General features: G+C 69.2%; 195 protein-coding genes, 13 pseudogenes, 1 CRISPR repeat array and 1 riboswitch (1 of these 210 running past the window's edge). Of the genes and pseudogenes, 88 read left to right on the forward strand and 120 right to left on the reverse strand.

Going from position 1 to position 230,686, the window contains the following annotated elements; all coding sequences use genetic code 11:
* Window positions 1-152 precede the first annotated feature (152 nt).
* Complete coding sequence (locus SALPAC6_RS0109470; RefSeq protein ID WP_018253180.1) at window positions 153-2,087, forward strand: helix-turn-helix domain-containing protein; 1,935 nt, start codon at window positions 153-155, stop codon at window positions 2,085-2,087.
* Window positions 2,088-2,126: 39 nt separating this feature from the next.
* On the opposite strand, the gene SALPAC6_RS0109475 is transcribed toward SALPAC6_RS0109470, so the two are convergent.
* The 5 genes from SALPAC6_RS0109475 to SALPAC6_RS0109495 are packed head-to-tail and all read right to left on the reverse strand — an operon-like array spanning window position 2,127 to window position 6,755.
* Complete coding sequence (locus tag SALPAC6_RS0109475; protein WP_018253181.1) at window positions 2,127-3,140, reverse strand: branched-chain amino acid ABC transporter permease; 1,014 nt, start codon at window positions 3,138-3,140, stop codon at window positions 2,127-2,129.
* Window positions 3,137-4,018 (reverse strand): branched-chain amino acid ABC transporter permease, encoded by an 882-nt coding sequence (locus SALPAC6_RS0109480; protein ID WP_018253182.1) that lies wholly within the window; start codon window positions 4,016-4,018, stop codon window positions 3,137-3,139. Before SALPAC6_RS0109480 ends, SALPAC6_RS0109475 begins: the two co-directional genes overlap by 4 nt.
* Window positions 4,015-5,274, reverse strand: coding sequence for an ABC transporter substrate-binding protein (locus SALPAC6_RS0109485; protein ID WP_026189480.1), 1,260 nt, complete (start codon window positions 5,272-5,274; stop codon window positions 4,015-4,017). Before SALPAC6_RS0109485 ends, SALPAC6_RS0109480 begins: the two co-directional genes overlap by 4 nt.
* A gap of 40 nt (window positions 5,275-5,314) precedes the next feature.
* Entirely contained in the window at window positions 5,315-6,007 is a 693-nt protein-coding gene (locus SALPAC6_RS0109490; protein ID WP_018253184.1) for an ABC transporter ATP-binding protein, read from the reverse strand.
* Complete coding sequence (locus SALPAC6_RS0109495; protein WP_018253185.1) at window positions 5,994-6,755, reverse strand: ABC transporter ATP-binding protein; 762 nt, start codon at window positions 6,753-6,755, stop codon at window positions 5,994-5,996. Before SALPAC6_RS0109495 ends, SALPAC6_RS0109490 begins: the two co-directional genes overlap by 14 nt.
* A gap of 178 nt (window positions 6,756-6,933) precedes the next feature.
* Here SALPAC6_RS0109495 and SALPAC6_RS29370 point away from each other — a divergent pair, with 178 nt between their 5' ends.
* Together SALPAC6_RS29370 and SALPAC6_RS26890 are read left to right on the forward strand one after the other, a co-directional pair.
* Window positions 6,934-7,362: a hypothetical protein gene (locus SALPAC6_RS29370; RefSeq protein ID WP_162561536.1), complete on the forward strand. Its 429-nt coding sequence runs from the start codon at window positions 6,934-6,936 to the stop codon at window positions 7,360-7,362.
* On the forward strand, window positions 7,359-7,985 hold the full coding sequence (locus tag SALPAC6_RS26890) for a hypothetical protein (protein ID WP_162561535.1): 627 nt from the start codon (window positions 7,359-7,361) through the stop codon (window positions 7,983-7,985). Before SALPAC6_RS29370 ends, SALPAC6_RS26890 begins: the two co-directional genes overlap by 4 nt.
* Window positions 7,986-8,175: 190 nt before the next feature.
* Here SALPAC6_RS26890 and SALPAC6_RS30960 read toward each other — a convergent pair.
* From SALPAC6_RS30960 to SALPAC6_RS0109545, 8 genes and pseudogenes are all read right to left on the reverse strand, one after another.
* Window positions 8,176-8,397: pseudogene (locus tag SALPAC6_RS30960) on the reverse strand (hypothetical protein); the annotation flags it as partial.
* A gap of 180 nt (window positions 8,398-8,577) precedes the next feature.
* Entirely contained in the window at window positions 8,578-9,372 is a 795-nt protein-coding gene (gene istB / locus SALPAC6_RS0109510) for an IS21-like element helper ATPase IstB (protein ID WP_018252763.1), read from the reverse strand.
* Window positions 9,373-10,652 (reverse strand): annotated as a pseudogene (gene istA, locus SALPAC6_RS25675) (IS21 family transposase). It abuts the gene before it with no gap.
* Window positions 10,653-10,702: 50 nt separating this feature from the next.
* A pseudogene (locus tag SALPAC6_RS25680) lies at window positions 10,703-10,954 on the reverse strand (hypothetical protein); the annotation flags it as partial.
* 289 nt (window positions 10,955-11,243) lie between these two features.
* The gene (locus SALPAC6_RS0109530; RefSeq protein WP_223874280.1) at window positions 11,244-12,071 is read right to left on the reverse strand and encodes an alpha/beta fold hydrolase; all 828 of its coding nucleotides are present in this window, start codon (window positions 12,069-12,071) and stop codon (window positions 11,244-11,246) included.
* 402 nt (window positions 12,072-12,473) lie between these two features.
* Window positions 12,474-13,517 (reverse strand): aminotransferase class V-fold PLP-dependent enzyme, encoded by a 1,044-nt coding sequence (locus SALPAC6_RS0109535; protein WP_018253191.1) that lies wholly within the window; start codon window positions 13,515-13,517, stop codon window positions 12,474-12,476.
* An 80-nt stretch (window positions 13,518-13,597) separates the two neighbouring features.
* On the reverse strand, window positions 13,598-17,131 hold the full coding sequence (dnaE, locus tag SALPAC6_RS0109540; protein ID WP_018253192.1) for a DNA polymerase III subunit alpha: 3,534 nt from the start codon (window positions 17,129-17,131) through the stop codon (window positions 13,598-13,600).
* Between the two features lie 184 nt (window positions 17,132-17,315).
* Window positions 17,316-19,097, reverse strand: coding sequence for a proline--tRNA ligase (locus SALPAC6_RS0109545; RefSeq protein WP_018253193.1), 1,782 nt, complete (start codon window positions 19,095-19,097; stop codon window positions 17,316-17,318).
* A gap of 444 nt (window positions 19,098-19,541) precedes the next feature.
* On the opposite strand from SALPAC6_RS0109545, the gene SALPAC6_RS0109550 reads away from it, so the two are divergent.
* From SALPAC6_RS0109550 to SALPAC6_RS0109565, 4 genes are all read left to right on the forward strand, one after another.
* The gene (locus SALPAC6_RS0109550) at window positions 19,542-20,837 is read left to right on the forward strand and encodes a sensor histidine kinase (RefSeq protein ID WP_018253194.1); all 1,296 of its coding nucleotides are present in this window, start codon (window positions 19,542-19,544) and stop codon (window positions 20,835-20,837) included.
* Window positions 20,834-21,526 (forward strand): response regulator, encoded by a 693-nt coding sequence (locus SALPAC6_RS0109555; protein ID WP_018253195.1) that lies wholly within the window; start codon window positions 20,834-20,836, stop codon window positions 21,524-21,526. Before SALPAC6_RS0109550 ends, SALPAC6_RS0109555 begins: the two co-directional genes overlap by 4 nt.
* Window positions 21,527-21,615: 89 nt before the next feature.
* Complete coding sequence (locus SALPAC6_RS0109560) at window positions 21,616-22,500, forward strand: ABC transporter ATP-binding protein (RefSeq protein ID WP_018253196.1); 885 nt, start codon at window positions 21,616-21,618, stop codon at window positions 22,498-22,500.
* Window positions 22,497-23,558, forward strand: a complete 1,062-nt coding sequence (locus SALPAC6_RS0109565; protein WP_018253197.1) for an ABC transporter permease — start codon at window positions 22,497-22,499, stop codon at window positions 23,556-23,558. The genes SALPAC6_RS0109560 and SALPAC6_RS0109565 overlap by 4 nt, the downstream gene beginning before the upstream one ends.
* Window positions 23,559-23,634: 76 nt before the next feature.
* Here SALPAC6_RS0109565 and SALPAC6_RS0109570 read toward each other — a convergent pair whose 3' ends face one another.
* The 7 genes from SALPAC6_RS0109570 to pgsA form a co-directional block, all read right to left on the reverse strand.
* Window positions 23,635-24,384, reverse strand: coding sequence for a YebC/PmpR family DNA-binding transcriptional regulator (locus SALPAC6_RS0109570; RefSeq protein WP_018253198.1), 750 nt, complete (start codon window positions 24,382-24,384; stop codon window positions 23,635-23,637).
* A gap of 229 nt (window positions 24,385-24,613) precedes the next feature.
* A complete protein-coding gene (gene pdxT / locus SALPAC6_RS0109575) occupies window positions 24,614-25,219 on the reverse strand; it encodes a pyridoxal 5'-phosphate synthase glutaminase subunit PdxT (protein ID WP_018253199.1) in 606 nt (201 codons plus the stop codon).
* Window positions 25,220-25,280: 61 nt separating this feature from the next.
* A complete protein-coding gene (pdxS, locus tag SALPAC6_RS0109580; RefSeq protein WP_026189482.1) occupies window positions 25,281-26,201 on the reverse strand; it encodes a pyridoxal 5'-phosphate synthase lyase subunit PdxS in 921 nt (306 codons plus the stop codon).
* A 125-nt stretch (window positions 26,202-26,326) separates the two neighbouring features.
* Complete coding sequence (locus tag SALPAC6_RS0109585; protein ID WP_018253201.1) at window positions 26,327-26,821, reverse strand: hypothetical protein; 495 nt, start codon at window positions 26,819-26,821, stop codon at window positions 26,327-26,329.
* A 62-nt stretch (window positions 26,822-26,883) separates the two neighbouring features.
* Window positions 26,884-28,044 (reverse strand): glycosyltransferase family 4 protein, encoded by a 1,161-nt coding sequence (locus SALPAC6_RS0109590; protein ID WP_018253202.1) that lies wholly within the window; start codon window positions 28,042-28,044, stop codon window positions 26,884-26,886.
* A gap of 16 nt (window positions 28,045-28,060) precedes the next feature.
* Window positions 28,061-28,993 (reverse strand): phosphatidylinositol mannoside acyltransferase, encoded by a 933-nt coding sequence (locus tag SALPAC6_RS0109595; protein ID WP_018253203.1) that lies wholly within the window; start codon window positions 28,991-28,993, stop codon window positions 28,061-28,063.
* 22 nt (window positions 28,994-29,015) lie between these two features.
* The gene (gene pgsA / locus SALPAC6_RS0109600; RefSeq protein WP_018253204.1) at window positions 29,016-29,651 is read right to left on the reverse strand and encodes a phosphatidylinositol phosphate synthase; all 636 of its coding nucleotides are present in this window, start codon (window positions 29,649-29,651) and stop codon (window positions 29,016-29,018) included.
* 251 nt (window positions 29,652-29,902) lie between these two features.
* Between pgsA and SALPAC6_RS0109605 the strand changes: the two genes are divergently transcribed.
* Window positions 29,903-32,056: an elongation factor G-like protein EF-G2 gene (locus SALPAC6_RS0109605; protein ID WP_018253205.1), complete on the forward strand. Its 2,154-nt coding sequence runs from the start codon at window positions 29,903-29,905 to the stop codon at window positions 32,054-32,056.
* A gap of 128 nt (window positions 32,057-32,184) precedes the next feature.
* Here SALPAC6_RS0109605 and SALPAC6_RS0109610 read toward each other — a convergent pair whose 3' ends face one another.
* The 3 genes from SALPAC6_RS0109610 to SALPAC6_RS0109620 form a co-directional block, all read right to left on the reverse strand.
* Window positions 32,185-32,697 carry an HIT family protein gene (locus SALPAC6_RS0109610; RefSeq protein ID WP_080636150.1) on the reverse strand — a complete coding sequence of 171 codons (513 nt, stop codon included), beginning with the start codon at window positions 32,695-32,697 and terminating at the stop codon, window positions 32,185-32,187.
* A 150-nt stretch (window positions 32,698-32,847) separates the two neighbouring features.
* Window positions 32,848-34,863: a threonine--tRNA ligase gene (gene thrS, locus SALPAC6_RS0109615; RefSeq protein ID WP_026189483.1), complete on the reverse strand. Its 2,016-nt coding sequence runs from the start codon at window positions 34,861-34,863 to the stop codon at window positions 32,848-32,850.
* A 123-nt stretch (window positions 34,864-34,986) separates the two neighbouring features.
* Window positions 34,987-35,907 carry an ADP-ribosylglycohydrolase family protein gene (locus SALPAC6_RS0109620; protein ID WP_018253208.1) on the reverse strand — a complete coding sequence of 307 codons (921 nt, stop codon included), beginning with the start codon at window positions 35,905-35,907 and terminating at the stop codon, window positions 34,987-34,989.
* A 73-nt stretch (window positions 35,908-35,980) separates the two neighbouring features.
* On the opposite strand from SALPAC6_RS0109620, the gene SALPAC6_RS0109625 reads away from it, so the two are divergent.
* Window positions 35,981-36,670, forward strand: a complete 690-nt coding sequence (locus SALPAC6_RS0109625) for a response regulator transcription factor (RefSeq protein ID WP_018253209.1) — start codon at window positions 35,981-35,983, stop codon at window positions 36,668-36,670.
* A gap of 29 nt (window positions 36,671-36,699) precedes the next feature.
* A complete protein-coding gene (locus SALPAC6_RS0109630) occupies window positions 36,700-37,767 on the forward strand; it encodes a HAMP domain-containing sensor histidine kinase (protein ID WP_018253210.1) in 1,068 nt (355 codons plus the stop codon).
* 202 nt (window positions 37,768-37,969) lie between these two features.
* On the opposite strand, the gene SALPAC6_RS0109635 is transcribed toward SALPAC6_RS0109630, so the two are convergent.
* Complete coding sequence (locus tag SALPAC6_RS0109635; RefSeq protein WP_018253211.1) at window positions 37,970-38,992, reverse strand: adenosine deaminase; 1,023 nt, start codon at window positions 38,990-38,992, stop codon at window positions 37,970-37,972.
* Window positions 38,989-39,783: a trans-aconitate 2-methyltransferase gene (locus tag SALPAC6_RS0109640; RefSeq protein WP_018253212.1), complete on the reverse strand. Its 795-nt coding sequence runs from the start codon at window positions 39,781-39,783 to the stop codon at window positions 38,989-38,991. The genes SALPAC6_RS0109635 and SALPAC6_RS0109640 overlap by 4 nt, the downstream gene beginning before the upstream one ends.
* Window positions 39,784-39,865: 82 nt before the next feature.
* On the opposite strand from SALPAC6_RS0109640, the gene SALPAC6_RS0109645 reads away from it, so the two are divergent.
* Window positions 39,866-40,849 carry an aldo/keto reductase gene (locus tag SALPAC6_RS0109645; protein WP_018253213.1) on the forward strand — a complete coding sequence of 328 codons (984 nt, stop codon included), beginning with the start codon at window positions 39,866-39,868 and terminating at the stop codon, window positions 40,847-40,849.
* A complete protein-coding gene (locus tag SALPAC6_RS0109650; RefSeq protein ID WP_018253214.1) occupies window positions 40,843-41,082 on the forward strand; it encodes a hypothetical protein in 240 nt (79 codons plus the stop codon). The genes SALPAC6_RS0109645 and SALPAC6_RS0109650 overlap by 7 nt, the downstream gene beginning before the upstream one ends.
* A 121-nt stretch (window positions 41,083-41,203) precedes the next feature.
* Here SALPAC6_RS0109650 and SALPAC6_RS0109655 read toward each other — a convergent pair whose 3' ends face one another.
* From SALPAC6_RS0109655 to SALPAC6_RS0109680, 6 genes are all read right to left on the reverse strand, one after another.
* Window positions 41,204-41,407, reverse strand: coding sequence for a cold-shock protein (locus SALPAC6_RS0109655; RefSeq protein WP_011905669.1), 204 nt, complete (start codon window positions 41,405-41,407; stop codon window positions 41,204-41,206).
* A gap of 295 nt (window positions 41,408-41,702) precedes the next feature.
* On the reverse strand, window positions 41,703-41,972 hold the full coding sequence (locus SALPAC6_RS0109660) for a DUF4235 domain-containing protein (RefSeq protein WP_026189485.1): 270 nt from the start codon (window positions 41,970-41,972) through the stop codon (window positions 41,703-41,705).
* Window positions 41,969-42,283 (reverse strand): DUF3618 domain-containing protein, encoded by a 315-nt coding sequence (locus SALPAC6_RS0109665; RefSeq protein WP_018253216.1) that lies wholly within the window; start codon window positions 42,281-42,283, stop codon window positions 41,969-41,971. The genes SALPAC6_RS0109660 and SALPAC6_RS0109665 overlap by 4 nt, the downstream gene beginning before the upstream one ends.
* On the reverse strand, window positions 42,280-42,735 hold the full coding sequence (locus SALPAC6_RS0109670) for a phage holin family protein (protein WP_018253217.1): 456 nt from the start codon (window positions 42,733-42,735) through the stop codon (window positions 42,280-42,282). Before SALPAC6_RS0109670 ends, SALPAC6_RS0109665 begins: the two co-directional genes overlap by 4 nt.
* Window positions 42,736-43,049: 314 nt before the next feature.
* A complete protein-coding gene (locus tag SALPAC6_RS0109675) occupies window positions 43,050-44,249 on the reverse strand; it encodes a mechanosensitive ion channel family protein (RefSeq protein WP_018253218.1) in 1,200 nt (399 codons plus the stop codon).
* Between the two features lie 222 nt (window positions 44,250-44,471).
* The gene (locus SALPAC6_RS0109680; RefSeq protein WP_018253219.1) at window positions 44,472-44,831 is read right to left on the reverse strand and encodes a hypothetical protein; all 360 of its coding nucleotides are present in this window, start codon (window positions 44,829-44,831) and stop codon (window positions 44,472-44,474) included.
* A gap of 71 nt (window positions 44,832-44,902) precedes the next feature.
* On the opposite strand from SALPAC6_RS0109680, the gene SALPAC6_RS0109685 reads away from it, so the two are divergent.
* A complete protein-coding gene (locus tag SALPAC6_RS0109685) occupies window positions 44,903-46,114 on the forward strand; it encodes a cysteine desulfurase-like protein (RefSeq protein WP_018253220.1) in 1,212 nt (403 codons plus the stop codon).
* 57 nt (window positions 46,115-46,171) lie between these two features.
* On the opposite strand, the gene SALPAC6_RS0109690 is transcribed toward SALPAC6_RS0109685, so the two are convergent.
* Window positions 46,172-47,668 (reverse strand): glycoside hydrolase family 3 protein, encoded by a 1,497-nt coding sequence (locus SALPAC6_RS0109690; protein ID WP_018253221.1) that lies wholly within the window; start codon window positions 47,666-47,668, stop codon window positions 46,172-46,174.
* A gap of 154 nt (window positions 47,669-47,822) precedes the next feature.
* On the opposite strand from SALPAC6_RS0109690, the gene SALPAC6_RS30745 reads away from it, so the two are divergent.
* On the forward strand, window positions 47,823-47,945 hold the full coding sequence (locus SALPAC6_RS30745; RefSeq protein WP_018253222.1) for a hypothetical protein: 123 nt from the start codon (window positions 47,823-47,825) through the stop codon (window positions 47,943-47,945).
* 84 nt (window positions 47,946-48,029) lie between these two features.
* Here SALPAC6_RS30745 and SALPAC6_RS0109700 read toward each other — a convergent pair whose 3' ends face one another.
* From SALPAC6_RS0109700 to SALPAC6_RS0109735, 8 genes are read right to left on the reverse strand one after another with little or no spacing between them, the layout of a single operon-like run.
* The gene (locus SALPAC6_RS0109700; protein WP_018253223.1) at window positions 48,030-49,013 is read right to left on the reverse strand and encodes a DNA topoisomerase IB; all 984 of its coding nucleotides are present in this window, start codon (window positions 49,011-49,013) and stop codon (window positions 48,030-48,032) included.
* Window positions 48,997-49,953, reverse strand: coding sequence for a glycosyltransferase family 9 protein (locus SALPAC6_RS0109705; RefSeq protein ID WP_018253224.1), 957 nt, complete (start codon window positions 49,951-49,953; stop codon window positions 48,997-48,999). Before SALPAC6_RS0109705 ends, SALPAC6_RS0109700 begins: the two co-directional genes overlap by 17 nt.
* Window positions 49,950-50,636, reverse strand: coding sequence for an SDR family oxidoreductase (locus SALPAC6_RS0109710; protein WP_018253225.1), 687 nt, complete (start codon window positions 50,634-50,636; stop codon window positions 49,950-49,952). Before SALPAC6_RS0109710 ends, SALPAC6_RS0109705 begins: the two co-directional genes overlap by 4 nt.
* Window positions 50,633-52,138, reverse strand: coding sequence for a PfkB family carbohydrate kinase (locus SALPAC6_RS0109715; RefSeq protein ID WP_026189486.1), 1,506 nt, complete (start codon window positions 52,136-52,138; stop codon window positions 50,633-50,635). Before SALPAC6_RS0109715 ends, SALPAC6_RS0109710 begins: the two co-directional genes overlap by 4 nt.
* A complete protein-coding gene (locus SALPAC6_RS0109720; RefSeq protein ID WP_018253227.1) occupies window positions 52,135-52,869 on the reverse strand; it encodes a D-sedoheptulose-7-phosphate isomerase in 735 nt (244 codons plus the stop codon). The genes SALPAC6_RS0109715 and SALPAC6_RS0109720 overlap by 4 nt, the downstream gene beginning before the upstream one ends.
* Window positions 52,866-54,086, reverse strand: a complete 1,221-nt coding sequence (locus tag SALPAC6_RS0109725; RefSeq protein WP_018253228.1) for a glycosyltransferase — start codon at window positions 54,084-54,086, stop codon at window positions 52,866-52,868. The genes SALPAC6_RS0109720 and SALPAC6_RS0109725 overlap by 4 nt, the downstream gene beginning before the upstream one ends.
* Window positions 54,071-55,048, reverse strand: a complete 978-nt coding sequence (locus SALPAC6_RS0109730; RefSeq protein ID WP_018253229.1) for a glycosyltransferase — start codon at window positions 55,046-55,048, stop codon at window positions 54,071-54,073. Before SALPAC6_RS0109730 ends, SALPAC6_RS0109725 begins: the two co-directional genes overlap by 16 nt.
* Window positions 55,045-56,823, reverse strand: coding sequence for an HAD-IIIA family hydrolase (locus SALPAC6_RS0109735; protein WP_026189487.1), 1,779 nt, complete (start codon window positions 56,821-56,823; stop codon window positions 55,045-55,047). The genes SALPAC6_RS0109730 and SALPAC6_RS0109735 overlap by 4 nt, the downstream gene beginning before the upstream one ends.
* 353 nt (window positions 56,824-57,176) lie before the next feature.
* On the opposite strand from SALPAC6_RS0109735, the gene SALPAC6_RS0109740 reads away from it, so the two are divergent.
* The gene (locus tag SALPAC6_RS0109740) at window positions 57,177-57,944 is read left to right on the forward strand and encodes a polyprenol monophosphomannose synthase (RefSeq protein ID WP_018253231.1); all 768 of its coding nucleotides are present in this window, start codon (window positions 57,177-57,179) and stop codon (window positions 57,942-57,944) included.
* An 89-nt stretch (window positions 57,945-58,033) separates the two neighbouring features.
* On the opposite strand, the gene SALPAC6_RS0109745 is transcribed toward SALPAC6_RS0109740, so the two are convergent.
* Entirely contained in the window at window positions 58,034-59,638 is a 1,605-nt protein-coding gene (locus tag SALPAC6_RS0109745) for a phytoene desaturase family protein (protein ID WP_018253232.1), read from the reverse strand.
* A 72-nt stretch (window positions 59,639-59,710) separates the two neighbouring features.
* Here SALPAC6_RS0109745 and SALPAC6_RS0109750 point away from each other — a divergent pair, with 72 nt between their 5' ends.
* On the forward strand, window positions 59,711-61,144 hold the full coding sequence (locus SALPAC6_RS0109750) for an aldehyde dehydrogenase family protein (RefSeq protein WP_026189488.1): 1,434 nt from the start codon (window positions 59,711-59,713) through the stop codon (window positions 61,142-61,144).
* 62 nt (window positions 61,145-61,206) lie between these two features.
* On the opposite strand, the gene SALPAC6_RS0109755 is transcribed toward SALPAC6_RS0109750, so the two are convergent.
* The gene (locus SALPAC6_RS0109755; RefSeq protein ID WP_018253234.1) at window positions 61,207-61,620 is read right to left on the reverse strand and encodes a ChaB family protein; all 414 of its coding nucleotides are present in this window, start codon (window positions 61,618-61,620) and stop codon (window positions 61,207-61,209) included.
* A gap of 112 nt (window positions 61,621-61,732) precedes the next feature.
* Between SALPAC6_RS0109755 and SALPAC6_RS0109760 the strand changes: the two genes are divergently transcribed.
* The 4 genes from SALPAC6_RS0109760 to SALPAC6_RS0109775 all read left to right on the forward strand — a co-directional run bounded on the left by SALPAC6_RS0109760 (window position 61,733) and on the right by SALPAC6_RS0109775 (window position 63,605).
* A complete protein-coding gene (locus SALPAC6_RS0109760) occupies window positions 61,733-62,149 on the forward strand; it encodes a DUF2795 domain-containing protein (RefSeq protein ID WP_018253235.1) in 417 nt (138 codons plus the stop codon).
* Window positions 62,150-62,189: 40 nt separating this feature from the next.
* Entirely contained in the window at window positions 62,190-62,651 is a 462-nt protein-coding gene (locus SALPAC6_RS0109765) for an SRPBCC family protein (RefSeq protein WP_018253236.1), read from the forward strand.
* 82 nt (window positions 62,652-62,733) lie between these two features.
* Window positions 62,734-62,991: a hypothetical protein gene (locus SALPAC6_RS0109770; protein WP_011905647.1), complete on the forward strand. Its 258-nt coding sequence runs from the start codon at window positions 62,734-62,736 to the stop codon at window positions 62,989-62,991.
* Between the two features lie 236 nt (window positions 62,992-63,227).
* Entirely contained in the window at window positions 63,228-63,605 is a 378-nt protein-coding gene (locus tag SALPAC6_RS0109775) for a DUF6401 family natural product biosynthesis protein (protein ID WP_026189489.1), read from the forward strand.
* Window positions 63,606-63,661: 56 nt separating this feature from the next.
* Here SALPAC6_RS0109775 and SALPAC6_RS0109780 read toward each other — a convergent pair whose 3' ends face one another.
* A complete protein-coding gene (locus tag SALPAC6_RS0109780; RefSeq protein WP_026189490.1) occupies window positions 63,662-64,525 on the reverse strand; it encodes a mechanosensitive ion channel family protein in 864 nt (287 codons plus the stop codon).
* 395 nt (window positions 64,526-64,920) lie between these two features.
* Between SALPAC6_RS0109780 and ahcY the strand changes: the two genes are divergently transcribed.
* Window positions 64,921-66,411, forward strand: coding sequence for an adenosylhomocysteinase (gene ahcY, locus SALPAC6_RS0109785; RefSeq protein WP_018253239.1), 1,491 nt, complete (start codon window positions 64,921-64,923; stop codon window positions 66,409-66,411).
* Window positions 66,412-66,450: 39 nt separating this feature from the next.
* Here ahcY and SALPAC6_RS0109790 read toward each other — a convergent pair whose 3' ends face one another.
* Entirely contained in the window at window positions 66,451-67,395 is a 945-nt protein-coding gene (locus SALPAC6_RS0109790) for an NAD(P)/FAD-dependent oxidoreductase (RefSeq protein WP_020493561.1), read from the reverse strand.
* A gap of 260 nt (window positions 67,396-67,655) precedes the next feature.
* On the opposite strand from SALPAC6_RS0109790, the gene SALPAC6_RS0109795 reads away from it, so the two are divergent.
* Window positions 67,656-68,123 (forward strand): general stress protein, encoded by a 468-nt coding sequence (locus tag SALPAC6_RS0109795; protein ID WP_018253241.1) that lies wholly within the window; start codon window positions 67,656-67,658, stop codon window positions 68,121-68,123.
* Between the two features lie 506 nt (window positions 68,124-68,629).
* Here the strand turns inward: SALPAC6_RS0109795 and SALPAC6_RS0109805 are convergent.
* Genes SALPAC6_RS0109805 through SALPAC6_RS0109815 form a run of 3 tightly spaced genes read right to left on the reverse strand, consistent with a single transcriptional unit; the run spans window position 68,630 to window position 71,418 of the window.
* Window positions 68,630-69,220, reverse strand: coding sequence for a GNAT family N-acetyltransferase (locus SALPAC6_RS0109805; protein WP_018253243.1), 591 nt, complete (start codon window positions 69,218-69,220; stop codon window positions 68,630-68,632).
* Window positions 69,217-70,746 carry an APC family permease gene (locus tag SALPAC6_RS0109810; protein WP_018253244.1) on the reverse strand — a complete coding sequence of 510 codons (1,530 nt, stop codon included), beginning with the start codon at window positions 70,744-70,746 and terminating at the stop codon, window positions 69,217-69,219. Before SALPAC6_RS0109810 ends, SALPAC6_RS0109805 begins: the two co-directional genes overlap by 4 nt.
* A 42-nt stretch (window positions 70,747-70,788) precedes the next feature.
* Entirely contained in the window at window positions 70,789-71,418 is a 630-nt protein-coding gene (locus SALPAC6_RS0109815) for a GOLPH3/VPS74 family protein (protein WP_018253245.1), read from the reverse strand.
* A gap of 142 nt (window positions 71,419-71,560) precedes the next feature.
* On the opposite strand from SALPAC6_RS0109815, the gene SALPAC6_RS0109820 reads away from it, so the two are divergent.
* Genes SALPAC6_RS0109820 through hrpB form a run of 3 tightly spaced genes read left to right on the forward strand, consistent with a single transcriptional unit; the run spans window position 71,561 to window position 75,230 of the window.
* Entirely contained in the window at window positions 71,561-72,403 is an 843-nt protein-coding gene (locus SALPAC6_RS0109820) for a helix-turn-helix domain-containing protein (RefSeq protein WP_018253246.1), read from the forward strand.
* Between the two features lie 38 nt (window positions 72,404-72,441).
* Window positions 72,442-72,636, forward strand: a complete 195-nt coding sequence (locus SALPAC6_RS0109825) for a DUF397 domain-containing protein (RefSeq protein WP_018253247.1) — start codon at window positions 72,442-72,444, stop codon at window positions 72,634-72,636.
* Between the two features lie 26 nt (window positions 72,637-72,662).
* A complete protein-coding gene (gene hrpB, locus SALPAC6_RS0109830; RefSeq protein WP_018253248.1) occupies window positions 72,663-75,230 on the forward strand; it encodes an ATP-dependent helicase HrpB in 2,568 nt (855 codons plus the stop codon).
* A gap of 3 nt (window positions 75,231-75,233) precedes the next feature.
* On the opposite strand, the gene SALPAC6_RS0109835 is transcribed toward hrpB, so the two are convergent.
* From SALPAC6_RS0109835 to SALPAC6_RS0109845, 3 genes are all read right to left on the reverse strand, one after another.
* Entirely contained in the window at window positions 75,234-75,959 is a 726-nt protein-coding gene (locus SALPAC6_RS0109835; RefSeq protein ID WP_026189492.1) for a PP2C family protein-serine/threonine phosphatase, read from the reverse strand.
* 128 nt (window positions 75,960-76,087) lie between these two features.
* Complete coding sequence (locus SALPAC6_RS0109840) at window positions 76,088-77,500, reverse strand: NADP-dependent succinic semialdehyde dehydrogenase (RefSeq protein WP_018253250.1); 1,413 nt, start codon at window positions 77,498-77,500, stop codon at window positions 76,088-76,090.
* Window positions 77,501-77,512: 12 nt separating this feature from the next.
* Window positions 77,513-77,776, reverse strand: a complete 264-nt coding sequence (locus SALPAC6_RS0109845) for a DUF6343 family protein (RefSeq protein WP_026189493.1) — start codon at window positions 77,774-77,776, stop codon at window positions 77,513-77,515.
* Window positions 77,777-77,959: 183 nt separating this feature from the next.
* Between SALPAC6_RS0109845 and SALPAC6_RS0109850 the strand changes: the two genes are divergently transcribed.
* Window positions 77,960-78,559 carry an antibiotic biosynthesis monooxygenase gene (locus SALPAC6_RS0109850; protein WP_026189494.1) on the forward strand — a complete coding sequence of 200 codons (600 nt, stop codon included), beginning with the start codon at window positions 77,960-77,962 and terminating at the stop codon, window positions 78,557-78,559.
* A 107-nt stretch (window positions 78,560-78,666) separates the two neighbouring features.
* On the opposite strand, the pseudogene SALPAC6_RS30060 reads toward SALPAC6_RS0109850, so the two are convergent.
* Window positions 78,667-79,164, reverse strand: a pseudogene (locus SALPAC6_RS30060) (hypothetical protein); the annotation flags it as partial.
* Window positions 79,165-79,683: 519 nt separating this feature from the next.
* On the opposite strand from SALPAC6_RS30060, the gene SALPAC6_RS0109860 reads away from it, so the two are divergent.
* The 3 genes from SALPAC6_RS0109860 (at window position 79,684) to SALPAC6_RS0109870 (ending at window position 82,666) form a co-directional block, all read left to right on the forward strand.
* Window positions 79,684-80,604 (forward strand): proteasome assembly chaperone family protein, encoded by a 921-nt coding sequence (locus SALPAC6_RS0109860; RefSeq protein WP_018253254.1) that lies wholly within the window; start codon window positions 79,684-79,686, stop codon window positions 80,602-80,604.
* Window positions 80,605-80,793: 189 nt separating this feature from the next.
* Window positions 80,794-81,591, forward strand: coding sequence for an exodeoxyribonuclease III (locus SALPAC6_RS0109865; protein WP_020493562.1), 798 nt, complete (start codon window positions 80,794-80,796; stop codon window positions 81,589-81,591).
* A gap of 205 nt (window positions 81,592-81,796) precedes the next feature.
* Window positions 81,797-82,666, forward strand: a complete 870-nt coding sequence (locus SALPAC6_RS0109870) for a sulfotransferase domain-containing protein (RefSeq protein WP_026189495.1) — start codon at window positions 81,797-81,799, stop codon at window positions 82,664-82,666.
* A gap of 21 nt (window positions 82,667-82,687) precedes the next feature.
* On the opposite strand, the gene SALPAC6_RS0109875 is transcribed toward SALPAC6_RS0109870, so the two are convergent.
* On the reverse strand, window positions 82,688-83,335 hold the full coding sequence (locus SALPAC6_RS0109875) for a class F sortase (RefSeq protein WP_018253257.1): 648 nt from the start codon (window positions 83,333-83,335) through the stop codon (window positions 82,688-82,690).
* Window positions 83,332-84,006 (reverse strand): hypothetical protein, encoded by a 675-nt coding sequence (locus SALPAC6_RS0109880; protein ID WP_018253258.1) that lies wholly within the window; start codon window positions 84,004-84,006, stop codon window positions 83,332-83,334. Before SALPAC6_RS0109880 ends, SALPAC6_RS0109875 begins: the two co-directional genes overlap by 4 nt.
* Before the next feature lie 119 nt (window positions 84,007-84,125).
* Here SALPAC6_RS0109880 and trmB point away from each other — a divergent pair, with 119 nt between their 5' ends.
* Together trmB and SALPAC6_RS0109890 are read left to right on the forward strand one after the other, a co-directional pair.
* Entirely contained in the window at window positions 84,126-84,827 is a 702-nt protein-coding gene (gene trmB, locus SALPAC6_RS0109885) for a tRNA (guanosine(46)-N7)-methyltransferase TrmB (protein WP_026189496.1), read from the forward strand.
* 73 nt (window positions 84,828-84,900) lie between these two features.
* Window positions 84,901-87,411, forward strand: coding sequence for a DEAD/DEAH box helicase (locus SALPAC6_RS0109890; protein ID WP_026189497.1), 2,511 nt, complete (start codon window positions 84,901-84,903; stop codon window positions 87,409-87,411).
* Window positions 87,412-87,423: 12 nt separating this feature from the next.
* Here the strand turns inward: SALPAC6_RS0109890 and SALPAC6_RS0109895 are convergent, their stop codons facing one another.
* The 8 genes and pseudogenes from SALPAC6_RS0109895 to SALPAC6_RS25690 form a co-directional block, all read right to left on the reverse strand.
* Window positions 87,424-87,990, reverse strand: a complete 567-nt coding sequence (locus SALPAC6_RS0109895) for a pyridoxamine 5'-phosphate oxidase family protein (RefSeq protein ID WP_018253261.1) — start codon at window positions 87,988-87,990, stop codon at window positions 87,424-87,426.
* A 115-nt stretch (window positions 87,991-88,105) separates the two neighbouring features.
* Window positions 88,106-88,665 (reverse strand): annotated as a pseudogene (locus SALPAC6_RS30065) (hypothetical protein).
* Between the two features lie 90 nt (window positions 88,666-88,755).
* On the reverse strand, window positions 88,756-89,253 hold the full coding sequence (locus tag SALPAC6_RS0109905; protein WP_018253263.1) for a tetratricopeptide repeat protein: 498 nt from the start codon (window positions 89,251-89,253) through the stop codon (window positions 88,756-88,758).
* Window positions 89,243-89,836: a GNAT family N-acetyltransferase gene (locus tag SALPAC6_RS0109910; protein WP_018253264.1), complete on the reverse strand. Its 594-nt coding sequence runs from the start codon at window positions 89,834-89,836 to the stop codon at window positions 89,243-89,245. Before SALPAC6_RS0109910 ends, SALPAC6_RS0109905 begins: the two co-directional genes overlap by 11 nt.
* Window positions 89,837-90,480: 644 nt before the next feature.
* Window positions 90,481-91,692, reverse strand: a complete 1,212-nt coding sequence (locus tag SALPAC6_RS0109920; protein ID WP_018253265.1) for a helix-turn-helix domain-containing protein — start codon at window positions 91,690-91,692, stop codon at window positions 90,481-90,483.
* Between the two features lie 236 nt (window positions 91,693-91,928).
* On the reverse strand, window positions 91,929-92,906 hold the full coding sequence (locus tag SALPAC6_RS0109925) for a phosphotransferase (protein WP_018253266.1): 978 nt from the start codon (window positions 92,904-92,906) through the stop codon (window positions 91,929-91,931).
* A 256-nt stretch (window positions 92,907-93,162) separates the two neighbouring features.
* Window positions 93,163-93,717, reverse strand: coding sequence for a hypothetical protein (locus tag SALPAC6_RS0109930; RefSeq protein WP_018253267.1), 555 nt, complete (start codon window positions 93,715-93,717; stop codon window positions 93,163-93,165).
* A 61-nt stretch (window positions 93,718-93,778) separates the two neighbouring features.
* The gene (locus SALPAC6_RS25690; protein ID WP_018253268.1) at window positions 93,779-93,931 is read right to left on the reverse strand and encodes a hypothetical protein; all 153 of its coding nucleotides are present in this window, start codon (window positions 93,929-93,931) and stop codon (window positions 93,779-93,781) included.
* A 732-nt stretch (window positions 93,932-94,663) separates the two neighbouring features.
* On the opposite strand from SALPAC6_RS25690, the gene istA (SALPAC6_RS0109940) reads away from it, so the two are divergent.
* The 3 genes from istA (SALPAC6_RS0109940) (at window position 94,664) to SALPAC6_RS0109950 (ending at window position 97,849) form a co-directional block, all read left to right on the forward strand.
* Window positions 94,664-95,944 carry an IS21 family transposase gene (gene istA, locus SALPAC6_RS0109940; protein ID WP_018252762.1) on the forward strand — a complete coding sequence of 427 codons (1,281 nt, stop codon included), beginning with the start codon at window positions 94,664-94,666 and terminating at the stop codon, window positions 95,942-95,944.
* A complete protein-coding gene (gene istB, locus SALPAC6_RS0109945; protein WP_018252763.1) occupies window positions 95,945-96,739 on the forward strand; it encodes an IS21-like element helper ATPase IstB in 795 nt (264 codons plus the stop codon).
* 624 nt (window positions 96,740-97,363) lie between these two features.
* A complete protein-coding gene (locus SALPAC6_RS0109950) occupies window positions 97,364-97,849 on the forward strand; it encodes a hypothetical protein (protein WP_018253269.1) in 486 nt (161 codons plus the stop codon).
* Here the strand turns inward: SALPAC6_RS0109950 and SALPAC6_RS0109955 are convergent.
* Entirely contained in the window at window positions 97,826-98,239 is a 414-nt protein-coding gene (locus tag SALPAC6_RS0109955; RefSeq protein WP_018253270.1) for a hypothetical protein, read from the reverse strand. The genes SALPAC6_RS0109950 and SALPAC6_RS0109955 overlap by 24 nt on opposite strands.
* Window positions 98,240-98,335: 96 nt before the next feature.
* On the opposite strand from SALPAC6_RS0109955, the gene SALPAC6_RS0109960 reads away from it, so the two are divergent.
* A complete protein-coding gene (locus SALPAC6_RS0109960; RefSeq protein ID WP_223874257.1) occupies window positions 98,336-98,620 on the forward strand; it encodes a hypothetical protein in 285 nt (94 codons plus the stop codon).
* Between the two features lie 305 nt (window positions 98,621-98,925).
* Here the strand turns inward: SALPAC6_RS0109960 and SALPAC6_RS0109965 are convergent, their stop codons facing one another.
* Together SALPAC6_RS0109965 and SALPAC6_RS25695 are read right to left on the reverse strand one after the other, a co-directional pair.
* Window positions 98,926-99,657: a class I SAM-dependent methyltransferase gene (locus SALPAC6_RS0109965; protein WP_018253272.1), complete on the reverse strand. Its 732-nt coding sequence runs from the start codon at window positions 99,655-99,657 to the stop codon at window positions 98,926-98,928.
* 91 nt (window positions 99,658-99,748) lie between these two features.
* Window positions 99,749-99,979, reverse strand: coding sequence for a hypothetical protein (locus SALPAC6_RS25695; protein WP_018253273.1), 231 nt, complete (start codon window positions 99,977-99,979; stop codon window positions 99,749-99,751).
* Between the two features lie 180 nt (window positions 99,980-100,159).
* Between SALPAC6_RS25695 and SALPAC6_RS0109975 the strand changes: the two genes are divergently transcribed.
* Window positions 100,160-100,807 carry a hypothetical protein gene (locus SALPAC6_RS0109975; RefSeq protein WP_018253274.1) on the forward strand — a complete coding sequence of 216 codons (648 nt, stop codon included), beginning with the start codon at window positions 100,160-100,162 and terminating at the stop codon, window positions 100,805-100,807.
* Between the two features lie 21 nt (window positions 100,808-100,828).
* Here the strand turns inward: SALPAC6_RS0109975 and SALPAC6_RS0109980 are convergent, their stop codons facing one another.
* The 3 genes and pseudogenes from SALPAC6_RS0109980 to SALPAC6_RS27540 form a co-directional block, all read right to left on the reverse strand.
* Window positions 100,829-101,383 (reverse strand): MaoC family dehydratase, encoded by a 555-nt coding sequence (locus SALPAC6_RS0109980; protein WP_018253275.1) that lies wholly within the window; start codon window positions 101,381-101,383, stop codon window positions 100,829-100,831.
* The gene (locus SALPAC6_RS0109985; RefSeq protein WP_033666480.1) at window positions 101,373-102,605 is read right to left on the reverse strand and encodes an 8-amino-7-oxononanoate synthase family protein; all 1,233 of its coding nucleotides are present in this window, start codon (window positions 102,603-102,605) and stop codon (window positions 101,373-101,375) included. The genes SALPAC6_RS0109980 and SALPAC6_RS0109985 overlap by 11 nt, the downstream gene beginning before the upstream one ends.
* Window positions 102,550-102,846, reverse strand: a pseudogene (locus SALPAC6_RS27540) (preATP grasp domain-containing protein); the annotation flags it as partial. The gene SALPAC6_RS0109985 and the pseudogene SALPAC6_RS27540, both read right to left, overlap by 56 nt.
* A 519-nt stretch (window positions 102,847-103,365) precedes the next feature.
* Here SALPAC6_RS27540 and SALPAC6_RS0109995 point away from each other — a divergent pair.
* Window positions 103,366-104,520, forward strand: a complete 1,155-nt coding sequence (locus tag SALPAC6_RS0109995; protein ID WP_018253279.1) for an inosamine-phosphate amidinotransferase — start codon at window positions 103,366-103,368, stop codon at window positions 104,518-104,520.
* Window positions 104,521-104,872: 352 nt separating this feature from the next.
* On the opposite strand, the gene SALPAC6_RS0110000 is transcribed toward SALPAC6_RS0109995, so the two are convergent.
* The 5 genes and pseudogenes from SALPAC6_RS0110000 to SALPAC6_RS0110020 form a co-directional block, all read right to left on the reverse strand.
* Window positions 104,873-105,886: a CU044_5270 family protein gene (locus SALPAC6_RS0110000; protein WP_223874256.1), complete on the reverse strand. Its 1,014-nt coding sequence runs from the start codon at window positions 105,884-105,886 to the stop codon at window positions 104,873-104,875.
* Window positions 105,886-106,428: an RNA polymerase sigma factor gene (locus tag SALPAC6_RS0110005; RefSeq protein WP_018253281.1), complete on the reverse strand. Its 543-nt coding sequence runs from the start codon at window positions 106,426-106,428 to the stop codon at window positions 105,886-105,888. Before SALPAC6_RS0110005 ends, SALPAC6_RS0110000 begins: the two co-directional genes overlap by 1 nt.
* Before the next feature lie 90 nt (window positions 106,429-106,518).
* Window positions 106,519-106,780 (reverse strand): annotated as a pseudogene (locus SALPAC6_RS30070) (IS701 family transposase); the annotation flags it as partial.
* Between the two features lie 33 nt (window positions 106,781-106,813).
* Window positions 106,814-107,386 (reverse strand): TetR/AcrR family transcriptional regulator, encoded by a 573-nt coding sequence (locus tag SALPAC6_RS0110015; protein ID WP_018253282.1) that lies wholly within the window; start codon window positions 107,384-107,386, stop codon window positions 106,814-106,816.
* Window position 107,387: 1 nt separating this feature from the next.
* Complete coding sequence (locus SALPAC6_RS0110020) at window positions 107,388-108,083, reverse strand: type 1 glutamine amidotransferase domain-containing protein (RefSeq protein ID WP_018253283.1); 696 nt, start codon at window positions 108,081-108,083, stop codon at window positions 107,388-107,390.
* A 190-nt stretch (window positions 108,084-108,273) separates the two neighbouring features.
* Between SALPAC6_RS0110020 and hrpA the strand changes: the two genes are divergently transcribed.
* On the forward strand, window positions 108,274-112,293 hold the full coding sequence (gene hrpA / locus SALPAC6_RS0110025; protein ID WP_018253284.1) for an ATP-dependent RNA helicase HrpA: 4,020 nt from the start codon (window positions 108,274-108,276) through the stop codon (window positions 112,291-112,293).
* Here the strand turns inward: hrpA and SALPAC6_RS0110030 are convergent.
* Window positions 112,290-113,225: a LysR family transcriptional regulator gene (locus tag SALPAC6_RS0110030; protein ID WP_018253285.1), complete on the reverse strand. Its 936-nt coding sequence runs from the start codon at window positions 113,223-113,225 to the stop codon at window positions 112,290-112,292. The two genes, hrpA and SALPAC6_RS0110030, sit on opposite strands and share 4 nt — an antisense overlap.
* An 80-nt stretch (window positions 113,226-113,305) precedes the next feature.
* Here SALPAC6_RS0110030 and SALPAC6_RS0110035 point away from each other — a divergent pair, with 80 nt between their 5' ends.
* From SALPAC6_RS0110035 to SALPAC6_RS0110055, 5 genes are all read left to right on the forward strand, one after another.
* The gene (locus SALPAC6_RS0110035; RefSeq protein ID WP_080636030.1) at window positions 113,306-113,989 is read left to right on the forward strand and encodes a succinate dehydrogenase cytochrome b subunit; all 684 of its coding nucleotides are present in this window, start codon (window positions 113,306-113,308) and stop codon (window positions 113,987-113,989) included.
* A 2-nt stretch (window positions 113,990-113,991) separates the two neighbouring features.
* Entirely contained in the window at window positions 113,992-115,923 is a 1,932-nt protein-coding gene (locus tag SALPAC6_RS0110040; protein ID WP_018253287.1) for a fumarate reductase/succinate dehydrogenase flavoprotein subunit, read from the forward strand.
* Window positions 115,920-116,675: a succinate dehydrogenase/fumarate reductase iron-sulfur subunit gene (locus tag SALPAC6_RS0110045; protein ID WP_018253288.1), complete on the forward strand. Its 756-nt coding sequence runs from the start codon at window positions 115,920-115,922 to the stop codon at window positions 116,673-116,675. The genes SALPAC6_RS0110040 and SALPAC6_RS0110045 overlap by 4 nt, the downstream gene beginning before the upstream one ends.
* 128 nt (window positions 116,676-116,803) lie before the next feature.
* Window positions 116,804-117,964: an MBL fold metallo-hydrolase gene (locus tag SALPAC6_RS0110050; RefSeq protein ID WP_026189502.1), complete on the forward strand. Its 1,161-nt coding sequence runs from the start codon at window positions 116,804-116,806 to the stop codon at window positions 117,962-117,964.
* Window positions 117,965-118,069: 105 nt separating this feature from the next.
* A complete protein-coding gene (locus tag SALPAC6_RS0110055; RefSeq protein WP_018253290.1) occupies window positions 118,070-120,541 on the forward strand; it encodes a Tex family protein in 2,472 nt (823 codons plus the stop codon).
* Window positions 120,542-120,807: 266 nt separating this feature from the next.
* On the opposite strand, the gene SALPAC6_RS0110060 is transcribed toward SALPAC6_RS0110055, so the two are convergent.
* Window positions 120,808-121,365, reverse strand: coding sequence for a dihydrofolate reductase family protein (locus SALPAC6_RS0110060; RefSeq protein ID WP_018253291.1), 558 nt, complete (start codon window positions 121,363-121,365; stop codon window positions 120,808-120,810).
* Between the two features lie 82 nt (window positions 121,366-121,447).
* Here SALPAC6_RS0110060 and SALPAC6_RS0110065 point away from each other — a divergent pair, with 82 nt between their 5' ends.
* The 3 genes from SALPAC6_RS0110065 (at window position 121,448) to SALPAC6_RS0110075 (ending at window position 126,184) form a co-directional block, all read left to right on the forward strand.
* Entirely contained in the window at window positions 121,448-121,873 is a 426-nt protein-coding gene (locus SALPAC6_RS0110065; RefSeq protein WP_033666479.1) for a hypothetical protein, read from the forward strand.
* 153 nt (window positions 121,874-122,026) lie between these two features.
* Window positions 122,027-125,131: a M14 family metallopeptidase gene (locus SALPAC6_RS0110070; protein WP_018253293.1), complete on the forward strand. Its 3,105-nt coding sequence runs from the start codon at window positions 122,027-122,029 to the stop codon at window positions 125,129-125,131.
* Between the two features lie 120 nt (window positions 125,132-125,251).
* Window positions 125,252-126,184 (forward strand): NAD(+)/NADH kinase, encoded by a 933-nt coding sequence (locus SALPAC6_RS0110075; protein WP_018253294.1) that lies wholly within the window; start codon window positions 125,252-125,254, stop codon window positions 126,182-126,184.
* 1 nt (window position 126,185) lies between these two features.
* On the opposite strand, the gene pgm is transcribed toward SALPAC6_RS0110075, so the two are convergent.
* Together pgm and SALPAC6_RS0110085 are read right to left on the reverse strand one after the other, a co-directional pair.
* Window positions 126,186-127,841, reverse strand: coding sequence for a phosphoglucomutase (alpha-D-glucose-1,6-bisphosphate-dependent) (pgm, locus tag SALPAC6_RS0110080; protein WP_018253295.1), 1,656 nt, complete (start codon window positions 127,839-127,841; stop codon window positions 126,186-126,188).
* 67 nt (window positions 127,842-127,908) lie between these two features.
* The gene (locus SALPAC6_RS0110085; protein ID WP_080636151.1) at window positions 127,909-128,895 is read right to left on the reverse strand and encodes an App1 family protein; all 987 of its coding nucleotides are present in this window, start codon (window positions 128,893-128,895) and stop codon (window positions 127,909-127,911) included.
* A gap of 181 nt (window positions 128,896-129,076) precedes the next feature.
* On the opposite strand from SALPAC6_RS0110085, the gene SALPAC6_RS0110090 reads away from it, so the two are divergent.
* The 3 genes from SALPAC6_RS0110090 to SALPAC6_RS0110100 all read left to right on the forward strand — a co-directional run bounded on the left by SALPAC6_RS0110090 (window position 129,077) and on the right by SALPAC6_RS0110100 (window position 132,525).
* Complete coding sequence (locus SALPAC6_RS0110090) at window positions 129,077-130,690, forward strand: hypothetical protein (protein WP_026189505.1); 1,614 nt, start codon at window positions 129,077-129,079, stop codon at window positions 130,688-130,690.
* A 122-nt stretch (window positions 130,691-130,812) separates the two neighbouring features.
* A complete protein-coding gene (locus SALPAC6_RS0110095) occupies window positions 130,813-131,484 on the forward strand; it encodes a hypothetical protein (RefSeq protein ID WP_018253298.1) in 672 nt (223 codons plus the stop codon).
* A gap of 84 nt (window positions 131,485-131,568) precedes the next feature.
* Window positions 131,569-132,525, forward strand: coding sequence for a TAXI family TRAP transporter solute-binding subunit (locus SALPAC6_RS0110100; protein WP_018253299.1), 957 nt, complete (start codon window positions 131,569-131,571; stop codon window positions 132,523-132,525).
* 7 nt (window positions 132,526-132,532) lie between these two features.
* On the opposite strand, the gene SALPAC6_RS0110105 is transcribed toward SALPAC6_RS0110100, so the two are convergent.
* From SALPAC6_RS0110105 to SALPAC6_RS0110115, 3 genes are all read right to left on the reverse strand, one after another.
* Entirely contained in the window at window positions 132,533-133,957 is a 1,425-nt protein-coding gene (locus tag SALPAC6_RS0110105) for a sensor histidine kinase (RefSeq protein WP_018253300.1), read from the reverse strand.
* A gap of 7 nt (window positions 133,958-133,964) precedes the next feature.
* Complete coding sequence (locus SALPAC6_RS0110110; RefSeq protein ID WP_018253301.1) at window positions 133,965-134,621, reverse strand: response regulator transcription factor; 657 nt, start codon at window positions 134,619-134,621, stop codon at window positions 133,965-133,967.
* A gap of 106 nt (window positions 134,622-134,727) precedes the next feature.
* Window positions 134,728-135,360, reverse strand: coding sequence for a TetR/AcrR family transcriptional regulator (locus tag SALPAC6_RS0110115; RefSeq protein ID WP_018253302.1), 633 nt, complete (start codon window positions 135,358-135,360; stop codon window positions 134,728-134,730).
* A 153-nt stretch (window positions 135,361-135,513) separates the two neighbouring features.
* On the opposite strand from SALPAC6_RS0110115, the gene SALPAC6_RS0110120 reads away from it, so the two are divergent.
* Complete coding sequence (locus SALPAC6_RS0110120; protein WP_018253303.1) at window positions 135,514-136,416, forward strand: ABC transporter permease; 903 nt, start codon at window positions 135,514-135,516, stop codon at window positions 136,414-136,416.
* Window positions 136,403-137,206: an ABC transporter ATP-binding protein gene (locus SALPAC6_RS0110125; protein ID WP_018253304.1), complete on the forward strand. Its 804-nt coding sequence runs from the start codon at window positions 136,403-136,405 to the stop codon at window positions 137,204-137,206. The genes SALPAC6_RS0110120 and SALPAC6_RS0110125 overlap by 14 nt, the downstream gene beginning before the upstream one ends.
* Window positions 137,207-137,594: 388 nt before the next feature.
* Here SALPAC6_RS0110125 and SALPAC6_RS0110130 read toward each other — a convergent pair whose 3' ends face one another.
* From SALPAC6_RS0110130 to SALPAC6_RS25700, 4 genes and pseudogenes are all read right to left on the reverse strand, one after another.
* A complete protein-coding gene (locus SALPAC6_RS0110130; RefSeq protein ID WP_223874255.1) occupies window positions 137,595-139,877 on the reverse strand; it encodes a bifunctional glycosyltransferase/CDP-glycerol:glycerophosphate glycerophosphotransferase in 2,283 nt (760 codons plus the stop codon).
* A 228-nt stretch (window positions 139,878-140,105) separates the two neighbouring features.
* Window positions 140,106-141,140 carry a stealth family protein gene (locus SALPAC6_RS30075; RefSeq protein WP_223874434.1) on the reverse strand — a complete coding sequence of 345 codons (1,035 nt, stop codon included), beginning with the start codon at window positions 141,138-141,140 and terminating at the stop codon, window positions 140,106-140,108.
* A gap of 1,322 nt (window positions 141,141-142,462) precedes the next feature.
* On the reverse strand, window positions 142,463-143,323 hold the full coding sequence (locus SALPAC6_RS0110140; protein ID WP_026189507.1) for a C39 family peptidase: 861 nt from the start codon (window positions 143,321-143,323) through the stop codon (window positions 142,463-142,465).
* Between the two features lie 222 nt (window positions 143,324-143,545).
* Window positions 143,546-143,680, reverse strand: a riboswitch (cyclic di-AMP (ydaO/yuaA leader).
* 339 nt (window positions 143,681-144,019) lie between these two features.
* A pseudogene (locus tag SALPAC6_RS25700) lies at window positions 144,020-144,519 on the reverse strand (transposase family protein); the annotation flags it as partial.
* A gap of 338 nt (window positions 144,520-144,857) precedes the next feature.
* Here SALPAC6_RS25700 and SALPAC6_RS0110150 point away from each other — a divergent pair.
* The 4 genes from SALPAC6_RS0110150 to pseI all read left to right on the forward strand — a co-directional run bounded on the left by SALPAC6_RS0110150 (window position 144,858) and on the right by pseI (window position 148,860).
* Window positions 144,858-145,685: an alpha/beta fold hydrolase gene (locus SALPAC6_RS0110150; protein ID WP_026189509.1), complete on the forward strand. Its 828-nt coding sequence runs from the start codon at window positions 144,858-144,860 to the stop codon at window positions 145,683-145,685.
* Window positions 145,686-146,207: 522 nt separating this feature from the next.
* The gene (locus SALPAC6_RS0110155) at window positions 146,208-147,311 is read left to right on the forward strand and encodes a glycosyltransferase family 2 protein (RefSeq protein ID WP_018253309.1); all 1,104 of its coding nucleotides are present in this window, start codon (window positions 146,208-146,210) and stop codon (window positions 147,309-147,311) included.
* A complete protein-coding gene (locus SALPAC6_RS0110160) occupies window positions 147,308-147,811 on the forward strand; it encodes a GNAT family N-acetyltransferase (protein WP_026189510.1) in 504 nt (167 codons plus the stop codon). The genes SALPAC6_RS0110155 and SALPAC6_RS0110160 overlap by 4 nt, the downstream gene beginning before the upstream one ends.
* The gene (gene pseI, locus SALPAC6_RS0110165; RefSeq protein ID WP_018253311.1) at window positions 147,808-148,860 is read left to right on the forward strand and encodes a pseudaminic acid synthase; all 1,053 of its coding nucleotides are present in this window, start codon (window positions 147,808-147,810) and stop codon (window positions 148,858-148,860) included. The genes SALPAC6_RS0110160 and pseI overlap by 4 nt, the downstream gene beginning before the upstream one ends.
* A gap of 118 nt (window positions 148,861-148,978) precedes the next feature.
* Here the strand turns inward: pseI and SALPAC6_RS0110170 are convergent, their stop codons facing one another.
* The 5 genes from SALPAC6_RS0110170 to SALPAC6_RS0110190 are packed head-to-tail and all read right to left on the reverse strand — an operon-like array spanning window position 148,979 to window position 153,620.
* The gene (locus tag SALPAC6_RS0110170) at window positions 148,979-150,202 is read right to left on the reverse strand and encodes an acyl-CoA reductase (protein WP_018253312.1); all 1,224 of its coding nucleotides are present in this window, start codon (window positions 150,200-150,202) and stop codon (window positions 148,979-148,981) included.
* Window positions 150,199-151,248, reverse strand: coding sequence for a LuxE/PaaK family acyltransferase (locus SALPAC6_RS0110175; RefSeq protein WP_018253313.1), 1,050 nt, complete (start codon window positions 151,246-151,248; stop codon window positions 150,199-150,201). Before SALPAC6_RS0110175 ends, SALPAC6_RS0110170 begins: the two co-directional genes overlap by 4 nt.
* Window positions 151,242-152,639: an AMP-binding protein gene (locus tag SALPAC6_RS0110180; protein ID WP_018253314.1), complete on the reverse strand. Its 1,398-nt coding sequence runs from the start codon at window positions 152,637-152,639 to the stop codon at window positions 151,242-151,244. Before SALPAC6_RS0110180 ends, SALPAC6_RS0110175 begins: the two co-directional genes overlap by 7 nt.
* Window positions 152,636-153,397, reverse strand: a complete 762-nt coding sequence (locus tag SALPAC6_RS0110185; protein WP_018253315.1) for an SDR family NAD(P)-dependent oxidoreductase — start codon at window positions 153,395-153,397, stop codon at window positions 152,636-152,638. The genes SALPAC6_RS0110180 and SALPAC6_RS0110185 overlap by 4 nt, the downstream gene beginning before the upstream one ends.
* Window positions 153,378-153,620, reverse strand: a complete 243-nt coding sequence (locus tag SALPAC6_RS0110190; RefSeq protein ID WP_026189511.1) for an acyl carrier protein — start codon at window positions 153,618-153,620, stop codon at window positions 153,378-153,380. Before SALPAC6_RS0110190 ends, SALPAC6_RS0110185 begins: the two co-directional genes overlap by 20 nt.
* A gap of 245 nt (window positions 153,621-153,865) precedes the next feature.
* Here SALPAC6_RS0110190 and pseB point away from each other — a divergent pair, with 245 nt between their 5' ends.
* From pseB to SALPAC6_RS0110220, 6 genes are read left to right on the forward strand one after another with little or no spacing between them, the layout of a single operon-like run.
* A complete protein-coding gene (pseB, locus tag SALPAC6_RS0110195; RefSeq protein ID WP_026189512.1) occupies window positions 153,866-154,843 on the forward strand; it encodes a UDP-N-acetylglucosamine 4,6-dehydratase (inverting) in 978 nt (325 codons plus the stop codon).
* A 5-nt stretch (window positions 154,844-154,848) separates the two neighbouring features.
* The gene (locus SALPAC6_RS0110200) at window positions 154,849-155,994 is read left to right on the forward strand and encodes a DegT/DnrJ/EryC1/StrS family aminotransferase (protein ID WP_188115241.1); all 1,146 of its coding nucleotides are present in this window, start codon (window positions 154,849-154,851) and stop codon (window positions 155,992-155,994) included.
* Window positions 155,995-156,004: 10 nt separating this feature from the next.
* Complete coding sequence (locus SALPAC6_RS0110205; RefSeq protein WP_018253319.1) at window positions 156,005-156,862, forward strand: hypothetical protein; 858 nt, start codon at window positions 156,005-156,007, stop codon at window positions 156,860-156,862.
* 22 nt (window positions 156,863-156,884) lie between these two features.
* Window positions 156,885-158,660, forward strand: a complete 1,776-nt coding sequence (locus SALPAC6_RS0110210) for a methyltransferase domain-containing protein (protein ID WP_050563494.1) — start codon at window positions 156,885-156,887, stop codon at window positions 158,658-158,660.
* Window positions 158,657-159,388: a cytidylyltransferase domain-containing protein gene (locus SALPAC6_RS0110215; protein WP_018253321.1), complete on the forward strand. Its 732-nt coding sequence runs from the start codon at window positions 158,657-158,659 to the stop codon at window positions 159,386-159,388. Before SALPAC6_RS0110210 ends, SALPAC6_RS0110215 begins: the two co-directional genes overlap by 4 nt.
* Entirely contained in the window at window positions 159,385-160,449 is a 1,065-nt protein-coding gene (locus SALPAC6_RS0110220; protein ID WP_018253322.1) for a PseG/SpsG family protein, read from the forward strand. The genes SALPAC6_RS0110215 and SALPAC6_RS0110220 overlap by 4 nt, the downstream gene beginning before the upstream one ends.
* A 1-nt stretch (window position 160,450) precedes the next feature.
* On the opposite strand, the gene SALPAC6_RS0110225 is transcribed toward SALPAC6_RS0110220, so the two are convergent.
* A complete protein-coding gene (locus tag SALPAC6_RS0110225; protein WP_018253323.1) occupies window positions 160,451-162,934 on the reverse strand; it encodes a DNA gyrase/topoisomerase IV subunit A in 2,484 nt (827 codons plus the stop codon).
* 71 nt (window positions 162,935-163,005) lie between these two features.
* Window positions 163,006-165,114, reverse strand: coding sequence for a DNA gyrase/topoisomerase IV subunit B (locus tag SALPAC6_RS0110230; RefSeq protein ID WP_026189514.1), 2,109 nt, complete (start codon window positions 165,112-165,114; stop codon window positions 163,006-163,008).
* A 425-nt stretch (window positions 165,115-165,539) separates the two neighbouring features.
* Between SALPAC6_RS0110230 and SALPAC6_RS0110235 the strand changes: the two genes are divergently transcribed.
* A complete protein-coding gene (locus SALPAC6_RS0110235) occupies window positions 165,540-166,814 on the forward strand; it encodes an SGNH/GDSL hydrolase family protein (protein WP_018253325.1) in 1,275 nt (424 codons plus the stop codon).
* Window positions 166,815-166,971: 157 nt separating this feature from the next.
* Entirely contained in the window at window positions 166,972-167,826 is an 855-nt protein-coding gene (locus SALPAC6_RS0110240) for an alpha/beta hydrolase family protein (protein WP_018253326.1), read from the forward strand.
* 64 nt (window positions 167,827-167,890) lie between these two features.
* Here SALPAC6_RS0110240 and SALPAC6_RS0110245 read toward each other — a convergent pair whose 3' ends face one another.
* Together SALPAC6_RS0110245 and SALPAC6_RS0110250 are read right to left on the reverse strand one after the other, a co-directional pair.
* Window positions 167,891-169,966: an amylo-alpha-1,6-glucosidase gene (locus SALPAC6_RS0110245; protein WP_026189515.1), complete on the reverse strand. Its 2,076-nt coding sequence runs from the start codon at window positions 169,964-169,966 to the stop codon at window positions 167,891-167,893.
* The gene (locus SALPAC6_RS0110250) at window positions 169,963-170,379 is read right to left on the reverse strand and encodes an SCP2 sterol-binding domain-containing protein (RefSeq protein WP_018253328.1); all 417 of its coding nucleotides are present in this window, start codon (window positions 170,377-170,379) and stop codon (window positions 169,963-169,965) included. Before SALPAC6_RS0110250 ends, SALPAC6_RS0110245 begins: the two co-directional genes overlap by 4 nt.
* 237 nt (window positions 170,380-170,616) lie before the next feature.
* Here SALPAC6_RS0110250 and SALPAC6_RS0110255 point away from each other — a divergent pair, with 237 nt between their 5' ends.
* Entirely contained in the window at window positions 170,617-170,997 is a 381-nt protein-coding gene (locus SALPAC6_RS0110255; protein WP_018253329.1) for an ArsR/SmtB family transcription factor, read from the forward strand.
* Window positions 170,994-171,695 (forward strand): cation transporter, encoded by a 702-nt coding sequence (locus tag SALPAC6_RS0110260; protein ID WP_018253330.1) that lies wholly within the window; start codon window positions 170,994-170,996, stop codon window positions 171,693-171,695. The genes SALPAC6_RS0110255 and SALPAC6_RS0110260 overlap by 4 nt, the downstream gene beginning before the upstream one ends.
* 59 nt (window positions 171,696-171,754) lie before the next feature.
* Here SALPAC6_RS0110260 and SALPAC6_RS0110265 read toward each other — a convergent pair whose 3' ends face one another.
* Window positions 171,755-172,660: a LysR family transcriptional regulator gene (locus SALPAC6_RS0110265; RefSeq protein WP_018253331.1), complete on the reverse strand. Its 906-nt coding sequence runs from the start codon at window positions 172,658-172,660 to the stop codon at window positions 171,755-171,757.
* A 72-nt stretch (window positions 172,661-172,732) separates the two neighbouring features.
* Between SALPAC6_RS0110265 and SALPAC6_RS0110270 the strand changes: the two genes are divergently transcribed.
* Entirely contained in the window at window positions 172,733-173,986 is a 1,254-nt protein-coding gene (locus tag SALPAC6_RS0110270; RefSeq protein ID WP_018253332.1) for an MFS transporter, read from the forward strand.
* A 240-nt stretch (window positions 173,987-174,226) separates the two neighbouring features.
* Here the strand turns inward: SALPAC6_RS0110270 and SALPAC6_RS0110275 are convergent, their stop codons facing one another.
* The 9 genes from SALPAC6_RS0110275 to SALPAC6_RS0110315 all read right to left on the reverse strand — a co-directional run bounded on the left by SALPAC6_RS0110275 (window position 174,227) and on the right by SALPAC6_RS0110315 (window position 185,555).
* Window positions 174,227-175,249 carry an ABC transporter ATP-binding protein gene (locus tag SALPAC6_RS0110275; RefSeq protein ID WP_018253333.1) on the reverse strand — a complete coding sequence of 341 codons (1,023 nt, stop codon included), beginning with the start codon at window positions 175,247-175,249 and terminating at the stop codon, window positions 174,227-174,229.
* Entirely contained in the window at window positions 175,246-176,232 is a 987-nt protein-coding gene (locus SALPAC6_RS0110280; RefSeq protein ID WP_018253334.1) for an ABC transporter ATP-binding protein, read from the reverse strand. The genes SALPAC6_RS0110275 and SALPAC6_RS0110280 overlap by 4 nt, the downstream gene beginning before the upstream one ends.
* Complete coding sequence (locus SALPAC6_RS0110285; protein WP_018253335.1) at window positions 176,229-177,107, reverse strand: ABC transporter permease; 879 nt, start codon at window positions 177,105-177,107, stop codon at window positions 176,229-176,231. Before SALPAC6_RS0110285 ends, SALPAC6_RS0110280 begins: the two co-directional genes overlap by 4 nt.
* On the reverse strand, window positions 177,104-178,048 hold the full coding sequence (locus SALPAC6_RS0110290) for an ABC transporter permease (protein WP_018253336.1): 945 nt from the start codon (window positions 178,046-178,048) through the stop codon (window positions 177,104-177,106). The genes SALPAC6_RS0110285 and SALPAC6_RS0110290 overlap by 4 nt, the downstream gene beginning before the upstream one ends.
* A 50-nt stretch (window positions 178,049-178,098) precedes the next feature.
* Complete coding sequence (locus tag SALPAC6_RS0110295) at window positions 178,099-179,631, reverse strand: ABC transporter substrate-binding protein (RefSeq protein ID WP_018253337.1); 1,533 nt, start codon at window positions 179,629-179,631, stop codon at window positions 178,099-178,101.
* A 105-nt stretch (window positions 179,632-179,736) separates the two neighbouring features.
* Window positions 179,737-181,182 (reverse strand): glucose-6-phosphate dehydrogenase, encoded by a 1,446-nt coding sequence (locus SALPAC6_RS0110300; RefSeq protein ID WP_018253338.1) that lies wholly within the window; start codon window positions 181,180-181,182, stop codon window positions 179,737-179,739.
* A 199-nt stretch (window positions 181,183-181,381) separates the two neighbouring features.
* Window positions 181,382-181,687, reverse strand: a complete 306-nt coding sequence (locus SALPAC6_RS0110305) for a hypothetical protein (RefSeq protein WP_018253339.1) — start codon at window positions 181,685-181,687, stop codon at window positions 181,382-181,384.
* A gap of 82 nt (window positions 181,688-181,769) precedes the next feature.
* Window positions 181,770-183,362, reverse strand: coding sequence for a GGDEF domain-containing protein (locus SALPAC6_RS0110310; RefSeq protein ID WP_018253340.1), 1,593 nt, complete (start codon window positions 183,360-183,362; stop codon window positions 181,770-181,772).
* Window positions 183,363-183,758: 396 nt separating this feature from the next.
* Complete coding sequence (locus SALPAC6_RS0110315) at window positions 183,759-185,555, reverse strand: carbon starvation CstA family protein (protein WP_018253341.1); 1,797 nt, start codon at window positions 185,553-185,555, stop codon at window positions 183,759-183,761.
* A gap of 110 nt (window positions 185,556-185,665) precedes the next feature.
* Here SALPAC6_RS0110315 and SALPAC6_RS0110320 point away from each other — a divergent pair, with 110 nt between their 5' ends.
* The 3 genes from SALPAC6_RS0110320 to SALPAC6_RS0110330 all read left to right on the forward strand — a co-directional run bounded on the left by SALPAC6_RS0110320 (window position 185,666) and on the right by SALPAC6_RS0110330 (window position 188,687).
* On the forward strand, window positions 185,666-186,469 hold the full coding sequence (locus tag SALPAC6_RS0110320; RefSeq protein ID WP_018253342.1) for a pyridoxamine 5'-phosphate oxidase family protein: 804 nt from the start codon (window positions 185,666-185,668) through the stop codon (window positions 186,467-186,469).
* A gap of 266 nt (window positions 186,470-186,735) precedes the next feature.
* Window positions 186,736-188,235 (forward strand): SulP family inorganic anion transporter, encoded by a 1,500-nt coding sequence (locus SALPAC6_RS0110325; RefSeq protein ID WP_018253343.1) that lies wholly within the window; start codon window positions 186,736-186,738, stop codon window positions 188,233-188,235.
* Entirely contained in the window at window positions 188,235-188,687 is a 453-nt protein-coding gene (locus SALPAC6_RS0110330) for a MerR family transcriptional regulator (RefSeq protein ID WP_026189517.1), read from the forward strand. Before SALPAC6_RS0110325 ends, SALPAC6_RS0110330 begins: the two co-directional genes overlap by 1 nt.
* 44 nt (window positions 188,688-188,731) lie before the next feature.
* Here the strand turns inward: SALPAC6_RS0110330 and SALPAC6_RS0110335 are convergent, their stop codons facing one another.
* From SALPAC6_RS0110335 to betA, 6 genes are all read right to left on the reverse strand, one after another.
* Entirely contained in the window at window positions 188,732-189,541 is an 810-nt protein-coding gene (locus tag SALPAC6_RS0110335; protein ID WP_026189518.1) for an SAM-dependent methyltransferase, read from the reverse strand.
* Between the two features lie 191 nt (window positions 189,542-189,732).
* The gene (locus tag SALPAC6_RS0110340) at window positions 189,733-190,704 is read right to left on the reverse strand and encodes an ABC transporter substrate-binding protein (protein WP_018253346.1); all 972 of its coding nucleotides are present in this window, start codon (window positions 190,702-190,704) and stop codon (window positions 189,733-189,735) included.
* Window positions 190,705-190,784: 80 nt separating this feature from the next.
* On the reverse strand, window positions 190,785-192,779 hold the full coding sequence (locus SALPAC6_RS0110345; protein WP_018253347.1) for an ABC transporter permease: 1,995 nt from the start codon (window positions 192,777-192,779) through the stop codon (window positions 190,785-190,787).
* Window positions 192,779-193,858, reverse strand: coding sequence for a quaternary amine ABC transporter ATP-binding protein (locus SALPAC6_RS0110350; RefSeq protein WP_020493566.1), 1,080 nt, complete (start codon window positions 193,856-193,858; stop codon window positions 192,779-192,781). The genes SALPAC6_RS0110345 and SALPAC6_RS0110350 overlap by 1 nt, the downstream gene beginning before the upstream one ends.
* Before the next feature lie 167 nt (window positions 193,859-194,025).
* Window positions 194,026-195,495: an aldehyde dehydrogenase family protein gene (locus SALPAC6_RS0110355; RefSeq protein ID WP_018253349.1), complete on the reverse strand. Its 1,470-nt coding sequence runs from the start codon at window positions 195,493-195,495 to the stop codon at window positions 194,026-194,028.
* A 64-nt stretch (window positions 195,496-195,559) separates the two neighbouring features.
* Window positions 195,560-197,236 (reverse strand): choline dehydrogenase, encoded by a 1,677-nt coding sequence (betA, locus tag SALPAC6_RS0110360; protein ID WP_018253350.1) that lies wholly within the window; start codon window positions 197,234-197,236, stop codon window positions 195,560-195,562.
* Window positions 197,237-197,966: 730 nt separating this feature from the next.
* Between betA and SALPAC6_RS0110365 the strand changes: the two genes are divergently transcribed.
* The 4 genes from SALPAC6_RS0110365 to SALPAC6_RS0110380 are packed head-to-tail and all read left to right on the forward strand — an operon-like array spanning window position 197,967 to window position 201,715.
* Complete coding sequence (locus tag SALPAC6_RS0110365; RefSeq protein WP_018253351.1) at window positions 197,967-198,695, forward strand: ABC transporter permease; 729 nt, start codon at window positions 197,967-197,969, stop codon at window positions 198,693-198,695.
* Entirely contained in the window at window positions 198,692-199,891 is a 1,200-nt protein-coding gene (locus tag SALPAC6_RS0110370) for an ABC transporter ATP-binding protein (protein WP_026189519.1), read from the forward strand. Before SALPAC6_RS0110365 ends, SALPAC6_RS0110370 begins: the two co-directional genes overlap by 4 nt.
* Window positions 199,888-200,673: an ABC transporter permease gene (locus SALPAC6_RS0110375; protein WP_018253353.1), complete on the forward strand. Its 786-nt coding sequence runs from the start codon at window positions 199,888-199,890 to the stop codon at window positions 200,671-200,673. The genes SALPAC6_RS0110370 and SALPAC6_RS0110375 overlap by 4 nt, the downstream gene beginning before the upstream one ends.
* 58 nt (window positions 200,674-200,731) lie before the next feature.
* Window positions 200,732-201,715 carry a glycine betaine ABC transporter substrate-binding protein gene (locus SALPAC6_RS0110380; protein ID WP_018253354.1) on the forward strand — a complete coding sequence of 328 codons (984 nt, stop codon included), beginning with the start codon at window positions 200,732-200,734 and terminating at the stop codon, window positions 201,713-201,715.
* Here SALPAC6_RS0110380 and asnB read toward each other — a convergent pair.
* A pseudogene (gene asnB, locus SALPAC6_RS25705) lies at window positions 201,705-204,559 on the reverse strand (asparagine synthase (glutamine-hydrolyzing)). The gene SALPAC6_RS0110380 and the pseudogene asnB overlap by 11 nt on opposite strands.
* A gap of 59 nt (window positions 204,560-204,618) precedes the next feature.
* Window positions 204,619-205,833, reverse strand: coding sequence for a hypothetical protein (locus tag SALPAC6_RS0110390; protein WP_018253356.1), 1,215 nt, complete (start codon window positions 205,831-205,833; stop codon window positions 204,619-204,621).
* 346 nt (window positions 205,834-206,179) lie between these two features.
* Between SALPAC6_RS0110390 and fepB the strand changes: the two genes are divergently transcribed.
* From fepB to SALPAC6_RS0110415, 5 genes are all read left to right on the forward strand, one after another.
* Window positions 206,180-207,172 (forward strand): Fe2+-enterobactin ABC transporter substrate-binding protein, encoded by a 993-nt coding sequence (fepB, locus tag SALPAC6_RS0110395; protein WP_018253357.1) that lies wholly within the window; start codon window positions 206,180-206,182, stop codon window positions 207,170-207,172.
* A gap of 109 nt (window positions 207,173-207,281) precedes the next feature.
* A complete protein-coding gene (locus SALPAC6_RS0110400) occupies window positions 207,282-208,232 on the forward strand; it encodes a FecCD family ABC transporter permease (RefSeq protein WP_018253358.1) in 951 nt (316 codons plus the stop codon).
* Window positions 208,229-209,281 (forward strand): FecCD family ABC transporter permease, encoded by a 1,053-nt coding sequence (locus tag SALPAC6_RS0110405; protein ID WP_018253359.1) that lies wholly within the window; start codon window positions 208,229-208,231, stop codon window positions 209,279-209,281. Before SALPAC6_RS0110400 ends, SALPAC6_RS0110405 begins: the two co-directional genes overlap by 4 nt.
* A gap of 14 nt (window positions 209,282-209,295) precedes the next feature.
* Window positions 209,296-210,102: an ABC transporter ATP-binding protein gene (locus SALPAC6_RS0110410; RefSeq protein WP_018253360.1), complete on the forward strand. Its 807-nt coding sequence runs from the start codon at window positions 209,296-209,298 to the stop codon at window positions 210,100-210,102.
* A gap of 35 nt (window positions 210,103-210,137) precedes the next feature.
* The gene (locus SALPAC6_RS0110415) at window positions 210,138-211,355 is read left to right on the forward strand and encodes an enterochelin esterase domain-containing protein (RefSeq protein ID WP_018253361.1); all 1,218 of its coding nucleotides are present in this window, start codon (window positions 210,138-210,140) and stop codon (window positions 211,353-211,355) included.
* 59 nt (window positions 211,356-211,414) lie between these two features.
* Here the strand turns inward: SALPAC6_RS0110415 and SALPAC6_RS0110420 are convergent, their stop codons facing one another.
* The gene (locus SALPAC6_RS0110420; protein WP_018253362.1) at window positions 211,415-212,836 is read right to left on the reverse strand and encodes an autotransporter outer membrane beta-barrel domain-containing protein; all 1,422 of its coding nucleotides are present in this window, start codon (window positions 212,834-212,836) and stop codon (window positions 211,415-211,417) included.
* Between the two features lie 177 nt (window positions 212,837-213,013).
* A pseudogene (locus tag SALPAC6_RS30970) lies at window positions 213,014-213,169 on the reverse strand (MFS transporter); the annotation flags it as partial.
* 761 nt (window positions 213,170-213,930) lie between these two features.
* On the opposite strand from SALPAC6_RS30970, the gene SALPAC6_RS29675 reads away from it, so the two are divergent.
* On the forward strand, window positions 213,931-214,086 hold the full coding sequence (locus SALPAC6_RS29675; RefSeq protein WP_018253363.1) for a hypothetical protein: 156 nt from the start codon (window positions 213,931-213,933) through the stop codon (window positions 214,084-214,086).
* Window positions 214,064-214,873, forward strand: coding sequence for a peptidoglycan-binding domain-containing protein (locus SALPAC6_RS0110430; protein WP_018253364.1), 810 nt, complete (start codon window positions 214,064-214,066; stop codon window positions 214,871-214,873). The genes SALPAC6_RS29675 and SALPAC6_RS0110430 overlap by 23 nt, the downstream gene beginning before the upstream one ends.
* Window positions 214,874-214,942: 69 nt before the next feature.
* Here SALPAC6_RS0110430 and SALPAC6_RS0110435 read toward each other — a convergent pair whose 3' ends face one another.
* Complete coding sequence (locus tag SALPAC6_RS0110435; RefSeq protein ID WP_018253365.1) at window positions 214,943-216,361, reverse strand: hypothetical protein; 1,419 nt, start codon at window positions 216,359-216,361, stop codon at window positions 214,943-214,945.
* Between the two features lie 325 nt (window positions 216,362-216,686).
* Between SALPAC6_RS0110435 and SALPAC6_RS0110440 the strand changes: the two genes are divergently transcribed.
* Together SALPAC6_RS0110440 and SALPAC6_RS0110445 are read left to right on the forward strand one after the other, a co-directional pair.
* A complete protein-coding gene (locus tag SALPAC6_RS0110440) occupies window positions 216,687-218,120 on the forward strand; it encodes a nitronate monooxygenase (protein ID WP_018253366.1) in 1,434 nt (477 codons plus the stop codon).
* Between the two features lie 202 nt (window positions 218,121-218,322).
* Complete coding sequence (locus SALPAC6_RS0110445) at window positions 218,323-218,607, forward strand: hypothetical protein (protein WP_018253367.1); 285 nt, start codon at window positions 218,323-218,325, stop codon at window positions 218,605-218,607.
* A gap of 89 nt (window positions 218,608-218,696) precedes the next feature.
* Here SALPAC6_RS0110445 and SALPAC6_RS0110450 read toward each other — a convergent pair whose 3' ends face one another.
* Window positions 218,697-219,968 carry a hypothetical protein gene (locus SALPAC6_RS0110450; protein WP_018253368.1) on the reverse strand — a complete coding sequence of 424 codons (1,272 nt, stop codon included), beginning with the start codon at window positions 219,966-219,968 and terminating at the stop codon, window positions 218,697-218,699.
* 601 nt (window positions 219,969-220,569) lie between these two features.
* Window positions 220,570-221,970, reverse strand: a complete 1,401-nt coding sequence (locus tag SALPAC6_RS0110455; RefSeq protein WP_018253369.1) for a membrane protein — start codon at window positions 221,968-221,970, stop codon at window positions 220,570-220,572.
* Between the two features lie 182 nt (window positions 221,971-222,152).
* Here SALPAC6_RS0110455 and SALPAC6_RS25710 point away from each other — a divergent pair, with 182 nt between their 5' ends.
* Window positions 222,153-222,377: a hypothetical protein gene (locus tag SALPAC6_RS25710; RefSeq protein ID WP_018253370.1), complete on the forward strand. Its 225-nt coding sequence runs from the start codon at window positions 222,153-222,155 to the stop codon at window positions 222,375-222,377.
* Here the strand turns inward: SALPAC6_RS25710 and SALPAC6_RS27545 are convergent.
* Window positions 222,337-223,160 (reverse strand): annotated as a pseudogene (locus SALPAC6_RS27545) (IS5 family transposase). The gene SALPAC6_RS25710 and the pseudogene SALPAC6_RS27545 sit on opposite strands and share 41 nt — an antisense overlap.
* 240 nt (window positions 223,161-223,400) lie before the next feature.
* Between SALPAC6_RS27545 and SALPAC6_RS0110475 the strand changes: the two are divergent.
* Complete coding sequence (locus SALPAC6_RS0110475; protein ID WP_026189523.1) at window positions 223,401-224,756, forward strand: IS4 family transposase; 1,356 nt, start codon at window positions 223,401-223,403, stop codon at window positions 224,754-224,756.
* A 260-nt stretch (window positions 224,757-225,016) separates the two neighbouring features.
* Here the strand turns inward: SALPAC6_RS0110475 and SALPAC6_RS0110480 are convergent, their stop codons facing one another.
* Both SALPAC6_RS0110480 and SALPAC6_RS0110485 read right to left on the reverse strand, forming a co-directional pair.
* Window positions 225,017-225,532: a hypothetical protein gene (locus SALPAC6_RS0110480; RefSeq protein WP_018253374.1), complete on the reverse strand. Its 516-nt coding sequence runs from the start codon at window positions 225,530-225,532 to the stop codon at window positions 225,017-225,019.
* 90 nt (window positions 225,533-225,622) lie between these two features.
* Entirely contained in the window at window positions 225,623-225,802 is a 180-nt protein-coding gene (locus tag SALPAC6_RS0110485; RefSeq protein WP_026190048.1) for a hypothetical protein, read from the reverse strand.
* A 118-nt stretch (window positions 225,803-225,920) separates the two neighbouring features.
* Here SALPAC6_RS0110485 and SALPAC6_RS25720 point away from each other — a divergent pair.
* The 3 genes and pseudogenes from SALPAC6_RS25720 (at window position 225,921) to SALPAC6_RS0110505 (ending at window position 228,453) form a co-directional block, all read left to right on the forward strand.
* Window positions 225,921-226,512, forward strand: a pseudogene (locus SALPAC6_RS25720) (hypothetical protein).
* Between the two features lie 277 nt (window positions 226,513-226,789).
* Window positions 226,790-227,231, forward strand: a pseudogene (locus SALPAC6_RS30085) (hypothetical protein).
* A gap of 349 nt (window positions 227,232-227,580) precedes the next feature.
* Window positions 227,581-228,453, forward strand: coding sequence for a YDG/SRA domain-containing protein (locus tag SALPAC6_RS0110505; RefSeq protein WP_080636032.1), 873 nt, complete (start codon window positions 227,581-227,583; stop codon window positions 228,451-228,453).
* 444 nt (window positions 228,454-228,897) lie between these two features.
* Here the strand turns inward: SALPAC6_RS0110505 and SALPAC6_RS0110515 are convergent, their stop codons facing one another.
* Window positions 228,898-229,155: a GntR family transcriptional regulator gene (locus SALPAC6_RS0110515; protein ID WP_018253379.1), complete on the reverse strand. Its 258-nt coding sequence runs from the start codon at window positions 229,153-229,155 to the stop codon at window positions 228,898-228,900.
* A 151-nt stretch (window positions 229,156-229,306) separates the two neighbouring features.
* Here SALPAC6_RS0110515 and SALPAC6_RS25725 point away from each other — a divergent pair, with 151 nt between their 5' ends.
* The gene (locus tag SALPAC6_RS25725) at window positions 229,307-229,561 is read left to right on the forward strand and encodes a hypothetical protein (RefSeq protein ID WP_018253380.1); all 255 of its coding nucleotides are present in this window, start codon (window positions 229,307-229,309) and stop codon (window positions 229,559-229,561) included.
* Window positions 229,562-229,913: 352 nt separating this feature from the next.
* Here the strand turns inward: SALPAC6_RS25725 and SALPAC6_RS25730 are convergent, their stop codons facing one another.
* Entirely contained in the window at window positions 229,914-230,132 is a 219-nt protein-coding gene (locus SALPAC6_RS25730; RefSeq protein ID WP_018253381.1) for a hypothetical protein, read from the reverse strand.
* 300 nt (window positions 230,133-230,432) lie between these two features.
* A CRISPR array of direct repeats spans window positions 230,433-230,686; the repeat unit is 28 nt; unit sequence CTGCTCCCCGCACACGCGGGGGTGATCC (it continues 19 nt past the right edge of the window).

A 230,686-nucleotide genomic window follows, 5' to 3' on the forward strand; every position in this document is an offset into this window, starting at 1 on the left:
GCTCTGGAGAACGACCTACGCGCCTGGACCGCAGTATGGAACGACGACCCCAAACCGTTCATCTGGACCAAGACCGCCGACGAGATCCTCGACCGGCTCACCTCATATCTTCAACGAATTCCTGGCGCGGGACACTAGGGTGCCGGCGCACAATGGCCGTCATGTCCTCGCCGGTGGAGTTCCTGGAACTACTCGCCCGCGAAGCCGCGGCGGTGGAGTTCGAGGGCCCACTGGCGGCCGCGCGCGCCGCCGGAGCATCCCCAGAGCGGCTGGCCGAGCTGGAACGGGCCAAGCCGGTCGCGTTGCGGGTGCGGGCGCTGCTGGAACGACGGCGGCGCCGGGAACGTGAGCTCTCCGGGCTGTACGACACCGTCAGCGACCTGGCCGGGCTCCGCAACCTGGACGACGTACTGCGGGCGATCGCGCGCCGGGCCCGGACCCTGCTTGACGCCGACGTCGCGTACATGACGCTCAACGACGACACGCGCGGCGACACCTACATGCGGGTCACCGACGGCTCGGTGTCGGCCCGGTTCCAACGGCTGCGGCTACCGATGGGCGCCGGCCTCGGTGGCCTGGTCGCCCAGTCCGGTGCCCCCTACGTCACCGCGAACTATCCGGCGGACGACCGGTTCCACCACACCCGCGAGATCGACGCTGGCGTCGGTGAGGAGGGCCTGGTGGCGATCCTCGGCGTGCCACTTCGACTGGGCTCGATCTCGATCGGCGTACTCTACGCGGCCAACCGCTCGGCGCGCCCGTTCGCCCGGGAGGAGGTGGCCCTCCTGGCGTCGCTGGCCGCGCACGCCGCTGTCGCGATCGACACCGCTCGGCTACTCACCGAGACCCGCTCCACGTTGGCGGAGTTGTCGGCGGCCAACACCACCATCGGGGCACACAGCGCCTCGGTGGAGCGCGCGGCGGCGGCACATGACCGGATGACCGCGCTGGTGCTCCGGGGCGGCGGAGTGGAGGAGGTCGCCGCCGCCGTACCGGAGGTCCTGGGCGGGGCGCTACTGGCCCTGGACGCCGAGGGCCGGCTCCTGGCCCGGGTCGGCGAGATCGACGAACCAAGGCGGGCGGAGATCGTGGCCGCGGTGGCCGCCTCCCGAGCCGCCGGGCGCAGTGTGCGTCGCGGCCCACTCTGGTACGCCGCCGTGGTCGCCGGCACCGAGAACCTGGGGACGTTGGTGCTTCGCCCAGACGACGACCTGGTCGACGCCGACCAACAGATCCTGGAGCGGGCCGCCCTGGTCACCGCGCTGCTGCTGTTGTTTCGGCGGACGGTCGCCGAGGCGGAGGGGCGGGTCCGGGGCGAACTCCTCGACGACCTGATCGCCGACCCGCCGCGGGACACCGACGCGCTCCGCGAACGGGCCCGTCGACTCGACGTGGACGTGGACACCGCGCAGGTGCTGGTCTGCGTGCACGACGGCGCGATCGCCGCGGCGGACCCGGCCCGGCAACGGACCCTCTCCTGGGCCACCACCTACGCCTGCACCCGGGGTGGGCTGGCCGCGGCCCGGGACGGGAAGGTGGTGCTGATGCTGCCCGGCTCGGACGCGGGCACCGCCGCCCGCGCGGTGGCGCGGGACCTGTCCCGGCTGACCGGTCGACGGGTGACCGCTGGTGGCGCCGGTCCCGCCGCCGGTCCAACCGCGCTGGCGGCGGCCTTCCGCGAGGCGGAGCGTTGCCTGACCGCACTCGGTGCGCTTGGCCGGGCCGGGCAGGGCGCCAGTGCGGACGAGTTGGGCTTCGTCGGCCTGCTGCTGGGCGCGGTTGACATCGGCGGCGACCATGATGTCTCCCGATTCCTGGCAGCCACCGTCGGGCCAGTGATCGACTACGATGCCCGCCGGGGCACCGCCCTGGTGCGGACCCTGGAGGCGTACTTCGGGGTGGGGAACAGCCTGACCCGCGCCGCGGAGCAGCTCCACGTGCACGTCAACACGGTCACCCAGCGGCTGGAGCGGGTCGGCCATCTCCTCGGCGTTGACTGGCAGCAGCCGGAGCGCGTGCTTGAGGTGCAGCTCGCACTCCGGCTCCACCGCCTTCGCCACCCTCCCAGCGGAGCCCGCCCCGGCTGAGCCGGCCCGGTTGAGGCTGTGCGCCCCCGCGGCCGGGAGTCAGTCCCGGCGCCCCCATCGGCGTCGGGCCAACGCGGACGCGGTGCCCCAGATGCCCCGCCGGAACAACAGCACCACCGCGACGAAGATGCCGCCGGTGACCAGCCCGATCGCCTCGAAGCCGGAGAACGACAGCCAGTCCTCCAGGCGGACCAGGATGCCGGCGCCGAGCACGCCACCCCAGAGAGTGCCGATGCCGCCGAGGACCACCACGATCACCGCCTTGCCGGAGGTGGTCCAGTGCAGCACCTCCAGCGAGACGAAACGATGGCTGACGGCGAAGAGCCCGCCGCCGAGGCCGGCGAGGAAGCCGGAGAGCACAAACACGGTGAGCTTGTACCGGTGCACCGGGTAGCCGAGCGCGCGGGCGCGGGCCGGGTTGTCCCGGATCCCCACCAGCACCCGACCGAACGGCGAGTGGACAATCCGCCACGCGCCGGCCAGACCGAGCAGCACGATCGGCAGAATCGCGTAGTAGAAGTAGTAGTCGTCGGTCAGGTCCAGCCCGAACAACTCCCGCGGCACCCCCTGCAGGCCGTTCTCGCCCTGGGTCACCGACCGCCACTCGTTGGCGACGTGGTAGACCAGCTGCGCGAAGGCCAGGGTGACCATGGCGAAGTAGATTCCGGTTCGCCGTACCGCCAGGTAGCCGATCGGCACCGCGAGCACCGCCGCGGCAAACGCCCCGGCCAGCACCGCGGCCGGAAACGGCAGGCCCAGGTGGATCGCCACCAGACCGGTTGCGTACGCCGACACGCCCCAGAAGGCCGCGTGCCCGAAGGACAACAAGCCGGTGAAGCCGAGCAACAGGTCCACCGCGACGGCGAAGAGCGCCCAGCAGAGGATGTCCACCGCCACCGCCGGGTACAGGCCGTTCGGCAGCCAGAGCGCCACCGCCAGGCCGGTGACGAGCAGCGCGTACCGAGCCCACCCGGGGGCCCGGGCAGCCGCGGCCAGCCCACTTGGCGTCCCCCGCCCGGCCGGCTCGGACCTGCTCTCCACGGTGCTCGTCATGCTGGCGCCTCCGCCCGGCCGAAGAGTCCGGCCGGGCGCCAGAACAGCACGGCGGCCATCACGATGAAGACGATCGTCTGGGCCACGATCGGGAAGGCGGAGAGGTAGGCCTCGGCCCACGCCTGCGCCATCCCGATCCCGAAGCCGGCGGCAACCGAGCCGAAGATCGACCCCAGTCCACCGATCACCACCACCGCGAACACCACGATGATCAGGTCCGCTCCCATCAGTGGGTTGACCGCACGCATCGGTGCGGCGAGCACCCCGGCCAGCCCGGCCAACGCGGTACCGAAGCCGAAGACCGGGGTGATCCAACGCCCGACATTGATGCCGAGCGCCCGGGTCAGCTCCGGCCGCTCCGTCGCGGCGCGAGCGACCATGCCGACCCGGGTACGGGCCAGCGCCCACCACACCCCGACACAGACCGCCACCGCGAAACCGAGAATGAACACCCGGTACGTCGGGAAGTCGAAGAGCCCGAGGTCGACCGAGCCGCGGAGCCCGGCCGGCGCCTCGTACGGGCTGGACTGCACCCCGTACCGGAGCTTCACCAGGTCCTGCAGGATCAGCGTGAGGCCGAAGGTGAGCAGGAAGTTGTAGAGCGGGTCGAGCCGGGTGAGCCGGTGGATGAACGCCCGCTCGAGCGCCATGCCGAGCAGCGCCAGGGCCAGCGGCACGACCACCAGGGCGAGCCAGAACGGCACTCCCGCCTCGGCCAGCAGCACGTACGCGCCGAAGGCACCGAGCATGTAGAAGGCGCCGTGGGCGAAGTTCACCACCCGCAGCATCCCGAAAATGACCGCGAGGCCGAGCGCGAGCAGGGCGTAGAACGCCCCGCTGACCAGCCCGTTGAAGGTGCTCTGGAGAAAGGCGGTCACAGCGTGCAGTCCGGGGACGGGGCTCGGAACGCCTCCTCGGCCGGGATGGTGTCGAGGATCCGTACGTAGTCCCACGCCTCGGTGACCTCGGACTGCGGCTTCACCTGGGCCAGGTAGGCGTCATGGATCACCCGGTGGTCCTCCGCCCGAATCTTGCCGTTGCGCAGGAAGACGTCGTTGACCTCCTTGCCCTCCAGCTCTGCGACGATCGTGTCGGCGTCGTCGGTGCCGGCCGCCTGTACCGCCTCCAGGTACTGGGTGGCGGCGGAGTAGTTCGCCGCGTGCGCGAACGACGGCCGGGCGCCCGTCTCCTGCTGGAACCGGTCGGCGAACTCCCGGTTCTGCTGGTCGAAGTTCCAGTACCAGGCGTCGGTGTAGGTGGTGCCGGCCAGCGCCGCCGGGGTGAGCGAGTGAATGTCGGTGATGAACATCAGGCCGACGGCCAGACCCACGCCCTTGTCGCGCAGCTCGAACTCGTTGTACTGCTTCACCACGTTGACGAGTTCCGCCCCGGCCTGCATGGTGCCGAGGAGGTCCGGCTTCGGGTCCAGCGTCGCCGCCTTGAGCAGGTAGCTGGAGTAGTCACCGCTGGTGTTCGGGAACGGCGCCCCGTCCTTGCCGACCACCCGCCCGTCGGCGTCGGCGATGGCCGCGGAGAAGCTTTTCTCCATGTCCTGGCCGAAGGCGTAGTTCGGGTAGAGGATGTACCAGTTCCGGCCGACCTGCTCGGTGGTGGTCCGGCCCGTGCCGTTGGCCAGCATGTACGTGTCGTACGCGTAGTGGAAGGTGTATTTGTTGCAGTTCTTGCCGGTCAGGTCGGTGGTCGCCGCGCTGATGTTGAAGTAGAGCTTGCGCTTCTCCTTCGCCACGTCGGCGACCCGCAGCGCCGCCGACGAGGTGGGCACGTCCAGGATCAGGTCGACCCCCTGCCGGTCGTACATCTCCTGGGCCTTGCTGTTCGCCAGGTCCGGCTTGTTCTGGTGGTCAGCGCTGCGCACACCGATGTCCATGGTGACCGCCCGGTCGCCGTACTTCGCCCGGAAGTCGGCGATCGCCAGTTCCACGGCCGTGACCGAGTTACGGCCCGACAGCTCAGAGTAGGCACCGGACTGGTCGTTGAGGACACCCAGCACGATCGCACCACCGGTCACCTTCTCGTCCCCATCGGATCGGGGACCCCCACCACCGCAGCCGGCAACCACGAGCGCCGTGGCCGTTGCCGCCGCAACCACACCCACCGTCCTACGCATGACCATCCCTTCGTCCGCGCACCGCGCGGGATCGGTCCTGAGCTACTCAGATGCCGAGGTAAGACAGCAGTTCACGTTCCCGCGACCGCACCTCGGAGTTCTCCATCGCCGCCGTGACGCGCCCCTCGGCCAGCAGGTAGTGCCGGTCGGCGACGCTGGTGGCGAAGCGCAGGTTCTGCTCCACCAGCAGCACCGTCACCCCGTGCCGCTTGGCTTCCCGCAGCAGGTCGCCGACCTGCTGCACGAGCAGCGGCGCCAGCCCTTCGGTCGGTTCGTCGCAGAGCAGCATGCGGGCGCCCATCCGCAGGACCCGGGCCAGCGCCAACATCTGTTGCTCGCCCCCGGAGAGCGTCGTGGCCGCCGACTTTCGCCGCTGGTGGAGAGCGGGGAACGCCTCGTACACCCGCTCCAGCGACCATGGGTCCGGCCCCACGGTGGGTGGCAGGGTCAGATTCTCGGTCACGGTCAGGGTGGCGTAGCTACCCCGGTCGTCGGGGACCCAGCCGAGTCCCAGCCGGGCCCGCCGGTCCGCCGACAGGTTGCCCAGCGCTGTCCCGCCCAGCTTGATGGTGCCCCGCCAGCCGGGGTGCAGGCCCATGACGCAGCGCAGCAGGGTCGACTTACCGGCACCGTTGCGCCCCACCAGGGTGACCACCTCGCCGGGGTCCACGTGGAGATCGGCGTCCCGCAGCACCTGCGCCTCGCCGTACCAGGCGGAGAGGTTCTCAATGCGCAGCATCGGCGGCTCCCAGATAGGCGGTGATCACCCGTTCGTCGGCGCGGACCTGCTCGTACGGGCCTTCGACGAGGACCCGGCCGGCCTGAAGGACGGTGACGGTGTCGGCGAGCCGCCCGACGACGCTCATGTTGTGCTCGACCAGCACCACGGTGCGGCCCTGCCGAACCTGGGCGATCAGCTCGACGGTGCGGTCGACGTCCTCCAGCCCCATGCCCGCGGTCGGCTCGTCCAGCAGTAGCACCATCGGGTCCAGGGCGAGGGCGATCGCCAACTCCAGGGCGCGCTTGCGGCCGTACGCGAGCGCCTCGGCGGGAACCGCCGCCAGCTCGGCCAGGCCGACCATCTCCAGCAGCTCGTCGGCCCGATCGGCGTAGCGCCGCATCAGCTTCACCGACCGCCAGAACCGCCAGCCCAGCCCGCTCGGACTCTGCAACGCCAATTCGACATGTTCCCGGGTGGACAGCTGCGGAAAGAGGCTGGTGATCTGGAAGGAGCGGGCGATGCCCCGGCGGGCGACCTGCTCCGCCGGCAGGCCGGTGATGTCCCGTCCCGCCAGCTCGATCCGGCCGCCGGTGGGCGGCAGAAAGCCGGTGAGCAGGTTGAACAGGGTTGTCTTGCCCGCACCGTTCGGGCCGACGAGCGCATGCACACTGCCCTCGGCGACCGCCAGGTCGACGCCGTCGACCGCACGGAAGCCCCGGAAGTCGCGGGTCAGCCCGTGGGCCGACAGGAGGCCTTGCCCGGCCATCGCCACCCCTCTCCCCGGCCTGGCGACGGACGAAAGTGGTGACTGCGGTCACAGGTCCGTCGGGTATGCAGGAAACCTACGGCCGTAGATCGAGGAGAGGCTATGTTGCCGGACACCACATTCCAGCACTCGGATGCGTGGCCGGACGACGCCCCGGAACGAACTGGATGGTGCAGCCATGATTGCGCACGAGATCCGGGCAGTCGAGGGGGGTGAAAGTAGGTACGCAACAAGCGGCGACCCCGATCCCCATTTCAAAATTCAAAGCTCGGCTATCGACCCTCCGGAGACCCCCAATTTTGGCGCAAACATCGATGGTTACGCCGCTCACGATCCGCAGAACACGTGTGACCCGTCGAGCAAGCCGGGAACCGTGGCGCTGCGGGCCATATTCAACGAGGCCTACGGGAATCACACCGGCTACATAGGACGTGAATGCAGCGTCGGCGACACCAGCGAGCATAAGGAAGGTCGGGCACTTGACTACATGCTCGACAGCAACAACAGCAACGACAGAGCTATAGCTGACAGTATCCTCAACTGGATGCTGGCTACCGACCGGCACGGCAACACGCCATCGCCCGGCGCCTCGGAATTATGTACATGATCTGGAACCGGCATATCTGGTCGGCGGAACGCGCAGACGAGGGCTGGCGCTCATACACCGGGTCAAACCCACACACCGATCACATTCACTTCAGCCAAAGCTGGGCCGGAGCCACAAAGCAGACCACCTGGTGGACGGCCAGCCCGGTACCCGAGGACGGTGAGCGGATTGGAATTCTTGGCGACGATGGCTCCGCCTCGGTCAAGGAAGGCGCCCTAGGCAGCGCCTGGGTACAGGTCAGCAGCGCTGGAGTGCGGCAGGTGGCGGTCTCCGGTGACCGGGTGGCGATGACCAAGACCGACGGGTCGGTCTACTTCAAAGAAGGCGCGCTCAACAGTCAGTGGCATCAGGTGCTTTCCGCAGGCAGTGACGCAGCGTCGATCGCAGTCACCGAGAATCGGATCGGCGTACTCTATAGCGACGGCTCGGTTGTAGTTAAGGAAGGCGCCCACGACGGACCGTGGAGCCAAGTGAGCAGCGGCGGCGTAAGCCAACTGGCCCTCGCCGGCAACCGTATTGGGATCCGAGGTACCGACGGATCCGTCAGCGTCAAGGAAGGTGCTTTGAACGGCGCCTGGGTGCAGGTCAGCAGTGGCGGAGTCGCAGGAATCAGCCTCGGCTAACATGCCGGTCGCAGCCTCCAAATAATACAACGACAAACATCAAGACCACTAACATCTCCGACGGCCTGACTCGAACAATAGGGCGTCGTGCGTGGTTGGCGAGACTCAGGGTCGGAGCGCCGTTGTGAGTGACAGCAAAGCCCTGCCAGTGATGCGTCATCCTTTCCCTAAGTGAAGAGCTGGCCGCGCACTAGCGCGGCCAGCTCCGGAAATTAGACTCCGCTTGGCCTGCATCTCGGGCCATCCAACCACTCGCCACAGCCAATGAATCCGGGCCGGTCGGCGTGTCGAGCACCCGGTCGACGTCGTCCCTGGTGTGGTAGATGTGGAACGAGACCCGGATCCGGCCGGTGCGTACCGCCACCCGCAGGCCTGCCGGCTCCAGCGACGACTGTGCTTCCGGCACCTCGGCGGACCGTACAGAGATGTCAGTGGATCAGTTCCGGCGAACCAGCAGGCGGCGTCGGGGCGCATCCGACTGGCGCCCACCTGGTCCGAGCACAAAGCTTGCTACGACACCTCCTGTCAACGGCGGATTGGAACTGACCCCCTATCGACGTTTTGGGATTGACCCCCCGGAGGTCGTTTCGTGCTACTTGTTGCGGTCCTTCGCGAGGAGTTCTCGGCGGGCTCTGGTGCGGTAGGACTCGCCTGCGAGGGTGAGGACCTCGGCGTGGTGCACGAGGCGGTCGATCATCGCGGCGGCGACGACTTCGTCGCCGAAGACCTCGCCCCACCGCCCGAACGGCAGGTTCGAGGTGACGAGGATGGAGCCGGCCTCGTAGCGAGATGCGACGAGTTGGAAGAACAGGTTCGCTGCGTCGGTGTCGAAGGGGATGTAGCCGACTTCGTCGACGATGATGAGCTTGTAGCGGCGGATCTTCTTCAGCTCGGCTTCCAGGGCGCCGCGGTGGTGGGCGCGGGCGAGGCGGTCGATCCAGTTCGTCGCGGTGTCGAACAGGACCGAGTAGCCGGACTGGGTGGCCTTGATCCCGAGCCCGATGGCCAGGTGGGTCTTGCCCAGGCCGGGCGGGCCGAGCAGGATCACGTTCTCCGCCTTCGGGATGAACGTCGCCGTGGCCAGGTGCGCGAGCACGTCCTTGCGGAGGCTCGGCAGGTGGTCGAGGTTGAAGTCTTCCAGGGTCTTGATCGCCGGGAAGTGCGCGGTGCGGATCCGCATCGTCGTGCCGGCGGACTCGCGGTCGGCGACTTGCCGTTCCAACACGGCGGCGAGGTACTCCTCGTGCGACCAGTTCGCCTGTCTGGCCTGGTCGGCCAAGGTCTCCCAGGTCCGCCCGATCGTGGGCGTCTTGAGGACTCTGGTGAGGTAGGCGAGCTTGGATCCCAGCCCGTCCGGCGCCGGTCTGGTCTTCGTTATCGTGGTCATCTACTTCCCCTCAGCTGCGCTTTTCTGGACCGCCTCGACGTCGGGGCGGGGGTCGAAGTCCACGCCGAACAGGGCGTCGTAGTCCGGCAGGGCACGGATCGCCACGACGTGTCCATCAGCGTGCGAACGAGTCGAGGCCTGCCGCCGGCGGGCAGCCAAGTCCTGGCGCAGCAGCCGGGCGGTGGCCTGATGTTCGGGATCGGTGATCGTGCGGGCATGGCCCCAGTCACGGTCGTGATCAGCCACGACCTGCCCGGCGCACGAGGCGACCATCCGGGCGGGGGTGGCGAGCACGTCGATGAACCTGCCGATGCACCGAGGGTCCACGGAGTAGTCGTTGCCGTCGATACGCACGTAGTAGTCCCGCCCCAGCCGCACCCGATGCGTGAGCCCGATCGCCGGCGCCACCGGCGGCAGAGCCACCATCGCGGCCCGGTCCGCCGCCCACCTAGCCGTGGGCGTCGTCAAGCCGATCGCGCGCAGGACGCGCGTGTTCGCGCGTTGCACGAGCCAGTCGCTGATCTGGACGTTGAAGTCGAACGGCGAGGTGAACACACGCCCAGGCAGGAACGAGGTCTCGAAGAACCCGTTGCGCCGCTCGACCAACCCCTTGAACTCCGGATCCCTGGGCGGGGCCAGGCGAATACGCACCCCGATCGTCCCGGCGAACGCCGCCGCCTCCGTCGTGAGCTTCCCGGTGCCACCGATCGCGGCCTCCCGATCCCAGACCAAGGTCCGTGGACAGGCACCCCACCCGGCCACGATCTCCCACATCCCCGCCAGGATGTCTCCGGCCTTGCGACTGGGAATCATGACCGCGTCCGTGACCCGCGAGTACCCGCAGGTCATCGCGAGCACCGGCAGGATCCGCTCAGCCCCGCCACCAACCGGGATCGGCTGAGGTGGGAACCACAGATCACACTGGGCGACCTCACCCGGGTCGTACTCCACTCGGTCGGTCGGGTCCGGGGAACGAACAACGGACGCAGCTCCCGAACCCGGTCCTTGAGGATCGTCAGCGACTTCGTCCACCCGATCCGCTCAGCGATCACCGTCGCCGGCATCCGCGGGAACTCCGCGAGCAACGCCCGGACCTGCGGCTCGACCCCATCCACACACGAACCGCGAGGGCCGCGCTCACGCGACGGCGGCGCCTCGGCCCGAAGCGCCGAACGGACCGTGTTACGCGCCAAACCCAACCGACGCGCAATCTCCTTGATCGGAACACCCTCAGCCCGATGCAACCGACGGACCTCAGCCCAGTCTTCCAATGCGATCACCCCTCCAGCCTCGGAGGGGTCAGTCCCAATCCGCCGCTAGAGGGTCAGTCTCAGCGCGTCGTCGACACCTCCACCACTGCAGCGGATCGCCGGAACGGGCTCCAGGCGATGAAGCGCTCGAACAGTGCACGTGGACTTGGCCCGTCGTGGGGGTTGCAGCAGTAGAGGTCATGCATCGCCTCGTACATGTGCCCGGCGAGGTAGCCAGCGAGTGACGCGATTGGTCCCTCGTACTCGGCCTTCAACAGCAGGCGGGCTTCGGCGCAGGGCCACTGTTGACCACCCACCCACCCTGGCCTCAGCGACCTCGACGCCCGCCAGGCCAGCCCGGCCGACCTGGCCGCAGCGATCCGCGGGCACCGGGTAACACCGCCCGCGGGCCGCAGCGCTTCGACTCGCTCATCGACGCCGTCGGGCAGCCTCTTCGACCAGCTACCCGACGACACCTGGTGCTATCCGGGCCACGGGGCAGGACTCGACGTTGGGACGGAAAGGTCCGTCACTCGACCAGTGACGGTCGAGGGGCTGGTGGTAGCCGTCAGCCAGCGAAGTGTCACCCTGAAACAGGGTGCCGTACAGTGCAGACGATCGTCACGGCGCACAGCCGGCGAACTCCGGGCTTGCCGGGGTACCGGTGGACGGGCCGAAGAACAGCAGGGCGCAGTCGCCGAAGAAGTCGGGGTTCTCCTCGGGGATCCAGTGTCCGGAGTCAGGGGCGAGCACCGTCCGCACATCGTCGGCGACCTGCTGGAAGGATTCGGCTACGAGCGACCCGAAGACATGCTCGGCGCCCATCGCCATCACCGGTATCTCGAGCCGCTTCGACTCGGCGTGCTCCTGATAGTCGGCGGCGTCGGTGACGAATGCCCGATAGTACTCGTAGCCGGCCGAACGCTTGTCCGGGTTCTCGTAGGCCCCGAAGTAGACATCCTGTGCAATCAGCTCAGGGTGCTGGGCCTTCTCGAAGAGCATGCCCAAATAGGTGGAGACTTCATCGTCGTCCATGATGGTCTCGGGGATCGGTGCCGGCGAGGCGTTGAACAGGAAGTGCCAGCTGATGCCGTACAGGTCTTCCAGTCCGAAGCCCGGGAGCGGGCCCTCCACGACACCGATGCGGGTGACCTCCGTGGGATAGTCACGCGCATAGTTGAAGGCCACCATCGCCCCAAGGTCGTGCCCGAGCAGCGCCACCTGGGTATAGCCAAGATTGTTGACCGCCTGACGGACAAGGCGTGCCGTGGTGGCCTTGTCGTATCCGGCCGTTGTGGGGTCAGAGCCGCCGAGCCCTGGCAGATCCAGGGTAATCACCGTGTGCTGCCCGGCCAGGGCGGGGATCACCGGCTGCCACGACCACGAGGTCTGGGGCCAGCCGTGCAGCAGCACCAGCGGCGAACCAGAACCCGTCATGGTGTACCGCACCGTGCCACCTTCCACAGGGACATCACCCTGCCGGTCAGCACCGCCGCTGACTGTCGTCACGGCCGGTTCCGCCTCGGCGGCTGACACCGCAGCGGTAGCGCTCGCCCCCATGCTGACCAGAAGCCCTGCGGTGACCGCGGCGGAGGCAACGGCTCGTCGTGCGCGACCACGAGGTCGGTACGACACGAGGCCTGCAACAGCACGTAATGCTCGCATATGCATGGACACATCACTTCCCTGGTCGGGAACCGCTCATACGGCTCGTGAGTCGTCGCTGCCCTATGGTAGCCGTGGATCCGGCCCCGGACATCGGGCAGACCCGCAATTTATATAGTCCCGCTCCATTGTGCTGTCGCAGGCGAAGGCGACGCGTACGGCCCCTGCGCGGACGCGTCGGGGCGGTCAGCCGGTCAGCGCGTCAAGCGCCCGGTCAACGTCGTCCTCACTGGAGTAGAGGTGGAACGAGACCCGGACCCTGCCGGCGCGTACCGCCGCCCGTATGCCGGCGCGCTCCAGCCGTGACTGCGCCTCCGGCACCTCGGCGGTGGTGATCGCGCTGTCGCCGGGTGGCAGCCCCAGGCCGGCGCGGAATCGGTTGGCCAGCGCCACATTGTGCGCCTGGATCGCCGGCACCCCCACCTTCAGCAACAGTTCCAGGGCGGGAGCCGCACCGATGTAGCTGAACCAGGCCGGGGAGATGTCGAAGCGGCGGGCGCTGTCGGCGAGGCGCAACGGCGGACCGTAGTAGGAGTCGTGCGGGTCGGCTCCGGCGTACCAGCAGGCGGCGTCGGGGCGCATCCGGTCCCGCAGCGCGGGCGCGTAGTACGCCAGGGCCGTCCCCCGTGGGGACAGCAGCCACTTGTACGCGGCGACGACGACCACGTCCGCGAGCGCGGCGTCGAACGGCAGCCAACCGCAGGCCTGGGTGGCGTCAACCGCCACCAGGGCGTCGTGGGCCCGGGCCGCGGCGACGATGTCCGCGTACCGGGCCACCGCCCCGTCGGAGGACTGCACCAGACTGAACGCGACCAGGTCGGTGTCGGCGTCGATCGCGTCCACGAGACCCGCCAGCGGAACGGTCCGCACCCGAACGCCCCGCTGTTCCTGGGCCAGCCAGGGAAAGAGGTTGGAGGTGAACTCGACCTCGGGGACCACCACGGTCGCCCCCGCCGGCAGCGCCGCGGCCACCGGCGCGAACAGCTGCGACGCCGCACTGCCGATCGTGACATCCCGCTCGGGGACCCCGACCAGGCGCGCGAACGCGGCCCGAGTACGCGTCGTCGCCTCGTCCCAGCCCGCCCACGTCGCCCCCATGGTCCCCGTGCGCCAGCCGGCGAGCGCCTCCTGCAACGCCGCCCACGACGGGTCGGGCGGCAGCCCGTAGCTGGCGGTGTTCAGCCAACCCTCATGGGGCTGCCATAGCTGCTGTGCCTGTTTGATCTCCATGGTGCCGACGCTAGCGACCGGGCCTGCCGCCGCAGAGGACCAATTCGGCGCGGGCGGCCCCCGGCACCGGGCGGTCGAGGTCAGCCCACGTTGGCCGGGCCCAGGACGCTCTTCAGGTCGGCCATCAGGGCGGTCGTCGGTGCCACCCGGAACGGGCCGAGGCGCAGCCGGGTCACCTTGCTGCCGTTGAGGAGCTTGACGTGCACCTCCGCGTCGCCGGGATGCAGCACCAGGGTCTCCTTGAGCCGCTCCACCAACGGCGGCGTGCAGCGGGTCACCGGGATGGTGAGGGTGACCGGCTTGTTCGCCGAGTTGCTGCTGACATCCGGAATCGACATGTCCATGGCCATGATCCGCGGGGTGTCGTCCCGGCGGTCGACCCGCCCCTTGACCACCACGATCGCGTCCTCGGCGATGTACTCCCCGATCACCTCGTAGGTGTTGGGGAAGAACAGCGTCTCCACCCCGCCGGCCAGGTCCTCCAGCGTCGCCGACGCCCACGCCCGGCCCTGCTTGGTGACCCGGCGCTGCACTCCGGAGAGGATGCCCGCGAGGGTCACCACCGTCCCGTCGGGGACGGTCCCCTCCTCGGAGAGGGCCGCGATGGTGGTGTCGGCCGCCGCACCGAGCACATGCTCCAGCCCGAACAGCGGATGGTCGGAGACGTAGAGGCCGAGCATCTCGCGCTCGAAGGCGAGCTTCTCCCGCTTGTCCCACTCCCCCTCGCCGATGACCGGCATCACCGTGGTGCTCTGTCCGGCGTCGGTGTCGGCGAACCCGGCGCCGAAGAGGTCGTACTGGCCGACAGCCTCCTTGCGTTTGACGTCGGCGTACGCGTCGATGGCGTCGGCGTGCACCGTGAGCAGGCCCCGGCGGGAATGGTTGAGCGAGTCGAACGCGCCTGCCTTGATCAGGGACTCAATGGTCTTCTTGTTGCAGACGACCGCCTCCACCTTGGACAGGAAGTCGTAGAAGTCGGCGTAGGCGCCCTTCTCCCCCCGGCAGCGCATGATCGCGCTGACCACGTTCGCGCCGACGTTGCGGATCGCGGCCAGGCCGAACCGGATGTCCCGGCCGACCGGGGTGAAGGGCCCGGCCGAGGTGTTCACATCCGGCGGGAGCACCTGGATGCCCATCCGGCGGCACTCCGACAGGTAGAGCGCCATCTTGTCCTTGTCGTCGCCCACCGAGGTGAGCAACGCCGCCATGTACTCGGCCGGATAGTTCGCCTTGAGGTAGCCGGTCCAGTACGACACCAGGCCGTACCCCGCGGTGTGGGCCTTGTTGAACGCGTAGTCGGCGAAGGGGACGAGGATGTCCCACAGGGTCTGGATGGCCTCGTCGGAGTAGCCGTTGCCGCGCATGCCGTCGCGGAACGGCACGAACTCCTTGTCGAGGACCTCCTTCTTCTTCTTACCCATCGCCCGGCGCAGCAGGTCGGCCTTGCCGAGGCTGTAGCCGGCGAGGACCTGGGCGGCACGCTGCACCTGCTCCTGGTAGACGATCAGGCCGTAGGTGGGGCCGAGGATCTCCTCCAGTGGTTCGGCCAGCTCCGGGTGGATCGGGGTGATCTCCTGGAGGCCGTTTTTCCGCAGCGCGTAGTTGGTGTGTGAGTTGGCGCCCATCGGGCCCGGCCGGTACAGCGCCAGAACGGCGGAGATGTCCTCGAAGTTGTCCGGTTTCATCGTCCGCAGCAGCGACCGCATCGGCCCGCCATCGAGCTGGAACACGCCCAGGGTGTCGCCCCGGGACAGCAGCTCGTAGGTCGGCTTGTCGTCCAGCGGCAGCTGGAGCAGGTCGACGGTGCGCCCGTGGTTACTCTCGATGTTCTTCAGCGCGTCGTCGATGATGGTCAGGTTGCGCAGGCCGAGGAAGTCCATCTTCAGCAGCCCGAGCGACTCGCAGGTCGGGTAGTCGAACTGCGTGATGATCGCCCCGTCGGCGTCCCGACGCATCAACGGGATGTGGTCGACGATCGGCTCGGCGGACATGATGACCCCGGCGGCGTGCACCCCCGTCTGCCGGATCAGCCCCTCGATCCCGCGCGCCGTGTCGATGACCTTCTTGACGTCCGGGTCGGACTCGTAGAGACCACGGATCTCGCCGGCCTCCGCGTACCGGGAGTGCTTCGGGTCGAAGATGCCGGTCAGCGGGATGTCCTTACCCATCACCGCCGGGGGCATCGCCTTGGTGATCCGGTCGCCGACCGCGTACGGGTAGCCGAGCACCCGCGCCGAGTCCTTGATCGCGGCCTTCGCCTTGATCGTGCCGAAGGTCGCGATCTGGGCGACCTTGTCCTCGCCCCACTTCTCCGTGACGTATTTGATCACTTCACCGCGCCGACGCTCGTCGAAGTCGATGTCGACATCCGGCATCGAGACCCGCTCGGGGTTGAGGAACCGCTCGAAGATCAGACCGTGTGGCAACGGGTCCAGGTCGGTGATGCCGAGGGCGTAGGCGACGAGCGAACCGGCGGCCGAACCGCGGCCCGGCCCCACGGCGATTCCCTCGTTCTTGGCCCACTGGATGAAGTCGGCCACCACGAGGAAGTAGGACGGGAACCCCATCTGGATGATGACGCCCAGCTCATATTCGGCCTGCTTGACGTGGGTCTCCGGGACGCCGTTCGGGAAGCGGCGGGCGAGCCCCTTGAACGTCTCCTTGCGGAACCAGGACTCGTCGGTCTCCCCCTCCGGCACCGGGAAGACCGGCATCAGGTTCCGGAAGTCGAACATCCCGGCCGGGTCGACCATCTCCGCGACCAACAGGGTGTTCCGACAGCCCGCGAGCCACAGGTCGGAGGAGTCGACGGCGCGCATCTCGTCGGCGGACTTGATGTAGTAGCCGCTGCCGTCGAACCGGAACCGGTTCGGATCGGCGACGTTCGCCGCGGTCTGCACGCAGAGCAGCACGTCGTGCGCCTCGGACTGCGCCTGGTATGTGTAGTGCGAGTCGTTGGTCACCACCGGCGGGATATCCAGCTTGTGGGAGATCTCGGTCAGCTCCTGGCGCACCCGGCGTTCGATGTCGATGCCGTGGTCCATCACCTCAAGGAAGAAGTTCTCCTTGCCGAAGATGTCCTGGTATCTCGCGGCGGCCTTCAGCGCCTCGTCGTACTGGTCCAACCGGAGCCGGGTCTGCACCTCGCCGGAGGGGCAGCCGGTGGTGGCGATCAACCCCTCGGAGTGCTCGGCGAGCAGCTCCGCGTCCATCCGCGGCCACTTGACGAAGAACCCCTCGGTGAAGGAGCGGCTGGTCAGCTTGAACAGGTTGTGCAGACCGACCTTGTTCTTCGCCCAGATGGTCATGTGGGTGTAACCACCGCTACCGGAGACGTCGTCGCTCTTCTGCTCCGGCCTCCCCCAGCGCACCCGCTTCTTGTGGAACCGCGACTCCGGCGCGACGTACGCCTCGATCCCCAGGATCGGTGTGACGCCGGCCGCCATCGCCTGCTTGTAGAAGTCGTTCGCGCCGTGCATGTTGCCGTGGTCGGTCATCGCCACGGCGGGCATCCCCTGCCGGTTGACCTCGGCGAACAAGTCCTTCAGCCGGGCCGCACCGTCGAGCATCGAATACTCAGTGTGCACGTGCAGATGCGCGAACGAATCGCCCATGCGTGGCCCCCGGGTCGCTTCATGGGTGGGTGAGAAGAACGGTCGGCCCACCCTATCCCTGGCCGCCGACACACCTCCAGCGAGCCGCGCGGTGCGCTCGGCCGGGCGGCGCGGTGCCGGGAAGGCACCCCGGCGGTGCCGCCCCGAGGCCAGGGCCGACACCGCCGGATCCGCCGCCGGCGGATCAGTCCGCGAACACCTCGGCCGGCAGCTCCACCGGGACCACCGTCGCGTCGATGTCGGCCCGCAGGGCGGCGATCCGCCGGACCAACTCGGCCACCACCTCGGCGAAGGGCACCTGCGTCGTGACCCCGGTCACCCGCTCCCGTATCTCGGCCACACCGTCGGCGACGCTGCGCCGACCGATGGTGAGCCGCAGCGGCAGACCGATCACGTCCGCGTCGGCGAACTTGACGCCGGCCCGCTCGGCCCGGTCGTCGAAGAGCACCTCCACTCCGGCCGCCCAGAGCTCGTCGTAGAACCGCCGGGCCAGCTCACCGGCGACGGAGGCCAGGTCGTCGAGGAGGGTGAGGTGCACCTGGTACGGCGCGACGGTGACCGGGAGCCGCAGCCCCCGCTCGTCTCGGTGCTCCTCCGCGAGGCAGGCGAGCAACCGCCCCACACCGATGCCGTAGCAGCCCATGGCCACCGGCTTACGCTGGCCGTCAGCGTCGAGGTACTCCGCGCCGAGGGCGGCCGAGTAGCGGGTACCGAGCTGGAAGATCTGCCCCACCTCGACCCCTCGGGCGGTACGCAGTGCGCTGCCGCACTCCGCGCAGGCGTCACCGGCCCGGGCGGCGGTGATGTCGCCGACGTGATCGGCGACGAAATCCCGCCCCACGTTGACGTTGCGCAGGTGCATGCCCTCCCGGTTGGCGCCCGCGACCAGGTTCGTGGACGCGGCGACCAGCTCGTCAACGACGACAGTCACGCCCGTCACCCCGACCGGCGAGCCGTAACCGGCCACTGCGCCGATCGTGGAGATCTCCGCCTCGGTCATCGGACGCAGCTCCGCCGCCTGCACGAGGTTACCGATCTTGGTCTCGTTCGCCTCCATGTCGCCCCGGACGACCGCCAGGATGAACTCGGTGCTCGCCGCCGGGTCGCGCTCCTCCCGCGACGCGGCCAGGAAGATCGCCTTGGCGGTCTCGGCCGCCGGCACGCCCAGCACCGCCGTCAGCGCCGCGATGGTGGTGGCCCCCGGGGTGGCGATCTCCGCCAACTCCGCCCACGGCGCGGTGGACGGCGCCGGCTTGCCGAAGGTGGCGGCCTCCCGGTTGGCGGCGAAGCCACAGGAGTCACAGATCAGCAGGGTGTCCTCGCCGATCGGGGTGAGGTACACGAACTCGTGGGCCAGGCTGCCGCCCATCATGCCCACATCGGAGAGGACCGCCGAGACCGGCAGCCCGCACCGCCGGAAGATGGTGAGGTACGCCTGATACTGCGTCCGGTACCGCTGCGCCAGCCCCACCGCGTCCGCGTCGAAGCTGTACGCGTCCTTCATGACGAACTCCCGTACCCGGATCAGGCCGGCCCGCGGACGCGGGTCGTCCCGGAACTTCGTCTGGAGCTGAAACACCAGCCGCGGCAGCTGGCGGTAGGACTCGATCTCCGACCGGCCGAGGAAGGTCACCAACTCCTCGTGGGTCATCGCCAGGACCAGGTCCCGGCCGCGACGATCCCGGAAGCGGGCCAGCTCCGGGCCGATCGTGAAGTATCGGCCGGACTGCTTCCACAGCTCCGCCGGATTCACCACCGGCATCGAGACCTCCTGTCCCCCGACCCGCTCCAACTCCGCGCGCAGCAGTGCCTCGATCTTGCGGATGGTGCGCCAGCCGAGCGGAAGATAGGCAAAGATGCCCTGCCCGACCTGCCGCAGCATGGCGGCCCGTTGGAGCAGCAGGTGTCCCTCGGACTCGGAACGACCCGGCGCGGTGTGCAGGGTACCGCCGAACATGGTCGACATTTTCATGGAGATGTCCTCACAAATCAGGATGGTGCTGCTCAGGGAACGAAGTGGCCCGGGGGCTATCCGGTGAATGAACCCAGGGCGTGAGCGTGGGAAGCTGCGGAAGAGCGCTGGGCGCGAAGCGGACCAACCGCCGGAAGGGCTTAGTCGCCGGAAGGGTTGCCGGCGCGACCACCAGCCGAGGACGGAGCGTCGCTCAGCGGGGCGCCGGCGGAGTAGGTCGAGGTGCCGGCGGGCCGGCGGGCACCACGAGCGCCGGGCTCGGCCCGCCCCGCTCGATGCCGCTCATCAACGCCCACCCTCCACATCAACCACTGCGACTGTAACGGAAAACTCCCCCGACCGCCGGCACCCCTCCGGCGAGCCACACGGAGAGACCGGTCCCGGCATCGGTCCCGTGCCGGGAGCAACGCCGGACCGGCGAGATAGCATCTTCGACCCATGGACACCACGACGGGGACGCACTGGCGGCGGCCCGGGCCGACCCCGGAGCAGCAGCGGCGGGACCTCGTCGTGGGGCTGGCCGTGACCGTGCTGGCCATAACCAGCCTCACCCTCACCCGCGGCACGGGTCTGTTCCTGCTCGGCCCGCCACCGTCGTTCACGGAACAGCTACTCTGGGCCGTCGCGGTGGGCCTACCGCTGATCTGGCGGCGACGATTCCCCGTAACGACGACGCTGGTCATCTCGGTCGCGTTCGTCGCGGCACAGGCCCGCTCCGCACCGGAGATGCGGGTCACCACGGGGGTACTCTTCACGGCCATCTACACCCTCGGCGCCTGGGGGCAGGACCGCCGCCTCACCCGTCGGATTCGGATCGGCGTGATCGCCGCCATGTTCGGTTGGCTCGGCATCTGGTACTCGGTCAATCTGGGAAGTAGTCTGCTGGCGGACCCACCCCCCGAGGCGTTCGCCAACGCCGTGGGACCGATCCCCCCACTGATCGCCGCGGTGCTCAGCGATGCCCTCCTCAACATCCTCTTCTTCGGTTTCGCCTACTTCTTCGGTGAGATCGCCTGGCTGGCCGCCCGACGCGAGCACGAACTCCAGGCGCAGGCCGACGAGCTACGCCGGTCACAGGCCGAGGTCAGAGCGCACGCTGCGGTCGATGAGCGGGTGCGGATCGCCCGGGAACTGCATGACGTCGTCGCCCACCACGTCTCGGTGATGGGGGTGCAGGCCGCCGCCTGCCGCCGGGTCCTCGACCGGGATCCGGCCAAGGCCCGCACCGCACTGGCCGCGGTCGAAGAGTCGGCCCGCACGGCGGTGGACGAGCTCCGGCGGATGCTCGGCGTGCTGCGGGCCCGCAACCACGAGCTGGACACCGTCGAGCCACCCGCCGGAATCAGCCGGGTCGCCACCGTGGTCGAGCGGGCGCGCGAGACCGGGATAGAAGCCACGCTGGGGGTGTACGGCGACCCGGTGCCGATCCCGGAATCGATCTCCCAGGCGACGTACCGGATCGTGCAGGAAGCAGTGACGAACACGCTCAAGCACGCCGCTGCGGCGACCGCACTGGACGTGCGGATCCGCTACCTGGCACACGAGGTGGAGGTGGACGTGACCGACGACGGCCGCAGCAGCGGCACGACGAATGCGGACGGAATGGGCCTGGTCGGCATGCGAGAGCGGGTCGCCGCCCATGGTGGCACGCTGGAGGTAGGCCCCCGCGCCGTCGGCGGCTGGCGGGTCCGGACCCGCTTCCCGCTGTCGCTGACCGAACGGCAGACGGCGTGACCGCCGAGCCGGCGACCAGCCGGGCCATCCGGATCCTGCTCGCCGACGACCACCACCTCGTGCGGACCGGGTTCCGGGTCATCCTCGAGGTGGAGAGCGACATGCACGTCGTCGGGGAGGCCGCGGACGGCGAACGGGCGGTGAGCATGGCCAGGGCGCTCCGCCCAGACGTGGTCCTGATGGACGTGGAGATGCCCCGGGTCGACGGGCTGGAGGCCACCCGACGGATCGTCGCGGAGGTGGACCGACCGAACGCTCCGGCGGTGTTGATCCTCACCACCTTCGACCGGGATGACTATCTGTTCGCCGCACTGCGCGCCGGAGCCAGCGGATTCCTGCTGAAAAACGGCACGCCGGAGGCGCTCGTGGCGGCGATCCGGGTGGTCGCCCGCGGCGATGGCCTCATCGCCCCCGAACTCACCCGGCGAGTGATCGCCGCCTTCGCCAGGTCGAGCGGCGAACCAACGACGGCGGCGGTGGCGCTGCCGGATCTCACGCCACGGGAGCACGAGGTGCTGGTTCTGGTCGCCTCCGGGGCGAGCAACGCCGAAATCGCGGCCACCCTACGCCTCGGCGAGGCCACCGTGAAGACCCACGTCAGTCGGTTGCTGGCCAAACTCGGCCTGCGGGACCGGGTGCAGGCGGTGGTCTTCGCGTACGAACACGGGGTGGTGCGGCCGGGGAGGTGACCGCCTCCGTCGCTGGGTGGAGTCGATCGCCCACCTGTAGGGGGACGGCGCGGGACGCGAGGCGATCTAGCGTGGCCAGCGTGACAAACATGCTCCGACTCGACGGCGTTGACCGCAGCTTCGGTGGCCGACGCGTGCTCCAGAATGTGTCCTTCGGCGCGGAAGCCGGTCGAATGACCGGCTTCGTTGGCGGCAACGGTGCCGGCAAGACCACCACGATGCGCATCATCCTCGGCGTACTCGCCGCCGACGCCGGCCAGGTGACCTGGCGGGGGGTGCCACTGACCCGGGCGGTCCGTCGGCGCTTCGGGTACATGCCGGAAGAACGCGGCCTGTACCCGAAGATGGCGGTCCGGGAACAACTCATCTACCTGGCCCGGTTGCACGGAATGACCGCGTCGGCGGCGGCGCGCAACACCGATACGTTGTTGGAACGGGTCGGTCTGGCCGAACGCCGCAACGACCTGCTGGAGAAGCTGTCGCTGGGCAACCAGCAACGCGCCCAGATCGTCGCCGCGCTGGTCGCCGACCCCGAGGTGCTGGTGCTTGACGAGCCCTTCTCCGGCCTTGACCCACTGGCCGTGGACACGGTCGTCGACGTGCTGAAGGAACGGGCCAGCGCTGGGGTACCGGTGCTCTTCTCCAGCCACCAGCTGGACGTGGTGGAGCGGCTCTGCGACGACTTGGTGATCATCAGCGCGGGGACGATCCGCGCCGCCGGCAGCCGAGCGCAGCTACGGGCCACCCACACCGCGCCCCGCTACGAACTGGTGGTGGAGCAGGACGCCGGCTGGCTACGCGACCACCCGGGCGTGACCCTGGTCGAGCTCGAGGGCGCCCGCGCCGTGTTCGAACTGCCCCGCGGGGCGGATGAGCAACCGGTGCTCCACGCCGCGCTCGCCCGCGGTCCCGTCCGCGAGTTCCGACCCGTCGTCCCGTCGCTGGCCGATATCTTCCGGGAGGTCGCCCTGTGAACACCCTCGCCGCCACCCAGCTGGTCGCGGCCCGCGAAGTCCGGGCCAAACTGCGCGACCGCACCTTTCTCCTCAGTACGCTGATCTTCCTGCTCGCCGCCGCCGCCGCGACGACGCTGCCGTCACTGCTCTCCGGCGGCCCCGCCACGGTGGCCGCCACGCCGGAGATCTCGGCCCAACTGCGCGCTGCCGGACTCGAGGTCCGCGAGGTGCCCGACGACACCGCCGCCGAACGGGCGGTTCGGGACGGCGACACCGACGCGGCGGTGGTCGCCGGGCCAACGGTCCTCGCGCGGGACCAGGCTCCCGCCGACGTCGTGTCGGCGCTCAGCGTCGAACCTCCGGTGCGGTTGCTGAACCCCGCCCCGGCGGAACCACCGGGGGCCTTCCTGGTGCCGTTCGTCTTCGCGTTCGTCTTCCTCCTCACGTCCCAGACCTTCGGCGTGCAGATCGCGCAGAGCATCATCGAGGAGAAACAGACCCGGATCGTCGAGATCCTGGTGGCCGCCGTGTCGGTACGAGCCCTGCTCCTCGGCAAGATGATCGCCGGCACCGTGCTGGCCCTGGGGCAGATAGCGCTGGTGGCGCTCGTCACGGTCGTGGGCTTGCGACTCTTTGGTGACAGCGAGCTGCTGGACCTACTCGGGCCAGCGATCGGCTGGTTCCTGCCCTACTTCCTGCTCGGCTTCGTCCTGATCGCCGCGCTGTGGGCGGCGGCGGGAGCCCTGGTCAGCCGACTGGAAGACATCGGCACGGTGGCCATGCCGGTGCAGTTGGTGGTGATGATCCCGTTCTTCGGGGTGGTCTTCCTCAGCGACAACGCGTTCGCCATGCAGGTGCTGTCCTACGTGCCGTTCTCGGCGCCGACCGCGATGCCGCTCCGGCTGTTCACCGGGGACGCCGCCGGCTGGGAGCCTCCGCTGTCCCTGGCCCTGCTACTGGTCACCGCGCTCGCCGTCCTGGCCGCCGGTGCCCGGGTGTACGAGGGGTCGCTGCTGCGGACCAACGGCAACACCTCGCTCCGGACGGCCTGGCGGGAACGAGAGACGGTGGGCTGAGTCCCGCCCCGGCAGCAGCCCACCCCGTGGATCCGGCTCGGGCCGGATCCACGGGGTCCGTACGACCAACGGCGGGTCAGCCGAGCTTCGCGAGCAGTTCGTCGGAGGCGTCAAAATTCGCGAAGACGTTCTGCACGTCGTCGCAGTCCTCCAGCACATCAATCAGCTTGAGGACCTTCCGAGCGCCCTCCTCGTCCACCGGGACGCTCATGCTCGGGACGAGCGAGGACTCCGCCGACTCGTACTCGATGCCGGCGTCCTGCAACGCGGTCCGCACCGCGACCAGGTCACCCGGCTCGGAGAGCACCTCGAACGCCTCACCCAGGTCGTTGACCTCCTCGGCACCCGCGTCCAGAACGGCGAGCATCACGTCGTCCTCGGTGGTGCCGGCCTTGGCCACGATCACCACGCCCTTGCGGTGGAACAGGTACGACACCGAACCGGCATCGGCGAACGAGCCGCCGTTGCGGGTCAGGGCGGTCCGCACCTCGGTGGCGGCGCGGTTCCGGTTGTCCGTCAGACACTCGATCAGCAGCGCGACACCGTTGGGCCCGTAGCCCTCGTACATGACCGTCTGGTAATCGGCACCACCGGACTCGAGGCCAGAGCCCCGCTTGACCGCGCGGTCGATATTGTCGTTGGGGACCGAGTTCTTCTTGGCCTTCTGGATCGCGTCGTAGAGCGTCGGGTTACCAGCCGGGTCACCGCCACCGGTCCGCGCCGCGACCTCGACATTCTTGATCAGCTTGGCGAACATCTTGCCGCGCTTGGCGTCGATGACCGCCTTCTTGTGCTTGGTCGTCGCCCACTTTGAGTGGCCGGACATCAGCTACCTCCGTTGCTACCCGCCGTCTGCATCGACGCACCGCACTCGCCCGCTCCCGCCGGCGTACGCGGAGAGTGCCGGTCGGCTCTGGTGGAAGCCGCGGCGGAGAGCTGGCCCTGCCGAATCCCGGCAATCCTACCGGTGGACGGCAGCCACGCGTCAGCGCCGCACGGCCCCGCCGGGTCGCGCCGTGGGTGGCACGACCCGGCGGGGCTCACCGGGAGGCCGATCAGAGAGCGGCGCGGACCAGGTCCGCGAAGTACGCGTGCAGGCGCCCGTCGCCGGTCAGCTCGGGATGGAACGCGGTCGCCAGCAGGTTTCCCTGGCGGACCGCGACGATCCGACCCGCCGCCGGGCCCTCGGTCACCGTGCCGAGCACCTCGACGCCCCGGCCGACGCGCTCGACCCAGGGCGCCCGGATGAACAGCACGTTGAGCGGGCCGCCGTCGATGCCGGCCATGCTCACCGGTGCCTCGAACGAGGCGACCTGCCGCCCGAACGCGTTGCGCCGGACAGTCATCTCGATGCCGGCGAAGCCGCGCTGGTCGGATCGGCCGTCGAGTACCTCACTCGCCAACATGATCATGCCGGCGCAGGAGCCGTAGACGGGCATGCCGTCGGCGATCCGCTTGTCGATCGGCTCCCGCAGGTCGAAGAGGTCGGCCAGCTTGCTGATCGTGGTGGACTCGCCCCCCGGGATGACCAGCCCGTCAACCGTCTCCAGCTCCGTGGGGCGGCGGACCGGGCGGGCGTGCGCACCCGCGGCCGCCAGCGCGGCCGTGTGCTCCCGGACATCGCCCTGCAGCGCGAGCACACCGATGACGGGTGCCGTCATGTTCACTCCTTCCGGAGGGTGGCGAGCAGCCCCGGCGGCCTTGACCGGGGCTGCGCTCCCCTCACCAGCCGCGCTCGGCCAGGCGGTCCGACTGCGAGAGGGTGCCGGCGTTGATGCCGACCATCGCCTCGCCGAGCCCACGGGAGACCTTGGCCAGCGTCTCCGGGTCGTCGTGGAAGGTGGTGGCCTTGACGATCGCGGCGGCCCGGTGGGCCGGGTTGTCGGACTTGAAGATGCCGGAGCCGACGAAGACCCCCTCGGCGCCGAGCTGCATCATCATGGCGGCGTCGGCCGGAGTCGCGATACCACCGGCGGTGAAGAGCACCACCGGCAGCTTGCCCGTCTCGGCGATCTCCTTGACCAACTCGTACGGGGCCTGGAGCTCCTTGGCAGCCACGTAGAGCTCGTCGGTGGGCAGGGACTGGAGCCGGCGGATCTCGGTGCGAATCCCCCGCATGTGGGTGGTGGCGTTGGAGACGTCGCCGGTGCCGGCCTCGCCCTTCGACCGGATCATGGCCGCACCCTCGGTGATCCGCCGCAGCGCCTCGCCCAGATTGGTCGCGCCACAGACGAACGGCACCGTGAAGGCCCACTTGTCGATGTGGTTCGCGTAGTCCGCCGGGGTCAGTACCTCCGACTCGTCAACATAGTCGACACCGAGCGACTGGATGATCTGCGCCTCCACGAAGTGGCCGATCCGGACCTTGGCCATGACCGGAATCGAGACCGCGTCCATGATGCTGTCAATCATGTCCGGATCGCTCATCCGGGAGACCCCGCCCTGGGCGCGGATGTCCGAGGGGACCCGCTCCAGGGCCATCACCGCGACCGCACCGGCGTCCTCAGCGATCTTGGCCTGCTCCGCGGTGACCACATCCATGATCACGCCGCCCTTGAGCATCTCGGCCATCCCCCGCTTCACGTGCGCGGTGCCGGTAACCGGGGCATTGGTGGAAGAATTCGAAGTCTGGGTATCGGGCACGGTTCATCGCTCCTAGGGACGTGCACGAGAGTGGCTGGTGCGCATGCTACGAGGAGCCACCCCGGCAGCCCGACAGCCAATCAGACCCATGGTGGCCTGCCCTGTGTCCGGCATCACGTACCCGGTCAGTCCTCGACTATGCCCTCGGGGGCGGCCAGCGTCGGTTCGTCGATGTCGAAGTACCGCGGCCACGGACGCCGGCGCCCCATCCGCAACAGCCGCACCAGCGGCCGACTCCGGGCCGCGCGGGCGTCCCGGACCAGATCCGTGTGCACCTGACGGGCCAGGGCCAGCCGCCGACTGGCGGCGATGACGGCCTCGGTGTCCGGATCGCCGCGGTCGAGCTGCAACGCCCGCAGCTGCCGGGTGAGATCGTTCTCGGCGGCCTCCCGCTCGTCCGGACGAACGTCCAGGGCGACGCGGGCCGCCGCGTACAACTCGACGCCGTAACGACGCTCGGCGAGCACCGCGGCGGTCGCCGCCCGGCGCAGCAGGTGGGCGTCGAGCGCCCGGGCCGCGAGCTCCGCGCGGTCCTGCAACCGCTCGACCCGGCCGGCGGTCCAGACGAGGTACGTCGCCAGCAGCGCGCCGACCAGCGTCGCCCCCACCAACCACCACATGCCCGGCATCGTAGTGCTGCTCCGATCCCCTCCGCCGCCTCCCGGTACCGCCGTCCCAACGGTCAGCCCAGCCCCACCCACTCCTGGTCGATCACCCGGCCGTCAGCGGCCTCCATCGCGGCTGCGTACACCTCGAGAATCCGGCGGGCAACCGTGGGCCAGTCAAAGGTCGTCACCACCTGATCCGCGTAGGCGGCCAGCGCGGCCCGCGCGTCCGCGTCGTCCAGGAGGTCGGCCAGCGCCGCCCGCAGCGCCTCCGGATAGCCGGTACGGAACAGGCGGCCGGCGCGACCCCGGTCCAACACCCGGCGAAACGCGTCGAGATCGCTCGCCACGACAGCGGTCCCCGCCGCGAGCGCCTCGGTGAGGATCATGCCGAACGACTCCCCGCCCATGTTCGGTGCCACGTAGAGATGGACACTGCGCAGCATCCGCGCCTTGTCCGCCTCGGAGACCAGCCCAAGAAAGGTGATGCGGTCCCGCAGCTCGGCCGGGAACTGGCCGTACAGGTCGTCCGGATCACCGGGACCGGCGACCAGCAGGCGCAGCCCCGGACGCTCCCCGGCCAACGACACAAACGCGTCCCGCAGCACCGGGAAACCCTTGCGGGCTTCGGTGAAGCGGCCGAGGAAACCGATCGTGCCGCCCTCGCCGGGAGTGCACGGCCCCGGCCAGCCCGGCAGCGGCTGGGCCTCGGCGAACTTCGCGACGGCCACCCCGTTCGGGATCTCCACCGCTCCGCCGTCCATGTGCTCCACCTGCACCTTGCGGGCCAGGGCACTCACCGCGATCCGGGCGGTGATGCGCTCCAGCACGATCTGGAGCACCCCCTGGGCGGCGGCGAGCACCCGGGAACGCGTCATCGCCGTGTGGAAGGTCGCCACCACCGGCCCCCGCGCGCAGAGCACGGCGAGCATCGACAGGCTCAGCGTCAGCGGCTCGTGCACGTGCAGCACGTCGAAGTCGCCCCGGTTGATCCAACGGCGGACCCGTGCGGTGGAGACCGGGCCGAAGGCAATCCGTGCCACCGAGCCGTTGTACGGCAGCGGAACCGCCCGACCCGCCGGCACCACATACGGCGGTAGCTCCGACTCCTCGTCCGCGGGGGCCAGGACGCTCACCTCGTGCCCGAGCCCGATCAGCGCCTCGGCGAGGTCCATCACGTGGTTCTGCACGCCGCCGGGCACATCCAGGGAGTACGGGCACACGATGCCGATCCGCACGTTGGCGCCCCTCCCCTCAGACCTGTCCGGTGGGCGGCGAGGGCTGCCCCGCGCCGTTCGGTGTGGCGCGTTGGTCCAGCCACATCCGTTGCAACATGTGCCAGTCTTGCGGATGTCGGGCTACGCCCGCCGCCAGACCGTCGGCGACCCGCTGGGCCAACATCCGCACCCGTACGTCGAGCGGGCCCTGCTCGGGACCGGGTAGCTCCAGCGGCCCCTCGATCGTGGCACACGCGACCTCCGGCTCGTACCACAAGGAGGCGACGTAGAGCGGCGCACCGGTGCGGAGCGCCAGCAGGGCCGGGCCGGGCGGCATCCGGGTGGGGGAACCGAAGAAGTCGACATTCACGCCGCGGGCCGAGAGGTCCCGGTCGGCGAGCAGCGGCACCACATAGCCGGCTTTCACCCGGTCGACCAGCACGTCGAAAGCGGGCCGTTCGCCCCCGTGGGTGGGGAGGATCTCCATCCCGAGAGCCCGCCGGAACGCGAGGAAACGCTGGTAGATCCCCTCGGGCTTGAGCCGCTCGGCGACAGTGGCGATCGGCCAGCCCATCGCCGCGACCCAGGCACCCGCCATGTCCCAGTTGCCGGAGTGCGGCAACGCCACGATCGCGCCCCGGCCGGCGGCTACATCCGCGGCGAGCTGTTCCTTGCGGTCCAGCCGAAATCCGGCAAGCAGCTCGTCCCGGCTCAGCGTTGGCAGTCGGAACGTCTCCATCCAGTACCGGGCGTAGGAGCGCAGCCCGGCCCGCACCAACCCGTCCAGCTCGGCCTCGGAGACCTCCGGACCCACCACCCGGCGCAGGTTGGCGCGAAGCCGCGCCGCGCCCCCACCGCCGCGGCGATGAGTGTGGTCGGCGCCCGCCCGGAAGACGGTGGCCGCCACCGGCCGGGGCAGTGCGCGTACCGCACGCCACCCGGCGAGGTAGGCCAGCTCGGTGAGGTTCACCGGCCCCGCCCCTCGAACGCCCTCACCTCTGTCCGCCCGAGGCGGTGGGGAGCTGCTGGGCCTGCCGGTACACGTGGGCCATCCGCTGCCCCACCGTGAAGATCGAGACCGCGGCGAGCAGCCAGAGCGCGACCGGCAGTGCGGCCTTCAGGCCCAGCCCGGCCAGCAGCCCCCCGACACCGACGATCAGCAGCCGCTCCGTACGTTCGGCGATGCCCACGTTGCAGGTCAGGCCAAGCCCTTCGGCCCGCGCCTTGACGTACGAGACGAGCCCGCCGGCGGCCAGACAGAGCAGCGCGGCGGCTACCCCCGCGTGGTCGCCCTCGGTGGCGAGGTAGTAGGCCACCGCACCGAAGACCGCGCTGTCGGCGACCCGGTCCATGCTCGAGTCGAGGAACGCCCCGAACCGGGTGGAGCCACCGCTCATCCGGGCCATCGTCCCGTCCAGCAGATCGGTGAGGGCGAAGACGGTGACGATCAACGCACCGGCGACGAGATGACCGCGGGCTCCGAAGCCGAGTGCTCCGACGAGCACCCCGAGGGTGCCCGTCACGGTAACCGTGTTGGGGGTCACGCCGGCACGAAGCAGGCGGCGTGCGACCGGTTCGACGACGCGGGTCATGCCCGCACGGGCCGTCACTTGGAAGATCTTCGCCATGGCGGTCCCACGATAACGGTCCGGTACCCGCAACGGTACGGACGGTCGGGCGACCCGCCCGAGGGAACTTGTGCCGTACGGGCATCGGGGTGTCTGATCGAACCAGAAAGGTGAGGCAGCTCACCGCTATGCCCGTCCCGTTTCCGCTTGGCAGCAGTACCCCGGGAGGATATCGCCGCGCACCCGCCCCAAGCCCGCTTTCTCTCGCGCGCGGCGGTCGCCACCACACACCGGCTGAGGGAGGTGCGCCCATGGCGCAGAAGAGTCAGGACAAGGCGGTCGCTGGCGCGATACCGGCGGTGACCAACCCGGCAGACATCCGCAACGTGGTGCTCGTCGGGCACTCCGGTGCCGGCAAGACGACCCTGGTCGAGGCGTTGCTCGCGGCGACCGGCACGATCGGCCGCGCCGGGAACGTCACCGACGGCACCACCACCTGCGACCACGATCCGGCTGCCATCCGCCAACAACGGTCGGTGACCCTGGCCTGCGCGCCGCTCGTGCACGACGGGATCAAGGTCAACCTGCTGGACACCCCCGGCTACGCGGACTTCGTCGGCGAGCTGCGCGCGGGGCTGCGGGCCGCCGACGCCGCGCTCTTCGTCGTCTCCGCTGTGGACGGGATGGACGCCACCACCGCCGCGCTGTGGGAGGAGTGCGCGGCCGTGAACATGCCTCGAGCGGTGGCCGTCTCTCGGCTGGACCACCCGCGCGCGGACTTCGACGAGGCGGTCGCCCTCTGTCAGCGGGTGTTCGGCGACAATGTGCTCCCGCTCTACCTGCCGATGCTCGGTGACGACGGCGTCTCCACCGCCGGCCTGCTCGGACTCATCACCCGCCGGGTCCTCGACTACACCGCCGGGCTGCCCGCCGAGGTGCGACAGCCGGACCCAGAACACCTGCCGGCGATCGTCGAGTCCCGCAACGAACTGATCGAGGGGATCATCGCCGAAAGCGAGGACGAGACCCTCATGGACCGGTACCTCGAAGGTGCCGAGCTCGGCACCGACATCCTCGTCGAGGATCTGGAGAAGGCGGTCGCGCGCGGTCACTTCTATCCCGTGGTGCCGGTCTGCGCGCAGACCGGGGTCGGGCTCGACGCCCTCCTGGAGGTGCTCACCGCGGCCTTCCCCGCACCGCTGGAGCACGACCTCCCGGCGGTCACCGGGGTGGACGGCACACCCCGCCCCCCGCTGGTCTGCGACCCGGCCGGGCCACTGGTCGCCGAGGTGGTCAAGACCACCATCGACCGGCATGTGGGGCGGGTTTCCCTGGTCCGGGTCTTCTCCGGCACGCTCCGCCCCGAACAGGTCGTGCACGTCTCCGGGCACGGCCTCGCCGACCGCGGCCACCCGGACCACGACGCCGACGAGCGGGTCGGCCACCTCTACTCACCGCTCGGCGCGGCGCTGCGCGAGGTACCCGCCGGTGTCGCCGGTGACCTCTGTGCGCTCACCAAGTCAGGCAGCGCGGAAACCGGCGACACCATCTCGGCCAAGGAGGACCCACTGCTGGTCGCGCCCTGGGAGATGCCGGAACCGCTGCTGCCGGTGGCGATCGTGGCGCGCGCCCGGGCCGACGAGGACGCGCTCGCCCGCAACCTCGCCCGGCTGGTAGCCGGTGACCCCACCCTGCGGCTGCACCGCGACAGCGAGACCCGCCAGCTGGTGCTCTGGTGCATGGGTGAGGCGCACGCCGACGTGGTGCTGGAACGGTTGCGCAGCGGTGGGGTGGAGCTGGACACGACACCGGTGCGGGTCGCCCTGCGGGAGACGTTCACCGTGCCGGCCAAGGGGCACGGCCGGCACGTCAAGCAGTCCGGCGGGCACGGCCAGTACGCGGTCTGCGACATCGAGGTGGAACCGCTACCCCGGGGCGCCGGCTTCGAGTTCGTCAGCCGGGTGGTGGGCGGAGCCGTACCGCACAACTACATCCCGTCGGTGGAGAAGGGGGTCCGGGCCCAGCTGGAGCGGGGACTGAGGGCCGGCGCCCCCCTGGTGGACCTGCGGGTGACACTCGTGGACGGAAAGGCGCACAGCGTCGACTCCTCCGACGCGGCGTTCCAGACCGCCGGTGCGCTGGCGCTCAAGGACGCCGCCGACAAGGGCCAGCCGACGTTGCTGGAACCGGTTGACGAGGTGGTCATCCGGGTGCCCGACGCGTCGGTCGGCGCGGTGTTGGGCGACCTCTCCGGCCGACACGGCCGGGTGCTCGGCACCGAACCCGACACCACCGCCGAGGGGCGAACGCTGGTCCGCGCCGAGGTGGCCGCGACCGAACTCCTCCGCTACGCCGTGGAGCTGCGCTCGATGACCGCCGGTACGGGCACCTTCCGCCGCGAGTTCGCCCGCTACGAACCCATGCCCAGCCACCAGGCCGACCGGGTCCGCGCGGAGCACGGCTGAGCGAGTGCCGCGACGGCGGTCACCGCCTTCGGTCCGCCGGCGGGCCGGTGACGTCGCCCCTGCCGACCGGCGACCGGAGCGGATCGAGGAGATCCCGGGGTGGTGGCCGGCGCCGCGCGATCGCGGATTCAGGAGGGCCAGGCGCTGGCCAGCAACGCCCGGGTGTCGCCGAGCAGCTGCGGCAGGACCTTGGTCCGGCCGATCACCGGCATGAAGTTAGCGTCACCGCCCCATCGGGGCACCACGTGCTGGTGCAGGTGCGCGGCGATACCGGCGCCGGCGACCCCGCCCTGGTTCATCCCGAGGTTGAAGCCATGGGCACTGCTGACCCTACGGATGACGCGCATCGCGGTCTGGGTGACGGCGGCCAGCTCCGCCGTCTCCCGGTCGTCGAGGTCGGTGTAGTCGGCAACGTGCCGGTAGGGGCAGACCAACAGGTGCCCCGGGTTGTACGGGTACAGGTTGAGCACCACGAACACGTGCTCGCCGCGCGCCACAACCAGGTTCTCCGGCTCCGACCGCTGCGGGGCGAGACAGAAGGGGCAGCCGCCCGGCCGCTCGTACCCGCCCTCGGGCCGGTCCCCGCCGGAGATGTAGGTCATCCGATGGGGCGTCCAGAGCCGGTCCAGTCCGTCGGCCATAGCGTCGCTGTCGGTGTGTTCCTCCGCCCCAGTCACAGCAGCGATCCTACGGCCCCGCACCGAATGGGCCGAAGCTCGCCGTACCCGACCAGCCCGACGGGCAGGCCGGGTACTCCGCGTCGAGGGCCTTCGCGCCGGCTCGCGCGCCCGTCACCCCTCGGCAGCCGAGGGCCCCTGGTTGGCGCGGGAGTTGACCACGTCGAGGACGTGGTTGACCGCCTCAGCCGCCGGCACCCCGTTGCGCTGGGAGCCGTCCCGGTAGCGGAACGACACGGTGCCCGCCGCCACATCGTCGTCGCCAGCGATCACCATGAACGGAATCTTCTGCTGCTGGGCGGTGCGGATCTTCTTCTGCATCCGGTCGTCACCGGCGTCGACCTGGGCCCGGACTCCCGCGGCGCGCAGCGCGGCGACGAAGCCGTCCAGATACTCGGTGTGCTCTGCCCGGATCGGGATGCCGACCACCTGCACCGGCGCCAGCCAGGCCGGGAACGCTCCGGCGTAATGCTCGGTGAGCACGCCGATGAAACGCTCGATCGAGCCGAACTTCGCGCAGTGAATCATGATCGGCTGCTGCCGGCTGCCGTCGGCTGCCTGGTACTCCAGCCCGAAGCCCGCCGGCTGGTTGAAGTCGTACTGAATCGTCGACATCTGCCAGGTACGACCGATGGCGTCCTTGGCCTGGACCGAGATCTTCGGGCCGTAGAAGGCCGCGCCCCCCGGGTCCGGCACCAGCTCGAGCCCGGTGTCCCGGGCACACTGCTCCAGCACCGCCGTCGCTGTCGCCCAGTCCTCGGCGGAGCCGACGAACTTGTCCGGCTTGGTGTCGTCCCGGGTGGACAGCTCCAGGAAGAAATCGGTGATGCCGAAGTCCTGCAGGAGCCCGAGCACGAAGGCCAGCAGGTGCTTGATCTCCGCTGGCGCCTGCTCCTTGGTGCAGTAGGAGTGCGAGTCATCCTGGGTGAAGCCACGCACCCGGGTCAACCCGTGGATGACGCCGGACTTCTCGTACCGGTAGACCGAGCCGAACTCGAAGAGCCGCATCGGCAGTTCCCGGTAGGACCGCCCGCGCGACCGATAGATCAGGTTGTGCATCGGGCAGTTCATCGCCTTGAGGTAGTAGTCCGCCCCTTCGAACTGCATGGGCGGGAACATCCCGTCGGCGTAGTACGGCAGGTGGCCCGAGGTGTGGAAGAGGCCTTCCTTCGAAATGTGCGGGGTGCCGACGTAGTCGAAACCCTCCTCGACGTGCCGGGACCGGACGTAGTCCTCCATCGTCCGCTTGAGCACGCCGCCCTTGGGGTGGAACACCGGCAGGCCGGAGCCGACCTCGTCGGGGAAGCTGAACAGGTCGAGGTCGGCGCCGAGCTTGCGGTGGTCCCGCCGGGCGGCCTCCTCCAGCAACCGCAGGTACGCCTTCTGCTCGTCCCGGGTCGGCCACGCGGTGCCGTACACCCGCTGTAGCTGTGGGTTCTTCTCCGAGCCACGCCAGTACGCGGCGGCCGACCGCATCAGCTTGAACGCCCCGATCAGGCGGGTGTTCGGCAGGTGCGGCCCGCGGCACAGGTCCGACCAGCAGACCTTGTCCGCGTCGGCGGCGAGATTGTCGTAGCTGGTCAGTTCCCCGCCGCCGACCTCCATCACCTGGGAGGAGTCCAGCCCGTCGCCCTTGAGCTCAATCAGCTCCAGCTTGAACGGCTCGGCCGCGAGTTCACCGCGGGCCTCGTCCCGGTCCCGAAAGCGGCGACGGCGGAACCGCTGTCCGGACTTGATGATCTCCTGCATCCGCTTTTCCAGCTTCGTCAGGTCCGCGGGCTGGAACGGCTGGTCAACCGCGAAGTCGTAGTAGAAGCCGTTCTCGATCGGCGGACCGATGCCCAGCTTCGCCTCGGGGAAGAGATCCTGCACGGCCTGGGCGAGTACGTGGGCCGTGGAGTGCCGCAGCACGGCCAGGCCGTCCGGGGTGTCGATGCCCACCGGCTCGACCACGGTCTCCTGCTCCGGAACCCAGTCCAGGTCGCGAAGCTGGCCCTGTGGGTCCCGCACCACCACGACCGCGCTGCGACCGGTCATTGGCAGTCCGGCCGCCGCGACCGCGTCGGCCGCCGTCGTCCCGGCGGCCACGACGACGGGGTCGGCCACGACGGGGTTACGGGGTGCGGACACGGTGACTCCTCAGGGCAGACGGTACGACTCGCTGCCGATGCTATCGGTCCACCCGCCCGGCATCCGCCACCGGTGTTGGCGGGGTTCGCGGCGGTGGCGGCGCGGCTCCCGGGCCGCCACCGCTCAGGGCAGCCAGTCCGGCAGCGGCTCGCGGGCGGCCAGCCACCCGGCCGGCACTCCGGCTGACGTGCCGACGCCGGTGTACCCGGCGACGATCGCGCCGACGATCGCCGCGGTGGTGTCCACATCCCCGCCCGCCTCGACGCAGACCCGCACGGCCGCCGGGTAGTCGTCGAGGTGACTGGCGGCGACCCAGCAGGTGAAGGCGATGGTGTCCGGCGCGGTGACCCGCGACCCGTTGCCGAGTTCGGCGACGGCCACCTCCGGTTGGCGGCCGAGCAGACCGGCGGCCCGCCGGATCCCCCGGTACACCTCGCTCGTCGAGTCCAGCGCGGCGGCCACTCCGGCGAGCAGTCGCGCGGGCTCCGGGCGATGGCCGTCCAGCCGACCCCGGGCGGCGAGCGACGCCGCCACGGCCACCGCCACGGCACCCGCGATGCCCTCCGGGTGAGCGTGGGTCACCTCGGCCGAGGCGCGAGCCTGGGCCGCCGCGCGGCTGCTCGAGTCAGCGAAGTACGCCCCGAGCGGCCCGACCCGCATCGCGGCGCCGTTGCCGCAGGAGCCCTGCCCGGCGAAGGCGGAGGCCGCGGCCACCGGCCACGGGGTGCCGGTGCGGATCAGCCGCAGAATGCCGACCGCCCCTGGACCATAGCCCCGGTATGGCTCGCACCGCTCGGCGAAGGCCAGGGCGAGCGCGTCCCGGTCGATCCGCCCGGTCTCGGCGAGCGCGGCGACGATCGAGCAGGCCATCTCGGTGTCGTCGGTCCAGGCCCACGGGGACGGCGGGAGCCGGCCGGCGGCCAGGTCGGCCGGATGGCGGCCGGGGACGAAGAACTGGGAGCCGAGCGCGTCACCGACCGACAACCCGGTCAACGCGTCCCGGGCGAGCGCGAGTCTCGTGTCAGCGAAGAGGGTGAAGGACATCGTTTTACCAGCTTGCCGGTTTCACCGCGATGCCGCAACGCGACCACCTTGCCGCGCCGAGTACCGTCTTGGGGTGGCCACCGTGCTTCTGGTCGAAGACGATCACATCGTCCGCGGCGCGATGCTGCGCTCCCTCACCGGCCGGGGGCACGCCGTGCACGCCGTTGGCACCGCCCTGGAAGCCCTGCGGCGCGTGGCGGCGGAGACACCCGACCTCGTCGTACTCGACCTGGGCCTGCCCGACCTCGACGGCTCCGACGCCCTACGGATGCTGCGGGGTATCACCGATATCCCGATCATCATCGCCACCGCGCGCGACGATGAACAGTCGGTTGTCCGGCTGCTGCGCGCCGGCGCCGACGACTACATGATCAAGCCGTTCACCGGTGCGCACCTGGACGCTCGGATCACGACCGTGCTGCGGCGGGCCGGTCGGGCCAGCCGGACGGTCCAGCCCGCGGTGTACGAGGTTGGTGGGCTCCGCATCGACGTCGGCGAACGCGGCGCCGAGCTGGACGGGGAGCCGTTGGCGCTGACCCGCAAGGAGTTCGACCTGCTGGCGTACCTGGCCGCACGACCGGGCCGGGTAGTGTCGCGCCGGGAACTCTTGGAGGAGGTATGGCGACAACCGTCGGTCGGCGAGGACCAGACCATCGACGTTCACCTCTACTGGCTGCGTCGCAAGATGGGCGAGACCGCGGCGAAGCCACGCTACCTACGCACCGTGCGGGGGGTGGGCCTCCGACTGGTAGCGCCCGACTGAGGTGGTCACTGACCCTGGTCGTGGCGGGTATGTGCACGCTCACGGCCCTCACGTTCCTGGTGCTGTCGGCCACCGGTCTCGGCGACGGGAGCCCGTGGTGGCTTCCGGTCGGCGTGGGGGCGACGCTGATCGCCACCGCGGTGGTGGTGGTGGATCGCGTGGCGGCCCGCACGGTGCACGCGGCCCGGGACCTGGCACAGGGAGCGCTGGCCCTCGGCGCGGGCGATCTCCACGTCCGGGTGGAGCCGAGCGGTCCACGAGAGTTGGTCGCGGCCGGACACGCGTTCAACCGGATGGCCGAGCATCTCGTCGCCACCCGCGCAGACGAACGGGAACTGGTGGCCGACCTGTCCCACCGGCTACGCACGCCCTTGACCGCGCTTCGGCTGGACGCCGAGGCGCTGGACCCAGACGACACCAGCATCGGGATCTTCAGCGAGGCGGAGCTGGATCGTCGGCGTGGAGTCCGGCGGATCCGACAGGCGATCGCCACGCTGGAGGACGAGGTCGATCAGTTGATCAAAACGACCCGAAAGGCGGCCACGCAGGAGACCGCGCCGGGTAGCTGCGACGTCAGCGAGGTGGTCCGGGAACGGATGCGGTTCTGGTCCGCGCTGGCCGGCGACCAGAACCGGCCGTTCCGGGTCACCGGAGCGCAGCTGCGTATCCCGGCGCCGGTGCCGCGGGCGGAGCTGGCCGCCGCGCTGGACGCGGTGATCGGCAACGTGTTCCGTTACACATCCCAGGGAACGGCGTTCGAGGTAGCGGTCTCGCGGCGGGACGGATACGTCGCCATCCGGATCGACGATGCCGGGCCAGGTGTCGCAGACCCGGACCGGGCGCTGCGCCGGGGTGCCAGCGACCGTGGCTCGACCGGGCTCGGCCTGGACATCGTGAAGCGGGTCGCGGTGCAGGCCAACGGCTCGGTCAGCATCGACCGCGCCGGACTGGGTGGGGCGAGCGTGGTGATGCTGCTGGCCGACCCGGAGGCGACACCCCGGCAGGTCAACCGGTTCGGCCTGGTGGGGCGGAGGAGCCGGGAGGCCCGCGACCACGCCGACAGCGGCCGACGCTGGAACCGGTACCGCCCGGGGTGATCGCTGAGTTACCCGAGCTGTGCCCGGGCGTAAGTTCTCCTTAGATCCCGCTTAACACCGGCGCCACGCCAACGGGCGCCTGCCATGATCGGGGGGCGAACCCACCACTTCACCGGCCCGCCGCTCAGGCGGCCAAGACCGGTGGAGCCGTGCGCGCGGCGGGACCCGTTCCCCCCTCTTCCCCGCCGCGCGCACCCCCCTTTCAGGACGCGTTCGCCAGGTAGGCGTCGATCTCCTCAGCAATCCGCTGCTTGCTCGCCGGGTCGAGGAAGGACGCGGTCACCGCGTTGCGGGCCAGCGCGGCGATGCCCTGCGGGCCGAGGTCGAGCAGCCGGGCGGCCACCGCATACTCGTCGTTGAGGGTGGTGCCGAACATCGGCGGATCATCGGAGTTGATCGTGACCAACAGCCCGGCCTCGACCAACCGGGGCAGCGGGTGCTCCTCGATGCGAGCCACCGCGCGGGTGCGGACATTGGAGGTCGGGCACACCTCCAGGGCAAGCTGCCGCTCGGCCAGGAACTCGAGCAGCTCCGGGTCTTCGACCGCCGAGATGCCGTGCCCGAGTCGTTCGGCGCCCAGGTCGCGCAGCGCGGCCCAGACGGTCTGCGCCCCGGTGGTCTCCCCCGCGTGCGGCACGGACCGAAGGCCGGCTGCCCGGGCCTGATCGAAGTACGGCTTGAACTGGGGTCGGGGCACACCGACCTCCGGGCCGCCCAACCCGAAACTGATCAGACCATCGGGGCGCTCGTCCAGGCTGACCCGCAGGGTCTCCTCGGCCGCCGGCAGGCCGGCTTCACCCGGGATGTCGAAGCACCAGCGCAGCTCGATACCGAAGTCGGCCGCTGCCCGTTTGCGGGCGTCCTCGATCGCCTCGCAGAACGCCGGCGCGGGAATGCCACGATGCACGTGCGAGTACGGGGTGATCGTCAGCTCCGCGTAGCGGACCTGCTGACGGGCCAACTCCCGGGCCACCTCGTGGGTGAGGAGCCAGACATCCTCCTGGTCCCGGATCAGGTCCACCACGCTCAGGTAGACCTCGACGAAGTGCGCGAAGTCACGGAAGGCGAAGTAGTCGGCGAGGGCCGCCGGGTCGGCCGGGACCGGGCTGCGCCCCTCGTGCCGGGCGGCCAACTCGGCGACGATCTGGGGCGAGGCGGAGCCAACGTGGTGCACGTGCAACTCAACCTTGGGCAGGCCGGCGATGAAGGTGGACAGGTCGGTCACAGGTTCTCCTCTACGCGGGCGGCGGTACGGGCAACGAAGAAGACGCGGCGGAACGGAAAGCACACCTGGCCCTGCTGCACCGGGTACGCCTCGGCGAGCCGCACGCCCAGTTCCCTCCGAAAGGCGGCCCAGTCGGTGGGGTCGAGCGCGGCGCGCACCGGACGCAGCGCGGTCCCCTCCATCCAGCTCAGCACCGGATGGTCGGCGTCGGCCGGGGCCGGGAGCAGGTGCACGTAGCTAGTCTCCCAAGCGTCCACCGCGCAACCCTCGGCGGCCAGCAGCCGGGCGTAGCCGACCGCGTCGTCCACGGGCGCAGCGCGCAGCAGCGGGCCGAGCGTCGTACGCCAGGCCGGGCGGTTGGCCACAGTCCGCAGTGCCTGGTGCGACGGCGCGTCGAAGTTGCCCGGCACCTGCACCGCGAGGACGGCGCCGGCCGGCAGCTCCCGAGCCCAGCGAGTGAGCAGGTCCCGGTGCTCGGGTACCCACTGGAGCAGTGCGTTGCTGATGACCACGTCCTGATCCCGGCCGGGGCGCCAGTGTCGGACGTCGGCGACGGCGAACTCCACCGGGCTGTCCAGCTTGGCGGCCCGGCCAATCATCTCCGGTGCGGCGTCGACGCCGGCGACCCGGCTGTCGGGCCACCGTTCGGCGAGAGTCGTGGTCAGTGTGCCGGGCCCGCAGCCGAGGTCGACCACCGCCCGGGGTCGGGCGGTGGGCACCCGGGCGAGCAGGTCGTGAAACGGTCGGGCCCGTTCGTCGCTGTAGCGCAGGTATGTTGTCGGATCCCACACAACTTCTCCAAACCGTACGTACGTCTTGTTAAATTACGGCCCACCATAGTCCGGACCCAACCCGAATCACTAGGCTCACCGCATGGAGCAGCGCACCTTTCCCCGACTGGACCGCGCCGTCGGCGTGGTCGGCCTCGGCACCTGGCAGCTCGGAGCCGACTGGGGCACCGTCAGCGAGGAGGCGGCCCTGCGCGTCCTCGCCGCCGCCGTCGACTCCGGGGTCTCCTTCCTCGACACCGCCGATGTCTACGGCGACGGGCGCAGCGAGACGCTGATCGGCCGGTTCCTGCGCACCAGGCCCGACGCCGGCCTCACCGTCGCGACGAAGATGGGCCGGCGGGTGGAGCAGCGGCCCGAGGCGTACACCCTCGCCCACTTCCGCGAGTGGACCGACCGGTCCCGGAGGAACCTCGGGGTCGACACCCTCGACCTGGTGCAGCTGCACTGCCCACCGACCCCGGTCTTCGCCGACGACGCGGTCTTCGACGCTCTCGACACGCTGGTCGCCGAGGAACGGATCGCCGGATACGGCGTGAGTGTGGAGACCTGTGCGGAGGCGCTCACCGCAATCGCTCGGCCCGGAGTGGCCAGCGTCCAGATCATTCTCAACGCGCTACGCCACAAACCCCTGGAGCGGGTCCTACCGGCTGCTGCCGAGGCCGGCGTCGGCATCATCGCCCGGGTACCGCTGGCCAGTGGGTTGCTCTCCGGCAGGTACGACGAACACACCACCTTCGCCCCGGACGACCACCGCACCTACAACCGGCAGGGCCAGGCGTTCGACGTCGGGGAGACCTTCGCCGGCGTCGACCTCACCCTCGGCCTGGCCGCTGTCCGCCGGCTCGCGCCGCTGGTGGGCACGGAGCGGACGATGGCGCAGTTCGCGCTGCGCTGGGTGATCGACCAACCTGGGGTGACGGTGGTGATCCCCGGTGCCCGCGATGTGACCCAGGCCCAGCGAAACGCCGAGAGCGCCGGCCAGCAGGCCCTCTCCGACCAGGAACGCGCGGTCGTCGCCGACGTGTACGACGACCTGGTCCGGCCGCAGGTGCACGACCGGTGGTGAACGGGACGGGCGCCCCCGACGGGCGAGAACGCGAATTCGCGCTGCGGGGCTGGCTGGCGCTGGCACTCGGGCTGCTAGCCGTGGTGCTTGGTGCCCTCTGGACCGTGCAGGGGCTGGGATACATCGAGGGCAGCGTGATGACCGACGTCCGGATCTGGGCCGTCGCCGGTCCGCCGCTCGCGCTCCTCGGGTTGGCCTCGCTCTGGCTCGGCCTCCGCGCCCGCCGCGGCTGAGCCCCACGCGAACCGAACCCGGAAACGACGAGGCCCCGCATCCCGAAACGGGATGCGGGGCTCGTGTCGATCCGGGCGAGCCGGATCAGCCACTGACCGGCGGTGCGCCGGTCGGCGTAGCTCAGAGGGGGCGGACCTGCTCGGCCTGCGGACCCTTCTGACCCTGGGCGATCTCGAACTCCACCCGCTGGTTCTCCTCCAGCGTGCGGTAGCCGCTGGTCTGGATGGCCGAGAAGTGGACGAACACGTCAGCACCCCCGCCATCGACGGTGATGAAGCCGAAGCCCTTGTCAGCGTTGAACCACTTCACGGTTCCCTGCGCCATGTGTATCTCCTTCTAAAACTGGCGGCCGAGCACGCCGTGCGGCCGGTTGGCCGTTTTCGAGCAGCGGCGCCTGAGGCGGCCCCCGATGAAGGAGACTTCTCTCAACCCACGCCATCTCTTCAACAGCGTGGAACAGCAAACCACGTACGCAAAAACTCTGCACAGCCTACCGGACGAAATTCTCTGACATGTGACCTGTCGGATGCCAAAGATCGGCCCGGCCGGCCCCCCGCAAACCGACGGAAAGGCCCCACGTCGTCAAATTTCGGCGGGTGCCACCTCAACCATGCCGAGATCACTTCGGCCAGTTGCCGGTCATCCGGCGCATCCCCACCGCCCCACCCCGGTCCACCGCCGCCCGGACAACCGCGAAGATCGCCCCCTGCAACGCCGCCGCGGCCAGGATCTCGCCCCAACCGCGTTCCTCGTCGGTGGCGCTCGGCGCCGCGCCAGCACCCGCCACCTTCCACACCTGTTCGAAGATGGCCCCCGCAGCGGCACCGGCGGCGAAACCCAACAGAATGCCAACCGGCTTGTACGCGGCCTTTCCCAACTCTCTACTCACCGACGCCTCCCCCGGACGATCATCAGTACGACGGCGGCGGCCACCGCGCCCGCAGCCAGCGCGGTGAACGGCACCGGACTGCCGTGGACCCGTTCACCGCGCGGCCGGGCCCGCCCGCGCACCCGGGCCGCCGCCGCGGTCGCCTGCTCCCGCATCCGCTCCTTCGCCTGCTCGGCCGAGGAACGCAGCCGCTTCTTCACATCGGCCTTGGCGGCCAGCGCCTCCATGGTCTCGCTGAGTTCGACCCGGGTCCGCCGGATCTCCTCGCGGAGGGCCTCGGTGTCCCCGCTGGCCCGCCCGTTACCCGTCATGCCTGCCTCCCGTCCTGCGCCGCGGCCTTCCCATCCTTCACCGCCGCGGTGACGGTGTCGACATCCGCCCGGACGCTGCGCACCGTGCTCACCGGCACCGGCGGGACCGCCCGGGTGACCTGCTTCTTGCCGGCCAGGGCGAGGGCCCCGGCGGCGACGAAGAGCACCACCGCGACGATCAGGGCGGCCACCCAGGCGGGCAGGACCAGGGCGAGCAACAGGATCACGGTCGCCGCGAGCGCACCGAGCCCGTACAGCGCCAGCACCCCGGCGCCGCCGAAGAGGCCGATGCCGATCCCGGCGTGCTTCCCCTTCTGAGTCAGCTCCGCGCGGGCCAGCGCCAACTCGTCGCGGACCAGCCGGGAGACCTGCTCGGTGGCCCGCTGCACCAGTTCGGCGGTGGACGGCTCGTTCCCAGCCTGGGGTGGGCGGGCGTTCGCCACGTCAGCCATGCTTTCCTTCTCTCCTCGTCACCGCGCTGCATGCCCCCGGGGAGCCGTCCGTCGATCCGTCGCCCGCCCTCGTCAACGCGCGGCGCAGGCCAGGGGTCGCGCAGCAGGTCCCCACACCACGCCGTTCCAAACGTTGCCGCACTCGGCCCAACGTCCCCCGCCCGACCACATCACGCTAACTCCCCCGGTCAAACGGCGCAGCCGACGATCGCGGCGGATGCCCGTCGCAAGCCCCGTCACTCCGGACCGTTCCGCCAGCGGAACGAAGGCGGTCAACGGCGGGGCGAGGCCGGTCAACAGCAGGACGGAGGCGGTCAGCGGCGGGAGTCGGCCGGCTCGTCGGGGCCGACGAAGGCCTCGCTGCGGGCGGTGCCATCCTCGCTGCCGCCGAAGATCCGCGCATCGTCAGACCCGGCACCGTCGGCGAGCAGGCCCGCCTGGGGCGGGCGGCGGGGCACGGACCACTGCCACGGCTGGCCGCCCCCGGAGTCACCAACCTCGGCCCGCATTCGGGGCATGGCGGTCGGCCGCTGCTTCCACACCCAGGCAACCAGGTGCTCACGGACCAGGCAGCGCAGGTCCCAGAGGTCGCCGGCGTTCGCCGCGCTGACCAACGCGCGCACTTTGATCATGCCGCCGGTCGCGTCAATCACCTGCAACACGCAGACTCTGCCGTCCCACAGCTCGCTGCTCTCCGCCAGGCGACGTAGCTCCTCTCGCATCACCTGCACCGAGATCGACCAGTCGACATCGAACTCGGCGGTGCCGAGCACCGCGGCCTCACTCCGGGTCCAGTTCTGGAACGGCTTGCTGGTGAAGTACGACGTGGGCAGGATCAACCGGCGGTCGTCCCAGATGCGCAACACCACATAGCTGAGGGTCAGCTCCTCGATCCGACCCCACTCCCCGTCCACGACCACCACGTCGCCGAGGCGTACGGCGTCACTGAAGGCGAGCTGGAGGCCGGCGAAGACGTTGCCCAGCAGACTCTGCGCAGCCAACGCCGCCACCACACCGACCACACCAGCGCTGGTCAGCACTCCGGCACCGATCCCGCGGACCTCGGGGAACGTCATCAGCATCACGCCGAGCGCCAGGATGACAACCACCGCGATGGTCAACCGGCGCAGGAGCACCACCTGGGTGCGAATCCGGCGGTGCCGGTTGTCCGCCACCTCGACCTGGAACCGGGCGAGCGCGGTGTCCTCGACCACCACCAGCAACGCGGCGACCAGCCAGGCGGTGGCGGCGATCACCCCGAGCACCAGGATGTGCAGCAGGGCCTGACGCCAGCTGGTGCCGGTCGCGTAGCCGGTGGTGAACCGCACGGCGAACTGCACGGCGAGGATGGTCGCCGCCACCTGGAACGCGCGGTGCGCGTGCTGGGCCAGCCCGGTCAACAGCAGTGAACGCTGGCCGAGCCGCCGGGTTATCCGGTGCGTGACGCCGACCACTAACAGGGCGCTCGCCGCGGCGGCAAGCGCGGCGATGATCGTCCCAAGGTAGCTCTGCACGGTCTCTCCTCCTCACCAGCCGGGCGTCAGGACGCCCGGCGAAGGCCCAATGGTGCCGGCGATCGGCCAGGCCGACCAGTTCAGACCTTCTGGTCACGGCAGCGGAGGAGGTAGAAGGCACCGAGGGGGATGCCGGGACGACGACGCCGATAGCACCTGCCCGGAGCTACCGTACGTCACATCCTCGGCAGTGGCCCCGACGACGCCGCGGCTCAAACCCCCTCAGCCCTGCGCCACCCGAATGGTGACCTGATCGGCGGTGACGTTCTCCAGCGTGACCGAGAGCCCGCCGACCTCGGCGGCCGGCTGCCCGGTGGTGAGGGTGAGCTGCTCGCCGGCGACCTCGACGGTCACCTGGTCGTCCTGGGCGCCGATCAACGTGGCCTGGACGCCGAGGATGCTGGCCTCGGCGTTGGTCTCGCGGTCGAAGGTGACCGTGCAGCCGTCCAGCCCACAGTCGGTGGAGACCCCCTCGGCGGAGCCGCAGCCGGCCAGCACGGCGGCACCGAGCGCCAGACCGACGAGGAGGCCGGCGGCCCGACGGGGGGTTTTCGGGGGGAGGGGAACGCGTCGGTTCGTCACGGCCCAAGGGTACGAGACGACCGCCGCACCGACTCTCCGCCGACTTCGGCAGCGCGGGTTAGGGTCCGCTCATGCCGTTCGACATCGCCCGCACTCGGGCCGCGTATCCCGCCCTGGCTGAGGGGCACGTCCATTTCGACGGTGCCGGAGGCACCCAGACCGCCGCACCGGTGATCGCCGCGGTGACCGAAGCGATGGGTACGGCACTGGGCAACCGCAGCAGCGGCAACCTTCCCGGCCGACGCTCGCTGGAGCTGGTGACCGCCGCCCGTACGGCCCTGGCCGACCTGCTCGGCGCGGATCCGGAGGGGGTGGTGCTGGGCCCGAGCGCGACCGCGCTCACCTACACCCTGGCCCGCGCCCTCGGGTCAACCTGGCGACCGGGGGACGAGGTGGTGGTGTCCCGACTCGACCACGACGCCAACGTCCGACCGTGGATCCAGGCAGCCGGGGCGGCGGGCGCAACCGTGCGGTGGGCGGAGTTCGAGCCGCACACCGGCGAGCTGCCGGCCGGTCAGTACCCCGAGCTGGTCAACGAACGGACCCGGCTGGTGGCGGTCACCGCCGCCAGCAATGCGATCGGCACGATGCCCGACGTGACGGCGATCGCCAAGGCAGCCCACGCCGTCGGAGCGCTGGTCTGCGTGGACGGTGTGCACTCGGTGCCGCACGGCCCGACCGACCGCACCGCGTTGGGCGCCGACTTCCTGGTCACCAGCGCCTACAAGTGGTCTGGCCCACACCTGGCGGCGGTGGCGGCGGATCCGGCGTGCTGGGAGCACCTGCGCCCGGCGAAGCTGCGCCCCTCCGCCGACTCCGTACCCGATCGGTTCGAGTACGGCACGCCCAGTTTTCCGCTGCTGGCTGGGGTGGCCGTCGCCGTGGACCACCTCGCCGGGCTGGATGCGACCGCCACCGGGAGCCGGCGGGAGCGGCTGCGGAGCAGTCTGAGCGCGGCCCGTGCGTACGAGGAGGGGCTGTTGGACCGGCTGCTCGACGGTCTGGCCAACCTGCCCGGGGTCACCGTGCTCGGCTCGCCGGCCCGGCGCTGCCCCACGGTCTCGTTCCGGCTGGCCGGCCAGTCTCCGGCGGAAACCCAGACGGCGCTCGGCGCGACGGGGTTCTGCCTTTCCGCCGGTGACTACTACGCCTACGAGTACTTCCAGACGTTGGGGTTACGGGACAGCGGCGGGGCGGTACGCGTCAGCTTGTATCACTACAACACCCGCAGCGAAGTGGATCGTCTGCTCGACGAGGTGGCGAGGCTCTCCCCCGGCCGCTGACTCCGTACGGCCCGCGCGGGTCAGCGGTCCCGTCAGGAGGCCCCTCGCGGCCCGTGATCAGCCGATCCCGGTCAGCAGCTCCGCCGCGGCCCGGCTGCCGGCGCGGGTCGCGCCGTGGGTGGCGACGTGCACCGCCCCGGTGACCAGCTCGGGTACGCCCAACTCGACGACGACGGCGTCCGGGCGGCCGACCAGAGCGCGCGTCACGGCCGCCCGCATCCACGGGTGTCGGTGCAGGTCACGGACAACGAGGACGAGGTGGCGACCACCGGCCCCGGTGGTGAGGTCCGGGGGCACCTCGGCCTCTACGTACCGGACGGTGGTGGTGCCCGGCAGCAGAGCTGCCAGGGGCGCGCCGACGCCCCACGGTGTCTCCACGCCGATCGCGAGGTTGTGGGGCGGTGCGAACTCGACCACGTGGGCGGGGCCGGCCAGCGGCAGCGCGCCCAGACCGGCACCGGCCGTCGTTACCCGGATGGCCCGGCGGGCGGCAGCGAACCCCACCGCCGAGCCGCTGTCGGCCGCTGGGCGGGTGGGCCGGCCGGCCTGGCGGGCGGCGGTGGCGGCGGCGAGTTGGTCCACCCGCTTGGCCGCCTCGACGAGGCGTTCCTCAGCCAGTTCGCCCGCAGCAACGGCGGTCACGATCGCGTCCCGCAGCCGCCGAGCTGCATCCTCGTCGACGTGCTCGCCACCGACGCAGATGGCGTCGGCCCCGGCGGCCAGAGCCCGTACCGCGGCGCCGGTGAAGCCGTACCGGTCGGCGACCGCGCGCATCTCCACCGCGTCGGTCACCACGACCCCGGCGAAGCCCAACTCCTCCCGGAGCAGGCCGGTGAGGATCCGGCGGCTCAGGGTGGCCGGTAGGTCTGGGTCCAGCGCGGGTACCAACAGGTGGCCGGTCATGACTGCCTGCACGCCAGCGGAGAGCGCGGCGCGAAACGGGGTCAGCTCCACCGCGTCCAGGCGGCGCCGATCGCCGGCGATCCGGGGCAGGCCGTGATGGGAGTCGACCTGAGTGTCACCGTGCCCGGGGAAGTGTTTGGCGCAGGCCGCGACGCCGCCGGCTTGTAGGCCCCGCACCCAGGCGGCGGTGTGCCGGGCGGTCAGGTTCGGATCCGCACCGAAGGAACGGACTCCGATCACCGGGTTGTCCGGATTGGAATTGACATCGGCATCCGGCGCGTAGTTCAGCGTGATCCCGAGCGCCGCCAGCTCCGCACCGAGGTCGTTGGCCACCGCCTCGGTCAGGAGCGGATCGTCAACCACGCCGAGGGCAAGGTTGCCGGGACGGGAACTGCCGAGACCCGACTCGATCCGGGTCACGTCACCGGCTTCCTCGTCGATGGCCACGATGACGTCCGGCCGCTCCGCGCGCAGCGTCGCGGTCAGCGCGGCTACCTGCTCCGAGTCGACCACGTTGCGGGCGAAGAGCACCACCGCGCCGAGACCCTCCCCCAACCAACGGCGCACCCAGGACGGGGCGGTGGCACCAATGAAGCCCGGCTGAAGGACGGTGGCAGCCAGGGATGCAAGGTGCGCCGCACGTGTGCTCACACCGCCACCTCTGGCCCCTCGGCACTCCAATCGGTCATGTCCCTACCCCGTCTCTGCGCCCGGCGGCGGCGCTTTGCCATGGTCACATCACCCACATTAATAGTCAATAAACTTAACAGTTGCTGGAGGGCGGCTGGCCCGGGAGAGTTCAGGGATGGACTCCGAAATCCTGGCCGAGGCGACGGGCCCGGCCGACATCCCCGGCGTACGCCTCCTCGGCGTGGTGGTGGGCGGCCTACTGCTGCTCGCCGCGATCCGAGCGATGTTTCGCCGCTGAGCGCGCCCCGATTCGCCACTGGTCCACCCCTACCGCCGACACGGCCCGGGCGGCCGCCCCCGACTCGCAGACGATCGATATCGCTCAGGCCTCGGCCAGCAGTTCGAGGACCCCCCGCTCGGCATCCTCGCGGGGCATCCACCGACCAACCGGTGCCAGCACACCGTCGTGGTAGAGGTCGACGACCCGGGGGTCAACATAGGACGTGCGGGCCACCGTCGGCGTGTTCCCGAGCAACCCCGCCACCTCACGCATGACCGCGGCCACCGCGCGGCGGCGAGCGGTCACCGACCGCTCTCCGCCAGCAGCGGCCAGCCCGGTGGCCGCCAGGACCGTGGCGTGCCAGGTCCGGAAGTCCTTCGCGGTCATCTCACCACCGCTGGCCACCCGCAGGTACCCGTTGACATCGTCTCGGCGCACGTCCCGCCAGTGCCGGCCGTCCCAGTAACCGAAGAGCCGAGCCGCGGCGCGGCGGCGACGCCGCAGGTTGGCCAGCACCTGGCACAGCACCGGGTCCTCGATCCACCGAACCTGTTCGACGCCGCCCTTCGCCGGAAACTCGAGGACCATGCAGCCACGACGGGAGTGGGCATGCTCCGGACGCAGGGTGGACACCCCGAACGTCGGATCGTCGCCGGCCGCGTACCGTTCGCTGCCCACCCGGAAGGCACCCAGATCCAACAGCCGAGCCACAGTGGCCAGCACCCGATCTCGGCTCAGTCCCCGACCGTCGAGGTCCGCCGCGACGCGCTCGCGCAACCGGGGCAACCGCCGGGCCACCTCGAGCACGTGGTCAAACTTCGCCTCGTCCCGCTTGCGCCGCCACTCCGGGTGATACAGGTACTGTCGGCGACCAGCAGCGTCAACTCCGGTGGCCTGGATATGCCCGTTCGGATACGGCGAGATCCACACGTCCTGCCAGGCCGGCGGGATGACGAGGTCACGCAGGCGGGCCAGTTGATCCGGGTCGCGGACCGGCTCGCCGGCCGGATCACAGAACCCCCAGCCCCGGCCGCGCCGGCGGCGCCGGTAGCCGGGCCGGCCCGGGTCACTACGCCGCAGCCGCACCGGTCGTCCGTACCATCCGCTCCACCTCGGCCACGGCGACCAGCACCTGGTCGACGTTGATCGCCGCCAGCGTCGGATGGGGCCCCGCCCCGTCCCGGTCGGGACAGTCCCCGCCGCCGTCCGCCCCGAGGCTCCGATGCCACGTCCGTTCGGGTGGTGGCCCCCACTGGGCCGGCGAGTGGGGACCGAAGAGAACCACCGAGGGAGTGCCGTAGGCGGTGGCGAGGTGGGCGATGCCGGTGTCACCACTGACCAGCAGGCGGGCGTGGGCGACCAGGCCGGCGAGGTGGCGCAGGTCGGTACGGCCCGCTCGTACGGTGTGCCCGGGCAACCCGGCGAGTTGCGCGACCCGGCGGGCGAGGGGTTGCTCAGTGGCATCGCCGGTGATGACGATCTCATGGCCGGTGCCGGCGAGCTGGCGGCCGAGAGCCGCGAACCGCTCCACCGGCCAGCGTTTGCCCGGGATCTTCGAGCCCGGATGCAGCACCGTCACCCCGGTCGGGGTCCGACCCGGTGCTGGCCGGCGCAGACCCAGGTCAGTCGGGTCGGTCGGAACACCGTGCCAATCCAGGAGGCGGCACCACCGACGGACCTCGTGCTCGTCGGCCCGCCAGGAGGGGCCATCGTGGTGCCCGGCGGCCCGGTTGGCGAAGGCGAACAGCCGACGGGGACGGGTGCCGACCAGCAGACGGTGCGACTCTGGCCCGCGGCCGTGCAGGTTAACCGCCAGGTCGGGGGCGGGGCCGTGCCACCGAAGGTGAGACAGGTCGGCGGTGTCGACCAGTTCGTCAATACCGCCGATCAGGTCAACCAGCGGGGCCAACCAGCGCGGGGCAAGCAGGACCAGGCGCTCGTCGGGGTAACGGACCCGCAGGGCACGCAGGGCCGGCACGGCGGTGGCGAGGTCGCCGAGGCCCAGCGCACGAAGGATCAAGATCACGGGTAGGAGGACTCCTGTTCGGCGCAGACCACCAACTCCCGGACGGCACAGCCAGCGGGTTGGGTCAGGGCGACCAGGACGGCGGCGGCGGTGTCCGCGGGGTCGTTGAGGATCGCGTCCGGCCCAGGCCGGTACTGCGGGTCCCGGTCATCGAAGAAGGCGGTGCGCATGCCACCGGGAATGAGCAGGGTCACGCCGACCCGGCCGGCGAGCTCGGCGGCGAGGGAGCGGGTGAATCCGACCACCCCGAACTTCGCCGCACAGTACGCCGTCGCGTCGCTGACCGCCTTGACCCCCAACGTCGAGGCGACGGTGACGATCCGGCCCCGAGTCGTCTCGAGGAACGGCAGTGCCGCCCGGATGACGGCGGCGGTGGCGAGCAGGTCTACCGTGACGATCCGGTCCCAGACCTCCCCCGGCAGGTCGGCCAGCCGACCCGGTACATCCATCCCGGCCGCCGTCACCACGGCATCCAGGCCGCCGTTGTCCTCGGCGAGTTCCCGGGTGGCGGCCTCGGCCGCCCGGGTGTCGGCCAGATCGCACGCCGCCCACGGCACCCCCTCCGCCGGGGGCTGCCGGTCCAACACCAGCGGCCGCCCACCCGCCTCGGCCACCGCCGAGACCACCGCCGCGCCCAGCCCGCTCGACCCACCGGTCACCAGGACCGTGTACCCGGCGTTCATCGGATCCCCGCCGACCGATGGGTTGCCACCCCGGATGGTGGGTCTCCGCGCAGCACCGCGGTTGCCGCCGATGTGGTGGCGCTGGCACCACCCCGCTGGTGCGCAGCCGCGATCATGTCGGTGGTCGAGCGCCCGTCCAGGTACGGCACCACCACGGTGTGCCCGCCCCACCGCCGCACCAGCTCCGCCTCCGGCAGCTCTGGTTCGCCGCCACCGGTGGCATAGTCGCCCCCCTTGACCCAGATATCCGGCCGGAGCCAGGTCAGGGCCGCCTGCGGCGTCGGATCGTCAAAGACCATGACCGCATCGACGCAGCCCAGGGCGGCGAGGAGGCGACTCCGGTCGCCCTGCGGCATCACCGGCCGGTCCGGACCCTTCAACGCCGCGACGCTGGCGTCGGAGTTGAGGCAGACCACCAGGCAGTCGCCGAGGTGGCGGGCGGCCTGCAAGGTCGCCACGTGCCCCGCGTGCAGCAGGTCAAAGCAACCGCCGGTCGCGACGACGGTGCCGCCGGCGGCGCGTACCTCGGAGACGACGGTGGCGGCAGCCGCCACGCCGACCCGCTCGGCCGGGACACCCGGCAGCACTGATGGCAACGGCACAACCGGTGACGGCAGCATGCTCGCCACTCCCCCGCCCGCCACGTACGCACACGCCTCGACGACCGCCTCCTGCACCGCCTCGGAGACCAACGCACCCCGGGCCAGGGCGATGGCGGCGGTGGCCGCGAACCGATCCCCCGCACCGCAGGTATCCCCGTCCGCTGAGGAGACCGCGGGCACGATCAGCGGCGTCGGCCCGGCGTGACAGAGGAGCGCGCCCTCCCCGCCCATCGTCACCGCGACGGCCCGCGCCCGCCACCGCTGACGCAACTCCAGCGCGCCCCGCGACGCGGTCACCAGCCGAGTCTCGCCCGGCGGCACCTTCGCCAGCTCCCGCACCTCGGACTCGTTGGGTGTGGCCAGGTGCACTCCGGGCACCGCGGCCGGCCCCCGGGGATGCGGATCCCAGACCACCGGTGCCCGGGTGCCGGCCAACGCCGCCCGCAGTGCGGGCTGCCCGGCCACGCCGCGGCCGTAGTCACTGACCAGCACGGTGGCCGCCCCGGCGATGACTCGCAGCACCGCCTCGACCGGGGGGCTGGGCTCACCGACGGCACCGCCGCGGTCATGGCGCAGCAGGACCCGGCCCTGCGACCGCAACCGGACCTTCTCCGGAGTCCCGCCGGCCAGCCCGAGCGCATACACCTCGACGCCGGCCGCGGCGAGAAGCGAGCTGAGCCGGGCGGCACCGGCATCGTCGGCCAGGGCGGTCACCAGGACGACCTCGGTGTCTGGCGCCGCTGCCGCGAACATCGCGGCCAGGCCGGCACCGCCCGGCCGGTCGGCGGACGAGGTCTCGTCGAGCACCGGCACCGGCGAGTCCGGACAGAGCCGGTTCACCGCCCCCTCCACGTCCCGGTCGAGCAGGGTGTCGCCGACCACCACCACGGGTCCCCTCACACGTACCTCCTCATCCCCTCGACCTGCTGCCCGTCCTCCGGGACCACCTCAACCCCGGTCCGTACCGGTCCGGCCGCCGGCAGGTCGGCCGGCACCTCGGCTTCCAGGTCGGTCACCGGCATCCCCGCCGCCGGCGTACCCGCGGTGGCGGCCAGGACCATCGGCAGCGCCTGCTCGGCGTACTCGCAGAGCAGGTGACTGGTGACCAGGTGCAGCTCCTGGACGATCTGCCCGTCCGGCGCGGGGACGGCGAGGGCCTCGTGGCAGAGGTCGGCCAGCGGATTGGGGGCCGGGCCGGTCAGCGCCCAGCAGCGCAGGCCGACCTGGTGGGCGGCCTGCGCGGCCTGCAGGAGGTTCCGGCTCTGGCCACTGGTGGACAGCAGCAGGAGGATGTCCCCGGGGCGGCCGTGGGCGTGCACCTGACGGGCGAAGACCTGGTCGTAGCCGTAGTCGTTACCGATGGCGGTGAGGGCGCTGGTCTCGGCGTGCAGGGCGATGGCGGAGAAGGGCTGGCGGTCGGCGCGAAGTTTGCCGACGAGTTCGGCGGTGAGGTGTTGCGCCTCGGCGGCGCTTCCGCCGTTGCCGGCCACCAGAAGTCGACCACCACCAGCGAGGGTACGGGCGAGCTCGGCTCCCCAGGCGGGGAGTCGCCGGGCCGCCCGGCGATACGACGGCAGCGCGGCGGTGAGGCCCGCCAGGTGCTCCTCCAGCAGCGATCGAGCCGGGGTCATCCGGCTACCACCCGGGTCGCTCGGCCGACGGCCGCCACCTCGCCATAGACCTCCACCAGCCGCTCCGCCGTAGCCGCCCACGCATAGCGCTCCCGGGCCCGGTCCAGCGCCGCCGCCGCGTAGCGGAACCGACGGATCCGGTCGTCGAGCAGTCGCTGGATCGCGGTACCGAGCGCCCGGGGGTCCCGGGCGGGTACGAGGTCACCGGTCACCCCATCCACCACCGTGTCCCGGATCCCCCCGACCGCGGTCCCCACCACCGGCACGCCGCACGCCATCGCCTCGAGCGGGGTCAGCCCGAACGGCTCGTACCACGGCGCGGCCACCAGCAGGTCCGCGGACCGGTACCAGTGGCCCATCTCCTCCCGGGGCACCGCGCCGGCCAGCCTGACCCGGTCAGCCACCCCACAGGAGTGCGCCAAGGCGCGGAGCCGGCCCGCGTACGGGTCGGTTTCGAGGAGTCCGGCCGGCGGGCCGCCGACCACCACGCACTCCGCCTCCGGCACGTGTCCCATCGCCCGGACCACGGTCTGGAAGCCCTTCCGCTCGACCAGCCGCCCCACGGTGAGAATGCGGGGGCGGCCGTCGTCACGGTCGGCGGCCGGACCCAGCGGGGCGAAGGTACGGAGGTTGACTCCGGAGGGGACGACCGTCAGCCGCGACCGGGGCACCCCCATCCGCACCAACTCGCCGACCTCGTCCTGGCACTGGGCGATCACCCGGTCCACCGAACGGCCGAGTTGCCGCTCGTACCCGATGCGCCGGGCCGGACTGGTGTCCTGTACGCCCTGGTGTCGCCGCTTCACCACGCCGAGCGCGTGGTAGGTCTGCACCACCGGCACACCGGTCCGGCGGCCGGCGGCGAGCGCGGCGAGGCCGCTCATCCAGAAGTGCGCGTGGACCACCTCCGGGGTCCACTGATCGCCACGCCACCGTTCCGTCAGCCAGCGGCTGAACTCCCGCATGTGTGGCAGCAGGGCGTCCTTGGCCACCGGCTCGGCCGGTCCCGCCGGGACATGGACCACCTCGTACCCGTCCGGGCAGCGAACCGTTCCCGGCAGGTCAACGGCGTCCCAGCGGGTGTAGACCCGGACCTCGTGGCCGGCCGCGGCGAGCGCCGCGGAGAGCTCGGCGACGTGCGTGTTCTGGCCGCCGGCGTCCTCCCCGCCGAGGACCGCGAGCGGGCTGGCGTGTTCCGAGATCATCGCGATCCGCATACTTCCTCCTCCAGCAGCCGGTCCCAGTTGGTGAGGAAACGGTCAAGGCCGTACCGGTCGCGGGCGGCACGGCGGGCGACAGCCCCCGCCCGGCGGGCGCTCGCCGGGTCGGCCAGCAACTGACCGGTGGCGGTGAGCAGGTCGTCCACCCGGGTGGCGAGGGCGCCGGCCCCGGGCGGCACCGCCATCACCGCCTCGGTGGCGGCGAGCGCGACGACCGGCATACCGATCGTCATCGCCTCGATCAGACTCAGCCCGAGCGATGTCCAGCGGCACAGGTGCAGGTATGCCCGCCGCCGGGCCAACTCGGCGTGCATCCGCGCCTGGGGCAGGTCGTCGTGACTGGTCACGCGGTCGGCGGGCAGTCCAAGCCGGTCGGCAAGCCCGGTCACCTTCAGGCCGAACACGTCCAGCGGGGCGATCTCGGCGAACCGGGGCAGCAGGTCGGTACCGGTGACCCGCCACCGGCGAATCGGCTCGTTGATCACCACTGCGAGCCGCTCCAGCTCGCCGCTGTAGTCGACCGTCGGCGGCACGATCCCGTGGTCCACCACGGTGGTTCGGGTGCCACCGGTGTCCCAGTAGAGCTGGTTGAAGCCGGTCACGTGAGCGATCAACAGGTCGTCGCGGTCGGCCATCGGGTGTCGGCTGTTCGGTACCGCACCGTCCTTCGGGGTGTTGTGCTCGACGTAGATCGCCGGAATGTCGCGGCCCGGCCGGCGGCCCAGCCACTCGGTGGCCAAGGCCTCTTCCTCGGGGCGTTGCAGCAGGATCAGGTCCACCTCGGCGGTGGCCAACTCCGACGGGGTGATCTCGACCGCGTTCTCCGGCCACGGGTAGGTACGGGCCCGGCCCCGGCCGTCCGGGCCCCGGTTGGGGGTGACCGGCACCAGGTAGCGATGCTTGCCGTGGACGAACGATGTCGTCCAGGAACCGTGCACATGCCAGAGCAGGATGTTCATCGGCCGCTCCGCGCCAACGCGGTGGCCCCCGCCGACCTCGGCGGTCGGGACGGCGCCACGCCGAGCAGGGTCAGCGCGGTCAGCACCTCCTCGGGCCAGATCCGGCTCAGGCACGGGTGGCCGGGCACCGGGCAGGTGGCGGCGCGGGTGCCCCGGCAGGGGGCGTCCGGATCGCCGAGCCGCACGGTCGGCACCCGCCACGGTCCCCACTGACCGAACGGGACGGTCGGGGCGAAGAGGCTGACCACCGGGACGCCGTACGCGGCGGCGAGGTGGGCCGGACCGGTGTTGCCGACGATCACCGCGGCGGCACCGGCGACGGTCGCGGCCAGGTCGGCCAGCTCGGTCCTGCCACCAAGGTCAGCGGCGAGTCCGCCGGCCACCTGGGCGGTCAGCGCCACCTCGTCCGGACCGCCGGTGACCACGACCCGGTGGCCCGCGGTGACCAGCGTCCGAACGATCTCCACTGCCAGGTCCGGTGGCAGCCCCCGGGACTGCGCCGCCGAGCCGGGGTGCAGCACCACATAGCCCGGTGCGCCCGCCCGCGCGGGCGGCGGCGGCACGGGCCGCAGCCGCAGGGCCGGTTCATCGTCGGGAGGTAGGGGGTAGCCGGCGGCGGCGGCGAGCGAGAGTGCGCGTTCGGGCTCGGGGACGCCGACCGGAACGCGGTGGCGGATGTCGAGCAGGCTCCCGGGATAGTCGTCGCTGATCGCGCTGATACGCGCGACGCCGACCGTGCGCAGCAGCAGTGCCAGGGGCAGGGGAGACTGGTGGTAGCTGGTGAAGATGACCGCCTCGTCGGCATTGACGGCGGCGAGGGTGGCGGTCAGCGTGGCGATGTCCGGCCCGGTGACCGGTGCGGGCGCGGGATCGATCCAGGGCAGTTGGTGCACGACGACGGTGTCCACGCCGGGTAGGAGGTCGGCGGCGGCGCGACCCCGCGGTCCGCACAACAGAACGACTCGGTGCGCGTGGGCGGCGACAGCCCGAATACCCGGGCCGGTAACGACGACGTCACCAGCCGAGTCGGAGCGAACGACAAGAACTGTTCCGGCGCCTCCGCTCGCGCGCGACCGCCGGGCCGGCCCGGCCGTGACCAGTGTCGGTGCAGACCCAGCAGCGGCCACGGACGGCACGGCCGCGGAGGCAGCGGCGGGCCGGTGGGCGGCCGGGGCAATCGCGGTCTGCCGACGAAGAATCTCGGCTACCGCGGTCGACAGATCCGCGGCGACCCACGGAGCGGCGCTGGTCTCGGCTGGTCGGGTCAGCGGCGTGGGCACCAACACGGCCTGGGCGCCGGCCGCCAGGGCAGCGGTGACATCGCGGCCGATGTCACCGATCAACACGCACTGTCGCGGTGTGGTGCCGAGCCGGCGGGCGGCGGAGTGAATCATTTTGGGCGCGGGTTTGCGGCAGCCGCACCGGTCCTCATCGTCGTGCGGGCAGACCAGCCAGGCATCGAACGGGCCGAGCAGCTCCTCGACGCGGGCGTGCACGGCCCGCAGCTGCGCCCGGGTGAAGAGCCCCTTGGCCAGCCCGGACTGGTTCGTCACCACCGCCAGCCGCAGGCCCGCCGTACGGAGCTCATCCAGCGCCGCCCGCGCCCCCGGCATCGGCCGTACCCGCTCCGGGTCCCCGTTGTACGGCACGTCCTCAATGAGGGTGCCATCCCGATCCAGCAGCACCGCATCAAAGAGGCGGGGAGCTCCACCAACCCGGCCGGAGCGGGCTACTACCCGGGCCGACCTGCGCTGATCCGGCTCCACCTGTGGCACGGCCGGCGGGTTCCCGGCGCCCCGGGGAGTAAACCTCAGCGCCGACGCCGCCGGCGCGGGCGCGATGACCTGACTCGGTCTCCGCCCCGCCGTGGACTTACCCGCCGCCCCCGAGAAGCTAACCCGGCCGCCGGTCGCCCCCGCGCGCCGGCTCGGTGCGTCCCCAGCGTTCGGGCAGAATGTGCCCGGCTACCCCGAAGCGGGGTCTTTCGGTGACCGACCGTGTCCTCGGGGTAGCGCTGCGCGTTGACAGGCCACGTGGGCCGGACCAAGGCCAGGGAGCAGTCACATGGCGTACCGGAGCACTGGCTACCCTCGCAGGGAGCCAAGTCCGCGAAACAAGGATTTCCGACATGAGTGAACCCGTGCAGTTGCCGTCGCCCTGGCGGGACGTGCGCCTGACCGTGGTGGTGCCGACCTTCAACGAGGTGGGCAACCTTCCGGCGCTGGTGGAACAGCTGCTTGCGCTGCCCCTGCCCGGGTTGAAGGTCCTCGTGGCCGACGACAACTCGCCGGACGGCACCGGCGAGGTCGCGGACAAGCTGGCCCTCGAGCACCCGGGCCGGATCGAGGTCGTCCACCGGGCCGGCAAGGAGGGGCTGGGCCGGGCGTACGTTGACGGCATCAGGCGGGCCCTCGACGGCGGTGCCGAGTTCGTGGCGCAGATGGACGCCGACCTTTCCCACCCGCCAGACGCGCTACCGGGCATGCTGGGCGCGCTGCTGTCCACCCAGGCCGGTGTGGTGATCGGGTCCCGCTACGTGCCGGGCGGCGAGCTGGACGAGAACTGGCCGCTCTACCGGCGGGCGCTGAGCGGCTGGGCGAACCTGTACGTACACACCCTGTTGCGGGTACGGATCCGGGACCTCACCGCCGGCTTCAAGATCTGGCGAGCCGACGCACTGCGCGACATCGGCCTGGAGCGGGTGCAGTCCAATGGGTACAGCTTCCAGGTGGAGATGCACTACCTGGCCACGAAGCTGGGGCACACGATCCTTGAGGTGCCGATCCGGTTCGAGGAGCGGCGAGACGGCGCGTCGAAGATGACCACCGCCACCAAGATTGAAAGTGCCCTGATGCCGTTCCGCCTGCGCAGCAAGCACCGCAACGTCGAACGCTGAGCCGGCCGCGGGGCGGCGTTACGGCCCACCTCCCGTGGAGCGTCGAGACGGGTGCCACGCCGGCAGGTACGCCCGCACCGCGACCACGGTCAGCGGTAGACCGCGCGCTGCGCGGCGCCGACCGCCGCCGCGTACACACCACCGGTGAGCGCGGCGTCGCGGGCCAACGCCGCCCGCGCCGCGTTCGCACCGGGCGCGCCGTGGACCCCAGCGCCGGGATGCGCCGACGAACTGGCCAGAAAGAGCCGGTCAACGGGGGTGTCGGCGCGGCCGAGTCCGGGGACCGGGCGGAGGAAGAGCTGCTGGTAGGCGGCGGACGTGCCACCACCGATTGCCCCGCCGACCAGGCTCGGGTCGCCCGCCTCCAGGTCCGCCGGTCCCGCCACGTGCCGGCCCACCACCAGCGCCCGGAAGCCTGGGGCGGCCTCCTCCAGCACCTGCTCCATCCGCTGCACCTGCGCGGCGATCTCCTCGACCCGCCACCGTCGTCGGAACGGCAGGTGGGTATACGACCACAACGCCTCGGTACCGGGCGGCGAATGGCTGGGGTCGGCCACGCTCATCTGCCCGACCAGCAGAAACGGGTCCCGGGGGAGCTCCCCGCGGGCCAGCATCGCCGCATAGCTGGTAAGCCCGTCGAGGTCGGCTCCGAGGTGTACGGTGCCGGCGGTGGCGACCGCGCGGTTCCGCCACGGCACCGGGGCGGAGAGCGCCCAGTCGACTTTCAGCGTCGAGCCGTCCCAGCGAAAATGAGTCAGGTCTGTCACCAGCCGCGACGGCAGGACATCGACCCCGACAAGATCCAGGTAGAGCGCGGGTGCCGGCACGTCGGCGAGCACCGCACGGCGGGCCCGCCAGAGCCCGCCGTCCTCGGTCCGGACGCCCATCGCCCGGCCTCGGGCGGTCAGCACCCGATCCACCCGCGCGCCGCAGCGCAACTGGCCGCCCCGGTCGGTGAGCCGGGCCACCAGCGCATCGGTGATCCGTTGGGCGCCGCCGTCCGGTACCGGCCAACCGACCTGCTGACCAAGCATGGCCAGCAGCCACCCGTACGCCCCGGAGCCGGCCTCCTCCGGGGCGAGGTCGGTGTGCAACGCGCAGCCGGCGAGCAGGGCCGCCCCACCTGCTCCCGTGAAGAGTTCGTCGCCGAGCCGGCGTACCGGTGTCACCATCCGGCGGGCCAGACGCAACGCGCCGGCGATCCGCAGCCGACGTACCAGCGCAATGCTGCTGCGCACCGGCGGGAAGGGGGTGGTGATGGCGTCCAGCACCGGGCCGGCCACCTGGCACCAGTCGCCGTAAGCCGTCAGCCACCGTTCCCCGTCGCCAACCGCGAAGCTCTCCAGGGAGGCGGCGGTGGTCTCCGGGTCGCGGTTGAGCACCGCCGCCCGCCCGTCCGGCAGCAGGTGCGCCAACACGTCCGGGGCATGTCGCCACCGCAGCCCGTACCGGTCCAGGCCCAGCCCACGCAGAACCGGCGACGCGTAGCCAAGGGGGTAGAAGGAGCTGTAGAGGTCGCTCAGGTAGCCGGGCGCGGTCACCTGGGCTGATCGGACCGCGCCACCGGGCGTCCCGGTCGCCTCCAGCACGAGCACGTCCCAGCCGGCGTCGGCGAGCAGATTGGCGGCCACCAGGCCGTTGTGGCCCGCTCCGACGACGATCGCATCCGGGGAGGCCGCATCGATTCGACTCACTCGGGCATGCTAGCCGGCGGCCACCCGGACGAATAGCGTTTGCCCGGGGCCCACCCGGGCATGTACCGCCGCATGTACACGGTTGCTCAGCTCATCGGCGGGGTGTGGGGGGCGGGTGGAGAAGGGGGCGACCTGGTCGTCCACGACCCCGCCGACGGTACTGCGGTCAGCTCGGTGCCGGTGGCGACGGCGGAAGAGGTCCGCAAGGCGGTGGCGGCGGCGCGGGACGCCGCCACCGAGTGGGCCAGGACACCTCCGGCGGAGCGGGCCGCCGCCCTACATCGGGCCGCGGACGCGGTGGCGGCCGTTGCCGCCGAACTGGCGCAGGCCACCACCGTGGAGATGGGCAAACCGCTGGCGGATGCACGGGGCGGGGTGGACGCGGGCGTGGCGACCCTGCGCCAGTACGCCGAACTGGCACCGATCCGGGGTGGGCGGACCCTACTCGGCGCCGCTGAGGCGATCGACTTCATGCTGCCGCAGCCCCGCGGTGTGGTTGCCGCGATCACCCCCTGGAACGACCCGGTCGCGGTCTCCTGTGGCCTGCTCGGCGCTGCGCTGGTCACCGGCAACGTGGTGCTCTACAAACCCAGCGAACGGACTCCGGCGACCGGCTGGCTGCTGGCGAAGGCGGTGGACACGGCGTTGCCGCCCGGCGTGTTCTCGCTGCTGACCGGGGGGCCCGAGGTGGGGGCGGCACTGGCCGCCCAGCAGGTGGACGTACTCGCCCACGTCGGTTCGACCGCCACCGGCCGGGCGATCGCCACCGCGGCGGCCCGGACCGGGGCGAAGGTGCTGCTCGAAAACGGTGGCAGCGACCCGCTCATCGTTGACGCGGACGTGGACCCGCTGTGGGCAGCCGAGCAGGCGGCCATCGGTGCGTTCGCCAACGCCGGGCAGATCTGCGTCGCCGTGGAGCGGATCTACGTACACCGGGATGTGGCCGAGGACTTCGTTGACGCCCTGATCGAACGGGCGCAGGCCCTGCGTACCGGACCGGGCGTCGATCCGGCGACCGAGCTGGGCCCGTTGGTGGACCGGCGGCACCGAGACCACGTGCACGGGCAGGTCACCGCCGCGGTGGCGCAGGGAGCCCAGCTCCGGATCGGCGGCACTCTACCGGATGGGCCGGGTGCCTTCTACCCGGCGACGGTGGTCACGGACTGCCGGCAGAACATGCCCCTGATCCGTGAGGAGACCTTCGCCCCGGTCGCCCCGGTCGTGGTGGTTGACTCGTTCTCGGAGGCCCTTCGGTGCGCGGCCGACTCGCCGTACGGGCTCGCTGCGACCGTGCTGACCTCGTCGATGAGTCATGCGCAACGCGCCTGCCGGGACCTCCCGGTCGGCACCGTGAAGATCAACGCAGTCTTCGGTGGGGCGCCGGGTGGGGCCGCGCATCCGCGTCGGGGCAGCGGGCAGGGTTTCGGGTACGGGCCGGAGCTGCTCGACGAGTTCACCGCCACAAAGGTGGTCCACCTTCAGGCACCGGGCGGCGGACACTGGTGAGGTGGGCCGCCCCGGCGCCGGACGGTGGTGTTGCGGCTCGGGCCCCGCTGCCGGGCCTGGGTCTACCGGCTTCGGCCCCGCTGCCGGGCCTGGGCGGTCAGCCGGTTGTTGGCCTTCTCGATCGCCTGCACCAGTTCCGGCTTGGTCATGGTGGACCGGCCGGAGATGTCGAGTGTGCGGGCGACCCGCAGCAGGTGGTCCTTGCTGGCGTTCGCGTCAACGCCCCCCGCTGTCGCCGCGCGACGCTGGGGACCGCCACCGGCGGCCTGCCGGTCGCTCGGGCCCTTGCGGCCCTTCGGCTCCCAGTGGTCGCCGACCTTCTCGAACTCGTTCTTGACCGCCGCGAACGCGGTCCGGCTGGCCCGCTCCCCCTCGCCGTACGTCTGTAGGGCCGAGTCGTGGGTCTTCTCCCAGGTCCGCTGCGCCTTGTCTGGGGAGCGTCGCAGCGTGCTGGGCATGTCCTCCCGCCCGGGCATCTCGATCCTCCTCCACGTCGGTGGGTCTCCAGTGATCTTTCCCCACGGCCGATGCGGCAAACCGGATCTCTCCGGGGTTTACCCCCGGAGCCCGTCGGGTAGCGCAGAAGACATGGAACGCGGCAGCAGCAAGCACGGACCGAGGCTCGACGACGAGATGGAAAGCGAGGTCAGCGGCCTCGTGCAGGGTCCGGGAGCGGCCGGATCGCGGGTCAACGAGTTCCGACAGCCGGAGCCGGCGGGCGAGGACCAACCGGAGCCCACGACGGCGCCGGCCGGCGCGCTGCGCAGCGGCAACCCGCAGGGCATGAGCTCCGATGATGTTGAGGCCCGCAGCCGGCTCGGACGGTTCATCACGATGACCGCCCTGCCGGGCGACCGCGAGACCCTGGTCGCCAACGCACGGGACAACGACGCTCCGGCCGACCTGGTCGCCGAGCTCGAACGCCTGCCCACGGGGACCCGCTACCAGACAGTCTCGGAGATCTGGGCCGCGCTCGGCCATCGAAACGAGACGACCCGCTGGTAACCGGCCGGAGCCGCCAGAAATCGGCGGGGAGGAGGAGCTGATGAGTGGTGTCATGGAATACGTGGACGTCTCCGTCCCAGTCCGCACCGCCTATGACCAGTGGACCCAGTTCGAGCAGTTCCCACAGTTCATGGAGGGGGTGCAGGAGGTGCGGCACCTCTCCCCGACGATGACCCACTGGACCGTGGAGATCGCCGGGGTGCGGCGCGAGTTCGACGCCGAGATTACCGAGCAACTCCCGGACGAGCGGATCGCGTGGCGCTCGATCGGCGGCACCCAGCACGCGGGGGTGGTCACCTTCCACCGGTTGGACGCGCACACCAGCCGGGTCACGCTACAGCTCGATTTCGAGCCGCGCGGAGGGCTGGAGCACATCGGCGACACGCTGGGCATGGTTGACCACCGGGCCAAGGGCGACCTGGAACGGTTCAAGCAGTTCATCGAAGGGCGCGACCAACCGACCGGTGCCTGGCGCGGCAAGGTCGACCGCCCGCAGCCCTGACCCGCAGCGCTCCTCGCCGACGGCCCCCGGCGGGGGCCGTCGGCGGGTTTCGCGCGGGTGGAGTTCGGGTACCGCCGGAGGTATGACCGACGACAAGGCGTGGCGTGACGAGGAGCGGACTCCCCTGGCGGAGTTGGACCGGGCCATCGCTCGTTCGGCGATGGACGGCCAGGCCGACGACGTAACCGCAAACGACGCCGGAGAGGAGGCCGCGTTCGGGCACGGGCCCCAGGCGGTGGACCGCGGCGGCCAGGCGGCCGGGACCGGCCGGGAACCGACTGACCCGGACCGGGCCTATCGCCCGTCCACGACCGGACGGACCGGACCGGACACCATGTGATCTCGAACACCGGCCTTCGTCTACCGGGGTCGGCTCTCGCGACTGGCCAGGTGCCGGGTGCGCCCCCGCCGACGGGACGCATCCGGCACCGGCGCGAGCGCTGCACGCCCCGCAGTGGGCCCCGTCTCGCCTCGGCGGCAGGGCCGGACACCGCCCGGGTCGGCCAACCGGTCGAGGAACATAGCCGCTGGCCAGGCGAGGTCGACCACCCGTTCCGCGGGTTAGTCTCGTTCTCCATGCGCGCACCGTTGGAACGGGTCAACCCCCGCATGCTCATGGACGCCGCCCGCTCGACGCTGGCGTCGCTGTCCAGCACCGTGGGCACCGACGGCCTGGCTGCGGCGGCGACGCGGCCCGGGCTCCTCGCCCTAGTCGACCAGCACGCCGCGGCGGTCCGGGAGAGCCTCGACGGGGATCGCCGGCCGCTCACTGTCGCTGCCCTGGCCGGGTACACGGAGGGAGTCCGCGCCGCTGCCCGAGAGCACGACTGGCATCCGCCAGCAGGGCCGATCGACTGGGCGGCGCCGGACTGGCTCCTCACCCGCCTCCTCGCGGTCGCCGCTCTGGCCCGATCCCTGGACGGTCCCCGGCCGGCCCCCCTGCCGCCACTCTGAACCGAGTCGGGGGTGGCCACCCATGGCGACCACCCCCGTCGGCCTCCGGTCGCCGCTCAACGGTCGAACTGTTGGGTCTCGTCGCCCGTACCGCCCGTCCTACGACCACCGCCACCCGCGGTCGCCGCCTCGTGGGTCTTCGCCTGCGCCCGTTCCCGTTCGCGTCCGGTCCGGTCGGCCATCTGCCGTTCGACGTCGCTACGGCCGACGCCCTGGGCCTGCCGGTGCTGCTGGACGGCCCGCCCTTCCTCGGCGATCCGGTGCAGCCAGCCCTCCCAGCGGCTCTGCATCGGCTTGACCAGACCACCACCGACACCCACGATCAGGATGCCGGCCACCGTGGCGAGCACCGCGATCAGCACCGGCGTGGTCACCGTGGTGGCGATGCCGACCTGGTTCAGCGCCGCGATCACACCGAGGGCCAGGATGAAGACGGCCACCGCGTCGGCCAGGATGCGCCCATACGTAAGGCCGCCGAGCGCGCCACTGACGAGGTCACGGACCGCGCTCGCGATGGCCGCGGCCACCACCACGATGACGATCGCCACGAACGCCCGGGGTATCCAGGCCACCACACCACTGATCAGGTCACTGATCGCGTTGGGTCCCCACACCCCAAACGCGAACTGCAGCGTGAACAGCAGTACGGCGTAGTACGCGAGCCGTGCGAGGATGTCACTGGCGTCGTACTTGGTACGCGCCAGAGCGCGTTTGATGCCGCCGCGCTCCACGGCGCGGTCGAAGTTCACCCGCTCCAGCGCCGCGTCCACCGCTTTGAGGACGGCTCGGGCGATGAGCCATCCGATCACGAGGATCACGATGAACGCGACGGCTCTCGGTATGAACAACAGCACCGCCCGCCACATATCGGTCACGGCGGCCCCGATGTCGACCTGCCGTACCGCGAGGGTTTCCGGCATGATGCCCTCCTTCACATGGACTACCTCGCGCGCATACCCAGTCACCGCACCGGCACTCCGCAGCACTCCTCGGCGTTTTCCGACCGTCGCCAGGCCGCCCTGGCCCGCCCACGAAACCCGTTCCGGTAGCCACTGCCCGCCGGTCTGCCCTCGGTCCGCAGCCCGGGAACGGCCGGGCGCACACCTGGAACACGTCCCCACGGGGGAACAGCGTTGTTAGGCTTGGCCGCACCACCAGACTGCCCCTCCCGCGCAGAGTTTCGGGCGAATGTATCCAGCCGGCCGACGCGGCTGGTTCAGGACGAATGATCCGACTGGAATCCATACCTGAACGGTGCCTGCATTCGCAGTTCATCCGGAGTGCCAGCGTCTCGACTTCCGATTGGAGCTGGAACGTGCGTACCTCATCATCAACCACAAACGGAGCGGCAGGATCTGAATCGGACGCGGCCGACACCGGCGACTACCGGGTTGCCGATCTGTCGCTCGCGGACGCAGGTCGCCGGGAGATCCAACTCGCCGAGCATGAGATGCCGGGCCTGATGGAGCTACGCGCCGAGCACTCCCGGACCAAGCCGCTGGCCGGTGCACGTATCACCGGCTCCCTACACATGACGGTGCAGGCGGCGGTCTTGATCGAGACACTGGTGGCGTTGGGTGCCCAGGTGCGGTGGGCGTCGGCGAACGTGCTGTCGACCCAGGATCACGCGGCTGCGGCACTGGTCGTGGGGCCCCATGGCACGCCGAAGGCACCCTCGGGTGTGCCGGTCTTCGCCTGGAAGGATGAGTCCCCGGAGGAGTACTGGTGGTGCTTGGAGCGCGCGCTCTCCTTCCCCGACGGCGGCCCGAACATGCTCGTTGACGACGGCGGCGAGGCGACGCTCGTGGTGCACAAGGGGGCCGAGTTCGAAGCGAGGGGGGCGGCGACACCCGGGTATCGTGCAGATTCCGCAGACCGAAAGGCGCTCTTCGAGTTACTGGACCGTTCACTCGCCGCCGATGACGCAAGATGGACGAAAATAGCAGAGGGAATCCACGGCGTAACGGAACAGACGACAATTTCTGCAGACTATTTGCGAGACCTGCACCAGAACGATGATCTATTGTTTCCAGCAATCGATGTCAGCAACTCAATCACCATGGGCATCATGGACCGGGTGTACGGCACCAGACATTCCCTACTCGACGGTATAAATCGGGCAACCGATACGCTGATCGGCGGAAAGACAGCGGTGGTCCTCGGGTACGGCGATGTGGGCAAGGGGAGCGCGCAGGCGCTACGGGGACAGGGCGCGCGGGTCGTTGTGGTGGAGGTAGACCCAATCTGCGCACTCCAGGCGACGATGGACGGAATCCAGGTGTCCACCCTCGACAATGTTGTCGACAAGGCCGACATCTTCGTTACCGCGACCGGCAACCGCAACGTCATCACCGTTGACCATCTGGCCCGGATGAAGCACCAGGCGATCGTGGGAAACATCGGTGACTTCGACTTCGAGATTGATGTGGCCGGTCTCTCGAAGCGGAAAGACGTCCAGCGAGTCCCCATCAAGCCCCAGGTGGACCTGTGGCGCTTTGACGACGGACACGCCATCATCTTGTTGTCGGATGGCCGCCTGCTGAACCTCGGCAACGCCACCGGACACCCCAGCTTCGTGATGTCGGTCGCCTTCGTCAGCCAGGTGCTCGCCCAGATCGAGCTCTTCACCAAGACCAACCGCTACCCGCTGGGCGTGCACCGACTGCCCAAGGTGCTCGACGAGCAGGCAGCCCACCTGCACCTCGACCCGCTCGGTGCCGAACTGAGTACGCTGACCAGCGCTCAGGCTGAGTATCTCGGCATAGACCCGGACGGGCCGTTCAAGCCGGAGCACTACCGGTACTGACGAGGTCCGGCGCCACAGCGGGCAGGGGCATTGCGTGCGCTACTGCTGCTCGGCGCGGCGGGCCAGCAGGGCCCCGGCAAGGTCGTGGCCGGAACGCCAGGCGGTCTGGGCGCGGGGGGCACCGAAGGCGTCACCGGCCAGCCCGATCCCCTCCGCGTCCAGGTAGTAGGTACCCGCCGCTGCCACGGTCGGCCTCGCGTACGTCCACCGGTGCACATACCGCTCCTCGGCCGACACCGGCAACGCGAGCAGGTCCCGAACGGCCGCCTCGATGGCGGAGGCGGCAACGGCGGGCTGCCCCAGGTGCGCGGCGGCGAATTCCGGGGTGGTGTGCGCGACGAGAACCGGTGCTGCGTCGCCCCGGCGGTCGCCATCATCACAGACCAGTGCGAGTACCGGATGGTCGTTGATGAAGGCGCCACGTAGTCCGCTCCAACAACGCTCTGGAAACCGCAGCATCGCGGCGAGCGAGGGCGACCAGCCCTGGGCTCGTGTGGCCCGGGTCGCGGCGGTCAGGGCCGGGTCCAGCAGCGGCGCCGCCTGCGGGCCGGGCATGGCCAGCACCACCGCCGCGCAGGGCTGCCCATCCACGGTCGGACCGGGTCCGACGCTGCGCACCGGATGGCCAAAGCTCACCGGCAGGTCCTGTGCGAGCTGCTCTACCAGCGAGCGCAGCCCGCGGGGCGCGGCCCAGCGCATGGGCCCCACCACGTCCCGCCGGCCTTCGCCGCCATACGCGAGGAAGGTGTCGGTCCACTCGCGGGCCAGGCCCGCCGCCCGCCACTGCCGCAGCACCGCGGCGAAGCCCGGGTCGCTGACCGTCAGGTACGCGGCGCCCAGGTCCACCGGACGCCCTGCGAAACGCCGGCTGGCCATCCGTCCGCCGGCCACCTGCCCACGTTCGCGAAGCTGCACCGGTACGCCCGCCCGGGCCAGTTCACGGGCGCAAGCCACCCCGGCCAGACCCGCGCCGACCACCATCACGCCTACCGCTTCCTCGGGCACCGGTTGAGCCTACTGGTCGCCGGCGCGCCGCCACCCCGGATTCGGCCTCGCCGGGGCCCAGGTACGGGTTACCCCTTCGGCGAACGGGGAACGTGGATGGTTGCGGAAGGAGGAGACTCATGACCACACCTTCGAGTCCGACCTCAGCCTGGCGTCCCGGACTACCGGGCGGCGACACCATCCCCTCCGGCCCGGCGGGTCATCCCTCGCCTCCCAGCGGCGACGGCCACGGGCCGGGGATGGGGCCGCCGACGGTGACTATCGGCTCATACCCGGACTACCGCACCGCCCAGCGGGTCGTTGATCACCTGGCGGACAACCGATTCCCGGTGGAGCACTCCGCCATCGTCGGCACCGACCTCACCCTGGTGGAGACGGTCCTCGGTCGGCTGAGCACCGGGCGGGCGGGGCTGCTCGGCGCCGGTACCGGCGCGTGGTTCGGTCTCTTCATCGGGTTGCTGTTCGGCATCTTCACCGCGGGAAACTGGCTCGCGGTGGTCCTCGCCGGTCTGGTCATCGGAGCGATCTGGGGCGCGGTGTTCGGGGCGGTGGCACATGCGATGACCGGCGGTCGCCGCGACTTCACCTCGGCCAGTTCACTCCGCGCCAACCAGTACGCGGTCATCGTGGATCAGCAGTATGCCGAGCAGGCCCGGCAACTGCTGAGCCGGCTCCACCTGCAGGCACCGCAGCGACAACAGGACTAGCTTCACCGTCCGGGCACGCGGCTGCTGACCGGGCGGAGGGGCTGCGTGAACGGTGGACCGATACCGTGCACCCCCGGCCGCACACGGCGGCCGGGGGTGCACGGTGTCCACGTCAGGACAGCGCGAATATGCCCGCGACGCCCAAGAGCACCAGCACCAATACCGCTACCAGCGCCCCCCGCTCCCCCTCGGCCGCCGATGGGCGGTGTTCGGTTCCGCGGTTCCTCGTCTCACCGGGCATAAACTGGTCTCCTCGATGCTCGGGGTGATTCCCGTCCTGCTGCCGGCCGGTCGGGATGCAGGTCCGAATCAGGTGGACACGCCCGTTGCCGCGAGGGCTGTTGCGCTCCGCCGCTGGACGCACCGAGGAATGAGTTACCCCGCTGGGCAGGAGATAACCCACCGCGCCGCCTACTCGGGCCCCGCAAGCGGAAGGCCAGGGCGCGGGCCGAGCGGGCGGCGGACGTGGTGGCCGGGCCGCAGCGCCCGGCCAGCACAGGATCACATCAGCGGGGTTCCCGCCACATCGGCCAGAACGGCGTGCCGTCGGGCAACCGGAACGGTTCACGTACCTGATAGCCGTGCCTGGCGTAGAGCGCGACGCCCAACTCGCTGGACGCCTCCAGGTATCCGGGCATCCGGTTGGCGTCCAGCCACTCGTGGTGGTGCCGTAACAGCGCGGTGCCCACTCCCCGACCCTGTAGGTCCGGCTGCACGGCGAGGAAGGCGAGGTGGTGGTGGTCGGGTTGCGGATGGTTCGCGGCGAAGAGCTCATCGAGATGGACGAAGCGATCCGTCCACTCGCCGCACGCCGCGGCAAGCCGGACATCATAGTCCGGTGGCGGTGGCGCCGGATCCGCCTCGATCGAGGGGAACCAGACCGCCACCCCGGACAGATCGGTGGTGCCAAAGACCAGGCCGTGCCGCATCGCATGGTCAACCAGGATCTCGAACTGTTCGGCGAGCACCGCCTCCCGTTTCCTTTCATCGGGCACCAGCCAGCGCGGCGCGTCGAGCACCAGGAACGCCGCGGCGATCCGCTCCGCGACCAGCCGCGCCCGCTCCGGCCCGAGACGCTCGACACCGATGCCGGTCACCGCCGGGTCTCCGCCCGCTCCGGTGCCGCTGGCAGTGAGCCGGGCATCTCCGGCGGGACCGTGGCGACGCTCTCCGCGCCGAGCCCGATCCGGGCGTAGATGCCCGGACGGCGTGACCGCAGCACCAGCCCCCAGACCACGCCCAGCAGCGCGGCTACCAGGTACGCGATCGGGATTCCCCAGCGCAGGGTGTGGTCGGCCGGGACGCCGAGCAGGTCGGCGAAGTTGAGCACCGCCAGGGTGAAGACACCCAGCAACGCCACCGCGGCGACCCCGGGTGCCACTGCTCGCCGCCACAGCGACTCCTCCCGGCCGTTGTGGGCGAAGTAGGCGATCACCGCGACCGACGTGGTGGCGATCAGCAGCAGCACCCCGAACGAGCCGCTGGTGCCGCACCAGAAGAAGAGCTGGACGATCGGGTCCCATCCGTTGACCGCGTACAGCAGGATCACGGCCAGGCCGAGAGTGCTCTGGGCAAGGGAGGCCGCGCGGGGGGCGCCGCTGCTCGGCGAGGTCCGCCCGAAGGCCGCCGGCAGCACCCGCTCCCGACCGAGGGCGAACGCGTACCGGGCCGTGGTGTTGTGGAAGGAGATCATCGCAGCCACCACCGATGTCAGGAACAGCACCTGGCCGACGGTCACTACGGTGTCGCCGAGGTGCTCGGCGGCCAGGTTGAAGATCAGCCCGACACTCTGCTCGCCGGCCTGCGCGGAGATCTGGTCCGGGCCGACCGCGACGGTCATGCTCCACGACGACAGCGCGTAGAGGCCCGCGATGATCGCGATAGACAGGTAGGTAGCCACCTTCACCGTCCGACGGGGGTCCTTGCTCTCCTCGCTGAACACCACCGCTGCCTCGAACCCGACGAAACCGAGGATCGCCAGCACCAGCACCGCGCCGAGGCCGGGGACGAAGAGGTTCTCCGGTGCGAAGGCGGCGAAGCTGACCTCGCCACCGGCGGGGTTGCCCAACTGGGCGAGATCGAACACCAGGACCACTGCAATCTCGGCGAGCAGCAGCACCGCAAGGACCTTGCCGTTGATGTCGATCCGAAGCAGCCCCAGCACGGCGACGACCGCCCAGGCACTGAGGGCCACCACCCACCACTGCACGCCGACGCCGAAGAGCCGGTCCAGGACCGGTTCGGCGGCGGCGCCGATGGTGCCGTACAACCCGACCTGCAGGGCGTTGTACGCGAGCAGCGCCACCCAGGCGGCGCCGACACCGGCCGGCCGACCCAACCCGCGGGAGATGTACGAGTAGAGGGCGCCGGCGTTGGCCAGCCGGCGGGCCATCGTTACGTAGCCAACGGAGAAGAGGGCCAGCAGTGCGGCGACAATGAGGAAGGCCAGCGGGATGCCGAGCACGCCGATGACGCCGTAGCCGGTGGTCACCACACCCGCCACCACGGTCAGCGGCGCGGCTGCGGACAGGACGAAGAAGACCACCGATGGAACGCCGAGCCGGCCACGGGCCAGCGCCTCAGAGACGTTGCTCGGCTTTTCTGTGGTTGCTGTCGAGGGCATTGAGCACTCCGGTTGAAGGACACGAGGGATGTTGTGTCGCGATCACGAGGAACCGCGCAGCACCGCCGCCCCGACCGCGGCCTCAGTCTGCGTCGCCAGTTCCTTCAGCGGCGGGGGCAGCGAGGCGACGAGGTCGGTGAACCGGTGCTCGGCTCGGGGCCCGATGCTCCACAGCACCTCCCGGCTCAGGCCGGCCGCGCCGACCAGCCCGAGTAGCGCCGCGTCAGCGAGGGTCGGTGGGGGGTCCGACCGCTCCAGCAGTACCCGCAGGCGAGTCGCCGGCCAGGCTGCCGCGTTCGGGTCCACCGGGACATAGCTGACCTTGCTGCGCAGCAGCCGCCGGCTCTCCTGACGACGCAGCACGCCCGCCCGGGACAGCCGCTCCCCCACCGAGGTGGCGGCGCTCTGACCGAGGAAGCTGAGCCAGATACGCACCGACCGGTGTTGTGCCTCGCCAACCAGCTGGTCGAGCACAGTATGGGCGAGTGCATCGGCAGGCGGCCGGGTATTGACCACCGAAACGTCGCCACCGACTACAGTGATGTGTCCGTCTAGGATGAGCTCGCTGAGGAGGCAGCCAGCGAGCCCGAGACCCGTGGCAGACGAGTGCAGCTTCGCCTTGCCCCGGGTGTCGCCGTGGGCGATCAGGAAGAATTCGTCGGCGACCAGCAACCCGGCCCTCCCACCTATCTCGTCCACAGTGATCGCAACTGGGCAAGGATGCATTGCACTGCGGTGAACTGCAACTCCCAACCAAGAGGGTTGCAGTCCGTATCCGGGCGACCTGGGGATCTTGTCGTGACAGACTCGGAGGGTGACCGCAAGCCCGACCGTACGCCGCCGCCGTATCGCCCGTGAACTCCGCCAGCTCCGCGAGCGCGCCACCATGACCCTCGATGTCGCCGCGCGCCAGCTGGACATGTCCAAGAGCAACCTGTCCCGGATCGAGAATGCCCAGATTGGAATCAAGCCGCGTGACGTCCGCGCCGCCCTCGCCCTCTATCAGGTGACCGGCGCCGACGCCGAGGCACTGATCGAGATCGCCCGCAGCGCCCAGCAGCGCGGCTGGTGGCAGAGCTACAGCGACGTCCTGCCGGAGTGGTTCGAGTTCTACGTCGGCTTGGAGGCAGAGGCCGCCGCGCTGCACACCTACGAGGGCGAGGCCGTACCCGGTCTCCTCCAGACGGAGGCGTACGCGCGAGAGGTCTTCCGGCGCACCGCCGGTGAGGACGGTCTGGAGCGAAAGGTCGCCGCGCGCCTACGCCGCCAGGAGGTGTTGCACCGCGACAACCCGGTGCAGCTATCGGTCGTTCTCAACGAGGCGGTGCTCTGCCGGCCAGTCGGCGGGAACGCGGTGATGGCCGACCAGCTGGCACACATCGCGACGACCGCACAGTTACCGAACGTCACGGTGCAGGTACTACCCTTCTCGGCCGGCGGGCACCCCGCCATGAGCGCGCCCTACGTCATCCTGGCCTTCGCCGACTCGGCCGACGCAGCCGTGGTCTACCTGGAAAATCTCACGACAGGCCTGGCGCTGGAGGGGGCGGAACACGTTGCTGGGTATAGCCTTGTACACGAGGAGCTGCGCCGTCTGGCGCTCGATCCAGCAGCGTCCCAGGCACATCTTTTGGCAGCTTCTCGTAACTTTCCGTAACGTCGGCGAGGCACGCCGACATTGACGAGAGGTACGCGATGACGGCGCTCTACCGGACTGAGTGGCGCACCAGCAGCCGCAGCGTGGGCAACGGCAACTGCATCGAGGTGTCCACATCGACTGACCAGGTCGCGGTCCGGGACAGCAAGGACCGTCGCGGCCCGGTACTCGCCTTCCCCACACCGGCCTGGCGCGCCTTCGTCTCCGGCATCGACGGGGTACGCGGCGACTGACCCACTGCCGGTGGGACACTCCTGCCGTGCACTCCGACGCCCCCTTTGACCTGCCGGTCCGGCCGGTGGTGCCCGCGGTGCTGGCGGCGCTACACGCCACCGGCACCGCGGTGCTCGTAGCGCCGCCGGGCAGCGGCAAGACCACCCTGCTCCCGCTCGCTGTGGCTGAGGAGGTGACCAGCCGGGTCCTGGTAGCGCAGCCCCGCCGGATGGCCGCCCGCGCCGCCGCCCGCCGGATGGCCGCGCTGCTCGGCGAGCGGGTGGGCGAACGGGTCGGGTACGCGGTGCGGGGCGACCGCCGCGTCGGACCACGCACCCGGGTCGAGGTGGTGACGACCGGACTGCTGGTCCGCCGGCTGCACCGGGACCCGGAGCTGGCCGGCAGCAGCGCCGTCCTGCTCGACGAAATCCACGAACGGCAGCTCGACGCCGACCTGGCGCTCGCATTCACGGTGGAGGCGCGGGCCGCGCTCCGCCCGGAGCTGTGGCTACTCGGCATGTCGGCCACCCCCGACTCGGATCGGGTCGCCGCCTTGCTCGGTGGTGACGCGCCCGCGCCGGTGGTACGGGCATCGGCGGCGGCGCACCCAGTGACCCGGATCTGGGCACCGCCGCCCCGCCCGGTCCTTCCCGCCGGCAGCGGCCGAGTGGACCCGGTGCTACTCGACCATGTCGCGGCCACCATCCGTCGGGCCCTACGCGAGCACGACGGCGATGTATTGGTCTTCCTTCCCGGCACCGGAGAGATCTCCGCCATCAGCGCCCGACTGGCCGGCCTATCCGCCGAGATCGCGGTCCTGCCGTTGCACGGCCGGCAGCGCCCAGCGGAGCAGGACGCCGTGTTGCGGGCCCAACCGTTGCGGCCCGGCATCTCCGACACCCCACCCCGCGCCGGCTCCGACCGTCACCGCCGGCGGGTGGTGCTGGCGACATCGGTCGCGGAGAGCAGCCTGACGGTGCCGGGGGTGCGGGTCGTCGTTGACTCGGGGCTGGCCCGCGTCGCCCGCACGGACCTCGCCCGCGGACTGGGCGGGTTGGTCACCGTCCCGGTGTCCCGGGCCGCCGCCACCCAGCGGGCCGGACGGGCCGGTCGAGAGGGCCCCGGGCAGGTGTACCGCTGCTGGTCGGCAGCGCACCACGAGCGACTCGCCGCACAGCCGGAGCCAGAGATCGCCACCGCCGACCTCACCCGGTTCGCGCTGGACATCGCGGCCTGGGGCACGCCGGACGGACGCGGCCTCGCGCTGCCGGATCCACCGCCGCCGGCCGCGCTCGCCGTGGCCCAGGAGTCCCTCGTCGCGCTCGGCGCGCTCGACGCCGATGGGCGGATCACCAGCCGCGGCCGGGCGATCGCCGCGGTCGGCACGCACCCCAGGCTGGGCCGCGCCCTGATCGACGGCGCCGCCCACCTCGGCCCGGACCGCGCGGCCGAGGTCGTCGCGATCCTCGCCGAGGAGGGGGTCGCCGGCCCCGGGGACGACCTCACCGCCGCGCTGCGACGGCTTCGCTCCGGAACGGACGCCACCGCCACCAACCGCTGGCGAGCCGAGGCACGCCGGCTGCGTACCGCGCTGCCCCCGGGCCCCGGGCCGACGACGCCGGAGCCCCGCCTCTCCGACGACCTGGCCGCGGGGCTGGTCATCGGCCTGGCGTACCCGGAACGACTAGCCCGAATCCGACGGCCGGGCGAACCCACGTACCTGATGAGCGGTGGGACCGCCGCGACGCTCGGGCCCGGGTCGGCGTTGACCGATTCGGTGTGGCTGGCGGTCGCGATCGCCGACCGCACACCGGGCGCGCCGGCTGCCCGAATCCGACTGGCGGCTCCGATAGATGAGTCGACCGCCCGAGCCGCCGGCGGTTCGCTGCTGACCACGGCGCGCGAGGTGGCCTGGTCCGGGACGGATGTGGTGGCTCGGGAGGTGGTCCGACTCGGCTCCCTCGACCTCGTTGAACGCCCGCTCGTCGCGCCACACCGGGACGAGCTGCGCAACGCGCTCGTGGATGGCCTGCGCCGTACCGGGCTGGGACTGCTGACCTGGTCCCCGGCGGCTCGGGCGTTCCGCGAGCGGTTGGCGTTCTGCCACACCGCCCTCGGCGACGAGTGGCCCGAGGTGAGCGACGAGGCGCTGCTGGCCGCGGCGCCGCACTGGCTCGCGCCGGAGCTGGCCGGGGCACGTCGGCGGGCCGACCTGGCCCAGATTGATGTGCTCTCCGCACTGCGCCGCCTGCTGCCCTGGCCAGCCGCGGCCCAGCTGGACGAACTCGCCCCGGAGCGGCTCACGGTGCCCAGCGGCTCCCGAATCCGGGTTGACTACACGGATCCGACCACACCGGTGTTGGCGGTCCGGCTCCAGGAGGCATTCGGCTGGCTGGAGGTGCCCCGAATCGCTGCTGGTCGGGTGCCCGTCCTGCTGCGGCTCCTCTCCCCCGCCGGACGTCCCGCCGCGGTCACCGGGGACCTGGCGTCTTTCTGGCGGTCCGGCTACCCACAGGTTCGGGCGGAGCTGCGCGGACGCTATCCACGGCACTCCTGGCCGGTGGATCCGACCACCGCCGAACCGACTCGGCGGGCCAATCCGCGCCGTCGCTGAGGCTCACTCCGTCACCAGGTCGGCGACGACCGCGGTGACGTTGTCCGGGCCGCCGGCGTGCAGCGCCAGCTCGATCAACTTTCGAGCGCACTCGGTCCGGTCGGGGTATTCGGCGAGCACCTCGGTAAGCCTCTCCGGGCGGACCACGTTTGACAGCCCATCGCTGCACAGCAACCAACGATCGCCGGCCCAGGGGATCATCGTCGCGTAGGCCGGGGAGACCTCCTCGCCCTGCAACGCCTGGGTCACGACCGCCCGCCGAGGGTGGCTACTCGCCTCGTCCGGGGTGATAACCCCCTGGTCGACGAGGAGTTGCACGAACGTGTCGTCCCGGGTGATCTGTTTGAGCACGCCCTCGCGGAACAGGTACGCCCGGGAGTCACCGACGTGAGCCAGCGCGAGGCAGCTGCCCGTTCGGGCAAGGAGCAGGGCGGTCAGCGTGGTACCCATGCCCTGGCGCTCCGGCTCCTCACTGACGGCCTGCCGAATGTGTGCCGTCCCCGCCGCAATGGCCCGCTGCAAGGCAGCTACCAGCTCATCTTCCGGGGTCGCCAGGTCGATTGGCGCAATCGACCTGATCGCCATCGAGCTGGCAAGATCACCGGCAGCCATCCCACCCATGCCGTCGGCGACGGCAACGAGCCAGTTACCTGAGTACAGGGCGTCCTGGTTCCCACTCCGGATCAGCCCACGGTCGCTCATGCCGAACGAACGTAGCTTCAAGGTCATGGAAGGCAGCCTGCCAGGCGGAGGGGCCGTTGTCTCAAGGAGGCACCCGACCCGGCGTGGCGCGGCGAATCTCACCGTGCCGAGCCGCACGATCATCCAGGCTGGCTCCGCGACACCACTCATCCGGCTCACTCGGCGTGCGCTGCCACCGGATCGGTGCGGCCGTCGCCGCCGACCCACACGGTCTTGGTGTTACAAAACTCGCGCATCCCCACCGCGGCCAGCTCGCGGCCATACCCGGAGTTCTTCACTCCACCGAACGGCAACTCCGGAAAGGACGTGGTCATACCGTTGACGAAGACGTTGCCCGCCTCCAGGTCGAGGACGAACCGCTCCTGCTCCGCCGGGTCCCGGGTCCAGGCGTTCGCACCGAGCCCGAACGCGGTGCCGTTGGCCACCTCGATCGCCTCGTCGTACGACGACACTCGATACAGCCCGGCGACTGGCCCGAAAACCTCCTCGGCCCACATCCGCATCCGCGGGGTGAGATCGGCGACGACCGTAGGCGGGTAGTACCAGCCCTCCCCCGCCGGCAGCTCGCCCCCGCAGCGGAGGGTCGCACCCTGGTCAACAGCGTCGAGGACCTGGGCGGCGACCTCGGCACGGCTCCCTTCGCTGACGAGTGGACCCACGTCGGTACCCTCCGCCATCGGGTCACCCACGCGCAGTGTGGACATCCGCGCGGCGAACCGCTCCGCGAAGGCATCGAACACGTCGGTGTGCACGATGAAGCGCTTCGCGGCGATGCAGGACTGGCCGTTGTTTCGGCACCGGGCAGCGGCCGCCACCTCGGCGGCCCGATCCAGGTCGGCGGAGGGCATCACCACGAACGGGTCGCTGCCGCCGAGTTCCAACACAGTCTTCTTCAACTCACGACCGGCGATCTGGGCGATGGCGCGTCCAGTACGCTCGCTGCCGGTCACCGTTGCGGCGCGAACCCGTGGATCACGGAGAATGGCCTCCACCGCATCGGAGCCGACCAGCAGGGTGCTGAACGCCCCCGGCGGAAAGCCGGCCCGGCGGAAGAGGTCCGCCAGGTAGAGAGCGGTCTGGGGGACGTTCGAGGCGTGCTTGAGGAGGCCGGTGTTGCCGGCCATCAGCGCCGGCGCGGCGAAACGGAGCACCTGCCAGAGCGGAAAGTTCCAGGGCATCACCGCAAGCACCGGCCCGAGCGGCTGGTACCGGACGAAGGCCCGAGCGGCACCGACGCCGGCCGCGTCGGCGGGCTCGTCGGCGAGGAACACCGGTGCCTTCGTCACATAGAAGCGGCAGGCGTTGACGCAGACGGTCACCTCGTCCCGGGCAGCGGCGTAGGTCTTGCCCATCTCCGTTGTCACCAGTCGGGCCACGTCGTCGCGCTCGGCCTCCAGGAGGGCGGCGGCCATGTTGAGCCAGTCACCGCGCTCCTCGACCGTCGTGTCCCGCAGTTGCCGGCACGCGTGGGAACTCCGGCTGATCGCCGCCTCCACCTGCTCGGACGAGATCGGCGCAAACGTCCTCAGCGTCTGGCCGGTGGCCGGGTTGGTGGTGGCGATGGGCATCGCGAACTCCTGTCACTCGAACAGCGAATGCCGGGTGCCCGGCTCCTCCCGACGGCGAGCGGCCCGTCGCCGCTGGATGATCACCAGGTCAACGACGGCGACCACGGCGAAGAGGGCGCAGAGCACCCCCAGCCAGACCACCCCCGCCCAGAACGCCAGCGCGCCGAAAACCACCATCGTGACCGCACCGAAGCTGGCGAGCACGAGGCGAAGATTAAGCGCGCTGTAGGCGTGACCGACGGTGCCACGGGCACGCCGGGGCTGTGATCTCGTCATCACCTCCGGCTACCCGTCCAGGGCACGCCTAACCAGGAACACATCCGGCCGGGAGCACCTCCCGGCCGGATGTTCCGACTGTTCGGGCTGGGTGTGGTGAGTCGGCTCACCACCCGGGTTAGTCGCGTTACACCGACGCGCCACACGCCGGCCACTCCGGGCATCAGCGAGGAACATGGAGACATGACCAGGACGCCCCCGATGCCCGTGACTGTCTCCGTCGCCCGACGCACCGATCCTGCTCGGACCCAGGAGATGGTGGCGTGGATGCGCGCCGGCACGGCGCTGGCGGAGGCGTTTCCCGGCTTCCTCGGGGCCGGATGGATCCGCAGCGCCCCCGAGTCCGGCGAATGGCACATGCTCTACCGGTTCGCCGACGACGAGACGCTACGTCGCTGGGAGGAGTCACCGCAACGGCACTGGTGGCTGGCCTCGGCGCAGGGCGTCGTCGAGCACACCCAGGTGGAACGCCGGACCGGGGTCGAGGGCTGGTTCTCCCGTCGGGGGCAGACGCTCGAGCCGGTCAGCGCGGAGCCGACCGCTCCACCACCCTCGCCGCCGCGTTGGAAGCAGGCGGTGACGATCTGGTTGGCGTTCTTCCCCCTCAGCCTGACCGCAACCCTGCTGACCGGCCGGTTCATCCCGGATGTCCCGGTGCCAGCTCGCGTACTGATCATGACGTTGACGCTGACACCGCTGATGACGTATGTGGTGTTGCCCCGGATCACCCACGCGCTCGGCTGGTGGTTGCACGGCTGGCCTCCCGCCCGCAGCCCTCGATGAGGACCAATCACGGACGCCGGCCAGGAGCAGCTCGCCCAGGTCACCTGAGGAGCCTGGGGACGCGACGCCTGAGTCGGTGCTCCTCCGCGTGACCACACCGGCAACCAACGCTCTCGGCCGGCGGCCACCCCGAGCGCGAGCCGTGCGCCCTGCTCGGCCTTGTGCACCTTCTGCAGCACCAGCAGGTCAACGGCGCGGTCGTGGTGGGTGGCGTCCAGCCCGTAGGCGGCTGCGACGTGCAACACCATCCGGGCCTGGGTCCAGGCGAGGAGACCCACGTCGATCACCAGGCCGGGCAGGCCCGTCGTCCCGGAGGCCGCCCCGGGAAACCGGGCGTAGTTGACGAATCGGCGAACCGCCTGGTCGGCCAAGGCCTCGACCGGCACCATCCCGGGCTGCTCAGCGCGGACCCACCGCGCCCACTGAGCCGCCTCCGGACCGAGCTGACGCACCGCCGCCAAGGCGAGGTGCTCCGGTGCGTACTGCGGATCCTCGCGCATCCGGCCCCACAGCCCGGCTGACGGCCCCGCTACGGCCGGGGCCACCGTGGGTTTCTGCGGTGAGCGAACACCGGGCTGACCATCGGCGGGTGTGGCATCGGTCACAGTGGGCTCCCCGGGATCTACGGCTGGGCGGCCTGCTTGCCAGCTTTACGGCTGACTCGGACCCGGTCAACGATGGCGCTCAGTTCGCACGGCGAACTCCCGTCTGCTGCTGCCTGGCGGGCCCCACTTCCCACCGCCCCGCTCGATCGGATGGTGTTCGCGGGGCGAACGGAGGAACGCCTGGATCCGCTGCATGAGGGACAGGTCGACCTCCTTCCGGATGCTGTGTCCAGGTGTATCGCGCCGGGACAACACCCGCGCTGAGGCACGGAAGCATCCGTCCGCTGCGCCTGACTGGTCGGCGAGCGTACGGCGGGTTGACGCCGGTCGCCGGGCTCGCCCCCGTCGGCAGAAGCTCCCGGCCAAGCGAACGCCCGCCCCGGTGACCCTGGCCGGAAGCGCGGCCCCGGGACCCGGCCCGGGGGCCCGGCGGAATGCCGCAGGAGTGCGGGTAGTTTCCCCAACCGGGTGCCGTCCGTGCACGACGGCCCGTAGCCACATCCAGGGAGGTCCGCACCGGTGCTCGACCCACACGAGCTCTACGAACTCACCGACGATCTGCCCGACCTCGGGCAGCCCGTCCTGATCCAGGCACTATCCGGCTTCGTTGACGCCGGTAGCGCCACCCGGTTGGCTCGCGAGCAGCTGCTCACCTCGCTCGATGCGCGGCCAGTGGCCCGGTTCGACCTGGACCAGCTCTTCGACTACCGCTCGCGGCGGCCGGTGATGACCTTCGTCGAGGACCACTGGGAGTCCTACGACGCCCCGGCCCTGGAGCTGCACCTGCTCCGGGACGACGCCGACACCCCGTTCCTGCTGCTCACCGGCCCCGAGCCAGACCTGCAGTGGGAACGCTTCGTCGCCGCCGTGGCCGGGCTCTCCGCCCGGTTGGATGTCCGGCTGACAGTCGGCCTCAACGCGATTCCGATGGCGGTGCCACACACCCGCCGCACGGGCGTCACCGCCCACGCCACCCGGCGTGAACTCACCGCGGGCTACGAGCCATGGCTGCAACGCGTGCAGGTGCCCGGCAGTATAGGACACCTGCTCGAGTACCGCCTCGGCGAGCAGGGCCGCGACGCGCTGGGCTTCGCCGCGCACGTGCCGCACTACGTCGCGCAGACCGAGTACCCTGCCGCCGCCGAGGTGCTGCTCGCCTCCGTGTCGCGCAGCACCGGGCTCCTCCTTCCCTGCGAGAACCTGCGGGCCGCGACCGAGGCGGTCCGGACGGAAATCGACCGGCAGGTCGCCGAGACCGAGGACGCCGCAGCCCTGGTCCAGGCACTGGAAGAGCAGTACGACACCTTCACCCGGGGGCGCGGCCAGCCGAACCTGCTCAACACCGGAACCGAGGCCCTGCCCACGGCCGACGAGCTCGGTGCCGAGTTGGAACGCTTCCTGGCCGAGCAGACCCGCCCCAACGAGAACCCCGGCGGCTGAGCTGGTCGCCGGGGCGGACGGGCCGCTCCGTCGGCCGCGGGGATCCCCGCCGGAGGACTGAGCCCGGTCCCGGCGGGCCGCGGCGAGGGCGAGGGTCGGGGAGCGGCGCCGAGCGCCCTCCCCGACAGTCCGTCGGTGACACGCCCCGGGCGGGCAGCGGGCTGGCATCAGATCGGGCAGGCTGGGACCATGCGCTTGGCGACGTGGAACGTCAACTCCGTGAAGGCCCGCCTGCCCCGGCTGCTCGACTGGCTGGCGGACACGAACCCGGATGTCGTCTGCCTCCAGGAGACCAAGTGCCCGGACGGCGCGTTCCCGGTCGCCGAGGTTGGCGCGCTCGGCTACACCGCCGCCAGCCACAGTGACGGCCGGTGGAACGGGGTCGCCATTCTCTCCCGGGTCGGCCTGACCGATGTCACCATTGGCTTCCCCGACGAGCCGGGCTTCCCCGATCCGGAGGCCCGCGCCCTCTCCGCCACCTGCGCCGGACTTCGGGTCTGGTCGGTCTATGTACCCAACGGCCGGGCCCTCGACGACCCGCACTACGCGTACAAGCTGGCCTGGCTCGGCACGCTCCGGGACACGCTGGAGGTCGAGCTGACCGGCAGCGTACCGCTGGTGGTGTGCGGCGACTTCAACGTGGCCCCCACCGACGCGGACGTCTGGGATCCGGCCCTGTTCGCCGGATCCACCCATGTCACGCCCGCCGAACGGGACGCACTCGCGGCGCTACGCGATCTGGGCCTCGCCGACGTGGTCCCGACCCCGATGAAGGGCCCGCACCCGTTCACCTACTGGGACTATCGGGCTGGAATGTTCCACCAGAACAAGGGCATGCGGATCGACCTGGTGTACGCCTCCGCTCAGTTCGCCCGCGTGGTCCGGTCCGCGTACGTGGACCGGGAGGCCCGTAAGGGTAAGGGCCCCTCCGACCATGCCCCGATCGTCGTGGACGCCGACCTTGTCCCAGCGGTGGAGGCGTTCTGAACACCCGCCCGGCGACAATTCACGCCACACGCCACGTCACCAGCCAATCGCCGAGGGTAGGATTGACTTTAATTGGACCGTCGGGGATATTCCTAGTGGCACGTTGACATACCGGGGCAGGAACGGTTAGGCCTGGGATTCAACCGACCCCACCCCCACAGTACGCGCAGAGCCCCACCTTAAAGGCGCAGATGAGGCTTCGAGAATGATCAATCAAACAATAGAATTCGCCAAGCAACACACACCCAATTTAACGCGCCGGATGGCACGCCGAGCACAGCTCGAGGCACACAATGCGAGGAAGCGGCTCCTCGTCCCGGTGGTCAGCCGGTGCGAGTTCGACAACATCTACCACTGCACGGTACACAAGACGGGCAGCCAGTGGATCAAAGCCCTGTTCAGCGACCCCACCGTCTATCGCCACTCCGGGCTACTCCCCTACGACCCGCGCTTCTACAAGCGACGTAAGTTGCCCATCATTCCACCCGGCCGGGCAGGTCTGGCTCTATTTCATTCTTACCCACGCTTCAAGAAGATTTCAAAACCCGGCACCTATCGCGCATTCTTCGTCATTCGCGACCCACGCGATATCGTCATTTCAAGCTACTTTTCGCTGCGTAACTCGCATGCCCCCATGGGCGACATCCTCCAGGTACGGAAAACATTGCAGGAAATCTCGATGAAGGAAGGACTGCTCCACGTCATCGAACGCCACTCCAAGCGAAACCTCTTCAAGCAGCTCCGGTCGTGGGCGGTCGCCCCGAGCTCCGAGACCTTCCGCCTGTTCCGCTACGAGGACCTGACCGGCGAGCGGCAGCTGGAGGAGGTGGACCAGCTGATGCGACACTGTGGGATCACCCTGCCCGCCCCCGAGCTGGAGGCTCTGTTGTCCCGCTACAGCTTCTCCAAGATGCGGAAGGATCGGGAAGCCGCGGGGAAAGTTTCTCACTACCGAAAGGGCAAGGCTGGCGACTGGCGCAACCACTTCGACGACGAGGTCTACGCGGCTTTCACGGCAGCGACCGGAAACCTCGTTGAGGTTCTCGGCTATCCGGCCCGCGACGCGGTTTCCTGACCGGGATCACCGGGGCCGGTCTCACGTCATCGTGGCGAAGGCGATGACGTTGTCGGCGTAGCCGGTGCGGCCCCCCAGCCAGGCTCCACCGCAGGTGATCAGGCGCAGCCCGGCCGGCCCGGAATCGCCGTACACCCGTTCGGCGGGGAGCTGGTCCTTGGGGAAACGCTCCACCGAGTCAACCCGGAATCCCACCACCGAGCCGTCGGCGCGGGTCACCTCGATCGGGTTGCCGGGGCGCAGCCGGTGCAGGTCAGCGAAGACCGACGGACCAGCCCTGGTGTCGACGTGACCGACGATGACCGCCGGCCCCGGATCGCCGGGGACCGGCCCCCGGTCATACCAGCCGGTCTCGTGGGCCCGCTCCAGGGGCGGGACAGCGATCGAGCCGTCCCGGGCCTGCCCCACCGGCGCGATCGCCGCGGCGATACCGATCGCAGGTACAGCGAGGCGAACCGGCCGGCTGGTGGCCGGTTCCGGTCTGGCCCCACCGGCGGGTCGGTCAGCGTCTGCCGCGCTCGCCCACTCCAGCGGGCCGGTGGTCCGGCCCAGCCCGGCACCCGTGGCGAAGACCCCCACCAGCACCAGCAGCACGGCGAGCGGTACGACCCACGGGCTGCGACGGCCCGCCGGCCGGCGGGCCGTCCGGGCGGCGCGGCTCCTGGTCATCGGCGGGCTGCCCCATGGAGCCGGCGGAGGGAGACCAGCCACACCACCAGACCGGCCACGGTCAGCGCGGCCCCGACCGGCAGCAGCAGCCCCCCGGAGAAGTGGCCGGCGGACCCACCAAACCCGGTGGCCGGGCCGCGACTGGGCGCGGCCGACCTGACGACCTGGAGCATCGTTGACGCGGTCTCACCGCCGCGGCACTCCAGTTTGACCCGGTAGCTGCCGGGCAGGGTTCGTTCCCGCACCATCGCCGTCGCGGTCAACAGCCCGTTGTCCGGCTTCACCTGGACGCGGCCGAAGGCGTCGGACCAGACGATTGCCGGGATGGAGTTGTCCTGGCAACTCGCCCGGATCCCGACCAGGTAGCCGGCTTTCACCGTGCTCGGGGTCACCTCAACGAAGACGGTCGACGGCTTCGGCCCCTCGGGCTGCATGGGGGCGGCAACAGGGCGGGGCGCCCCCTCGGGGGCCGACGCCGCAACGGGGGAGGACCAGGCCGATGCCGCTCCGGCAGCAGCCGGCCCAGCCGACACCACCTGGGCTGATGCTGGACCAGCCGCCGCGTTCGCGGCCCCGACGGCGAGCAGCGGGCCGACGACGACCGCGAGCAGCGGACCGACGACCGCGACCGCGATCGTCGCCGCCAGACCCCCGCGGGTCACCTTCACCACAGCCCCCTCCCGACCCGGCCGGGCAGCACACACGCCCGGCCTGTCGCACGGGGAATCCCGACATCCCCGTCGCACATCACATCCGATTCGGCGCGGTCCTCGCGTACGCTCGGATCGCTGTGACCATCACCGACTCCCACCCCACCGCGCCCGCGCGGAGCATCCGGACATTTCACCCGCGACGCGGCCGGATGTCGCCGCGCCAGACCAGCGCGCTGCAACAGCTGTGGCCGCGGTACGGCCTGACCGTCCCGGAGGTGCCCGGCACGCCGGTGGAGCCGGCTGTCCTGTTCCCGCGCCGGGCGCCCCTGGTGGTGGAGATCGGTTCTGGGATGGGCGACGCCACCGTGGCGATGGCCTCCGCCGATCCGGACCGAGACTATCTGGCGGTCGAGGTGCACACGCCGGGAATCGCCAACCTCCTCGACCTGGTGGAGCGGCACTCTCTGAGCAATGTTCGAATCGCCGAGGGCGACGCACTGGACCTGGTCAGCGCCCTGCCCGCCGGCTCACTCGACGCGGTGCACGTCTTCTTCCCGGACCCGTGGCCGAAGGTCCGCCACCACAAACGGCGCATCATCCAGCCCGATCACGTCGCCCTGCTGCGCTCCCGGTTGACAACCGGTGGCACGCTGCACTGCGCGACCGACTGGGCCGAGTACGCCGCGGCGATGCGGCGGACACTGGACGCCGATCCGGGGCTGGTGAACCCGCACGACGGGTTCGCGCCCCGCCCCGAGCACCGCCCGGTGACGAAGTTCGAACGCCGCGCCCTGACTGCCGGTCGCCCGGTGGCCGACCTGATCTACCACCGCTGCTGAGGCCCACCACGGGACGCCGACAGCCGGCCCGGTTGGCGCGCGCGGTGATGGTCCAGGCACCATGGACCCCGCCATGACTCTTACCGCCGCGCTGCCGGCCAGCGCCGACCCCGACACCCTGTACGACGCGTTCGCCGGTTGGGCCTCCGAGCGCGGCCTCGATCTCTATCCGCACCAGGAGGAGGCGGTCATCGAGATCGTCTCCGGCGCGAATGTGATCATGAATACGCCGACCGGGTCCGGCAAGAGCCTGGTCGCGATGGCGGCGCACTTCGCCGCGCTCGCCGACGACCGGACAACCTTCTACACGGCTCCGATCAAGGCCCTGGTGTCGGAGAAGTTCTTCGCGCTCTGCGAGGTGTTCGGCGCCGACAACGTCGGGATGCTCACCGGCGACGCCAGCGTCAACCCGGACGCGCCGGTCATCTGCTGCACCGCGGAGATCCTGGCCAACCTCGCGCTACGGGAGGGCGCGCGCGCGGATGTCGGCCAGGTGATCATGGACGAGTTCCACTTCTACAGTGAGCCGGACCGGGGCTGGGCCTGGCAGGTGCCGCTGATCGAGCTGCCACAGGCGCAGTTCATCCTGATGTCCGCCACGCTTGGGGACACCACCCGGTTCGTCGCCGACCTCACCCGGCGCACCGACCGGCCGACCGCCGTCGTCCAGACCGCGGAACGACCGGTCCCCCTTCTCTTCTCGTACGCGACGACGCCGATGCACGAGACCCTTGAGGAGCTGCTGGAGACCCGCGAAGCCCCGGTGTACGTCGTACACTTCACTCAGGCGGCGGCCCTGGAGCGCGCCCAGGCGCTGATGAGCGTCAACGTCTGCACCCGGGCCGAGAAGGACACCATCGCCACCGCGATCGGCAACTTCCGCTTCACCTCCGGCTTTGGCAAAACCCTCTCCCGGCTGGTCCGGCACGGCATCGGCGTGCACCACGCCGGGATGCTGCCCAAGTACCGCCGCCTGGTGGAGACGCTGGCCCAGGCCGGGCTCCTCAAGGTCATCTGCGGCACGGACACCCTCGGGGTCGGCATCAACGTACCGATCCGCACCGTGCTCTTCACCGGGCTGTCGAAGTACGACGGGACCCGGACCCGGCTCCTCAAGGCCCGTGAGTTCCACCAGATCGCCGGCCGCGCCGGACGGGCCGGCTTCGACACCCTCGGCCGGGTCGTGGTGCAGGCACCGGAGCACGTCATCGAGAACGAGAAGGCCCTGGCGAAGGCCGGCGACGACCCGAAGAAGCGCCGAAAGGTCGTCCGGAAGAAGCCGCCGGAGGGGTCGATCGGCTGGGGCAAGCCCACCTTCGAGCGCCTGGTCGAGGCCGATCCGGAACCCCTGGCCTCCAGCTTCCAGGTCAGCCACTCCATGCTGCTCAACGTCATCGGCCGCCCCGGCGACGCGTTCGCGGCGATGCGGCACCTGCTCACCGACAACCACGAGGACCGCGCCGCCCAGCGCCGGCACATCCGTCGCGCCATCGCCATCTACCGGGCGCTGCGGGCCGGTGGCGTCGTCGAGGAGCTACCCGAGCCGGACGAGTCCGGCCGACGGGCCCGACTCACCGTCGACCTCCAGCTCGACTTCGCCCTCAACCAGCCGTTGTCGCCCCTGGCCCTCGCGACAATCGAGCTCCTCGACCGCGAGTCCCCGGCCTACGCCCTGGACGTGCTCAGCGTGATCGAGTCGATCCTCGACGACCCGCGCCAGGTGCTCTCCGCGCAGCAGTTCAAGGCCCGCGGTGAGGCGGTCGCCGCGATGAAGGCCGAAGGCATCGAGTACGAGGCCCGCCTCGAACTGCTCGACGAGGTCACCTGGCCCAAGCCCCTCGCCGAACTGCTGGACAACGCCTACGAGATGTACCGCCAGGGGCACCCCTGGGTGGCCGACCACCAGCTCTCCCCCAAGTCCGTCGTCCGGGACATGTACGAGCGGGCGATGACCTTCGGCGAATTCGTCCAGTTCTACGGGTTGACCCGGTCCGAGGGCCTCGTCCTGCGGTACCTCGCCGACGCGTACAAGACGCTCCGGCACACCGTCCCCGAGGACGCCAAGACCGAGGAGCTGGTCGACCTCATCGAGTGGCTGGGCGAACTCGTCCGCCAGGTCGACTCCAGCCTGATCGACGAGTGGGAGCGGCTGCGCAACCCCTCCGACGTCGACGAGGTCGCCGTCGCCCTGGACGACCAGCCAACGGCGATCACCCGCAACACCCGGGCCTTCCGGGTGCTGGTCCGCAACGCCCTGTTCCGTCGGGTGGAGTTGGCCGCCCTGCGCCGCTGGGACGAGCTGGGCGAGCTGGACAGCGCCGCCGGCTGGGACGCCGCCGCCTGGGAAGACGCCCTGGAACCGTACTTCGAGGAGTACCCGGAGATCGGGATCGGGCCGAACGCCCGCGGGCCGGCACTGCTGCTGATCGAGCAGGGCAGCGCGACCTGGACCGTACGCCAGATCCTGGACGACCCCGAAGGTGACCACGACTGGGGAATCAGCGCCGAGGTGGACCTCGCGGCCTCCGACGAGGCGGGCGCGGCGGTCATCCGGATCACCGAGGTCGGACAGCTCGGCGCCTAGCCCCGGCCGGGCTCAGTAGCCGCCATCCGGGTGGAAGCCGGTGCGTTCGCCGTCCTCGGGCTCGTTCTCGCGGCGTCGCCAGAACTGACGGGGAGCGAAGCCCTCTCGTCGGAGCCAGTGCTCGGTGTAGACGATCCGGTCCGCCTCGATCACCACCAGGGTGTCCCGTGGCGGTTCGGCGAGCGATCTGCCCCGTTCGGCGTGCTCGTTCTCCCACCGGAACGCGGCCCAGTAGGGCTCGCGGTCGGGGTGGTCGGGCGGCAGCACCCGAGCCTCGCCGAAGAGCTGCGCGCCACGGCTGCTGGCCAGCCCGACCAGCGGGGCGAAGACACCCACCGAGACCCGCGGGTCCGCGGCGATGTTGCGCAGCTTCGGCGACCGCGGCGCGGCGGTGAACATCACCGCGAAGTCGAGCGGGTAGTAGCGCACCGGGGTGGCCAGCGGCCCACCGGGTCCGACTGTGGCCAGCACACACATGTTCTGGGACGAGAGCAGGTTACGGATCCGCTCCGCAAGCCGGTCCCGCGGCAGCCGCCGCGTCGGCGCGGGTTCCGCGAGCCACGGGTTCGTCAACGGCATCCGGCGTCCCTCCATCATATGATGATCAATCGCGGGGCCAGAGTATCGATTGCTGAGGTCGGTCCGGTCGCGAGCGGAGGGGAAGGTGAAGGCGGCACTCGAATCGGGCGCGGTCTCAGCGGGTGCGCTTCGCGTGGGCAACTGTCCGGCGGGCGTCGTGCCAGGCGATCCAGGCCGTCCGGAGCCGAGGCAGGGAGACGGCTTCGCCGCGCCGTCTGGCGCTGAGGTAGCCGACCAGCCAGGTAGGAGCGTTCGCCTGCTTGATGGCCTGCGTCTTGGTGAGAAGCTCGCCGTGGTCGAGTGCATGCCGACCCCGGGCCATGGCGGAAAGACCGAGTTCAGCGATCCTGGGTTCCAGCCACCACCAGGGACGCCGGACAGCCAAGCCCCAGGTGGGATGCTGTAGCTCGAGCTCCGCAACGGTCGCACCGTCGACGTACCCGCACCCGAGCTTGGCTCCCACGCCACTTCCGCGGTCGAGACGGCGGTGGATGGCAGCGAGCGCCGCTTCCGGCCGGCGTCAACGCGCCCATCCACGAGCGCGACCAGATCAAGGTCGACGCGCGGAATGTAGTCGCCGGTGGCCAATGACCCGGCGACCATCAGGTCGCTGACCCAGCCGAGACCTCGCAGTTCGTTGCCCAGGTCGTGGACGGCAGCGGGTGCTATCGCCATGCCGGCGAGGGTAGGGAGCACCCGCAACCCGCCAACCAGGGCGGGAGCCAGGCGAGCATCATTGAGCCGTCGCGCGGACCGATGCGGCTGCTACCTCTCGGCGACAACCGACGTCGCGTAGTGGGCCAGGGAGCGGTTGTATCTCGGCAGATGCTTGGCCAGGGCACCGAGCGCGAGGCTCGCCGCCTCTCGTTCCCGACCAACGTCGATCAACGCCAGCGCAGGGAACGCCGCCACCGGGTCATCCAACTCGTCGGGATCCCGATCGACCTCCGCCGTCAACAGACCAACGCTCTCTTCCGGGTGACCGAGGTTACGCAGCGTGCTCGCGAGTTGAATGACCGCACGCCGCCGCCGGATTCCTTCGAGTCCAGCGGCGAGTGCCCGCCGGTAGAGCGGCGCTGCCTGTTCGCCCTGTCCGGTGGAATCGTTCGCACAGGCCCGCTCGGACAGAGCCTTTGCGTCCTCGGGGTCACGCTCCGCAGCCAAAGCCGCTACCTGTCCGCGGAACTCATCCGGCTCATACTCGTTGATTTTCTGCCAGAGAGTCGTGACACGACTTTCCCAGTCCGCTTCGCTAGTCGCCACCCTGCCACTTCGCCCACAAGGGACGAACCTGATCGGGTCTCACCGGCTGGGGCACCACTGCCTTACTCTCGAAGAGTTCGTTCGGCATGTCGTAGTACTTCGTTGTTCGGCCCAGGTGTGTCATGCCGAGCCGCCGACAGACGGCCTGGGAGGCCCGATTGTCCGGGTGCGTGACCGCAATGACCCTCGTCAAACCCTGGCTGAACGCATCGGCCAGACCCGCCGCCGCCGCTTCGGTGGCGTAGCCGTGCCCCCAGGAGTCCGGATGCAGATGCCAGCCGATCTCGACCTCGGTCTGCCCACCGGCCGGCTCCCCTGCCGACAGCAGAATCGGCTTGAGCAGGAGATTACCGACCAGCCGACCGTCCGCCGCCGTGGTGATAGCCCAGATCCCGTGGACCGGATCATCGATGGCGCGGCGGCGTGCGATCGAGGCGAGGGCCCTCTCGCGATCGTTCATGGTCGTGGGCTGTGGGCCCAGGAACCGCACGACATCCCAGCGCGACTCAAGATCCAACAAAAAGTCGGCGTCCTCGTCCCGCCAAGGGCGCAGCCGGAGGCGGTCGCTCACGATGGTGCGCATGCGACCCATCTAGCCAGCACCCGGCACCACGACTCAACCCGATTCGCCGCACTCGCACTGCGTAGCCGCGGTTCTCGCCACACAATCGGCCGCCCCTCCCGACGCACCGTGCCCCCGTCAGGCAAGGGTTACCCCGTCACCGCACAAAAACCGGGCTACGCTCGCGCGGGCGAGCCGGCTGGTCGCCCACTCCACCTGCCAGCACGGGTACGGAGCCAGCCGCGACCACCACACTCGACAGCCAGCGCACATGCCGTCGAGCCCTCGGACGTGCACCGCAAGGATCACTTGCTCCGGCTCGCCGGTCACTGCTCACCCCCTTCAGGCCAGTGACCCCGATTGATTGGTAACCGATGCCGGGCACGGCACGGCAGTTCGGCTCCGCACCGGCAGACACGCCGCCATCGTCGCCACGACCAGACGGAACGATGCCGTCGGGCAAACGTCAACGCGGTGGCCGACAGGTAGTCGTCGTACGAGATGCGCCGCACGCACCCTCCCTCGTCGCTCACGAGGGCAGCCTCGCCGTCCTCTGATTGCGGAGGACACGGCGACCGGGCTCAACTCGCACCGCCCGCCGCATCCTGTGAACGAGAAGCTACGGTGGGTCGCACGCTGAGATGGGTAAGGTTCCTACCCCCGAGTCACGAGACGAGTCCGACTCGGACCGCGAGGTCGCGGGCATCGTCTCGGGTGGCACGCGGGCCGCCGAGCAGGTCCACGGTGATCTGACGGGCGTACCCGTTGAAGCGGATCGTCTCCGCGGCCGACTCGTACGCCTGCCGCAGCATCGCCACCGTCGCTTCCGTATCGCCCTTGCCGTAGTGCGCCCGCGCGACCTCGATCAAATGGCGCGCCCGGCGCGGCCTCGACGGGATCGCCGCCGCATCGTGGCGGCGGGCCTGCCGCACCGCCTCGCCGGACTTCTGTAACTCCACCGCCACGGTCACTGCGTGCGCGCCCATGATGGCCCGGGAAAACGACGTCTGCGGCTGGTAGAAGCCCTGCGGTAGGCGCTGCGCCACGCGATCCGCGCGATCCCAGTACCGCCAGGCCCACCCTTCCGTACCGGCACGAGCTGCCGTGTATGCGGCCTCGAAGTTCAGCGCACCACACAACGCCAGCAGATTCGCGCTCCCATCGACCGTGGCCGGCTCCACGGCCGACAGCACGTCCAGCGTCACCGCCATCGCGGCGTCCCAGTCCCCAGCGTCCCGATGCACCTGGCACAGGAACCACCCCGCACCGGCCACCGCCTCCGGGTCACCGGACTCCTGCGCCACCACCATCGCCCGATCCGCCACCCGCCACAACAACTCGGCAGCGGGCTGGTACGCGATGAACATCTGCGCCAACCCGAGCGTCTCCGCCAGCAACACCTGCGCCTGACGCCGTTCGGCACCCTCGGACCCCAACACTGCGCGCTGCGCATCCCGCAGCAAACCCGGCAACAACCTGCCCAGCACCGTCCGGTGATCCGGCGCCTGATGACGGGCCCGCCATGCCATCGCCAGCCGCTCTCTCAGCCTGGCCAACGACTCCGCCGGGACGTCGTCAGCGAAGACGACCCGGTTCACCGCATCCCGCACCGACGCCAACGCCGGATGCTCCGGCCCAATGACCACCACAGACCGGTCACCCAACTCCACGGCCAGGGCAGACACGTCGACCTTAAGAGCGCGCGCGATCCGATCCAGCATGGGAAGTCGTGGCGGCAAGATCCGATCGGTCTCGACAGCCTTTACCCACTCGGCGCTACGGCCTACCAACCCACCAAGCACCGCCCGGGTCTTTCCGGACCGCTCACGGTAGACCTTCAACCGTTGCCCGAATGTCCACTCTGGCAAGGAATCCACCCGGAACCTCCTTGCGTAGCTCCGAACGCACCACCGACCCATCAGGCCGTAATCACGCCCAACGCTACCGATCTGCAGGCTGCCTGATAACCCCCACACGCCGGCCACCCCGGTCCTCCACGATTCAGGGAATTGACGCCTGGGGCTGTATCCCGTACAGACCGCCGTGGCCCTGGAAACCCCGAAGATCATCTGCGCTGGCCGATTCGTTGCGCCGGACGGCGATGCGAGAGTAGTCAGATCGCGGCCAGGGCCTTGGTGATGTTCCACTCGGCCAGGGCCAGCATCCACTGGCGGTCCGGGAAGTCGGTGTCGGCGATCCGAAGGGGACCCTCGATCAGAGACAGGACCTGGGCATATCGGTAGAACTCCAGCCGGCTTGGGTCGAGTTCGACTGGGCGTAGCGCGGAGTACGCGTCACCGAAGCGCAACTGCAGCCAGGCATGCTCCCACTCCACGTCGAAGAACGTCAGCCCCTCGATGTCGACCATGGCGGGTACACCGGAGCGCGGGACAAGGACGTGGTCTGGTCCGAGTTCGCCGTGTATCAGCCGGTAGTCGTGGCGGGCGGTGACCGCACCGCGCAGGTACCGGAGGTGGTCGGTGATTCGGTCGTGGGCATCGGCGAGCCGGGCGTCGCGGGCGGCCGCCGCGTCGAGGTGACCGAGCGCCCGGCCCTGTATGATGTCCTCGGTGCTGCGGGTCTGCGGTGCCTCCCCGCGGGCGAGGGCGTCGAGCTTGCCGTAGTGGGTGCCGCGGGTGGTGTGCATCCGGCGCAAGGCATCACCAAGTATGGACAGCGGCGGTACGGCTGCGGCCGGGTCATGTTCCATGAGGGCCTCGAGAGTCACCGCACCGACATCTTCGACCAGTGCAAGGTCGGCCGGGTGGTAGCGGCCGGCGCGGTCGAGCATCAGCAGCCGTGGCGTCCGCACATCCACGGCGGTGAGGGCAGCGTAGTTGGTGGCGAACAACTGGGCGCCCGACGCATCGGTGAAGGGATCGTCGGGGACAGCTGGTGCCGGGGGACAGTAGTTCTCGGCAGTCGTCCAAAGATAGAGGATCACTGTCGACTGATCGTCCAACCGCAGGCGGTAGACGCCCTTCTTGCTGCCACCGGTCAGCCGGTCCAGGGCGGCAGGTCTGCGAGCTGCTCCGAACTGGTCCACCACCAGGTCGTGCAGGTCGTCAGATTGTAGGACTACCTGTGCCATAGGCCGGCTCTTCTCCTGTTGCCCCGAAGCTCTTCTCCCTGCCAATCCATGATATTGGCAGTGCCGCCGCCTGCCGGCGCTAAGGGCAGCGACGCCAAGTCAGAGCGGTGAAGCTGCAGAAGATACTGCCGTAGCCGGGGGCCAGGTGCGGTGCGAGGCGTGGCCAGCAAGCCCGACAAGAGGACGACCGTGCGCGTCCTGATGCGAGGGAACCAAGCGCCGTGAATTGGGTCCCCTGACTCGGCCTTCTCGCCGTTCAGAGGACGTGCTCGCGCCAATTCCGGCCGGGTTCACCGAAGAGGAAGCCATTCTCGTCGAGCGCGTTGTAGATCGTCAGGTGTCCTGCTAGGAAATCGAAACCGAGGGCAACGCTGCCGTCGGCCATGGTACCGCCGGCCCATTCGAGAAGACTGGCGTGGCGCAGCTCTTGTCCACGGAGTTCTTCGAGCTGCGCGATCGGTTCCGGCCGCCAGGCAAGTTGGAAGCCGTCAGAGGTAGGCCAGGTGAGGGGCTGATGCGGGTCGATGCTGTTGAAGGTGATTGACAGATCGTCGGTCCTCGTGTGGTTAATCTCGACCTGCTCGTCTCCGAAGTCAAGCAGGACAGGGCAGTCGGCGAACCATTCGTCGGCCCCGAGATCCCAGACCAGCCAGACATGGCGCAAGGTTCGGCCGACAAGCCCTGCGAGGCGAGGATCGTGGGGCCTGGCGACTGCTTCGATCCCCCGGAGCCAGCGCGGCCGATAGCCCACGATGCCAAAGTCGAACACCTCGTCATTCTGCCGTCCGCTGCCGCCACTATTCACCGTCATCACCGGGGTTGGAGGCGACCCACTGAGCCTTTCCGCGTAACGTGATCGTTACATTGGGTGATCAGGTGGCTTGTTGGTGGTCGGTGTGGAGGATGACCAGGGCTGCCGCGACGACGTCGCCGACTTTCCAGGGACAGAGGCTGATGTTGCGGACCCGGGGCGCCCCCAGAATGGTGGCCGACGATACCCCGAAGGTTGGCGCGTCGGCGGGCACGGATTGACGGCGACGCGGATGACGAGGGGCACACCGAAGCAGCATCGATGGACGCTCATAGGTGCTATCAGCCGGAATAGCCCGAGGTATCGATCGAGGCGGGTGCGCCGCCACGAGTCGACCAACATGGACGCACCGGCTCCGCCGACGCAAACACTGTCGGCGCGGCCCTTCGGGGGTGACCAGAGGCGGCCGGCGCAGCCCTTCGGCGGCAGGCCAGGCACCGGCGGGCTGTTGGCCGGGCGGGCCCAGGTATTCCTGCGCCCCATCCATGAGGGCAGCTCGACAGCGGGCGGCACAACACCGCCTGGTCATGGCAGGACGACGCCCGGTCGTCCGCCCGGATGCCCGCCCCCGCCCGGATGCCTCGGCGTGCCCGTTCACGGCTGAGCAGGTCGGCCAGGCACCGCACGGTCTCCTCGCGTACCGAAGGCACCGCGGTGTTCGTGGAACTCATGGTGACGCAGGACCTCAATGAAATTGATCTCTGGTAGGACCACCCTCAGATCAAGGTCCTGCAACACGTCGCTGCAGCGACGTCCTGGCCGCGAAGCTTCAGGAGCAGCATGCAACGCCAGTGAGGTGAGAACTCGGGACATCGCCCGGCGACATGAACCAGCACCGGGTACAGCTAGTGAATCGCCGCCAGTGCCGCATTCGATGCCTGTCGACGACGCGCTGAGACTGACCCTCTAGCGGCGGATTGGGACTGACCCCTCCGAGGCTGGAGGGGTGATCGCATTGGAAGACTGGGCTGAGGTCCGTCGGTTGCATCGGGCTGAGGGTGTTCCGATCAAGGAGATTGCGCGTCGGTTGGGTTTGGCGCGTAACACGGTCCGTTCGGCGCTTCGGGCCGAGGCGCCGCCGTCGCGTGAGCGCGGCCCTCGCGGTTCGTGTGTGGATGGGGTCGAGCCGCAGGTCCGGGCGTTGCTCGCGGAGTTCCCGCGGATGCCGGCGACGGTGATCGCTGAGCGGATCGGGTGGACGAAGTCGCTGACGATCCTCAAGGACCGGGTTCGGGAGCTGCGTCCGTTGTTCGTTCCGCCGGACCCGACCGACCGAGTGGAGTACGACCCGGGTGAGGTCGCCCAGTGTGATCTGTGGTTCCCACCTCAGCCGATCCCGGTTGGTGGCGGGGCTGAGCGGATCCTGCCGGTGCTCGCGATGACCTGCGGGTACTCGCGGGTCACGGACGCGGTCATGATTCCCAGTCGCAAGGCCGGAGACATCCTGGCGGGGATGTGGGAGATCGTGGCCGGGTGGGGTGCCTGTCCACGGACCTTGGTCTGGGATCGGGAGGCCGCGATCGGTGGCACCGGGAAGCTCACGACGGAGGCGGCGGCGTTCGCCGGGACGATCGGGGTGCGTATTCGCCTGGCCCCGCCCAGGGATCCGGAGTTCAAGGGGTTGGTCGAGCGGCGCAACGGGTTCTTCGAGACCTCGTTCCTGCCTGGGCGTGTGTTCACCTCGCCGTTCGACTTCAACGTCCAGATCAGCGACTGGCTCGTGCAACGCGCGAACACGCGCGTCCTGCGCGCGATCGGCTTGACGACGCCCACGGCTAGGTGGGCGGCGGACCGGGCCGCGATGGTGGCTCTGCCGCCGGTGGCGCCGGCGATCGGGCTCACGCATCGGGTGCGGCTGGGGCGGGACTACTACGTGCGTATCGACGGCAACGACTACTCCGTGGACCCTCGGTGCATCGGCAGGTTCATCGACGTGCTCGCCACCCCCGCCCGGATGGTCGCCTCGTGCGCCGGGCAGGTCGTGGCTGATCACGACCGTGACTGGGGCCATGCCCGCACGATCACCGATCCCGAACATCAGGCCACCGCCCGGCTGCTGCGCCAGGACTTGGCTGCCCGCCGGCGGCAGGCCTCGACTCGTTCGCACGCTGATGGACACGTCGTGGCGATCCGTGCCCTGCCGGACTACGACGCCCTGTTCGGCGTGGACTTCGACCCCCGCCCCGACGTCGAGGCGGTCCAGAAAAGCGCAGCTGAGGGGAAGTAGATGACCACGATAACGAAGACCAGACCGGCGCCGGACGGGCTGGGATCCAAGCTCGCCTACCTCACCAGAGTCCTCAAGACGCCCACGATCGGGCGGACCTGGGAGACCTTGGCCGACCAGGCCAGACAGGCGAACTGGTCGCACGAGGAGTACCTCGCCGCCGTGTTGGAACGGCAAGTCGCCGACCGCGAGTCCGCCGGCACGACGATGCGGATCCGCACCGCGCACTTCCCGGCGATCAAGACCCTGGAAGACTTCAACCTCGACCACCTGCCGAGCCTCCGCAAGGACGTGCTCGCGCACCTGGCCACGGCGACGTTCATCCCGAAGGCGGAGAACGTGATCCTGCTCGGCCCGCCCGGCCTGGGCAAGACCCACCTGGCCATCGGGCTCGGGATCAAGGCCACCCAGTCCGGCTACTCGGTCCTGTTCGACACCGCGACGAACTGGATCGACCGCCTCGCCCGCGCCCACCACCGCGGCGCCCTGGAAGCCGAGCTGAAGAAGATCCGCCGCTACAAGCTCATCATCGTCGACGAAGTCGGCTACATCCCCTTCGACACCGACGCAGCGAACCTGTTCTTCCAACTCGTCGCATCTCGCTACGAGGCCGGCTCCATCCTCGTCACCTCGAACCTGCCGTTCGGGCGGTGGGGCGAGGTCTTCGGCGACGAAGTCGTCGCCGCCGCGATGATCGACCGCCTCGTGCACCACGCCGAGGTCCTCACCCTCGCAGGCGAGTCCTACCGCACCAGAGCCCGCCGAGAACTCCTCGCGAAGGACCGCAACAAGTAGCACGAAACGACCTCCGGGGGGTCAATCCCAAAACGTCGATAGGGGGTCAGTTCCAATCCGCCGTTGACAATGCCAACCATCCGGGTCCGTGATGACGGTTGAATCCGGGTGCCCGAGCTTCGTCATCCAGGCGCAGTACCTCGGTGGTCTCGACTGCCTTGACGGTGCGGGGAACGGTTGAGAACGTCCAACGAGTCTTCCATGAACCGCTCAACAATTGATCGGGTTGTCGGCGGCGTTCGGGATGGGTCACTCAGTCCCAGCAACGATCACGCCCGGCTGGCTCTGAAGGGGCGGGCTGCAGGTGGCCTGTGCTACCGGATCGTCGGCAGTATCGAGGCAGGTGGACCCCTCGAAGCCGCCTGCGATCGGCCGCGCCGGCTGACCAGAGCAACGCGAGGACGCAACAGACCGTATGTCCGGTCCAACTCAAGACTGCGGACCACAGGGGCGCTGAGCAGCAGCACGCAACTTGTGTCTGGACATGCCCGGCGCCTTCTGTCCAGACATAAGTTGCGGATTTCGGCAAGGAGGCGCTTGATCGGCTGCTCTATTGAAGTCGGTGCCGGACGGTCTGCCGGTAATCCGGCTGCGCTTGAGGGGGCTGGAAGGCAGCCTGATGGGATGTCGGATCTTGTGTGGGACAAGGTCAAGAACTTCTTCGATCCCCATCTGATGGGTGCGCTGCCGGACCTGTCCGTGCCGGGCGCCTCCGTGGCGGACTGGCAGATCTTGTTCGACCTGGTCCGGTCGAACGGATGGCGATGGGAGTACTTGGAAGGCGGCGTTCCGGGGCCGCTGCCGTCAGCGGCCGAGGTGCTGTCACGGCCGGCTGACGCGGAGACCGTTGATCTCCGTGTCTGGCCCATCCCTTCCGTTCTGGTGATCTTCCGGCCAATGTCCTCCGAGGAGATCGACTTCGATGTTGACCTCCGCGAGCTTCAAGGCCAGCAGGGCGTGGACGTGCTGTGCGAGGTCATGTGCGCCATCGGTCGTGCGCTTGGCAAGGCGGTATTCCTGGACGCTGAGGGTGACCGAAACCATCCGGTGCTCGGCTTCAAACCGGATCTCGACCGGGTGGTTCTGCTAGCGGACCCCAAGCGGATCTGACGGAGGCGGGTGGGAGGCGACCCACTGCGCCTGGGTTGGCAGGTTTCCCTCCAGCAGCCGGTGCGAGATAGCCGACTTCGCTTCTGCGTCCAGGGTTTCCGGCAACTGCTCGAACGACGGTGGCCAGACATCCAGCAGGGAGAAGACTTCTTGATCACCATGAAGTTTCAGGAGCAGGGCGCAACGCCAGTGAGGCGTGAACTCAGGCCGCCGTCCGGCCTTGTGAACGACCACCGGGTGCAGATAGTGGATCGCTGACGGTGCCGCGTTCGTGGCCAACCATCCGGCTTCGTGGTGACGGTTGAAACCGCGTGCCCGCGCCTCGTCGTCCAGGCGTAGTAGCTCGGTGGTTTCGATCGCCTTGACGGTGCGCGGAACGGTTGAAGACATCCGACGAGTCTTCCATGGTCCAGCAAAAGCTGATCAAGCTGTCCGGCGGAGCTCGTGACCGGTCCAGGCGTCGTGATCGCGTGCTTGGATGATCAGGTGAATGAGTGGCATGGATCTGTGCCGGCCTGGCGAGCAGGCGTGGATCTCGATGGAGTTCAGTTGGCGCTGGAGGAGCTGGACTCGTTGCTGAGCGCAGTGGCGGCGATCGGCGCGTCGATGCTGATCAAGGTTGACGGAGAGCGGACCGACGGCGTCAACCCGAAGATATTCACTGTGGTGATCTCGGGCGTTGGTGACGAGGCCGGACCGATTCGGCTCGATGGTGCTGACCTTGGTCGAGCTGTTCAGCGGGCGGTTGAGGCGTTCGATACCCGTCAGTGAGGGCGATGCCAGGGCAGCCCGTAATGGGCGACGCCTGAGCGGGCTGCGCCTTGGATGCCGAAACGACCCCCGCAACCTGTCTCTGGACACCGCAACGACCTCCGCAAAGTAGGTCTGGACTCCGCAACGTTTGCTTGGACCGGACACCGTATGTCCGGTCCGCTCGAAGTTGGCCACTGCCTATGAGGCTGATCTGGGGCGGGACAAGTCTGTCCGGAGGGCCTCGGAGACGACCGTCCGGACGAACCTGGCCAATTCCTTTCTCCGAGTCGGCGGATCTTGGATTGGCCGCTGAGGACGGCGTTCTATCGAAGGACGAGAAGGTCGAGTGCGTCGATGACTGGGCCGGATTCGGTTTGAGCGGCGAGGTGGAGTCGAGCCAGACCGGCGGCGTACTCATCGTCGGTGATCAGTTGTAGGGGCGTGTGTGCTTCCCGGCGTATGGTGGCCGCGACGTCGCGAAGCGACGGTGCGGTGGTCTGCGGGACCTGTTCGAGTGAGGTCGTGGTGAAGCCGGCGGTGGCGAAGGCGGCTTCGACGTCGTGCACGCTGGGGTAGGTGTTCAACACGCGGACGGCCTCGGGGAAGAATCGGAACAGCGTGATTGCGTGGTGGCGGCCACCGAATGCGGAACGGATCAGCACCGGGCCGCCGGGACGCAAAACGCGGCGCAGCTCACGTGCGGCAGCGGTCAGGTCTGGCACGTGGTGGATGACGGTGGACAGCCAGGCCGCGTCGACGCTGCTGGCGGCCAACGGGACGTTGGCAGCGTCTCCGGCCAGCACCTGAGGGTGCAGGCAGCGGGCTCGCATGGCCTCGGCCGGTTCGACGGCGATGACGTCGATGTCGTCGTACCAGTCGGTGAAGGTCTGCGCCCACGCGCCGGTGCCCGCGCCGAGGTCGAGCAGGCGGGTGCCGGGCTGAGGGTTGAGGTGGCGGGTCACCGCTTCACGCCAGCCGGCGAGCGCCTGGTCGGACAGGTGGCGGGTGGCCTCGAACGCTGCCGCGTCGTGGCTGTTGTAGGCGATGCGAGCCATGTCACTGACCCAACCGCTTCCGTGCCGGCTGCGGCAAGGATGGATGCTGTGATTCACATACGGCAGTTCACCTGGGCGGATTACGACGGCGTCACCGAGGTATGGAAATCGGCGGGCCGTGACGTGCTGCCTGGTTCCCCGGTTCCGGGAAGTGCCGCTGCCGCTTACGCGACGAGAAGACCCGCACCGGCTTACCCAGCTCGAACCGCACCTCAGCCGAGTTGATCAAGGTGGCACGAGGCTCGGCTCCGTCGGCGCCCACGTAGCCGATCTCGAACTCAGCCGTCAGCGGACCACCAGAGCCAGGCACCGCGCGAAGCATCCCGGCACCGTACCGCTGGCCACCTTCAGCCGGACGTGGCCACGCCGTTGGCCAACTCCCCGTGGACTGGCCATCTTCGGCTGGACCGGACACCATACATGGGTGATTTGTCCTAGTCAACATCGGCTCAGTCGATTAGAATGTATGTACTAATCTTGCTGTTGAGCTGGGAGGATGCCCGTGACTGCGCCCACCCCCGTCACTCCCCTCGCCCCCTATACCACGCTCCTTGGCTTCACCCGTTACGTCGACCGCACCGGCCCGACCAAGGCCACCTTCGTCGGCGGCCTGCGCCGGCAGCGGGCCAGCCGCTCCGGCTTCAACCCACATGGCCAGTTCGTCAAGGCCCTCAAGGCCGACATCGCCTTCCACACCAGCGGCACCCACCTCGATCGGGTGGTCGCCGCCGTCAAGCCCCGGTGGCGTCCGCTCTACCAGGCGCTGGTGCCGGGGGCGATGGCCTGGCTGCTGTCCCTCGGCGCCCCCCGGTCGGTCGACCTGGCCCAGACCCGCGACGCACTCGCCCTGCTGGGCGACCTACCTGTGAAAATCAACCCACACTTCGGAATCCGATACGCCGACGGGCGGGCCGAGGCCGTCCGCCTGCACTTCGACGAAGCTCCGCCGACCGACGAGGCAGCACTGGCCATGCTGCACCTGATGGGCCGGCAGATGGCGGCGATCCTGCCGCACGCCGAACCCGTCCTGGTCGATGTCCGACGCGGCCGGACGCACCGCACGCCAGCGACCGCGAAACCCGCGGAGATCGAGCGCTGGCTGACCGGCGAGGCCGTCGCCTTCCAAGCACTGTGGAGCACCGCGGCCTGACCGCACGGGGTGGGTGGAGGGTCAGTAGCCTGTCGTGTCGTCGATGCTGGATTGCGCGGTCGGCACCAGGAAGCTCCGCTCGAAGGTGAGGACCACCTCGCCGGTGGATTTGCGGCCGATGGTGCGGCAGCTCACGATGCCCTCTCCCGGCCGGCTGGCGGAGAGCCGTTTCGCGGTCACCTCGCTCTCGGCATACAGCGTGTCGCCCACGAAGACCGGCTGGGGAAGGTGGATCCGTTCCCAGCCAAGGTTCGCGATGGCCCGGCCACTGGTGCTGCGGGCAGTCATCCCGCCGACGATGCTCAGGGTCACCAGACTGGAGACGAGGGGCTGGCCCCACCGGCCCGCCTCGGCGTACGCGCCGTCGATGTGCAGCGGTGACGCGTTCATGCTCAACATGCTCATCAGTACGTTGTCCATCTCGGTCACGGTGCGGCCGGGCCGATGCTCGATCACCGTGCCAACGACAATCTCGTCGTAGTAGAAGCCGACCTGTTCGCGGTACCGGTTCTCGCCTACCATCCGGAAGCCGACCGGACCGGATCCGGTCGGCTTGTCAGCCTGCTCAGGCCGCATCAGTGAGCTCCCGTACGTGGTCGGCGAAGGTGGCCAGGACCGACTGGTCAATGTCGGCGCGGATCATGATCCGCAGCCCGGCCTGGCCCTGCGGCACGATGGGAAAGAACACCGCCGAGCTGTAGAAGCCCCGCCGGTACAACTCCGCGGAGAGTCGGACCGCCCGGTCGGTGTCGCCCACGGTGATTCGACGTACCGGCAGTCCGTTGCCCGCAAAAGAGGTGGGTAGCAGCTCGTCGAAGTACGCCACGTTCTCGTCCAGTCGGCGCTGCAACTGGCCCAGTTCGGGTGAACGGTGGATGGCGGCGCTCGCCAATGAGGCCCCGACCAGCGGCAGGGCCATGTTCTGCGACCATCCCACCGGCCCGGCGTGCCGGGCCAGGAAGCGGGACATCGCCGGGTCGCCGAGCATGGCCACACCACCGCCGGTACCGAAGCCCTTGCCCAGGCTGGTGACGATGACGGTGAGCGGGTTCATGGCCAGGCGGGATCGTACGAAGCCCTCACCCCGCTCGCCGACCAGCGACAACGAGTGTGAGTCGTCGATGAAGAGGAACAGACCGTACCGGTCCTGGAGTTCCAACAGACCGTCAAGGGCAGCGGCGCCGCCCATCGAGTACGCGCCGTCGGCGACGTAGGCCACGCTGGGGTACCGCCGGCAGATGTCCTCCAGGTAGTTCAGGTCGTTGTGGTCGCAGGTGAGGACCAGACTCTCTTCTGCGCAGATGGGCTTCACGTACGACATGCAGAAGTGGCAGTGCCGGTCGAAGACCATCACTCTGGGGCCGCCCGGAGCAAGGTGCCCGGAGGCCACCAGGGGCAAGATGCCGGCGGTAAGCGCGCTACAAGTGGTGCCGGGGAGGATCTGGGCGCCGAACAGTTCTCCCAGTTCCTCCTCCAACCGGGCCAGCAGCTGGTGCCGGATGCGGGTGGTGGAGGTGACCAGCCAGGTGGTGCCGGCCTCGCGTAACGCCGACACCGCCCCCTCAATCACTGCCGGATGGTGGTTGAGGCCGAGGTAGGCGCAGGAGCACATGTTGACGAACTCATGGCCGGTCGCCCGGTCAACGAGCCGGTTGTTCGAATCGCCCGAGGGCGTGTCGACACTGATCCCGGTCAGGCCATGATCGGCTGCTGCCTGCCAGACCGGGTCGGCGGTCCGGATCATCTTCTCCGAAGCTCGGATCGGTGAGCCGGTCTGGGGTGAGGATGTCCGAGCCAAGACTGCCCGGCGGAGGGATCACAGTGGTCAGTGACGAGGCACGGGTACCGGTCAGGTGAGTGATGTAGCTCAGGTAGTCCGCTGGCGGAGCGAACGGCAACACCAGTACGTCGCCGTCCCGGGCGAACCAGAGCAGGCGCTGCGCGGCACAGCCACCACCGCGCAGTTGGTCGGAGGTCAGTGCCGTCAGATCGCCGACCATCTCCCAGGTTCGGCTGTTGCCGATAATCAACGTTGTCATGACCGCCCCATCACCTCGGCGGGATTCTCGGACACGGTGCCGCTCAGCCGGATCAACCGACTGTTGAGCTGCGACAGGAGGCAGACCGGGGCACCGTTACGCACCATGCGTCAACACATGACAAGATCTCCGATTTGCTGATCGACACGCTATCAATTGGCACCACCGATAGCAAGGAGTGATCTTGCTAGTACCCAGTGTCAGCAATAACCGGCCCCGGAGCTCACGCCACGAGAGATCATCAGCGACGCCACCGCCACCTACGTCCGGTCGGGCCATTCGTCCATATGAGATCGGAGCAGCATATTGACGATGCGATCGCGGCTGGTCACAGCCGACCCGTCCGGCCAGCCGGCCCGTCACCATCGCGTCGCCTACCAAGATCATCATTGCTGAAAGTATCGGTCACTGGTTGTATGAGTGACGGACGTAGATCCAAGGTGCCACTGCAGGTAACAGCAACATCATGCTCCTCGCGATTGCGGGTGAGCCACCGCACGTACGTCTCCTGGGGGCCACATGAAGCTGCACAGTTTCGATGAATGGTCGCCGTTGCGCGAAATCGTCGTGGGTTCAGCCTCGGGCTACCGACAACAGGCCCGCGACCTCTCCTTCGACCTCTTTTTCTACGACAACCTCATCCACGACAACCCAAAAACTCACCCCATCTACTATCCACGGTTCATGACGCACGGCCAGCCGACGCCGGGATCATTGACCTCGAAAACCCTGGATATCAAGCAGCGCTATGTCGACGAGCTACACGAAGACGTGGAAGGGATAGCTGCAACGCTCGAATCTCTAGGCGTACGCGTTCACCGACCGATGAACCTCCACGAGGGCGCGGCTCACTTCGCCACACCCGCGTGGTCCGCCACCGCGCTGCCGCCCCTGAACGTCCGGGACAACACGTTGATCCTGGGCGACGAGATCATCGAAACGCCACCAATGATGCGCTCGCGCTACTTCGAGACACAGTTCCTGAAGCCCGTTTTCATGGAGTACTTCACGCACGGCGCCCGGTGGACGGTCATGCCCCGGCCATGGATGACCGACCGCTCCTTCGACCTCGCCCAGGCCGAACAAATCGTCACGATGGAGACGGTGCCCACCATCAACGACTCCCCCTATGACGTGGGCATCGAGATGCTCTTCGACGCCGCACAGTGCCTACGATTCGGTCGAGATATCCTGGTCAACATCGCGACGGCGAATCATCTCCTCGCGTGCGAGTGGTTGGAGCGCCACCTGGAGGGCCGCTACATCATCCACCGGATCGACCGGCTGGCCGACAGTCATATCGACAGCATGGTACTCCCCCTGCGACCGGGCACGTTGTTAATCCGCTCCCGACGGTTCCTCGATTACCTACCCAAAGCCCTCCAGAAGTGGGATGTCATCGAGGCGCCGGAGCCGAAAACACAGAATTTCCCTCAGTACGACGACGATGACGTCATCCTCACCAGCCCGTTCATCGACCTGAACGTGTTGTCGATTGACGAGCGCACCATCATGGTCAACGACTCCTGCCCGGAGCTGAGCCGCGCCCTGGAACAGCACGGCTTCGATGTCGTGCCGGTACGTCATCGCCATCGGCGACTGTTCGGCGGCGGCCTCCACTGCTTCACCCTGGACACCGTTCGCGACGGCAAACTCGAGAACTACTTCTCCTGAGGGAGATTGTCGCACCAACCGGCCAGCAGGAGGTTTGATCTTCTCAAGAAGAGAGTACGTCGCTCTGGCCTGACGGCCAGCCTGACGCTGGCGATCGGCGTGGCATCGCCGACGCGAGCAGCCGAACCCTCCGCCTGTGCCGCAGGCTATCGAGGAGGAGCGAAATCTGACGACCATCACCTACTCCTTGTGGAAATAGAAGGTCCGCGAAGTACTGTTACTCCTTATCGACCAAATCCGCCGCTACTGCCAGATTAGAGTGATCGCAGTGGCCACGGTCAGCCTCAACTAGCGATTGAGTCAGAAGCAAGGTGGGGCACCACATGGGGGTACCGCACCTTGCTTTCTGGAATCAGGCCGTATTGGACCGCCGATCCTGTTCCAGGTAGAGCACGTAGGCGAAGACCGCCGGCACCTGCACCGGCAGTTTCTCGGGTTGTCTCAGCAATACGGATTCATAGGCTAGGAGCCCACCAGTTCGCTGATCGAAGACCAGTAGGTCACGGGTGCCGTCCCTGTTCGAGTCCACACTCACGGCGAGGCCATGGCGACCGAGTCGGTCGGTGACCTCACCGCGAAGAAGCACTCCGTCTGATTGGGCAAGGAACCTCAACGCCGCAATCCGTACATCCCGGTCGACCGCCGCCGTGCGGTAGAGATCCGCGATCGCTCGCACCGCTGACTCAGCACCGTTTTCCCGCGGTTGATGGGCATACAGCGCCCTGGAGAGAGCATCGACATCGTGTGGAATCGGATCAGGAACAACCGCCGCTAGTTGCCCAGCATCGTAGGTACGGACCTGGGTGTCACCCCGCGCTGCCGCCGCCACCAGTCCCGGTGCATCCGGCTCCGCTCCGACATCGGAGCTGCGCAGGGTGGTGGTAGCCACCTTGCCGGAACCGTCCATAGCACGCCAGGTCGAGATCACCTGCGGCGCCACCGCCACCGTGGTGCCCTCCTCGGCCGAGGACGACAGGTCCAGCGACCACTGCCCGACGCGCACGAAGCTGAACCGCCCGCTTCGCAGCTCATCACCGGCCGCCTCCGCCTCCACGACGGAAGCCAGCTTCAACAGGGCCTCGCGGGCCCCCGGCGCGTCCTTGTCATACTGCAGGTGAAGCGGTGGGGGAGTCGCGGCGAACACCGGTTGGTCCGGGCCAGCGACTTGCACGACCATGGCTCCGGCAACCACTGCGGCCCCCGCGGTCACCGCACCCAACACCGCCCGACGCGTCCACCGCGGCCGAACGGAAGCCGGCGACGAGCCACCCACCACAGTTGACCAGGTGACAGGTGCTGCTGCTGGCCAGTCATCGACTTCCCGCGCCGGATCAAGCTGCTTAAGCACACCCCTATTGATCTTCATCACACGCCTTCCCGCACTGTTGCCGAAACCCTTTGCGCCGGCACCGCCGGCGGGTTGTCCAATAGCCGAGCCAGCCGCCGCCGAGCCCGGAACACCCGAACCGCCACCGCGGTTCTACTGCACCCCAAGACCTGAGCTGCCGCCGAGAGATCAAGTTCCTCCCACGTCACCAGACGCAGCACCTCACGGTCGGACTCCGACAGCCCGGCGAACGCTCGCCGCAAGTCCTGTGCCAAGGTGACAGCCGCAAAACCCCCGTCGTCCACCACATCGACGCTCTCGGCCATCGGTACGGTGACCGGCCGAACCCGCCGCGCACGCCAATGATCAGCCAAGACTCGACGGGCGATCCCGTACAGCCAGGGCAGCACCGACTCCGGTGCGTCCCGATGCCGACGCCATGCCACGAAAAATGTCTCCTGCGCCAACTCCCGCGCGGACTCCATGTCACCGATGCGCCGATAGCAGTAGCGCAGCACCAAGGGATAGTTCGCCGAGTACACCCGCGCGAAAGCGGCGTGCTCGTCCTGATCAACGTCCACCCAACCGACCTCCTCAGTCTCACTAACTACTCGTGGCATGAGACGCGCAAGGATTACAGGTAAGGCACTGACCGTTTGGTTTGGTCACCACTAGTAGTGCTTTGTTAGGTTTGGTGGCGTGACCAGGGTGACGTGGCGGTGCCAGCCGGTGAAGAAGCGGCCTTCAAGTGGTCCAGGCCGAGGCCGGTCTTCAGTTCGCGGTAGTCGTGTTCGATCCGCCAGCGGATCTCGCCCTAGCGGACCAGGTCGGTACGGCTGTTCATGGCGGGCAGGCTGGACGGCCGGTACTTGACCGGTTCGGCTTGATCGTCGGCCATTGGGTGATCAGCCACCGCTCGGGCAGGAGGCCGTCGTTGTCCCGGGCGACGGGGCCAACGGGGTGCGCCTAACCAGTGGTGCTACTGACGTGACCGACCTGCTCGGCCGGGTGCAACAAACCGGGGACGAGCGCGCCCACGGCACGCCCCAGCAGACGCTGACCGTCCGGGGCCGTCTCCAGGCCGGAGACCAGGGCCACGCAGATCTCGGCTGCCGCGTCCGCGTCCGCCGCGCCCGCCTCGGTGAAGAGACCCGCCAACAGCTTCCGCAGCTCCGCGGTGAACTCGGTGCAGATCTCACCGAACAGCCGGGCCTTGCTGTCCATGAGTTCAGCGGTGTGCGGCGAGTCCCCGATCAGGTGCAGGGACAGGTCAAGCTTGGCGGCCAGGACGCCCCGAATGCGCTGGGCATAGGGGGCGTCCTGGCCGGCGGCCTGCCGGGCACTGGCCAACGCCTGGGTGTGCAGGCGCCCGGCGAGCTGCCGGAACGCGTCGTCCTTGCCCCGAACGTACTGGTAGACGGCGGACCGGGAGACGCCCATCGCGGCGGCGATGTCATCCATCGTCGTCCGCCGTACGCCATATCTGGTCAGGCAGATGTAGGTGGCGTCGAGGACGTCGGAGAGCCGGCCACTGTCCATGTCAGCTCAGTTTAGCCAGCAGCTCCGTGGCGACCTGCTCGGAGGAGGCCGGGTTCTGCCCGGTGATCAGGTTGCCGTCGAGGACCACGTTCGGCGCCCACGCCTCGCCTTCCTGGACCTGCACGCCGATCTCGGTCAGTCGGTCCTGGAGCAGCCACTTGGCCTTGTCGGCCAAGCCGGCCTGGGCCTCCTCCACGTTGGTGAAGGCCGCCACCCGACGTCCGGCGAAGGCGTTGCCGCCATCGGCGGTCTCCGCGGCGAGCAGCGCCGCCGGACCGTGGCAGACGATGCCGAGCGGCTTCTGCGCCTGCAGGGCGGCCACCAGCAGCCGACCAGAGTCCTGGTCGACAGCCAGGTCCTCCATCGGCCCGTGACCACCCGGGTAGAAGACAGCCTGGTAGTCGTCGAGGTTGACCTCCGCCAGGCGGATCGGCTTGCGCAGGCCCGCAAGGCCCTCCACGGCCTCGGTCATCCGGACCGCCCCCGCCGGACCACCGGTGAACTCCGGCAGCAGGCTGCTCCGGTCCACCCGCGGCACCACCCCACCCGGGGTGGCGACCACGACCTCGTGGCCGGCGCTGGTCAACATCTCGTGCGGAACCACGATCTCCTCGGCCCAGACACCGGTGGGATGCCGGGTGCCGTCAGCGAGCTCCCAGTGGTCGGCGCCGGTCACCACAAACAGGATCTTTGCCATTGATCGAGCCCTCCGTAGCCGGGCGGGCCCCAGCAGTCCGCCTCACGACCTACCGTACAAGCTGACGTTCTGTATGCAAAATGACAGTTCGATTTTGTCGTGCTGACGCTGCGGCGATGCCGGGCAGCAGCGGCCCAGCGGAGATATCTCCGGGCAAAGGATCACCCGGCTGCCTATCCTTGGCGGCGACATGCAGAACGAAGTCGCCTCCACCCCGCCCGACCCCACCCGCGAGCTGCACCGCCGGCTACGCCCGCTGATGCTCCGTGACCAGCACCGTCTTCGACGGCGGCTGGACGGCGCACGCCGGATACCCGACCCGCAACGTCGGGAAACGGCGCTGGCCGAGATCACGACGGACGTGGTCCGGGCCGAGACCCGGCTGGCGAGCCGCCAGGCCGCCGCACCCAAGATCACCTATCCGGCGCTGCTGCCGGTGAGCGAGCGCCGGGACGAGATCGCCGCGGCGATCCGCGACCACCAGGTCGTGATCGTCGCCGGCGAGACCGGCTCCGGCAAGACCACCCAGCTACCCAAGATCTGCCTGGAGCTGGGCCGCGGCGTCCACGGGCTGATCGGGCACACCCAGCCCCGTCGGCTCGCCGCCCGGACGGTGGCCGACCGCATCGCCGAAGAGCTCGGCACCGAACTGGGGGACGTGGTCGGCTACCAGGTGCGCTTCGCCGACCAGGTCAGCGACCGAAGCCTGGTCAAGTTGATGACCGACGGCATCCTGCTCGCCGAGCTACAGCACGACCGGATGCTTCGCCAGTACGACACGATCATCGTTGACGAGGCGCACGAGCGAAGCCTGAACATCGACTTCATCCTCGGCTACCTACGGCAGCTTCTCCCCCGCCGCCGGGACCTCAAGGTGATCATCACCTCGGCCACCATCGAGACCGATCGGTTCGCGCGGCACTTCGTCGACGCCGACGGCAACCCGGCGCCGGTCGTCGAGGTATCGGGGCGGACCTACCCGGTCGAGGTGCGGTACCGACCGCTGGTCGAGGTGGGCGAGGACGAGGACGACACCGACGAGGAACAGGTTCGCGACCAGGTCCAGGCCATCGGGGACGCGGTGCAGGAGCTGGCCGCCGAAGGCTCGGGCGACATCTTGGTCTTTCTCTCCGGTGAACGGGAGATCCGGGACACCGCCGACGCGCTCGGCAAACTCGTCGCGCACCGACCGGCACTGCGCAACACCGAGATCCTGCCGCTGTACGCCCGCCTGAGCACCGCCGAGCAACACCGCGTCTTCGCCCCGCACACCGGCCGACGGGTGGTGCTGGCCACCAACGTCGCAGAGACGTCACTCACCGTGCCCGGCATCCGATACGTGGTGGACCCCGGCACGGCGCGTATCTCCCGCTACTCGAACCGGCTCAAGGTGCAGCGGCTGCCCATCGAGCCGGTCTCGCAGGCCTCGGCCAACCAGCGCAAGGGCCGGTGCGGGCGTACCTCGGACGGCATCTGCATCCGCCTCTACGACGAGCCGGACTTCCAGTCCCGAACCGAGTTCACCGACCCGGAGATCCTGCGGACCAACCTCGCCTCGGTCATCCTCCAGATGACCGCGATCGGGCTCGGCGACATCGCCGCGTTCCCCTTCATCGACCCACCGGACCGGCGCACCATCACCGACGGCGTCAACCTGCTGCACGAGCTGGGCGCGCTGAACCCGACCGAGACCGACCCGGCACAACGGCTCACCCCGCTCGGCCGACGGCTCGCCCAGCTACCGGTCGACCCCCGGCTGGCCCGGATGGTGCTCGAGGGGGAGCGCAACGGCTGCGCCACCGAGGTGGTCGTGATCGCGGCGGCGCTGTCGATCCAGGACCCCCGCGAACGGCCGGTCGACAAGCAGGCCCAGGCCGACCAGGCACACGCCCGCTTCGCCGACCCGGAGTCGGACTTCGTGGCGTACCTCAACCTGTGGCGCTACCTGCGCGAGCAGCAGCGGGCCCGGTCGTCCAGTGGATTCCGACGGATGTGCCGGTCGGAGTACCTGAACTACCTGCGGGTACGGGAGTGGCAGGACATCGTGAGCCAGCTCCGGCAGGTGCTGCGGACCCCGGAGCGGAGCCGGCGGCGGGGCGAGCCGGCCGCCGAGGGCGGCGGGCGACGCGGCGGCGGGGCGGACCTGCCGGCGGAGATCGACACTCCGAAGGTGCACCAGTCCCTGCTCGCCGGCCTCCTCTCCCACGTCGGCCTGAAGGACACCCAGCGGTACGAGTATCTGGGTGCGCGGGGGGCGAAGTTCGGGCTCTTCCCCGGCTCCGCCCTGGCCAAGAAGCCGCCGCGCTGGGTGATGGCCGCCGAGCTGGTGGAGACCAGCCGGCTCTGGGGCCGGGTGAACGGTCGGATCGAGCCGGAGTGGGTCGAGCCCCTCGCCCAGCACCTGGTGAAGCGCAGTTACAGCGAGCCGCACTGGGAGAAGCGGCAGGCGGCGGTCATGGCCGTCGAGAAGGTGACGCTGTACGGCGTCCCGATCGTCACCTCCCGCAAGGTCAATTTCGGCCGGATCGACCCGGTGGTCAGCCGGGAGCTGTTCATCCGGCACGCGCTGGTCGAGGGGGACTGGCAGACCCACCACCAGTTCTGGCGGGACAACCAGCGGCTACTCGACGAGGTGACCGAGCTGGAGAACCGGGTCCGACGGCGGGACATCCTGGTCGACGACGAGACGATCTTCCAGTTCTACGACGAGCGGATCCCGGCCGAGGTGGTCTCCGGTCGGCACTTCGACGCCTGGTGGAAGCGGGAGCGCCGGCAGCGACCGGACCTGCTGACCTTCACCCGGGAACTGTTGGTCAACGCCGGTCGCGGTGGCGTGGACGGGGAGGGTTTCCCCGACGAGTGGCGAACCGAAGGGGTGCGCCTGCCGCTGACCTACCGCTTCGACCCCGGCACGTCCAGCGACGGCGTCACGGTGGACATCCCACTGCCGCTGCTCAACCAGGTGCCGGCGGAGAGCTTCCAGTGGCAGGTGCCGGGGCTCCGCGAGGAGCTGGTCATCGCGCTGATCCGCACACTGCCCAAGGCGGTCCGGCGCAACTTCGTCCCGGTGCCCGACTACGCCCGAGCCGTGCTCGCCGAGCTACCAGCCGGCGAGGAGGACCTGCTGGACGCCCTCACCCGGCAGCTACGCCGGATGACCGGGGTCACCGTCCCCCGGGACGCCTGGGATCCGGGGAAGCTACCGTCGCACCTGCGCGTCACCTTCCGGGTACTCGGCGAGGACGACCGCCCGGTCGCCGAGAGCAAGGACCTGCCGGCGTTGCAACGCCAGCTGACCGCGGAGGTACGCCAGGTGGTGGCCGCCGCCGCGCCGGATGTGGCCCGCACCGGGCTGACCGACTGGGAGATCGGCGGCCTGCCCCGCACCGTCGAGCAGGTCCGGGCCGGGTACGCCGTCACCGCGTACCCGGCGCTGGTGGACGAGGGCGTCACGGTCGGGGTACGGGTCTTCGACTCCCCCGCCGAGCAGGAGGCCGCGCACTGGGCGGGGACCCGACGCCTGCTCCGGCTGGCCGCGCCGTCTCCGGCGACGTTTCTCCAGGGGCGGCTCTCCAACGAGGCGAAGCTGGCGCTCAGCCGCAATCCGCACGGCGGCGTGCCGGCGCTGATCGAGGACGCGGCCGGTGCGGCACTCGACAAACTGATCGCCGACGCGGGCGGCCCGGCCTGGGACGCCGACGGTTTCGCCGCGCTGCGCGGTACGGTCCGCGCCGGTCTGGTGGAGACCGTCGTCGAGGTGATGGAGCGGGCCCGCGGGGTACTCGCCGCCGGCCACGCGATCGAGCAACGCCTCGGCGCGACCCGAAACCTGGCGGTGGTGGCCGCGCTCGCCGATGTCCGCAGCCAGCTCACCGGCCTGATCCACCCGGGCTTCATCACCGAGGCCGGCTACGCCCGCCTATCCGATCTACGGCGCTACCTGACCGCGATCGAGCGCCGGTTGGACCGGCTCCCCGGCAACCCGGCCCGGGACAAGCAGCAGCAGGACCGGATCGCCGTCGTGCAGCGGGAGTACGCGGACCTCCTCGCCGCGCTGCCGCCCGCGAAGCAGCGGACGGCGGCCGTCCGGCAGATCCGGTGGATGATCGAGGAGCTGCGGGTGAACGTCTTCGCCCAGGCGCTGGGGACCCCGTACCCGGTCAGCGAACAGCGCATATACAAGGCCATGGACGCCGCCGAGGTGGCCTAGCGGGGTTCGAGACCGGATGGCAGGGCGGCGGTGGCGATTGCGTCGTCAACGTACTCGAGCAGGATGCGCCGCAGCTCCCGGCCGGCATGGGTGGGGACGACATCTCGGCGGCGAGCGACCGCGATGGTCCGGCGAACGCCGGGCGCGGCGAGTCGGGTGACGTGGATTCCGGGCCGGCTGCCGACGACGCTGCCGGGCACCAGGGCGACCCCCAGCCCAGCCGCGACGAAGCTGAGCACGGAGTCCATCTCCCCGCCGTCCACCGAGATCCAGGGCTCGAAGCCGGCCTCCCGGCACGCCTGCAGGGTGGCGTCCCGCAGGTCGTACCCCTCCCGGAACATCACCAGCGGGTGGCCGCGCAGGTCGGCGACGTGCATCGGGTACGTCGACGGGAAGTCCGGCAGGGGCCCGACGCTGGCGACCACCAGGCTCTCGGTGAGGATCGCGTCGGTGCGTAGTCCGGGGTCGGCCCCCTGGGCCGGCGCGATGATCAACGCCAGGTCCAGGTCGCCGCGGAGCAGGTGCCGGACCAGATCCTGGGAGCCGCCCTCCTCGACCCACAGGTCAACGGTGGGGTGAGCGTCGCGGAAGCGGCGCAGCACGGGTGGGGCCAGCGAGGTGGCCAGGCTGGGGGTCGCACCGAGGCGGACCCGCCCCCGCCGCAGGCCGACCAGCTCCTGTACCTCCCGGGTGGCGACCTCCACATCGGTGAGGATCCGTTTGGCGAACGGCAGCAGCACCTCGCCCGCGGCGGTGAGCGCGATCTTTCCCCTTACCCGCTCGAAGAGCGGGGTGCCGAGCTCCGTCTCCAGAGCGTGAATTTGCTTACTCAACGAGGGCTGCGTTATGCCGACGAGGTCGGCTGCTTGGGTGAAATGTCGTACTTCTGCGACCGCCGCAAAGTACCGAAGCTGATGGAGTTGCATCTTCATAGCCTATGGCTATGAAGACTACGGAGTCCATGCATTGGACGACTGATCTGACTGCTCTTAGCGTCAGCCGTGTGGTAGTCATGTCACGAACTCGGTCACCCATCCGCTCCACTGTCGGCCTCAAAGCCGTCATGGCGGTGACGGGCCTTGTCTTGGTGCTGTTCCTCGTCGCACACATGCTCGGCAACCTGAAGATCTTCACCGGCGCCGAGGATTTCAACCACTACGCGCACTGGCTGCGTGATCTCGGCACACCGCTGCTCCCCTACGGCTGGTACCTGTGGTTGCAGCGGGGCGCGCTCCTGGTCGCGCTGGCCGCCCACATCTGGGCCGCGACCATGCTGGCGCTGCGCGCTCGCTCCGCCCGCCCGGTCCGGTACGCCCATCGCAAGAAGGTCCAGGGCAGCTACGCCGCCCGCACCATGCGCTGGGGTGGCGTGATCATCGCTCTCTTCGTGATCTACCACATCCTGGACCTGACCACCGGGCACCTGAACCCGATCGGCGACCCGACCCGGCCGCAGGCCAACGTGGTCGCCGACTTCGCCCCGGAACGCTGGTACGTGACGCTGTTCTACACGCTCGCGGTCGTCGCTCTCGGCTTCCACCTGCGGCACGGCGCCTACAGCGCACTCCGCAGCCTCGGTCAGCAGACGCCGCAGGGCGAACGACGCGCCCGGGGCCTCGCGCTGGTCTTCGCGGTCGCGCTCAGCGTCGGCTACCTGGTGGTCCCGTTCGCCGTACTCCTCGGATTGGTGCGTTGACCATGGATCTCTACACCGAAGGTAACCCGGTCACCGACACCCGGGCCCCGGACGGACCGATCGAGGGCCGCTGGGACAGTCGCCGGTTCACCGCCAAGCTGGTCAACCCCGCCAACCGTCGCAAGCTGACGGTGATCGTCGTCGGCACCGGCCTGGCCGGCGGTTCGGCCGCCGCCACCCTCGCCGAGCAGGGCTACCGGGTCCGCTCCTACTGCTACCAGGACAGCCCGCGCCGGGCCCACTCGATCGCCGCGCAGGGCGGCATCAACGCGGCGAAGAACTACCGCAACGACGGCGACTCGGTGCACCGCCTCTTCTACGACACGGTCAAGGGCGGCGACTTCCGCTCCCGGGAGTCGAACGTGCACCGACTGGCCGAGGTGTCGGTCAACATCATCGACCAGTGCGTCGCCCAGGGCGTTCCGTTCGCCCGCGAGTACGGCGGCCTGCTCGACACCCGCTCCTTCGGCGGCGCGCAGGTACAGCGCACCTTCTACGCCCGGGGCCAGACGGGCCAGCAGCTACTGCTCGGGGCGTACCAGGCGCTGGAACGTCAGGTCGGCCTCGGCAACGTGGAGATGAACACCCGGCACGAGATGCTGGAGCTGATCGTCGTTGACGGCCGGGCCCGGGGGATCGTCGTCCGGGACCTGGTCACCGGCGAGATCACCACCGAGTTCGCCGACGCGGTCGTGCTCGCCTCCGGCGGCTACGGCAACGTCTTCTACCTCTCCACCAACGCCAAGGGTTGCAACGTCACCGCCACCTGGCGGGCGCACCGCCAGGGGGCGTACTTCGCCAACCCCTGCTACACGCAGATCCACCCGACCTGTATTCCGGTCTCCGGCGACCATCAGTCGAAGCTGACGCTGATGAGCGAGTCGCTGCGTAACGACGGCCGGGTGTGGGTGCCCAAGGCCGAGGGCGACGAACGTGATCCCCGCGAGATCCCCGAGAACGAGCGGGACTACTACCTGGAGCGGATCTACCCCTCGTTCGGCAATCTGGTGCCCCGGGACATCGCCTCCCGCGCCGCGAAGAACGTCTGCGACGAGGGGCGCGGCGTCGGCCCGACCCGGCTCGGTGTCTACCTGGACTTCGCCGACGCGATCCAGCGACTGGGCCGCACGTCCATCGAGGCCAAGTACGGCAACCTCTTCGAGATGTACGAGCGGATCACCGGCGAGGACCCGTACGAGGTTCCGATGCGGATCTACCCGGCCGTGCACTACACGATGGGCGGACTCTGGGTCGACTACGACCTCCAGGCAACCATCCCCGGCCTCTTCGTGATCGGCGAGGCGAACTTCTCCGACCACGGCGCGAACCGACTGGGCGCCTCCGCGCTCATGCAGGGGCTCGCCGACGGCTACTTCGTGCTGCCGAACACCATCGCCAACTACCTCGCGGCCGGCCCGTTCGAGAAGCTCGAACCGAGCCACCCGGCGGCGGTCGAGGCCCGGCGCACCGTCGAGGAGCGGATCCACCGGCTCCTCTCCGTGGACGGCGACCGGACCGTGGACTCGTTCCACCGGGAGTTGGGCCAGATCATGTGGGAGCACTGCGGCATGGAGCGCTCCGCCGCCGGTCTGCGCAAGGCGGTTGACGAGATCCGGGCGCTGCGGGAGGAGTTCTGGCAGCGGGTCCGGATCGTCGGTGACGCCGACGGACTCAACCAGTCACTGGAGAAGGCGGGCCGGGTCGCCGACTTCTTCGAGCTGGCCGAGTTGATGTGTATCGACGCCCTACACCGTGAGGAGTCCTGCGGCGGCCACTTCCGCGCCGAGCACCAGAGCCCAGACGGTGAGGCCCAGCGCGACGACGAGCGGTTCGCGTACGTGGCGGCCTGGGAGTACGGCACCGAGCAGCCGGTGCTACACAAGGAAGACCTCACGTTCGAGTACGTCCACCCCACGCAGCGGAGTTACAAGTGAACCTGACCCTACGCATCTGGCGCCAAACGGGCCCCGAGACCAAGGGTCGGATGGTGACCTACCAGGTCGAGGATATCTCTCCGGACATGTCGTTCCTGGAGATGCTCGACGTGCTCAACGAGCGGCTGACCCTCGCCGGTGAGGAGCCGGTGGCGTTCGACCACGACTGCCGCGAGGGCATCTGCGGCATGTGCGGCATGATGATCAACGGCAACGCGCACGGGCCGCAGCGCGGCACCACTGCCTGCCAGCTGCACATGCGGCAGTTCACCGACGGCGACACGATCGACATCGAGCCGTGGCGGGCCCGGGCGTTCCCGGTCGTCAAGGACCTGGTGGTCAACCGCAACGCCTTCGACCAGATCATCGCGGGGGGCGGCTTCGTCACCGTTCCGACCGGCAGTGCGCCCGAGGCGCACGCGGCGCCGGTGGCGAAGGCCGACGCGGACGCCGCCTTCGAGTCGGCCGCCTGCATCGGTTGCGGCGCCTGCGTCGCGGCCTGCCCGAACGGCTCTGGCATGCTCTTCGCCGCCGCCAAGGTCACCCAACTCTCGCTGCTGCCGCAGGGCCAGCCGGAGCGGTACACCCGGGTGGTCGGCATGGTGGACGCGCACGACGAGGCCGGCTTCGGCGGCTGCACCAACGCCGGGGAGTGCACCGTGGTCTGCCCCAAGGGCATCCCGTTGCACACCATCGGTCGGCTCAACCGCGATTACCTCGCGGCCACCGCCAAGAACACCGCCCGCTCCTGACGGCGACACCGTCGGTTCAACCCCTCCGTTACGGGTAGCCCCCTTCTCGGAAACGAGAGGGGGGCGGAGCCGCCGGCGGTGAGTCGCCGGGCCGGCGGTTAGGGCGACATTCAGTCGGAGGGACGGCGATGGGGGCACCACCAGAACGGGGCCGTCAGCGCAGGACGGGTGGTCGGCGGCTGGGCGGGGCGGTCGGGATGGCCGTGCTGGCCGGCCTCGCCTGGGCGGTACGGGATGTCCCGCTGGCCCTCGGCGGGCGGCTGACCGGTGCTCGGGCCGAGCGTGCCCGCCACTCGCCGCAGTTCCGGGCTGGCGCCTTCCGAAACCCGGCAAGCAGCCGTCCCGCCGCCAGTCCCACGACCGGCTCCACGGACCGGAACCTGCTCCGCGAGCTCTTCTTCGGCAAACAGCAGCGCCACCCGCGGCTGCCGGTGCCGTTGGTACGCCCGGCGGCTGCGCCCGGGCCGGCCACGCGCTCGCCCGAGCTGAACGTGGTCTGGTACGGCCACGCCTCCACGCTGGTCGAGATCGAGGCCCGCCGGGTGCTGATTGATCCGGTGTGGAGTCAGCGCTGCTCCCCGTCGACCCGGGTCGGGCCCAAGCGGCTCCACCCACCACCAGTCGGCCTCGACGAGTTGCCCGCGGTCGACGCGATCCTGATCTCCCATGACCACTACGACCACCTCGACCTCGCGACCGTACGGGGGCTGACGGCAGGACAGGACGCACCGTTCGTGGTGCCGCTCGGGATCGGTGCCCACCTTCAGCGGTGGGGGGTTCCGGAACACCGAATCGTGGAGCTGGACTGGTCGGAGAGTCACGACATCGCCGGGTTACGGCTCACCGCCACCCCGGCCCAGCACTTCTCCGGACGCGGCCTGCGCCGGGACGCCACCCTCTGGAGTTCCTGGGTGATCGCCGGGGCGCACCGCAGCGTCTTCTACACCGGTGATTCCGGATACTTCGCGGGATACGCTGCTATTGGTGCTGGGTATGGGCCTTTTGATGTGACACTGATGCAGATCGGCGCCTATGACCGGGCCTGGCAGGATATCCACATGTTCCCGGAGGAGGCGGTCACCGCCCACCTCGACCTGCGCGGTGGGCTGCTCGTCCCGGTGCACTGGGCGACCTTCAACCTCGCCGTGCACGACTGGTCGGAGCCGGTGGACCGGCTCTGGGCCGAGACGAAGGCCCGGGACGTGCGGCTGGCGGTGCCCCGGCCGGGCCAGCGGGTGGTGGTTGACGATCCGCCACCGGTGGACGGCTGGTGGCAGGCGGTCGCCTGAACGAAGAGGACAGCCCGAATTGCCGTACCGGGACGGTGACTCCACCACCGCTGCGGTGGCCCGGCAGAATGCACGGGAAACCACTCCCGAAGGCGGATCGAGATCGTGACCCTCTCTGTTTCTCAGCGGATCGCCGAGGAGCTCGGCGTCGCCGAGCGTCAGGTACACGCAGCCGTGGAACTCCTCGACGGCGGCGCGACCGTGCCGTTCATCGCCCGGTACCGCAAGGAGGCCACTGGCCTGCTCGACGACACCCAACTGCGCACCCTCGAAGAAAGACTGCGCTACCTACGCGAGTTGGACCAGCGGCGGGACGCCATCCTGGAGTCGATCCGCAGCCAGGGCAAGCTCGACGAAGCCCTGACGGCACAGATCATGACCGCCGACTCGAAGTCTCGGCTGGAGGACATCTACCTGCCGTACAAGCCCAAGCGGCGAACCCGCGCGCAGATCGCCCGCGAGGCCGGCTTGGAACCCCTCGCCGACACCCTGCTCGCCGCGCCAGCCCAGGAGCCGCGGGCGACGGCCGCCGGGTTCGTCAACCCGGACCTGGGCGTCGCCGACGCCGCCGCCGCGCTCGACGGCGCCCGAGCCATCCTCGTCGAACGGTTCGCCGAGGACGCCGATCTGATCGGCACGCTGCGCGAACAGATGTGGTCACGGGGGCGGCTGGTGTCCCGGGTCCGCGACGACCAGGCGGCGACGGGCGCCAAGTTCGCCGACTACTTCGACTTCGCCGAGCCGTACCCGAAGCTGCCCGCGCACCGGGTCCTCGCCATGTTCCGCGGGGAGAAGGAGGGCGTGCTCGACCTGACGATGGAACCGGAGTCGGAGGAGACTCCGGATTCGGCGACCACCGCCCCGACCCGGTATGAGACGGCCATCGCCGCCCGGTTCGGGGTCAGTGACCAGGGACGGCCGGCCGACCGCTGGCTCCGCGACACGGTTCGCTGGGCCTGGCGTACCCGAATCCTGATCCACCTCGGCGCGGACCTGCGCCTGCGGTTGTGGCAGGCCGCCGAGGCGGAGGCCGTGCGAGTCTTCGCCACGAACCTGCGGGACCTGCTGCTGGCCGCCCCGGCTGGCACCCGGGCCACGATGGGGCTGGATCCCGGCCTGCGCACCGGGGTGAAGGTCGCCGTCGTTGACGCCACCGGCAAGGTGGTCGCCACCGACACCATCTACCCGCACGAACCACGTCGGCAGTGGGACGCCTCGATCGAGACCCTCGCCCGACTGGCCGCCGCACACCAGGTGGAGTTGGTGGCGATCGGTAACGGCACCGCGAGCCGGGAGACCGACCGGCTCGCCGGAGAGCTGATCCGGCGCCACCCCCGGCTGAACCTCACCAAGCTCGTCGTCTCGGAGGCCGGGGCCTCGGTCTACTCGGCGTCCGCGTACGCGGCGCAGGAGCTGCCGGGCCTGGACGTGTCGCTGCGGGGAGCAGTCTCGATCGCCCGCCGCCTCCAGGACCCACTTGCCGAGCTGGTCAAGATCGACCCACGCTCGATCGGAGTTGGGCAGTACCAGCACGACCTGTCCGAAGTGGCCTTGTCCCGGTCACTCGACGCGGTCGTCGAAGACTGCGTCAACGCAGTCGGGGTCGATGTCAACACCGCCTCCGCACCGCTGCTGAACCGGGTCTCCGGCATCGGCGCCGGGCTGGCGGAGAACATCGTGCTGCACCGAGACGCCAACGGGCCGTTCCGGAACCGCGGCGACCTGCGGCAGGTCCCCCGGCTCGGCCCGAAGGCGTTCGAGCAGTGCGCCGGCTTCCTGCGCATCCCCGGCGGTGACGACCCACTGGACTCCTCCAGCGTGCATCCGGAGGCGTACCCGGTGGTGCGGCGGATCCTCGCCGCCGTCAAGCAGGAGCTACCCGCGGTGATCGGCCGGAGTGCGATCCTGCGTGGGCTGCGGGCCACCGACTTCGTCGATGACACCTTCGGGCTGCCGACGGTCACCGACATCCTCGCCGAGTTGGAGAAGCCCGGCCGGGACCCGCGGCCGGAGTTCCGCACCGCCACCTTCGCCGAGGGCGTGGAGACGATCGCCGATCTGGTGCCCGGCCTGATTCTGGAAGGAGTGGTCACCAACGTGGCCGCCTTCGGCGCGTTCGTGGACATCGGCGTACACCAAGATGGGCTGGTGCACGTCTCGGCGATGTCCCGCGCCTTCGTCCGGGACCCGCACGAGGTGGTGAAGTCCGGTGACGTGGTGAAGGTCAAGGTCCTCGATGTGGACGTACCGCGCAAGCGCATCTCGCTGACCCTGCGCCTGGACGACACCGAGGCCGGCCGCGGCGGGCGGGGGCAGCAGGGGGGCCGCGGCGGCGACCGGGAAGCCGGCGGCCGTTCCCAGGGCCGCGGCGGACACAGCGATCGCGGCGGACAGGGCGGTCGCGGCGGACAGGGCGGTCGCGGCGGACAGGGCGGTCGCGGCGGACAGGGCGATCGCTCCCACGGTCGCGGCGGGCAGGGCGGTCGCGGCGGCGGGCAGCCACGATCGGGACGTGCGAGCGGAGCCCCGGCCAACGATGCGATGGCGGACGCCCTACGCCGCGCCGGTCTCGCCTGAGCGCACCTGCGCGACGCCGGGCCCTGACCGGCCGAGTTGCCTCTGAGGCAACGACTCGACCTTCCGGTCTCGGCGCGGTGGCGGGCGCATGTGGCGGGGTTACGCGCTCGTTCGGGTGTGCCGGGCGGGCGCGTAAGCGGCGCATCGATGCTGTGGTGAGTACAACCCCAGACATCCTTGTCTTCGAGGAGCCGTCCGGGGCTGCGCGGCGAGCGCGAAGCAGACGCCACGCTGCCGGTGAGCTGGCGGCGACGGACTCCGGTGACTCAGCGCGGGCGGCGGTAGTGCATGGCCACCACGCCGTTGCGCAATGGCTCCGCCGAGAGCAGCTCGAGCTGGCGCGTGCCGGGCAGCCCGCCCTCGTACAGCCTCGGGCTGTGGCCGGCGATCCTGGGATGGACAAGCAGCCTGTACTCGTCGATCAGGTCCAGCCGGTCGAGCTCGGTCGCGAGCGTGCCGCTTCCGAGGAGGACCCCGGCAGCGGTCGCGTCCTTGAGCTTCTGCACGCCCTCGCGCAGGTCACCGGTGATGTGATGGCTGTTGGTCCACGGGAAGTCCGTGCGCGTTGACGACACCACGTACTTGGGTTTGGCCGCCAGCTTGACCGCCCACTCGCGCATGGCCGGCGGGGCCGCCATGTCGCCGCGGGCAACGGCCGGCCAGTAGCTCTCCAACATCTCGTAGGTGACGCGTCCCCACAGCATTGCCCCGACTGCGTCCATGAGATGGGTGAAGAAGGCGTGCGTCTCGTCGTCAGCAATGCCCTCCTGGTGGTCGACGCAACCATCCAGGGTCAGGTTGAAACCGAAGGTGAGCAGTCCCATGGCCGGCTAGCCTAACCGCCACCACCGCATCGCCGCCCCAGGCGAGCGGCACGTGTAGCGAGCTCGGCGTAGCGTCACAGACGTGGGCGTGGAGGAGAGCCAGGACTGGCGGGAGCAGCGACGACGGGCGGTGGCGGCGCACGCCGCGGCCGATGCGAATCGGCGACTCGCCGAGCAGGCGGAGGCCGGCGAGTTGGTCGCGGAGTTCGTGGCCGAGGCCCGCCGTCGCGGCCTACCACCCGAGCGGCTCACGGCGACCGGGCACGGGGGCCGGGGGCGATACCGGACCCGGCTGCGGGGCTGGTACGTGGACCGGGCCCGGAGCCGGGCGGTGGACGTGGACGGCCGATTCCATCTCCTGGTCGTCCCCGGCGGCCTTCGCGCCCGGCTCCTCGGCGCAGATCCACAGCCCAGCCCAGCGCCGCTGGTCGTCGGCGCGGGTGGGCGCGACGGTGAGTCGGTGCCGCTGCGGACACTGCTGCGCCGACGGCTGGGCGACGCCGACTGACCTCGGACGGGCCGCACAGCAAGCGCGCCGCACCGGCGGCGACACACCTCGGTGTTCCCCCTCCATCGTGAAGAGCCACCCAGACGTTTGATTGACAGCCGTAAACGGATGGCGAAAGCTCTCGGCACAGGCCCTTCCATCCCAGGAGGCGCGATGAGGCGCACACGGCTGGCGATTGCCGGCGTGTCTACCCTGGTCGGCGCATTGGCGCTGACCACACCGGCGACCGCACAACCGGCGTCCGAACCGGGCAGCCGGGACAGTCTGGAGGTGTACGTCGGCACGCTTGACCCGCAGCAACTGGAGAAGCTCCGGCAGGCCGGGGCCGACCTCGACCACGGGCACAGCGAGACTGACCGGTCCGGCGACACCCACGTGGAGACGGTTCTCAGCAAACGACAGGCAGCCCGGTTGGCCAGCCAGGGCGTGCAGCTGGAGGTCAAGCGGGTACGGGGCAAGCCGGCCAGCGAGGCGCTGCGGGAGCAGGCCGCCACCGGCTGGTCCGCATTCCGGTCCTACAGCGAGCCGGGTGGCATCCGAGACGAGATCACCGCCACCGCCGCCCGCTACCCGGACCTGACGAAGGTGACGACGATCGGCCGCAGCCACCAGGGCCAACCGATCCTCGCTGTCAAGGTGACCAAGAACGCGGACCGGACCCGGGACGGCAAACGGCCGGCGGTGCTGTACGCCGGCGCGCAGCACGCCCGAGAGTGGATCACGCCGGAGATGACCCGGCGACTGATGCACCACGTCCTCGACAACTACGGCACGGACCGAGAGATCACCCGGCTGGTGGACACCACCGAGCTGTGGTTCCTGCCCGTCGCCAACCCGGACGGCTACGACCACACCTTCACACCCGGCAACCGGCTCTGGCGCAAGAACCTGCGAGACAACGACGGCGACGGGCAGATCACCACCACCGACGGCGTCGACCTGAACCGCAACTGGGGCTACAAGTGGGGATACGACAACGAAGGCTCGTCCCCCGACCCGAACAGCAACACCTACCGGGGGCCCGGCCCGCACTCGGAGCCCGAGACCCGGGCGCTGGACCAGCTGTTCCGACGGGTCGGCTTCGAGTTCTTCGTGAACTACCACTCCGCCGCCCAGCTGCTGCTCTACGGCGTGGGCTGGCAGGTCGCCACCCCCACCCCGGACGACATCATCTACGAGGCGATGGTCGGTGACGACGAGAACCCGGCCGTGCCCGGCTACGACCCGGACATCTCCGCCGAGCTGTACACCACCAACGGCGACACCGACACCCACGCCACGGTCCGCTACGGCACCCTCGGCTTCACCCCGGAGATGTCGACCTGTCAGGCCGCGGCGGCCTCCGACCCGGACGACGAATGGCTACCGGAGGACTGCGCCAGCAGCTTCATCTTCCCCGACGACGAGAAACTGATCTCCGCGGAGGTGACGAAGAACCTGCCGTTCGCCCTGGCCGTGGCGCAGTCGGCACACGACCCGGACGAGCCGGTGTCGGTCGTTGGCCGCAGCACCCCGGACTTCGTGGTGGACACCTTCGACACGTCGTACGGCCGCAACCAGCAGGTCGCCTCGATCACCCGACGGGCGCTGCGCAGCGTCCGGATGCATTACACGATCAACGACGGCCGGACCAAGACGGTCAGCGTCCGCGAGTGGCGGGGCGGTGAGCGCTACGGCGACACCCACGACGACTACTACGCCGAGCTGCGGGGCACGGTGCAGGGTGCCGAACCCGGCGACCAGGTCGAGGTCTGGTTCAGCGGCAAGAAGCCCCAAGCGGGGAAGGTGACCAGCGAGCGCTTCACCTACCAGGTGCATGATGACGTCGGTGGCGACGTCCTGGTGCTGGCGATGGAGGACGTCACCGGGCCGAGTCCGGAACAGGACGCCACCAGCGCGCAGTACGCCGACGAGATGGCCGACGCGCTGACCGCGGCCGGGCGCACCAGCGACGTGTACGACTTTGACACGATGGGCCGCCAGGCCCCGCACCACCTGGGTGTGCTGTCGCACTACCAGATGGTGCTCTGGGAGACCGGTGACGACATCATCCCGCGTTCTCCGGAACAGGTACCGGGCACCATCGCCCGAGCTGCGGTGGAGACCGAGTTGGCCGTCCGGGACTACCTGAACGAGGGCGGCAGGCTCCTGATCAGCGGTGAGTACGCGCTCTACGCCCAAGCCGCCAACGGCCTGTACGGCTACCAGCCGAACGGGCCGGCGGAGTGCACCGACCCGGACGACGAGACGTGCCTGCCGGTGCTCAACGACTTCCAGCAGTACTGGCTGGGGGCCTTCACCTACGTCAGTGACGGTGGCACCGGCGAGACCGGGCCATATCCGGTGACCGGCACCGACGACCGGTTCGCCGGCTTCGCCGGCGCGCTCAACGCACCCGGCTCGGCGGAGAACCAGGAGCACACGGCATCGTTCCTGACCACATCGGGCTTCCTGCCGCCGGAGCAGTTCCCGCAGTTCGACAGCGCGGCGCCGCTCGGCTGGGAGCGGCCGGGGGGTGCACCTTTCGACCCGCGTACCGGTGACTGGTACCTGTGGAGCGGCCAGACCAACGAGTCGTACAAGCGGCTCACCCAGACCGTTGACCTCACCAGCGCCAACGCCGCTGAGCTGCGCTTCTTCACCTCTTACGACATCGAGACGAACTGGGACTACCTGATCGTCGAGGCGCACGAGGTGGGCAGCGACAGCTGGACGACCCTGCCGGATGCCAACGGCCGGACCAGCACCGACACCGGGGCCAGCTGCGAGTCGGGCTGGGTCGAGGCGCTACACCCATGGCTCGCCCGGTACCAGGGCGAGGACTGTTCGCCGACGGGCACCACCGGCAGTTGGAACGCCGCCACCGGCGCCTCCAACGGCTGGCAGGAGCTCGTGGTCGACCTCTCCGGGTACACCGGTACGGAGGTCGAGCTGTCGATCTCGTACATCTCGGACTGGAGCACCCAGGGTCTGGGGGTCTTCCTCGACGACGCCCGGGTGATCGTGGACGGCACCACGGTCAGCGACACCTCGTTCGAGACGGACCTGGGTGACTGGGCGCTGGCCGGCCCGCCGCCCGGCTCGGCCGGGACCACGGAAAACTGGGGGCGCAGCCAGCAGGCCTTCGCGGAGGGGTCGGCGGTGGTCACCGCGGACACCGTCTACCTCGGCTTCGGCCTGGAAGGGCTGGCTCCGGAGACCCGGGCGGATCTGGTCCGGCGGACGATAGACCACCTGTTCGCGGCAGATCGCCGCTGACGGCTCGCGGCGCCGGCGGTCTGTGGAGGCCGCCGGCGCCCGTGGGGCAGCGGGTGGATGCCGTCGCATCCACCCCGGCGAAGTCCTGCCGGACCAGCCCGAATGTGGTGAGCTGGGCAGATGGATCAGATCCGGCTCGGACTGGTGCTGCACCCAACCCGGGACGTATCCGAGGTGGTCGACCTCATCGTCGATTGGGCGACGAGGCACCGGATAACGCTGGCGGTGCGGGGGTCGGACCGGCACCGGGTACCGGCGACGGTGGAACCGCTTCCCACCAAGCAGGTCGCCCCGACCAGCGACGTGCTGATCAGCATCGGCGGCGACGGCACCATGCTCGGCGCGTTGCGCTCGGCGGTCCGCGACCCGAAGCCGGTGCTCGGGGTGCACCTGGGCCAGCTCGGCTTCCTGGTCGAGGTCGAGCCGCCGGAACTGCCGACCGCATTGGCCCGGCTGGCCAACCGGGACTTCACCGTGGAGCGGCACAGTTGCCTGGCCTGTGCGGTCTGCGGGGACGACGTGGTCGCGTTCAACGATGTCGCGCTGGTTCGGCAGCCGGGCGCGGGCTTCGTCACCGCCACCCTCGCCGTGGACGGACAGCAATACGGCTACTACCGGTGCGACGCGCTGGTGGTGAGCACGCCGACCGGGTCAACGGCGTACGGCTACGCCGCCGGCGGGCCGCTGGTCTCCCCGGCCAGCGACGTGGTGGTGGTGACCCCGTCCGCGCCGATGGCGGGAATCTCCCGCTCGGTGGTCCTCTCCCCCGACGAGAGGATCCGGCTGGAGCTTGCCCCGGGCTCCGCGCCGATGGCGGTGGAGATGGACGGGCAGGTGATCCAGGACGCGGCGACCGAGGGCGCGGTGGAGGTGACCTACCAGCGCGATGCGGGCCTGGTGGTCCGCCTCGACCCGCGCCGCTACCGAGAGCGCAACCAGCTCAAGCTGAGCTTGCTGGACCTGCCTCTCCTGCCCGAGCAGCTTCGCGAGCTCCTCCCCGAAGGCCTCCGCGAGGAACTGGTGAACCGACGGCGACTCCCCCCGCACCGTTGACTCACTCGCCCGAAGCCGCCAGCACTGACGAGACCAACTCCTTCGCCTCCGCCTGGATTCGCGCCAGCTGCTCGGGGCCCTGGAACGACTCGGCGTAGATCTTGTAGACATCCTCGGTGCCGGAAGGGCGGGCGGCGAACCAACCGCTCTCGGTGGTGACCTTCAGGCCACCGATCGGAGCCCCGTTGCCCGGTGCACGGGTAAGTGTGGCCGTGATCGGTTCACCGGCCAACTCGGTCGCCGTCACCTGCTCTGGCGAGAGTCGACCGAGCACCGCCTTCTCCGCGCGAGTGGCGGGAGCGTCGATTCGGGCGTACGCGGGTGCGCCGAAGCGACCAGCCAGCTCCGTCCAGTGCTCGCTCGGGGTACGGCCGGTGGTGGCGATGATCTCGGATGCCAGCAGGCAGAGCAGGATGCCATCCTTGTCGGTGGTCCAGGTGCTGCCGTCGCGACGCAGGAAGGAGGCGCCGGCGCTCTCCTCGCCACCGAAGCCGACCGCGCCGTCGAGCAGGCCCGGCACGAACCACTTGAAGCCGACCGGCACCTCCAACAGCGGGCGCCCCAGGTCGGCGGCCACCCGGTCGATCATCGACGAGGAGACCAGCGTCTTGCCGACGGCGGCGTCCGAACCCCACCCCGTCCGGGTACGGAACAGGTGGGCGATGGCCACCGTCAGGTAGTGGTTCGGGTTCAGCAGACCGCCGTCCGGGGTGACGATGCCGTGCCGATCGGCATCGGCGTCGTTACCGGTGGAGACCGCGAACCGGTCCCGGGCGGCGATCAGCGACGCCATCGCGTCCGGAGACGAGCAGTCCATTCGGATCCGGCCGTCCCCGTCCAGGGTCATGAAGCGCCACGTCGGATCGACGGTCGGGTTGACCACGGTGAGGTCCAGCCGATACCGGTCCGCGATCTCGCCCCAGTAGGCGACACTGGCCCCACCGAGCGGATCGGCCCCGATCCGGACGCCGGCTGCCCGGACCGCGTCGAGGTCGAGCGCGGACGGCAGGTCGCTCACGTAGCGGCCGAGGAAGTCGTACCGGCCGGTGGTGTCGGCGGTGCGCGCCCGCGCGTACGGGATGCGGCGCACCTCCTTGAGCCCGGCGGCGAGGATCGCGTTCGCACGCTCCTGAATCCACGTCGTGACATCGGTGTCCGCCGGGCCGCCGTGGGTCGGGTTGTACTTGAACCCGCCGTCCTCCGGCGGGTTGTGCGACGGGGTGATCACGATGCCGTCGGCGAGCCCGCTGCTCCGCCCCCGGTTGTGGGCCAGGATGGCGTGGGAGACGGCCGGTGTCGGGACGTATCCGTCCCGGCTGTCCAACAGGACCGAGACCTCGTTGGCGGCGAGCACCTCCAACGCGTCCACCGCCGCCGGTGCGGAGAGCGCGTGGGTGTCCCGGCCGAGGAAGAGCGGGCCGTGCAGACCGTGCTCCCGCCGGTAGTCACAGAGTGCCTGGGTGATCGCGACGATGTGGTCGGAGTTGAACGCGTTCCGCAGCGGGGACCCCCGGTGCCCGGAGGTGCCGAAGGAGACCTGCTGCCCGGGGTCCGCCGAGTCGGGGTGTTCCGCGTAGTACGCGGTGACCAGCATCGCCACGTCCACCAGGTCGGCTTGCTGGGCGGGCTGACCCGCGCGGGGGTGCGTGCTCACCACGTGACCTCCTGATCCCGGCCCACATCAGCCATCTCTCGACGCTATCAAGATCCCGTGAACCCACTCCTCAGACCAGACCTGCCTCCCGCAGTAGTTGCCACAGCCCGGCCCCGTCCGGCGCGGAGAGCCACTCCTGCCCCACCGGGGGAGCCGACCCGCTGTCGCTGGCCGAGTGCGGCAGCGCGCCGGCGAGCATCGCCTGGGTCGGGGAGAGGCGGCGAATCGCGATTCCGGCGACGTTCTCCGGGTGGGACACCGCGAACTCCCGGTAGATCTCCTGGTCGTGCTGACCATCGTCGCCGACCAGCAACCACCGCACGTCCGGGAACTCCCGGGCGAGCCGGGTCAGGGTGGCCCGCTTGTGCTCCCGGCCGCTGCGGAACCAGCGGTCCGCCGTCGGGCCCCAGTCGGTGAGCAGCAGCGGCCCGGCCGGGTAGAGGTGCCGAGACAGGAACCGGGTGAGGGTCGGCGCCACGTTCCAGGCGCCGGTGGACAGGTAGAACACCGGAGCGCCGGGGTGGGCGGTAACCAGCCGCTCGTACAGCACGGCCATCCCGGGCACCGCGGCCCGGGCGTGCTCGTCCAGGACGAACGTGTTCCAGGCGGCCAGCAGGGGCCTCGGCAGCGTGGTGACCATGACCGTGTCATCAACATCGGAGATCACGCCGAAGCGCACCCGGGAGTCAAGTATCCGTACCGGCGCCTGGACCGGCTCCGCCTCCGGGACTCGGATCCGCACCGACCCCCAGCCCGGAGGCAGGTCGACCGGGACAATCGTGTCCACGAAGCCGCTGCGGTCGGTGCGCGTCTCGTGCCGCTCTCCCCCGGACTCGATGTCCACCCGGACGTGCTTGGCCGGCAGGGTGGCGAAGCTGCGCCAGCCCCGGACCTTCTCCGGCCGGCCCCGCTGCCGGTTGTCCGGCCGGCCCAGCAGCACCCGACACATCACGCGGACCCAGCCCGGGGCCCCGTAGCCCGGGTAGGCCACGGTGTGTATCCGCCAACCGGTGCGCCGTAGCCGCCGCTCGACCAGACGGTGCACGGCGTCCTCCATCCGCGCGGCCCGGTGTAGTTGGGGTACGGCCAGTTGGCCGGCGGATTTCGATGGCACACGGCCACCCTGCCACAACCGACATACCCCGGCCACGCCACCCGAACGGGCGAGGCACCGAACCGCTCCGCCCAGCCGAGAGCCTGTGACAGACTCCGGTGAGGAGGATGACGGGGGCCTGGTCGTGTCGCAACCGCTACCGCGCCGTGGACCGTGGCGCCCAGCGCTGGACCCGCCGGCACTCGTCGCGCTGGTGTTCGGGGTGGCCGGCGTCGGCTACCGGCTGCTCCTCACGCTGTCCACGATCCCGCCGTCAAACAGCGACGAGGCGACGTTCGGACTCGCCGCCCTCCACATCGCCGCCGGCCAGGAGCGACCCGTGTTCCTGTACGGGCAACACTACATGGGGATGCTGGAGTCCTACCTCGCCGCGCCCCTGCTCGCGCTCCTCGGGCCAAGCTGGCCGGTGCTGCGGCTGCCGATGCTGGCCCTCTACGCGCTCTTTCTCTGGCTGATCCATCGGCTGACCCGCCGGATCGGCTCCCCCTGGTTCGCCACCCTGGTCGTCGGCCTGCTCGCGCTCGGTTCACAGCGGGTGGTCCGAGACCAGCTGACCGTGGTGGGCGGACGCCCGGAGGGGAAGGTGGCGGTACTGCTGATGCTGCTGGTCGTGGTGGGTCTGGCCCGGGGGACGCTCCGGCACCGCCGGCTGGCTGTCGGCCTGTTCGGCCTGCTCGCCGGAGTCGCCGTCTGGTCCGACTGGCTGATCCTGCCCTACGTCGGAGCCGCCACCCTCGCGCTGCTCTGGGCGGCCCGCCGCGACCTGCTCGGCTGGGCAGGCGCGCTGCTGGTCGTCGGGGTCACGCTCGGCGTCGCACCGATGATCGCGTACTACCGCACCTCCGGCCCGGGTACGGACCCGCTCTCGGTGCTTCGCGCAGTCAACACCAATGATGACCCGTACCCGCCGCTGGCCCAGCGGTTCTCCGGTGCCGTACTGGAGGGGGTACCGCTGGCCACGGGACTCTGCCCGATCGACGGATGCGGCCGCTGGTCGGCATGGTTCGGCCTGCTCTACCCGGCGCTGCTGGTGATCGCGACCGTGGTCGCGGTCGTCGCGTATCGGCGGGCCACCGGCCGTGCCGCGCGGGTCGCCCCGGTCGTGCACCTCGCGCTGGTCGTCGGCGCGGCGTTGACCCTCCTGTCGTACGCACGCAGCCCACTCGCCGCCACGGACCCCCTCGCGAATGCTCGCTACCTGGCGCTGCTGCACCTGTCCCTACCCGCGGTGCTGTGGCCACTCTGGCAGGCGGCGGTCGTGGCACTGCGGGGTACAGCCGGTGTGTTTGGTCGCCTGGCCGGCACGCTCGCCGCAGCATTCCTCGCCGCCCTCGTCGCCACCGCTTCGCTGGTCACAATGCTCTTCGTCACCACCGGCACCGTCGTTCTCCGGGCTAACGAAAGTGCCGCCCGGGAGCTGGCGGACACGCTGCGCGCATCCGGACCCCACGAGGTCTACGGGAGCTACTGGACCTGCAACCGCCTGATCTTCAACACGGACGAGGAGGTGGTCTGCGGAGTCCTTGACGACGGGCTCGCCCCGGGACAAAACCGCTACCCCGCCTACTGGGACCGGGTCGCGGCGGCGAGCCGACCCGGATATGTGGTGGAGACCGGATCACGGCAGGAACAACGGCTGCGGCAACTGCTGGGCGCACAAGCCGACGCCTCCCTCATCGCTGACGTCGATGAGTATCGGGTCTATCACCCGGAGACACCGCATCGCCCCTCAGGGTAGGCGACCGTCATCGGGCCGCCGCCACACCCGCAAGATTTCCTCAAGGCTTGGCCCGATCGGTTCCCTACGCTTCTGACAGCCGTCACCGTAGGGGAAAGCCGACGCCGATAAGGAGCCCCGAGGTGAACCCGACCCTGCTCGGCCGCCCCCGGTCAGCGTCGACCCCGCACCCGCTGGACTGGCTGACCCTGACCGCCGGGTTCGAGGCCGCCTGCATCCTGCGCTGCGTGACCGCGCCGACGACGGCCCGACGTCAGCGTGGCGTCCCCGTCCACCCACCCGAGCGGGTGGAGTTCAACCGCGAGGACGCGGCGCAGCGGCTCCGCCACCTGCTCTACCAGCTCGAGGTTCCGGTCACGCATGAACGCGCCGTCGGCGGCCTGCGCCGCCGTTACGAGCTGCACCAGCTGACCGTCGCCCCGGCCCACCAGTCCGGGTATGCCGCCATGCTCGATGCCAGTTGGCGCCGCGGACGCGCGGAACTCATCGGTGCACCGGTACCCAGCGCGTCCGGTGCCCGACGAGTGGGGCGGACCCGGCTGGCCGCAGCGGGCTGGCGGGCCGCGCTGCTGGCCGGCGGTCGACACATCCGCCGACACATCCTCGGAATCCGGGTGACCGATCGGGACCTGGCGGCGATTCTTGTCCGGAGCGCCGCCCTGCTGGACGCGCCGGCGATACTGCGCCCCGGCACCGGCTGCTATCTGGTGAGCGTGCCACACGGAACGGCCCGTGAACGCATCATGCAGGCCACGGAACTGGGGCCACCGCCCCCAGAAATAGTGGCCGTCTGATCTCCTCGGTGGGCAGGCGAGGCGAACGGCGGTACCGCATCGGCGGACAACCGAAGTTGCGCCCGACCACTCGTACGACGCACAGTGCAGCGCGTGATCAAAAACCTGGGTCGCCGACGCGACGCGGTGCTACCGGTGCTGCTCTTGGCGATGGCGCTGCCGGGCCTCACCGGATGCCAGCACGGCCCTCCGCCAGCCACACAGATCCGCATCGCCACCGGCAGTCCCACCGCCGTCTACTACGCCTTTGGGCAGTCACTGGCCACCATCCTCAATCGGGAGCTACCGAACGTTGAGGCTGAGGTGCTGGTGACCGCCGCCTCGGCGGAGAACATCCAACTCGTGGGCGCGGGGGAAGCAGAACTCGGCTTCACCCAGGCCGACGTGCTCCCCACCGTCCCGACCACGCCGCCGACGATGGCCGCCGTTGCCCGTGTCTACGACGACCTCCTCCACCTTGTCACCACCCCGACCAGCGGCGTCCGTACCCTCGCCGACCTGCGGGGCCGGCGGGTCTCCGTGGGGGCACCCGGCTCTGGCACCGAGATCACCACGTCCCGGCTGCTCAACGTGGCCCAGCTCGGCGGAGATGAGGTACGCCGGGAGCAGCTCGGCCTGGACGACTCGGTCGAGGCGCTGCGGACCGGCCAGATTGACGCGTTCTTCTTCTCCGGCGGCCTACCGGTGGGGTCGGTGGCGACGCTGGCCGCACAGCAACGTGTCCATCTGGTCGGGCTGGGTGCGTGGAGCACGCCGCTTCGCGCTCAGCACCCCGGCTTCTACGTCTCCCGGGACATTCCCCGCTCGGTGTACGGGGTGAGCCCGGTGACCACCGTCGCCAACCCGAACTACCTGATCGTCCGCGCCGACCTGCCGGAGGGGCTGGTCCGGGAGCTGACCCGGCTACTCATGGAACGGCGCGAGGAGTTGGCGTCGGCGCACCCCGCAGCCGGCCACATGAGTCAGCGCTCGGCCATCAACACCACGCCCCTACCACTGCACCCGGGGGCCGTGGCCTGGTACAACGCGGTCAAACCGTAGCCACCGGTCAGCTCCGAGCAGAAGTGCGGGTCGCCTCCTGCTCCTTGTCGTCGGCGGGGATGGGCAGCGACGCGGGAAACCACAGGGCGGCGATCAGACCGTGCGGCTGGTTCGGACGCATACTGAGCCGGCCCGCGGAGGCGTCCACCAGGACAGCGACGATGGCCAGACCAAGCCCGGCTCCGTCGATGTTCTGCGCCTCCGGCGCCCGCCAGAACCGCTCGGTCGCCTGGTCGAGCTGGCTGGCCGTCATGCCCGGGCCGGTGTCGCGTACCTGTAGCGTTGTCCCGTCGTCCCGACCCCGAACCTCCACCGCTACCTCGCCCCCCGCGCCGCTGAACTTCACCGCATTGTCGATCAACGCATCCAGCGCCTGGTCAACGGCGGTCGGCACGGTCCTCGCGTAGGCCGGAGCAGCATCGGTCTCCAGCCGCAGCGTGATCGACCGGCGGCGCGCAAGCGGTTCCCACGCCGCCACCCGACTCGCGGCGACCGCCGCCGCGTCAACGGTCACGCGCAGGTTCTCCGTCCGCTCGGCCCGAGCCAGGGTGAGCAGAGCGTCCAACACGAGCGCCAGCCGGTCGGTCTCGGCCAGGGCAAGCTGGTGCTCGGCCTGGCCCTGCGGGTCACCCAGACTGTGCCCCAGCTCCTCGACCCGCAGCCGCAGTGCCGTCAACGGATTTCGGAGTTGGTGACTGGCGTGCGCCACGAACGCCCGCTGCCGATCCATCACGTCGGAGACGGCGTTGGCCATGTGGTTGAAGCTCGCCGCCAGACGACGTAGTTCGGGTGGGCCCTGCCGATGCTGCACGCGGGCGTTCCGGTCGCCCTCGGCGATCTCGTGGGTCACCGCGTCCAGCCCGGTGACCGGTCGCAGCACCCATCCGGCCAGGGCGAACGCGGTCGAGACACAGGCCAGCACCGCGAGCAGGCCGGCGCCGGCGAGCAGCAGCCACCAGGTGGTGACGGCCTCCCGGATCCGATCGGTGGGGGTGGTGGTGACCACCGCGCCGAGCACCTCGCCGCCGTCGTTGATCGGCACCGCGACGACGATCGGCGCGTCCACCCATGGCAGTACCGAGTCGGGCCCGCTGGCCTGCTGACCGGAGAGGGCCACGTCGAGCACTCCCCGAGTGCCCGAGGCGGGTTGCCAGCTCGGCGACGCGACCACTGTCCGCCGGTCCCGGTCGACGACCGCGGCGCTGATGCCGTACAGCTCGTCATAGCGGTCCAACTCACTGCGGATCGGGCCGATGCTGCCGCCGCGCAGCGCCGTGTCCGCCAACGACGCGAAGCGGGTGGCGTCGGCGAGCCGGTCGGCGCGGACCCGCTCGGTCTCCCGGCTGGCCAGGGTGGCCGCGAGCGGGGTCTCCAGGGCGACCAGGACCAGCACCATCAGCAGCAGATAACTGATCACCAGGCGGCGACGCACCGCTTCCTCACCCGTTCCGCAGTCGGTAACCGATCCCGCGCACGGTCTCCACCACGCGTGGGTCGCCCAGCTTGCCCCGGAGGGAGCCGATGTGCACCTCGACGGTGTGTCGGTCGGCGAAGGTGGTGCCCCAGACGTCGAGCAGAATCCGATCACGGGGCACGGCGGCCCCGGGCTGACGGGCCAGGGAGAGAAGTATGTCGAACTCCTTACGGGTCAGCATCACCTCCTGAGCGTGGATGCGGACCGTACGAGCCGCCACATCGATCTGGACCGGACCGACCTCGATTCGGTTGCGCTCTGGCGCGGCGTGGGCGGCGCGCCGCAGCACCGCCTCGATCCGGGCTTGCAACTCCACCATCGAGAACGGCTTGACCACGTAGTCGTCCGCGCCGATCCGCAGCCCCAGCACCCGGTCGCGCTCCTCCCCCCGCGCGGTCACCGCGATGATCCCGAGCTGGCTACTGCGCCGCCGTAGCTCCCGACACAGGTCGGTGCCGTCCCCGTCGGGCAGGGTGAGATCCAGCAGGGCCAGGTCGCACGGGGCGGCACAGAGCGCGGCGGCGACCGTTGCCGCGTGCTCCACCTGGTAGCCGCGCCGGGTCAGGGCCGCAGTAAGCGCGGCGGCCACCCGGTGGTCGTCCTCGACAAGCAGGATCCGCAACCAGTGCCCCCAACTCTCGCCTTCGCTGACCACGAATGGTCGCAGATGGCGACGGGTTGAGGGAGAGCGCAGCCTTGGTGGAGGCGCCCGCGCTGGGGCGCCAATCTCATGCCTCCGCCTCGGGGGCGTCGGGCCCCGTGTCTGACACCTGCAGTGCGGCCGCGATCATCTCCGCTGCCCGGCGCACCTCCGCGGTTCCCAACGGGGTCCGGGCAATCGCCAGCCGCCAATAGATCGGCCCGACGATCAGGTCCACCGCGAGACGCTGGTCGGTGGCGGCCGACAGCTCGCCGCGCTCGACGGCCCGGCCGATCACGACGAGACCGATGGTCCGCTGGTAGTCCTCAAGCGTCTGGTGGAGCTTCTCGGCGATCTGTGGGGTGCGCGCCGCCTCGGCGAGCAGGTCCGGGATGATCTGCAGGGCCATCCGATGCCGCAGCGCGCGAGCCATCACATGAAGCAGAATCTCCAGGTCACCCAGAAGGCTGCCGGTGTCGAGCAGCGGCAGGTTGCGTCCAGCCGTTGCCGAGACCAAATCCAGCACCAGATCGAGCTTGGAACGCCAGCGGCGATAGATAGCAGCCTTACTCACCCCAGCGCGGCGGGCTACCGCTTCGATGGAGAGGCGCCCATAGCCCACCTCGGCCAACTCCGCCACGACCGCACCACGGATGGCCACGGTGATGTCGTCACGCAGCACCGCGGCACCTACCGGGGAGCGCTTCTTCTCGGTAACCACGTCAACAAGGTACCGTAACGACGGTACGGTTGCGTCGCGACGCGTCGTACACTAACTTCCAGGCAGCAGTACGGCGCTTCCCAGGCCAACAACGCCCTCCTGTCGCTGTGACACGAGGCTCCCCAATGGCACAGAAGATCGGAGCACTCGACCATGGCCAACACCGCGGTGGCCAACCTCCACCCCGGGCTGACCCCCGCCGAACTCGCGCAGCGGCACGGGCTTAAGGTCGCGAACGAAAGACCACCCCTGCGCGAGTACACCCGCCAGGTTTGGGCATACCGGCACTTCATCACCGCGTATTCCCGAGCGAAGGTAACCTCGTCGCTCAGCAACACCCAGCTCGGCCAACTGTGGCAGGTACTGACCCCAATCACCAACGCGGCAGTCTACTACCTGATTTTCGGTGTGATCCTGTCCCAGGACCGCGACGTAAATAACTTCATCGCCTACCTCTGCACCGGTGTATTCGTCTTCATGTTCACCCAAACTGCGGTGGCGAACGGCACCAGTGCGATCAACGCCAATCTCGGACTGATCCGGGCCCTGCACTTCCCACGAGCTGTCCTACCCATCACGGTCACCCTGGTGCAGCTCCAGCAGCTACTCATGTCGATGGTGGTCCTGGCCGCCATCGTGCTGTTCACCGGCGAGCCGATCACCCTCCGCTGGCTACTCCTCGCCCCGATTCTGCTCCTGCAGACAATCTTCAACATCGGCCTCACCATGGTGATGGCACGATTCGGCTCCAAGGTCACCGACCTCAAGCAAATCATGCCGTTCGTGCTCCGTACCTGGCTCTACGCCTCCGGCGTGCTCTACCCGGTATCGCTGCTCCGCGACCACCTACCGGACTGGGCCGCGACCCTGCTGGAGGCCAATCCAGCACTGATCTACATCGAGCTGGCCCGGTACGCCCTACTGGAGTCGAACCGAGAGAACCTGGTCGCCACACCCATGCAGCTCTGGGGGACGGCCCTGGCCTGGACACTCGTCGTCGGTATTGGCGGATTCGTCTACTTCTGGCGCGGGGAGAAGGAGTATGGACGTGGCTGAGCAGACCCAGACCCCTGCGAACACCACCATGACAGAGTCGCAACGCGTTCCAACCGTCATCGCGGATGACGTCCATGTGATCTATCGGATTCACAAGGGTGCCACGGCGAACACCGGCGCCACCGCCGCCCTCAAACGCATCGTGTCTCGCACCAGCACCCCGAACGTTCGTGAAGTCCACGCGATCAAGGGGGTCAGTTTCACCGCCCACCAGGGCGAGGCCATCGGTCTGATCGGCAGTAACGGGTCCGGCAAGTCGAGCCTGCTGCGGACCATCGCCGGACTGCTCCCCCCGGCCCGGGGGGCGGTCTACACGCTGGGACAGCCGTCGCTGCTCGGCGTGAACGCGGCCCTACTCAACGACCTCTCTGGCGAACGGAACGTAACGCTCGGCTGCCTGGCGATGGGAATGTCTCCGGAGCAGGTCAAGCGCATTACTCCAGAGATCATTGAATTCTCCGGCATCAACGAGCGGGGCGACTTCGCTTCCCTGCCGATGCGCACCTACTCCTCCGGCATGGGGGCGCGACTGCGCTTCGCCATTGCCGCCGCGAAGGAGCACGACGTGCTGCTCATCGACGAGGCGCTGGCCACCGGAGACCGAAAGTTCCGGATCCGCAGTGAACAGCGCGTCCGCGAGCTACGGGCAAATGCGGGCACGGTCTTTCTGGTCAGCCATTCGCTCAGCTCGATTAAGGACACCTGCGAACGAACCATCTGGCTAGAGGGCGGCGTTCTGAAGATGGACGGCCCGACCGACGAGGTCTGCCGGGCATACGAAGGCAGGTAGCCACACCCCACGGGTGCGTCATAAACCGATTGGTTTCATGACGCACTCCGACTGCCATTCAGCGGCCGGATTCGGGCGGCGGCCACGGCCACTATATGGCCCGCTCCAGGAGGAGGGTTGGCTACGCCCTCAGGTCCACCCACCCCAGATGCTTCAGCGTCATGGGGTTGTTTGTCCCATTCCCGTGATTGTCCCTAGCCGGGACTCCTCCGTTGCCCGACCGTTCTGACGTACCGTCCGCCCATCGGCGACGTAGAGATCTACTGCCCAAGACAGTCTTCCAGGTGCGGCCACGATCACACCAACCGTCCGGCGACCATTGGCCAACCCGGAATAGCTCAGGGGTGCACATTGATGAGCCCTGGCCGCACACCGACGACAGCAGAGCCTATGAATGCTGCTCACCCTGAGTTATCGCGTCGATAATTCGCTTACAGTTCTGGCCGTCAGAGTAGGCAAAGAAGGAATCGATTTCGCGAATCTTTTCCTCATCCGGCATGAATCCTTGACCCGCGCTAGTGGCGATAGCGTCGACGGCGGCATCGTGGTCTGATGCCCGGACTCCCAAGCGCTCATACAGCGCGAAGTCGGCTCCAACGTTGGTACTGTGGGCACGGCGTTCCGGGAACGTGTAATAGACCACGGGCCGCCGCAGGTAGAGGGCGTCAAACGAAATCGAGGAATAGTCGGTGACCAGCATCTGGGCGCACGAGATCAGGTCGGCGAAGCTCTCCACGTTGTCGTATGTGATCACCTCGACGAAGTCGGAGCTCGGGAAACACTCCCCGAATTTGCTCAGCTCCGAGTGAAGCACGAGTTTGATCCGAACCCCCGCTGCCTGCAGCGCGGTCTGCAGCCGATCGTCGCGGAGCAGCGCGGTCCACGACCGGTAGAACTCCGAGGATTCGAACTCAGACTGCGAACTATTTCTCAGGAACGATCGCCAAGTCGGACTCACCAGGATATAGTCGCCGGAGCGGCGCTCCAATAGGTCATGACGGGCGAGACCCGTCAACTTCAGCGTATCCGGCGACAGTCGATACTTGATGTTGTTCAGCAATGCGTCATACTCGGCCTGTGCGGAGCTACAGAAGATGTGATACTTCTTGGACCCCAGCCACGAGGACAGGTCAGACCGGATGACTCCGTGTTGCAGGAAGGTCAACTTGTAGCCCGGCGTGCCAGCCCGAGCCCCATACCCCCGCCACGGCTTGAGATGGTCCTCATCCGGGTGTGAGGTGATGAAGTGTTCGCAGTTGAAAAGTAGACGCCAGTGCGCGACCGTGCCGTAGCGCACCAGGTTAAAACCTTCGCGACGAAGCGTCTCATAGTCCGGGCAATCGGCACGAATTATGAAAGCGATCCGATCATGGATCTTATTCTCGCGGACATAGCGATATAGCGCCTCGGCATTGTCCGTCGCCTTGTTCGGGCGGTCCATGAAAAGCCAGTAACCATTGGGCTCCCCACGGAGACTGTTACGGAGATTCGCCCGCAGGAACTTGCCTGGTGAACGCTCGCCGGCAGCGCGCTTGGCGAAGACAGCATACTTGTGGACCTTGCTAGCAAGCTTCACCGGGCGCACTTCAAATTTCCGGAGTCGCCCACGCTGCCTACGCACGGTCCCCGACAGGCCGATGCTGCGCTGGTTCATAAAGTAGAGCATCAGCTGGCTGTATCTGCGGTCGCGCAGCAGCTCAACTATTCGACGGTCTATTGAATTCTCGGTCAACATTAGACGATCGAAGCCGTACCCCTCGTACGCAACACGAATGAGCTCCAGAGCCTCATCAGTCAGCTCCGGGTCCAGGAGCAGCAGCTTTGGAAAATAGAACGTGCGAATCAGAGCGGCGAGACGATAGCTGATGATCGGTTGGGCGAAGTAGACCCCGAGTGCGTCGTCCAGCCCGCCGAAAATCTTCGGCAGATCCCGGTACAAGTTGAGCTTGATATGACTTGTGATACTGTCGCCCCGGGCCAGCGTATACAGATACACAACGTCGTTAATTCTAGAAATACGACTAGCCAGGAGGAGAAACTTCTTATCGAAGATCTCATCCTCGCTACTGAGGATATCCTCCAGAAATCGGAGGCCATGCTCCCGAATCAATGCGGTGCGGTAGATAGACTTGAGGATGCCCGGGCGCCGAGAAAGTAAATCAAGCTTTACTGCGTAGCTGTCCTGGTTGAAATACTCTGGGGCGATGTAGTCGGTCCAGATCTTATGCTCTGGCCCCTGCTTCTCCGGCACAGCGTAGCGGGCCCCGACGACCACGTCACTCTGATGCTCCTCTATCGCTTTCAGTAGGGTGCTGTAGCCGTCTTCATGGATCCGGTCATCCGGATCCATGAAGATAATATACTCACCCCGCGCACTATCTATTCCAGCATTTCGCGGCCGACCGGGCCCACCCGATCCTTCGTCAAAGGAGATCGGAAAGAAGTTTTTTGGATAGCGACGCACGTATTCGTCGATGATTCGCTGGGTACCGTCGGTCGAACCGTCATTGACCGGAATAACCTCAAACTGGTCAAATGCTGACTGGGCAACGATGGATCGAAAGGCATCGTCGATATAGCTTTCGACGTTGTAGCATGCCAAGATGATCGATACCTTGTACAACGAAACTCCTCCAAACGCCTTCGGTCGAGCCGACGGCAACTGCTTCACCGTGTCTTGCTGGGTGACCGACCGGCAGTTACCCTGGCGGCCGGCGGGCGGGTAACAGGCACTGAAGTTCCATTGACCACCCGTTATTCGATTTATGACGTTCAGTCCCCGGCTGCCACTTAACGCTACCGGCACAATTGCGGGTAAGGTCGATCAATCCCGCACCGGTCGGCCACGCACCACCCGGTGTACGTGTCGTCTGGGCTAGCCGCCCGGGTGCACCTTGAATCACCGCGGTGTCGGGGCCATCAACTCGGTTACGCCGGATTCGCGTGGCAAGGCCCCCGCACCGGCATCCGCCGAAGAGGCAGTCTCGTACGGCGACCGAAACGGATAGTAGGCTGGCAGGAAGTCCTCCAGCAACGCCGTTTGTTCGCTGGCCGGCAGCCCTTCGGCATCGGTGCCGTTCAGGAAAAGGACATCGTTGTTCCGGTGTCGCAACGCGTGCGCCAGCCGAACAGGAGTAGCCGGATCCGCAAGATCCGTATACATGTACTTGATGTCGCCCGGTACCGCCCGGCTGGTTAGGTATGCCCAGTAGTGCTGCAGGGACGACAACATCGAGATGTCCGCCGGATTGCGGAACTGACGCCCGGCAGTACCCAAAACCTCCTCCGGGCATCGCCGTTCAATCTCCTCAAGGACGCTTCGACGCGCCGCGTGCGGCGTGTGTTTCATCTTCCGCACCAGAGAGCGACCAAACTCCCGCTCGATCACGGCCCGGTTGTTCTTGCCGGCGGACATGACGGGCGGCTCATCGACAAGGGGCGGCCCGGAGTCGACCCGATTCACCGATAGGAAGAGTCGGCTACTGCCCCCCGGAGTGAAGAACGTCTGCGGCGTAACAGGACGGCCGAAAAAGACATCGTCATTAAGGTAGAGGAAATGCTCAGCCAGCCCAGGAATGCGGTGCAGCCGCGATTCGATCGCATGAGAATTGAAGGTTGGTAGCCGGCCGGTGTCGCCGAAGATCTCGCGATGACTGACCAGTCTGAGCTTTGGGTTGTCGACGTTCAGCCACGCGGGCACCTGGTCGTCGGTCACCAGAAAGACGTTCCGCACCCAGGGGGCGTAGTAGTGCAGCGAGCGCATGGAGTAGCGCAGCTCGTCCCGGGAGACATACCGTGACCCGTTCGCCGCCTGCCGATTAGCGCTGACCCGACCGTTCTCAGCCAGCGCTCGAGTCTTGCGGGCCAGCCAATCGGGATCGGCGCCGTTGACCCAGGTGTAGACGACATCGATCGGAAAGTCCACCGCGTCCATTGATTTGACAGGAAAGGGGCGACGCGTACGGTAGTGGCTCGTTGACCCATTGCCCCAGTGCCCATCGAAGGTAGCGTCGGGGGCCTCGACGATTGACGCGTCGGCCGGTAGCACCTCGACTGAGGGGTTCGAACGGGGTGCGACGAGCTGACCGTCCTGCTCTTGCCAAAACTCAATCTCACAGGCGTACTGATCCCCTAGGACCAGGCTGCCTCGAAGGTCGGTGACGGGCCAGCAGACCCGGACCACCTGCGCCGGTCCACCCTTAGCGGGCCCTGCATCGGTCCCGACGGTCGCCACCCGCGCACCATCGCCGGCCAACTGAACTCGGACTAGCGTTTCAACCCGATCCCGCCAAGACTCGAGGACGCCGAGCACGGTACGCCCGACCTGCCGCTGCGGCACCCGGAAGTAGGGCACGCCGGCGCCTTCCCACGCGGCCGCTACCCGGTTGATATTGGCGCGACGGACATCCAGCGGCGAGGCCGTGGCGTCAACGCGGGCGGCCGTCCGCGGACGGCCCGTGCCGTTTCGTACCTTCGCAAGGTCGGTCCCGGGATGCTTGTGCAGCACGCGCGCCTGCGGCGGCCGCACCACCCGGCGGACCAGCCAGAGTCGACGCGTAGGCGGAAGGATGCGAATCGCCCGCCGCCGGAGCGGGCGAGGAACCGCCATCCGCACCGCTCGCCATAGATACACGCACAGATCCTTCCAACCTAGCCCCCACTCGGGAGGATCGGGCTCCCAACCGGCATCCAGTTTCGAGAACGGTCACGGAATACCGGCAGCAGTGCGGAAGCCTACAGGCTCCACTAGGACACCGCCAAAGCTTGTCGCGCCCGTCCAATGCTGGGGGCAGTCATGACTTGGGGCCCGGCGGTAGGGAGTCCGGCCCATCGTGGTACTTACTAATGGGATCGTCAAGTGCGGTCGCGGCCCGTAAGACCCTCGCGGTGCACAAGCCAGGGCGACATAAACCCGACAAATCGCTGGGAAGTGGCGCCGCAGCTATCCCATAGCCCTTCCACGCACTTTCCGCGCACACCTCCCGGTCACGCCTTCCAGGGCCCCGTCGCGATCGCGACAGAGTGGTATGGCCGTTTTAAAGTCAAATTTGGGGATTTGGGTATACCGGGCTACTTCGCTGGTCAGCAGTCCGCCTGTCCCCAAGCAAGCCGGGTTCGGCGCTCTCGGCCCGTGTGCTCCCGGCGACGACCTGCTGTAGGTCGTGGTGGGCCTGCCCTCGCACCGGCGATGCGGCATGGCGGCGGGCACCGAACCTGGAGGAGATTCGGTGCCCGCCAGGGCAAGGGCAAGGTCGGTCAGGCGGAGTAGCCGCGCGTCGCGGCCCAATTCGCCAGGGCGATCGTGGTCATCCAGTACGAGCTGGTCGCAGGGTTCGCCGAGTCGGCGATCTGGACCAGACGACCATCGTCGTCGTATCCGACCACGGCGACGTAGTGGCCGCCCGGGAAGGAGTGCCATCCGCCAGCGGTGTCGGTGGCGGAGCCGGCGATGTTCACCACCACGCTCCGGTCCTCGGTGATGGCCTTGACAACGTCGGCCTGAAGCTGGTCCATCTGGGCCGAGGTGGCCGAGCCGCCGGAGATCATCCGGGTCTGGTAGGGATCCCCCTCCACCTCGGCATTGAGCACCCGCGTGGTGTCCTCGGCCGAGTCGGTGCCGAACTGGTCGGTGCCGAGTGGGCCAGCGAGTTCATCCTGCGTCCGCTCGACACCGGTGGCGCTGAGGGCGTTCCGGACGGCGGCTGGGCCGCAGTAGTAGAAGTTGATCTGTGCTTGGTAGTCATACTCCAGCAGCTTGGAGGTTGGTGGCTCCGGTGCAGCCTCCTCGGTCAGGTCCGGGTCTGCCGTGGTCACACTCGACGGCTCCGTGCTCGACGGCTCCGTGCTCGGCGGCTCCGTGCTCGACGGCTCCGTGCTCGGCGGCGCGGCGTTGACCACGACCGTCTCCGGGATCGAGTCGGCGAGGTCGTTGCCGGCACCGGAGGTGGCGGTGACGAGCTGCGGCGAGGTGGAGTCCTCATCGCTGCCAACGGCGAGGGCACCGGCACCAGTGGCCAGTACAAGTGCGGCAGCAGAGGCGGCGGCCAGCTGATACGGGCGCTCCGGGGTTAGACGGCGGAGCTGTCGTTTGAGGCGATGTGTCACGGGTTCCTCCACAGGCTGTCGGGGCTGTGGCGCACCGAGCGGTTGCGCGGGCAGGCAGAAGCGGGCCGCACGGATCCGAAGTTCGTGCGCCGGTGGCCACGAGGGGAGTACGCCCGGCCAGCCGCCGGGCTACGCGGGACGGGTCAGCGCCGGGCGGCAAGCCGGACGGGCACGGACACCGCAGCGCCATGGCGGCAGAACGCCCGCTGAGCGGAATAACGCTGCACGAAAACAGGCTCCTTCCAATACCGCCGACCGGGTTAGCTGACGGGTTCGGACGGGAAGTGCGCCCTACCGCGAAAGTCGCGGATTCACCCCAGGTAGAACGGGTCCCCGGTTCGCCTTTCGGCAATTGAGCGGGTCGGCACGGCGTCGCCTCTTGCGATCGTTGACCGCACCGGACGCGCCGACACTACTGGCCAACCACAACACCGCCAACCCGCCTTGACCTGCTGAAACATAGATCATGGAAGAAATTTTCGGACAGTACTCCCTGCTCCGAATCAATGGGACGGTGAACGGTCACGGCACTTCTGGACAGGAACGGGATGGTTAACCAAAAGTTGGGACAGACTTACTGGGGCAGTCGAACGATCTGAGGCACTTGACCGGTTCGGTCAAACTATGACCGGCCTCATAAAAATCGGCTACGTGCGACCACGACAGCAAGGCACCCTTTGGTTCGCCCTCCGGCCAGGGCTGCATGGGTGTCAGCGCTTCGCTGATGCCGTGGGCGCGGGCAGCGGTCAGGTCATGGGTCGAGCCGGGCAGCGCGGCTGAAGCCCCACGAGGCGCCCGGCGATGTCCGTGATGACCTGCACGTTCACGCCGTGCCGTTGGTGTTTCCCGGAGAGGTAGGGCTTCTGGTCGGCGACCCGGTCGATCGGGATCGGGGTGCCGTCGTAGATCGCGTACGGCAGCAGCCGGATCCGCCGCATGGCGGTGTCCAGATCCTCGGCAGCGGCGCTGAGCAGGCAGATCGCTTCCTGGACGTACCGCCAGGCGGTCGCGACGCCGATCTCGAAGCCGGCGGCGAGGCGGGGGACAGGTGTCGCCGTTGCGCAGGTGGGCCAGGGCGAGCAGAGTCTGGCGGCCCGGTGTCAGGCGCCTCCATCGGGATCTGCGCTGGTGGCGGTGGGCGCGGATGCGGTCGGCGAGATGGTTGAAGATCCGGCTGGACAACGGGAATATGCGGGATAGGACAGCATGGCGAGGCTCCCGGTCGGGGTATCGGGTTGTGGGCGACTTGCTGTCCTACCTGGAGTCCCGCGCCCCTCGATCACCGGGCCCATCGCACCCACCCTGAGCTGCAAGATCAGCGTGGAAAGGGTTCAGTACGTGCCGGACTTCCGGAATAGGTTCGGGTCACTCGCCGACGCGAGAGCTCAGTGTGACTTGACAGCTACCGTCTGGTCATCACGGGTGGTGCCCGACTCGGGCGCCGGCATCCCCTCCAGGGGCCAGGGCCGGGGCATCGGGCTGACTGGCGTGACGCACTGGTGGGCGTGGTTGTTTGGAAGGCGGGAACGTCTGGCAGTGTGGCCATATGAATCTAACGGAACTGTTCGAGTGGCGCGGACGCGACGTTCGATGGCGTCGGACGGGTTCTGGGCCTGACGTCGTGTTCTGTCATGGGACCCCGTGGTCCTCGCAGCTGTGGAGCCCCTACGCTGAGGCCCTGAGCAGCGAGTTCACGGTTTACCTTTGGGATATGCCCGGCTACGGGCAGTCATCGAAGTTTCCCGATCATCGAGTGTCACTAGATCTTCAGGGTGAGTTGCTGACTGGCCTCGTCTCGCATTGGGATCTCCAGTCCCCACATGTCGTAGCTCACGACTACGGCGGTGCCGTTGCGTTGCGGGCCCTTCTCTTGCATGGATGCGCTTTCGCGTCGTTGGCGCTGGTCGACGTGGTGGCGCTGGCTCCCTGGGGGTCGGACTTCTTCCGGCTTGTGCGCGACAACACCGAGGCTTTCAACGTGCTTCCAAGCACCGTGCACGAAGGAGCGCTACGGGCCTACATCGCAGGAGCCAGTCACGTGGGCCTGACGCCCGGCCAGATGCAGGCCCTCGTTTCTCCCTGGCTCGATACCGACGGGCAAGCCGCGTTCTACCGACAGATCGCCCAGGCGGACCAGGCCTATACAGACGAGATTCAAGGGCTCTATCCGCGTCTCGACCTGCCGGTCCTGGTGGCGTGGGGCACGAATGACAACTGGATCCCTGTTGACCGTGCTCACCTACTTGCAGAACTCATCCCCGGCGCTCAACTCGAGTTGATCGATGGAGCTGGTCACCTGGTTCAGCTTGACCAGCCCGTACGACTGGCCACGACGTTGCATCGTTGGCTCACCTCGCAGGCCACGATGACGTGATGCGGTTCAACACCCGCTCGTCGGCAGATCCGCGCAGGTGCGCGGATCTGCCGACGACCTGATCAGCTTCTACGGAGAGTGACTCGGCGCCGGGAGTTGACGATCACAACCCGTGCCGCTCCTACGAGCACCCACGCGGAGCGTGCGGGCTCCGTTGTGGGTACCGACGACCGGGCGTTCGCAGCACCTTGCCCATGACAGGCGACACGACCCCAGTCGGCAGGCCATCATCGATGCCCGCACACGAGCGGACCTCAGGCGCTGACGACATGACCGAACTCGGGGCGCCACCACGCAGCAAGGCGCCCTTTGCTTCGCCCGCCGGCCAGGGCTGCATCGGCGATCTTGGCCTGGCGACACCCGCAAGCCCCAACTCACAAGGGAGACCATCTCAGTTATCCCTATCGAGGCAGCAGACCCAATCGCGAAAAACCTTTTCTTAACCTAGCGCTTCAAAACCGTTCAAGGAAATCTCATCCCGGAGGTCAGCGATCCACTACCCACTTCCGCTAACCTTTCCGAGTGGTCACCAAAACTCGCCAACCACTGCTGAGCGTGATAGTCCCCGTATATCGCGTTGAGAACTATCTCCATCAGTGTCTCGACTCGATCCTTGGTGGGCTGAACGACACCGATGCCGCCGACGTGGAGGTGGTCGCGGTCGACGACGCGTCGCCTGACCGGTGCGGCGAGTTGCTGCACGCGTACGCCACCCGCCACCCGGTGACGCGTACCGTTACGTTGCCGAACAACGTGGGGCTCGGCCTGGCCCGGAACGCTGGGCTGAAGGCGTCGACCGGCCGGTACGTCTGGTTTGTAGACAGCGACGACTGGTTGCCGCCGGGCTCGGTACCAGCAGTGTTAGGGCGACTGCGCACAGATCGGCCGGACCTGCTGCTACTGGATCATCTCCGCGTACACGACGACGGCCGCGAAGAGACCGACGCTAGCAGCCCGCTACTCCGAGGGGTGGACGGCTCCGTCCGGCTGACCGAACGCCCAGAGCTGCTCCGGGTCCAGCACACCGCCTGGAACAAAGTGATCCGCCGAACCTTCCTCGACAATCTGGGCCTGCTCTTCTTTCCCGGCTGGTACGAGGACATCCCATTCAGCCACCCACTGCTTATCGCGGCGGAGCGGATCGCGGTCCTCGATCGGGTCTGCTACTACTACCGCCTGGACCGACCCGGCGCAATCACCGCCACTCCCAGCGAACGACACTTCGACGCACTCAACCAATACGAACGACTATTCGAATGGTTGTCTACCGCCTATCCTCAGCAGACCAAACTGCATGCCGACCTGTTCGGGTTGATGGTCAGTCACCTGCTCGTGGTGGTGGGCAACGACAATCGAATGCCGGCGAAGCTACGCCGCCCCTTCTTCCGGAAGGCGGCCGCCCAGTACCAGCGCTACCAGCCGGCCGGCGGCTACCCTCGCCCCAGCGGGGTGAAAGGTCTGAAACATCGTCTCCTTGCGATGAACAGCTACCTGCTCTACACCGCGCTGCGCACCGCGCATCGGCTCACCAAGCGGCCTCCGTCGAAGCCCGGTGCTGTCCCGGCTACCGGCCCCACGGCGGTCTCCGGCGGGCAGCAGCCCGACAAGCTGACGGCTTCGCAATGACCGCGACGCTACGTCCGGCCGACGCCGGAGACCTCGACCGGATGCGACACTGGCGCAACCACCCCCAGGTACGCGGCATGAGCTTGACCCAGCACGAGATCGGCTCGGCGGAGCACCGGGCCTGGTGGTCGGCTGTGCGGGAGGAACCCGACCGCCGGGTGTTCATCTACCTACACGACGGGCAACCGGCCGGCGTAGTGACCTTCACCGGCGTGACCTCCCCGGATAGGGCTGTGACCTGGGGGTTTTACCTGGACATCGAGGGCCTCGAGGAGCGCGGGGAGTTGCTGCCGGCCTGGATGGGGCTTCAGCGGGCGGCGATCGACCACGCCCTTGGGCCGCTCGCCGCCCAGACTCTCGGCGGGGAGACCCTGGCCGACAACCGACCAGTGTTGGCGCTGCATCGGCGCTTTGGGTTCCGGGTTGTCCGACGCTATGAACGGATAGTTGATGGTACGGCACGCCAAGTGGTGTGGACAGAGTTGAGTAGGAGCGCATGAGCAGCACAGTGAAGATCGGACCGCACCTGGTAGGCCTGGGCGAGCCGCCACTCGTGGTCGCCGAGGTTTCCGGTAACCACAACGGCAGCCTGGACCGGGCGCTAGAGATTGTGGACGCCGTGGCGGCGAGCGGTGCACAAGCACTCAAGCTGCAGACGTACACGCCGGACACCATCACCATCGACCACGACAGCCCGGCCTTCCGCATCTCCGACGGGCACGACCTGTGGGGCGGCGAAAACCTCTACCAGCTCTTCCAGCGGGCGCACACGCCGTACGAGTGGCATGGACCGCTCTTCGAGCGGGCGCGCCGGCACGGACTGACTGTCTTCTCCTCGCCGTTCGATCACACCGCAGTGGCGCTGCTGGAGGAGTTGGACGCCCCGGCGTACAAGATCGCCTCCTCGGAACTGGTGGACCTGCCGTTGATCCGGCTGGTCGCGAGCACCGGTAAACCACTGGTCATCTCCACGGGGATGGCCACGATGGCGGAGATCGACGCCGCGGTCCGGGCGGCCCGCGAGGGTGGCGCCGACGGCGTGGTGCTCCTGGCTTGTACCGCCTCCTACCCGGCGCCTCCGCGAGACAGTAACCTACGCCGCATACCGGTGCTGGCCGACGCCTTCGGCGTGCCGGTCGGCCTCTCCGACCACACCCCGGGCATCGGCGTGCCGGTGGCCTCGGTGGCGTTGGGGGCCTGTCTGGTCGAGAAGCACGTCACGCTGGCCCGGGCCGACGGGGGCGTGGACTCGGACTTCTCGCTGGAACCAGCCGAGTTGGCCGCGCTGCGGGTGGAGACCGAGCGGGCGTGGGCGGCGATGGGTAGCGCTGCGGTCGGCCCCACCCCCACCGAACGTGAGGGTCTGCGCTTCCGTCGTTCCCTGCACGTGGTCGCCGATGTGCGGGCCGGAGAGCCGGTGACCCCGGCGAACATCCGATCCATCCGACCGGCCGGTGGCCTACCCCCGGACGAGTTGGACCGGGTGCTCGGACGCACCTTCACCCAGGACGTGCGACGCGGCACTCCGCTGAGCTGGGAACAGATCTAGCCGGAATCGAACGGGGCCCGCGGTACTGATCGCCTCGGGCCCCTTGTAGCGCAGGCGGGGTGCACTGGAGTTGCCGTCCGGTCTGCGAGCTGTCTGCTCCGCCCGGCCGCAGCTGTCCTCAGTCGTTGACCGTGACCAGCCGAACAAACTCCCGCAGCAAATCGTGACCGTCCCACACCGGAGCGAAGGTCAACGCCGCGCCGAACGGCACGATGCGGTCGACTCCCCGCCCCCCTAGACTCCGGGCTAGTGCCGTCAGCTCATCCCGATCAAAGCCGAAGTGGGTGAGAGTCTGGTCGCGGCGACGCACGAACGGCACCAGCTCCGTCAGGTCAGGCACCGTGACGAAGGGAAAGGTGCCGGCGCCGAGCCAGTGCCGCGGGGTGGCGGAGACCTCGGCCAGGTCCAGGGTTGCCAGGGCATTGCGGTGGAAGACCATCCGCCGCACTCCCCCATCGGCAGCCAGCCCGTACGCGCCGACCCGCTTCTCCACCGCCATTGCCGCGTCCACGTCCCAGCCGCGCTCCCGGACCACGTCGTCCAGCAGGGCGACGAACTCGGCCCGGACCTCCTCTGCCTGCTCCGCCGCGCCAACCAGAAAGACGGTACGGGGAGAGGCGCAGGCCGCCTGATCGAACCAGTACGCGTCGTTGGCGAACGCGTTGGCGGCGTCCCGCCGCCGTTGCGGCGACGCCGCCGCCCAGCCGGGCACCGACAACATGGCGAAGGACGACCGATCAGGGAAGGTGAGGTCCCGGGCTGCCGGTGCGAGCGGATGCCGTCGAAGGTTCTCCACCGCCCGGTCCCCGCCCCAGAGGACGCGCAGGTCGCTGGTGGCACTCAGCCGGGCGGTCACCGCGTCATCGTGACCGTAGGTAACCATGAGCTGGGTGCGGGCCACCACCGGGTCGGCCTCGGCGAGGCTGGCGTTGAGCGCCTCAAGTACCGCGTCGGCGGCCGCCGCGGAACGCGGCGACACCCGGACCACGTTGGTGTTACCTGCCAACGCGGAGAGCGCCCACGAGTAGACGAAGATAGTGTCTACATTGGCCGGTGGTACGTGGAACACTCGCCCTCGGGGAAACACGAGCGTGTCCGGGCCCAGCGTGGAGTGCAGCCGTTCGACCGCGCCCAGCAGTTCCCGGCGGCGGAGGAAGAAACCGAGGGAGCCCAGCTCCGGGTGCCGCCGGGCCAGCGCCGGGGCGAGTAGCCGCTTGGCGACCGCAGCCAGGAAGTCCACCATCCGCGGATCTCCGACCGCCAGCGGCTCCGCCTCACCCGGAGCCAGCAGGTCCGCCACGGAGGCGGCCCCGCCGGCAGGGAAACGCATCCGGAGCGTCATGGGGTACCTCCCTGATAGGTGTCGCTACAGCCGCGCGCCTCAGCGCGGGGCAACCGGCCGAGCACGCTGAACCGCTTACCAGGCCAGTTCCCGTCGTCGATCCCGTGCACCACGCCAAGGTCCTCGGTGAGCAGCACATGCCCGGGGTACGAGGTCGGCAGGGTGCTTAGTACCTCGATGACGCCCGGCGTACCCACCGGCGCCTCCTGCCAGGTCACCGGGTCCCGGATGATCACGTCGGCAAAGTCTGGGCAGTAGAGCGAGCCGCCCTCCGGGCCCTCCAGAAAGACCGTGCCGATCTGCTCGACCATTCCGTAGAAGTTATGAATCCGCGTCAGACCGGTGTCCACACCGAAGCGGCGACGAAACTCTGTGTTGTCGACCGCCCGGTCGGCGAGCTTCTTCCAGCCACCGGAGTGCACCAGGATGCCTTGGGAAAGATCCAGTCCGTGCTCGCAGGCCACCTCGTAGAGGTAGCTCCAGACCATGAAGGTGAACCCGAAGATCAGGAAGGGTGCACGACCGTGCCGGTCCAGGAAGGCCCGTAGCGCCTCGACATCCGGTCGGCCGTCGGCGTCAAGCAGCCAGTGGTGGTCCCGACCAAAGTTCACCATGCCGAGCGCACCCGCGCCCCGAGCAGAGTAGGAGCGACGGTCGCCGACCACCCCACGACCCTCCACGACCAGCATTGGTAGCCGGCGTGGGCCGAGCACGGTCGCGAGGGTCCGGGCGAGCATCCGGGACTGGGTGGACGCCGCCGCCCGATCCAGGTGGATCCGGCTCACCGCACCGGTGGTTCCGCTGGAGGTGAGCACCCGGATCACCTGGTCCTCAGGAACACTCACCAGCTTCTTGGTCTTGAATAGCCGGACCGGCAGCCAGGGCAGCTCGGCCACAGTCGGCGCTTCCTCGCTGACATCGAGTGCGTCCATGATCCGGGCATACGGCGGGCAGGACCGCCGATGGTGCGACACCAAGGCGTTCAGCTCGTCACGTAGCTGCTTCTCCTTGTCTGGCTGGGGCAGCGTGAACACGTCGGTCAGCACTGGTCCTCCAGGGCTCGGTAGTCAGGCTTTCCGGTGGCGGTCAGCGGCAGCGCGTCAACGCTGCGGACCAGGATTCCGGAGGAGTGGGTGCCCAGCCCTTCGGCAGCCTCGGCTCGAATTCGGGCCCGCCGGTCGTCGTCGGCGCCCTCAGCGACCAGCACCAAGCGATCTGGGCCAGCCACGGCCGCGAGCGGCCCATGCTGTGCGAGTGACCGCTCGACATCGTCGAGGTTGACCCGCACCCCAAAAATCTTGGCGATGCGCTTGGTACGCCCGGTGATGTAGAGGAAGCCCTCGTCGTCCAGTCGGCCGAGATCGCCGGTACGCAGCACCCCGCCCAGATCATCGCCCCGGGCCAGGTCAGCAGCGGTCTCGGCGTACCCCATCATCACGTTGTCGCCCCGGTAGATGATCTCGCCGGTGCGTCCCGGCTCGGTCGTCTCGGGCCCCTCGCCCGGGTTGACAGTGATCGCACCACCGGGCACCGGAACACCCACCGAGCCCAGCTTCGCGGGGAGTCGGTCCGCAGGCAGCACGGTCATGCGCGCGGTGGCCTCGGTCTGCCCGTACATGACGAAGAACCGCCCGCCAACCGCGGCCATCCGGCGATGGAACTCCTCGACCAGGTCAGGATTCAGCCGTCCGCCGGCCTGGGTCAGCGTCCGCAGCCGGGGGTAGCGGGCGGGGTCGAAGCGAAGCCGGCGCAGCATTTCGTACTGGTATGGCACTGCGGCCAGCGAGGTGATCTGATTCCGGTCCATGCTGGACCAGAAGTCCCGCGTCGTCAGCGCGTTCTCCTCGACCACCACGGTGGCGCCGGCGTGTAGGTGACTGGTGAGCACCGACAGCCCGAAGGTGTAGTGCAGCGGCAGGCTGGTCGGCGCGACCTCGTCGCCGTCGAGCCCAAGCGCCGCGCCGATTGCCGCGGCGTTGGCCAGCACCGCCGCCCGGGAGAGCCGGACCAGCTTGGGACTGCCGGTCGAGCCGGAGGTGGTCAGCAGCAGCGCCAGGTCGGGGTGCGGGGCCGGCCCGGCCTCCCCGGTGCGACGCTGGTAGTCACCCAGCCGCCGGTCCGGCCCGGCGCGATACCCGGGCAGCACCTCGGCGTCACTGCACAGCACCGCCGGACGAAAGCGATCGGCCAACTCGGCCAACCGCTCCCGATCGACTCGCGGATCAACCAGGGCAATCGGCCGGCTGGCGTGCAGCGCCGCGAGGAACCGCAGGACCGCGGCGACCGTGGTGGGCATGGCGGCCAGCATCGTTCCAGGCGGCTCCCGGTCCAGTGCGGCGGCAAGGTCCGCGACCCGGTGATGTAGGTCGACGCCGCCGAGCGTGGCACCGTTGGCCGCGTCGACCAGACGAGTGTCGGGGTGCAGCAGGCCGTTCATGGGGTGAGACCGCCGTCCACTCCGACCACCTGACCAGTCACGAAGCTCGCCGCCGGGTCCACTAGGAAGGCCACCACCTCGGCGACCTCCTCCGGCTCCCCAAACCGGCCCAGCGGTGTCGCCGCGATCCTGGCCGCCCGGCCTTCGGCGTCCAGGTCAGCGAGCAGGTCGGTACGGATGAAGCCGGGCGCCACCGCGTTGACCCGGATTCCCGCCGGACCGAGTTCCTTCGCGGCGGCCCGAGTCAGCCCCTCAATTGCCGCCTTACTGCCGGCGTAGACGGCCTGGCCTGCGGCCCCGGCGGTGCCCACCACCGAGGCGGTGAGCACCGCCGCTGGGCGTTGTCCCCGCCGCAGCAGCCGAACGCCCTGCTGGAGGGTATGCGCCGCGCCGACAGCGTTGACCGAGAAGAGCCGTTCGATCGTCGGATCGGCGACTGAACCGAGTAGACCCGCCGCGTGCACTCCGGCGTTGACCACGAGTGCGTCCAGCCGGCGCCAGCGCTGGAATACGAGCCGGATCAGCGCGCGGACCTGCTCCGGGTCCGCGACGTCACCGTGCACCGCCAGATGCGGGCCACCCGGCAGTGCCGTGGCAACCTGCTCGGCGTCGCCGAGAGTCCGGCCGTGAACGGCGACAGCGTAGCCCGCCGTGGCCAGGCGGGTCGCGACAGCCCGACCGATTCCACGAGTCGAGCCGGTGATCAGCGCGTACCGCGGGTCCGTCAGTTCAGGCTGCTCAGTCGGCGAGGACGACACCGTGCTTCTCCAGAATCTGCTGCGCGCGGTGGAAGGAGCTGAGGTCGATCACCTCGTCAGTGTCGAGCATCACCTCGAACTCGTCCTCGATCGCGGCGACCAGGGACATGTGCGCAAGCGAGTCCCACTGCGCGCTACCCCGATATTCCAAGTCGTCTACCGGAAGTTCATTCGGAATTTCTAAGGAATTACGAAAGACTTTTCTAAGTCGTTCGAGTTCCACCGCGACACTCCTCACCATCCGGCACACGCGGCCGGATCGACGGCCGAGTGTAGCTGAAAAAGTTGCGCCAAACTTGGACGCCAAACTGGGCTGCCGCAACTGCCCGAAAAGCTGCTAGCATTCGCACGGCCAACCGCGAAGTGCAGCACCGGGAAACGACGACACCCGACCAATCGCGCCCCAGCGCCACCACAGACCCCGAGCGCGGTAGCCGCATAAGCAGGAACGGAGTACCAAAGTTGAGCGTGTTAGACGGTTCATCCATCTTGATTACCGGAGGAACCGGCTCCTTCGGGAAGGCATTTCTCCGAAACATCCTCACCCAAGCGACACCGGCTCGGGTAGTGGTGCTATCCCGAGACGAGCTCAAGCAGTACGAATTTCGTCGGGAACTTGGCAACGATCCACGTCTTCGCTGGTTCATCGGCGACATCCGGGACCGACACCGACTCACCCGGGCAATGCACGGCATCGACTTCGTGGTGCACGCCGCCGCCCTCAAGCAGGTCGATACCGCCGAGTACAACCCCTCGGAATTCATCGCTACGAACATCACCGGTTCCCAGCACGTCGTTGATGCCGCCATCGAGGCCGGAGTGCAGAGGGTCATCGCACTCTCCACCGACAAGGCATCCAGCCCGATCAACTTGTACGGGGCAACGAAGCTCGTTGCCGACAAACTCTTCATCTCGGCCAACCACTACGCCGCCGGTCACCCGACCCGCTTCGCCGTGGTCCGCTACGGCAATGTGATGGGCAGCCGTGGCTCGGTGGTGCCGCTGTTCCGGCGACTCGCCGCCGAGGGCCGGAGCCTGCCCATCACCGACAAGCGAATGACCCGGTTCTGGATCACCCTGGAGCAGGCGGTCCAGTTCGTCTTGGACTCATTTGAGCAGATGCAGGGCGGCGAGCTGTTCGTGCCACGCATCCCCAGCATGCGCATCCTCGACTTGGTCGAGGCGGTCGCCCCGGAGGCCACCACGCACGAGATCGGCATTCGCCCAGGCGAGAAGCTGCACGAGGAGATGATCGCGCCGGACGACAGCCGCCGCACGCTGCGGGCCGCCGACCGGTTCATCGTGCAGCCGACCATCGCCACCTGGGGCTACCAGCCTCCGAGTGACTGCGAGCCGGTGCCGGACGGGTTCGCCTACCAGTCGGACAGCAACGACCTGTGGCTCACCCCAGACCAGATGCGCGACATGCTCAGGATCACCGCGTGACGGCCATGCTCCCGTACGGCCGCCAGTCCATCGTCGAGGACGATGTGACCGCGGTCGCCGACGTTCTCCGGGGGGACTGGCTCACCACCGGCCCCCAGGTATCGGCGTTCGAGGGTGACTTGGCGCGCTGGACCGGCGGAGTCGACTGCGCCGTGGTCGCCAACGGCACCGCCGCACTGCACACCGCCTACGCGGCGGCCGGGGTTGGTCCCGGCGACGAGGTGGTCGTGCCGCCGATGACCTTCGTGGCCACCGCCAGCACCGCCGTCGCCCTCGGCGCCACGGTGGTCTTCGCCGATGTCGAGGAGGGGACCTTCACCCTGGACCCGGGGGCGGCCGCCGCCGCGGTCACGTCACGCACCCGAGTGGTGGCGGCGGTGGACTACGCCGGCCACCCGGCCGACTACGACGCCCTCCGTCCAGCCCTGTCCGGCAGCGACGCACTACTACTCGCCGACGCCGCGCACTCCATCGGTGCCGCCTACCGCGGCCAGCCGGTCGGCTCGCTGGCTGACCTGACCACGTTCTCGTTCTTCCCCACGAAGAACCTCACCACCGCGGAGGGCGGCGCGGTCGCAGCCACCGACCCGGCCGTGCTGGAGCGCGCCCGCCGGTTCCGCAACCACGGCCTGGTCCGGAGCCGGGCCGAACAGCGCTGGCCGGACGAGGGCGGTTGGCACCAGGAGGTGCACGAGTTCGGCCTCAACTATCGACTGCCCGACGTGCTCTGTGCGCTCGGCCGCAGCCAGCTGCGCCGGCTCGGCGAGTTCCTCACCGCCCGGGAACGTCTCGTGCGACGGTACGATGAGACTCTCGCCGACCTGCCCGGGGTGCTGCTTCCCACCCGCCGCTATTGGGCCCGCCCAGCCTGGCACCTGTACCCGATCCGGGTGCTCGACGGGCGGCGGCGCGAAGTCTACGACCGGATGCGGGCCGCCGGCATCGGGGTGCAGGTCAACTACCTTCCGGCGCACCTCCACCCGGTCTTCGCCGACCTCGGCTACCGGCGCGGGTCCTGTCCGGTCGCCGAGGCGTTCTACGATCAGCAGCTCTCCCTTCCGTTGTACCCAGGGCTCAGTGACACCGACCAGGAACGGGTCGTTGACGCCCTCACCACCGCGCTGCGGGCACCGGCGCCGACCACTGTGTGAGACGGAACCGATGCATCACGCCAACCACTTCTACGGCCACGCCCACGTGCTAGCCCGATACTGCGGGTTCGGCGACCGGCACCCGCCCCGGATCAACGGCTATGTTCAGCACGGCTGGAACATCGGCGACGGGCTGGCACCCGGCCATCCGTACGTCGAGCGAACACCGAGTCTGCTCTGGTCTGCCCAGACCCGTCGCCGGGCCTGGGCAGTGGGACGGCGAAACGTCGTCGTTGTCGGGGCACCATTCGCCTACCTGCTCGCGCTGCGTCCGACGGATCCCCAACCGTCGAAGGCCAAGCCGACGGTACGGGAGGGCACCATCTGGTACCCGTTCCATGGCTGGGAGGGGCAGCATGTCAAGGGCGACCACAAGGAACTGATCGCCCGGATCCGGGCGACCGAGCCCGGTCCGGTGACGGTGTGCCTCTACTGGCACGAGTACGGCATGCGCCGGGTACGTCAGCTCTACGAGAAGGCCGGCTTCCGGGTCATCTGTCACGGTTACCGCGGCCACTGGTGGCGGGACACCGACCCGCTCTTCCTCGACAAGCAGCTCACCGAGCTGCGCCGGCACCAGCGGGTCGCCTCCAACCGGCTGACCAGCGCCATCTTCTACGGCATCGCCGCCGGGTGTGAGCCGGCTGTCTACGGTGATCCGATGGTGCTCGCCGACGAAGATCCCACCTTCGGCGGCACCGCTCGGATTCGTAGACAGTGGCCGGAACTTCACGGTGAGTCGGTCAATCTGTCCACCGCCGTTGACATCGCCCGCGCCGAACTGGGCACCGACCATCGCTGCGCCCCCGCCGAGCTACGCGAGTTGCTCGGCTGGACGCACCCTCAGGAGAGTGACCTTGACGACTGACACCGACCAAGCCCAGCAGATCATGCTGCCCGGCGGCGAGATGCTGGCTTGGTCCGACCTCCATACCGAGGAGCTGACCGACGGCGGGCCCCTCGGCGCCCTCAGCGCCCGGGTGGTGCCGGCCGGCGCTCGGGTGCTACTGGCTGGGCCGCACGCGCCCGGCGTCCTCGATCGGCTGGCCCAGGCCGAGGTAACCTGTCTGCTCCGCAGCCACGTGGACGGGGTGGCGCTGGCCGAACATGCGGCGCACCGCACGGTCCGAGTGATCGTCGGCGGCCCGGCGGGGTTGCCCGCCGACGAGACATATGACGTGGTTATCGCCACGTCCGGGCTGGACTCGATGGAATCCATTGAGGGAGCCCGTCTCGGTTGGGACGGAGTGCTGGCCGTGCTGGCCGACAGGTTACGTCCGGGCGGGACCCTGCTGCTACGTATGGACAATCCCGTGGGTCTGCACCGGATCGTTGACATATCCCCCTGGTACGCCGCCCGGGACGACAACCGGTGGACCGTGGAAGGGGTTCTGGATGCCGGCCACCCCGCCAACCTCGACCAGTTGCGCAGCCGCCTCGCCGATGTCGGCCTCATCCCAGACACTGCTTTCGCGGCGTATCCGCACCCCAAGGCGGTAACCGCGCTAGTGGCTACCGGAGCACTCGACCAGGGGACCTCCGCCGGCCTGCTCGACGCCGTGCTCCACAATTCCTGCGCGGACGGGTACGCCGACCAGTCGGTCCTTCAGGACCCGGCCCGACTCGCGGTGGACGCGCTGCACGCCGGGCTAGCCTCGGGGCTCGCCCCCGCGTGGGTGGTGCATGCCCGGCGCGGCCCGCTCCCGGCGGCGGAGCCGACCGACCTGCCGGTGGCGCTGGTCCACACCGGTCCGCCCGACGTGGGGGGAATCGAGGTGGTGACCGCCGGGCAGGATTGGCATTGGCAGGTTACCCAGCCGCCGTTGCGAACCGCGCCGAGTGCCAGCCCGGCGTACCGGGATCCCGGAGCGCTGACCGGGCCGGTTCCGTCTGGCCGCCTCCTGCGCACCCTGCTGTTGGACGCCTGCCTACGGCAGGACCTGGCGCAGCTACGGGCGTTGCTCTCCGGATACGCCCACTGGCTCGACTCGTTCACCGTTGACGGCCGGATCTTCGGCGCGCCGGCACTGGCCGGGTTCGACAACGTGGTGGTGGACGGAGAGCGGTTTGCCGTACTTGACCCGAGCTGGCGGGCTGCCGCCCCGCTTCCGGTGGATGTCGCGCTGGCCCGCGGCCTCTGGCGGTTCGCCACCACCCTGCTGACGGGCGGCTACTCCCACCCCTGGTCTTCCACTCTCGACCTGGCTGGGCTCACCGTTGTTCTTGGCGGGGTGGCTGGTCGTGACCTCGACCGGGCCACTGTCCGCGTGGCGGTGGAGACCGAGGCGGCGCTCGTCGCCGCAATGACAGGTGTGGACGCGGCAGGCGAAGAGAAGCTTCTTGACGAGTTGAACGCCTTGGAGCCAAACTCACCGCCCCCCGGCACCCGAAGTTACCAACAGCTACACGAGGCGTGGCTACGCCAGCGCGAGGAACTGGGCCGGATACAGGCGGTGCTGCGCTGGACCGAAGACCTGATCACCAGCCGGGAACGGGCGTTACGCCGAGCGGACAGCATGATCAAAGTGTTGAGCGGGTCGGTCAGCTTCCGGCTGGGCCGACTGGTCATCACCCCAGCCCGCTGGGCCAGACGTGCCGCCAGGGCGCTGAAGCGACGCCTACGTAGGGCGCTGAAGCAGCGGGCGGTGCGGGGTGAGCAGCAGTGACCCGCATCGTCGGCATCGTCCAGGCCCGGATGGGTTCGTCCCGGCTTCCCGGCAAGGTGCTGCGTCCGCTCGCCGGACGTAGCGTCCTCGGCCGGGTGGTCCGGGCCGCCCGGGAAAGCGAAAGGCTGTCCGACCTGGTCGTGGCCACCAGCACCGAGCCAGGTGATGACGCGGTCGTGGACGAGTGCGCCAAGCTCGACGTCGCCTGCCACCGCGGACCGGTGGACGACGTCCTCGACCGCTTCATCGGCGCATTCGACGCGCACCCGGGGGACGCGGTGGCCCGCTTCACCGCCGACTGTCCCCTACTCGACCCGGCGGTCGTCCGCCTCGTCGCAGACGTCTACCAGGCAGTCCCCGGCCTCGACTACGTGAGTACCTCGATCGCCCGCACCCTGCCCCGGGGCCTGGATGTCGAGATTATCCACGCGGACGCGCTGCGAACCCTGCACCGGATCGCCACCGACCATCACCGGGTCCACGTCACCTCGTACGCGTACACCCGTCCGGAAATGTTCCGGGTGCTTGGGGTGACCCTCACCCCCGACCGCTCCGACCTGAGGCTCACCCTTGACACCGAGCAGGACCTGGCCCTGGTACGCGCGGTAGCCGACCACTTCGGTGATGTCACCGTGCCGCTGGCCACGCTCGCCGACTGGCTCGCCGACCAACCAGCACTGCGGACCCTCAACGCCGACGTCCGGCAAAAACGGCTGGAGGAGGCGTGAGGACGCTCCGGGTCGGGTTGCGCTGCGATGCGGGCCCGCTTCGTGGCGTCGGCCACCTCATCCGCTGCCTCGCCCTGGGCGAGGAGCTTCTCGCCCGAAACGCCCACGTCGAGCTGCTCGGCAACGTGGCCGACGTGGGCTGGGCCGCCCGCCAGCTCGGTGACCAGGGCATCCCGCGCTATCCCGGACCGGACACCCCGAGCGAGTTGGTGGCGGTGGCCCGCGAGCACCAGTTGGACGTGCTCGTCCTGGACTCGTACGAGCTGGACCCCGCCTGCGCCGGAGTGCTACGGGCGGCGGGCATTCGTACCCTCGCCGTGGTGGACGGGGACACCCGCGGTCAGGACGCCGACCTGTACCTGGACCAAAACCTCGGCGCCGGTCGCATCGCAGCATCCCACCGGCTACTCGCGGGCACCGACTACACCCTGCTCCGCCGGGAGATACTCGACCGGCGGCCAGCCGCACCTCGACCGCCGACGCCGACCGCTCGGCCCCGGGTGCTCGCCTTCTTCGGCGGCACCGACGCGTTCGGTGCCGCCACGCCGCTGACCCGGCTACTACTCGCCACCGGACAACCGTTGGACCTGACCGTGGTCGTCGCGCGCGAATCGATCGGAACGGAGTTGGCGATGCTCCGCCGTGGCCCCCAGCAGACGGTGCGGACGGTGCCCCCCACCGACACGTTGCCAGACCTGATCGCCATGGCGGACCTGGTGGTCTCCGCCGCGGGCACGTCCACCTGGGAGCTCTGTTGCCTCGGTGCCCCCTCGGCGCTGGTCTGCGTGGTGGACAACCAACGCGACTCGTACCACCGGGTGATCCGGGAGGGCATCGCGGCCGGGCTCGGCGAGCTGCCCGAGCTCACCGTCACCGGACCGGCCGGGAACTCCGCCCGCACCAATGCCGTCCGGACCCTGCGCAAGCTGCTCACCTCTGCCGAGTACCGGGCCGAACTCGCCGCCCGAGCCTGGGCCATGGTGGATGGACGAGGCCGGGCCCGCGTGGCTGATGCCGTCCAGGAGCTGGTCGGGGCGCCCGCTCCTGGCGGCCTACGGTAGGTCAGTCGCGGTCGATCTGATGGCCGATCACGGCGGGGCCGAGCAGCACAGCGAAACCGCTGCCGTCGCGGCGCGGGTCGGCCGCGGGCAGCTCCACCGGCTCACCGTTCGCTGTCGCACCGATCGGGCGCGGACCGACCCAGGCGACGACCACCTCGGTCTCCCCCTTGAGAAGACGCTGAGAGCGTACGCCACTGGTCGCCCGCCCCTTCGCCGGATAGGCCGCGAACGGCGTCACCTTCACCGTGGCGCCGGTCGAGGTCACCACCATCGGCTCACCGTGGGCGGGATCGTCGGTACGGACCGCGCCGAAGTAGACCACGCGCGCGGCACCGGGGAGGCTGACCCCAGCGACGCCACCGCCCCGCAACCCCTGCGGACGGACCAACCCCGCCGGGTAGCGCAGCAGCGATGCCTCCGAGGTGACGAAGGCGAGACTCTCAGCTCCGCCGGTCAGCCAGGTCGCACCGACCACCTCGTCCCCGTCCCGGAGGCTGATCACTTCGAACTCGTCGGCGCGCACCGGCCAGTCCGGCGCTGCGACCTTCACCATGCCCTGCCGGGTGCCGAGAGCCAGCCCCGGCGATCCCTCCGCAGACGCGCCGAGCGGCGCGATCCCCACCACCGTTTCCCCCGGCGCCAGCGGCACCAACTCGGCCGCGGACATCCCACCGCGCAGGGAGACCGTGCCGGACTGCTCAGGTAGCACCGGCAGCGGCAACACGTCCACCTTGAATGCCCGGCCACCACTGGTGACCAGCAAAACCTTACCGCGGGCCGTGGAGTGGGCGACGGCGCGAACCGCGTCGTGCCGGACCCGGCCATGCCGGCGATGCCCCTCGACCGCCTCCTCCGACTCGGCGGCGGTCCGGGCCACCAGTCCGGTCGACGAGAGGATCACCTGGCAGGGGTCGTCGGCGACCTCCAGTGGGCCGGCCGGCACAGACGCGGCGAGCACCTCCTTCAGGTCCCCGTCAACCAGGGTGGTGCGGCGCGGCGCGGCGAACTGTTTCACCGCCGCGCCCAGTTCGCTGGAGACAACCTTCCGCAGGACCTTCGGGTCGTCCAGGAGCCGGGACAGCTCGGCGATCTCGCCACGCAGCCTCTCCTGCTCGGCCTCCAACTCCAACCGGTCGTACTTGGTGAGCCGCCGCAGCGGTGTGTCAAGGATGTAGGTCGCCTGGATCTCGGAGAGCCCGAAGCGCCGCATGAGACCGTCCTTCGCGGCCTGCGCGTCCTCACTGCCCCGGATCAGCTTGACCACCTGGTCGATGTCGAGCAACGCGACCAGCAGCCCGTCCACCAGGTGCAGCCGCTCCTCCCGCCGACGCTTCCGGTACGTGCTGCGTCGGGTCACCACCTCGTACCGGTGGGCCAGGAAGACCTCCAGCAGGGCCTTCAACCCCAGGGTCTGCGGCTGCCCGTCCACCAGTACCAGGTTGTTGACACCGAACGACTGCTCCAGCGGGGTAAGCCGGTAGAGGTCGGCGAGGAGCACCTGCGGGTTCACCCCGACCTTGCACTCGATGACCAGCCGGGTGCCGTTCTCCCGGTCGGTGAGATCCTTGACGTCGGCGATCCCGGTGAGCCGCTTGGTCTTCGTGACCTCGTTGGTGACTGCGGCGATGACCTTCTCGGCACCGATGCCGTAGGGCAGCTCGACGACGGTGATCGCCTGCCGGCCACGGCTGCCCTCGATCGGGCCGATCTCCACCTTGGCGCGCATCCGCACCACACCACGGCCGGTCTCGTACGCCCGCCGTACCTCGTCCAGACCAAGCAGTAGCCCACCGGTCGGCAGGTCCGGCCCCGGAATGAACTCCATCAGCTTGTCCAGCGTGGCGTCCGGGTGGTTGATCAGCCAACGCGCGGCGGAGACCACCTCACCGAGGTTGTGCGGGATCATGTTGGTCGCCATCCCGACCGCGATCCCCGAGGCACCGTTGACCAGCAGGTTCGGGAAGGCGGCCGGCAACACGGTGGGCTGGGTCAACGAACCGTCGTAGTTCGGCCCCAGGTCAACCGTCTCCTCACCCAGCTCACCGACGAGCAGCATCGCCTCCCGCGACATCCGGGCTTCGGTGTAGCGGGCCGCGGCCGGACCGTCGTCGGGGCTACCGAAGTTGCCGTGCCCGTCGATCAGGGGCGCGTTCAGGGAGAAATCCTGCGCCAGCCGGACCAGCGCGTCATAGATCGCCACGTCGCTGTGGGGGTGGTACTTACCCATCACGTCGCCGACCACCCGGGCGGATTTGACGTGCCCCCGGTCCGGGCGGTGGCCGGACTCGTACATCGACCAGAGGATGCGTCGGTGCACCGGCTTGAGCCCGTCTCGGGCATCCGGCAGGGCGCGGGAGTGGATGACCGAGAACGCATACTCCAGGTAGGAGTCGGAGACCTCGGTGACCAGCGGATTGTCGAAAACCCGTGCGCCCGCCTGGTCGAACGCGGACAGGTCGACCTTCGGGCCCTTGCGGCGTGCCATGACTCAGCTTTCCCCTCGGACTGTTTCCGTGCTCGTGCCGGTGCCCGCGCGATCCGCGGCCGGTCCGGGTCTCATGCGTCGATCGCCTCGCGGTCGACCCGGTCGGCGGAGGCGATCAGCCAGTTCCGGCGGGGCTCCACCTTCTCCCCCATCAGCAGTTCCAGGACCCGCTCGGCTTCTTCGGCGTCCTCCAGCGTGATCCGGCGGACCGCCCGCCCGGCCGGGTTCATCGTGGTTTCCCACAACTCGTCGGCGTCCATCTCGCCCAGACCCTTGAACCGCGGGATCGGAGTGACGATCTGCTTGCCCGCCCGCTCCAGTCGCCGGACAGTCGCCTCCATCTCATCCTGGGTGTAGGTGTAGATGGTCTGCGGCTTACGCCCCTTCGTAGTGATCTTGTGCAGGGGCGGCATCGCCGCGTACAGCCGGCCGGCCTCGATCAACGGCCGCATGTACCGGGCGAAGAGCGTGATCAGCAGCGTCCTGATGTGCGCGCCGTCCACGTCGGCGTCGGCCATGATCAGAACCCGGCCGTACCGCACGGCGGAGAGGTCGAAGGTGCGCCCCGACCCGGCCCCCAGCACCTGCACGATCGCCGCGCACTCGGCATTGTCCAGCACCTGCTGAAGGTTCGCCTTCTGCACGTTGAGGATCTTGCCGCGGATCGGTAGCAACGCCTGGTACTCCGACGAGCGGGCCAACCGCGCCGTGCCGAGGGCGCTGTCCCCCTCGACGATGAACATCTCGCTGCGCTCCACCCCGGTCGACCGGCAGTCGACCAGCTTCGCCGGCATCGACGCGCCCTCCAGGGCGGTCTTGCGCCGCGCCGCCTCCTTCTGCTGCTTCTGGGTGAGCCGGACCCGGGCGGCGTCGGCGATCTTCTGGAGGACCGTCCGCGCCTCGGTCTTGGTCTTGCGCTCCTCCAGCCAGGTCTTGAGGTGCTGCTCGACCAGGCGCTGAAGAACCTTGGTGATACCGGCGGTGGAGAGCTCATCCTTGGTCTGGGAGGTGAACTGCGGCTCCGGGATGCGCACGTGCACGACCGCGGTCAGGCCCTCGAGGATGTCGTCCAGCGTGGGCGGGTCTTCCTTGGCCTTGAGCAGGCCACGGGTATTTCGGATGGCCTCGGCGAGGGTCCGCGTCAGGGCCCGCTCGAAGCCCTTGCGGTGGGTGCCGCCGTGCGCATTGCGGATGGTGTTGGTGAAGCACTCCACGGTCCGCTCGTAACCGGTGCCCCAGCGGAACGCCACCTCCACCTCGGCGCGTCGCGGCACATTGGCCTGCATCACGCCGTTGGCGTCGGCGGCGTTCTCCCGGTACGCCCCCTCGCCGCGGACCAGCAGGGTGCCGGAGACCGGCCGATCGCCGGCCGGAGCGAGGAAGTCCACCATGTCGGTCAGGCCGTTGGGGTAGTGGAACCGCTCCTCGACCGGCTCCGCTCCGGTGTGATCCCGCAGCAGGTAGCTGACCCCGGGGACCAGGAAGGCGGTGTTGCGCAGCTTCATCCGTACGGCGTCGACGTCCAGCGTGGCGCCGACCTCGAAGTAGCGCGGGTCGTACCAGTAACGGATCGAGGTGCCGGTGCGCTGCTGACGTTTCGCCGCACCGACCACCTGTAGGCCGGGGCCGGCCGTGAAGGGCGCCTGCGGCCCGTCGCCGTCGAACGCGCCTGGCACACCGTGCCGGAACGACATCGTATGGATCTTGCCGCCCCGACGCACCGTCACGTCGAACCGGCGGGAGAGGGCGTTGACCGCCGAGGCGCCGACGCCGTGCAGGCCGCCGGAGGTCTTGTAGCCGGAGCCGCCGAACTTGCCACCGGCGTGCAGTCGGGTGAGCACCAGCTCGACCCCCGATATTCCGGACTTCGCGTGCACGTCGGTGGGGATACCGCGGCCGTCGTCGTCCACCTGCACCGACCCGTCGGCGTGCAGCGTCACCTCGATGGAGGTCGCGTGACCGGCGACTCCCTCATCGGTGGAGTTGTCGAGGATCTCGTTGACGAGGTGACCCACGCCACGGCTGTCCGTCGAGCCGATGTACATCCCTGGACGCTTACGGACAGCGTCCAGTCCCTCGAGATGCGTGAGGTCGTCGGCCTCATACAGGGTCTCAGGCTCTGCGGTCAACTGGTCGCACTCCCAGGTCTCGGCGGGTATGGTGCCACGTACGACAGGTATTGGTCGGCGCGGCACGCCGCAGCGAGCCTAGCCGTAGGCCCCGACGGGCCCCGCCGGGCCCATTCGCCCGGCCACCACCCGGAGTAACGGGTCGGGCCGCCGGGCGATTCCGGCCGTGACCCAGGCGACAGTCATCCCGGGCGCCGCCACGCAGGAGCCGACACCCGCGAGCGCCGGACCGCCGACACCCTCCCCGGCAGCTCAGGTCCCGCTCCCCCGCCACCGGCACCACCCCGACGGTTCGTCCGGTGACCTCCGGTCGGTAGCGGCCCCGCCCAGCCGGGCATCCCACACCACTGTGTTGACCTGGGAAAATCTTTCACCATCAAAAGCTTGCGACCGCAAATCATTGACGCCCATGCAGAAGAGGTGATCTGATCCCACACCCAGAGGATCTTTCACATGTCGATAGGGGTGATCATCAGATGTCCAGATTGGGTCGTACCGTCCTGGCGGCGGGAATCGCCGTCGCCACGGCCACAGTCTCTGCGACAGTCGCATCGCCGGCCCTGGCCGAAGCACCATCCACCGCTCCGACCGAGGCACCACCCACCGCCGCGGTAGCGCTCGGAGACAGCTTCATCAGCGGAGAGGGCGCCGGGGCATACTCTCCCGTCATCGACATCAACGGGGAGACCAGCACCTTCCCGGGATGGACCGCGTCGAACAGCGAGGCCTACTTCTGCCACCGCTCGGCGAACGCCTCACTCCACCGGGCCAACCTGCCCGGCATCGAGAACCGCTTCAACCTCGCCTGTTCCGGCGGACAGCCCGCCGACTTCGCCAACGCCTCCGCCGACCGGACGAACGGGCGCCAGGTCGCCGCCCAGCTCGACCAGCTCCGTGCGGTGGCCCAAACCCACGACATCGACCTGGTCCTCGTCGGCATCGGCTCGAACAACAGCTCGTTCACCTTCGGCGAGGTGGCCGAAAAGTGCGCGAACCGGTTCATCGCCGACGCCTGGACCGGCTGGTGGGAGTTCTGGGCGCATCCCTGGCTGGTGGAGCAGGATCCCTGCTCCGACGCCGACCTGGCGACCGCCACGGAGCTCGCCGCGGCGACCGCGGAGACCAGCGCCGCGGTGCGGCAGGTCCTCAGCACGCTCGCCGAGGTTGACGCCGACGGCGAACACCGGGTCGTCCTCCAGGACTACACGAACCCGTTGCCGGAGGAGCTGGCCCAGGCCTACTGGACCGAGGCCAACCGCGACGACACGCGGGACAAGTTCCGCGCCCTCGGCCGCGAACGGTACGCGGCCGGATGCCCGATCCACCGCGCCAGCCTCGCCCCCGGCCACCGCTTCTCGCAGGGTCTGGGCAGCATGGTGAGCGAGGTTTACACCGATGTCACCGACGAGTTCCCCCACGCCGACGTGGTCCTGCTCAACGTGCAGCAGGCCTTCGACGGCGCCCGGCTCTGTGAGACGACGAACGGTCCGCAGCAGGCTCTCGCCACCGCCGTCCGCCTGATGGATGGACCCACCGGTACCTACGTCACCAGCCTCGAAGGGGCGGACAAGCTCGACATCAGCCGGATCGCCAACACCTGCGTGGACTACTTCCACACGTGTCAGGAGTCGTGGCACCCGAACGCCGCCGGTCACCTGGTGCTCGGGCAGTGCCTGACCGGCGCCGTCTCCACGAGCTCCCGTGAGGTCTCCTGTGTCCGTTCCCCGAACGGCACGATCACGGTGAGCTGACGCCTACCCGCACCCCGACGCCTCGCGGGTCCGTGCACCGAACGAATCCGCGAGGCGTCGGTGTTTCCCGGTGCGCCGATGCCACCCGGCCCAGATCTACGTGACGACACTCACCGATTGGTTACCTGTCGGTAGGTCCGAACCGTAGATTGGGCTGGTGAATGCGGATTACCAGCAAGAGTTCGTCGAAGTCGACGGAGCCCGCCTCGGTCTGCAGATCTATCCGGAGCCGGCGGAGACCGCCGACGCCCCGCTGGTGCTGATCTCCCCCGCCATGGGCGTCTCCGCGCGATACTACCGCCCGTTCGCCACCGCGCTCCGCGCCGCCGGACTCGCCGTCGCGGTCGCCGACCTCCGCGGCACCGGAGCGAGCACACCGCGCCCAAGCCGCCGCTGCCGCTACGGGTACGCGGAGCTGACCACCGATGTCGGCGCGGTGCTGGCGGCGTTGAAGGAACACCGGAAGGGCCGGCGCACCCTCCTGCTCGGACACTCCCTGGGCGGCCAGACAGCCCTGCTGCACCTAGCGCTGAACCCTGAGCACGATGTGGATGGTCTGGCCCTGGTCGCCGTCGGGCTGCCCTGGTGGCGCACCTATCCGCCCGGAGCACGGGGCTACGGCGTCCTCCCGTTCACCCAGACGATCGCCGCCACCACCCGACTGCTCGGGGTCTGGCCTGGCTGGGGCTTCGGCGGCCGGCAGGCGCGCGGGGTGGTCCGGGACTGGGCCTACACCGCACGTACCGGCTGCTTCCCCCGACTGGACGGAGTGGACGCCGAGGCGGCGCTGCGTCACCTCCGCACGCCGGTACTGGCGGTCAGCGTGGATAACGACCAGTACACCCCACACGAGACCCTCGACCACCTCTGCGCCAAACTCACCAGCGCTCCCATCGCCCGCGAGCGCCACCGGGCCGAGCCGAACGGCAGCCGACTCGACCACTTCAACTGGACACGCGCCGCAGCGAGCCCGCTGGCCACCCGAATCGCCCGGTTCGCGACCCAGGGGTAGCCGGGACGCGGCCAGGCGGGATGCAGATAGCCAAGACGCGGCCGGGCGGGCTCGCCCGGCCGCGTCAGCTCAGTCCGGGCCGGCGAGTCGGCACACCGTCGGCGCGATCCCGACCATAGGCATCCGAACGACCCCACTTCCCCGGAATGTCAAGCAGCTCGATCTGCCCGAGGCCCGCCGGCAACGCCGGGCGCACCAGTAGGTCGTCGCCGCAGGGGCGAAGCCCCAACACGGTTGCCAGCAGCATCAGCAGTCCACCGGAGGACCATGCCTGCGGATGGCCGGCGATCGGGAGCTGCACCGGATACTTCGTCAGGGTCCGCGGGTAGCCCGCGATGACCTCCGGTGCCGGGCCACCGATCCGCGCCGCCATGGCGAACATCCCGTCGGCGATTCGGGCCGCCTCGGCGTCGAAGTGATAACGGCGCAGGCCGCTGGCGACGATGGCATTGTCCCAGGGCCAGACGGCGCCCAGATGCGAACCGACCGGGTTGTAGACCCGCTGTCCGGCTGCCAGCGTGCGGACTCCCCAGCCGGATAAGAGGTCCGGACCGAGGAGGTGCTCGGCGAGCGCCCCGGCCCGCTCCGCCGGCACAATGCCGCTCCACAGCAGGTGGCCGAGGTTGGACGTCAGCGCGTCCACGGGCGCACCGTCCGGGCCCAGCGCCAAGGCGTAGTACTGCCGGTCGGCCAGCCAGAAGTCGGTGTTGAACCGTTGCTTCAGCTGGGCCGCCTCCCGCTCCAGCCGATCCCCGTACTCCGGGTCGCCCCACACCTGGCGGGCGAGCCGGGCACCCCGCAGCTTCGCGGCGTACGCGTAGCCCTGCACCTCGCAGGTCGCCCTGGGTGCTTCCGGCTGCCGGCCGTCCCGGTCGGTAATCGCCTCGGCGGAGTCCTTCCAACACTGGTTGACCAGTCCCTGGTGGCGGTTCCGTCGCTGGTAGCGCACGTACCCGTCGCCCAGCGAGTCGCCGTACTCGTCGATCCAGTCCAGCGCCAGCCGAGCGGGATGGCGCAGTTCCCGCACCAGGTCGGTGTCACCGGACCACCGCTCATACTCGTCGAGCAGGATCACGAACAGCGGTGTCGTGTCGGCGGCGCCGTAGTACATGGTGGTCGGCTCGTGACCGAAGGCAGCCGCTTCGCCGTACCGCAGCTCGGCCAGGATCTTTCCCGGCTCCTCCTCGTAGGTGTCGTCGAGCTGGCCGCCCTGCAGCAGCGCCAGCAGGCGCAGCACCACCGGTGCCAGCTCCGGGGTGAACGGCAGCGTCTGTAGGCAGGTGACCAGGGCGTCCCGGCCGTAGAGCGACATCGCCCAGGGCAGGCCGCCCACCGGCATTCGCTCGAGGGAGGACAACGGCTCGTAGCGCAGCGCCGCGAGGTCGACCAGGCTCCGCTGGTACGTCCCCTGTAGCGAGTTGTTGTCGGTAACGAGGGTGGGTGCCCGTTCCAACCACCCACGCAGGTCCTCGCGCATGTCCCGGTGCACGTGGAGTCGGTGGGTCGCCAGGTCGGCCCGCATATCCCGGTCGCCCTCACCCCGGACGGTCATGCCGACGTGCAGGTCGGTCTCCCACTGCCCGTGCGGCTCGATCTGAGCGCGGAAGGTCATCCCACGCTCGTCTACCTCGACGGGCTCGGTGCTGGTCACCACCGCCTCCCGGCCGAAGCGTTCCCGCCGGTACCGCAGCCGGAGCTGCCGTAGTTGCGAGTCGGGGACGACCTCGACTCGCCGGTCCCGGACGGAGCCGGGCTTGGTGACATCGGCGATGTCGGCGAAGTCGGTGCCGATCTCCATCCGTACGGTCAGCTCCGCCGGCTCGGGCGAGTGGTTCAACACGATCAACCGCTCGTTGAAGCTGTCGTTGAGGGACCGGTGCCGAATCACTGAGACGTCGGCGTCAACGTAGTGGCTGGCGGTACCGGGGACGAGGAAGAAGCGCGTCTCGAAGTACGTCACATCGTCGCGGGAGAGAGCCTGGAGCCGCTCGCCGTCGATCCGCAGCACCCAGTGTGCGAGGAACCGGGTGTCCCAGGAGAAGAGCCCGGTCGGAGCCGTGGGGTCACCCTCCACGTCTCCCTGTGCGTCGCTGATGGCGAAGGCGTTGCCCGCCATCACGTGCACCCGCTCCTGCCTCACCGCTGGCTCCCGGCGGCCGGGCCGGAGTTGGCCGCCCCGGCCCTGGCCGGAGTCGAGTCAGCCGCCTCCCGGGGGTGCCGCGCGTTGGGCGGGCCGGGGAAGAGCCGGCGCAGCATCATAAAGAGTCGGATGTCGCCGTGCACGGTGAGGTCGTTGCGGCCCAGCGCGGCGGCGGGGTGCAGCGCTCCGGTGGCGATCCGGTCGAAGACCGCCCGGTCGGCCCGCAGCACCAGGTCAGCGTCGTCGCCGCGCTGGTCGACGCGGACCTGCTGGTCGGCGATGGTGAGGTGCCAGTGTTCGGTCCGGCCGTCCTCGCGGAGATCCAGCCGTACCGTGCCGGACGTGCTCTCCGGCAGGTCCGGGTGGCGGCCGGATTCGAGCCGGCCGATCAGCTTCGCCGCAGGCGTTGTCATCGGCTCCCCTTCCCTTACTGGCAGGCTCGCACCGGCTCGGGTGAGGCGGGTTCACCCGCGGCGGGTGAACCCGTGGCCATCGGCCCTCTCCCTCCGGCCTGCTCACCCGGTGGAAGCGGGGTCAACCCCCACACTCGTCCAAGCTGTCTACCGAAACGCCGAGAGAGCGCTCTCTTCCGGTTACGAGGCCGCGCCGACCAGGGCACCGCGACCCACGACCCGACCAGGACACGAGTGATGCACCAGCAGTGCTATCATCGCTGCGTGGCGATTGATTGCTCCCCCGACCTCACGCCGGCCGTCGCACTGTTCCGGTCCCTCGGCGACCCAACCCGGCTGGCCATCCTGCTCCGACTGACCCGCGGCGAGGCCCGGGTGGTGGACCTGACCCGCGAGCTACAACTGGCGCAGTCGACCGTCTCGAAACACCTGTCCTGCCTGCGGGACTGTCGACTTATCGACTTCCGGGTCGAGGGCCGCCAGTCGTTCTACGCGCTGGCCCGGCCGGAGTTGCCCGCCCTGCTGCGCTCGGCGGAACAGCTCCTCGCCGCCACCGGCGAAGCAGTCGCACTCTGCCCGACATACGGCTCGTCCACGGTTCGAGGAGACGACGCGTGAACACCTCCACCCTGACCCCCCAGCGGCGCGCGCTCCTGTCCCGCCGCAGCCTCTGGCTGGCCTACGCCACCGCCGGATACAACCTCCTGGAGGGCGTGGTCGCGATCGCCGCCGGCGCGGCGGCCTCCTCCACCGCACTGATCGGCTTCGGCCTCGACTCGTTCGTCGAGGTGTCCAGCGCGGCCGTGGTGATCTGGCAGTTCCGCTCCCGGGTGCCGGAGGAGCGGGAACGGTTGGCGCTGCGACTGATCGGTGTCTCGTTCTTCGCCCTCGCTGCCTGGGTCACCGTGGACGCGGGGCGCTCGCTACTCGGCGACGGAGACGCCAGCCCCAGCCCGGTCGGCATCGGCCTCGCCGTCGCCTCGCTGATCGTCATGCCCCTGCTGGTCCGCGCCAAGCGGCGTACCGGCCGGGAACTCGGCTCGGCAACCGTCATGGCCGACTCCACCCAGACCGCGCTCTGCACGTACCTCTCCGCGGTGCTCCTCGTGGGTCTGCTCCTCAACGCCGGGCTCGGCTGGTCCTGGGCAGATCCCATCGCCGCGCTCGCCATCGCGGCCGTCGCGGTGCGGGAAGGGATCGCGGCGTGGCGAGGCGATCAGTGCGACGACTGCGCGCCGCCCACCCGCGCCACCGCTGACCCGGCACCGAGTTGCACCGACGGCTGCCAACCCGACCCGGCCACGCCCCAGTCGTAGCCACTCCCCAATGGTGCCGTGCTCGCCAGGCCAGGGACGCGCGGGCTGCCGGGCCGCAGCTACCGGCGAGCCACGCCCAGCTCGGGCCTGTCCGGCGCATCCTGCGGGATGCTCAGGATCCGTGCGGTCAGGGCAGGCAGTAGCTGTGCCAGGTGAGATGGTTGCGGGGGCCTGGTCACCAGCGAGAGCCTGACCTTCCCGGGCACCGGGGAGGTCAGCAGGCGGTCGGTGGGGTCGTCCCACCAGCGGGCCGCGAGGTCGGGAACCACGGCCGGGACCTTGCGGTGTCGGGCGATGCGCAGGGTGGCCTCGATCGTGGGGCCCGGCTGCGGGAGCGCTCCGAGCGCGGACAACCCTGCGTGCAGGTGCTCGCCAGCCAGATCTATCGAGGAGTACAGCACTTCCCTTCCCGCTAACGCCTTCTTGCCGGGGGCCAGGGGTGCGGTGTCCGCGGGCAGGACGAGGACCATCGGGGAGGCCCCGAGCTCGGTGGTCTGGAGGCCGTGCGGCAGGACGGCCTGGTCTGTGATCGTGACGATCGCCGCGTCCAGCAGGCCCTGGTGGACCCGGCCGATCAGGGTGGGGCCGTGCTCGACTTCGGCCTGGAGCGTCACGCCGGCGAGTTCGATCTGAGCGGCGGTGAACACGATCGGGGACAGCGCCTGGATCGTGCCCAGGCTCAACGACGGGGCCTGCGTTGCGGCGGCAATCTGGGCGGGGAGGGCGTCGAGGTCGGCCAGCAGGCGTGCGGCCTGCCGGGCCAGCTCCCGCCCGGCGGGGGTCGGGCGGGCCCCGGTCGTGTCCCGCTCGAACAACCTGGTCCCCAGCCGGCGTTCCAGCGCGGCCAGTCGGCGCGAGGCCGAGGGCTGGGTGGTCAGCAGTTCCTTGGCCGCGGCTCCGACCGACCCGTGCCGGGACACGGCCTCGACCAGCGCCAGGTCCTCGACCTTCAGGCTGGGTCTCATGCCCCCAGTGTATGAGCCAGCTACGCGAAGAGATCTCTACCCGGTCGGAGGAGGGCGGCCGAGGATTGGTGCGTGCGTAGAGGACTGCTGCTACTGACCGTGATCACGTTCGTGACCTGGGTCGGGGCGAGGATGACCATCGTCGCTCTGCCCCTGGTCGCACTGGAGGAGACCGGGCAGGCCTGGACCACCGGGCTGGTCGGCGGGATGGCCGGGCTGCCCCTGCTGACGGTGGGCTGGTGGGGCAAGGGGCTGCGGGACCGCCTCACCAGTGGGCGAGCCCTGGCGGTAGTGGCAGGCGTGAACGCCGCCGGGCTCGCCATCATCCCCGTAGCCTCCCTGGTGGGTCAGGTCGGGGCGGTCGCGTTGTGCGCCTCGGGCCTGGTGACCGGGGTCGCGGGCGCGCTGCTGGGCCCGGCCGAACGATCCCTGGTCTCCGACCTCGCCGACGAACACGTCGCCCGTGGCGGCCGAACCGGACCAGCGAAGTGGTTGGCCTGGCAGGACCTCGCCCACCGAGTCTCGATGATCTTCGCCCCACCCGCCGGAGCCTGGGCCGTGACCGTGTTGGGCCCGGGCTCCCTGCTGTGGTGCCAGACCGCCGTGGTCGCCCTGGCCGCGATCGCCTTCCTGGGCGTCCCCGCCGGCGGAACGACACACCACGAGGAGCCGGGCGGCGCTCAGGGAGCGGCCACGCCGGAACGGCCAGTCTCTGCTCTGGCGGTGCTACGTTCCCACCCGCAGATCGCCGTCGGTGCGCTCATGGCGGGGGTTGGCGGGGTGTGCTGGTTCGGGTTCAGCCTGGGCCTGGCCGTACTCGGGGTCGAGCACGGCCAGCCCGGCGCACTCATCGCCGCGGGCATGAGCGGGTACGGCGCCGCATCCGTGGCCGCCTCCCTGCTGGTGCCGTTGGTCATCGACCGCCTGCCGCGCATGCCCGCGATGTTGTCCTCCTGGGTCGTGCTCGGGGCCGTGTTCGTCGCCCTGCCGCTGGTGGCACCGAGCCTGGCCGGGATCGCGGTCGTGGCCGCAGTGGGCGGAGCCGCGATGCCGTGGGGGATCGCCGCCTTGAACGCCCTGATCAGCGAGCAGACCGGCGGCCGCGAACGCCGGGCGGCGTTCACCGCACAGACAGTCCTGCACTCCGGAGGCATCTCCCTGGGGCTGCTGGCGGGCGGAGCCCTGATCGGCTGGGCCGGATCCGAGGCCGTACTCCTGACCACCGGGCTCCTCCAGATCGCCGCCGCAATCGTCGGGGCAGGGTGGGCCTGGAAGCCCGTCACCAGCAAGCCGTCGACAGCGGATGCCCGCACGGCCGTCTGCTGAGCTTCAGGTGGCAAGTGGTAACGACCTCACCGACGAGCGGCGGGCCAGGTCCGGACCAAGTCGTGGCGTAGGAACCGGGTGGTACTCCGGAGGTGGTGCCAGCCCAGCGCCCACAAGCGGCGGTCACTCAGCGCGAGGGTCGCGCACACGTGGGCCGCCGCCCGCGTGGATGTAGGCGTGGGGCTGGTTGGTGATTCGGATGGGATCGGGTGGGATCGGGTGGCGCGCCGATCGCAGCGGTCATGGCGAGGAGGCGTTGACGGGCTGTGCCCGCATCGCGCGTACCGCCTCGCCGGCGAAGAGGCAGGCCGCCTCGTGCCCGGAGCCGATCTCGACCAACACCGGGTCGGTCTGGGCGCAGTCGGGCCGGGCCTGCGGGCACCGTGTCCGAAACCGGCAGCCGGTGGGCGGGTCGATCGGGCTCGGGACCTCACCGGCCAGGATGATGCGCTGGCGACTACGCTGCACCGGCGGGTCGGCCACCGGCACCGCCGACAGGAGGGCGGCGGTGTAGGGGTGGGCGGGCTCCCGCCAGATCTGCGCCGGGGTGCCACTCTCCACGATCCGGCCGAGGTACATCACGGCCACCCGATCGCTCATGTGCTCGACGGCGGCGAGATCGTGCGCGATGAAGAGATAGGTCAGCCCGAGCTCTCGCTGCAGCCCGCGGAGCAGGTTCATGATCTGTGCCTGCACGCTCAGGTCCAGGGAGGCGATCGGTTCGTCGAGGACGATCAGATCCGGCTCACCGGCGAGCGCCCGCGCGATGCCCACCCGCTGCCGCTGGCCGCCGGAGAGTTCGTGCGGGTGCCGTTCGGCGAGATCGCGACGCAGGCCGACCAGGTCGAGCAGTTCGGCTACCCGGTCCCGCCGGGCCGCGCCGCTGGCGGCGAGCCGGTGCACGGCCAGCGGCTCGGCGATACTCGCCCCGACGGTGTGCCGCGGGTCGAGGGAGGCCTGCGGATCCTGGAACACCATGGCGACGCGGCGGCGCAACCGGCGCAACCGCCGCCGCGACCAGCGGGTCACGTCCTGCCCCGCCACCTGGACCGTACCGGCGGTCGGCTCGACCAGACGCAGCAGCGCCAGCCCGGTCGTCGACTTGCCGCTGCCGGATTCACCGACCAGACCGACGGTCTCGCCGCGGCGTACCGTGAGGGACACCCCGTCCACGGCGCGGACCACCCCCGCCGGGGTCGGGAACCACACCGCCAGGTCGGTCAGCCCCGCGACCACGTCGGTGGCCCCGCTCTCCCCGGTCATCGGTCCTCCCCAGTCTGACGCGGATAGAAGGTCCGGACCTGGTGTCCCGCCGCGACCGGCACCAACGGCGGCAACTCCCGCTCGCAGCGGCTGTCCCCCCGAACCGAACAGCGGGGCCAGAACGCGCACCCCTTGGGGAGCTCCAGCGGGCTGGGCGGCGTCCCCGGGATGGTGACCAGTTCGGTGACGTTCGCGTCCGGGTCCGGCCGCGCCGCGAGCAACGCCGCAGTGTACGGGTGCGCCGGTTCGGCGAAGACCGCGTCCACCGTCCCCTGCTCGACGATGCGACCCCCGTACATGACGGCCACCGTGTCGGCGAGTCCGGCGACGACGCCGAGGTCGTGGCTGATCCAGACAACGGCGGTGCCGAGGCGCCGTTGCAGGTCGGCGACCAGCTCGACGATCTGGGCCTGGGTGGTCACGTCGAGCGCGGTGGTGGGCTCGTCGGCGATCAGCAGATCTGGCTTGCAGACCAGGGCCATGGCGATCACCGCGCGCTGACGCATCCCACCGGAGAGCTGGTGCGGGTAGGCGTCCACCCGTTCGGCGGCGGAGGGGATGCCGACGAGTTCGAGCATCTCGATGGCGCGGGCCCGGGCGGCCCGCCGGGTCAGCCCGAGGTGGACCTCGCTGGCCTCACCGATCTGACGGCCCACGGTCAGCACCGGGTTCAGCGAGGTCATCGGGTCTTGAAAGACGAAGCCGACGTGCCGCCCCCGCATCCGCCGGCGACCTGCCGCCGACAGCGTGGCGAGGTCCGTACCGAGCAGCCGGACGTCTCCGGTGACCCGGGCCGCGCGGGGGGCGAGCCCGGTGGCGGCGAGCACGCTCATGCTCTTGCCGCTACCCGACTCACCGACCAGGGCCAGCGTCTGCCCCGCCCGGACCGACCAGTCGACGCCGGCGACCGCGCGGGCCGCTCCCCGGCGGGTACCGATCGTCACGGTCAGGTCCGCGACGGAGAGCACGGTCTCGTTGGTCATCCGGCGTTCCTCCTCGCCTCACTGACGGTGAGCTGGCGCGGGTCGAGCACGTCCCGGAGCGCGTCTCCGACCAGGTTGAACGCCAGGACGGTGAGGAAGATCGCGGCACCGGGGAAGAAACCCAGCCACCACGCGTCGGTGACGAATCCGCGCCCGTCGTAGAGCATCCGGCCCCAGGCCGGCTCGGGCGGCTGCACCCCCAACCCGAGGAAGGAGAGCGCCGCCTCGGACAGGATCGCGAAGGCCAGCGAGAGCGACGTCTGGACGATCAGCGGCGCCGCGATGTTGGGCAGCACGTGCCGACGCATGATGCGCAGATCCGATGCCCCGGTGGCGACTGCCGCCCGGACGAAGACCTGCTCGCGGACGGAGAGCACCCCCGCGCGGGTCACCCGGGCGAAGATCGGGGTGTAGACCACACCGATCGCGACCATCGCGGTGCTCAGCCCCGGTCCCAGGACCGCGACGATGGCCACCGCGAGCAGCAGGACCGGGAACGCGAACAACACGTCCATGCAGCGCATGAGCACGTTGTCCAGCCATCCCTGGTAGTAGCCGGCGAAGAGCCCCAGCGTCACGCCCGCCAGCAGGGCGATCCCCACGCTGACCGCGCCGACCTGAAGCGAGACGCGGGCGGCGACCAGGACCCGGCTGAGTACGTCCCGACCGAGTTCGTCGGTGCCGAAGGGGTGCGCCCAGCTGGGCGGCTGAAGCATCCGGTCGACATCCACCTCGTTGATGCCGGCGGGGGCCAGCCAGGACCCGGCCAGGCCCGCCACGACCAGCAGGACGAGCACCACACCACCGGTCACGGCCAACGGGTCGCGGCCCAGCGCCACCAGCGCCCGGCGCGACGTCGAGTCGCTACCGCTCATCGCACCCGAATCCTCGGATCGAGGCGAGCGTAGAGGAGATCCACCAGGAGGTTGACCAACAGGAACAGCGCCGCCACGAGCAGGATCGCCCCCTGGAGCACGGGATAGTCCCGGGCCTGCACCGCGTCGTAGGTGAGTCGGCCCACCCCGGGCCAGGCGAAGAGCACCTCGATCACGATCACGCCGCCGAGCAGGCTGGCCAGCTGCACCGCCACGACGGTGACCACCGGGATCAGCGCGTTCCGCAGGACGTGCCGCACCACCACCACGCGGGTGGGTAGCCCCTTCGCCTCGGCGGTGCGGACATAGTCCTCAGCGAGCACCTCCAGCACGGAGGATCGGATGAACCTGGTCAAGATCGACGCGGTGACCAGGCCGACCGTGACCGCCGGGAGAACCACGTGTGACGCCCAGCCGACGGGATCCTCGGTGAGGGCCACGTAACCCGAGGGCGGAAGCCAACCCAGCACCCCCGCGAAGAGCAGGATGCCCATAATGCCCATCCAGAAGTCGGGTACCGAGACTCCGAACTGGCTGAACACCCGCGCGGCGTGGTCGAACACCGAGCCGCTACGCAGGGCCGAGAGCACTCCCAACGGGAAGGCGACCAAGAGCGCGAAGACAACCGCGGTGATCGCCAGGGAGAGCGTCGCGGGCAGCCGCTCCAACACGATCTCAGTCACTGGCCGACCACTGCGGAAGCTGACTCCGAGATCGCCGGTCAACGCGTGCCCGACGTAACTGGCGTACTGCACCGGCAGCGGCTGGTCCAGCCCCGCCCGCGAGCGCAGCGCCTCGTACGTCTCGGGGTCGAAGCGGGTGCCGAGCGCCACCCGCACCGGATCACCGGGGACGAGTTGCAGCAGCAGGAACACCACCAACGTCACGCCGAGGAGAACGATGCCGGACTGGAGCAGCCGGCGCAGGATGAAGCGGGTCACCTGGGGTGACCCGTCAACTCACTGAGCATCACCAGGAAGGTCCCGCCAACTCACCGGGCAAGAGCGATGTCGCGGAACCGGATCGCCCGGTCGGCGCGAACCTCGTAGCCGCTGACCTGCGCGGACCAGCCCTGCACCACATCCGGGTTGTAGAGGTAGAGGTAGCTGGCATCGTCGACGATCTGCTTGGCCGCCTGCTCGTACCGCTGCTTCCGCGCGGCCTGGTCAGTCTCGGTCCGGGCCTGGTCGAGCAGGTTGTCCACGGCCGGGTTGCGGTATCCGTGGAAGTTGAAGGTGCCGGCGCTGTGGTGCTGGGCGTAGTAGAACTCGTCGGGGTCAATGTTGCCCAGCCAACCGAGCATGAACGAGTCGAAGTTTCCCTTGCCCTGCTCGTCAAGCCACTGGGCGAAGTCCAGCGTACGGATCTTGACAGCGATGCCGATCTCCTTGAGCTGCGCCGCGATGACCTGCGCCGCGGTCACCGTCTCCGGGTACTCGTTGGTGACCATCAGATCCATGGTCAGATCGGTCCCTCCAGCCTCGGCCAGCAGCCGCTTCGCCTGCGCCAGGTCCTGCTGGTACGGCGCGTAGTCGTAGTAGAAGGTGCTGTCCTTCGGAATGGCGGTCTGGTTGACCGTCGCCAGCCCGAACTTGGCGGCCTTGGTGATCGCCGCCCGGTCGAGCGCGAAGGCGACCGCTCGGCGCACGTTGACATCGTCATACGGCTTGCGAGCCTGGTTGAGAGCCAGGTACCAGTAGTCGCTCGACGCCGCGGAGCGCACGACGAGGTCGTCCTGTTCACGAAGCGCCGACACCTGCTGCGGCGGCAGGTTGTCGGTCCACTGCACCTCGCCGCTACGCAGATTCTGCAGGGCCACCGTCGGATCCTGCACGAAGGTGAAGGTCACTCCGTCCAACTTGGGCTTCGTACCCCAGTAGTTGTCGTTGCGGACCAGCTTGATGCTGTCCCCGGCGCTGTAGGAGGAGACGGCGAACGGGCCACTACCGATCGGCGCCGTCTTCACCGCCCCGGATTCCACGTTGGACTTCTTCACGATCGCCATCCCCTTGAAGCCACCGAGGCTGGCGAGCAGGTTCGGGGTGGGCGCGGTCAGCCGCACGACGACGGTGCCCGGATCCGGGGCCGTCACCGACTCGACGGTGGCGAACCGGTACGCGGCGTTCAGCTCCTCGTCGATGATCCGGTTGTACGAGTAGACCACGTCCTCGGCGGTGAGCGGGGACCCGTCGCTGAAAGTCACCTCCGCCCGAAGGGTGAACGTCCAGGTCAGCTGGTCGTCGCTGGTGTCCCACTCGGTCGCCAGGGCAGGCTTCATCGCCAGGTTCGCGTCCGGCTCGACGAGCGTGTCGTAGACATTCTCGAGCACCTGGAAGCTGGGATAGGCCGAGGTGTGGTGTGGGTCCAGCTGATCCGGCTCCCCGCTGATCGCGGCGGTGAGCACCCCACCGGCGCCGGCCTGCCCCTCGTCGACCTCGACGCCCTCCCCGGCGCTGCAGCCCGCCAGCAGACCGAACGTCACGGCGAGCGCGACACCGGCCCCCCGGAATCTCTTGCTGGACATGGTCCCCCCTGTGGACTCTTCCCGGCACAGTGAACGATCACGTGAGTCTCACTCTCGAGCCGGACCATGTCAAAAATCGTGGCGGATACCTACCCGGCACCGGAGTCAGCCCTCGGTCGCCATGCCCGGCACCGGGGTCAATAGGGAATCCTCCGGGCCCCAGCTGCCCGCCGGGTACTCCCGCAACGGCACCGCCCCCGCCCGCCAGCACTCCAGCACCGGAGCGACGATCCGCCAGCAGTCCTCGGCGGTATCCCCCCGGACCGACAGTGTCGGGTCGCCGTCGAAGGCACCGCGGAGCACCTCCCCGTACGGCGGCAGATCCCCCGGGCCGAAGTCGGCCACCAGGTGCACCTGGCTCAGCTCCAGCGGGTTCCCGGGGCCGTTGATGTTCACGTCGAGGCCGAGCCGGTCCGGGCCGAAGCCAATCCGCAGCCGGTCGGGCTGGTCATACCCGATCAGTCCGGACGGCACCCGGGGTGGTTGCTTGAACGTGACCACGGCCTCCTTGCGGCGCGCCGCGAGCCCCTTACCGGTACGTAGCCGGAACGGCACGCCGGCCCAGCGCCAGGTGTCGACGCAGAGCACCAGCTCGGCGAATGTCTCGGTACCCCGGCTCGGGTCAACACCGGGCTCGTCGGCGTACCCGGGCAGCCGCTGCCCGTTGGCCTCCCCCGCCGTGTACCGACCCCGACGGCTCCACGTCGCCGGGTCCTCCGCCCACACCCGGGTGGCCCGCAGCACCTGCGCCTTGCGGCCCCGCAGGTCCCGGGCGTCGAGGGTGGGCGGGGCGTCCATCGCGATCAACGCGAGAACCTGGAGCAGGTGACTCTGCACCATGTCGATGAGCGCGCCGGCGCCGTCGTAGTATCCGGCCCGGCCGGCCAGACCCAGTGTCTCGTCGAAAACAATGTCCACGCAGGCCACATGCGCGGCGCTCAGCATCGGCTCGAAGATCCGGTTGGCGAAGCGCAGCCCGAGGATGTTCATCACCGTGGACTTACCGAGAAAGTGGTCGATGCGGTAGATCTGCTCCTCCGGCACCAGCCGGGCCAGCACCTCATTGAGGGAGCGGGCCGAGACAGCGTCGGTGCCGAAGGGCTTCTCCAACATCAGCCGGGTGCCCGGTGGCAGGCCGATCTGGGTGAACGCGGCGGCGGCTCGGGCGGTGATCGCCGGCGGCAGCGCGAAAAAGATCACGAGTTGGTCGTGACAGTTCGACAACAGCCGGCGTAGATCCTCCTCCTTCGTCACGTCGGCGGGCAGATAGCAGGTGGTGCGGACCACCTCCTTGACTCGGGGACCGGTCGCGCCCGCCGCGGCGAAGGCATCCGCCACCCGGCGGCGCCAACGCTCGTCATCCCAAACGTCCACGCCGCTGCCGAGCACGTGGAGATTCGGGTGGGCACCGGTGGCCACCAGCCGCCCCAGACCCGGCAGCAGCAGCCGCTCGGCCAGATCACCGGTCGCACCCAGCAGGAGCAACGTCTGGGGGCGACGATCCCCCCGATCGGCGGGGTGACCAGCGGGGTCGGACTGCGAGGTCGTCATACCCCCACCATGCCCTGCCGGGCCGGTCGGTACGGCCCGGTTCGGCGGGGACCGCCCGCCAGTCACGGTGATGCCTCGTTCCGGCCGCCGACTCAGCCGGGTTTCCCGGTGTGATCAACGCACGCGCCGCTCCGCGGTCGAACCGGCTGTTCGGCTCCCGGAGGCGGCGCGCCCGTGGTCAGCAGTCAGTGGTCGGCGATCAGCGCTCCGTGCGGTCGGGAATCTCGGTACCCGACTCCCCCGGCCAGGCACCGATCGACTCCTCAGCGGCCCGTCCGCCGGTGCTCTCGTCGCCCAGGGTGAGATCACTGCGGGGCAGGCCGGCGAGCCCGGCCGGATCCCGAGTGGGCTGCTCGGCCGCATCGCTGTCCGGTTCGGCCAAGCCAGCCCGGCTCAGCATCTCGACCAACTCGTCGTGCGGCATGCGTTCGGTGTCCGCTATCCCGGCGCCACGCGCGATGGACCGCAGGGTAGCCAGATCCTGATCCGCGAAGGTTTCGGCCATACTGTTGGCTTCCCCGCCGGGCCGGCCAGAAACCTCCCGCCCCGACCGGGCCACGCTGTCCGCGGCCGGAATCGCTGCGAGTTCAGGTCGCGACGTGCCCGCGGCTCACCTGGTTGCCGCCGGCCCGCTTCGCGGCGTACATGGCACGGTCGGCGTCGGCGAGCGACATCCCGAGCGAGTGGGCGGCACCGCTGGCGACCCCGACGCTGACCCCCGTCCGCCACCGCGTCAGTCCGCTCACGGCGGCAACGGCCCGGAGGGCAACCTGTTCTGCGGCGGCGCAGTCGGCACCGGGGAGGATGGCGACGAACTCATCACCGCCCAGCCGGGCCACGAAGTCACCCTTGCGGACGCTGGTCGTCAGCGCCTGCGCCACCGCGCGCAGCACCTCGTCCCCGGCGGCGTGCCCCTGCGAGTCGTTGATCCGCTTGAAGCAGTCGATGTCCAGGGCGAGCACCGCGATCCGGTGGTCGTCGGTCGTCCCCGGGGCCGCCAGGCCCCGCAGGAAGGTGTCGAGCCCACGCCGATTCGCCACCCCCGTGAGCGGGTCGGTCCGCGCCGCCCGCTCCGCCTGCTCATGCTGCCAACGCAGGAGGTCGTACGACTGCATCGTCGCCGCGGCGTGCAGCCAACGGTGCCGTTGGCGCCACAACAGCTCGGCCAGCGTGTCGCCGTAGGTGAGTCCGGGCCCGACGTCGCGCGATCCGTCCTTGGCCAGCAGTATCGCGTGCGTGCGGTGCAGTGCCGCGCAGGCCAGCCAGTCGGGGTCGGGCGGCAGGTCAGCAACGGCCGCTTCGATGACCCGCAGGGCCTCGTCCCGCCGGCCGCAACGGTTGAGTGCCACCGCGTGGAAGGGCCGGCAGAGCAGAAGCTCCGGCTGCTGGGCCGACACGCCGTACGCCTGGAGTTGGGCGAGGTGGCGGGGAATCTCGTCCGCCGCGCCGGCGGGATCCTGGCGGTCTGCGCGCGCGGACGCCGCGAAGAGCAACGCGGTGTGTCGCCAGACCTCCGCCTTCGGCCCGGAGGCCTCCGCCGCCGCCCGCACCGCGTTCTCCTCGGCCACGGTGAGGTGTTTCTCCGCCTCCGTGGCCTGGCCAACCTGGTACAGCTCCAGAGCCCACACCAGGTTGAGTTCGGCGAGGTTGCACAGCCACATCGCCCGGTTGCCGTTGTCCGGGTACGACGCCGGGAAGGTGGTCTCGTAGGCCGCCTGGAACTGGGGCGCGGCCAGCTCGTAAAGGCGCAGTTGGGCGTACCCGATCGCGATCCCGGTGTGCGCGTTGCCCGCAATCACCGGATCGGTCTCCCCGGCGAGCAGGGTGGTCTCTGCGGCGACCAGATCCCGGAGCACCGCGGAGATGTCGTGCTCGCGAAGGTCCAGGTCGCCGAGGCGCAGCCGTCTGATGGCGCGCAGGGACAGCGCGCACGAGCGCCAACCGGTGCTCCGTTCCCGATCCGCGGCGGCGAGCATCAGGTCGGCGGCGGCGACGGCGGCCCGCAGGTCACCAAGTCGGGTCAACGCCACGACCCGCACGAAGTGCATCGCCGCCGGCCCGTCACAGATGTCACCGGTGGGTTCCCGCAGCGCGGACTCGGCGACGGCCAGCACCTGGGCCGCGGCACCGGCCTGCGCTTCCTCGAGGAGGTGCAGGGCCCGGTGGGTCACATCATCCATCCGGCCTCCTCAGAAACAGCCTGACGCCAAGGGCAACCATCATTGTGTGGCCTCATGACCATGGTCTCGTCAACCCTGGAGAGCGGAATTGATCCAGTTGTTGTTGCGGGGCGTCGGATTCCCGTCAACCCGGTGCGTGCTCCGCCGGATCAGCTGTGCCGGGCCGGTGCCACGTAGCCGGCATGGCCGGGAACCGCCCGGTGGGCCGAGCGGGGAAATACCCGTGGGGTCAGCCGGGACGGCACCGGTCTCACCGACGGGCGGCTCGACAGCCCGCTGACCGCTGTGGCGGGTCGAGGGCAGGCCGGATGAGGCGCAGCGCGTGTTCCGGAGTGGATGCAGTGGCCTGCGGCAGGCCGACACCCCAGGGGACGAGTCAGCAGGACCGATGCCGACTCATCGACGCTGGCTGTCCCCGGTGCTGGCCGCCGTGCTGTCGGTGGGTTCGGCTCCACGCTCGGTCCCGGTGGGATCCAGCGCGGGGCGGGGGCCAGGGATCGCCTCCGCCTCGGCCGCCGGCCCACCGGCCCGACGCAACGCGAGCACCGCCTCCACGATCAGCCAGACCGCGAGCACGAAGATGATCGCGTCCAGCGGTGCCAGCACCCACTCGTCGGCCCGGACGAACTCACGTAGCTGCACGATCAGCGCCCACGTCGTCATTGCCAGCAGGAAGACCAGCGGTACGACGACCGCGACCGGGTTTCGTCGGCGCCGCAGCACCCAGACCGCGATCACGGCCAACGCCAGGCCGGCGGTGAGCTGGTTGGTGGTGCCGAAGAGCCGCCATAGGACCCCGAAGGTGTAGCCGGCATCCCCGCCGCCGGGCAGCAACGCGAGCGCGAGCGGTGCGGCGATCGCCAGCAGGCCGGCCACCGTCAGGTTCCGCGCCACCCGCCGCCAGCCGACCAGTTCGGCGATCTCCTGGACGATGTAGCGCTGCAATCGGACGCCGGTATCCATCGTGGTGGCTGCGAACGAGATCACGACGACCGCGGCGAAGACGGTCGCGAGTTGGAACTCCACCCCCAGGTTGGCGGCGAAGCTGGCGATGCCGTTGACGAAGTTGCGGGTCGCCCCGCCCGATGCCGCGGCGTGGGTGGCGTACAGGTTGTCCCACTCGGCCCGGCTGGCGGCCACCCCGGCCGTGACCGCGATGATCGACCCGAGGGCGAGGCTGCCCTCGCCGATCGCCCCGGCGTAGCCCACGTACCGGGCATCGGGTTCCCGGTCCAGCTGTTTCGCGGTGGTGCCCGAGGCCACCAGCGAGTGGAAGCCGGATATCGCCCCACAGGCGATAGTGATGAACAGGAACGGGAAGATGCTCGGCGAGCCGGCTGGCACGTCGTTGACCAACGGCGCCACGATCCGGTCCAGCCCGACCAGCACACCGACGAAGATGACCGCCAAGGCGATGAAGAGCTGGTGCGAGTTGATGTAGTCGCGTGGTTGCAGCAGCAGCCAGACCGGCAACCGCGAGGCGACGAAGGTGTACACGAAGAGAATGATCACCCAGAGGTCACGCGGCTGGGCGAACCCGAGCTGGTCGGCCAGCCCGGTGATCTCGATCGGCCAGATGTTACCCACCCAGATCAGCACGTAAAGGATGATCACGCCGGCGATCGACGGCACCAGGGCGGGGCGCCGGGTGCGGTAGATGTACTGGCCGATCGCGATGGCGAGGGGAATCTCCACCAAGATCGGGATAACCGCGCCCGGGTACGCGACGAGCAGGTTACCGATCACCACCGCGAAGACCGCGTTGACCAGGGTGAGCAGGAAGAAGATGATGAGCAGGAAGAGCGCCCGAGCCCGCTTGCTGATCACGTCCGCGGTGAGGGTCCCGATGTTGCGGGCCCGGTGCCGCACCGAGACCGCCAACGCCCCGAAATCGTGGACACCGGCCGCGAAGATGGTGCCGAGCACCACCCAGGCCAACGCCGGCCCCCACCCCCAGAACACGGCGATCGCGGGGCCGACGATCGGAGCTGCTCCGGCGACCGAGGTGAAGTGATGGCCGAAGAGCACGTGCCGATTGGTGGGGACGAAGTCCACCCCGTCGTTGAACTGGTGTGCCGGGGTGACATAGGTGGGGTCCAACCCGTACACCCGATCAGCGAGGTAACGCGAGTAGTACCGGTATCCGAGGGCGAACATCACCATGACCACGGCGACGACGACTACGGCGGGCAATACTGCCTCCCTGCGGTCGACCTGGGCGGAAGCGCCCCCCGCTGATCAGGACCCCGATCAGCAATGTAACGGGGGTCACATTCACCAGTCAATCGACGACACTAACTGCCATGGATATCGACGCAGCGACCCGGCGCGCGGTGCGAGCGGCCACCGTGGGGGAATTCGGCTGGCTCGACAGCGCCGGCCGCCCGCACGCCCGTCCGGTCACGCCGCTGCTGCTGGACGACGAGCCGGCGATCGCGTTCCCCTACGCCGAGGCGGCCCTGGCCCGCCGGCTGGCCACCGCCCCCGAGGCCGCACTGGTGATCTCTGACGACCGACTCACCGGCCGGGATTGGCGGGCGGTGGTGATGCGCGGCCGACCCCGGCTGATCGAAGACCGGGACGGCACGCTCTTCTCCGACCGACTACTCCTGCAGGAGCTACGCAAGTATCCGCCGGCCCGGGCGTTCCTCGACTCACCGCTGCTGCGCCGCGAGCACTGGTGGTACCTGCCCCGGCTGATCGTGCCACTGGCGGTCACGACGAGTGCCCCGGTGGGCGTCCGCCGCGGGGGGCACGGCGAGGTGCTCGTTGTCAGCACCGCAGACCGGCGGCTGGCGGTGGAGACCGTGCGCCGGCTCGGCGGGGACAAACACCGCATCCGGGTGGCGAGTCTCACCGGCGGGCCGCTGCCGACGGGAGCGGCGGTCCTGCTCGAACACGACTTCTCCCGCCCCGATCTGGAGCGATGGACACCGTGGTTGACCCGCGGCCGGCTGACCGGAGACAGGCTGGCCGTCGCCGAAGCACCCCACCGCGCCCCGCTGGCACCACCGCTCGGCATGTGGCAGCGGCTGACCCGGCACCGGCGACTCGCCCGAGCATGCCGCCGTGCCCTCAACGGCGAGGCTGACGCCCACCGGCCGTAGCGCACCCAGGCGAGCCAGGCCGCACCCGGCGGCTCATCGGTGACGCCCATCACGGAAGGGCAACTCTCCCCTCACCGAAGGGTAGAGTTCGGTCCCGGTCGTCGAGGTGCGGCTGCTGACCCCTCACGGTCCCTCCCGGGCAAAGGTTGCCCGGATCAGCCCCGGGTTTTCCAACCCAGACTGTTTGTGTACGAAATTCGGCACGTCCCGAGTTGGACGTGCCGATCTGTGTGCGCCCCGGCGCACACCCGAGTGGAAACGGCCGTATGTCTCCTGAGCTGCCCGCGGTCACCCGGCCGCGCCTGTCCCGCCCGTCCTGGCTGACGCCGAAGGTTCTTCGTACCGAGGTGCTCGCCGGTCTGGTCGTCGCCCTGGCGCTGGTTCCCGAGGCGATCAGCTTCTCGATCCTCGCCGGGGTGGACCCCCGCGTCGGGCTGTTCGCCTCCTTCACCATGGCTGTCGTCATCGCGATCTGTGGCGGCCGACCGGCGATGATCTCCGCGGCGACCGGGGCGATCGCTCTGGTCGTGGCACCGCTGGCGAAGGAACACGGGCTGGACTATCTGATCGCCGCGGTGATCCTCGGCGGCATCTTCCAGGTGCTACTGGCGCTGCTCGGGGTCGCGAGGCTGATGCGGTTCATCCCCCGCAGCGTGATGGTCGGCTTCGTCAACGCGCTGGCCATCCTCATCTTCTCCGCACAGGTGCCGTACCTGCTCGGGGTCCCGTGGCTGGTCTACCCGCTGGTCGGCCTGGCCCTGGCGATCATGATCGGGCTACCCCGAATCACTCGAGCCGTACCCGCCCCGTTGGTAACGATCATCGTCCTGACCGGCATCACGGTCATCGCCGGGATTGCCGTACCGACCGTCGGCGACCAGGGCGAGTTGCCCAACAGCCTGCCCACCCTCGGGCTGCCGCAGATCCCCTGGACCGTCGACACCCTGACCCTGATCGCTCCATACGCCCTCGGCGTCGCGTTGGTCGGGCTGATGGAGTCGCTGATGACCGCCAAGCTGGTGGACGACATCACCGACACCCACTCCAACAAGACCCGCGAGTCCTGGGGACAGGGCGTCGCCAACATCGTCACCGGCTTCTTCGGCGGTATGGGTGGCTGCGCGATGATCGGCCAGACGATGATCAACGTCAAGGCGTCCGGCGCGCGGACCCGGCTGTCGACCTTCCTCTCCGGCGTGTTCCTGCTCATCCTGGTGGTCAGCCTGGGTGACGTGGTCGCCACGATCCCGATGGCCGGCCTGGTCGCCGTGATGATCATCGTCTCGGTCTCGACCTTCGACTGGCACTCGGTGGCCCCGGCCACGCTGAAGCGGATGCCCTGGGGCGAGACGCTGGTCATGGTCGCCACCGTCGCCACAACCCTGGTCACCCACAACCTGGCCATCGGTGTGGTCATCGGCGTCCTCACCGCCATGGTGATCTTCGCCAACCGGGTCGCGCACCTGGTGGAGGTCACCAGCGTGCTGGATCCCGACGGTGAGAGCCGCATCTACTCGGTGCACGGCGAGTTGTTCTTCGCTGCCAGCAACGATCTGGTCTACCAGTTCGACTACGCCAACGACCCACAACACGTGGTCATCGACATGACCCACGCCCACGTCTGGGACGCCTCGTCGGTCGCGGCGCTGGACGCGATCACCACGAAGTACGCGGCTCGCGGCAAGACCGTCGAGATCATCGAGCTGAACCAGCCCAGTGCGGCCATTCACGGCAACCTGGCCGGCAACCTCGGCGGGGGCCACTGATGCCCGGCCCGGTGCCCGGTAGTCCCGCGCCCGGCTCCGCCAGGCACCGGTCGGGCGTCGGGCCACTGATGCGAATCGGCGAGGCGGCCGAGCGGGTCGGGCTGAGCATTCGCACCATCCGGCACTACGAGGACGCCGGACTGATCATCCCGTCAGCACGCAGCGAGGGTGGATTCCGCCTCTACACCGACGCCGACCTGGAGCGTCTCGCAATGGTGAAGCGGATGAAACCGCTCGGGTTCAGCCTCGACGAGATGCGGGCGCTGCTCGCCGTCCTGGACGCCCTGGTCACCGCCGACGCTGCCGACCGGCCCGCGCTGCTCGACCGGCTCGGCCTGTTCCACACCGTCGCCGCCACCCGGGTGGAGACGCTGCGCGAGCAGCTCCGCACCGCGGAGGGCTTCGCCGCCGCCCTGCACCGCCAACTCGACCAACACCGGGCTCACCACTGACGCCGGGCCGGGCCGGCTCTGGCCGGCCGGGGCCGCGCTGGTGGTCAGGGCTTGCGGGCAACCCCGCAGTAGCCGTCCACCACCATCCGCGAGCCGTTCTCCGGTCGCCAGTGTCCCAGCGGCACGACACCCGGCTCGACCAGCTCGAGCCCGTCGAAGAAGGCGGTGAAGTCGGCGACCTCGCGCAGGTGGTACGGTGCCGCGCCGCTCTCGTTGTACTGCCGATGGGACTCGATCACCCGCTCGCTGGTGGCCGTGCCGTCGGACATCGTCAGGAAGCTGCCCGACGGTAGGGACGAGACCAGAGCACGTACGGCGTCCCGCGCCTGGGCAGGATCCGCGACATGGCCCATCACCCCCAACATCATCAAGCCGACCGGCTCACTGAGGTCCAGCGTCGCCCGGGCCTCCCGGATGACCCGCTCCGAATCGTGCAGGTCGGCGTTGAGGTACTGGGTGGCGCCCGCCGGGTCGCTGGTCAGCAGCACCCGAGCATGCGCGAGAACCATCGGGTCGTTGTCGACATAGACGACGCGGGCCTGCGGTGCGATCCGCTGGGCGACCTGGTGGGTATTGTCGGCGGTCGGCAGACCGGTGCCGACATCGAGGAACTGGCGGATGCCCGCCTCGGCGGCGAGGTAGGTCACGGCCTGGCGCAGGAATGCCCGCGAGTAGCGAGCGGCCTCGACGATCTCCGGGAAGATCGACCGAACCTGGTCGCCGGCCACCCGGTCCGACGCGAAGTTGTCCTTGCCGCCCAACCAGTAGTTCCACACCCGCGCCGAATGCGGCACCGATATATCCAACCTGGAGTCGATGTCTCCGGTCTGCCGCTCGGCCTGGTTCTGCGACACGTCAACCCCCGGGTTTGGTTAGCTACGCCAACAGCACTGCCGTAGCGTAGCGACACCGCGGCTCGTCCGTGGTCCCGCGAACACCGGCGGAGCGATCCCGGGCGAGCTGCCGGACCGCAGAAGGTCGAGCAGACAGCTGTGCGGTGGCGCCGGTACGTCCCGGCGCCACCGCACATGGCCTTGCGAGGTGGTCAGCTCTGCGGCAGCCAGGCCTCAACCTTGTCCTGGTTGGCCTCGACCCACTTCTCAGCCGCCTCCTCCGGCGACATGTTGTCCTGGGCGATGTACCGGGCCACCAGGTTCTGGTCCTCGTTGGTCCAGTTGAAGTTGTCGACCAGCTGGTAGGCCGGCCCGTTGGCGTCGGCGAACGACTTGCTCACGATCTTGTCGAGGTCGTACACCGGGTAGTCGCAGGCGACCTTCTCCGGGTCGGCGTCGCAGCCCTCCTGGTACTCGGGCAGGTCAACCTTCACCAGCTCGATCTCGGAGAGGAACCACTGCGGGTCGTAGAAGTAGCCGAGCACCGGCTCCTTCTTCTCCTCCGCCTGACGGAACGCCTGGATCAGGGCCGGCTCGCTGCCCGCGTAGACCACCTGGTAGTCCAGCCCCAGGTTCTTGACCAGGGCTTCGTCGTTGGTGACGAAGGACGGGTCACCGTCGAGCAGCTGTCCCTTGCCGCCGGACTCCGTGGTCTTGAAGAGCGAGGCGTACTTGTTCAGGTTGTTCCAGTCGGTGATGTCGGGGTACTCCTCGGCCATCCATGGCGGCACATACCAGCCGATGACCCCCTCGACACCGGTCGAACCGGCGTTCACCGCGGTCTTCTGATCCTCGATGTACTTCTTCTTGAGGTCGTCGTGGCCCCAGTTCTCCACGATCGCGTCCACCTGGCCGGTGCCGAAGCCCTGCCAGGCGATCTCCTCCTTGAGGTCCTTCTTGACGACCTTGCAGCCGAGCTCGGTCTCGGCGACGTGGGCGATGACAGCCGCGTTCGCCTCGTACCCGACCCAGGGGTTGATCGCGATGGTGAAGGTGCCGCAGTCACCCGAGTCGGCGGCGTCCGTCGACTCGATCTTGGACCCACCGCACGCGGTGAGCGTGAGCGCCGCCACCGTGGACAGCGAGACGCCCGCGAGGACCCTCTTGCCAACAAAGGATCTCATTTACAGTCACCCTCCAAAGGTGTGTTGTTCGTCGGTCAACTCCGATTCCGCGGTCCCGGCGCACCGGAACGGCGGATGAGTCACGTCTGGTTGGCGCTGGGAGCGCGGTCCGACCGCTGTGCGGCAGCACGCGCGATCCGGTCCAGCATGATCCCGAGTACGACGATCGCGACGCCCGCCGCCAGGCCCTTGCCGTAGAGCTGCCCCTGCGAGAAACCGGCGACGACCTCGTAGCCGAGCGCACCGGCCCCGACGAGGCCACCGATGACCACCATCGACAGCACGTAGATGAGCCCCTGGTTGGTGGCGAGCAGCAACGACTGCCGCGCCATCGGCAGCTGGACCTTCGTGATGGTCTGCCAGGTGTTGGAGCCCGCTGCGGTAGCCGCCTCCACCGTCGACTCCGGAATGGCGCGCACCCCGTCCGCAACGATCTTGATGGCGACCGGCGCGGCGTAGACGACACCGGCGACGATGGCGCTGAAGCGGCTCACCGAGAAGAGGGCGACGACCGGGATCAGGTAGACGAAGGCCGGCATGGTCTGACCGGCGTCCAGGACCGGCCGGATGACCCGATCGACCCGGCTACTCCGCCCCATCCACACGCCGATGACCACTCCCAGCGTCACGACCAACAGCGTGGCCACGAGCGTCATGGCAAGAGTGATCATGCTGGCGTTCCAGAGCCCACTGCCGACCAGCAGCCCCACACAGACCGCGGCGACGGCGGCGGCGCGCAGGTTACCGATCAGCGCGGCGAGCAGCACGATCACCGCACCCATCAACCACCAGGGCGACTCCGCCAGCAACGCCTCCAGCGGGTTGAGCAGCATGATGGTCACGCCGTCCTTCACCCCCGCGGTGAGGTCCGCGAGGTTCTGCTGCGCCCACGTCGTCACCGCGGTGGCCCCCTGCGACAGGTACTCGCCGAGCTGACCGCCATCCGGGAACTCAGAGGCCCACAGGTAGGTGTAGGACAGGTACGAGCAGAACGCTGCGACCAGCCCGAACCCGGCCAGGAGAAGCCGGCGGATCCGGGGATTGAGGTCACCGCCGCCCTGCTCGGCACGGACGCTGGCCGCCGTGGTGACCCGGTCCAGAACGATGGCCATCACCACGATCGCGACGCCGGCGTTGAACGCGGTACCGACGTCAGTGGTCTGCAGGGCCTTGATCACCGTCTTACCGAGGCCAGGAGCGTCGATCAGGGCCGCGACGGTCACCATCGCCAACGCCGCCATGATCGTCTGGTTGACGCCGAGCACGATCGTCCGCTTCGACAGCGGCAGGAGCGCCTTGGTCAACCGCTGCCGCCGGGTCGCTCCGAACGAGTCGGTGGCTTCCACCGGCGGCGCGGGCACCGACCGGATCCCGTGCGCGGTGATCCGGATCGCCGGCGGCATGGCGTAGATCAGGGTCGCGATCGTCGCGGAGGCCGGGCCGATCAGGAAGACCAGGGTCAGCGGCGCGAGGTAGACGAAGGTGGGCATCGTCTGCATGAGGTCCAGCACCGGAGTGATCAACCGGTGGAACCGGTCCGACACCCCGGCCAGAATGCCCAGCGGAATGCCGAACAACAGCGACACGAAGACCGCCACCAACGTCAGCGCGAGCGTGTCCATGCTCTCCTGCCACAGCCCCTGCAGGCCGAAGAGAGTGAACCCGCCCGCGGCGAGCAGCGCCACCCGCCAGTTGGCGAACACCCAGGAGGCGTAGGAGACGAGCGCGACCACACCCAGCCACCCGAGCACCGGCACCGGCCGCCCGTAGGCCGGTTGCGCGATGAGCCCCTGGACGAAGGTCACCAGCGCGTCCATCACCGCGCGAATCTCGTTGAAGAAGTACAGGAAGATCGGGCTGCTGTTCCGGCTGGCGCCGACTGAGTCGTTGACGTCGTTGAGCCAGTGGTGCAGATCGGTCAGCGTGGCCCGGGGCAGTTCCAACATGTCCTGGCCGCGCAGCAGGCTCCAGGCGACGAGCCAGAGTGCGAGGAGACCCACCACCGCGAGCGGCTTGGTGATTCGTCGACGTGGGGTGGTCCGCGTTGACGAGCCGGTCATGGTCGTCGTGGCCATTAGGCGCCCGCCTGATTGCCGGCGACAATGTCGAGGACCTCCGCATGGCCGACCACGCCCAGCAGTTCCCCGTTCTCGACGACCCGCACCGGCCGGTCGGCGGCGAGCACCGTGCGGACCGCATCCCGCACGATCACACCCGGACCCAGCTCGGGGCCGTCCAGCTGGTCGGCGTCCCGGGATGGACGCATGATCCACCGCAGGGTGAGGACGTCAGCGCGGGGCACGTCCTGGACGAAGTCACGCACGTACTCGTCGGCCGGCGCCCCCACCAGTTCGTCCCCGGTCCCGGCCTGCACCACGTTGCCGTCGCGCATGAGCAGGATCCGGTCGCCGAGTTTGAGCGCCTCGGAGAGGTCGTGCGTGATGAAGACCATCGTCTTGCCGACCTGGCGGTGCAGCCGGATGACCTCGTTCTGCATGTCGCGGCGGATCAGCGGGTCCAGCGCGGAGAACGGCTCGTCGAAGAAGAGCACGTCGGGGTCACCGGCCAGCGCCCGCGCCAACCCGACGCGCTGCTGCATACCGCCGGAGAGCTGGTCCGGGTACGAGTGCTCGTAGCCGTCGAGGCCCACCAGCTCGATGACCTCGGTCGCCCGGCGGATCCGCTCGGCGCGGCCGGCGCCCCGGATCTCCAGTCCATACCCGACGTTGTCGACCACCGTTCGGTACGGCAGGAGACCGAAGTGCTGGAAGACCATCGAGAACTTACGGCGACGGAGCTCCCGCAGCCGCCTCTTGTCGGCACGCAGGATGTCCTCGCCCTCGAAGACCACCTCTCCCGCGGTCGGCTCGATCAGCCGGGTCAGGCAGCGCACCAGCGTGGACTTGCCGGAGCCGGAGAGCCCCATCACGACGAAGACCTCACCGGGTGCGACGTCGAACGACACCTCCCGTACCGCCGCGGTGCACCGGGCCCGCTCCCGTAGCTCCCGCCGGGACAGCGCCGCGAGCTCGGCCGAGCCGGGCACCCGATCCGCGTTCGGACCGAACACCTTCCACAGGTTCCGGACCGAGATCACCGGAGTCTGATGATCGTTGACCTGCCCGCGCGGCTGAACCGCCGTATCCGTGCTCATGATGCCCACCCCGCCCGGTCGTTGCTCCGCGCCCTCGGCACGCCCGTGCAGCGCCGGGGTGCGCACGCGGGGATGAGCCCGCCGGGACGGTGGTGGTAGTCGGTTGGGACAGACATGGCTGACTCGTCTCTTTCCTCGGGCGACGGCTTCGGGATGGCGTGGGGGCGCTAGCCGCGGAACCAGTGCTGCGGACGGGGATCGGTGTTCTGCCAGATGTGCTTCATTTCCCGGTACTCGTTGAGCCCGGTCGGGCCCAGCTCGCGGCCGTTGCCGGACTGCCGGAAGCCGCCCCACTCCGCCTTCGGTACGTACGGGTGGTAGTCGTTGATCCAGACGGTGCCGTGCCGCAGCCGCTGCGCAACGCGCTGGGCCCGGCTGGCGTCGCTGGTCCAGACCGCGCCGGCGAGGCCGTAGTGGGTGTCGTTGGCGATGCGGACCGCCTCGTCCTCGTCGGTGAAGGTCTCGACGGTGAGGACCGGGCCGAAGGACTCCTCCTGGACCACGGACATGTCCCCGCGACAGCCGTCAAGCACCGTCGGCAGGTAGTAGAAGCCGTTGGCGAGGCCGTCGCCGTCGGGGCGACGGCCACCACAGCGCAGCACCGCGCCCTCGGCGACTCCGGCGGCGACGTACGACTCCACCTTGGACAGGTGAGCGGCGGAGATCAGCGGGCCGGTCTCCGCGGCGGTGTCGAAGGGCCCACCGAGGCGAATCCGACGGGCGCGGTCCACGACCGCGTCCACGAAGGCGTCGTGGATGGACTCCTCGACGACGAGCCGGGTACCGGCCGAGCAGACCTGGCCCGAGTGCAGGAACACCGCGGTGAGCGCGAAGTCCACGGCGGCGTCGAAGTCGGCGTCGGCGAAGACGACGTTCGGGTTCTTGCCGCCGAGTTCGAGCGTCACCCGCTTCACCGTCGTCGCCGCCGCCGCCATCAGGCCACGCCCGGTCTGGAGGCCCCCGGTGAACGAGACCAGATCCACGTCCGGGTGCTCGGCCAGCGGTGCGCCGACCTCGGCACCGGCGCCGAGGACCAGGTTGGCGACGCCCGGCGGCAGCCCGGCCTCGTCCAGCAGCCGCATCAGCAGGATCGCGGTCGAGGGGGTCAGCTCGCTGGGCTTGAGAACGAAGGTGTTTCCGGCGGCGAGCGCCGGGGCGACCTTCCACGAAGTCTGCAGCAACGGGTAGTTCCAGGGCGTGATCAGCCCGCACACACCGATCGGCTCGTACTCGACCCGACTGATCGCGTCGCTGCGCCCGGTGTCCACGACGCGTCCGCTGTCGGTGTCGGCGATTCCCGCGTAGTACCGGAAGCAGGCGGTCACGTCGTCGACGTCGTACTCGCTCTCCACCAGCCGTTTACCGGTGTCGAGCGACTCCGCGCGGGCGAACTTCTGCTTGTCCCGCTGGAGCAGGTCGGCGACGCGGTGCAGCAGCGCGCCGCGTTCGCCGGCCGGGGTTTTCGGCCACGGCCCCTCGTCGAACGCCTTCCGGGCCGCGCGGATCGCCGCGATCGTGTCGTCCCGGGTCCCCTCGGTGACGGTGGTCACCGAGGTGCCGTCGGCCGGGCAGCGGATCTCCCGGTGCCCTCCGGCTACCGACTCCCGCCACTCTCCATCGATGTATAGGTCCTTCACGCGCAACTCCCCGGTGCACTCGTCGAGTGGTTCCCTGGCACAGCTCTGCCTTCGCGACGCGGCATCATGCCACCGCCGACGAACCGCGGTCGTGCCGGTAGTAGTCGAGCGGCGACGGCGGCAACGGCGTGTTGCCCAGGATGAGGTCCGCCGCCTTCTCGGCCACCATCATCACCGGGGCGTAGATGTTCCCGTTGGTGACGTAGGGCATCACCGACGCGTCCACCACCCGCAACCCGGTCACCCCGTGCACCCGCATGTCGGTGGGGTTCACCACAGACATGTCGTCGGTCCCCATCTTGGCCGTGCAGGACGGGTGCAGCGCGGTCTCACCCTCACGGGCGACCCAGTCGAGGATCTCCTCGTCGGTCTGGACCTCGGGCCCGGGAGAGATCTCACCACCGCTGAACGGCGCCAACGCGGGCTGGCCAAGGATGTCGCGGGTCACCCGGACCGCCTCCACCCACTCCCGTCGATCCTGCTCGGTGGAGAGGTAGTTGAACCGCAGGGCCGGGTGCACCCGTGGATCACGATTGACAATCTTGACCGTACCGCGGGCGTCGGAGTACATCGGCCCGATGTGCACCTGGTAGCCGTGGTCACCGGCGGGGGAAGAGCCGTCGTAGCGGACCGCGATCGGCAGGAAGTGGAACATGAGGTTCGGGTAGTCGACGGCGTCGTTGCTCCGGACGAAGCCGCCCGCCTCGAAGTGGTTGGTGGCGCCCAGACCCGTCCGTCCGAACAGCCACTTCGCGCCGATCCACGGCGCGTACCGCCAGTTCAGGTAGGGCTGGATCGTCACTGGCTGGGTGCAGGCGTGCTGGATGTAGACCTCCAGGTGGTCCTGCAGGTTCTCGCCCACGCCGGGCAGGTTCGCGACCGTGTCGATGCCCAGGCCGCCCAGTTCGTCGGCGTTGCCCACACCGGAGAGTTGCAGCAACTGCGGCGTGTTGATCGCACCACCGCTGAGGATCACCTCGTTGGCGTACACCCGGTGGGGGGTCGTCCCACGGCCACGGGTGTACTCGACGCCCACGGCGCGGGTGCCCTGGAAGATGACGCGGGTGACGAAGGCACGGGTACGCACCTCAAGGTTGGGTCGCTTCATCGCCGGGCGCAGGTAGGCCTGGGCCGCGGAGAACCGCCGACCACGACGAACGTTCCGGTCAAACGGGGCGAAACCCTCCTGCTGCGCACCGTTGACGTCGGTGGTGCGCGGGTAGCCGGCCTGCTCCGCCGCCGCGAGCATGGCCTGGATCACCGGGTTGTCCGCGGAGCCGCGCTCCAACACCAGCGGGCCGTCGTGGCCACGGAAGGGGTCGTCCGGATCCGCCCCCAGGGCAGACTCCATCCGGTTGAAGTACGGCAGACAGTGGGCGAAGTCCCAGGTCTCCATGCCCGGATCGGCGCCCCACCGCTCGTAGTCCAACGGGTTGCCCCGCTGGAAGATCATTCCGTTGATGCTGCTCGACCCGCCCAGCACCTTGCCCCGGGCGTGGTAGATACGCCGCCCGTGCATGTGCGGCTCCGGCTCCGAGTTGTACTGCCAGTCGTAGAACCTGCTCCCGATCGGAAACGGCAACGCCGCCGGCATGTGGATGAAGACGTCCCACGGGTAGTCGGGACGACCCGCCTCCAGAACCAGAACCCGGTTACCCGGGTCGGCGGAGATCCGGTCGGCGAGCGCGCTGCCGGCTGAACCGCCACCAACGATGACGAAATCATAACGCTGAGTTGTCACTTCCACTCACCTCACTCAACTGGTCGCGGAACTCGTCGAACCCGGGCATGACGACAGGACGAAGCTGCGACTTGATGGCATGGCGCACGTCACTCCACAGTCGCGTCCGTCCGGTGCGTCCGCACCGGCTCCCGACCGGCCGCGCGCTCCCGACCGGTTCGGGGGTCGAACCGGATGCGTGCAGGTATGCAACCTTACCTCGCGTTCCGCCGCGCCCTGTCAGCGCGCACGCTCCTGACCTGCACATACGGAAGAGATCACAGGACGAGGAACACAAGATAACGTTCTTGTACCCATGTGAGCCAAATCAGGACGTCACGGCACGACCACCTCAGCCACCACGGGGACAGACACCTCGCCGTCGAGACATCCTCGCCCCACGACCACCGCCCGGCACGGTGGCGACTGACGGCACAGATCGACCAGCGCCATCAGGGTTTTTCGCCCGCTCTATCCCACATCCCACACTCGATGCCCAAGAGGGCGCGCAGTCCCTGGTGTGACGTTGAGTTAAGATTGTGCTCCAAATTGACGAGGCAAGGGAGGACGGCGGCTTCGAACCGACGCGGGCCCGTGCTCCCTGAGTCGCGGTTCAGCCCCTGGTCGGACCCCCTTTGCCGCCATCGGCTGATCACCACTCGCTGATGGCTGACCCGCTTTCGCTACGGCCCACCCAGCCGCTCCTTGACCCAGGGCCACGATTGCCACAGCAGGAGGTGACAGGTGACACATGACGTTCCTCGAATATCTACAAAGTCGGCATGAACTGCTACTCATACAGACCGGCGAACACGCGACAATTGTGCTGATGTCCGTCGCTCTGGCGACGGTCATCGGCGTCGTGATCGCCCTCTGGACCTACCGCAACCCACGTGCCCGGGCCATCGCGACGGCTACGGCCGCGGCCATGCTCACCATCCCGTCATTCGCACTACTCGGCCTCCTGATCGCACCACTCGGGCTGGGCTACGCGCCCACCCTGGTGGCTCTCACCATGTATGCGCTGCTGCCGATCCTTCGGAACACCATTGTGGGCCTGAGCGAGATCGACCCGGCCCTGACCGAGGCCGCGCGGGGAATCGGCATGAGCCGAATCCGATCCCTGACCACTGTGGAGATCCCACTCGCCTGGCCGGTCATCCTGACCGGGATTCGGGTGTCCACCCAGATGACGATGGGGATCGCCGCAGTCGGCGCCTATGTCGGCGGCCCGGGGCTGGGCCACCAGATCTTTGCCGGCCTGACCAACCTCGGCGGTGTGAACTCCCTGAACCAGGCTCTGGTCGGAACGGTCGGCGTCATCGTGCTGGCGCTCACTGTCGACTTCGCCCTCGCGCTGTTGGGCAAGCTCACCCAGGCCGGGCAGCGACCGAAGCTGTTCCGCCCGCGCCTGGCGAGCCGCCCGGCGCTCACGCCCAGCACAGCAGTCCCTTCCCCCTCCTTGGGAGGCCGAGAATGAGCCGCGACGTAATGATCGACCTGCAGCAGGTCAGCAAGTTCTACCGGGGACAGAAGGCCCCGGTCGTCGAGAACATGTCGATGACGATCCAGCAGGGCGAGATCGTCGTCTTCGTCGGCCCCTCCGGCTGCGGCAAGACCACGACCATGAAGATGATCAACCGGTTGATCGAGCCCAGCAGCGGCCGGATTCTCATCGACGGCACCGACGTGACCGCACTGGACGGCAACGACCTGCGCCGACAGATCGGTTACGTCATTCAGCAGGTGGGGCTCTTCCCGCACATGAGCGTCGCCACCAATGTCGGGCTGGTGCCGAAGATGCTCGGCTGGGACCGCAAGCGGGTCGAGGCCCGGGCCGACGAACTCCTCCACCTCGTCGGCCTCGAGCCGGCCATCTACCGCAACCGGCTGCCCCGCCAACTCTCCGGTGGGCAGCAGCAGCGCGTCGGGGTGGCCCGGGCGCTCGCCGCGGATCCGCCGGTGATGCTGATGGACGAGCCCTTCGGGGCCACCGACCCGATGACCCGGGACCGGCTGCAGAACGAGTTCCTCCGCCTGCAGGAGCAGTTGCGCAAGACCATCGTCTTCGTCACACACGACTTCGACGAGGCGATCAAGATGGGCACGCGGATCGCCGTCCTCGGCGAGAGGTCCAAGATTCGGCAGTTCGACACCCCGGAAAGCCTGCTGGCGAACCCCGCCGACAGCACCGTCGCCCAGTTCATCGGCCGCGGTGCCCGGCTCAAGCAGCTCGACCTGCGCCGGGTCGACGAGATCACGTGGGAGGATGTCCCGCTGATCCAGCCGGACAAGGCCGCCAACGGCGCGAAGCGCCGGCTGGAGCAGGCCGAGGGCTCCTCGGCGTTGACCGTGGATGCCGACAATCGGCCGCTGCGCTGGGTCAACGCCCATGATCTGGCCGCTGACGCGGGCACTCTCGACGGGGCCGGCCAGACGGTGACGACGGTCGAGCCACAGGCGACGCTCCGCGACGCCCTGGACGCGATGCTCGCCTCTCGCGACGGCGCCGCGGTCGTGGTTGACGAACAGGGCCGCTACGCCGGCACGGTGACGCTCGACGGCCTGATGCAGGTGATCCACCACACGCCAGAGCAGGAGGAGCCGGGCGCCGAGGTTCCCGGCCCACGTGCGGGCGTGGCCCGCACCGCCGAGCTCACCCCGGAGCAGCGATGAGCAGCGCCACCCAGATCCGGGCCGAGGAGACCGTACTCACCCCGCCGTCTCGCTGGCGCGGGCTGCTGCGGCGACACGCCACGATGCCGGCGATCCTCGCGGTGGTGCTGCTCGGCGTCTACCTCTGGATCAGCACCACGGACCTGGACGACATCGAACAGCGCGCCCTGGAGGCCGACAAGCTGCTGCGAGCGGTCGGCGAGCATGTGACCCTCACCGTGCTGACCACCGTGCTCGTCGTGGCGATCGCCGGTGGGGGTGGCATCCTGCTCACCCGTCCATCCATGCGATGGCTGGCTCCGTTCGCCACCGGCCTGGCCAACATCGGCCAGGCGACCCCCGCGATCGGGCTTCTCGTCCTGTTGAGCATCTTCCTCGGCATCGGCTTCTCGACCACGTTGATCTGCCTGGTCGCCTACTCCGTCCTCCCGGTACTCCAGAACACCATCGTCGGGATCAACCAGGTGGACCGCCATCTGGTCGAGGCGGGACGGGGCATCGGTATGTCGCCACTGGCCGTCCTGCTCCGGATCGAACTGCCGTTGGCCGTTCCGGTGATCCTCGCCGGGGTGCGGACCGCACTCGTCCTCGCCGTCGGCGTGGCCACCCTCGCCACGTTCATCAACGCCGGGGGGCTGGGTTCGCTGATCGTGACCGGGATCAAGCTCCAACGCGAAACGATCCTCGTCACCGGAGCCGTTCTGACCGCAACCCTGGCGTTGACGCTGGACTGGCTGGGCGGAGTGATCTCCGACCTGCTCCGGCCCCGTGGGCTCGACTGAGCGGCGTCGCTCGCACCTACCCACCACCGACACTCGCACTACCCCAAGGAAGGTAACGATGCGAAATCGAACCGCACTCACCCGCCTGCTGACCGGCTCCGCGGTGGTCGCCCTCGCGCTCACCGGCTGCTCGGTGACGACTGACGAGTCCGGCGCCGACGTCGCGGTCGGCGAGGGATCGATCAAGGAGGACGCCACCCTCAAGGGACAGACCATCGTCGTCGGTTCCAAGGACTTCACCGAGAACATCGTCTTCGGGCACATCACGATGCAGGCGCTGACCGCAGCCGGCGCGGAGGTCGAGGACCAGACCAACATCAAGGGCTCGGTCAACGTCCGCAAGGCGCTGCTCAGCGGCGATGTCGATGTCTACTGGGACTACACCGGTACGGCGTGGATCACCTACCTCGACCACACCGACCCGATCCAGGACTCCGCCGAGCAGTACGCGGCCGTGGTCCAGGAGGACAAGGAGAAGAACAACGTGGTCTGGGGGGCGTACGCTCCCGCGAACAACACCTACGCCATCGCGCTGCCGGAGGAGAAGGCCGAGGAGTGGAACCTCACGACCCTCTCCGAACTGGCCGAGTTCGCCAAGAGCAACCCGCAGGAGGCGACGTTCTGCCTGGAGACCGAGTTCGTCGGCCGTAACGACGGCTGGCCCGGAATGACCGCGGCGTACGGGATGGACGTCCCGGAGGACAACGTCAAGGTCGTCGACACCGGCGTCGTCTACACCGAGACGAAGAAGGGCGAGGCCTGCAACTTCGGCGAGGTCTTCACCACCGACGGCCGGATCAGCCACCTGAACCTGCGGGTGCTGGAGGATGACCGGAGCTTCTTCCCGATCTACAACCCGGCTCCCGCCCTCAACGGCGAGGCCGCCGAGTCGTACGGCGCCATCCTGACGATCCTCGAGCCGGTGATCGCCAAGCTCGACGACGAGACCCTGCGCGGGCTCAACGAGAAGATCGACGTCCAGGGCGAGCCGGTGTCCCAGGTCGTCTCCGATTGGATGAAGGCTGAGGGCTTCATCGGCTGAGGCCGCCCAACCGCCAGACCACCACCGCCGATGCCCCTACCTCGGGGCGTCGGCGGTGGTGCGCTCCGGCCCAGCCGCCGGGGTGGCACACCCGTGGCCGCCACTGCGGCCCGCGACCCCGCGCTGGTGCTGGGCCACCACAACGGCGAACGGTGTCTGCTCACGGGCCTGGCCAAGGGGGTTGTCGACGAACGCCGCCGCCAACACCGCGTCCGGCAGGTCGGCGTCCCGGCCCAGAATGTCCTGACCGAAGTCATTGGCATCGATGATCACTGTGCCGCCGAACCGCTCTGCGAACTCGGCGGGCAGGGCCGCCCGGATCGCCGACGAGATGCCCTGGGCGACCCGATCCGGATCCTGCGGCGCCAGCTTCGCCGATATGTTCGCCGGGTAGGCCGAGTACTCGGTGGGCCCGTCGATGGCGCGTACCGCCGGACCGGCGACCCGGTAGAACAGCCCCCGCCGCCCGACCGCCTTCCCGGCTGCCCCGGCTGCTGCGGCGGCCAGGATGCGGGGCAGCCCTGCCTCTTGAATGGCCAACTGCATCGTGGCCGGATGCCCCAGCCCAATGCCGTACGGGGTGCGCAGGACATGTCGCGACAGCAGGCGCGCCCAGGCCCCGCTCCTGATGTCGGTCACGTTGAAGATTCGCCCCTGTGCGACCGCGACCACCTTCTCGCTGACAAACAGGTACCAGGGTCCGGCGGTTGCCAGTTGCTGGACGGAAAACGGCATCTCCGCCCCCTGTTTGTAGAACTCACCGACCCGGCTGACGGCGAGCGCGGGGACATCGTCACCGGTGGCGATGAGGTCGGTACGCAGCGGAAACCGGGCCCAGGTGCCTCCGGGCGTCAGCAACTCCTTCCCCTGGTTGGGTACGAAGTCCGGCTTCGGCGGTGTCGGCGGGTCAGCACGCTGGCCGGGGTCCGAGCCGGTGCCGCGCTGGACCGCGACCCGGGCTGGCTCCACCGACCCGGATGTGCCTGCCTCGCTGGCCGGCTGCGGGTCGATGAACTCGCGCAGCCACAGTTCAACATTGAGCATCCGCCAGAACGTCATGGTTTCCACACCGCCCCGGCCGGCGACGTAGTCCTCGAACGCCTGGAGCACGGCTCGCTGGTCGAAGTAGGGTCGCGCACCGAACGACCGGGAGGCGAAGATCAGATACACGTCGTTCTTGATGCGCTGGAACCAGCTGTCCTCGGGCGTGGTGAAACCAATCTTGTTGCGACGTCGATTGACCAGCCGGGGCAGCAGGTCAACGGTCGCGTCCCGCAGTGCCCGCTTGTTCCATCCATGGTGGATAATCGCGGACGGGTCAAGCGACCACACGGTACGCACCAGAGCGGCGTCGAGAAACGGCACCCGACCCTCGATCGAGAATCGCATGGTGTTCCGATCCTCGTAGCGGAGCAACGCGGGAAGGCTGTGCCGGAAGAGGTCGGCGGCCAGGCGGGCCTTGAGGTCAGTGCGCACCATCGGGAAACGCTCGTGCCGATAGGTTTCGGCGAAGTCCCACCCCAGCAGGTTGGTGGTCGGTGTCCGCCGCCGACGACCAACGACATCGGTCAGCCGGGTGCGGCCCAGACGCCAGAGCACATCGACGGAGCGGAGCAGCTCTCCGGCCACCCGGCCACCGCGCAGACTGCGCAGGTGCACCAGATAGTAGGGCAGGTAGCCGGCGAGCATCTCGTCGGCGCCCTGACCGTCGAGCATCACCGTCACATGTTGGCTCGCCTCGCGCATCACACAGTACTGCGCGTACGGTGCGGTGGAGATGACCGGCTCTTCCTGGGTCCGGACGAAGTCCCGCAGATCAACCAGGAAGCGGTCCGGCGTCGGGCGCACCTTGTGCACCTGGAGCGCCTCGCCGCAGGTGGCCGCGACGGCGTCAACGTAGCGCTCCTCGTCGTTCCGTTCCCCGGGGAAGACCGCGGAGAAGGTCTGTTGCGTCGCACCAACCGGTCGGGTGGTGTCGTCGGCGGCGGCCATCATGCGATGAATGCTGGCCACCACCGTCGAGGAGTCCACGCCACCGGAGAGGGCCGTACCGACCGGAACGTCGCTGACCAGTCGCGCCTGGATCGCTCGGTCGAGCGCCGCTCGGAACCGTTCCTGGGCGGACGGGTCATACGGGGTCGGTGCCGCCGCCAGCGCGTCCATGTCGTCGTAGAGACGGGTGTAGGTCGAGCGCTGGACCGCGCCGTCCGAGGTGAGCAGGGCGGTCTCTCCCGGCATCAGGCGGGTGACTCCGTGGAAGAACGTCCGCGGGGTGTCGTCGTGGATCCGGAACCTCAGGTATCGGTAGATGGTGTGGTCGTCGGGCTTGGGCGTGACCGCACCGGCGGCGAAGAGGGGACGGATCTCACTGGCGAAGAAGACCCGTCCGTCTCCGTCGTCGGCCAGGTACAGCGGTTTGATGCCGAACTGATCCCGGGCCAGCACCACCTCGCCACGCTCCAGATCGGCGATTGCCAGGGCGAACATTCCGTTGAAACGGTCGAAGGCGGCCTGACCCCATTGGACCCACGCGGCCAGCACCACCTCGGTGTCACTTTCCGTGGTGAATCGGTGGCCAAGATCGCTCAACTCCGCGCGCAGTAGACGATAGTTGTAGACCTCGCCGTTGTAGCTCAGCACGTACCGGCCGTCCACCGAGTACAACGGTTGCTTCCCACCGGCTCGATCGATGACCGCCAGCCGCCGGTGCGCCAACCCGATCAGCCCTTCGGCCAGGTACCCGTCTCCGTCGGGGCCCCGGTGGACCTGGGCGTCGGCCATCCGGCGAAGCACCGGCTCACCCCAGAATGCGCTGATGCCGACGTAGCCTGCTATCCCGCACATTAGAAGATCACCTCTGGGTTCACGATTCACGCATTGCTGGATGGGAGTGCCGCCGGGGTTCAGCCTGGACAGCCGGCGACATTGACACAGTTGTTGGGCCGATTCTCGATCACCACAGTGCCGGTAGCCGTGTTCAGCTCGACTGTTCCACCAGCCTCGTTGAAGACCCCACCACCATCGGCAACAGCGACGTTCTTCTTGATCGTGGCGCCATAGAAGGTGACCGCGCCGACGGCATCGTTGTGGACACCTCCGCCCCGAGTGGCTTGATTGCCCCGGACCTCGGTGCCGAACAGCGCCAACGCTCCGGCGTTGAAGACGCCCCCGCCGTCGGTGTTGGCGGTGTTGCCCTTGATGAGACCCTGCTGCACGGTCGCGGAGGACGTGTTGTTGATGATCAGTCCGCCGCCGCCGCTGCGGGCCGCGTTGTCGGCGATGACGACCCGCCGCAGGTGCAGCTGCACGGAGATGGCGACGACCCCGGCACCCTCGGTGTTGGAGGAGTTACGAAGCACGTGCGAGTCGGTGAGCAGGGCGCTTCCTCCGGTGGCGAGCAGCCCGCCGCCGATGACCGAGGTTGCCCGGTTTCCGGTGATCGCACTGCGGCCGATGACAACGGTCCCGGCACTGGAGACACCCCCGCCGTTCGCACTGACGTTCTCGCCCACGGAGGAGGAGCGCAGCTCGAGAGCACCGGTGCTGGCGACCCCACCCCCACTCGCACCGGCGGTGTTCCGTTCGATGTGGGAGTGCGCGACGGTGGCGGTGCCCGCATTCCGAATGCCGCCGCCCTCCTGGGCGCTGATGTTGCGCACGATCCTGCTCTGCCCAAGGGCGAGGGCACCACCGGCGGCTACGAAGATCCCCCCGCCGTCCTCGGCGGTCTGACCGCCGGTGACCTTCAGGTGGTTGAGGGTCAGATCGCCACCGGTGTTGACAGTGAAGATCCGGAACTGGTCGGCGGCGGCATCGCGTTCAATCGTGGTGTTCTTGCCGCCGTTGAGGGTGATCGGGGTGACGATCGCCGGCAGACCGGCACCGTCAATGTCGGCGGTCAACAGGTAGGTGCACTCCTCGGCCAGGTCGAAGACACCACCCCCGGTGGCGTTCGCGGACGTGATCGCGGCGATCAACGCATCCGCGGCACAGGCGACCGGCGTGCCCTTCGGCCACTTCTGCTCATCGGCTCCGGTGGCGGCGCGTCCGACCGCGCCGGCGGCCGGAGCGACAGCGAGGCCGACCAGGGCGAGAGCGAGGCCAGCAGCCCCGGCCAACCTGGCGGCAGACCTCCGCCGGACCCGGGTGTGGTACGTAGTCGGCCGTGCCGGTCCACCGCTGTGGTCGTGATCCTCATGCCTCATCGCGAGTGTCGGTGCCTTTCCCTGAACGGCGAGGAACTCCGCCGACCGGGGCCAGCCCGGCGCGGTGCCCCTCGGCTACCGGACCGGCGGTAGCCGACACCCGAACGCTAATCCGACAAAGACCCCATATGAACATGAACCCGAAATTTCATCCCCGAATAGGGGCCCGCCTACCGCCAAGCAATGATCCAACTTCAATAAGTTAGCCTTACCTAACTTAGCTGGAGCGTGTCGCGCTCCGGCCCGAACAAGGATCGTTATGGTGCACGATTTCCCCTCACCCGCCCGGACCCTCGCGGGCATCACCGTCGCCGCCGTCGCCGTCCTGGCCACCGTCGGCTGCTCCAGCACCTCCGACACCGACCCCACGGAACCGGCCGCCGCCCAGGCCGCCGGGTGGCCGCGCACCTTCACCAACGCCGACGGCACCACCACCGAGATCCCGAGCAAGCCAGAGGCGATCGTCTCCACCTCCGTCTCGGTGACCGGCACCCTGCTCGCCTTCGAGGCCCCGGTGGTGGCCTCCGGCTCCGGAGGCACCGGTGAGTTCTTCGCCCAGTGGGCCAAGGTGGCGGACGAACGCGACGTCGCCAACCTCTGGCCCGCCGGGAAGGTCGACCTGGAAGCGGTCTACGCCCACGCGCCCGACCTCGTCGTCGTCTCCGCCACCGGCGCCGACTCGTTGGTGGACCAGATCGACGAACTACGCGCGATCGCCCCGACGATCGTCGTCGACTACGGCGGGAAGACCTGGCAGGAACTCGCCGTGACGCTCGGGCAGGCGACCGGCTTGGAGGCCGAGGCCGAGCAGACCGTCACCGCGTTCGACGACTATGTCCAGGAGGCGGCGTCGAAGATCCAGGTGCCCGACGGCAGCGCGAACGTCATCTCGTTCAACGGCGCCGGAGAGAGCAACCCGATCGCGCGCCGGGGCTCCGCCCAGGCACGTCTCCTCAACGACCTCGGCTTCACCATCGAGGACCCGAACCCAGAGTGGAACACCCGAAGCCAACTTCGCGAGGACTTCGTCTGGACCGCGTACGAGAACCTGACCACCCTGACGGCGGAGACCACCTTCATCCTCAGCAAGGACGACGCGGGCGCGCAGGCCTTCACCGAGGATCCGGTGCTCGCGAACGTGCCCTCGGTCGAGCAGGGCCAGGTGTACGGACTCGGGCTGAACTCGTTCCGGGTGGACCGGTACAGCGCGACCGAGATCGTTGACAGCGTCGTCGCGCGCTTTGCCAAGTAGCCCGACGACCGGGTGGGGGCGGCCTCGTCCCCACCCGGTCCGGACCACAGCCACCAGCCCACGCCCGCGACACCGCGGCACCGGGCTGCTTCTGCTCTCGGCCGTACTGGTGATCGGCACCTTCGCCAGTGCCACCGTCGGCACCCGGGCCATCCCTCTCGCCACCACCTGGGACGCGGTGACCGCGTTCGACCCGACCAACTCGGCGCACCTGCTCGTCGTCCATCAACGCATCCCCCGTGCGCTGCTCGGCATCGTGGTCGGCGTAAGCCTGGGCGTCGCCGGCGCGGTCATGCAGGCGCTCACCCGCAACCCCCTGGCCGACCCGGGACTGCTCGGCGTCAACGCCGGGGCGGCGACCGCCATCGCCGCCGGCATCGCGTTCTTCGGCGTGACCGAGCCGTCCCGCTACATGTGGCTCGGCGTCCTCGGCGCGGGAATCGCCGGAATCATCGTCTACCTGCTCGGCGGCCTGCGCACCGGCACCAACCCGGTACGGCTCGTGCTTGCCGGCGCCGCCCTCACCGTCGTTCTCATGGCCCTGACCCACCTCATTCTCGTCAACAGCACCGAGCAGGTCTACGACCGCTACTGGCACTGGATGGTCGGCTCGCTCGCCGGCCGTGGCACCGACGTGCTGATCGCCGCCGGCCTCCTCACCACCGCCGGGCTCCTGCTCGCCTACGCCCTCGCACGTCCGCTCGACGCGGCGATGCTCGGCGAAGAGCTCAGCCGGTCACTGGGGGGCAGCCCCACCCGGGTCTGGGCAACCGCGGGCCTCGCCGTTATCGTGCTCGCCGGTGCCGCCACGGCAGCGGCCGGGCCGATCGCCTTTCTCGGGCTGGCCGCGCCGCACCTCGCCCGGCTCCTGGCCGGTGTGGACCACCGCTGGGTCCTGCCCTACTCGGGCGCCCTGGCCGCTGCGCTCATCGTTGTCGCCGACACCCTCGGCCGGGCCCTCCCCGCCAGCGGTGAGGTGAGCGTCGGCATCATGGTCTCGATTCTGGGCGGGCCGTTCTTCGTCCTGCTGGTGCGACGCCGCCGAATGGTGCGGTTGTGACCCCGGCCCGGCTGCTCCCCGAGGGGCGACAGGTGTGGCGGGTGGGCAGGACCTCCCTGGTGATCTCGCCGCGGCTGGTGACGATCACGGTCGTCCTGTTGGTCGTCGGCGCGGCCCTGGGCGTCGCGGCGATGGCGATCGGCACACTGCGACTCTCGTTCGCCGAGGTGGTCGCGGCGGTCGTCGACACCTCCGGGAACGCCCAGCACGACCGTGTCGTGCGGGGTCTGCGACTACCCCGCGTGATCACCGCGCTCTCCGCCGGGGCCGCGCTGGGTATCTCCGGGGCCATCTTCCAGTCGGTGTCCCGCAACGCGCTCGGATCACCCGACGTGATCGGCTTCACCACCGGAGCGGCGACCGGGGCGATCGTGCAGATCATCGTCTTCCAGGCCGAGGCCCTACAGGTGTCACTGGGTGCAGTGGCCGGAGGGCTACTCACCGCGATAGTCGTCTATATGCTCTCCCGTCGGGGCGGCGTGACCGGCGGCTACCGGCTGATCCTGATCGGGATCGGGGTGAGCGCCGTGCTCGGCGCGGTGAACGGGCTGCTGCTCGTGACCGGAGATCTGAACCAGGTGTACACCGCCAGTCTGTGGCTGTCGGGTTCACTCGACGCCCGTACCTGGACGCACGCCCTGCCGGTCGCGGTCGGTGTGCTCGTTCTCGTACCGCTCGTTCTCCCCCTCGCCCGCCGGGCATCGCTGATCGAGATGGGCGACGACATCGCCCAGCAGCTCGGGGTCAGGGTGGAGCGCACCCGGGTGCTGCTCATGCTCGCCGCGGTAGCCCTCGCCGGGCTGGCCACCGGAGCCGCCGGACCAATCGCGTTCGTCGCCCTGGCCGCACCGCAACTCGTGGTTCGGCTCACCGGCTGGCGTCGCATGCCGGTGGTCAGCGCCGCCGCGATGGGCGGGTGCCTGCTGATCCTCGCCGACACGGTCACCCGGCTGCTGCCGATCACCGCCGCCGTCCCGATCGGCCGGATCACCGGCATCGTCGGTGGCCTATACCTCATCTGGATGCTGACCCGCGCCAAGCAGGTCTGAGCCGGAAGGACCCCATGACCTCCCCACCCGCTCTCGAGGCAGCCCGCCTGACGCTCGCGTACGAGTCACGTCAGGTCGCTCACGATCTTGACGTCTCCATCCCGGACGGCGCGGTAACCGTGATCCTTGGCCCGAACGCGTGCGGCAAGTCAACGCTGCTACGGGCGCTCGCGCGATTGCTTCGCCCCAGGACCGGCCAGGTACTGCTCCACGGCCAGGACGTGCAGCGGCTGGCCCCGAAGGAACTGGCCCGCCGACTCGGGCTGCTACCACAGTCCTCCGTGGCGCCGGCCGGTATCACCGTCGCCGACCTCGTCGGCCGTGGCCGCTTCCCGCACCAGCGAATGTTGCAGCAGTGGAGCCACGAGGACGAGGAGGCGGTGGCCCGGGCGCTCGCGGCGACCGGAGTGGCGGAGCTGGCGGACCGGACCGTCGAGGAGTTGTCCGGCGGCCAACGACAGCGGGTGTGGATCGCACTGATCCTCGCCCAGGAGACGCCGGTGCTACTCCTGGACGAACCCACCACCTACCTCGACATCTCACACCAACTCGAGGTGCTCGAACTGTGCCGGCGGCTCAACCGCGACCAGGGACGCACCGTGGTCCTGGTGCTGCACGACCTGAATCAGGCAGCACGCTACGCCGACCATCTCGTGGTGCTGCACGACGGCGCGGTCGCGGCCACCGGCGCCCCGGAGACGGTGCTCACCGAGCAGTTGCTGCACGACGTCTTCCGACTGAAAGCCCGCGTCGTCACCGACCCGGTGTTCGGCACACCGCTGGTCATCCCGATCGCCGCGCGGAACACCGCCGCCGCATGACGTCACCGCTGGGACGCAGGACCGAAGGAACAGACGTGAAGCCCACCGATGGCCCGAGCCGGGTCACGCTGCCGCCCGCACCGCCGAAGCCGCCGTCGCGCCGCACCCCGAGCCCACGCATCGCCCGGCTCGCGGCCGACTGCTCGGCGACCGAGTTCTGGGAGACGGTCGCCCGCCGTACGCCCCTGGTCGAGGAGGCCGGCGACGGCGAGCGGCGGGTGACGTTCCTGTGGCGGTCCGCCGCTGCCACCGCGGTCCACGTGACCGTCAATCGAGTGACCTATGACCTCGACGACAGCCGGATGGAGCGGGTGCCCGGCACCGACGTGTGGCACGCCGCGTTCCGCCTACCCGCCGACTGGCGTGGGTCGTACACGGTGCTTGAGACCGACGCGGCGGGAAGCAGCACGCTGTCCGGCACCGAGTCGCGGTGGGCGATGCGCACGATCCGCGAGGAGGGCAGCACCGACCCCCGCAACCCGAGGCGCGTCCGCACCCACAGTGGCCGGCTCGCGTCGGTGGCGGAACTGGACACCGCGTCGCCGCGGGCAGCGCCCGCGCAAGGACCGTCTCCCCGCGCTCAACGCCTGGTCACACCGACCGGGCGCCCGGTGTGGCTGTCCCCGCCGCCCGATGCTGACGGCACGCCCCGGCCGCTGGTCGTGGTGTTGGACGGGGAGGTGTGGCACGCCTCCGGCTACGCCGCCGCCAGCGCGGACCGGCTCGCAGAGTCGGGAACGATCCGTGCGCCCTATCTGGCATTGGTCGAAACCGGGGGCAGCTCGCCGCGACGGATGGCCGACCTGAGCATTGACGGCGCGATGAGCGAGGAGGTGGTCACGACCCTGCTGCCGTGGCTACGCGATCGGGTGCCGGTAAGCGACAACCCCCGGGATGTCGTGCTGACCGGAGAGAGCCTGGGCGGGCTGACCGCGTTGAAGACCGCCTTCGACCACCCGGAGTCGGTGGGTGCGGCGCTCAGCCAGTCGGCGTCACTGTGGCAGGCCGACCTGCTTGACCGCGCCGCGACGGCCGGGCCGGTGCGCCTCTTCCTCACCGTGGGTGTGTTCGAACCGACGCTGCTGGAGCCGCACCGACGACTACGGGAGGCGCTCGCGGAGAGCCCGCCCACTATGGCGTACCGGGAGTTCCAGGGTGGGCACGACATGGCCTGGTGGCGCGGGCTGTGGGAGGACGGTGTCGCGGACCTTCTCGGTACCCGACGGCTGCCGTCGATTCCGTCACCACCCTGAGACCGTGTCGATCACCGGAAGTCGGCGACGGTAGCCGCCCGGCACGGATCGCGGGGCTGCTATCCGGCACAGCCCACAACGTTGACGCAGTTGTTCGGCCGATTCTTGATCACGATGGTGCCGGTGGCGGTGTTCAGGTCCACCGTGCCGCCGTCGTTGAGGACTCCCCCACCATCGGTGACGGCGAGATTGTCGACCACCTTCGTCGCCGCGAGGCTGACCGTCCCGGAGTTATGGATTCCGCCACCCCGGTCGGCCCGATTGCCGAGGATCCGGGCACGTCGTATCACCGTCTGCCCCATGTTGAAGATTCCGCCGCCGGCAGCGGCCATCGCGGTGTTGTCCTTGATGATGCTGTCCTCGATGACGACGTAGCTCCCCCCACCGATGTCCCCCTCAACGAAGAGACCACCGCCCAGACCGGACAGTGCGGTATTGCCAGTCAGGCGGACCCACCGCAACGTCAGCTGCCCGCCGAGACCAACCCGGGCCCCACCGCCGTCGGAGTGGGTCAGATTTCCGGTGATTCGGGTGCCGGTTACCGTGCCGATGCCGCCCGAGACGAACAATCCACCCACAGACTGCGCCCAGTTGTCGGCGATGCTGCCGCCCTTGACGGTCACACTGCTGTCGGAGGCGAAGATGCCGCCACCGAGGTCGGCGGTGTTTCCGCCGACGTGCGACTGCACGATCTCCAGCGGGCCGGCACTGAAGATCCCACCGCCGCGCTGGTTCCCGATATTCCGTTCGACACTGGAGTGTCTGACCCGGGTGGTGCCGCTGTTGGCAATACCGCCACCCAGGATGTCGGCGATGTTACGAGTGACGGCGCTGTGGTTGACGGTCAACGCTCCACCGGTCTCGACGAGGATCCCCCCGCCACCGTCGGCGGCGTGGCCGCCGGTGATCGTCAGGCCGTTGAGGGTGAGCTGACCACCGGCGTGCACGGCGAGAATCCGGAACTGGTCGACGGCGGCGGCCCGCTCGATGGTGGTGTTCCTGCCGCCGGTGAGGGTGATCGGGGTGGTGATCGCGGGCAGACCGGCGCCACCGAGGTCGGCGGTGAGCAGATAGGTGCAGCCCTCAGCGAGGTCGAGCACGGCACCACCGCCGGCGTTGGCCTGGGCGATCTCGGCGATCAACCGATCCGGGTCGCAGCCGACCGGCCTGCCTTCCCGCCGCTCCTCGTCACCCTTACCCGCGTCGCCGCTGACCCCGCCACTCTGGTCCGCCTCGCTACTGCTTTCGTCCCGATGGTCGTCGGCGGACGGCCCGCCAACCGGGGTCCCGGGCGCGCCAACGGCCGGCAGGGCACGTCTGATCGTCTCGCCGGCCGGAGTCACGACAGTGCCGACGGCGATGAGCGCCAGACCGGTCGCCCCGGCCAGCCCGACAACCCACCACCGCCGCCACCATGGCCGCACCGGCTCCTCGCCCGGACGGTCGGGCTGCTCTCCCTGGGCGTGGCGCTGATGGTTCATCGCGGTCTCGATGTCCTTCCCCGTGCAACGGCAAGGAACCACCCGGCCGGGGTGCCAGTCGAGGTCACTTCTCGGCTACCCGCCGGGTGGTACCAGCCACCGCACGCTAAACAAGGGAGAGCGACCCGAAGCCCTAAATGCGACTAAATCCACCAAACCAGATGAACGTGAATATCCTTACGTTCCCCTGGCTACGAACTCCGTGCCGGGCCGGGGCTCGGCCGCGACCTCGCCGTCCGGCCGTCGGCGGGCTCGGCCGATCGCGAGAACTGCCGCCGCCGAGCCGAGGGCCAACGTCAGTCCGGCGCAGCCGAGAATGGTGGGCTGGGCACCGTCTTCCGGCGGTGCTCATTGAAGGGCAAACCGGCTGACCGCGACCAGACTCATGCCGTCACCCAGATATGACAACACGAACCCCGGGAGCAGTCGCCGCAGAATGCGGTGCCGCAGGACCGGCCAGTAGGGCGACGCACGAATAGCAGCAGGTATTGCTTTCCGGGAAGCATCCCGGGAGGCATCCCCCTCCACCACCGACCAATCGCAAAAATATTAGCTCCCAGCAGAACTGGAGCTTCGACTGAAGCAAATACCGGAGCTACCACCGCCCGACTCCCATCGCACCACCGGCATCACGAGCAGGGCGGTGAAGTTCATCTCAGCCTCGGCCCCCTTCCCAGCACACACGAGGATCGGCCCAGGCAGGAGCGGCATGGGGACCCCGCGACCACCGACCGCTGGCGGGCCGCCGCCCGCAGGGCAACCGCGCCGGAAGTCGGCGAACATGAACAGGGACGACAAGTACCGCGACTGCGGCACACCTTCGGTGATCACATTCCAGCCGCGGCGCGGCACCCGCTATCGCGAATATGAATTCGCGTCTCATTTCAATGTCCACCCGCCACCCACAGAGCAATCTGCGACAAGGTTTTGATCATGCTCATGAGCCGCCTGCCCGCTAGAATCGATTAATCATCGATCAGTCAAGATAAATTATCGAGATCGCGATTCATGGACGAGTCAGGATCTCACTGATCCTGCTGCCAAAACACTAGGCGTATACACCAGTCAAATTGGATCTCAATGAGGGGAGGAGTATGTCCGCCACCGACCCACATCCGGTCCCAAACGAGGAACCTGAGCAGCACATCGGGATGCAGACCCCGGATCCGTGGCTCGATCCTGAGCAGACCGACTGGCCAGTTGTGGAGGTGAACATCAATGGCATGGATGGTGGTGCCGAACCTGGATGAAGCCCGTGATCAACTCAACAAGCGGTTCCCCAAGCGGGACACCCGGTCGGACGGCTCGATCGGCGACACCTCCCACCAGGACTCTCCGTCGAGTCACAATCCAGACCTGACCGGTCTGCCAGAGTATCGCGACGGCGACAACCTCGATGAGGTGCGGGCCCGAGACTTCGACGCCGACCTACGCGACCCGGACGGGGTCACGATGGAGCAGGTCGTGCAGCTGTGGGTGACACTCGCCCGCTCCGGTGATCTGTGGTGGGTGCGGTACATCATCTACAAGCGCCGAATCTGGCACCGCCGCAACGGCTTCGCCACCCACACCTACACCGGCTCGAACCCGCACACGACCCACTGCCACGTGAACTCGGACTTCACCCAGGCCGCCGACACGGTACGGGGCACGAACTGGCGACTCGACCAGCTCGGCAAGCCGACCCCGGCGCCGCCGCGGCCGGCACCCGGGCCAGCGGTGGCGTTCCCCCTGCCGAGCGGCTACTACTTCGGCCCCCGCTCAGGCGGTGACAGGTCGGTGTCGGGCTACTACCGCCGCAAATTCAACGGCAAGTCGGACCGACAGTGGCTCGCTATGTGGACCAAACAACTCACCCGCCGAGGCTGGCCCGCCGGCAAGGGAAAGCGGTACCTCCGCAAGAACGGCCACGACGGCCAGTACGGCCCGGAGCACCGAGAGCTGATCAAAGCGTTCCAGGCGGATCAGGGCCTCAACAGAGATGGGCTACTGGGCCGCAAGACGTGGGATGCCGCCTACCGCAACCCGGTGACGTGATCATCCGTAAGGGTTCCGCCCCACCACGTTTCGCAGTGGGGCGGAACCCTTGGTGCTCTGCTCGGGGTGTCAGCCGGCGCAGCCGGGGACGTCCACGCAGTTGTTGGGTCGGTTCTTGATAACCACGGTGCCGGTGGCGGTGTTCAGTTCAACCGTGCCGCCGGAGTTCAAGATGCCCCCGCCGTCGGTGACGGCGATGTTCTTGACCACCTGCGTCGCGAAGAGGGTCAACGTGCCAGAGTTGTAGATGCCGGCGCCCTCGTCGGCCTGATTACCGATGACCTTGGTGTTTCGCAACACGGCTACTTCCGAGTTGCGGATTCCTCCGCCGAGTTCGGCAGCGGTGTTGTTCTTGATGATGCTGTCCTCGACCACAGCGATGGTTTCCACCACTTCAGCACCCTCCACGTACAAGCCGCCGCCCACACCCGACAGCGCGGAGTTGTCGGAGAGGTTGACCTTCCGCAGCGTCAACTGCCCGCCTTCGCCAACCCGGATACCGCCACCGTTACCACTGGCGGTGTTCTTCGCGACCTTGGTGCCGGTCAGCCTGCCGATTCCACCCGCGAGATACAGCCCGCCTCCGTTGGCGGCCTGGTTGCTGGAGATGCTGCCGCCCTTGACGGTGACGGTGTTGCCACCTTGGTAGATACCGCCGCCGGTTTCAGCGGTGTTGTTGTCGATGTGCGACTTGACGACCTCCAACAGGCCGGTGCTGAAGATCCCACCGCCTTGTTCACTGGTGGTGTTCCACTCGACCTTGGAGTGCTTGACCCGGGTGGTGCCCAGGTTGGCGATGCCGCCGCCGTCTCCGTCGCCTTCGACGATGTTGCGGGTGATGGCGCTGTGGTTGGTGGTCAACGCTCCACCGGGGTTGACGAGCACTCCCCCACCGTTGCCGTCGGTCTGGCCACCAGTGACCTTCAGGTGGTTGAGGGTCAGATCGCCACCGGTGTTGACAGTGAAGATCCGGAACTCGTCAACGGCGGCGGCGCGCTCGATCGTGGTGTTCTTGCCGCCGTTGAGGGTGATCGGGGTGACGATCGCCGGCAGACCGGCACCGTCGATGTCGACGGTCAGCAGGTAGGTGCAGTCCTTGGCCAGGTCGAACACGCCGCCGCCGGTGGCGTTCGCGGACGTGATCGCGGCGATCAGCAGGTCGGCGTCGCAGGGAACCGGCGTGCCCTTCGGCGTCTCCTTCTTCCCCTTGTCGCTCTTCCCCTTCGCCTTCTTCCCCTCGCCCCTGTCACCCTTGCTCTTGTCGTCGTGCTTGGACTTGCCGTTGTCCCGGTGGCTGTCCCCAGACTGGGTTTCGGCGCTGGTGGCGGCGCGTCCGGCAGCGCCGGCAGCCGGAGCCGCCGCGACGCCGACGGCGGTGAGGGCCAGCCCGGCTACGCCGGCCAGGCCGACCGTCCACAAGCGCGACCGCCCCCGGCGTCCGTCTGGGCGGTCGGTCCCGGGTTCGTGGGTGTGCTGCTGATGGTTCATCGCGGTGTCGATGTCCTTCCCCGTGAACGGCGAGGAAGGACCGACCCAGGCCAGGCTTCCTCGGCTACCAGGCAGGCGGTAGCAGCCATCTCGCACGCTAAACCGACACTCCTCCTAGCTGAACATGAACACGAAAAACACCCCTAAACCAGACATAGTTGGGCGAGTGGCGTGGCCGGTGTCCGCCGCCCGTGGACCCGGCCTCGGCCGGAGGCCCCTTCGGGACCGGGCCCACCTGATTGCAGGACCAATTGCCCTGTCGCCCCCAGGCCCGCGGGCCACAGGATTGCCCGTGCCGACAGGGCCGGCTGAAGGGCGGGAACAGGTGGACCTTCCGATCATCATTCAGGGTGGGATGGGCGTCGGTGTCTCCAGCTGGCGGCTGGCCGCCGCCATATCCGCCGCAGGCCAGCTCGGAGTGGTGTCCGGGGTAGCACTCGACGCGTCACTGGCCCGCCGGCTACAACTCGGCGACGAGGACGGCACGCTCCGGCAGGCGCTGCGCGCATTCCCCGCGCCGGAGGTCGCCCAGCGGGTGCTGGACCGCTACTACGTGCCGGGGGGAATTCCCGCCGGCACACCGTTCCGACCGGCGCCGCTGCTGAGCATGCGGCCACGACGACACGCGAACGAGCTGGCCGTGGTCGCCAACTTCGTCGAGGTCCACCTGGCCAAGCAGGGCCACAGCGGCGTCGTTGGCATCAACTACCTGGAGAAGATCCAGCTCGCCACCCCCGCCGCGGTGTACGGAGCGATGCTGGCCGGAGTCGACTACATCCTGATGGGCGCCGGCCTGCCCAGTGAGATCCCGTCTCTGATCGACGCCCTGGCCCACCACCGGCCGGTCCAGTTGCCCGTCGCCGTTGAGGGCAGCACAGCGGGGGAACCCCACACCGTCGCCTTCAACCCGCCTGATGTGACCGGCGAGCTACTACCGCCCAACCCGCGTCCGCGGTTCCTGGCCATCGTCTCCGCCGCGTCCCTGGTCAGCTACCTTGCCCGCAGCCCCCGTACCTGCCCCGACGGCTTTGTCCTCGAAGGGCCCGCCGCGGGCGGCCACTCGGCTCGGCCACGCGGCAAAATGGTCCTTGATGACAACGGCGAACCCGTCTACGGCGAGCGCGACCGGATCGACCTGGCCAGGGTAGCCGCAGCCGGGCTGCCGTTCTGGATCGCCGGCGGGCAGGCCGACCCGCGGCAGGTGGCCGCCGTCCAAGCGGCCGGAGCCACCGGTGTTCAGGTCGGCACCGCCTTCGCCCTCTGCCGCGAATCCGGAATCAACCCCCGGCTGCGGCGGGAGCTGCTCCAGCAAGCCACTGGCGGGCAGCTCACGATCCACAACGATCCGGCCGCCTCCCCGACCGGCTTCCCCTTCAAGATCGCCCAGCTGGAGGGCACCGCCGCGGAGGACGATGTCTACCGGGCCCGCGCTCGCCGGTGCGACCTCGGATATCTCCGCACCCCGTACCTGCGGCCGACCGGCCGGATCGGCTTCCGGTGCCCGGCCGAGCCGGTAGACGACTACATCCGCAAAGGCGGCGCAGCGGAGGACACCGCGGGTAGCCGTTGCCTGTGCAACGGGCTCATGGGCACGATCGGCCTGGGCCAGCGACGTGGCGGCAACGACACCGAGCCGCCGATCATCACCATCGGCCAGGACATCAGCGTCCTCACCGAGTTGCACCAGCGCTTCGGGGAGGACTACACGGCCACCGACGTGCTGCACTACCTGCTTACGGCAGCCCATTCCGGTAGCTGACCACACGGGCCCCGCACGCAGTGCTCGCACGCGCGTTGCGGGCCTGATGCGTTGACCACGAACCCGCACGCGTGGAGGAACGCCGTGCGCCCCGGCTAAAGGCGTGGGTTACGGCAGTAGCCGACCGATCGATGCTTCTGCGACGGCAGAACCACCTACCTCTCCGACTCCGATCATCGACTGAAGTCGCTATCCTCCAGAGATGTCCGAGATTCACCTCGGGTGGCTCGCCCTACCCCTGCTGGTCGCACTTGTGCTGGTCGTTCACGTGCTGATCGTCATCGTGGCCCGGAGGCGTCGACGCAGGGCTGGTCCCCGCACAGGCAGCAGACAAGAGACGATGGCGGACGCCCGCAAGGCGATCCGCCAGAGTGCCCGCCAGAGCCGCCGTCGACGATCCGGCAGCCTCCGTGGGAAGGGTCGCGGCGGCAGCGAGGGCCAAGCCCTCGACGGCGGCGTGAGCAGTGAGTCCGGCGGCGCGCCGTAGCTCTGGTGGCCTGCGGCACGACGGAGCCCCGCTCCTGCCGTCCACGGCAGGAGCGGGGCCCGGGTGAAACTGACCCGCTCAGGGTCTCGCTATCCGGCGCAGCCGGGGACATTCACGCAGTTGTTCGGACGGTTACCGATAACAGTGGTACCGGTGGCCGTGTTCAGGGTGACGATCCCACCCACCTCGTTGAAGATGCCCCCGCCGTCGGTCACGGCGATGTTGTCGGTGACCTTCGAGGCGAAGAAGGTCAGCGTCGCTGCTGCGACGTTCTGGACACCGCCGCCCTGATCGGCCTGGTTACCGTCGAGCGTGGTGTCGTCCAACGTGGTCGTGCCAGCGTTATAGATGCCGCCGCCCATAGCGCCGGCGGTGTTGTCGAGGATGCTGCTGTCCGTGATGTTGGCCGTGGAGCCGCCGACGACGTTGAGGCCCGCACCGGTTTCGGCGGTGTTGCCGGCGAGGAGGACTTTCTCCATCGTCAACTGCCCTAGAACGAAGACACCCCCACCAACATCGGCAGCGGAGTTCTTCTTGATGTGGGTGTCGGTTACCGAGCCGATTCCGCTTTCGACGATGAAGAGACCGGCTCCCTGATCGGACCAGTTGCCGGAGAGGGAGCTCTTGGTGACCATGACCGTTCCTGCCCTGCTCGCGATGCCGCCTCCCCCGACGGTACCGGTGTTCGCCGTGACCTCGGACCGCTCGACAGTCAGCACGCCCGTGTTGTAGATGCCGCCCCCTTCCAGCGGGGCAGTGTTACGGCTGATGGTGGAGCGCTTGACGGTGGTGACTCCTTCGTTGGCGATGCCGCCACCATTACCGCCGGCGATGTTGCGGGTGACAGTGCTGTGGCTGACTGTCAATTCCCCGCCCGCGATGACGCGGATGCCGCCCCCGTCGACACCCGCCGTGGTGGTCTGGCCGCCGGTAATCGTCAGGTGGTTGAGGGTGAGGTCGCCGCCGGTGTCGACGTAGAAGATCCGGAACTGGTCGGCGGCGGCGGCGCGTTCGATCGTGGTGTTCTTACCGCCGTTGAGGGTGATCGGGGTGACGATCGCCGGCAGACCGGCACCGTCAATGTCGGCGGTCAACAGGTAGGTGCACTCCTCGGCCAGGTCGAAGACACCACCCCCGGTGGCGTTCGCGGACGTGATCGCGGCGATCAACGCATCCGCGTCGCACGGGACCGGAGTGCCGGACCCGCCACTTCCGTCCCGGCCGGTCCCGGTTGACCGGTGGTCCGCATCGGTCGCAGCGGCGGAACCGGGTACGGGCTGGTGTGGTTGAGCGTGGGTGGCGGTGGCCAGAGCGGCTGTGGTGAACGCCAGGCCGGTCAACCCGGCCATCCCGACGGCCATCCACCACCGTGGCGGCCGACTATCAGTGCGGCTGGAGCTGTAGACATGTCGTTGAGATGGCATTGCGGTCTCGGTGTCCTTCCCCGTGAACGGCGAGGAGCCCGCCACCCAAGGGGAACGCGGGTGGCGTGTTCCTCAGCTACCAGACAGGCGGTAGCGCCTCACTGAGCTAAACCGACACCACGCCCACAGAATGTCGAACGCGAAGGAAATACGCGAAAGAAATTCTCATGTCGCTAACGGCGCACCCGCCCCACGCTGCCCGAGCGGTAACGGCGGCCGAGCGGTAGCGCAGGACGGGGCACGCACGCATCGGTCCGCCTCGACGTATGGCCTCTCTGCCGACGTGGTTCCGCCGAGACGCTCGGATCGGCGAATCCCGTTGACAGTCACTGAGAGGATTGGCGACAATCCGCGCCCGACGTGTCGTCCTGCCGGCGCCGTACCGGCGGGCTGCGCCCAACAGCTCGACCAGGATCAGCCACTGTGGCTGCGGCAGGGGCGGCACAGTCACCATCCTCCGACCCCAACCAGGAAGGGCCCCGACCTACCGCCAGCAGACGGTAGGTCGGGGCCCCTCGTGATATCTGGGCGACGGGGATCAGCCCGGGCAGCCGGTGACGTTCACACAATTGTTCGGCCGGTTCTTTGCCACGGTGGTGCCGGTGGCGGTATTCAACTCCACCGTGCCGCCCACCACGTTGAAGATGCCCCCACCGTCGGTTACAGCGGTGTTCTTGACGACCTTGGTGGAGAAAAGGGTGAGCGTGCCGGCGGCGTCGTTGTCAATGCCGCCGCCCTCGCTTCCTGCTTGGTTGCCGGTGACCTCCGTCCGCCGCAGCACCGTGTTGCCTTGTTGGAGAATGCCGCCTCCGCCGAAGATAGCGGTGTTGTTCTTGATGGTGCTGTCCTCGATGACCAGTGGCGTGTTCGGGTTCACGCCGAGTCCGCCGCCGCCACCGTCCGTCGCGGCGTTGCCGGCCACGGTGACGTTCCTGAGCGTGAACGGCCCTCCACCAACACCAAAAAACGCACCGCCGCCGAATCTGGCGGTGTTCTGCATGATGCGGGTATCGGTGACCGTGCCGGCTCCTGGACTGGCGACCAGGCCGCCGCCGTCCTGTGCTGACTGGTTGGCGGTGATGGTGCTGTGCGCGATGCCGAAAGTGCCGCCAACGACGGCGATTCCACCGCCGCTGGTTCTGCTGTTGTTGGCGTCGACCTGGGAGTGGGTGACCTTCAACAGGCCGGTGCTCTGGATCCCACCACCAGCTGAAAGAGTTGCGGTGTTGTGGCTGATGGTGGAGTGTTTGACGGTGGTGGTGCCGTTGTTGGAGATGCCGCCGCCAAAGATGGCGATGTTGCCGGTGATGGTGTTGTGGTTGATGGTGGCGGTGCCGCCGGTGTTGACGAGGATTCCCCCGCCGCCTGGGTCAGCAGGAGTGGTTTGGCCGCCGGTGACTTTCAGGTGGTTGAGGGTGAGGTTGCCGCCGATGTCGACGGTGATGATGCGGAACAGGGGGGCTGCGGCGGCGCGTGTGATGGTGGTGTTCTTCCCGTTGAGGGTGACGGGGCTGGTGATCGCGGGGAGACCGGCGCCGTTCTGCGCAGCGGTGAGCAGGTAGGTGCAGTCTTTGGCGAGGTCGAGGACGGCGCCGCCGCGGGCGTTGGCGAGGGTGATCGCCGCGATCAGCGCATCGGCGCTACACGGGACCGGCGTGCTCCTGCGTTTGTCCTTCTTTGCCTTGCCCTCGTGGTCCTTGTTGTCGGTGGAGGCGCGGTCAGGTTTTCCCCGCCGGTCATCGGCGGCGGTGAGGGTGCCGTCGACGGCGCCGATAGCCGGCGCTCCGCCGATGCCGAGGGTGGTGGTGAGGGCCAGGCCGGTCATGCCGGCCAGTCCGACGGCCCACCATCGTGACCTCGCCCGGCGTGCACCTGGCCGGTCCGGGTCATGGTCGTGGCGCTGATCGTTCATCGCGGTGTTGGTGTCCTTCCCCGTCACGGACGAGAACCACCACCTCGGCCGGGGTGGTGTTCCTCGGCTACCAGGCAGGCGGTAGCAACCACCCCGAGCTAAACCGACATCAACCCCACCACAACATGAACCCGAAAAACATGCCTGAACGAGACACGGAACCGCCGTGGCGTCAGGCGCGCCCCCGCATACCCCGAGAGGAACCCCCGATGACGCACGACTACCTGATCTCCCTCATCCGCACCGCGGTCCCCGCCGCCGTCGGTGCCCTCCTGGCATGGCTCGCCTCGCAGGCGGGCACCGTGCTCGACGCCGACTCATCCACCGCGCTCACGGCCGGTGTGGTGGCGCTGGCGATGGCCGGCTACTACGCCCTAGGCCGTGTCTCCTGGATCATGGCTTGGGGCGGTCCGGTTTCGCGCGTAGCCAGATGAGGATGTCGGCGATCTGCACGGTGGCGCGGTAGCGGCAGGCGAGCTTGTCGTAGCGGGTGGCCACGGCGCGGAACTGTTTGCGCCGGTTCATCAGCCGTTCGATGGTGTTGCGCTGTCGGTAGCGCTGCGGGCGGAACGTGGGTGGGCGGCCACCGCGTGAGCCCTTGCGTGCGCGGTTGGCCTTCTGGTCGTCCTTCTCGGGAATGTCGTGCGGGATGCGCCGGGCTCGCAGGGATCGGCGGTTGCCGCGGGAGCTGTAGGCCTTGTCCGCGGAGAGGGAGTCGAGGCGTTTGCGGGGGCGGCCGATCCCTGCGGGGCGGGCCACGGCCACGTCGTCGAGCAGCCGGACCAGTTGGCGGGTGTCGGAGTCCTGGCCCGGGGTCAGGTGGCTGGTCAGGTTCCGGCCGCGTCCGTCACCGATCGTGTGGATCTTCGTGGTCCATCCGCCGCGCGACTTGCCGAGTCCTTCCCGTCGCGCTGCGTCACGGCTGGTCAGCCCCCTTTACGGGCGCCGGCGGCGTGCTGGTGGGCACGCACGATCGTGGAATCGGCGTTGCCGTGCCAGTCCAGGTCCCCGGCAGCGTCCGCCTCGGTGTGCAGCATCGCCTCGATCCGTGCCCAGGTCCCGTCCTCCTGCCAGCGGGTGAACCGCTTGTACAGCGTCTTCCACGGCCCGTACCGCGTAGGAACGTCGCGCCACGGCACCCCGGTCCGCACCCGGAACACGATCCCGTGGATCACCTGCCGGTGATCACGCCACCGCCCGCCACGCTGCGGTGTCATCGCCGGCAGCAACGGTGAGATCCGCTCGTACTCGACCTCGGTCAGCTCAAACCGTCCACTCACGACAACCCTTGATAGCCGATCCGGGATCAAAGATCCAGGAGACACGGCCTAGTCCCAATGCCGTTCAGTTAGGCGTGGGCGTGACTGGTCAATGGTGTGTTGGTCAGGGCGTGAGAAGCGGGGTTCCGGTATCAAGGTTTGTCACTCCAAGACAACCCGAACCAGGAACCCCGCTCGGTGGATCAGATTGCCATAACACGGACAGTCACGGTAGCTGCCGGGCCGTTCGCGGCGGGTCACCTCGGTGAGTTGACCCGCCTTGTGCCGTTCGAAATGGTCGATGACGTCCTCGCCGCGACCCGGCGGACGCAGCGGCGGGTCCGTCTGTTGCCGGCCCGGGTGGTGGTGTACCTGCTGCTGGCCGGCTGCCTGTTCGCCGACGTGGGTTACCGGCAGGTGTGGGCGAAACTCGTCGCCGGCCTGCGCGGGCTACCCGTGGCCGACCCCAGCGGCAGCGCGTTACGACAAGCCCGGCAACGACTCGGCCCGACCCCACTGCGGGCCTTGTTCGACCTGTTACGAGGCCCGGTGGCCACGGGCGCCGTCGCTGCGGTGTGGTGGCGGGGCCTGCTGCCGGTCGTCATCGACGGCACCATGATCACCGTGGCGGACTCGCCGGCCAACCTGCGCCGCTACGTCAAACACCGGTGCAACAACGGCGGATCCGGCTACCCCACACTGCGGTTGAGCGCGCTGCTGACCTGCGGCACCCGCTCGGTCATCGACGCCGTGTTCGACCCCAGCACCACCGGCGAGATCACCCAAGCACACCAGCTCGCCCGCAGCCTACGCGCCGGGATGCTGCTGCTAGCCGACCGCAACTACGCCGCCGCCGACCTGATCGGCGCGTTCACCGCGACCGGAGCGGACCTGCTGATCCGCTGCAAGACCAGCCGCAGGCTCCCGCTGGTCCGCCGCTATCGCGACGGTTCCTGGCTGTCGGTCATCGGCGGCCAGCACGTCCGCGTGATCGAGGCCCGGATCAGCATCACCACCACCGCCGGCCACCACACCGGCGACTACCGGCTCATCACCACTCTGCTCGACCCGCGTCGCTACCCGGCCGCCGACCTCGTCGCCCTTTACCACCAGCGATGGGAGATCGAAACCGCCTACCTGGAACTGAAGTCCACCATCCTCGGCGGCCGGGTCCTGCGTGCCCGCACCCCCGACGGCGTCGACCAGGAGATCCACGCCCTGCTGATCGTCTACCAGGTGCTACGCACCGCCATGGTCGACGCCACCGACAGCCGGCCCGGCCTCGACCCGGACCGGGCCAGTTTCACCACCGCACTCAACGCCGCCCGCGACCAAGTCGTCCACGCCGCCGGCGTCATCGCCGATACCGACATCGACCTGGTCGGTGTCATCGGCGAACGTGTCCTGGCCGACCTGCTTCCCGACCGCCGCGTCCGCACCAAGACCCGCATGATCAAACGCTCGAACTCCAAGTACCAGGCCCGCGGACCGAACATCGACCGCCGCACCTACAAGGCCACCACCAGCATCGACGTCATCACCAACGACCCTTGACCAACCAGCCACCGCCCTAACTGAACGGCGTTGGGCCTAGTCCGGGTGGCCGAGGCGCGGGGGCCATGGCTGGGTGTCCTGCTGGGCACGCCGGCAGCGCCCCGACATGAGGCGCGGCGGGGGTGCTCGTCGTACGCGCGGCCCCGCCCTCCCGACCTGGGAGAGCGGGGCCGCTTGCTGTCACATCGTGGGCTGTCCGGAGCCCGGGCAGCGGGCGCGATCACCTATCGCCTGATGCGGTGGGCAGGACTTACCGGGGCTCACACTGACGCGGGCTCCGCATGCGGAGCACTGAGACGATGCCATGACTGGACTCCCTGGGGGATCTGGTAGTCCGGATACGGGTCGGTCTCGGGCTCGGACGTGCCCCCGGATGCCGCGGTAGCTCGAAGGTAGATCACCGAACGGTCGCTGGCAGTGATGCGGATCGCGGCGGCAACCGGCACCTCCACACCGGGCTGTTGGCACAGCTCCCATGAGGTGAACGCCTCGGGCCGGGCGACGTCCAGGAGTTGCTGGGCGAGCACGAGGATTCGGGCGGCGCGCTGCTTCGGTGGCAGCGGCCCGGTGGGCAGCGGTACCGGCGTGGCGTCACGCGGTGGTACGCCGGCCCACAGCATGGCGGCGGTTCCGGACTGGTGCCGGATCTTGATCCCCGGGGGCGTCTGTCCGCCCGGCTGGGTGTCGGCGCCGTAGCGGGTGACCTCGACGATGTCGGGGTGCTCGGCTGCCCGGAGGATGGCAGTCATCACGTCCAGGGCCTGGGTTACCTGCACGGGCGCTCTCCTGATCTATCCGGGGGATCGTGGCTGCTCACGGGCCGGGCCAGTGTACCGGCGGGGTGGGCGGGGCGCGGCTCCAGCGCATCACGTCGCCTTCAGGGCTAGGGGTGGGCCGAGCAGGCCATAGGTGAGCAGCCCGGCGTATGCCTCCGCCCACGGCCAGCACCGCCGCGGGATGCCGCACACGGGGCAGCGACCGTCGACCTGCTGGTGCTCGTGCAGGTCCCGCCACCACCGGCGGACGGTCGCGTCGGCCGGTTTCATCGCTGCGCCCGCGCGCTGCGGTGGCGCCCAGTTGCCCTGCCCTACCGAGGTCAGGTAACCGTATGCGGTCTCGGTGCGCGGGCACGGCCACCCGGATCGGCAGATCGGGCACCGATCCATGCTCGGCCTGGCGGCCGGCGTCGTGGGCCCGGTCGTGGCCGGCGAACTGATCCGGGCCGGTTTCAGCGCTGCGCTACGCGGCCGGACCGCTGAGGAGGACTGGCGGGAGCGGGTCGACCAGTACGGTCGGGACTACATGGCGGTGGGAGCCGTGGCGCTTCAGTCCCGCCTCGCGAACGACCTCGTGATCCTGCAACAGCACCTGGACACGCCGGTCATGTGGTCACACGCCGCCAGGGCGTTGGTGACCTACGGCAAGACCACTCCCAACCCCACCGAGGCCATCCGCTGGTACGACCTAGCCGGAGTGGCCGCCGAACGCTCCGACGATCTCGCCGTGCGGGTGCGGGTGTGGGTCCGAGGCCCAAGAGGAGGCCGACCGCACCCGACCTGTTGATCTACCGCGTTTCGCTACTCATATCGAGCGGCATCGTGGACTCACGATGGTTAACGCCGGTGACAGTGCGGGCGGGGTCGCCTACGCCCAACGGGCAATGGATGCCCTACCATCCGACCGCCGGTCGCAGAGCCTGCTACTCATGCTGCGCGAAGTGGAGCAGGCCGCATCGCGGCTAAGGGCTATGAAGTAGCGGACATTCAAAACGTCACCGGGATAGCCGAAACTATTCGTCGATATGGCTTGTCGACTGTGGATACGCTACCAAACTCGGTCCGGCTGATCAGTGATCACGAGCAACGGTGACGGGGGCTTCCGTACGGGGGCGTGGCCCTCGGTCGCGCACCATCGCCGCCCTTAACCGGGCGGATCCATCGACACACCCCACGAGCGGTCTTTCCATTCGCTCGTACGTGTGTTCGACTAACTCGCTCCTCATCGGCACTCGCCCGGAGGTCTTCGGCAGCGCCATGAACTATCCCTCCCACCCCCACCGTCGCCCCGCCATGCCACTGGCTGCCCGCGCGGCACACGCCGCCACCGCCGCCTGTCAGCGCGCGGTGACCAGCAAGCGCGAACGCCTGTACCAGCAGGAAAACCGGCACCTCCGGCAGGAGAAATGTGTGGCTCCGGAACGAGGTCCGGCACTGCTGGGACGCCATCGACGTGATGGGCCACGACATGGAGGCGCGCCGCCGGGAATTCATCCTGGGCGAACTCTCCCGAGTAGACGCCCGCAGGCGCACGGCGGTCGTCGATCAGCGGCGCCTGTTGGAGGTTCACCTTCGCGAACAGCTTGCCGCCGAACTGGAGGATGCGTTGCTCCAGGGCTTCGAAACCGGCTACAAGGCTGGACTCGCAGACGGTCGACCGCCAGGGGCTCAGCGGCGTCGACTCACAGGCGACTCATGATCTCTACCATCGGATAGCAAGAGGGCCGGCTGGAGTTCTCCAACCGGCCCTCTTGCCTGCCTATATTCAACGTGGGCGATACTGGGATCGAACCAGTGACCTCTTCGGTGTGAAATAGGTTCGGCTACCTCCCACACCTTGAAGTACGGCCATCCGTGCAGGTCAGCGTGTCGGTACCCGTTGGTTTGCAACAGGGGACGACGCTACCCTTCCCATGATCGTCTCCCAGAATTCTCCCACGCTGGTCCAGGGCTGAACGACACCGCAACTGAATCGGCCTGTCACCCACCGCCACGCTCTTCGCGGGCACCGTGTCGCGGACCTCGCCCCCTTGCCCTATCGTGCCGCCATGGCTTCCGAACGGACCTACGGCGAGATTCCAGGCTACTCACCTGGTTCGACCTTCAGGAATCGTGACGACCTCAGAGCGTCTGGCGTGCACCGCCCGAACCAGGCCGGGATCTGCGGAGGAAGCGACGGCGCAGAGTCAATCGTCGTCTCGGGCGGCTATGTGGATGATGAGGACTACGGCTCTGAGATCATCTACACCGGTCAAGGGGGCAATGACCCAACTACCAAGCGACAGACCGCAGACCAGCAGCTGACCCGCGGCAACCTCGGTCTAGCGCGGAGCCAGATCGACGGCAACCCGGTACGGGTAGTCAGAGGGGCGGCCGGAGACCCTGCGCACTCCCCCAAGGCTGGCCTCCGATACGACGGACTGTTCCGAGTAGTCGATCACTGGCTCGACACGGGCAAGGATGGCTTCAAGATTTGGCGGTACCGCCTGGTCACCCTCGAAAGCGTTGACCCGCCGTTCACGGGCGTCCATGACGCTGCGGCCGCGCCCGCCGCTCGCACGGAAGCCACGATTCAGCGCCTGGTGAGAAGTACAGCTGTCGCCAACGGCGTGAAGCGCTTGCACAGCTACAGATGCCAGGTCTGCGGCCTCCAGCTCGCGACCCCAGCTGGCCCTTACGCAGAGGCAGCACACATTCGTGCGCTCGGTCGGCCGCACAACGGCCCCGATGTGGCGAGCAATATCCTGTGCCTCTGCCCGAACGATCACCTACTCTTCGACACCGGCGCGATCTATGTCGATGCCGACGGCGTTGTTAGGCAGACGGACACGGCCGCCGAAGTAGGAAAGCTCCACCGCGTGGCCGGCCACGCGGTGGATTGGGACCATCTGGCCTACCACCGGCGACACCATAAGCCATAGATCTGCAAGCTATAGATTCGATCATGGCACGTTAAGATCACTCAGAACCTGACCCGCCGGCTAGCTCTACCGAGGAGATCTAGATGCACGTGGAGGATCGAGGAGAGGAGATCGTGGTTACGATGCCTAGAGATGAGTTCTTTCTGGTTGAAGCGCTGATGATGGAAGCGCTTGAGACCGGAGACGAACGTGACTTTCAGTCACGCGTAGGGGCGACGATGAGTGAAGTGAGGGCGCTCTTGAATAGTCTGCCAGATTTGCCGCTCGGGAACCATTAAGGGACGTTTGGTAGGCGTCTGTATTCCTCTTTAGGTGGTTCGCTACTTATTCATCAGCTCTACTGCTAGTTAGCTCTGGATGCCATCGGCTCGGCGGGTCCAAGACAGCGATCAGGGAAAGATCACCATCTTTCGGGTTCGTAGGTCTGGAGTCGGCCCCGGAAAGTTACTCATCCTTGGACTTGACGAACGTACCGCGTTGCGGCACCACGAACAATGTGCCCTCGTCCACCAGCACCGCGATTGCACGTCGCACGGTCGCCCGGGCAAGACCGTACTCCTGCACGAGCTGGGACTCGGACGGGATGGCCCGGTTCGGCTGCCAGTCGCCACGGTCGATTCGCGCGGCGAGGATGCCGGCCAGTTGGCGATACGGCGACAGCGGCGCACCGTGATCGATGCGGGCGTCCGGGTCGAACTCCATACCACCGACGCTAGAAGTTCCGACACGAACAACCTCAACCTTCTACGTACCTAGACGTATCTAGACCAGTCTTGATACGGTGCGGCCACCGAACCTGAGGCAGGCAGTCGCCGAGGAGGACGATCGTGTTCCTAACCGCGAGGCGCAACCCATGACCCACTTACCGGCCCCGACTCCAGGCGAAGAACTGGTGATCGGCCCTGCGGCTTCGGTCCAGTTCGCGCGGCAGCCGAGCTTCGTGTTCCGGGTGATCTCGGTGTGTCCGCAACCTACGTACCCTGGTTGGGTGTGGCTGACTGGCTATCAGCTTGACGGCCAGGGCCAGGCTGTCGCCCGCCGGGAGATCTACGTCCGGCTTGCCGGTCTACGCCGGGTTTCTCGCTCTGACGCGCGGCTGAGGTCGTAGTTGGCCGCGTGTCACGAGCCCGGCCCCCCGCGGCCGCTGCCACAGTGGCGCAGTTGACCTCAACCGCACCCAACAGCGGGCCCGGCTCCTGGAGGGTTTACCTGGTCCACGACGACCACCGCCTCCCTCCCAGGTGCCATGTTTTGACCTCAACCGCGACCAACGGCGGGCTCGGCTCCTGGAGGGTTTACCCGGTCCACGACGGACGTCGCCCCCTTGCCGGGTTTCTTGCGAGTGTTCTCCGGTCAGTGATCACTAGAGCTGTACTGCGACGGTGGTTGGGCAGTAACTCCGTGGGCGCGACTGTGCTGTGGGAGAGGAGGGGACGGGGTGTCCCCCGCCCCCTGGTGGCCTATCGGGCGATGCGGTCCAGCTCGTTGATGACCCGCTGGGTGGCGTGCTCTCCGCCGGCGAGCAGTAGCCGCAGGATTGGTCCGGTGCTGTCCTGGTCGAGCCACGCCGCGTGCGCCGGGACGTGACCGGCCGCCAGGCCGCACGCGCGGTCCGGCGCTGACGCGGCGGCGGGCCGAAGGCCCGCCCTTGACCAAGTAAAGAAACTCTGAACACACACGCTTCAGCCACGTTGTCCGACTCCGGTTGATGCGTTACAGGTTGGCTTCACTTGATGGGTGACACTCCGCCGAGTGCTGGTGGAGATGAGTGTGACCGAACAGCGGCATCGGGCTGTGTTGGAGGTTCGGGCCGGGGGGCTCACGGTGACGAGGGGGCAGCCATGGGTCGTCATCCCTTGAGGAGGGCTCGTTATGCTGCACTCGGCCTTCGAGCTTCACAAGGGTGCCTGGCCTTGATTTTCCGGGTCGAGGTGAACGAAAACTACATAGTTGATCTTTAGCGATGCAGGTCATGAAGCCTGCTCCCCGCACACGCGGGGGTGATCCGTTGCGGCTGCCGCCCTCCGGATTGAACCCGGCCTGCTCCCCGCACACGCGGGGGTGATCCCTGAATTGCTTGGCCGGCGGCCCGCGCGGCTTCCTGCTCCCCGCACACGCGGGGGTGATCCGTAGCTATCCAGAGCGGTCGTCTTCTCATACAGCTGCTCCCCGCACACGCGGGGGTGATCCGACCTGGGCCACGCTACTGGCCCCACAGGCAAGCTGCTCCCCG

It is taken from the genome of Salinispora mooreana, assembly GCF_000379065.1.
Taxonomy (GTDB): Bacteria; Actinomycetota; Actinomycetes; order Mycobacteriales; family Micromonosporaceae; genus Micromonospora; species Micromonospora mooreana.

Excerpts from the sequence above, each read along its gene's own strand:
- SALPAC6_RS0109470 (WP_018253180.1), top strand. The coding sequence starts at position 153 with ATGGCCGTCATGTCCTCGCCGGTGGAGTTCCTGGAACTACTCGCCCGC.
- SALPAC6_RS0109475 (WP_018253181.1), bottom strand. The coding sequence starts at position 3,140 with ATGACGAGCACCGTGGAGAGCAGGTCCGAGCCGGCCGGGCGGGGGACG.
- SALPAC6_RS0109485 (WP_026189480.1), bottom strand. The coding sequence starts at position 5,274 with ATGGTCATGCGTAGGACGGTGGGTGTGGTTGCGGCGGCAACGGCCACG.
- SALPAC6_RS0109490 (WP_018253184.1), bottom strand. The coding sequence starts at position 6,007 with ATGCTGCGCATTGAGAACCTCTCCGCCTGGTACGGCGAGGCGCAGGTG.
- SALPAC6_RS0109495 (WP_018253185.1), bottom strand. The coding sequence starts at position 6,755 with ATGGCCGGGCAAGGCCTCCTGTCGGCCCACGGGCTGACCCGCGACTTC.
- SALPAC6_RS29370 (WP_162561536.1), top strand. The coding sequence starts at position 6,934 with ATGATTGCGCACGAGATCCGGGCAGTCGAGGGGGGTGAAAGTAGGTAC.
- SALPAC6_RS26890 (WP_162561535.1), top strand. The coding sequence starts at position 7,359 with ATGATCTGGAACCGGCATATCTGGTCGGCGGAACGCGCAGACGAGGGC.
- istB (WP_018252763.1), bottom strand. The coding sequence starts at position 9,372 with ATGACCACGATAACGAAGACCAGACCGGCGCCGGACGGGCTGGGATCC.
- SALPAC6_RS0109535 (WP_018253191.1), bottom strand. The coding sequence starts at position 13,517 with ATGGAGATCAAACAGGCACAGCAGCTATGGCAGCCCCATGAGGGTTGG.
- dnaE (WP_018253192.1), bottom strand. The coding sequence starts at position 17,131 with ATGGGCGATTCGTTCGCGCATCTGCACGTGCACACTGAGTATTCGATG.
- SALPAC6_RS0109545 (WP_018253193.1), bottom strand. The coding sequence starts at position 19,097 with ATGTCGACCATGTTCGGCGGTACCCTGCACACCGCGCCGGGTCGTTCC.
- SALPAC6_RS0109550 (WP_018253194.1), top strand. The coding sequence starts at position 19,542 with ATGGACACCACGACGGGGACGCACTGGCGGCGGCCCGGGCCGACCCCG.
- SALPAC6_RS0109560 (WP_018253196.1), top strand. The coding sequence starts at position 21,616 with ATGCTCCGACTCGACGGCGTTGACCGCAGCTTCGGTGGCCGACGCGTG.
- SALPAC6_RS0109570 (WP_018253198.1), bottom strand. The coding sequence starts at position 24,384 with ATGTCCGGCCACTCAAAGTGGGCGACGACCAAGCACAAGAAGGCGGTC.
- pdxT (WP_018253199.1), bottom strand. The coding sequence starts at position 25,219 with ATGACGGCACCCGTCATCGGTGTGCTCGCGCTGCAGGGCGATGTCCGG.
- SALPAC6_RS0109585 (WP_018253201.1), bottom strand. The coding sequence starts at position 26,821 with ATGTGGTGGTTGGTGGGGGCGACGCTGGTCGGCGCGCTGCTGGCGACG.
- pgsA (WP_018253204.1), bottom strand. The coding sequence starts at position 29,651 with ATGGCGAAGATCTTCCAAGTGACGGCCCGTGCGGGCATGACCCGCGTC.
- SALPAC6_RS0109605 (WP_018253205.1), top strand. The coding sequence starts at position 29,903 with ATGGCGCAGAAGAGTCAGGACAAGGCGGTCGCTGGCGCGATACCGGCG.
- SALPAC6_RS0109610 (WP_080636150.1), bottom strand. The coding sequence starts at position 32,697 with ATGGCCGACGGACTGGACCGGCTCTGGACGCCCCATCGGATGACCTAC.
- SALPAC6_RS0109620 (WP_018253208.1), bottom strand. The coding sequence starts at position 35,907 with ATGTCCTTCACCCTCTTCGCTGACACGAGACTCGCGCTCGCCCGGGAC.
- SALPAC6_RS0109630 (WP_018253210.1), top strand. The coding sequence starts at position 36,700 with ATGTGCACGCTCACGGCCCTCACGTTCCTGGTGCTGTCGGCCACCGGT.
- SALPAC6_RS0109645 (WP_018253213.1), top strand. The coding sequence starts at position 39,866 with ATGGAGCAGCGCACCTTTCCCCGACTGGACCGCGCCGTCGGCGTGGTC.
- SALPAC6_RS0109655 (WP_011905669.1), bottom strand. The coding sequence starts at position 41,407 with ATGGCGCAGGGAACCGTGAAGTGGTTCAACGCTGACAAGGGCTTCGGC.
- SALPAC6_RS0109665 (WP_018253216.1), bottom strand. The coding sequence starts at position 42,283 with ATGACGGGTAACGGGCGGGCCAGCGGGGACACCGAGGCCCTCCGCGAG.
- SALPAC6_RS0109670 (WP_018253217.1), bottom strand. The coding sequence starts at position 42,735 with ATGGCTGACGTGGCGAACGCCCGCCCACCCCAGGCTGGGAACGAGCCG.
- SALPAC6_RS0109685 (WP_018253220.1), top strand. The coding sequence starts at position 44,903 with ATGCCGTTCGACATCGCCCGCACTCGGGCCGCGTATCCCGCCCTGGCT.
- SALPAC6_RS30745 (WP_018253222.1), top strand. The coding sequence starts at position 47,823 with ATGGACTCCGAAATCCTGGCCGAGGCGACGGGCCCGGCCGACATCCCC.
- SALPAC6_RS0109710 (WP_018253225.1), bottom strand. The coding sequence starts at position 50,636 with ATGAACGCCGGGTACACGGTCCTGGTGACCGGTGGGTCGAGCGGGCTG.
- SALPAC6_RS0109720 (WP_018253227.1), bottom strand. The coding sequence starts at position 52,869 with ATGACCCCGGCTCGATCGCTGCTGGAGGAGCACCTGGCGGGCCTCACC.
- SALPAC6_RS0109725 (WP_018253228.1), bottom strand. The coding sequence starts at position 54,086 with ATGCGGATCGCGATGATCTCGGAACACGCCAGCCCGCTCGCGGTCCTC.
- SALPAC6_RS0109730 (WP_018253229.1), bottom strand. The coding sequence starts at position 55,048 with ATGAACATCCTGCTCTGGCATGTGCACGGTTCCTGGACGACATCGTTC.
- SALPAC6_RS0109740 (WP_018253231.1), top strand. The coding sequence starts at position 57,177 with ATGAGTGAACCCGTGCAGTTGCCGTCGCCCTGGCGGGACGTGCGCCTG.
- SALPAC6_RS0109750 (WP_026189488.1), top strand. The coding sequence starts at position 59,711 with ATGTACACGGTTGCTCAGCTCATCGGCGGGGTGTGGGGGGCGGGTGGA.
- SALPAC6_RS0109755 (WP_018253234.1), bottom strand. The coding sequence starts at position 61,620 with ATGCCCGGGCGGGAGGACATGCCCAGCACGCTGCGACGCTCCCCAGAC.
- SALPAC6_RS0109760 (WP_018253235.1), top strand. The coding sequence starts at position 61,733 with ATGGAACGCGGCAGCAGCAAGCACGGACCGAGGCTCGACGACGAGATG.
- SALPAC6_RS0109765 (WP_018253236.1), top strand. The coding sequence starts at position 62,190 with ATGAGTGGTGTCATGGAATACGTGGACGTCTCCGTCCCAGTCCGCACC.
- SALPAC6_RS0109770 (WP_011905647.1), top strand. The coding sequence starts at position 62,734 with ATGACCGACGACAAGGCGTGGCGTGACGAGGAGCGGACTCCCCTGGCG.
- SALPAC6_RS0109775 (WP_026189489.1), top strand. The coding sequence starts at position 63,228 with ATGCGCGCACCGTTGGAACGGGTCAACCCCCGCATGCTCATGGACGCC.
- SALPAC6_RS0109780 (WP_026189490.1), bottom strand. The coding sequence starts at position 64,525 with ATGCCGGAAACCCTCGCGGTACGGCAGGTCGACATCGGGGCCGCCGTG.
- SALPAC6_RS0109795 (WP_018253241.1), top strand. The coding sequence starts at position 67,656 with ATGGGGCCGCCGACGGTGACTATCGGCTCATACCCGGACTACCGCACC.
- SALPAC6_RS0109810 (WP_018253244.1), bottom strand. The coding sequence starts at position 70,746 with ATGCCCTCGACAGCAACCACAGAAAAGCCGAGCAACGTCTCTGAGGCG.
- SALPAC6_RS0109825 (WP_018253247.1), top strand. The coding sequence starts at position 72,442 with ATGACGGCGCTCTACCGGACTGAGTGGCGCACCAGCAGCCGCAGCGTG.
- SALPAC6_RS0109835 (WP_026189492.1), bottom strand. The coding sequence starts at position 75,959 with ATGACCTTGAAGCTACGTTCGTTCGGCATGAGCGACCGTGGGCTGATC.
- SALPAC6_RS0109840 (WP_018253250.1), bottom strand. The coding sequence starts at position 77,500 with ATGCCCATCGCCACCACCAACCCGGCCACCGGCCAGACGCTGAGGACG.
- SALPAC6_RS0109845 (WP_026189493.1), bottom strand. The coding sequence starts at position 77,776 with ATGACGAGATCACAGCCCCGGCGTGCCCGTGGCACCGTCGGTCACGCC.
- SALPAC6_RS0109850 (WP_026189494.1), top strand. The coding sequence starts at position 77,960 with ATGACCAGGACGCCCCCGATGCCCGTGACTGTCTCCGTCGCCCGACGC.
- SALPAC6_RS0109865 (WP_020493562.1), top strand. The coding sequence starts at position 80,794 with ATGCGCTTGGCGACGTGGAACGTCAACTCCGTGAAGGCCCGCCTGCCC.
- SALPAC6_RS0109870 (WP_026189495.1), top strand. The coding sequence starts at position 81,797 with ATGATCAATCAAACAATAGAATTCGCCAAGCAACACACACCCAATTTA.
- SALPAC6_RS0109875 (WP_018253257.1), bottom strand. The coding sequence starts at position 83,335 with ATGACCAGGAGCCGCGCCGCCCGGACGGCCCGCCGGCCGGCGGGCCGT.
- SALPAC6_RS0109890 (WP_026189497.1), top strand. The coding sequence starts at position 84,901 with ATGACTCTTACCGCCGCGCTGCCGGCCAGCGCCGACCCCGACACCCTG.
- SALPAC6_RS0109895 (WP_018253261.1), bottom strand. The coding sequence starts at position 87,990 with ATGCCGTTGACGAACCCGTGGCTCGCGGAACCCGCGCCGACGCGGCGG.
- SALPAC6_RS0109910 (WP_018253264.1), bottom strand. The coding sequence starts at position 89,836 with ATGCGCACCATCGTGAGCGACCGCCTCCGGCTGCGCCCTTGGCGGGAC.
- SALPAC6_RS0109925 (WP_018253266.1), bottom strand. The coding sequence starts at position 92,906 with ATGGCACAGGTAGTCCTACAATCTGACGACCTGCACGACCTGGTGGTG.
- SALPAC6_RS0109930 (WP_018253267.1), bottom strand. The coding sequence starts at position 93,717 with ATGACGGTGAATAGTGGCGGCAGCGGACGGCAGAATGACGAGGTGTTC.
- istB (WP_018252763.1), top strand. The coding sequence starts at position 95,945 with ATGACCACGATAACGAAGACCAGACCGGCGCCGGACGGGCTGGGATCC.
- SALPAC6_RS0109950 (WP_018253269.1), top strand. The coding sequence starts at position 97,364 with ATGTCGGATCTTGTGTGGGACAAGGTCAAGAACTTCTTCGATCCCCAT.
- SALPAC6_RS0109955 (WP_018253270.1), bottom strand. The coding sequence starts at position 98,239 with ATGTCTTCAACCGTTCCGCGCACCGTCAAGGCGATCGAAACCACCGAG.
- SALPAC6_RS0109965 (WP_018253272.1), bottom strand. The coding sequence starts at position 99,657 with ATGGCTCGCATCGCCTACAACAGCCACGACGCGGCAGCGTTCGAGGCC.
- SALPAC6_RS25695 (WP_018253273.1), bottom strand. The coding sequence starts at position 99,979 with ATGCTTCGCGCGGTGCCTGGCTCTGGTGGTCCGCTGACGGCTGAGTTC.
- SALPAC6_RS0109980 (WP_018253275.1), bottom strand. The coding sequence starts at position 101,383 with ATGCGGCCTGAGCAGGCTGACAAGCCGACCGGATCCGGTCCGGTCGGC.
- SALPAC6_RS0109995 (WP_018253279.1), top strand. The coding sequence starts at position 103,366 with ATGAAGCTGCACAGTTTCGATGAATGGTCGCCGTTGCGCGAAATCGTC.
- SALPAC6_RS0110000 (WP_223874256.1), bottom strand. The coding sequence starts at position 105,886 with ATGAAGATCAATAGGGGTGTGCTTAAGCAGCTTGATCCGGCGCGGGAA.
- SALPAC6_RS0110015 (WP_018253282.1), bottom strand. The coding sequence starts at position 107,386 with ATGGACAGTGGCCGGCTCTCCGACGTCCTCGACGCCACCTACATCTGC.
- SALPAC6_RS0110020 (WP_018253283.1), bottom strand. The coding sequence starts at position 108,083 with ATGGCAAAGATCCTGTTTGTGGTGACCGGCGCCGACCACTGGGAGCTC.
- hrpA (WP_018253284.1), top strand. The coding sequence starts at position 108,274 with ATGCAGAACGAAGTCGCCTCCACCCCGCCCGACCCCACCCGCGAGCTG.
- SALPAC6_RS0110030 (WP_018253285.1), bottom strand. The coding sequence starts at position 113,225 with ATGAAGATGCAACTCCATCAGCTTCGGTACTTTGCGGCGGTCGCAGAA.
- SALPAC6_RS0110035 (WP_080636030.1), top strand. The coding sequence starts at position 113,306 with ATGTCACGAACTCGGTCACCCATCCGCTCCACTGTCGGCCTCAAAGCC.
- SALPAC6_RS0110040 (WP_018253287.1), top strand. The coding sequence starts at position 113,992 with ATGGATCTCTACACCGAAGGTAACCCGGTCACCGACACCCGGGCCCCG.
- SALPAC6_RS0110050 (WP_026189502.1), top strand. The coding sequence starts at position 116,804 with ATGGGGGCACCACCAGAACGGGGCCGTCAGCGCAGGACGGGTGGTCGG.
- SALPAC6_RS0110060 (WP_018253291.1), bottom strand. The coding sequence starts at position 121,365 with ATGGGACTGCTCACCTTCGGTTTCAACCTGACCCTGGATGGTTGCGTC.
- SALPAC6_RS0110070 (WP_018253293.1), top strand. The coding sequence starts at position 122,027 with ATGAGGCGCACACGGCTGGCGATTGCCGGCGTGTCTACCCTGGTCGGC.
- SALPAC6_RS0110075 (WP_018253294.1), top strand. The coding sequence starts at position 125,252 with ATGGATCAGATCCGGCTCGGACTGGTGCTGCACCCAACCCGGGACGTA.
- SALPAC6_RS0110085 (WP_080636151.1), bottom strand. The coding sequence starts at position 128,895 with ATGGAGGACGCCGTGCACCGTCTGGTCGAGCGGCGGCTACGGCGCACC.
- SALPAC6_RS0110120 (WP_018253303.1), top strand. The coding sequence starts at position 135,514 with ATGGCCAACACCGCGGTGGCCAACCTCCACCCCGGGCTGACCCCCGCC.
- SALPAC6_RS0110125 (WP_018253304.1), top strand. The coding sequence starts at position 136,403 with ATGGACGTGGCTGAGCAGACCCAGACCCCTGCGAACACCACCATGACA.
- SALPAC6_RS30075 (WP_223874434.1), bottom strand. The coding sequence starts at position 141,140 with ATGGACGCGGTGGACTTTCCGATCGATGTCGTCTACACCTGGGTCAAC.
- SALPAC6_RS0110150 (WP_026189509.1), top strand. The coding sequence starts at position 144,858 with ATGAATCTAACGGAACTGTTCGAGTGGCGCGGACGCGACGTTCGATGG.
- SALPAC6_RS0110160 (WP_026189510.1), top strand. The coding sequence starts at position 147,308 with ATGACCGCGACGCTACGTCCGGCCGACGCCGGAGACCTCGACCGGATG.
- pseI (WP_018253311.1), top strand. The coding sequence starts at position 147,808 with ATGAGCAGCACAGTGAAGATCGGACCGCACCTGGTAGGCCTGGGCGAG.
- SALPAC6_RS0110170 (WP_018253312.1), bottom strand. The coding sequence starts at position 150,202 with ATGACGCTCCGGATGCGTTTCCCTGCCGGCGGGGCCGCCTCCGTGGCG.
- SALPAC6_RS0110180 (WP_018253314.1), bottom strand. The coding sequence starts at position 152,639 with ATGAACGGCCTGCTGCACCCCGACACTCGTCTGGTCGACGCGGCCAAC.
- SALPAC6_RS0110200 (WP_188115241.1), top strand. The coding sequence starts at position 154,849 with ATGCTCCCGTACGGCCGCCAGTCCATCGTCGAGGACGATGTGACCGCG.
- SALPAC6_RS0110205 (WP_018253319.1), top strand. The coding sequence starts at position 156,005 with ATGCATCACGCCAACCACTTCTACGGCCACGCCCACGTGCTAGCCCGA.
- SALPAC6_RS0110210 (WP_050563494.1), top strand. The coding sequence starts at position 156,885 with ATGCTGCCCGGCGGCGAGATGCTGGCTTGGTCCGACCTCCATACCGAG.
- SALPAC6_RS0110225 (WP_018253323.1), bottom strand. The coding sequence starts at position 162,934 with ATGGCACGCCGCAAGGGCCCGAAGGTCGACCTGTCCGCGTTCGACCAG.
- SALPAC6_RS0110235 (WP_018253325.1), top strand. The coding sequence starts at position 165,540 with ATGTCCAGATTGGGTCGTACCGTCCTGGCGGCGGGAATCGCCGTCGCC.
- SALPAC6_RS0110250 (WP_018253328.1), bottom strand. The coding sequence starts at position 170,379 with ATGACAACGCCTGCGGCGAAGCTGATCGGCCGGCTCGAATCCGGCCGC.
- SALPAC6_RS0110255 (WP_018253329.1), top strand. The coding sequence starts at position 170,617 with ATGCACCAGCAGTGCTATCATCGCTGCGTGGCGATTGATTGCTCCCCC.
- SALPAC6_RS0110265 (WP_018253331.1), bottom strand. The coding sequence starts at position 172,660 with ATGAGACCCAGCCTGAAGGTCGAGGACCTGGCGCTGGTCGAGGCCGTG.
- SALPAC6_RS0110275 (WP_018253333.1), bottom strand. The coding sequence starts at position 175,249 with ATGACCGGGGAGAGCGGGGCCACCGACGTGGTCGCGGGGCTGACCGAC.
- SALPAC6_RS0110280 (WP_018253334.1), bottom strand. The coding sequence starts at position 176,232 with ATGACCAACGAGACCGTGCTCTCCGTCGCGGACCTGACCGTGACGATC.
- SALPAC6_RS0110285 (WP_018253335.1), bottom strand. The coding sequence starts at position 177,107 with ATGAGCGGTAGCGACTCGACGTCGCGCCGGGCGCTGGTGGCGCTGGGC.
- SALPAC6_RS0110295 (WP_018253337.1), bottom strand. The coding sequence starts at position 179,631 with ATGTCCAGCAAGAGATTCCGGGGGGCCGGTGTCGCGCTCGCCGTGACG.
- SALPAC6_RS0110300 (WP_018253338.1), bottom strand. The coding sequence starts at position 181,182 with ATGACGACCTCGCAGTCCGACCCCGCTGGTCACCCCGCCGATCGGGGG.
- SALPAC6_RS0110305 (WP_018253339.1), bottom strand. The coding sequence starts at position 181,687 with ATGGCCGAAACCTTCGCGGATCAGGATCTGGCTACCCTGCGGTCCATC.
- SALPAC6_RS0110310 (WP_018253340.1), bottom strand. The coding sequence starts at position 183,362 with ATGGATGATGTGACCCACCGGGCCCTGCACCTCCTCGAGGAAGCGCAG.
- SALPAC6_RS0110320 (WP_018253342.1), top strand. The coding sequence starts at position 185,666 with ATGGATATCGACGCAGCGACCCGGCGCGCGGTGCGAGCGGCCACCGTG.
- SALPAC6_RS0110325 (WP_018253343.1), top strand. The coding sequence starts at position 186,736 with ATGTCTCCTGAGCTGCCCGCGGTCACCCGGCCGCGCCTGTCCCGCCCG.
- SALPAC6_RS0110330 (WP_026189517.1), top strand. The coding sequence starts at position 188,235 with ATGCCCGGCCCGGTGCCCGGTAGTCCCGCGCCCGGCTCCGCCAGGCAC.
- SALPAC6_RS0110340 (WP_018253346.1), bottom strand. The coding sequence starts at position 190,704 with ATGAGATCCTTTGTTGGCAAGAGGGTCCTCGCGGGCGTCTCGCTGTCC.
- SALPAC6_RS0110345 (WP_018253347.1), bottom strand. The coding sequence starts at position 192,779 with ATGGCCACGACGACCATGACCGGCTCGTCAACGCGGACCACCCCACGT.
- SALPAC6_RS0110350 (WP_020493566.1), bottom strand. The coding sequence starts at position 193,858 with ATGAGCACGGATACGGCGGTTCAGCCGCGCGGGCAGGTCAACGATCAT.
- SALPAC6_RS0110365 (WP_018253351.1), top strand. The coding sequence starts at position 197,967 with ATGACGTTCCTCGAATATCTACAAAGTCGGCATGAACTGCTACTCATA.
- SALPAC6_RS0110370 (WP_026189519.1), top strand. The coding sequence starts at position 198,692 with ATGAGCCGCGACGTAATGATCGACCTGCAGCAGGTCAGCAAGTTCTAC.
- SALPAC6_RS0110375 (WP_018253353.1), top strand. The coding sequence starts at position 199,888 with ATGAGCAGCGCCACCCAGATCCGGGCCGAGGAGACCGTACTCACCCCG.
- SALPAC6_RS0110380 (WP_018253354.1), top strand. The coding sequence starts at position 200,732 with ATGCGAAATCGAACCGCACTCACCCGCCTGCTGACCGGCTCCGCGGTG.
- fepB (WP_018253357.1), top strand. The coding sequence starts at position 206,180 with ATGGTGCACGATTTCCCCTCACCCGCCCGGACCCTCGCGGGCATCACC.
- SALPAC6_RS0110410 (WP_018253360.1), top strand. The coding sequence starts at position 209,296 with ATGACCTCCCCACCCGCTCTCGAGGCAGCCCGCCTGACGCTCGCGTAC.
- SALPAC6_RS0110420 (WP_018253362.1), bottom strand. The coding sequence starts at position 212,836 with ATGAACCATCAGCGCCACGCCCAGGGAGAGCAGCCCGACCGTCCGGGC.
- SALPAC6_RS29675 (WP_018253363.1), top strand. The coding sequence starts at position 213,931 with ATGTCCGCCACCGACCCACATCCGGTCCCAAACGAGGAACCTGAGCAG.
- SALPAC6_RS0110430 (WP_018253364.1), top strand. The coding sequence starts at position 214,064 with ATGGTGGTGCCGAACCTGGATGAAGCCCGTGATCAACTCAACAAGCGG.
- SALPAC6_RS0110435 (WP_018253365.1), bottom strand. The coding sequence starts at position 216,361 with ATGAACCATCAGCAGCACACCCACGAACCCGGGACCGACCGCCCAGAC.
- SALPAC6_RS0110445 (WP_018253367.1), top strand. The coding sequence starts at position 218,323 with ATGTCCGAGATTCACCTCGGGTGGCTCGCCCTACCCCTGCTGGTCGCA.
- SALPAC6_RS0110450 (WP_018253368.1), bottom strand. The coding sequence starts at position 219,968 with ATGGCCGTCGGGATGGCCGGGTTGACCGGCCTGGCGTTCACCACAGCC.
- SALPAC6_RS25710 (WP_018253370.1), top strand. The coding sequence starts at position 222,153 with ATGACGCACGACTACCTGATCTCCCTCATCCGCACCGCGGTCCCCGCC.
- SALPAC6_RS0110485 (WP_026190048.1), bottom strand. The coding sequence starts at position 225,802 with ATGAAACCGGCCGACGCGACCGTCCGCCGGTGGTGGCGGGACCTGCAC.
- SALPAC6_RS0110505 (WP_080636032.1), top strand. The coding sequence starts at position 227,581 with ATGGCTTCCGAACGGACCTACGGCGAGATTCCAGGCTACTCACCTGGT.
- SALPAC6_RS0110515 (WP_018253379.1), bottom strand. The coding sequence starts at position 229,155 with ATGGAGTTCGACCCGGACGCCCGCATCGATCACGGTGCGCCGCTGTCG.
- SALPAC6_RS25725 (WP_018253380.1), top strand. The coding sequence starts at position 229,307 with ATGACCCACTTACCGGCCCCGACTCCAGGCGAAGAACTGGTGATCGGC.